General features: G+C 59.6%; 179 protein-coding genes, 1 tRNA gene and 19 pseudogenes (2 of these 199 running past the window's edge). 89 read left to right on the forward strand and 110 right to left on the reverse strand.

Annotated elements, in window-relative coordinates; translation table 11 throughout:
- The 4 genes from NVV94_RS12545 to NVV94_RS12560 form a co-directional block, all read left to right on the forward strand.
- On the forward strand, positions 1–123 hold the end of the coding sequence (locus NVV94_RS12545) for an enolase C-terminal domain-like protein (RefSeq protein ID WP_258447439.1). The gene continues 957 nt to the left of window position 1, outside the view; the window shows 123 of its 1,080 coding nt (coding positions 958–1,080); the start codon falls outside the window, past its left edge; its stop codon occupies positions 121–123.
- A gap of 44 nt (positions 124–167) precedes the next feature.
- Positions 168–1,502: an aromatic acid/H+ symport family MFS transporter gene (locus NVV94_RS12550; protein WP_258447440.1), complete on the forward strand. Its 1,335-nt coding sequence runs from the start codon at positions 168–170 to the stop codon at positions 1,500–1,502.
- Positions 1,503–1,539: 37 nt separating this feature from the next.
- Entirely contained in the window at positions 1,540–3,003 is a 1,464-nt protein-coding gene (locus tag NVV94_RS12555) for a benzaldehyde dehydrogenase (RefSeq protein WP_258447441.1), read from the forward strand.
- A 102-nt stretch (positions 3,004–3,105) separates the two neighbouring features.
- Positions 3,106–4,353, forward strand: coding sequence for an OprD family porin (locus NVV94_RS12560; protein WP_408733470.1), 1,248 nt, complete (start codon positions 3,106–3,108; stop codon positions 4,351–4,353).
- A 140-nt stretch (positions 4,354–4,493) separates the two neighbouring features.
- Here NVV94_RS12560 and NVV94_RS12565 read toward each other — a convergent pair whose 3' ends face one another.
- The 4 genes from NVV94_RS12565 to NVV94_RS12580 all read right to left on the reverse strand — a co-directional run bounded on the left by NVV94_RS12565 (position 4,494) and on the right by NVV94_RS12580 (position 9,186).
- Complete coding sequence (locus tag NVV94_RS12565; RefSeq protein ID WP_258447442.1) at positions 4,494–5,189, reverse strand: alpha/beta hydrolase; 696 nt, start codon at positions 5,187–5,189, stop codon at positions 4,494–4,496.
- Positions 5,190–5,455: 266 nt separating this feature from the next.
- Complete coding sequence (locus tag NVV94_RS12570; RefSeq protein ID WP_258447443.1) at positions 5,456–6,403, reverse strand: transporter; 948 nt, start codon at positions 6,401–6,403, stop codon at positions 5,456–5,458.
- Positions 6,404–6,477: 74 nt separating this feature from the next.
- Complete coding sequence (locus tag NVV94_RS12575) at positions 6,478–8,268, reverse strand: acyl-CoA dehydrogenase (protein WP_258447444.1); 1,791 nt, start codon at positions 8,266–8,268, stop codon at positions 6,478–6,480.
- A gap of 153 nt (positions 8,269–8,421) precedes the next feature.
- Positions 8,422–9,186, reverse strand: coding sequence for an alpha/beta hydrolase (locus tag NVV94_RS12580; RefSeq protein ID WP_258447445.1), 765 nt, complete (start codon positions 9,184–9,186; stop codon positions 8,422–8,424).
- 211 nt (positions 9,187–9,397) lie between these two features.
- On the opposite strand from NVV94_RS12580, the pseudogene NVV94_RS12585 reads away from it, so the two are divergent.
- Positions 9,398–9,634: pseudogene (locus tag NVV94_RS12585) on the forward strand (hypothetical protein); the annotation flags it as partial.
- 182 nt (positions 9,635–9,816) lie between these two features.
- A complete protein-coding gene (locus NVV94_RS12590) occupies positions 9,817–9,948 on the forward strand; it encodes a hypothetical protein (RefSeq protein ID WP_258447446.1) in 132 nt (43 codons plus the stop codon).
- 289 nt (positions 9,949–10,237) lie between these two features.
- Here NVV94_RS12590 and NVV94_RS12595 read toward each other — a convergent pair whose 3' ends face one another.
- On the reverse strand, positions 10,238–10,681 hold the full coding sequence (locus NVV94_RS12595; RefSeq protein WP_258447447.1) for a hypothetical protein: 444 nt from the start codon (positions 10,679–10,681) through the stop codon (positions 10,238–10,240).
- Positions 10,682–10,967: 286 nt separating this feature from the next.
- On the opposite strand from NVV94_RS12595, the pseudogene NVV94_RS12600 reads away from it, so the two are divergent.
- The 3 genes and pseudogenes from NVV94_RS12600 to NVV94_RS12610 form a co-directional block, all read left to right on the forward strand.
- Positions 10,968–11,069 (forward strand): annotated as a pseudogene (locus NVV94_RS12600) (glycine/betaine ABC transporter substrate-binding protein); the annotation flags it as partial.
- 656 nt (positions 11,070–11,725) lie between these two features.
- On the forward strand, positions 11,726–12,382 hold the full coding sequence (locus NVV94_RS12605) for a hypothetical protein (RefSeq protein WP_258447448.1): 657 nt from the start codon (positions 11,726–11,728) through the stop codon (positions 12,380–12,382).
- 422 nt (positions 12,383–12,804) lie between these two features.
- Complete coding sequence (locus NVV94_RS12610; protein ID WP_258447449.1) at positions 12,805–12,960, forward strand: hypothetical protein; 156 nt, start codon at positions 12,805–12,807, stop codon at positions 12,958–12,960.
- A 91-nt stretch (positions 12,961–13,051) separates the two neighbouring features.
- Here NVV94_RS12610 and NVV94_RS12615 read toward each other — a convergent pair whose 3' ends face one another.
- Positions 13,052–13,480 (reverse strand): DoxX family protein, encoded by a 429-nt coding sequence (locus NVV94_RS12615; RefSeq protein ID WP_258447450.1) that lies wholly within the window; start codon positions 13,478–13,480, stop codon positions 13,052–13,054.
- A 42-nt stretch (positions 13,481–13,522) separates the two neighbouring features.
- Positions 13,523–13,888, reverse strand: a complete 366-nt coding sequence (locus NVV94_RS12620) for a transglutaminase-like cysteine peptidase (protein ID WP_258447687.1) — start codon at positions 13,886–13,888, stop codon at positions 13,523–13,525.
- Between NVV94_RS12620 and NVV94_RS12625 the strand changes: the two are divergent.
- Together NVV94_RS12625 and NVV94_RS12630 are read left to right on the forward strand one after the other, a co-directional pair.
- Positions 13,869–13,952, forward strand: a pseudogene (locus tag NVV94_RS12625) (MFS transporter); the annotation flags it as partial. The gene NVV94_RS12620 and the pseudogene NVV94_RS12625 overlap by 20 nt on opposite strands.
- A gap of 253 nt (positions 13,953–14,205) precedes the next feature.
- Positions 14,206–14,676 carry a YbhB/YbcL family Raf kinase inhibitor-like protein gene (locus NVV94_RS12630; protein WP_258447451.1) on the forward strand — a complete coding sequence of 157 codons (471 nt, stop codon included), beginning with the start codon at positions 14,206–14,208 and terminating at the stop codon, positions 14,674–14,676.
- A gap of 5 nt (positions 14,677–14,681) precedes the next feature.
- Here the strand turns inward: NVV94_RS12630 and NVV94_RS12635 are convergent.
- Positions 14,682–14,882, reverse strand: a pseudogene (locus tag NVV94_RS12635) (transposase); the annotation flags it as partial.
- Between the two features lie 398 nt (positions 14,883–15,280).
- On the opposite strand from NVV94_RS12635, the gene cycA reads away from it, so the two are divergent.
- Positions 15,281–16,705 (forward strand): D-serine/D-alanine/glycine transporter, encoded by a 1,425-nt coding sequence (gene cycA / locus NVV94_RS12640; protein WP_258447452.1) that lies wholly within the window; start codon positions 15,281–15,283, stop codon positions 16,703–16,705.
- Between the two features lie 356 nt (positions 16,706–17,061).
- A pseudogene (locus NVV94_RS12650) lies at positions 17,062–17,403 on the forward strand (TyrR/PhhR family helix-turn-helix DNA-binding protein); the annotation flags it as partial.
- A gap of 101 nt (positions 17,404–17,504) precedes the next feature.
- Here NVV94_RS12650 and NVV94_RS12655 read toward each other — a convergent pair.
- Genes NVV94_RS12655 through NVV94_RS12670 form a run of 4 tightly spaced genes read right to left on the reverse strand, consistent with a single transcriptional unit; the run spans position 17,505 to position 23,058 of the window.
- The gene (locus tag NVV94_RS12655; RefSeq protein ID WP_258447453.1) at positions 17,505–19,070 is read right to left on the reverse strand and encodes an amino acid permease; all 1,566 of its coding nucleotides are present in this window, start codon (positions 19,068–19,070) and stop codon (positions 17,505–17,507) included.
- A gap of 51 nt (positions 19,071–19,121) precedes the next feature.
- A complete protein-coding gene (locus NVV94_RS12660; protein WP_258447454.1) occupies positions 19,122–20,282 on the reverse strand; it encodes an iron-containing alcohol dehydrogenase in 1,161 nt (386 codons plus the stop codon).
- Positions 20,283–20,285: 3 nt separating this feature from the next.
- On the reverse strand, positions 20,286–21,677 hold the full coding sequence (locus tag NVV94_RS12665; RefSeq protein ID WP_258447455.1) for an aldehyde dehydrogenase family protein: 1,392 nt from the start codon (positions 21,675–21,677) through the stop codon (positions 20,286–20,288).
- Positions 21,678–21,684: 7 nt separating this feature from the next.
- The gene (locus tag NVV94_RS12670; RefSeq protein WP_258447456.1) at positions 21,685–23,058 is read right to left on the reverse strand and encodes a glutamine synthetase family protein; all 1,374 of its coding nucleotides are present in this window, start codon (positions 23,056–23,058) and stop codon (positions 21,685–21,687) included.
- 257 nt (positions 23,059–23,315) lie between these two features.
- On the opposite strand from NVV94_RS12670, the gene NVV94_RS12675 reads away from it, so the two are divergent.
- From NVV94_RS12675 to NVV94_RS12710, 8 genes are all read left to right on the forward strand, one after another.
- Positions 23,316–23,633 (forward strand): Rieske 2Fe-2S domain-containing protein, encoded by a 318-nt coding sequence (locus NVV94_RS12675; RefSeq protein ID WP_258447457.1) that lies wholly within the window; start codon positions 23,316–23,318, stop codon positions 23,631–23,633.
- Between the two features lie 173 nt (positions 23,634–23,806).
- Positions 23,807–25,255, forward strand: coding sequence for a Fe-S cluster assembly protein SufB (gene sufB, locus NVV94_RS12680; protein WP_258447458.1), 1,449 nt, complete (start codon positions 23,807–23,809; stop codon positions 25,253–25,255).
- Between the two features lie 15 nt (positions 25,256–25,270).
- Positions 25,271–26,035, forward strand: a complete 765-nt coding sequence (gene sufC / locus NVV94_RS12685) for a Fe-S cluster assembly ATPase SufC (protein WP_258447459.1) — start codon at positions 25,271–25,273, stop codon at positions 26,033–26,035.
- Positions 26,032–27,351, forward strand: a complete 1,320-nt coding sequence (gene sufD, locus NVV94_RS12690; protein ID WP_258447460.1) for a Fe-S cluster assembly protein SufD — start codon at positions 26,032–26,034, stop codon at positions 27,349–27,351. The genes sufC and sufD overlap by 4 nt, the downstream gene beginning before the upstream one ends.
- A complete protein-coding gene (locus NVV94_RS12695; RefSeq protein WP_258447461.1) occupies positions 27,348–28,616 on the forward strand; it encodes a cysteine desulfurase in 1,269 nt (422 codons plus the stop codon). The genes sufD and NVV94_RS12695 overlap by 4 nt, the downstream gene beginning before the upstream one ends.
- The gene (sufU, locus tag NVV94_RS12700; protein WP_258447462.1) at positions 28,606–29,064 is read left to right on the forward strand and encodes a Fe-S cluster assembly sulfur transfer protein SufU; all 459 of its coding nucleotides are present in this window, start codon (positions 28,606–28,608) and stop codon (positions 29,062–29,064) included. Before NVV94_RS12695 ends, sufU begins: the two co-directional genes overlap by 11 nt.
- 3 nt (positions 29,065–29,067) lie before the next feature.
- Entirely contained in the window at positions 29,068–29,685 is a 618-nt protein-coding gene (locus tag NVV94_RS12705) for an iron-sulfur cluster assembly protein (protein WP_258447463.1), read from the forward strand.
- A gap of 10 nt (positions 29,686–29,695) precedes the next feature.
- The gene (locus tag NVV94_RS12710; RefSeq protein ID WP_258447464.1) at positions 29,696–31,684 is read left to right on the forward strand and encodes a thioredoxin domain-containing protein; all 1,989 of its coding nucleotides are present in this window, start codon (positions 29,696–29,698) and stop codon (positions 31,682–31,684) included.
- A 43-nt stretch (positions 31,685–31,727) separates the two neighbouring features.
- Here NVV94_RS12710 and NVV94_RS12715 read toward each other — a convergent pair whose 3' ends face one another.
- A complete protein-coding gene (locus NVV94_RS12715) occupies positions 31,728–32,363 on the reverse strand; it encodes a hypothetical protein (RefSeq protein WP_258447465.1) in 636 nt (211 codons plus the stop codon).
- Positions 32,360–33,541 carry a methyl-accepting chemotaxis protein gene (locus NVV94_RS12720; RefSeq protein WP_258447466.1) on the reverse strand — a complete coding sequence of 394 codons (1,182 nt, stop codon included), beginning with the start codon at positions 33,539–33,541 and terminating at the stop codon, positions 32,360–32,362. The genes NVV94_RS12715 and NVV94_RS12720 overlap by 4 nt, the downstream gene beginning before the upstream one ends.
- 668 nt (positions 33,542–34,209) lie before the next feature.
- On the opposite strand from NVV94_RS12720, the gene NVV94_RS12725 reads away from it, so the two are divergent.
- The 3 genes from NVV94_RS12725 (at position 34,210) to NVV94_RS12735 (ending at position 37,927) form a co-directional block, all read left to right on the forward strand.
- Complete coding sequence (locus NVV94_RS12725) at positions 34,210–35,580, forward strand: OprD family porin (RefSeq protein ID WP_408733471.1); 1,371 nt, start codon at positions 34,210–34,212, stop codon at positions 35,578–35,580.
- 246 nt (positions 35,581–35,826) lie between these two features.
- The gene (locus NVV94_RS12730) at positions 35,827–36,888 is read left to right on the forward strand and encodes an HlyD family secretion protein (protein WP_258447467.1); all 1,062 of its coding nucleotides are present in this window, start codon (positions 35,827–35,829) and stop codon (positions 36,886–36,888) included.
- Positions 36,878–37,927, forward strand: a complete 1,050-nt coding sequence (locus NVV94_RS12735) for a DUF2955 domain-containing protein (RefSeq protein ID WP_258447468.1) — start codon at positions 36,878–36,880, stop codon at positions 37,925–37,927. Before NVV94_RS12730 ends, NVV94_RS12735 begins: the two co-directional genes overlap by 11 nt.
- 13 nt (positions 37,928–37,940) lie before the next feature.
- Here NVV94_RS12735 and NVV94_RS12740 read toward each other — a convergent pair whose 3' ends face one another.
- Positions 37,941–39,275, reverse strand: coding sequence for a PLP-dependent aminotransferase family protein (locus NVV94_RS12740; protein WP_258447469.1), 1,335 nt, complete (start codon positions 39,273–39,275; stop codon positions 37,941–37,943).
- A gap of 161 nt (positions 39,276–39,436) precedes the next feature.
- On the opposite strand from NVV94_RS12740, the gene NVV94_RS12745 reads away from it, so the two are divergent.
- A complete protein-coding gene (locus tag NVV94_RS12745; protein WP_258447470.1) occupies positions 39,437–40,039 on the forward strand; it encodes a DJ-1/PfpI family protein in 603 nt (200 codons plus the stop codon).
- Between the two features lie 361 nt (positions 40,040–40,400).
- On the opposite strand, the gene NVV94_RS12750 is transcribed toward NVV94_RS12745, so the two are convergent.
- The 3 genes and pseudogenes from NVV94_RS12750 to NVV94_RS12760 form a co-directional block, all read right to left on the reverse strand.
- Positions 40,401–42,107: a hypothetical protein gene (locus NVV94_RS12750; RefSeq protein ID WP_258447471.1), complete on the reverse strand. Its 1,707-nt coding sequence runs from the start codon at positions 42,105–42,107 to the stop codon at positions 40,401–40,403.
- 229 nt (positions 42,108–42,336) lie between these two features.
- Entirely contained in the window at positions 42,337–43,314 is a 978-nt protein-coding gene (locus NVV94_RS12755) for a ribose-phosphate pyrophosphokinase (protein ID WP_258447472.1), read from the reverse strand.
- A 142-nt stretch (positions 43,315–43,456) separates the two neighbouring features.
- A pseudogene (locus NVV94_RS12760) lies at positions 43,457–43,627 on the reverse strand (isochorismatase); the annotation flags it as partial.
- Positions 43,628–43,829: 202 nt separating this feature from the next.
- Between NVV94_RS12760 and NVV94_RS12765 the strand changes: the two are divergent.
- The 3 genes from NVV94_RS12765 to NVV94_RS12775 all read left to right on the forward strand — a co-directional run bounded on the left by NVV94_RS12765 (position 43,830) and on the right by NVV94_RS12775 (position 47,004).
- A complete protein-coding gene (locus NVV94_RS12765; protein WP_258447473.1) occupies positions 43,830–44,342 on the forward strand; it encodes a solute carrier family 23 protein in 513 nt (170 codons plus the stop codon).
- A 111-nt stretch (positions 44,343–44,453) separates the two neighbouring features.
- Positions 44,454–45,965 carry a DUF1254 domain-containing protein gene (locus NVV94_RS12770; RefSeq protein WP_258447474.1) on the forward strand — a complete coding sequence of 504 codons (1,512 nt, stop codon included), beginning with the start codon at positions 44,454–44,456 and terminating at the stop codon, positions 45,963–45,965.
- 175 nt (positions 45,966–46,140) lie between these two features.
- Complete coding sequence (locus tag NVV94_RS12775; RefSeq protein ID WP_258447475.1) at positions 46,141–47,004, forward strand: MBL fold metallo-hydrolase; 864 nt, start codon at positions 46,141–46,143, stop codon at positions 47,002–47,004.
- A gap of 15 nt (positions 47,005–47,019) precedes the next feature.
- Here the strand turns inward: NVV94_RS12775 and NVV94_RS12780 are convergent, their stop codons facing one another.
- The 3 genes from NVV94_RS12780 to NVV94_RS12790 form a co-directional block, all read right to left on the reverse strand.
- A complete protein-coding gene (locus NVV94_RS12780) occupies positions 47,020–47,685 on the reverse strand; it encodes a bifunctional 2-polyprenyl-6-hydroxyphenol methylase/3-demethylubiquinol 3-O-methyltransferase UbiG (protein WP_258447476.1) in 666 nt (221 codons plus the stop codon).
- Between the two features lie 64 nt (positions 47,686–47,749).
- The gene (locus NVV94_RS12785; RefSeq protein ID WP_258447477.1) at positions 47,750–48,442 is read right to left on the reverse strand and encodes an RES family NAD+ phosphorylase; all 693 of its coding nucleotides are present in this window, start codon (positions 48,440–48,442) and stop codon (positions 47,750–47,752) included.
- Positions 48,436–48,840, reverse strand: coding sequence for an antitoxin Xre-like helix-turn-helix domain-containing protein (locus NVV94_RS12790; RefSeq protein ID WP_258447478.1), 405 nt, complete (start codon positions 48,838–48,840; stop codon positions 48,436–48,438). Before NVV94_RS12790 ends, NVV94_RS12785 begins: the two co-directional genes overlap by 7 nt.
- A gap of 208 nt (positions 48,841–49,048) precedes the next feature.
- On the opposite strand from NVV94_RS12790, the gene NVV94_RS12795 reads away from it, so the two are divergent.
- Complete coding sequence (locus tag NVV94_RS12795) at positions 49,049–49,219, forward strand: hypothetical protein (RefSeq protein WP_258447479.1); 171 nt, start codon at positions 49,049–49,051, stop codon at positions 49,217–49,219.
- Between the two features lie 42 nt (positions 49,220–49,261).
- The gene (locus NVV94_RS12800; RefSeq protein ID WP_258447480.1) at positions 49,262–49,426 is read left to right on the forward strand and encodes a hypothetical protein; all 165 of its coding nucleotides are present in this window, start codon (positions 49,262–49,264) and stop codon (positions 49,424–49,426) included.
- A 38-nt stretch (positions 49,427–49,464) separates the two neighbouring features.
- Here NVV94_RS12800 and NVV94_RS12805 read toward each other — a convergent pair whose 3' ends face one another.
- From NVV94_RS12805 to NVV94_RS12850, 10 genes and pseudogenes are all read right to left on the reverse strand, one after another.
- Positions 49,465–49,992, reverse strand: coding sequence for a hypothetical protein (locus NVV94_RS12805; protein WP_258447481.1), 528 nt, complete (start codon positions 49,990–49,992; stop codon positions 49,465–49,467).
- Between the two features lie 139 nt (positions 49,993–50,131).
- A complete protein-coding gene (locus NVV94_RS12810) occupies positions 50,132–50,350 on the reverse strand; it encodes a hypothetical protein (RefSeq protein ID WP_258447482.1) in 219 nt (72 codons plus the stop codon).
- A gap of 64 nt (positions 50,351–50,414) precedes the next feature.
- A complete protein-coding gene (locus NVV94_RS12815) occupies positions 50,415–51,545 on the reverse strand; it encodes a helix-turn-helix transcriptional regulator (protein WP_258447483.1) in 1,131 nt (376 codons plus the stop codon).
- An 88-nt stretch (positions 51,546–51,633) separates the two neighbouring features.
- Positions 51,634–53,007, reverse strand: coding sequence for a DUF1329 domain-containing protein (locus NVV94_RS12820; protein WP_258447484.1), 1,374 nt, complete (start codon positions 53,005–53,007; stop codon positions 51,634–51,636).
- 68 nt (positions 53,008–53,075) lie between these two features.
- Positions 53,076–53,204 (reverse strand): annotated as a pseudogene (locus tag NVV94_RS12825) (DUF1302 family protein); the annotation flags it as partial.
- Between the two features lie 417 nt (positions 53,205–53,621).
- Positions 53,622–54,536 carry a YncE family protein gene (locus NVV94_RS12830; RefSeq protein ID WP_258447485.1) on the reverse strand — a complete coding sequence of 305 codons (915 nt, stop codon included), beginning with the start codon at positions 54,534–54,536 and terminating at the stop codon, positions 53,622–53,624.
- Positions 54,537–54,805: 269 nt separating this feature from the next.
- On the reverse strand, positions 54,806–55,582 hold the full coding sequence (locus NVV94_RS12835; RefSeq protein WP_258447486.1) for a YncE family protein: 777 nt from the start codon (positions 55,580–55,582) through the stop codon (positions 54,806–54,808).
- Positions 55,583–55,611: 29 nt separating this feature from the next.
- Complete coding sequence (gene mnxG / locus NVV94_RS12840) at positions 55,612–61,440, reverse strand: manganese-oxidizing multicopper oxidase MnxG (protein WP_258447487.1); 5,829 nt, start codon at positions 61,438–61,440, stop codon at positions 55,612–55,614.
- A 508-nt stretch (positions 61,441–61,948) separates the two neighbouring features.
- Positions 61,949–62,509 (reverse strand): EthD domain-containing protein, encoded by a 561-nt coding sequence (locus NVV94_RS12845; protein ID WP_258447488.1) that lies wholly within the window; start codon positions 62,507–62,509, stop codon positions 61,949–61,951.
- Positions 62,475–62,648, reverse strand: a complete 174-nt coding sequence (locus NVV94_RS12850; protein WP_258447489.1) for a hypothetical protein — start codon at positions 62,646–62,648, stop codon at positions 62,475–62,477. The genes NVV94_RS12845 and NVV94_RS12850 overlap by 35 nt, the downstream gene beginning before the upstream one ends.
- Positions 62,649–62,911: 263 nt before the next feature.
- On the opposite strand from NVV94_RS12850, the gene hutC reads away from it, so the two are divergent.
- The 7 genes from hutC (at position 62,912) to NVV94_RS12885 (ending at position 71,333) form a co-directional block, all read left to right on the forward strand.
- On the forward strand, positions 62,912–63,664 hold the full coding sequence (gene hutC / locus NVV94_RS12855; RefSeq protein WP_258447490.1) for a histidine utilization repressor: 753 nt from the start codon (positions 62,912–62,914) through the stop codon (positions 63,662–63,664).
- A 391-nt stretch (positions 63,665–64,055) separates the two neighbouring features.
- The gene (gene hutU / locus NVV94_RS12860) at positions 64,056–65,735 is read left to right on the forward strand and encodes a urocanate hydratase (RefSeq protein ID WP_258447491.1); all 1,680 of its coding nucleotides are present in this window, start codon (positions 64,056–64,058) and stop codon (positions 65,733–65,735) included.
- 25 nt (positions 65,736–65,760) lie between these two features.
- Positions 65,761–66,927, forward strand: coding sequence for a CaiB/BaiF CoA-transferase family protein (locus tag NVV94_RS12865; protein WP_258447492.1), 1,167 nt, complete (start codon positions 65,761–65,763; stop codon positions 66,925–66,927).
- Positions 66,917–68,059, forward strand: coding sequence for an acyl-CoA dehydrogenase family protein (locus NVV94_RS12870; RefSeq protein WP_258447493.1), 1,143 nt, complete (start codon positions 66,917–66,919; stop codon positions 68,057–68,059). The genes NVV94_RS12865 and NVV94_RS12870 overlap by 11 nt, the downstream gene beginning before the upstream one ends.
- Before the next feature lie 92 nt (positions 68,060–68,151).
- A complete protein-coding gene (locus NVV94_RS12875) occupies positions 68,152–69,579 on the forward strand; it encodes a cytosine permease (RefSeq protein WP_258447494.1) in 1,428 nt (475 codons plus the stop codon).
- 74 nt (positions 69,580–69,653) lie between these two features.
- Complete coding sequence (locus tag NVV94_RS12880; protein ID WP_258447495.1) at positions 69,654–70,403, forward strand: electron transfer flavoprotein subunit beta/FixA family protein; 750 nt, start codon at positions 69,654–69,656, stop codon at positions 70,401–70,403.
- Positions 70,404–71,333, forward strand: a complete 930-nt coding sequence (locus tag NVV94_RS12885; protein ID WP_258447496.1) for an electron transfer flavoprotein subunit alpha/FixB family protein — start codon at positions 70,404–70,406, stop codon at positions 71,331–71,333. It begins immediately after the preceding gene.
- 84 nt (positions 71,334–71,417) lie between these two features.
- Here the strand turns inward: NVV94_RS12885 and NVV94_RS12890 are convergent, their stop codons facing one another.
- Together NVV94_RS12890 and NVV94_RS12895 are read right to left on the reverse strand one after the other, a co-directional pair.
- On the reverse strand, positions 71,418–72,908 hold the full coding sequence (locus NVV94_RS12890) for an FAD-dependent oxidoreductase (RefSeq protein WP_258447497.1): 1,491 nt from the start codon (positions 72,906–72,908) through the stop codon (positions 71,418–71,420).
- Between the two features lie 88 nt (positions 72,909–72,996).
- A complete protein-coding gene (locus NVV94_RS12895; protein WP_258447498.1) occupies positions 72,997–73,788 on the reverse strand; it encodes an SDR family oxidoreductase in 792 nt (263 codons plus the stop codon).
- A 216-nt stretch (positions 73,789–74,004) separates the two neighbouring features.
- Between NVV94_RS12895 and NVV94_RS12900 the strand changes: the two are divergent.
- Together NVV94_RS12900 and NVV94_RS12905 are read left to right on the forward strand one after the other, a co-directional pair.
- A pseudogene (locus NVV94_RS12900) lies at positions 74,005–74,112 on the forward strand (4-(cytidine 5'-diphospho)-2-C-methyl-D-erythritol kinase); the annotation flags it as partial.
- A 53-nt stretch (positions 74,113–74,165) separates the two neighbouring features.
- Positions 74,166–74,240 (forward strand) — tRNA-Gln (locus NVV94_RS12905).
- A gap of 238 nt (positions 74,241–74,478) precedes the next feature.
- Here NVV94_RS12905 and NVV94_RS12915 read toward each other — a convergent pair.
- The 8 genes from NVV94_RS12915 to NVV94_RS12950 form a co-directional block, all read right to left on the reverse strand.
- Positions 74,479–76,479 carry a U32 family peptidase gene (locus tag NVV94_RS12915; RefSeq protein WP_258447499.1) on the reverse strand — a complete coding sequence of 667 codons (2,001 nt, stop codon included), beginning with the start codon at positions 76,477–76,479 and terminating at the stop codon, positions 74,479–74,481.
- Between the two features lie 223 nt (positions 76,480–76,702).
- A complete protein-coding gene (locus tag NVV94_RS12920; protein WP_258447500.1) occupies positions 76,703–77,083 on the reverse strand; it encodes a RidA family protein in 381 nt (126 codons plus the stop codon).
- A 103-nt stretch (positions 77,084–77,186) separates the two neighbouring features.
- On the reverse strand, positions 77,187–77,753 hold the full coding sequence (locus NVV94_RS12925) for a GNAT family N-acetyltransferase (protein WP_258447501.1): 567 nt from the start codon (positions 77,751–77,753) through the stop codon (positions 77,187–77,189).
- Positions 77,754–77,962: 209 nt separating this feature from the next.
- Complete coding sequence (locus NVV94_RS12930; RefSeq protein ID WP_258447502.1) at positions 77,963–79,249, reverse strand: FAD-binding oxidoreductase; 1,287 nt, start codon at positions 79,247–79,249, stop codon at positions 77,963–77,965.
- A gap of 3 nt (positions 79,250–79,252) precedes the next feature.
- A complete protein-coding gene (locus NVV94_RS12935; RefSeq protein WP_258447503.1) occupies positions 79,253–80,830 on the reverse strand; it encodes an aldehyde dehydrogenase (NADP(+)) in 1,578 nt (525 codons plus the stop codon).
- A 246-nt stretch (positions 80,831–81,076) separates the two neighbouring features.
- A complete protein-coding gene (locus tag NVV94_RS12940) occupies positions 81,077–82,024 on the reverse strand; it encodes a dihydrodipicolinate synthase family protein (protein WP_258447504.1) in 948 nt (315 codons plus the stop codon).
- A gap of 78 nt (positions 82,025–82,102) precedes the next feature.
- Positions 82,103–83,041, reverse strand: a complete 939-nt coding sequence (locus NVV94_RS12945) for a 4-hydroxyproline epimerase (protein WP_258447505.1) — start codon at positions 83,039–83,041, stop codon at positions 82,103–82,105.
- A gap of 55 nt (positions 83,042–83,096) precedes the next feature.
- A complete protein-coding gene (locus tag NVV94_RS12950; RefSeq protein WP_258447506.1) occupies positions 83,097–84,743 on the reverse strand; it encodes an APC family permease in 1,647 nt (548 codons plus the stop codon).
- A 242-nt stretch (positions 84,744–84,985) separates the two neighbouring features.
- Between NVV94_RS12950 and NVV94_RS12955 the strand changes: the two genes are divergently transcribed.
- The 9 genes and pseudogenes from NVV94_RS12955 to NVV94_RS12985 all read left to right on the forward strand — a co-directional run bounded on the left by NVV94_RS12955 (position 84,986) and on the right by NVV94_RS12985 (position 95,228).
- On the forward strand, positions 84,986–85,759 hold the full coding sequence (locus NVV94_RS12955; RefSeq protein ID WP_258447507.1) for an AraC family transcriptional regulator: 774 nt from the start codon (positions 84,986–84,988) through the stop codon (positions 85,757–85,759).
- Between the two features lie 117 nt (positions 85,760–85,876).
- The gene (locus NVV94_RS12960; RefSeq protein WP_258447508.1) at positions 85,877–86,050 is read left to right on the forward strand and encodes a hypothetical protein; all 174 of its coding nucleotides are present in this window, start codon (positions 85,877–85,879) and stop codon (positions 86,048–86,050) included.
- A 134-nt stretch (positions 86,051–86,184) separates the two neighbouring features.
- A pseudogene (locus NVV94_RS26890) lies at positions 86,185–86,577 on the forward strand (SDR family NAD(P)-dependent oxidoreductase); the annotation flags it as partial.
- Between the two features lie 170 nt (positions 86,578–86,747).
- The gene (locus NVV94_RS26895) at positions 86,748–86,948 is read left to right on the forward strand and encodes an SDR family oxidoreductase (RefSeq protein WP_408733501.1); all 201 of its coding nucleotides are present in this window, start codon (positions 86,748–86,750) and stop codon (positions 86,946–86,948) included.
- Between the two features lie 13 nt (positions 86,949–86,961).
- Positions 86,962–87,390: pseudogene (locus tag NVV94_RS26900) on the forward strand (SDR family NAD(P)-dependent oxidoreductase); the annotation flags it as partial.
- Between the two features lie 181 nt (positions 87,391–87,571).
- Positions 87,572–87,757 (forward strand): hypothetical protein, encoded by a 186-nt coding sequence (locus tag NVV94_RS12970; protein WP_258447510.1) that lies wholly within the window; start codon positions 87,572–87,574, stop codon positions 87,755–87,757.
- Positions 87,758–88,130: 373 nt separating this feature from the next.
- Positions 88,131–90,233: an elongation factor G gene (gene fusA, locus NVV94_RS12975; protein ID WP_258447511.1), complete on the forward strand. Its 2,103-nt coding sequence runs from the start codon at positions 88,131–88,133 to the stop codon at positions 90,231–90,233.
- Between the two features lie 499 nt (positions 90,234–90,732).
- Positions 90,733–94,140 (forward strand): Ig-like domain-containing protein, encoded by a 3,408-nt coding sequence (locus tag NVV94_RS12980; RefSeq protein ID WP_258447512.1) that lies wholly within the window; start codon positions 90,733–90,735, stop codon positions 94,138–94,140.
- A 116-nt stretch (positions 94,141–94,256) separates the two neighbouring features.
- On the forward strand, positions 94,257–95,228 hold the full coding sequence (locus NVV94_RS12985) for an SCO family protein (RefSeq protein WP_408733502.1): 972 nt from the start codon (positions 94,257–94,259) through the stop codon (positions 95,226–95,228).
- 12 nt (positions 95,229–95,240) lie between these two features.
- On the opposite strand, the gene phaC is transcribed toward NVV94_RS12985, so the two are convergent.
- Together phaC and NVV94_RS12995 are read right to left on the reverse strand one after the other, a co-directional pair.
- The gene (gene phaC / locus NVV94_RS12990) at positions 95,241–96,926 is read right to left on the reverse strand and encodes a class II poly(R)-hydroxyalkanoic acid synthase (RefSeq protein ID WP_258447513.1); all 1,686 of its coding nucleotides are present in this window, start codon (positions 96,924–96,926) and stop codon (positions 95,241–95,243) included.
- A gap of 153 nt (positions 96,927–97,079) precedes the next feature.
- Positions 97,080–97,913: an alpha/beta fold hydrolase gene (locus NVV94_RS12995; RefSeq protein ID WP_258447690.1), complete on the reverse strand. Its 834-nt coding sequence runs from the start codon at positions 97,911–97,913 to the stop codon at positions 97,080–97,082.
- Positions 97,914–98,253: 340 nt separating this feature from the next.
- Here NVV94_RS12995 and NVV94_RS13000 point away from each other — a divergent pair, with 340 nt between their 5' ends.
- Positions 98,254–98,496 (forward strand): hypothetical protein, encoded by a 243-nt coding sequence (locus NVV94_RS13000; RefSeq protein ID WP_258447514.1) that lies wholly within the window; start codon positions 98,254–98,256, stop codon positions 98,494–98,496.
- 406 nt (positions 98,497–98,902) lie between these two features.
- On the opposite strand, the pseudogene NVV94_RS13005 reads toward NVV94_RS13000, so the two are convergent.
- Positions 98,903–99,163: pseudogene (locus NVV94_RS13005) on the reverse strand (DDE-type integrase/transposase/recombinase); the annotation flags it as partial.
- 151 nt (positions 99,164–99,314) lie between these two features.
- Here NVV94_RS13005 and NVV94_RS13010 point away from each other — a divergent pair.
- Positions 99,315–99,989, forward strand: coding sequence for a phosphoribosyltransferase (locus NVV94_RS13010; RefSeq protein ID WP_258447515.1), 675 nt, complete (start codon positions 99,315–99,317; stop codon positions 99,987–99,989).
- Between the two features lie 95 nt (positions 99,990–100,084).
- On the forward strand, positions 100,085–100,759 hold the full coding sequence (locus NVV94_RS13015; RefSeq protein ID WP_258447516.1) for a dienelactone hydrolase family protein: 675 nt from the start codon (positions 100,085–100,087) through the stop codon (positions 100,757–100,759).
- A 4-nt stretch (positions 100,760–100,763) separates the two neighbouring features.
- On the opposite strand, the gene NVV94_RS13020 is transcribed toward NVV94_RS13015, so the two are convergent.
- The 9 genes and pseudogenes from NVV94_RS13020 to NVV94_RS13060 all read right to left on the reverse strand — a co-directional run.
- Positions 100,764–101,159, reverse strand: coding sequence for a phosphoribosyltransferase family protein (locus tag NVV94_RS13020; protein WP_258447517.1), 396 nt, complete (start codon positions 101,157–101,159; stop codon positions 100,764–100,766).
- Complete coding sequence (locus NVV94_RS13025) at positions 101,077–101,550, reverse strand: 2-oxo acid dehydrogenase subunit E2 (protein WP_309304290.1); 474 nt, start codon at positions 101,548–101,550, stop codon at positions 101,077–101,079. Before NVV94_RS13025 ends, NVV94_RS13020 begins: the two co-directional genes overlap by 83 nt.
- A 3-nt stretch (positions 101,551–101,553) precedes the next feature.
- Positions 101,554–101,787: a lipoyl domain-containing protein gene (locus NVV94_RS13030; RefSeq protein ID WP_258447518.1), complete on the reverse strand. Its 234-nt coding sequence runs from the start codon at positions 101,785–101,787 to the stop codon at positions 101,554–101,556.
- A 5-nt stretch (positions 101,788–101,792) separates the two neighbouring features.
- Entirely contained in the window at positions 101,793–102,815 is a 1,023-nt protein-coding gene (locus tag NVV94_RS13035) for an alpha-ketoacid dehydrogenase subunit beta (protein ID WP_258447519.1), read from the reverse strand.
- A gap of 24 nt (positions 102,816–102,839) precedes the next feature.
- Positions 102,840–103,829 (reverse strand): thiamine pyrophosphate-dependent dehydrogenase E1 component subunit alpha, encoded by a 990-nt coding sequence (locus tag NVV94_RS13040; protein ID WP_258447520.1) that lies wholly within the window; start codon positions 103,827–103,829, stop codon positions 102,840–102,842.
- Between the two features lie 22 nt (positions 103,830–103,851).
- Positions 103,852–105,432 carry a GMC family oxidoreductase gene (locus NVV94_RS13045; protein ID WP_258447521.1) on the reverse strand — a complete coding sequence of 527 codons (1,581 nt, stop codon included), beginning with the start codon at positions 105,430–105,432 and terminating at the stop codon, positions 103,852–103,854.
- Positions 105,433–105,487: 55 nt separating this feature from the next.
- Positions 105,488–106,006, reverse strand: coding sequence for a gluconate 2-dehydrogenase subunit 3 family protein (locus NVV94_RS13050; protein ID WP_258447522.1), 519 nt, complete (start codon positions 106,004–106,006; stop codon positions 105,488–105,490).
- A 682-nt stretch (positions 106,007–106,688) separates the two neighbouring features.
- Positions 106,689–107,162, reverse strand: a pseudogene (locus NVV94_RS13055) (transposase); the annotation flags it as partial.
- Between the two features lie 111 nt (positions 107,163–107,273).
- Positions 107,274–107,387 (reverse strand): annotated as a pseudogene (locus NVV94_RS13060) (DUF2895 family protein); the annotation flags it as partial.
- Between the two features lie 483 nt (positions 107,388–107,870).
- Here NVV94_RS13060 and NVV94_RS13065 point away from each other — a divergent pair.
- The gene (locus NVV94_RS13065; protein ID WP_258447523.1) at positions 107,871–109,832 is read left to right on the forward strand and encodes a sigma-54-dependent Fis family transcriptional regulator; all 1,962 of its coding nucleotides are present in this window, start codon (positions 107,871–107,873) and stop codon (positions 109,830–109,832) included.
- A gap of 64 nt (positions 109,833–109,896) precedes the next feature.
- On the opposite strand, the gene NVV94_RS13070 is transcribed toward NVV94_RS13065, so the two are convergent.
- The 8 genes from NVV94_RS13070 to NVV94_RS13105 all read right to left on the reverse strand — a co-directional run bounded on the left by NVV94_RS13070 (position 109,897) and on the right by NVV94_RS13105 (position 116,983).
- Positions 109,897–110,604 carry a 2-oxo acid dehydrogenase subunit E2 gene (locus tag NVV94_RS13070; RefSeq protein WP_258447524.1) on the reverse strand — a complete coding sequence of 236 codons (708 nt, stop codon included), beginning with the start codon at positions 110,602–110,604 and terminating at the stop codon, positions 109,897–109,899.
- 4 nt (positions 110,605–110,608) lie between these two features.
- Positions 110,609–110,842, reverse strand: a complete 234-nt coding sequence (locus NVV94_RS13075; protein WP_258447525.1) for a lipoyl domain-containing protein — start codon at positions 110,840–110,842, stop codon at positions 110,609–110,611.
- Between the two features lie 5 nt (positions 110,843–110,847).
- Entirely contained in the window at positions 110,848–111,870 is a 1,023-nt protein-coding gene (locus NVV94_RS13080; RefSeq protein WP_258447526.1) for an alpha-ketoacid dehydrogenase subunit beta, read from the reverse strand.
- Between the two features lie 83 nt (positions 111,871–111,953).
- Complete coding sequence (locus tag NVV94_RS13085; protein WP_258447527.1) at positions 111,954–112,943, reverse strand: thiamine pyrophosphate-dependent dehydrogenase E1 component subunit alpha; 990 nt, start codon at positions 112,941–112,943, stop codon at positions 111,954–111,956.
- A gap of 32 nt (positions 112,944–112,975) precedes the next feature.
- Complete coding sequence (locus NVV94_RS13090) at positions 112,976–114,553, reverse strand: GMC family oxidoreductase (RefSeq protein WP_258447528.1); 1,578 nt, start codon at positions 114,551–114,553, stop codon at positions 112,976–112,978.
- Between the two features lie 58 nt (positions 114,554–114,611).
- Positions 114,612–115,226: a gluconate 2-dehydrogenase subunit 3 family protein gene (locus NVV94_RS13095; RefSeq protein ID WP_258447529.1), complete on the reverse strand. Its 615-nt coding sequence runs from the start codon at positions 115,224–115,226 to the stop codon at positions 114,612–114,614.
- 241 nt (positions 115,227–115,467) lie between these two features.
- Positions 115,468–116,028: a VOC family protein gene (locus NVV94_RS13100; protein WP_258447530.1), complete on the reverse strand. Its 561-nt coding sequence runs from the start codon at positions 116,026–116,028 to the stop codon at positions 115,468–115,470.
- Between the two features lie 178 nt (positions 116,029–116,206).
- Positions 116,207–116,983 carry a biotin/lipoate A/B protein ligase family protein gene (locus NVV94_RS13105; protein WP_408733472.1) on the reverse strand — a complete coding sequence of 259 codons (777 nt, stop codon included), beginning with the start codon at positions 116,981–116,983 and terminating at the stop codon, positions 116,207–116,209.
- Positions 116,984–117,445: 462 nt separating this feature from the next.
- Between NVV94_RS13105 and lipA the strand changes: the two genes are divergently transcribed.
- Positions 117,446–118,417: a lipoyl synthase gene (gene lipA / locus NVV94_RS13110; protein ID WP_258447531.1), complete on the forward strand. Its 972-nt coding sequence runs from the start codon at positions 117,446–117,448 to the stop codon at positions 118,415–118,417.
- 128 nt (positions 118,418–118,545) lie between these two features.
- Here lipA and NVV94_RS13115 read toward each other — a convergent pair.
- The 3 genes and pseudogenes from NVV94_RS13115 to NVV94_RS13120 all read right to left on the reverse strand — a co-directional run.
- Positions 118,546–118,812 (reverse strand): annotated as a pseudogene (locus NVV94_RS13115) (helix-turn-helix domain-containing protein); the annotation flags it as partial.
- A 78-nt stretch (positions 118,813–118,890) separates the two neighbouring features.
- Positions 118,891–118,956, reverse strand: a complete 66-nt coding sequence (locus NVV94_RS26905) for a hypothetical protein (protein ID WP_408733503.1) — start codon at positions 118,954–118,956, stop codon at positions 118,891–118,893.
- The gene (locus tag NVV94_RS13120) at positions 118,953–119,135 is read right to left on the reverse strand and encodes a hypothetical protein (protein WP_408733532.1); all 183 of its coding nucleotides are present in this window, start codon (positions 119,133–119,135) and stop codon (positions 118,953–118,955) included. The genes NVV94_RS26905 and NVV94_RS13120 overlap by 4 nt, the downstream gene beginning before the upstream one ends.
- 72 nt (positions 119,136–119,207) lie before the next feature.
- Here NVV94_RS13120 and NVV94_RS13125 point away from each other — a divergent pair, with 72 nt between their 5' ends.
- Complete coding sequence (locus tag NVV94_RS13125; RefSeq protein WP_258447532.1) at positions 119,208–119,579, forward strand: hypothetical protein; 372 nt, start codon at positions 119,208–119,210, stop codon at positions 119,577–119,579.
- Positions 119,580–119,853: 274 nt separating this feature from the next.
- On the opposite strand, the gene NVV94_RS13130 is transcribed toward NVV94_RS13125, so the two are convergent.
- From NVV94_RS13130 to NVV94_RS13160, 7 genes are all read right to left on the reverse strand, one after another.
- Complete coding sequence (locus NVV94_RS13130) at positions 119,854–120,990, reverse strand: FAD-binding oxidoreductase (protein WP_408733504.1); 1,137 nt, start codon at positions 120,988–120,990, stop codon at positions 119,854–119,856.
- Positions 120,991–120,999: 9 nt separating this feature from the next.
- Entirely contained in the window at positions 121,000–122,256 is a 1,257-nt protein-coding gene (locus NVV94_RS13135) for an aromatic ring-hydroxylating dioxygenase subunit alpha (protein ID WP_258447694.1), read from the reverse strand.
- A 144-nt stretch (positions 122,257–122,400) separates the two neighbouring features.
- Positions 122,401–123,339, reverse strand: coding sequence for a LysR substrate-binding domain-containing protein (locus tag NVV94_RS13140; protein ID WP_258447534.1), 939 nt, complete (start codon positions 123,337–123,339; stop codon positions 122,401–122,403).
- An 80-nt stretch (positions 123,340–123,419) separates the two neighbouring features.
- Positions 123,420–124,643, reverse strand: a complete 1,224-nt coding sequence (gene choV, locus NVV94_RS13145; RefSeq protein WP_258447535.1) for a choline ABC transporter ATP-binding protein — start codon at positions 124,641–124,643, stop codon at positions 123,420–123,422.
- The gene (gene choW / locus NVV94_RS13150) at positions 124,640–125,488 is read right to left on the reverse strand and encodes a choline ABC transporter permease subunit (protein WP_258447536.1); all 849 of its coding nucleotides are present in this window, start codon (positions 125,486–125,488) and stop codon (positions 124,640–124,642) included. Before choW ends, choV begins: the two co-directional genes overlap by 4 nt.
- A 587-nt stretch (positions 125,489–126,075) precedes the next feature.
- The gene (dddP, locus tag NVV94_RS13155; protein WP_258447537.1) at positions 126,076–127,422 is read right to left on the reverse strand and encodes a dimethylsulfonioproprionate lyase DddP; all 1,347 of its coding nucleotides are present in this window, start codon (positions 127,420–127,422) and stop codon (positions 126,076–126,078) included.
- 399 nt (positions 127,423–127,821) lie between these two features.
- Positions 127,822–128,742: a LysR substrate-binding domain-containing protein gene (locus tag NVV94_RS13160; protein ID WP_258447538.1), complete on the reverse strand. Its 921-nt coding sequence runs from the start codon at positions 128,740–128,742 to the stop codon at positions 127,822–127,824.
- 113 nt (positions 128,743–128,855) lie between these two features.
- Between NVV94_RS13160 and NVV94_RS13165 the strand changes: the two genes are divergently transcribed.
- Together NVV94_RS13165 and NVV94_RS13170 are read left to right on the forward strand one after the other, a co-directional pair.
- Positions 128,856–129,560, forward strand: a complete 705-nt coding sequence (locus tag NVV94_RS13165) for a TetR/AcrR family transcriptional regulator (protein ID WP_258447539.1) — start codon at positions 128,856–128,858, stop codon at positions 129,558–129,560.
- On the forward strand, positions 129,553–130,338 hold the full coding sequence (locus NVV94_RS13170; protein ID WP_258447540.1) for a pyrroline-5-carboxylate reductase: 786 nt from the start codon (positions 129,553–129,555) through the stop codon (positions 130,336–130,338). The genes NVV94_RS13165 and NVV94_RS13170 overlap by 8 nt, the downstream gene beginning before the upstream one ends.
- 42 nt (positions 130,339–130,380) lie before the next feature.
- Here the strand turns inward: NVV94_RS13170 and NVV94_RS13175 are convergent, their stop codons facing one another.
- The 3 genes from NVV94_RS13175 to NVV94_RS13185 form a co-directional block, all read right to left on the reverse strand.
- The gene (locus NVV94_RS13175) at positions 130,381–130,764 is read right to left on the reverse strand and encodes a VOC family protein (protein WP_258447541.1); all 384 of its coding nucleotides are present in this window, start codon (positions 130,762–130,764) and stop codon (positions 130,381–130,383) included.
- A gap of 61 nt (positions 130,765–130,825) precedes the next feature.
- Positions 130,826–131,950, reverse strand: a complete 1,125-nt coding sequence (locus NVV94_RS13180) for an S-(hydroxymethyl)glutathione dehydrogenase/class III alcohol dehydrogenase (protein WP_258447542.1) — start codon at positions 131,948–131,950, stop codon at positions 130,826–130,828.
- Between the two features lie 61 nt (positions 131,951–132,011).
- Positions 132,012–134,048: an NADH:flavin oxidoreductase gene (locus tag NVV94_RS13185; protein WP_258447543.1), complete on the reverse strand. Its 2,037-nt coding sequence runs from the start codon at positions 134,046–134,048 to the stop codon at positions 132,012–132,014.
- A gap of 204 nt (positions 134,049–134,252) precedes the next feature.
- Between NVV94_RS13185 and NVV94_RS13190 the strand changes: the two genes are divergently transcribed.
- The 10 genes from NVV94_RS13190 to NVV94_RS13235 all read left to right on the forward strand — a co-directional run bounded on the left by NVV94_RS13190 (position 134,253) and on the right by NVV94_RS13235 (position 145,075).
- Positions 134,253–135,002, forward strand: coding sequence for an electron transfer flavoprotein subunit beta/FixA family protein (locus NVV94_RS13190; protein ID WP_258447544.1), 750 nt, complete (start codon positions 134,253–134,255; stop codon positions 135,000–135,002).
- Positions 135,002–135,937 carry an electron transfer flavoprotein subunit alpha/FixB family protein gene (locus NVV94_RS13195; RefSeq protein ID WP_258447545.1) on the forward strand — a complete coding sequence of 312 codons (936 nt, stop codon included), beginning with the start codon at positions 135,002–135,004 and terminating at the stop codon, positions 135,935–135,937. Before NVV94_RS13190 ends, NVV94_RS13195 begins: the two co-directional genes overlap by 1 nt.
- 65 nt (positions 135,938–136,002) lie before the next feature.
- Positions 136,003–137,655, forward strand: a complete 1,653-nt coding sequence (locus NVV94_RS13200) for an electron transfer flavoprotein-ubiquinone oxidoreductase (RefSeq protein ID WP_258447546.1) — start codon at positions 136,003–136,005, stop codon at positions 137,653–137,655.
- Positions 137,656–137,796: 141 nt separating this feature from the next.
- Positions 137,797–138,705, forward strand: coding sequence for a glycine betaine ABC transporter substrate-binding protein (locus NVV94_RS13205; protein WP_258447547.1), 909 nt, complete (start codon positions 137,797–137,799; stop codon positions 138,703–138,705).
- 94 nt (positions 138,706–138,799) lie between these two features.
- Positions 138,800–139,798, forward strand: coding sequence for an Ldh family oxidoreductase (locus NVV94_RS13210; RefSeq protein WP_258447548.1), 999 nt, complete (start codon positions 138,800–138,802; stop codon positions 139,796–139,798).
- Between the two features lie 60 nt (positions 139,799–139,858).
- Positions 139,859–140,497, forward strand: coding sequence for a dimethylsulfoniopropionate lyase (locus tag NVV94_RS13215; RefSeq protein WP_258447549.1), 639 nt, complete (start codon positions 139,859–139,861; stop codon positions 140,495–140,497).
- 391 nt (positions 140,498–140,888) lie between these two features.
- A complete protein-coding gene (locus NVV94_RS13220; protein ID WP_258447550.1) occupies positions 140,889–141,341 on the forward strand; it encodes an aconitase X swivel domain-containing protein in 453 nt (150 codons plus the stop codon).
- A gap of 4 nt (positions 141,342–141,345) precedes the next feature.
- Positions 141,346–142,611: an aconitase X catalytic domain-containing protein gene (locus NVV94_RS13225; RefSeq protein WP_258447551.1), complete on the forward strand. Its 1,266-nt coding sequence runs from the start codon at positions 141,346–141,348 to the stop codon at positions 142,609–142,611.
- A gap of 385 nt (positions 142,612–142,996) precedes the next feature.
- Positions 142,997–143,542 (forward strand): VOC family protein, encoded by a 546-nt coding sequence (locus NVV94_RS13230; protein WP_258447552.1) that lies wholly within the window; start codon positions 142,997–142,999, stop codon positions 143,540–143,542.
- 105 nt (positions 143,543–143,647) lie between these two features.
- Positions 143,648–145,075, forward strand: a complete 1,428-nt coding sequence (locus tag NVV94_RS13235; RefSeq protein ID WP_258447553.1) for an amidase — start codon at positions 143,648–143,650, stop codon at positions 145,073–145,075.
- A gap of 434 nt (positions 145,076–145,509) precedes the next feature.
- Here NVV94_RS13235 and NVV94_RS13240 read toward each other — a convergent pair whose 3' ends face one another.
- Complete coding sequence (locus NVV94_RS13240) at positions 145,510–145,698, reverse strand: hypothetical protein (RefSeq protein ID WP_258447554.1); 189 nt, start codon at positions 145,696–145,698, stop codon at positions 145,510–145,512.
- 20 nt (positions 145,699–145,718) lie between these two features.
- On the opposite strand from NVV94_RS13240, the gene NVV94_RS13245 reads away from it, so the two are divergent.
- Positions 145,719–145,916 carry an AbrB/MazE/SpoVT family DNA-binding domain-containing protein gene (locus tag NVV94_RS13245; RefSeq protein ID WP_258447555.1) on the forward strand — a complete coding sequence of 66 codons (198 nt, stop codon included), beginning with the start codon at positions 145,719–145,721 and terminating at the stop codon, positions 145,914–145,916.
- Positions 145,917–146,174: 258 nt separating this feature from the next.
- Here the strand turns inward: NVV94_RS13245 and NVV94_RS13250 are convergent, their stop codons facing one another.
- From NVV94_RS13250 to NVV94_RS13265, 4 genes and pseudogenes are all read right to left on the reverse strand, one after another.
- A complete protein-coding gene (locus tag NVV94_RS13250) occupies positions 146,175–146,447 on the reverse strand; it encodes a hypothetical protein (RefSeq protein WP_258447556.1) in 273 nt (90 codons plus the stop codon).
- A 423-nt stretch (positions 146,448–146,870) separates the two neighbouring features.
- Entirely contained in the window at positions 146,871–147,812 is a 942-nt protein-coding gene (locus NVV94_RS13255; RefSeq protein WP_258447695.1) for a choline ABC transporter substrate-binding protein, read from the reverse strand.
- A gap of 76 nt (positions 147,813–147,888) precedes the next feature.
- Positions 147,889–148,242, reverse strand: a complete 354-nt coding sequence (locus tag NVV94_RS13260; RefSeq protein WP_258447696.1) for an aldehyde dehydrogenase family protein — start codon at positions 148,240–148,242, stop codon at positions 147,889–147,891.
- 68 nt (positions 148,243–148,310) lie between these two features.
- Positions 148,311–148,517, reverse strand: a pseudogene (locus tag NVV94_RS13265) (aldehyde dehydrogenase family protein); the annotation flags it as partial.
- Between the two features lie 309 nt (positions 148,518–148,826).
- Here NVV94_RS13265 and NVV94_RS13270 point away from each other — a divergent pair.
- Complete coding sequence (locus tag NVV94_RS13270; protein ID WP_258447697.1) at positions 148,827–149,555, forward strand: class II aldolase and adducin N-terminal domain-containing protein; 729 nt, start codon at positions 148,827–148,829, stop codon at positions 149,553–149,555.
- Positions 149,556–149,706: 151 nt separating this feature from the next.
- Here the strand turns inward: NVV94_RS13270 and NVV94_RS13275 are convergent, their stop codons facing one another.
- The 3 genes from NVV94_RS13275 to NVV94_RS13285 are packed head-to-tail and all read right to left on the reverse strand — an operon-like array spanning position 149,707 to position 153,654.
- Positions 149,707–150,765 carry a GlxA family transcriptional regulator gene (locus NVV94_RS13275; protein WP_258447557.1) on the reverse strand — a complete coding sequence of 353 codons (1,059 nt, stop codon included), beginning with the start codon at positions 150,763–150,765 and terminating at the stop codon, positions 149,707–149,709.
- Positions 150,766–150,794: 29 nt separating this feature from the next.
- Entirely contained in the window at positions 150,795–152,456 is a 1,662-nt protein-coding gene (locus NVV94_RS13280; protein WP_258447558.1) for a choline dehydrogenase, read from the reverse strand.
- 28 nt (positions 152,457–152,484) lie between these two features.
- Entirely contained in the window at positions 152,485–153,654 is a 1,170-nt protein-coding gene (locus tag NVV94_RS13285; RefSeq protein WP_258447559.1) for an aromatic ring-hydroxylating dioxygenase subunit alpha, read from the reverse strand.
- A gap of 270 nt (positions 153,655–153,924) precedes the next feature.
- On the opposite strand from NVV94_RS13285, the gene NVV94_RS13290 reads away from it, so the two are divergent.
- The 4 genes from NVV94_RS13290 (at position 153,925) to betI (ending at position 158,974) form a co-directional block, all read left to right on the forward strand.
- Positions 153,925–155,421: an aldehyde dehydrogenase gene (locus NVV94_RS13290; protein ID WP_258447560.1), complete on the forward strand. Its 1,497-nt coding sequence runs from the start codon at positions 153,925–153,927 to the stop codon at positions 155,419–155,421.
- Positions 155,422–155,431: 10 nt separating this feature from the next.
- Positions 155,432–156,616 (forward strand): iron-containing alcohol dehydrogenase, encoded by a 1,185-nt coding sequence (locus NVV94_RS13295; protein WP_258447561.1) that lies wholly within the window; start codon positions 155,432–155,434, stop codon positions 156,614–156,616.
- Between the two features lie 59 nt (positions 156,617–156,675).
- The gene (locus NVV94_RS13300; RefSeq protein ID WP_258447562.1) at positions 156,676–158,118 is read left to right on the forward strand and encodes a cytosine permease; all 1,443 of its coding nucleotides are present in this window, start codon (positions 156,676–156,678) and stop codon (positions 158,116–158,118) included.
- 229 nt (positions 158,119–158,347) lie between these two features.
- Positions 158,348–158,974, forward strand: a complete 627-nt coding sequence (gene betI / locus NVV94_RS13305; protein ID WP_258447563.1) for a transcriptional regulator BetI — start codon at positions 158,348–158,350, stop codon at positions 158,972–158,974.
- Positions 158,975–159,087: 113 nt separating this feature from the next.
- Here betI and NVV94_RS13310 read toward each other — a convergent pair whose 3' ends face one another.
- The 6 genes from NVV94_RS13310 to NVV94_RS13335 form a co-directional block, all read right to left on the reverse strand.
- A complete protein-coding gene (locus tag NVV94_RS13310; RefSeq protein ID WP_258447564.1) occupies positions 159,088–160,182 on the reverse strand; it encodes a PAS domain S-box protein in 1,095 nt (364 codons plus the stop codon).
- A 96-nt stretch (positions 160,183–160,278) separates the two neighbouring features.
- Entirely contained in the window at positions 160,279–161,250 is a 972-nt protein-coding gene (locus tag NVV94_RS13315) for a PDR/VanB family oxidoreductase (protein ID WP_258447565.1), read from the reverse strand.
- Between the two features lie 68 nt (positions 161,251–161,318).
- Positions 161,319–162,767 (reverse strand): NAD-dependent succinate-semialdehyde dehydrogenase, encoded by a 1,449-nt coding sequence (locus NVV94_RS13320; protein ID WP_258447566.1) that lies wholly within the window; start codon positions 162,765–162,767, stop codon positions 161,319–161,321.
- 64 nt (positions 162,768–162,831) lie between these two features.
- A complete protein-coding gene (locus NVV94_RS13325) occupies positions 162,832–163,953 on the reverse strand; it encodes an aromatic ring-hydroxylating dioxygenase subunit alpha (protein WP_258447567.1) in 1,122 nt (373 codons plus the stop codon).
- A 162-nt stretch (positions 163,954–164,115) separates the two neighbouring features.
- Entirely contained in the window at positions 164,116–165,753 is a 1,638-nt protein-coding gene (locus tag NVV94_RS13330) for a BCCT family transporter (RefSeq protein WP_258447568.1), read from the reverse strand.
- 261 nt (positions 165,754–166,014) lie between these two features.
- Positions 166,015–167,094: a tartrate dehydrogenase gene (locus NVV94_RS13335; RefSeq protein WP_258447569.1), complete on the reverse strand. Its 1,080-nt coding sequence runs from the start codon at positions 167,092–167,094 to the stop codon at positions 166,015–166,017.
- Between the two features lie 101 nt (positions 167,095–167,195).
- On the opposite strand from NVV94_RS13335, the gene NVV94_RS13340 reads away from it, so the two are divergent.
- Positions 167,196–168,098, forward strand: a complete 903-nt coding sequence (locus NVV94_RS13340; RefSeq protein ID WP_258447570.1) for a LysR substrate-binding domain-containing protein — start codon at positions 167,196–167,198, stop codon at positions 168,096–168,098.
- Positions 168,099–168,275: 177 nt separating this feature from the next.
- Here NVV94_RS13340 and NVV94_RS13345 read toward each other — a convergent pair whose 3' ends face one another.
- Both NVV94_RS13345 and NVV94_RS13350 read right to left on the reverse strand, forming a co-directional pair.
- A complete protein-coding gene (locus tag NVV94_RS13345; protein WP_258447571.1) occupies positions 168,276–171,119 on the reverse strand; it encodes a C1 family peptidase in 2,844 nt (947 codons plus the stop codon).
- Positions 171,120–171,484: 365 nt separating this feature from the next.
- Complete coding sequence (locus tag NVV94_RS13350) at positions 171,485–172,423, reverse strand: LysR family transcriptional regulator (protein WP_258447572.1); 939 nt, start codon at positions 172,421–172,423, stop codon at positions 171,485–171,487.
- Between the two features lie 111 nt (positions 172,424–172,534).
- Between NVV94_RS13350 and NVV94_RS13355 the strand changes: the two genes are divergently transcribed.
- The 3 genes and pseudogenes from NVV94_RS13355 to NVV94_RS13365 form a co-directional block, all read left to right on the forward strand.
- The gene (locus tag NVV94_RS13355) at positions 172,535–172,975 is read left to right on the forward strand and encodes a carboxymuconolactone decarboxylase family protein (protein WP_258447573.1); all 441 of its coding nucleotides are present in this window, start codon (positions 172,535–172,537) and stop codon (positions 172,973–172,975) included.
- A gap of 122 nt (positions 172,976–173,097) precedes the next feature.
- The gene (locus tag NVV94_RS13360) at positions 173,098–173,400 is read left to right on the forward strand and encodes a cupin domain-containing protein (protein WP_258447698.1); all 303 of its coding nucleotides are present in this window, start codon (positions 173,098–173,100) and stop codon (positions 173,398–173,400) included.
- Positions 173,401–173,409: 9 nt separating this feature from the next.
- A pseudogene (locus tag NVV94_RS13365) lies at positions 173,410–173,673 on the forward strand (DUF417 family protein); the annotation flags it as partial.
- A gap of 682 nt (positions 173,674–174,355) precedes the next feature.
- Here NVV94_RS13365 and ptrR read toward each other — a convergent pair.
- Complete coding sequence (gene ptrR / locus NVV94_RS13370) at positions 174,356–175,231, reverse strand: putrescine utilization regulator PtrR (protein ID WP_258447574.1); 876 nt, start codon at positions 175,229–175,231, stop codon at positions 174,356–174,358.
- Positions 175,232–175,333: 102 nt separating this feature from the next.
- On the opposite strand from ptrR, the gene NVV94_RS13375 reads away from it, so the two are divergent.
- Both NVV94_RS13375 and NVV94_RS13380 read left to right on the forward strand, forming a co-directional pair.
- The gene (locus NVV94_RS13375; RefSeq protein WP_258447575.1) at positions 175,334–176,725 is read left to right on the forward strand and encodes an aldehyde dehydrogenase family protein; all 1,392 of its coding nucleotides are present in this window, start codon (positions 175,334–175,336) and stop codon (positions 176,723–176,725) included.
- Positions 176,726–176,773: 48 nt separating this feature from the next.
- Positions 176,774–176,995 carry a hypothetical protein gene (locus NVV94_RS13380; protein WP_258447853.1) on the forward strand — a complete coding sequence of 74 codons (222 nt, stop codon included), beginning with the start codon at positions 176,774–176,776 and terminating at the stop codon, positions 176,993–176,995.
- Between the two features lie 2 nt (positions 176,996–176,997).
- Here NVV94_RS13380 and NVV94_RS13385 read toward each other — a convergent pair.
- The 3 genes and pseudogenes from NVV94_RS13385 to NVV94_RS13395 all read right to left on the reverse strand — a co-directional run.
- Positions 176,998–177,389: pseudogene (locus NVV94_RS13385) on the reverse strand (IS5 family transposase); the annotation flags it as partial.
- 192 nt (positions 177,390–177,581) lie between these two features.
- Positions 177,582–178,058: a RidA family protein gene (locus NVV94_RS13390; RefSeq protein WP_258447576.1), complete on the reverse strand. Its 477-nt coding sequence runs from the start codon at positions 178,056–178,058 to the stop codon at positions 177,582–177,584.
- A gap of 26 nt (positions 178,059–178,084) precedes the next feature.
- On the reverse strand, positions 178,085–179,119 hold the full coding sequence (locus tag NVV94_RS13395; protein WP_258447577.1) for a zinc-binding dehydrogenase: 1,035 nt from the start codon (positions 179,117–179,119) through the stop codon (positions 178,085–178,087).
- Positions 179,120–179,278: 159 nt separating this feature from the next.
- Here NVV94_RS13395 and NVV94_RS13400 point away from each other — a divergent pair, with 159 nt between their 5' ends.
- From NVV94_RS13400 to NVV94_RS13415, 4 genes are all read left to right on the forward strand, one after another.
- Positions 179,279–179,653 carry a helix-turn-helix domain-containing protein gene (locus NVV94_RS13400; protein WP_258447578.1) on the forward strand — a complete coding sequence of 125 codons (375 nt, stop codon included), beginning with the start codon at positions 179,279–179,281 and terminating at the stop codon, positions 179,651–179,653.
- A 216-nt stretch (positions 179,654–179,869) separates the two neighbouring features.
- On the forward strand, positions 179,870–180,412 hold the full coding sequence (locus tag NVV94_RS13405) for a recombinase family protein (RefSeq protein ID WP_408733505.1): 543 nt from the start codon (positions 179,870–179,872) through the stop codon (positions 180,410–180,412).
- A gap of 694 nt (positions 180,413–181,106) precedes the next feature.
- Complete coding sequence (locus NVV94_RS13410; RefSeq protein ID WP_258447579.1) at positions 181,107–181,412, forward strand: hypothetical protein; 306 nt, start codon at positions 181,107–181,109, stop codon at positions 181,410–181,412.
- Positions 181,413–181,462: 50 nt separating this feature from the next.
- The gene (locus NVV94_RS13415; protein WP_258447580.1) at positions 181,463–183,694 is read left to right on the forward strand and encodes a hypothetical protein; all 2,232 of its coding nucleotides are present in this window, start codon (positions 181,463–181,465) and stop codon (positions 183,692–183,694) included.
- Between the two features lie 189 nt (positions 183,695–183,883).
- Here the strand turns inward: NVV94_RS13415 and NVV94_RS13420 are convergent.
- From NVV94_RS13420 to NVV94_RS13435, 4 genes and pseudogenes are all read right to left on the reverse strand, one after another.
- A pseudogene (locus NVV94_RS13420) lies at positions 183,884–186,468 on the reverse strand (Tn3 family transposase).
- Between the two features lie 3 nt (positions 186,469–186,471).
- On the reverse strand, positions 186,472–187,032 hold the full coding sequence (locus NVV94_RS13425; RefSeq protein ID WP_258447581.1) for a recombinase family protein: 561 nt from the start codon (positions 187,030–187,032) through the stop codon (positions 186,472–186,474).
- A gap of 160 nt (positions 187,033–187,192) precedes the next feature.
- Entirely contained in the window at positions 187,193–187,432 is a 240-nt protein-coding gene (locus tag NVV94_RS13430; protein WP_258447582.1) for a pyocin S6 family toxin immunity protein, read from the reverse strand.
- Between the two features lie 8 nt (positions 187,433–187,440).
- A complete protein-coding gene (locus tag NVV94_RS13435; RefSeq protein ID WP_258447583.1) occupies positions 187,441–188,583 on the reverse strand; it encodes a colicin E3/pyocin S6 family cytotoxin in 1,143 nt (380 codons plus the stop codon).
- Positions 188,584–189,101: 518 nt separating this feature from the next.
- Here NVV94_RS13435 and NVV94_RS13440 point away from each other — a divergent pair.
- Positions 189,102–189,977: an alpha/beta fold hydrolase gene (locus NVV94_RS13440; RefSeq protein ID WP_258447584.1), complete on the forward strand. Its 876-nt coding sequence runs from the start codon at positions 189,102–189,104 to the stop codon at positions 189,975–189,977.
- Here NVV94_RS13440 and NVV94_RS13445 read toward each other — a convergent pair.
- The 12 genes and pseudogenes from NVV94_RS13445 to NVV94_RS13500 all read right to left on the reverse strand — a co-directional run bounded on the left by NVV94_RS13445 (position 189,967) and on the right by NVV94_RS13500 (position 207,451).
- Positions 189,967–191,388 (reverse strand): mannose-1-phosphate guanylyltransferase/mannose-6-phosphate isomerase, encoded by a 1,422-nt coding sequence (locus NVV94_RS13445; RefSeq protein ID WP_258447585.1) that lies wholly within the window; start codon positions 191,386–191,388, stop codon positions 189,967–189,969. The genes NVV94_RS13440 and NVV94_RS13445 overlap by 11 nt on opposite strands.
- A gap of 137 nt (positions 191,389–191,525) precedes the next feature.
- Positions 191,526–192,617: a mannuronate-specific alginate lyase gene (locus tag NVV94_RS13450; RefSeq protein WP_258442877.1), complete on the reverse strand. Its 1,092-nt coding sequence runs from the start codon at positions 192,615–192,617 to the stop codon at positions 191,526–191,528.
- Entirely contained in the window at positions 192,617–194,014 is a 1,398-nt protein-coding gene (locus NVV94_RS13455) for an alginate O-acetyltransferase AlgX-related protein (RefSeq protein WP_258442879.1), read from the reverse strand. The genes NVV94_RS13450 and NVV94_RS13455 overlap by 1 nt, the downstream gene beginning before the upstream one ends.
- Before the next feature lie 11 nt (positions 194,015–194,025).
- Positions 194,026–195,543 carry a mannuronan 5-epimerase AlgG gene (gene algG / locus NVV94_RS13460; RefSeq protein ID WP_258442880.1) on the reverse strand — a complete coding sequence of 506 codons (1,518 nt, stop codon included), beginning with the start codon at positions 195,541–195,543 and terminating at the stop codon, positions 194,026–194,028.
- Between the two features lie 86 nt (positions 195,544–195,629).
- Complete coding sequence (locus NVV94_RS13465; protein ID WP_258442881.1) at positions 195,630–197,063, reverse strand: alginate export family protein; 1,434 nt, start codon at positions 197,061–197,063, stop codon at positions 195,630–195,632.
- A complete protein-coding gene (locus NVV94_RS13470; RefSeq protein WP_258442882.1) occupies positions 197,060–198,460 on the reverse strand; it encodes an alginate biosynthesis protein AlgK in 1,401 nt (466 codons plus the stop codon). Before NVV94_RS13470 ends, NVV94_RS13465 begins: the two co-directional genes overlap by 4 nt.
- Positions 198,457–199,671: an alginate biosynthesis protein Alg44 gene (locus NVV94_RS13475; protein ID WP_258442883.1), complete on the reverse strand. Its 1,215-nt coding sequence runs from the start codon at positions 199,669–199,671 to the stop codon at positions 198,457–198,459. The genes NVV94_RS13470 and NVV94_RS13475 overlap by 4 nt, the downstream gene beginning before the upstream one ends.
- A 117-nt stretch (positions 199,672–199,788) precedes the next feature.
- Complete coding sequence (locus tag NVV94_RS13480) at positions 199,789–201,270, reverse strand: glycosyltransferase family 2 protein (RefSeq protein ID WP_258442884.1); 1,482 nt, start codon at positions 201,268–201,270, stop codon at positions 199,789–199,791.
- 78 nt (positions 201,271–201,348) lie between these two features.
- Positions 201,349–202,659, reverse strand: coding sequence for a nucleotide sugar dehydrogenase (locus NVV94_RS13485; protein ID WP_258442886.1), 1,311 nt, complete (start codon positions 202,657–202,659; stop codon positions 201,349–201,351).
- A gap of 774 nt (positions 202,660–203,433) precedes the next feature.
- Positions 203,434–203,685, reverse strand: a pseudogene (locus tag NVV94_RS26910) (hypothetical protein); the annotation flags it as partial.
- A 166-nt stretch (positions 203,686–203,851) separates the two neighbouring features.
- Positions 203,852–205,273, reverse strand: a complete 1,422-nt coding sequence (locus tag NVV94_RS13495; protein WP_258442887.1) for a diaminobutyrate--2-oxoglutarate transaminase — start codon at positions 205,271–205,273, stop codon at positions 203,852–203,854.
- A 117-nt stretch (positions 205,274–205,390) separates the two neighbouring features.
- A complete protein-coding gene (locus NVV94_RS13500; protein ID WP_258442888.1) occupies positions 205,391–207,451 on the reverse strand; it encodes a TonB-dependent receptor in 2,061 nt (686 codons plus the stop codon).
- A 258-nt stretch (positions 207,452–207,709) separates the two neighbouring features.
- Here NVV94_RS13500 and NVV94_RS13505 point away from each other — a divergent pair, with 258 nt between their 5' ends.
- The 6 genes from NVV94_RS13505 to NVV94_RS13530 all read left to right on the forward strand — a co-directional run.
- Complete coding sequence (locus tag NVV94_RS13505; RefSeq protein ID WP_258442889.1) at positions 207,710–208,687, forward strand: TauD/TfdA family dioxygenase; 978 nt, start codon at positions 207,710–207,712, stop codon at positions 208,685–208,687.
- 7 nt (positions 208,688–208,694) lie between these two features.
- Entirely contained in the window at positions 208,695–212,123 is a 3,429-nt protein-coding gene (locus NVV94_RS13510; RefSeq protein WP_258442890.1) for a condensation domain-containing protein, read from the forward strand.
- Between the two features lie 17 nt (positions 212,124–212,140).
- Complete coding sequence (locus tag NVV94_RS13515; protein WP_258442891.1) at positions 212,141–213,187, forward strand: TauD/TfdA family dioxygenase; 1,047 nt, start codon at positions 212,141–212,143, stop codon at positions 213,185–213,187.
- Positions 213,188–213,300: 113 nt separating this feature from the next.
- Positions 213,301–216,363, forward strand: a complete 3,063-nt coding sequence (locus NVV94_RS13520; protein WP_258442892.1) for an amino acid adenylation domain-containing protein — start codon at positions 213,301–213,303, stop codon at positions 216,361–216,363.
- A gap of 58 nt (positions 216,364–216,421) precedes the next feature.
- On the forward strand, positions 216,422–230,380 hold the full coding sequence (locus NVV94_RS13525; RefSeq protein WP_258442893.1) for a non-ribosomal peptide synthase/polyketide synthase: 13,959 nt from the start codon (positions 216,422–216,424) through the stop codon (positions 230,378–230,380).
- Between the two features lie 97 nt (positions 230,381–230,477).
- A protein-coding gene (locus NVV94_RS13530; protein WP_258442894.1) for a non-ribosomal peptide synthetase crosses the window boundary here: on the forward strand, positions 230,478–230,686 show its beginning. The gene runs 10,003 nt beyond the window's last position; only the first 209 of its 10,212 coding nucleotides appear in the window; its start codon is at positions 230,478–230,480; its stop codon lies beyond the right edge, outside the window.

Here is a 230,686-nt window from a genome sequence, read left to right on the forward strand (position 1 = left end):
GACATTGCCGGGGCGATTCTCGAACCCACCCTGACCTTCGCCAACGGCAACGCAGTCATCAGCGACCTGCCAGGCGCCGGAATCATCTGGCGCGAGTCCGAAGTGGCGCGCTACGCCGCCTGAATCCAACCGCCACACCCAAACCAATAACAATAAAGGTATTCGCCATGCGTCACGTCAATGTGCTCGATGTCGTCGATTCCGCAAAGCTCAACCGGTTTCATTATCTGCTGGTCTTCTGGTGTTCCTTCATCATGCTGTTCGATGGCTACGACCTGGTCATCTATGGTTCGGTGTTGCCGCACCTGATGACGGAATGGAACCTGAGCCCATCCCAGGCCGGCGTGTTGGGGGCCAGCTCCATGGCTGGGATGATGGCCGGTGCGTTCACCCTGGGTACCTTGGCTGACCACCTCCGCCGCCGCAAGATCATCCTGTTCTGCGTGGCACTGTTCAGCCTCGCCGCGCTGGCCAGTGGCTTTACCACCACCCCGACCGAGTTCACGGTCTGCCGTTTCCTGACCGGCGTCGGCCTAGGCGGCGTGGTGCCGAACCTGGTTACCATCCTCAAGGAAATGTCGCCCGGGACCTGCCGCAATCGCCTGATCAACTTCATGCTGAGCTTCTTTGCAATCGGCGGGTTGCTATCAGGGTTGGTCGGCATCTACGTCATCCCGCAACTGGGCTGGCAGGCGCCGTTCTATATCGCGGGGCTATCCTGCCTGGCGCTGCCGCTGTTGTACAAGACCCTGCCTGAATCCGTGGCCTTCCTGGTGCAAAAAAACCGTCAGGCCGATGTGAGCAAATTGCTGCGTACTATCAATGCGCAACATCGCCCCGGCGAGCCGGTGGTCTACGGGTTGGAAGCCTCCCCGACCCAGGCCAGGCCTTCGTTCAAGGCGTTGTTCGGGGGGGAACGGGCGATCAGTACGTTGATGCTGTGGCTGGGCTTTGGCATGTGCATGCTGATGGTCTATGGGCTCAACACCTGGCTGCCGAAGCTGATGAACAGCGGCGGCTACCCCTTGAGTTCGAGCATCGGCTTTCTGGTGATCATGAATGTGGGTGCCCTGACGGGGACGCTTATAAGTGGCTACCTGGCCGACCGCTGGGGCTGCAAGTTGACCCTGGTGGTGTTCTTCGCCCTGGCGGCGGTGTCGATCTCCCTGCTCGGAATCAAGCCAGGTGCCGCTTCGCTGTACGCGCTGTTGTTGCTGGCCGGTGGTTCGACGGTGGGTTGCCTGTCAGTCATCCACACCTTTGCGGCAGATCTGTACCCGGCGCACATTCGCTCCACGGGCGTCAGCCTGGCCGCTGCCATTGGCCGCTGCGGCGCGGTGGCGGGGCCTTTGCTTGGCGGGTTTCTGTTCAGTCTGAACCTGCCATTCGAGCAGAACTTCCTGGTGTTCGCCGTTCCCGGGCTGATTGCGGTGATCGCCGTCTTGCTGGTGGCCCAGCCACGTGCGTTACCGCTGGTACAGCAACCAAGCGAGGGTGTTTGAGATGTCGGTCGATAACAGTCGAGAAGGAAATGTCACTATGCGTGCGCTTATGGAATCGGAACGCTGGAACCATCGCTTCTATCCAGGTGAATGGAAAACTGCCCAAGGTGATCGGCTCGCCGTCACCGAACCTGCAACGGGCGAGGTGCTGGCCTCCATCGGCATTGCCCGCAGTGACGATGTCGCCGCTGCGGGCATGCGCGCCAGCCAGGCGCAAACGGCCTGGGCTGCTACCTCATTCGAGCAACGTGCGGCCACCCTGCGCGAGGCTGCGCGACTGCTGGCCCAGAACGCAGGGTACTTCATCGAGTGGAATATTCGCGAGTGCGGTTCAGTACGGTTCAAGGCCGAGTGGGAGGTCAATACCTGCGTCGAGCAATTGCACATGGCTGCGGCCATGCCGATGCAGGCCAATGGTGAGCTGTTCCCTTCATCGGTGCCTGGCAGGACCAACGTCTGGCGTCGGGTGCCTTTAGGTGTGGTCGGGGTCATATCACCCTGGAATTTCCCGCTGCTGCTGTCCTTGCGCTCTATTGCGCCGGCCCTGGCGCTGGGTAATGCGGTGCTGCTCAAACCTTCAGAGTTCAGCAGTTTCACCGGTGGCCTGTTGCTCGCCCGGTTGTTCGAAATGGCCGGTGTACCGGCCGGAGTCTTTCAGGTTTTGCCGGGATATGCCGATACCGGCGTCGCCCTGGTCCGGGACCCGCGCGTGAAAATGATCGCCTTTACCGGTTCAACCGCAGTGGGGCGCAGCATTGCCGAGGAGTGCGGGCGCATGCTCAAGAAGTGTTCCCTTGAACTGGGCGGCAACAACGCGCTGATCGTCTGCGGCGATGCCGATATCGAGGCGGCCAGCTCCAGCGGTGCCTGGGGCGCGTTCATGCATCAAGGCCAAATTTGCATGCAGACCGGCCGGCATATTGTTCACCGCAGCGTGGCGCAGGCTTATTCGCGCAAACTCAAGGAACGGGCCGAGCGCCTGGTCTGCGGCAACCCCTGGACCGATCAGGTCAGCCTTGGCCCATTGATCAACGCCCAGCAGCGCGACCGTGTGCACGGCCTGGTCACTGCGGCGCTCGATCAGGGGGCCAGTGTCCTTACCGGTGGCCGCTACGAAAATCTGTTCTACCGTCCGACGGTGCTCACTGACGTGACGCCGGACATGTCGGTATTCAAGGACGAAATCTTCGGCCCGGTAGCACCGGTGGTGATCTTCGATGAAATCGACGAGGCCATCGCGTTGGTCAACAGCTCGGATTATGGTCTGGCGGTCGGGATCCATACCCGCGACAGCATGGCCGGCTATGAGTGGGCAGGGCGTCTGCATTGCGGGATGGTCCACATCAATGACCAGACCGTGAACAACGAATTCCAGGTGCCGTTCGGTGGCATGGGAGCGTCGGGCTATGGCGGGCGTTACGGAGGCCCGGCGAACTTCGACGAGTTCACCGAGCGGCAATGGGTCAGTTTGAGCAATAGCCCGGCGCAGCACCCGTTCTAGCCGCTTCATCTCAGTACCCGAATCTTCATCGAAAGCGATGCCGCGCGCGGCATCGCTCGGGCGAGGCATGCCTGCGTAAAACAATAACAAAGGAACATCGCAGTGTTTAAATTTCAGACCCTGACTCGTCTTGCCTGTGGCCTGGCGATATTCATCCCTGTGACCAGCCGCGCCGATGTGGTGGCTGACAGTCATCTGAGCCTGGGCTTGCGCAATTTTTATCTGGACCGCGATTTTCACCAGAACGATGCACCAAGGTCGCGAGTCGGCAGCTGGTCGCAAGGTTTCGATCTGCAGGTCAAGTCCGGTTACACCGATGGGGCGGTGCAGTTTGGCCTGGATGCGGGCGTGCAATATGCCTACCGCCTCGACGGCGGTGGCGGGCGCTCGCCCGACACGGTCCTGCCATACGATGCCAGCAAAGGCGAGCCCGTGCACGATTACGGACGTGGTGGGTTGACAGCCAAGGCCCGCTTCTCAAAAACCGAGGTCAAGGTCGGCGAGCATCGTCCAACCTTGCCGGTGGCGTACATGGATGACTCTCGTCAATTGGTGACCACTTATGAAGGGGCGACAATCGAATCCAGGGAATGGGACAAACTGACCCTCAACGCTGGGCGCTTCTGGCAGATCGCGACGCGTGAATCCTCCAATCGCGAAGACATCTACCTGTTCGGACGCAGCCCGTCCGGAACCAGCGATGGCCTCAACTTTGCCGGGGCTCGCTATGACTTTACCCCCAGCTTGAATGGCACCTATTACTACGCCCAACTGGAAGACATCTACAACCAGAACTATCTGGCACTGGCCCATACGGCTGCCCTAGGCGATGGGTATACATTGAAGTCGGACGTGCGTTACTACAGCAGCAAGGAAACGGGCCGAGAGGTTGCCGGCCCTGTCGACAATCAGGCCATTGGTTTCCTGGAATCGCTGCGCAAGGGCGGCCATACTTTCACCGTGGGCTATCAGCGCATGATAGGTGATACGGGTTTTCCGACGTTCAATGGCTATGCGCCGCAGCCGACGCTGGTGAACTGGTCGACTGTCGCTTTTATCCGCCCCAATGAGCGCTCCTGGCAATTGCGCTACGACTACGACTTCGCCGCGATGGCGGTGCCGGGCTTGAAGTTCATGACCCGTTACCTGCGCGGCACGGACATCAGGCGAGCGGACGGGTTGAGTGATGACGTGGAAAGCGAGCGCAATTTCGTACTTTCCTATGTCATCCAGAACGGGCCGTTCAAGGGCCTGGGGTTCGAGGGGCGGAACATTACGGTCAAGACCCGATACGGCGCTGATTATGACGAGAACCGTTTGATCACTTCCTATACCTGGTCGTTTTGGTAGTCATGCACTTGAGCCGAGGCTACAAACACTCTCGTTCCCACGCTCAGCCTCACATGTGTCCGGTAAAAAGTGAAGGGGGAGTATGCTCCCCCTTCACTTTTTACCGGACACTAATGACGCTCTGCGTGGGAGCGAGAGTGTCAGGTGTTCGAACCCTTGGCCGCTTCTTCAATCAGCTCGAAAATCTCCCGTGGATGCGAAGCCAGCGACGCATGACTGGACTGTAAGGTAATCGTCCGTCTAGCCCCGATCCGCTCGGCCATCCAGGCCTGTGTTTCAGGAGGAATCATGCGGTCATCGGCCGACACCTGGTACCAGCTTGGTTTGCTCTTCCACGCAGGTGCACCGCACTTGTCCTCGAAGCAACGTGCGGCAATGGGCTTCTGCGCCACGGCCATCACCAAGGCATCGGTCGCATCGAGATCGGCGCCGAAGTTCTGGTGAAAGGTGGCCTGGTCGAGCCAGAGGAAACCATCCTGGTCGGGACGGATTGCAGCAGCCCCTGCAGGTGGCTCGCGGCGGGCAAAAAGGCTGCCGAGGCTGTCACCCTCGTCAGGCGCAAATGCCGCGATATAGACCAGCCCGACCACATTGGGCGCATTGCCGGCTCCGGTGATCACAGCGCCCCCATAAGAGTGCCCGACCAGCAGGGTTGGCCCGGTTTGCGCGGCGACCAGCCTGCCGGTACGTTCGATGTCGTCGGCCAGTGAGGTGAGGGGATTTTGTACGGCTACCACCTTATATCCAGCGCCATGGAGCAGCGGGATCACGTGGCGCCAATGGGAGGCATCGCCCCACGCGCCGTGAACCAGGATGATGTTCGGCTTAGTTGCCATTTTTAAACGCCTTCGTAGGAGGGGATTGGCATGACAACGACAAGCCTAGTCATCCATTTATGATCCGGCCACCGCCCATTACACTGTGCTCGACTCATTCGATGACTGACCCACACCGAGACCGCATGCCGAGTTCGTTGCGAGGTTTCCCAAGGTCAATACATTGGCCTGAACAGCCCCACTATCACACCAGCAAGCGCTGCCCTCCGATCGCACTAAGCGCCAGTCGAAGCTCTTGCTCAGCCAAGTGCTCGCGATAGTGGGCGTCACTGCTTGCCGGACAACGGAATCACCAGGGTCAACCAGAGGTTCCAGCCCTCGGCGCGGTTCTTGGCATCAAACTCGTAGTAACCCTTGAGGTTGCTGTACCAGAGTTGTTCGCCGACCTTGAAGAAATGCCCGGCCTGCGGACCCACGCCGCTGACCCTGGATTTGAAGTCGCCCAGGGTGGCGCCGCTGCCGCTATCCCCGGTCAACTGGTGGTAGAAGTAGCCGACCAGGCCCATGTGCGTCTGCCCGGTGATAAAGTGCGATGCGCTCCAGTCCAGGTGGGCATCGATGCCATTCTGGTAGTCGACATCGGTGTTTTCCCAGTTGTACGTCATGCCCGCCACGGCGGAGAATTCGTTCTCCTTGTCGAAGTAGGTGTAGCCGCCACCGGCATCCAGCGAGGCATGCCCCAGGCCAATATTGACCAGACGATCGGGGTCGTAGGCGCCGACCGGAATGTTACCCATGCTGTACGCCATGAAGTTGTGCACGCCGTGATTCCACTTCAGCGTGCCCAACAGGTAAAGGTCGCTGCCACCGTTGAGGCTGTCGTCGACACCGCCGGAAAAGCTCCGGCCACGCGGGCCGGTAATCGTGGCGTCGACACTTACTTCGGAGCGTCCCACCGCGGCGACCATCGAAACCGCGGCCTGGGCGCCCAGCAAGGGTTCGGCGAAGGTATAGGTGGGGCTGGCGAACAGCAGATCGGCCTTGGCATCCAGTCCCAGGGTGCTCCGGCCTCCACGGGGGAAGGGTTTGTTTGCGCTTTCGTCGGCACTGACGTGGTAGTAGATCAGGGGCAGACTCCAGCCGGGCTCGGTGGGCGCGGCGGCCAAGGCCCCGAACTGGCCCGGAAGCCAGAAACTGATGCCACCTTCGTCAGCCTGCGCCGCGGCTGCAGGTAACAGAACCAGCAGCCCTAAAATCCTTTTGGTTTTCGTCATCGATCATCTCTACTCGGACCCCGCAATTGGGTGGAGTCTAGAGGCTGCGCGTCCATGCGCAAGGCGAAACGGCCTCAGAGCTGCTCGTCGTCCATGGCCAGCGCGGCGTCGCCGCCGTGGATCACGGCATGCGCCAGGCCACTGGCGCGGGCGAGTATATGGTCGGCATAGAAGCGCGCTGTCACCAGCTTGGCGCGATAGAAGTCCTGCTCCGCGCGGCCTTCCTTCAGGCAGCGTTGCGCAACCAGCGCCGATTCGGCCAACTGCCAGCCGCCCGCGACCGTGCCGAACAGTTCGAGGAAGGGCACCGCGCCCACCGATGCCACCGCCACCCGGGTGTCGTAGCTCGAGACGATGAAATCAACGGCCTGTTCCAACGCCACGATGCCCGGGCCCAGGGCGCGACCGATCGCCTGCAGGTCCTGGTCATCTGCCAGACGCTGCGCAACCGCGTGCATCCGCTCGATCACCCGGCCCACCGCCAGGCCCTTGTCACGCGCGATCTTGCGCCCGATCAGGTCGGCGGCCTGGATGCCTGTGGTCCCTTCGTAGATGGTGGTGATACGTGCATCGCGCAGGTGCTGCGCGGCGCCGGTTTCTTCGATGAAGCCCATGCCACCGTGGATCTGCACCCCAAGGGATGCGATGTCGATCGCATTTTCCGTGCTCCAGCCCTTGACCACCGGGATCATCAGGTCGACAAAGGCCTGGCTGTGCTGGCGCTGCTGCAGGTCGCCATGGCGGTGGGCGGTGTCCATGGCGACTGCCACCTGGCAGGCCAGGGCACGCATGGCCTCGTTGCGCGATTTCATCGACAGCAACATGCGCCGCACATCGGGGTGGCGCACGATGGCGACCTTGTCGCGGCTGCCGGCGCCGATCTCGTTGCCTTGCACACGATCACGGGCGTAGGCGAGGGCACGCTGGTAGGCGCGTTCCGACAGGCCGATGCCCTCGATGCCGACGGAGAAGCGCGCCGCGTTCATCATGATGAACATGTATTCCAGCCCACGGTTTTCTTCGCCTACCAGCCAACCGATCGCGCCGCTGTTATCGCCGAACGCCAGCACCGCGGTCGGGCTGGCATGGATGCCGAGCTTGTGTTCGAGCGACACGCAACGCACATCATTGCGCGCGCCCAGGCTACCGTCGGCCTCGACCAGGAACTTGGGCACCACGAACAGCGAGATGCCCTTTACGCCCTCAGGTGCGCCGGGGACCCGGGCCAGCACCAGGTGCACGATGTTCTCGGTGAGGTCGTGCTCGCCGTAGGTAATGAAAATCTTCTGCCCATGGACGCGGTAGGTGCCATCGGCCTGCGGTTCGGCGCGGCTGCGCACGGCGGCCAGGTCCGAACCTGCCTGCGGTTCGGTGAGGTTCATGGTGCCGGTCCACTCGCCGCTGATCATCTTCGGCAGGTAGGTCTCCTTGAGCAGATCCGAACCGCGCAACTCGATCGCCTCGATGGCGCCGCGGGTCAGCATCGGGCACAGGCCGAACGACAGGTTGGCGCCGTTCCACATCTCTTCGACCAACGCCGACACCAGGCGGGGAAGGCCCTGGCCACCGTATTCCGGCTCACAGGACAAGGCATTCCAGCCGCCCTCGACAAATTGCTGGTAAGCCTTGTGCCAGCCCGTGGCGGTGTGCACCTGACCGTCGACCCAGCGGGCACCTTCGCGGTCGCCGCTGACGTTCAGTGGCGACAACACGCCCTGGGCGAATTTGCCGGCCTCGGCGAGGATGGCGTCGGCCAGGTCGCCTGTGATGTCTTCGCAGCCAGGCAGTTGACTGACCTGGTCGAGGTGGCCGAGCTCATTGAGGATGAACTGCATGTCGCGCAGGGGCGCAGTGTATTGGCTCATGACGGGGTATCCCTGTAGGCAATCGGTAAACTGTAGCAGCCGCGGCCGTTCGCACGGTTTGGGTGGCCAGCTGGCTGGCGTGGTTGCCGAGTAGAGCAGACAGCGGCGTCGGGCGGCCCCACCCATGGTGAGTGGGGAGCAGACACAACTGGATTACATCCCGCTTGCGAGAAGTTTCAAGTAGTGCGGGCTTTCCGATATCGAGTTGTGATCAGTGCCCGCAATGACCTTCAGCGAAGCGATGCCCGTGGGAAAATGCCGGTAGAGTTTCTCGGTATTTGCACGCGGTATGATTTCGTCGTGCTCGGCCACGATCAACAGCGTAGGGACAGTGATTCGAGATGCCTGCTTCCACGATTCAAACTTGTCCTCGAGCAGCCACCTCACTGGAAACAAGGGCATTTTTATCGCGGCGAGATCTTCCAGGCTGCTGTACGGCGTGATCAGGATCAAGCGTGATGCGGGCCGCAGGCTTGCAAGGTGAATGGCAACGCCCGTACCCAGGCTGCGTCCCACGATCACCGTATTGGGATGTTTTGCGTGGACCATGTCAAACAAGGCAAGGGCATCGCGCTGGATTGTCTCCTCGGAGGGGGATCCGGAGCTCCCGCCGAAGCCTCTGTAGTTCAGCAGGTAGATCGCCTGATTGGGGAAGGCTTGGGAAAAGGCGGGCAGGTTACGCGTTACATCCTCGGCATTGCCGCCGAAGTAGATCAACGCATCCGGACCCTCGTGGGGCCTGGCTGAAACCAGCACCTGAGCGTCGGCAACAGGCAGCTTGAGAATCGTTGCGTTGATACTCAGGGTGCGCGGTTGCGGAAAGTAGATAAGGGAACGCTGAAATACGAACAAGGCGGCACAAAGCCCAAGGTACAAGGCTACAACCAGTGCAAAGAGCAAAATGACGGTTCGAAGCATGAGGCTGGCTCCCATCAGGGGCATCCCTGCGAGATGTAGCACAGGGTGGCCAGAAAAGAAAAGCCGGTCCCCGTTCTGCCGACATGGAATCTTGCTCCCGGACCATTATCATTTACATCGATTGTCACCATCGACCCAATGAAGTTCTCTTAAAAATCCTGGCGCGTAACATCTGCTCCATACCAACCCAATACACCCGGAGCACACCACCATGAAACGCCAACTCATCCTCAGCTTTGCTTTCTCGGTACTGGCAGCCAACGCTTTCGCCGCATCCTCGGCTCAACCGGTTGTTGCCGAAGGCGGTTCGGATCGCCTGATTGAACAACGCGTCGCCGAAGGTGGCTCCGATCGCCTGATCGAGAATCGCGTTGCTGAAGGTGGTTCCGATCGCCTGATCGAGAATCGCGTCGCTGAAGGTGGCTCCGATCGTCTGGCCCAGCATCGTGCATGAGTCGCCCATCTGCAGTACCCCACCCCAAAGCCCGGCCTTACCCGCCGGGCTTTTTTTATGCTCAATTATATCTGTAGAGAATGTACATAATTATCACCGCATCGTCTTTGAGACTCGTAAATTGGATTGAGGCACACGCCTGTGTCTTTAACCCTGTGTATATAAAGGATGGTCCAATGAATAAATATATTTCTCTGATGCTGTTTTCGCTTTTTTTGATTTCGGGCTCCAGTTTTGCAGCCTGCACATCTATTAATGGTCCTTTCCAATCTGCGGGTCTGGCGGCCGGGGCTACTTTTGTTGCATAGGGTCCCTTCACAACCCAGACGCCAGCGCGCTGCCAAGTAGTGATCGAGTTCGCGGTGAATGTTCGCAGAGGTCAAAAACCTACGCTACGACTGGAGAGGAAGGTCGATGGCTCGTGGCAGTCGATGGTAGAGTCCAGCTCCGGTAGTCTGTCAACAATAACCCGTAACGGTACGTATCGGCTTGTACTAAGTAATGATTCACTCGGGGCGGTTTTCTATAGTGGTACTTACCGGCATAACCTGTAGCAGCGTTGGACAGCGACTCGGATCGCCGAGTCGCTGTCTCTGGTCAGGCAAAGATACTGATGGACAGGTTATTGCTGTCTGGTATTGTAAATTGGGCAAGGGCGCGAGTCACCTGATTGAGCTTTGTCAAAGAGTCCACCCCGTTCTGGGCGGACGAGTCACCGCTCGCGACGATTGCAGTTGAACCCGCAAGTTGACGTTCAAAAACAGCATAGGCATTAATGAGCTTGTCCTGGTTTTGTTGTCTCCCTGACGCGTCGAAATCGCCGTCTGCATAAATGAATCCAGAAAATACGCTTCGGTCGATCAAGTCCGCGTCATACAATAATCGCCCCAGTGTAACCAGTTCTCTCTGGCTGATTGAAGTGAGGTCGTAAGTGGCTACTTCATCTTTGATTGCTTTGAATTTATCACTATTCAAAGCATTGACGAGTGTTTTAGCCGCCTTGTCGCTGTCGTCGGTCGCCACGGCGGGTGCCTTGTTCATATTCGCGTCGACGCTGGGGCTTGCCTGGATTTGCACTCTGGTCGGCATCCAGTTGCCGAGGAATACATCAAGTTGATCTCCTCCAGGGCGGCGACTGCACGGCACAGTAGCCTGCCTGGGAGTTAATCCAGGGCTCATGAAAGCGTTGATATTGAAGAAGAACGACCAGTTGCCAGCGCAAAATATCACACCCGCGGACGCAGCCTTACGGCAGCTGCTACAGAAGACGTTGATGCAAAGAAATGGCGGAAGGCAGCGGGAGTCGAACCGCCGGGTCAAAAACGACATCAAGGCCAACCCGCAAGTGCTTGAAACCTGGCTGGCGGGCGTCAGCAAGCGGGACGGCAAGCCCGCCGTGGAAATTGCCAAGGCCAATCGGGTGCCTTGACGGGCTGCCCTTTGCGGCGGATAACTCAACCCGTACGAATAAAGCGCCGGACCTGTTTGGGCCGACGCAAGACTAAACGCGGTAATGATTTCGATAATAATAATTAAAGCATTCTCTACAGGGATTGAAACATAACGTTTTAGCTGCTGATCAATGATGTCGCCAATCACGGGTTATTTAAAATATACGCGACCTCTTTGAAGAGAGGATCCTATGCAAAAGCACGCGTACACAATTAACTGAAGAAACTGTGCTGATTGGATCCGGGATCATGACTCTTTGATTGGACGCAAGCATTGGCAGGCAGACCTGTCTATATAGGGCTTCTCCATGCCGACAAAGGTGGTTGGTGCAGGGATGACCTTTTTCCGTTCGTCGGCAGCGTTGTCAAAATTGTGAACTCTTTTGCAGCCTGTCGTTCTGACCTTGGGTGGCTGCCGTAGGCCGAGTGCCTACCAACAATAATATAGATGATGATCCCGTTGTGCGGGTTTCCGGACCCAACACAGGAGTCCATTCATATGAGTTGAAGTTAATCGGCAGATGCTTTCAGATAAACGAGCCTTCATAACGCTCCAGTTTTCATACTGGTAGGGTGATTAACCAATTAAGCACACACCTGATGTGTCGGGATATAAACAATTAGTGAGGTCGCCATGGGGTTTTCAATGATATCCACGCTGTTGGCAGATAAACAATTTTTGGAGTTTCTTCGCTTAGGAATTGTGTACTCCCACCTGATAGCTTGCTGTGTCGCTATCGGTTCGGTTGTGACCAGTGACATCGCCATGGTCCGGCAGTTGTTCAAGGCTGAACGCTGTTCTGAACGTGATGCTCATGACCTTACAAGTTTGCAAAAAACAGTTTCATGGTCATTGTTAATGCTGTGGGTCACCGGTTTCGCCATCATCGGTATCGATCTTGTCGACAAGGGATTGGTGTATTTCGAAAATCCCAAGCTCCAGGCGAAGATCGCCGTTGTGATGCTCCTGACGCTTAATGGATTCGTTTTGCACTCAGCCGTGCTGCCTGCGGTTCAGCGTGTCGGTTCGCTGCTCGACCTGAGCGTCGGTATGCGGACACTGGCCGTGTTCAGTGGTGCCTTTTCCGCCGTTTCCTGGTTCTATGCAGCGATGCTCGGTGTTGGCCGTCCGCTGGCCTGGAAATACTCCTTGCTCGAACTGATGGCGGCTTATCCGCTGCTGATCGTCGTTGGTTTTATCAGCATGATGCTGCTCACTCAATGGTCGAAGAAAACCCTCGAGGCCAGGGAAAACGGCTGGGACAAAGCGCCTGACGTGGCTAGCGCTTAGCATGGTCATATGAAATAGCCCCGGTTTACAGACAGTAGACCGGGGCTTTTTCATATCTGCCATGGCTGCGCGTGAGTGGTCGGCGGCGTCCAGGTGTAATCCTTGGACGGTCTCGATTGTCAGCTATCGCTAATACCTCCCCACTTGTGGGGAATTGCCTCTGAAATGGATAGTTTTGGGATCGATGTTTTCGTCTTGAAAAATCTGAATCGAACGTTGAGCACTAGGGCCCTGGCACTATCTTTCTTATGCCCTCGATTTCATGTGGCGTAGAAATTGCGTTGATATTACTGCCCTTTAGCCAATTGCGCTGCTGGCTTTAACCGCCCCGCAAAGAATCCTTCTTGAAGCCAATCATGGAACCCAAACGATGGCCTCATTAGAAATCTCCCGGGAATTACTGTACCTGCTGGAACACATCCATGAAAAAATGGCGTACCAGTCTTAAGTCCAAAGACCCACAGGTGGTCGAGCACGCCCGTATAGAGCATGCAATCTATAAAGGTGAGTTGGTGGATTATTTGGACGAAGCGATTGAAAATGCGCTGAAAAATTCGCCACAAAGGTCGGACGAATAATTCTCGTTTCACACCTGAAGATGCTGTGGCCGCCTATGTGTCGCTCGGCATAAAGCAACTGCGCAGGACGCCGACCGAAAGGCTAACGCACTTATGCCCAATCGCAACCTGGTTTGCCGCGGCACAGCATGCGGTCAAGGCTCCAGGCACCGCCACCGGCTGCGACCAAGTATAGAAAGATGAAGCAGAACAGGATGGCCGGTTCGCCGTTATTCAGGATTGGAAACAACCCTTTGGGAGCATGCCCGATAAAATAGGCGAAAGCCATTTCACCTGACAGGATAAAAGCCGCAGGTCGCGTGAGCAGGCCGAACAGCAACAATAGCCCACCGACCAACTCGAGTGCGCCGGCGAAGCCAATCAGGGAAAACAGGTTCAATTCATCGAAGAAGGCGACATGGGGGAAACCAAGCAACTTGGCGGTGCCATGCTGGAGGAAGAGGAAGGCGGTAACGATCCGCAGCACACTGAGCAGGCGCGGGGCCCAAAGCACATTGAGCTGGGAAAGGAGGGCGGACATAGGCTGATCTCCTGAACGAGATTGAGCGTCGAAAGCCGACGCTTAAATGCGAGGGCACATAGATGAGTTAGAAGTGTAGTACGAAGCGAGTGAACAACCCCCTGAAAGACAGGGTAACTTTCGGCCTGAGGCCAAGTTGAGATTGTCCAACAGCACGGGTTCCGCGCCGGTATCCGACCAGAAGCCCAGCACCATATGGGCCTGTTTTGTTGAGGCGAGTGTCGTGTAAACGAGACGCAGATTGCTCTCGGAAATGCCGAGCAGTTGCAGGGTGAAGTACTTGGCGAGGGCAAAATCCTCGCAGTCGCCAGCGCCCTGTTCGAGGGTTTCCAACGGCGAGGCCCAGTAGTCGGTTTGCTCCCACACGTCGGAAGGCGGCACTGATGACGAAGTCCCCAGCAACCTCATGTTGCACCGGGTCGGCGCCCGAGCCTGGTTGAGTCGGGTCATGATCACCTGGGGGCTGGTGTCATGGACGTTGCGCGCGCCCAAGGATCAACAGCGGGTGCATCAGGGCCAGGCAGGCGAGGTTGCGAGTAACACCTGGCGCTTGAAATCAGCGTCTCCAGGCAGGCGTTTGAAAATGGCCGAAGCCTTCAGGGGCTTCGGCTGTTTTTTGTGTCCTTCATTTATCGGTGTTTCTCTGGTGGCTGCCGCGGCGCGGCTATAGTGTGTTATCGGCATCAAGTCTGTTGTCAAACTCACTTCAAAAGGAGGTAACGGCCATGCCACTGGTGCTCGATTCTCCCGCTTTTCATGCCCAAGGTCCGATACCGGCGCGCTACAGCTGTGAAGGCAAGGATGTTTCTCCGCCGTTGAGCTGGAGCGGTGTGCCGTCAGGCACCAAGAGTCTGGCGCTGATCGTGGACGACCCGGACGCGCCGGACCCCGCTGCCCCCAGGATGACCTGGGTCCATTGGGTGCTCTATAACTTGCCCGTGGGAACGACTGAGCTGCCCGAAGACCTGCACACGCTGCCACCCGGCACGCTACAGGGGCTCAACGACTGGCAGAAAACCGGCTACGGTGGACCTTGTCCGCCTATCGGCACCCACCGGTATTTTCACAAGCTCTACGCGCTGGACACCGTCTTGCCGGACCTGAAGCAGCCCACCAAGGCCCAACTCGAAAGCGCAATGCGCAGCCATGTCCTGGCACAGGCCGAGCTGATCGGTACCTATCGTAAAACGAGGTGAGGATTAATTTCTTTAATGCCCACGTCGAAGCTCGCCTTGTAGCCAGCGAAGTCGTCGCAGACCAGCTTGCCGCCCCAGCCGTGCAGGAAGTTTCTGGCATGCTCGCCGGCACGGCTTGGGCTGAACTCAAGGACAGCTTCGTGCGATACCCCCACCAAAGATTGCAGTTGCACACCACAGACGCCAACCCATTGCGCCAAGGTCGAGCTGACGGTTCGATTGCGTTCCAATGTAGTGATATCGCTCCATTGGAGCCGGAGGCAGGGTTTACGGTGCCTGCGTCTTGTTGAGCCCCCCCAGGAATCCATTTTGCTGGAGCGAGTTCATTCCGTCTGGAAAGCACGACTGCGCATAAACACAGGCGCTTTAGCGGTATTTCCGGGTCTGGCATATAACTTGCTCCTACTCCTCTGTCCGGACCGATAAGCAAGTTGTTTGTTTGGTTTCAGGACCACGAACAAGAAGAGGAGGAATCATGGAAACAACACGTATTGGTTCGAACTTGAACCCAGATATCGAAAGGCTCCCGATATGGCCGGAAGGCGCTTTGTGCTTGAACTTGTGAACCTTATAAAAACAATTCCACTTGCAAGGTAAAAGAACAATGGAACATTCGACTCTTGGTCACCGGCCTGATAGGGAAGAACATGAACTCAAGCGTAATCTGTCCAATCGCCATATCCAACTGATCGCCATCGGCGGCGCAATCGGCACCGGCCTGTTCATGGGGTCGGGCAAGACCATCAGCCTGGCGGGCCCCTCGATCATCTTCGTCTACATGATTATTGGCTTCATGCTTTTCTTCGTCATGCGGGCCATGGGCGAACTGCTGCTATCCAACCTCAAGTACAAATCATTCATTGATTTCTCGGCCGATCTCCTGGGACCCAAGGCCGGGTTCTTCACCGGATGGACCTACTGGTTCTGCTGGATAGTCACCGGCATTGCCGACGTAATTGCCATATCCGGCTATTCACATTTCTGGTTCCCGGATATCCCTCAATGGTTACCGGCACTTGGCTGCGTTGGCCTGTTGCTGTCGCTGAATCTGATTACCGTGAAGATGTTCGGTGAATTGGAGTTCTGGTTCGCCATGATCAAGATCGTGGCCATTTGCGCCCTGGTCTGCACCGGGCTCTACATGGTAGTCACGGCTTACCAGTCGCCTGCCGGCAATTACGCGTCCCTGACCAACCTGTGGAATGACGGAGGGATGTTCCCCCATGGCGTGATGGGATTCTTCGCCGGCTTCCAAATCGCTGTCTTTGCCTTCGCCGGAATTGAACTGGTGGGCACTACCGCTGCAGAAACCAGGGATCCGGAGCGCAATCTTCCGCGGGCGATCAATTCAATTCCTCTGCGCATCATCGTGTTCTATGTGTTCGCGCTGATTGCCATCCTGGCCGTTACCCCTTGGCGCGAAGTCGTTGCCGATAAAAGCCCCTTCGTCGAACTCTTCGTGCTGGCCGGCCTGCCGGCAGCCGCGGGAATCATCAACTTCGTGGTGCTGACTTCCGCGGCTTCTTCGGCCAACAGCGGTGTCTTTTCAACCAGCCGCATGCTTTACGGCCTGGCGCTGGATGGCGATGCACCGAGCAAGTTCAAGGCTCTTTCCAAACGCGCAGTGCCCTCCAACGGACTGATCTTTTCCTGTGCCTGCCTGTTGTTGGGTGCGCTGGTGATCTACCTGGTCCCGAACCTGATGGATGCGTTCACCCTGATCACCACAGTCTCGGCAATCCTGTTCATGTTTGTCTGGTCGATGATCCTGCTGTCCTACCTGGCGTATCGCAAAAAGTGCGATGGCCTGCATCGTGCATCGAGCTACAAGATGCCGGGTGGAATAGTCATGGTCTGGATCTGCCTGACCTTCTTCGCCTTCATAGTTGCACTGCTGGCCCTGGAAGAAGACACCCGCAAAGCGCTGTTCTTCGTGCCTGTCTGGTTTGTGGTGCTGGGCCTGTCCTATCGATCCATTCGCCGAAACAAGGCGGAGGTCGCGCACCTGTCCTACAAAGCGGATCAATAGTCGCTTTCACGGCATTGTTTCTGCCAGGGGGCGGCACAGGAAGTGCCGTCTCCCAAGTCGTTTCTTGACTGGGGGCTGCTGAAGAGGGCTCTACTGATTTCATGGGATCCCGGTTCGGCAATGGCGATCTCGACCTGATGCAAGGCGCACGAACCGCAGCGTCCAAGGCTTAACGACACTCAGGGCTCGCCATGCGAATACACGTCACCTTCATCGACCGCGTCGGCGTCACCCAGGAAATCCTGGCGCTGCTGGGCGCGCGCAACCTCAACCTGGACGCGGTGGAGATGATCCCGCCGAATGTCTACATCGATGCCCCCCGACCCTGTCCCAGGCGGTGCTGGACGAACTCCACCACGCCCTGTCGACTGGCTCCGGCCATCCATCGGCTACTGCTGGGCAATCGCTGGTCGGGCAATGTGCGCCAGCTGCAGAACGTGATCTTCCGTGCCGCCGCCATCAGCGAAGGCGAACTGATCGACTGCGACAGCCTGGAACTGGCCGGCACTGCCCTCAACACCCAGCAGGCCGACCCCATGGAAGCCACCAGCCTGGAAGAGGCAGTACAGGGCTTCGAGAAGGACCTGCTGCAACGTCTCTACGCCGCCTATCCGTCCACCCGCCAGCTGGCGGCCCGGCTGAATACCTCCCATACGGCGATCGGGCAGCGACTCAGGAAGTACGGGATATCCCGGTAGGGCTCCTATTTGGAGCCGATTTTCTATGGGGGCGAATTCATTAGCTTCGCAGTCAAGCCCGGCCGGCAGCAGCCCCCGGCAGCTTCTACAGGCTGTGCCGATTAGCGTCCAGCCTGTTTATTCAACGCCTCTTCAGCCGCTGCGATATCTGCCTGTCGCTTGCTGATCATGTCGCCCACGGGCGGGCCCTGGAAGCGCCGGGCTTCGAAGGCGAACCAGACGATCGCTGTCAGGATCAGAAAACCGATGGTGATGTACAGCGCCCAATCGTTCGGCGGCTGGATGCCGATGACGAAGATCAGCACCATGGAAATGATCGAGAGGATGGCGAACAACGAATACAACCCGCGCCCCATGTTCCACGGGCCCATGGTTGGCCACTTCGAGGTCCCGAAGGTAAACAGGCCCAGCACGATGGGAATGATGAAGGAGAAGAACAGGAAGATCACCGTACAGGAGACCACGATGGTGTAGACCGGCGTTTCACCGATCGATATCACGGAAGATCCCCAGACAAACAATACCGCCAGCGTGGCACCGGTCCAGATCGCCGCCACCGGGCTGCGATGGGTCGGCGAGACCCTGGCCAGCGCCTTGGAGAAGGGCAGGCCGCCGTCACGCGAGAAGGCGAAAATCATGCGCGAGACCGAGGTCACGGTCGCCAGCCCGCAGAGCACCTGCGAAATGAAAATCGCCAGGTAAAGCGCCATCTTGATGGCGGGGTTAACCTGGGTATCCATCGCCCAGAAGAACACGTTCCAACCCTGTTTCGCGGCCTCGTCCAGGCTCGGTAGCATCAGGACGAATGCGCTGAGCATAAGCCAGCCGAACAGCAACGACCAGACTACCGACATGACCATGCCCAGCGGCACCGACCAGGCTGCCTGGCGGGTCTCCTCGGAGGTATGTGCGGAGGCGTCATAGCCGGTGATGGTGTAGATCGGCAAGAGCAGGCCGAGCATGAAGATCCAGCCATTGGAGACTTCTGGCCAGACGTTGCCGCCGGCTTCGCCGGAGTAGTTGCCGAAGGTCACCAGGCGGGCGAAGTCATAGCTGGGTGCTGCAAGCAGGCAGACGATGGTCAGCGTGAACGCGGTGGCGAAGATCAGATAGCCCGAGAAGTCGGTGAGCTTTGCGGTCAGGCCGATACCGAAGTGATTGCACAAGGCCTGAAGGCCCGTCAGGATCGCCAGGAAAATGACCCGTGTGGTGGTTGTGTCCTCCATTCCCAGCGCCGGGCCGAAGGCGCCGTAAAAGAAGTAATAGGTACCGACGTTGATCGCGCCGAGCACCGTCACCAGCCCCAGCAGGTTGAACCAGGCCGTCAGCCAGCCGGTGAAGCGATTGCCGAGAATCGAGCCCCAGTGATAGAGGCCGCCGGCGGTGGGGTAGGCCGAGGAAATCTGGGACATGGCCATGGCGAAAACCCCGGAGATCAGGCAACCGAGCGGCCAGCCGATGCCGATGGCCGCACCGCCCGCACCCGAGGTGCCCTGGGCCAGCGAGTTGATGCCACCGGAGAGGATGCAGATGATCGAAAAGGAAATGGCGAAGTTGGAGAACACGCCCATTCGGCGCGACAGTTGCTGGGCATAGCCCATGCTGTGCAACAACTTGACGTCATCGTCGTGCGGCGCATCGACGCCGGGTTGGCTTACTGGATCCATGATGTCTGCCCCTTGGTAGGTTTAGGTACATTGCCGAGCGGGCTGACTGCTCTAAATCCGGCCCTGGTAAGCCGCCGCGAAAATCTTCGCAGCGTCGTCCCGTGTCAATGGCAGCGGGTTGCCGCCTGCGGAGGGGTCGACAATCGCCATGTCCGCGATCAAGTCGGCCTGTCGATCATCCACCCCCAGATTGGCCAGCGTATGCGGCACGCCAATGTCCTTGCGCAATTTGAGGACGAAGGCCAGGAAGCTGTCGAAGCCCGGGCTTGGCAAGCGCAGATAAGCCGCCAGGCGCGTAATGCGTTCCTCGATGGCCGGGCGATTGAACTGCAGCACATAGGGCATCAGGGTGGCATTGGTCATGCCGTGATGAGTGTCGTACAGGGCGCCTATCGGGTGCGCGAGCGCGTGCATGCCGCCCAGGCCTTTCTGGAATGCGGTGGCGCCCATGGCAGCGGCGGCCAGCATTTGCCCGCGAGCCTCAAGGTCCGAGGGTGTCAGCACTGCCCGTACCAGGGCGTTGGCCACCAGGCGCATGCCTTCCACCGCGATGCCGTCGGCCATGGGATGAAAGCCGGGGGCGCAGTACGACTCCAGGCAATGGGCAAACGCATCCATGCCCGTGCCGGCGGTGACCTTGGCCGGCATGCCGACCGTGAGGGCCGGGTCGCTGATGACCACGCGCGGCATCATTTTCGGGTGGAAGATGATGCGTTTGGTATGCGTACGCTCGTCGATGATCACCGCCGCACGGCCCACCTCCGAACCGGTACCGGCGGTGGTCGGTACCGCGATGACCGGGGCGATACGGCTTTCGTCGGCGCGTGTCCAGTAGTCGCCGATGTCTTCGAAATCCCAGACGGGGCGGGTCTGGCCGCTCATGAAGGCGATGAGCTTGCCCATGTCCAGGCCGCTGCCACCGCCGAAGGCGACCACGCCATCGTGTTTCCCTGCGCGCCAGGCGTCGAGCCCGCCGGCCAGGTTGGCTTCGACCGGGTTGGGCTTGAGGTCGCAAAACAGCGCAACGCCCAGGCCCGCGCCACGCAGGGCGTCCAGCGCCGCCGTGGTGATCGGGGCGCGCGCCAGGCCACTGTCGGTGACCAGCAAGGGGCGCTGGATACCTTGGCTGCGGCAGGTATCGGCCAGTTCGGCGATGCGGCCGACACCGAAGCGGATGCTCGTGGGGTAGTTCCAGTTTCCAGTCAGGCTCATGGGCTAGATCTCGTGGCGCAGATGGAAGGACTTGGCTCGGGTCAGGTGTTCGTAGCCAATGCGCGACAGGGTTACGCCGCGCCCGCTGTTCTTCACCCCGGTCCAGGCCAGGGCCGGGTCCAGGTAATCGCAGCGGTTCATGAATACGGTACCGGTGGCGATCTCGTCGCCGATGCGTTCGGCGGCGGCCAGATCCTGCGTCCAGATGGATGCGCTGAGCCCGAACGCACTGTCGTTCATCAAGGCGATGGCTTCGTCGTCGCCGCTGACCGGCATGATGCCCACTACCGGGCCGAAACTTTCTTCGCGCATCAACGCCATGTCATGGGTGACGTCAACCAGTACCTGCGGCGCAAGGTAGGCGCTGCCAGGCGCGTTGGCAGCGAACGCCTTGGTATCGATCAAGGCCCTGGCGCCGTGCACCATGGCATCGGCGATCTGCCCACGGACGAACTCGGCGGCGTCCGGCGAGACCAGCGGGCCGAGGGTGGTGGCCTCGTCCAACGGGTTGCCCAGCACGTATTGGCGGGTCAGGTCGACAAAGCGCTCGACAAAGGCCGGGTAGATTTTCCTGTCCACATAGATGCGCTCGATGGCGCAGCAACTTTGCCCTGAGTTGAAGAAGCTGCCGTCCACCAGGTTTTCCACGGCATGCGCAAGGTTGGCGTCGGCCCGCACATAGCCCGGATCCTTACCGCCCAGTTCCAGGCCAATGCCGAGGAAACGCCCCATGGCGGCGGCCTCCATGACCGTGCCGGCCTGTACGGAGCCGGTGAAATTCACCTGCTGCACACGCCCTGAAGTGATAATGGCTGTTGTCTGCCGATGATCGAGCAGCAGGTTGTGGAACAGCCCTGCGGGCAGGTTGGCCCGGCGCATCGCCTCGGCGAAGCGCTCGCCCACCAGCAGGGTTTGCGAGGCGTGCTTGAGGATGACGCTATTGCCGGCCATCAGCGCCGGGATGATCGAGTTCACCGCGGTCAGGTAGGGGTAATTCCATGGCGCGACGACCAGGACCGTACCCACCGGCTCGCGTTTGATCTGGCGCCGAAAACCCGCAACAGGGGCGGGCTCGACCGCCGCCAGTGCTTCAGGCGCAATGGCGATCATGTGCCGGGCGCGTTCTTCGAAGCCGCGCAGCTCGCCGGCGCCATAGCGTACCGGGCGGCCAATCTGCCAGGCCAGTTCCGGCACGATTTCGTCCTTCATCGCCAGCATCGCGTCCACGGCGGCGCTGCACAAGGCGGCGCGTTCGCTCAGTGGCCGGCGCTTCCATTGCGCCTGGGCGGTGCTGGCCGCCACCAGCGCCTGCTCGATCTGCGCCGCATCGGCGTAGCGGCGTTCGGCGTAGACCCGGCCATCGACCGGTGAAATGAGTTGAATGTTGTTTGTCATGGCGTACTCAATAGCGCTCAAAGCCGCGCCGCAGTTCCCAGTCGGTTATCCGCCGGTCGTACTCTTTCTGCTCCCATTCGGCGGTGTGCACGTAGTGGTCGATCACTTCATCGCCCAATGCCTCACGCAACATGGTCGAGGCCCGCAGCGCGCTGCAGGCGTCACGCAAGGTCTTCGACACTTCAGGTAGATGCTCGTCGAGGTAGGCGTCGCCTTCGAAGGGCGGTGCGAGGTTGAGCTTCTCGTCGATGCCGGCCAGGCCCGCGGCGATCAAGGCGGCGAAGGCCAGGTAGGGGTTGAGGTCAGCGCCGCCGATGCGGCATTCGATACGGATGGCCTTGCTGCCTTCGGCGCACAAGCGAAAGCCGGCAGTGCGATTGTCCCGGCTCCACACCGCCCGGGTCGGCGCGAAAGTACCGGCCTGGAAACGCTTGTACGAATTGATGTAGGGCGCGAGAAAACAGGTGATGTCGTTGGCGTATTTGAGCTGCCCGGCAACCCAGGAGCGCATCAGCTTCGACATGCCAAACTCGGCCTTGGGGTCGAAGAACAGCGGCTTCTTGCCGTTCTTGTCCCACAGCGAATTGTGGATATGGCTGCTGGAACCGGCCAGGTCATAGCGCCACTTGGCCATGAAGGTGACCGCCTTGCCCTGCAGTTGCGCGATTTCCTTGCTGGCGTGCTTGATGATGACATGGTGGTCGGCCATGGTCAGGGCGTCGGCATAACGGATGTTGATCTCTTCCTGGCCAGGCCCCCATTCACCCTTGGAGTTTTCCACGGGGATGCCCGATGCCTGCAGGTGTTTGCGGATCGCGCGCAGCACCGGCTCCTCGCGGGTGGTCTGGAGGATGTTGTAGTCCTCGATGTAGTGACCGGCGGTTTTCGGGTTGTGGTAGTTGCGCTCGTGAATGGTCTGGTAGCTCTCGTCGAACAGATAGAACTCCAGCTCGGAGGCGAACATGCCGGTGTAGCCACGCTCGCGCAGGCGCTCGATCTGCTTTTTCAGGATCGCCCGCGGGCTGTGCGGCAGGTCGCGCCTGTGGTGGTGATCAAGTACGTCGCAGAGCACCAGCGCCGTGCATTCGAGCCAAGGCACGCGACGCAGCGTGGCCATGTCGGGCTTGAGCACGAAGTCGCCATAGCCTTTGCTCCAACTGGCAGCGGCGTAACCCGGCACCGGCTCCATGTCGATGTCGTCGGCCAGCAGGTAGTTGCAGCAGTGGGTTTCTTCATGGCCGCTGTCGATGAAAAACTCGACCTGGAAGCGCTTGCCGACCAGTCGCCCCTGCATGTCGACCATGCAGGCCAGGACGGTGTCGATCTCGCCGGCGGCAGCGGCGCGCTTGAGTGCTTCGAAGCTGAGGAGAGGCTCGGTCATCACGTCCGTCCTGCACGAAATGTCTGGGGCTGTCTCAATACGCTCTTCAGAAAAGCGCAGCACCTGTACGAGTGAGCGATGAGTTGCCAAAAGCTTAGCCTACTACCGCTATGCGCAAGTCCCGGCGATTCGAAACCTCTCCCTCGTTCCCAATTCGCGCAAAGCCCTGGATTGACAATCAAGAGGCGAGGGTCTAGCTGTTGAATCAAGACGCCTGGCGTTCTGCTGCAAGCGTCGGTCACACCTGGAGTGACGTCATGAGTGAGTTCGTCAAGGTCGCCCGCATCGGCGACATCGCGCCGGGTACCGGCAAGACCCTGAACCTGAGGGGGACGCCCATCGCACTGTTCAATGTCGACGGCCAGTACTTCGCCATCCACAATACCTGCCCGCACGAAGACGGCCCGCTGGGAGAAGGTGAGCTCTGCGGCAGTGTCGTGACTTGCCCCATGCATGCCTATGAGTTCGACGTGATCAGCGGCGAATGCCTCACCGAATCGGCTTATCAAGTCGAGCGGTTCGAGGTTCGGCTCGATGGCGACGAAATCCTGGTGCGGGAATCGACGGATGCGTGATGGGCGGTGGGCGGGCTTGAGTCGTAAATCTGGAAAGTGGATGAAACTACAGGTCTAACGTATTGAAATTATGGAATATCCACACTTTTCAAAGAACATGCCTGCTAAATAGAGGGAAGGAGTATAGTTAAAAAACGATCGAATCGTCCTGCCTGAGGCAGGAGGAATCAACGATGAGCACTGACAATGCCAAGGTCCGCGAACTCAGCAGCCGGGCGTACAAGTATGGCTTCGTCTCCGACCTCGAGAGCGACGCGGCACCGCGCGGGCTCAACGAAGACGTCATCAGCCTGATCTCGGCCAAGAAGAACGAGCCGCAATGGCTGCTCGACTGGCGCCTGAAGGCCTATCGCCACTGGCTGACGATGCGCGAGCCCACCTGGCAGAATGTCCACTACGCGCCGATCGACTACCAGGACATCATCTATTACTCGGCGCCCAAGCCGAAAACCGCGGGGCCCAGGAGCCTCGACGAGGTCGACCCCGAGCTGCGCGAAATGTTCGGCAAACTCGGCATCTCCCTCGCCGAACAGGAGCGCCTGACCGGTGTTGCGGTGGACGCGGTGGTCGACTCGGTCTCGGTGACAACCACCTTCAAGCACAAGCTCGCCGAGGTCGGCGTGATCTTCTGCTCCTTCTCGGAAGCCGTGCAGAACCATCCGGACCTGGTACGCAAATACCTGGGTTCGGTCGTCCCCTACAGCGATAACTTCTTCGCCACACTGAACTCGGCGGTGTTTTCCGACGGCTCCTTCTGCTACGTGCCCAAGGGCGTGCGCTGCCCAATGGAGCTGTCGACCTACTTCCGCATCAATGCCGCCGATACCGGCCAGTTCGAGCGTACGCTGATCGTCGCCGAGGAGGGCGCTTATGTCAGTTACCTCGAGGGCTGCACCGCACCGATGCGCGACAACAACCAGTTGCACGCGGCGGTGGTCGAACTGGTCGCGCTCGATAGCGCCCAGATCAAGTACGCCACGGTGCAGAACTGGTACCCGGGCGATGCTCAAGGGCGTGGCGGCATCTTCAACTTCGTCACCAAGCGCGGTAAATGCGCCGGCGCGCACTCGAAAATTTCCTGGACCCAGGTTGAAACCGGCTCGGCCATCACCTGGAAGTATCCGGGGGTGATTCTCCAGGGCGACTATTCGGTCGGCGAGTTCTACTCGGTCGCCCTGACGGCCAACCACCAGCAGGCGGACACGGGCACCAAGATGATCCACATCGGCCGGCACACCCGCAGCACCATCCTCTCCAAGGGGATCAGCGCCGGGCATGGGCAGAACACCTACCGCGGGCTAGTGAGGATCCAGAAAGGTGCGACCGGTGCCCGCAACCATACCCAGTGCGACTCCCTGCTGCTGGGCAGCCAGTGTGGCGCGCACACCTTCCCTTATATAGACGTGAAGAACCCGAGCGCCCAGGTCGAGCACGAGGCCTCCACGTCGAAAATCAGTGACGAGCAACTCTTCTACTGCCGGCAGCGCGGCATCCGCGAGGAGGACGCGGTGCCAATGATCGTCAACGGTTTCTGCCGCGAGGTGCTCAAGGAACTGCCGATGGAGTTCGCGGTGGAAGCCCAGAAACTGCTGGGTGTGAGCCTGGAGGGCTGCGTGGGCTGACGCCCGGGGTGGAGCATGCTCGAAATCAAGAATCTGCACGCCAGCGTCGACGGCCGTGAAATCCTGCGGGGTATCACCTTGCGCGTCGACGCCGGCGAAGTGCATGCGATCATGGGGCCCAATGGCTCGGGCAAAAGCACACTCGCTCAAGTGCTGGCGGGCGCCGAGACCTACGAGGTCAGCGGCCAGGTCCTCTACGACGGCCAGGACCTGCTCGCCATGGCGCCGGAAGCGCGCGCGGTCGCCGGCATCTTTCTCGCGTTCCAGTACCCGGTCGAGATCCCCGGCGTGGGCAACCTCTACTTCCTGCGTACGGCCCTCAACGCCGTGCGCAAGCAGCGCGGGCTCGAAGAGCTCGACGCCATGGATTTCCTCGAGCTCGCCAAGGAACGCATGGCGCTGGTCGAGATGGACCAGAGCTTCATGAACCGTTCGGTCAATGTCGACTTCTCGGGTGGCGAGAAGAAACGCAACGAGATCTTCCAGATGGCAATTCTGGAGCCCAGGCTGGCCATTCTCGACGAGACCGACTCGGGCCTCGACATCGACGCGCTGCGGATCGTCGCTGCCGGCGTCAACGCGCTGCGGCGCAAGGATCGCGCACTGTTGATCATTACCCATTATCAGCGACTGCTCGACTACATCGTCCCGGACCGCGTCCACGTCATGGCCAACGGCCGGATCGTGCAGTCCGGCGACAAGGATCTGGCCGTCCAGCTCGAGAAACACGGCTATGCGAGCTTCGAGCAGGCCGTGCCAGTGCCGGGTGCAAGGCCATGAACACCGCGCCGATCACAGCGTTCCTCACTCGGCTCGAGCCCAGGGTCGACCCACGGCATCCTGCCTGGCTGCAGGCGTTGCGTCACGCGGCGTTGCAATGGGTGGCCGAGCAAGGCTTTCCCACGACCAGGGATGAGGCGTGGAAGTACACGCGCGTCGCGCCCATTCTGGAAATCCCTTTCCAGCTGGCCGAGCAGGGCACGAGCCAGCAGCTGTCAGTTGCCCGGCTCGAGCAGCTCGTTGGTGACTATGGCGGCCCGCGTCTGGTCTTCGTCAATGGCTATTTCGCCGCCGAGCTCTCGGCGCTCGAAGGGCTGCCTCCTGGCATCCTGGTCAGCCATCTCGCGGCGCAGTTGTGCGCCGACAGCGGGGCGCTCGAGGGCCTGTTCGCGCATGCCTTCCGTGCGCAGCCGCAGGCCTTTGTGGCGCTCAATGCGGCCCTCGCCGAGGACGGTGCGTTGGTGCAGATACCCGCCCAGACGACAGTCGAAGCACCGATTCACCTGGCGTTCCTCTCGGCCCCGGGCGCTACGCCGCGGGTGATGAATTCCCGCGTTTTGGTACAGCTGGGGGCAGGGAGCCGCGCGACCCTGGTGGAAAGCCACGTCGGCAGCGAGGGCGAGGTCTACTTCAGCAATACCGTCAGCGAGGTGGTGCTCGATGCGGGCGCGACGCTCGAGCATTACAAGGTACAGAACGAGAGCGCGGCGGCGTTCCATGTTGCGCTGCTCAGCGTGCGCCAGGCCCAGGGCAGCCATTTTACTGCACACTCGTCGGCCCTCGGTGCGGCCCTGGCACGCCAGGAAGTGCGGGTCGTGCTCGAGGGCCTCGGCGCCCAGGTCGCCTTGAACGGCCTGTACCTGCCCCGGGGCGAGCAACACCTGGACAACCAGACGACCATCGAGCACCTGGCGCCGCGCTGCACCAGCCGCGAACTCTATAAAGGCGTGATCGATGATCGCGGGCATGGGGTCTTCGACGGGCGGATCATCGTGCGCCCGGGTGCGATGAAGACGGACGCCAGCCAGACAGTCAAGAACCTCTTGTTGTCGGCCTCGGCCCAGGCCAACACGCAGCCACGGCTGGAAATCCTTGCCGATGACGTCAAGTGCGCCCACGGCGCCGCCGTCGGCCAACTGGATGAGCAGGCAATTTTCTACCTGCGCTCGCGGGGGATTCCCCGGGAGGCGGCGCGGTCTTTGCTGATCTATGCGTTCATCAGCGAAATGCTGGCGCTCATCGACCTGAAGCCGTTGCGGGCCCGTGTGGAGCGAATGGTCGCCGTGCAGTTGCAGGGCCAGGAGGTGACGGCATGAGTGACCTCCAAGCGCTTCCCAAACAGCCCGGGCTTGCGCCAGGCTACGACGTCGAGCGCGTGCGCGAGATGTTTCCGATCCTCGCGCAGCGGATCTATGGCAAACCGCTGATTTACCTCGACAGTGCCGCCACCAGCCAGAAGCCGCAGGCGGTCATCGACGCCATGTCGCGGTTCTTCTTGCAGGAGAACGCCAACGTGCACCGTGGCGTGCACTACCTCTCGGTGCGCGCCACCGAGGAGTACGAGAAGGCCCGGGCCAAGGTCAGGGGCTTCCTCAATGCCGAACACGTCGAGGAGATCGTTTTCGTGCGCGGCACCACCGAAGCGGTCAATCTTGTGGCGCAAACCTATGGCAAGACCCGGCTGCGCGCGGGTGACGAAGTCCTGATCAGCGCCATGGAGCACCATTCCAACATCGTGCCCTGGCAGATGCTCTGCGAACAGACCGGCGCCCGGTTGCGGGTGGCCCCCATCAACGACGCTGGCGAACTCCTGCTCGATGAGCTGGAACGACTGATCGGGCCCAGGACCCGGCTGCTGGCCGTCACCCATGTCTCCAATGTACTCGGCACCATCAACCCCATCCGGCGCATCGTCGAACTCGCTCACGCCCGGGGCGTGCGCGTGCTGGTCGACGGCGCCCAGGCGGCGCCCCACCTCAAGGTCGACGTGCGTGCGCTGGGCTGCGACTTTTATGCCCTGTCGGGCCACAAGATGTACGGCCCTACCGGCATCGGCGTGCTCTACGGCCGCCGCGAGCTGCTCGAGGCCATGCCGCCCTATCAGGGCGGCGGCGACATGATCCTCTCGGTCAGCTTCGAGAAGACCCTCTACAACGTACCGCCGTACCGGTTCGAAGCGGGAACGCCGAACATGGTCGGCGCGATTGGCCTGGGCGCTGCGATCGACTTCCTCGGCGAACTGGGGCCAGAGGCCATCGCCGCCCACGAGCAGGCGGTGCTGGCCTACGCACAGAAGGCGCTGGCGACGGTGCCCGGCCTCAGGCTGATCGGCACTGCTGCGCTGAAAGTCGGCGTACTTTCGTTCGTGCTCGAAGGTATCCACCCGCATGACATCGGGACCATCCTGGACCGCGAAGGCGTCGCGATCCGCACCGGGCACCACTGCGCACAGCCCTTGATGAACCGCTTCGGCGTGGCCGCCACGGCCCGCGCTTCGCTCGGCTGCTACAGCAACGAGCAGGATATCGATGCATTGGTGGCCGGGCTGGCCAAGGTTCGGGAGGTGTTCGGTGAGTGCTGATGAACTGCGCGACCTGTACCAGGATGTGGTCATCGACCACGGCAAGCGGCCGCGCAATTTCCGCCGGATCGAGGATGCTACCCGTACGGCGGAGGGCTTCAATCCGCTGTGCGGCGACCAACTCAGGGTCTATGTCAGGCTTGCGGACGGCCTGATCGAAGACATCGCCTTCCAGGGTGTCGGCTGTGCCATTTCCCAGGCCTCGGCGTCCTTGATGACCCTGGCGGTCAAGGGGAAGAAGACGGAGGAGGCGCTGGCACTCTTTGCCCGTGTGCATGCGTTGCTCACCGAGGGGCCAAGCGCCCGGGTGACGCCCGCGGAGCTCGGCAAGCTCGCGGTGCTTTCGGGGGTATGGGAGTTCCCGGTGCGGGTCAAGTGCGCGACCCTGGCCTGGCACACGCTGCGCAGCGCCCTCGAAGGCGGCAACTCACAGGTCACCACGGAGTAGGTCATGGCAGCCGATCCAACCCTTCCCGGCATTCGCCTCAGCGACTCGGCACGGCGAATCCTGCGCGCTGCCCTGGCAGATGAGAGCGGGGGCGCGGTGCGACTCCGGATCGACGAGCACTTCAATCACGAGTTGCTGTTCGAACCCGGTGCCGAGGGCGATGTTGTCGTCGAAACGGATGGCATCCGTCTGCTGCTCGACCCCGCGAGCGCCGGGCGTGCCGATGGCCTGGCCATCGACTTCGCGTATGAACTGCGTGGCGCCGGCCTGCACTTCGACAACCCGAACCAACCGGTGGTGAGCGGTGCCTTAGGCGTCCAGCAGGTGCTGGACATGCTGCGCACCGTCTACGACCCGGAGCTGCCAGTCAACATCGTCGACCTCGGGCTGATCTACCAATGCGAAACCCGGCCGCTCGAAGACGGCAGCCAGCGCGTCGAGATCAAGATGTCCATGACTGCGCCCGGTTGTGGGATGGGCGACCTACTCAAAGAGCAGGCACGCGCAAGGGTCATGAGCCTGCCCGGGGTCAGCCAGGTCGAGGTCGAGATCGTCTGGGAGCCACCCTGGGACCAGAGTCGCATGTCCGACGCGGCCCGCTTGCAGCTAGGCCTGTTGTGAGGAACCTGCCATGAGCAACCGACTTGCCAAAGAAACGTCCCCCTACCTGCGCCAGCACGCAGAGAACCCGGTCGATTGGTATCCCTGGGGCGAGGAGGCGTTCAACCGCGCGCGTGACGAGGACAAACCCATCCACCTGTCGCTGGGCTATGCCGCCTGTCACTGGTGCCACGTGATGGCCCATGAGTCGTTCGAGAACCCGGAAATCGCGCGTCTGATGAACGAGCATTTCATCAACATCAAAGTCGACCGTCAGGAGCGGCCCGACCTCGACGACATCTATCAAAAAGTCGTGCAAATGATGGGGCAGGGCGGCGGCTGGCCGCTGACGGTCTTCCTCACTGCGCAGCGCGAGCCGTTCTTTGGCGGCACTTACTTTCCGCCACACGACGGCCATGGCCGGCCTGGGTTCAGCCAGCTCTTGCGCGGCCTGAGCGAGGCCTGGCAGAACAACCGCGCGGCGCTGCGGCAGAACGTCGAGCAGTTCCTCAACGGTTACGGTGTGATGGAGACGCAAATGCTGGAGGGCGATACGCCGCTGGAGCAAGACCAGCCGGCTGCCGCCGCAAGGCTGTTCGCCAGGAACACCGACCCTGTGCACGGTGGCTTGGGCAACGCACCGAAGTTCCCCAATGTGGCCTGCCATGATCTGGTCCTGCGCCTTTATGAGCGCCTGCAGGAGCCGGACTTGCTGCGCTCGCTGGAGTTGACCCTCGATCGCATGGCCGCCGGTGGGCTCTACGACCACCTGGGCGGCGGCTTCGCGCGTTACTGCGTGGATGACCACTGGGCCGTGCCCCATTTCGAAAAGATGCTCTATGACAACGGCCAGCTGGTGAAGCTCTACGCCGATGCCTATCGCGCCACCGGCACGCCTGCCTGGCGGCGCGTGTTCGAGGAGACCATCGAGTACACCCTGCGTGACATGACCCATCCCGAGGGCGGCTTCTACGCCAGCGAGGACGCTGACAGCGAGGGTGAAGAAGGCAAGTTCTACGTGTGGACACCCGCGCAGGTGCAGGCCGTCCTCGGCGAGCCGGACGCCACGCTGGCCTGCCGGGCCTACGGTGTGACCGCCAGTGGCAACTTCGAGCATGGCACCACCGTGCTGCACCGCGCCGTCACGCTCGACGCCACGCAGGAAATGCACTTGCAGGGCCTGCGCGCCAGGCTGTTGGCGGCGCGGGCCCAGCGCATTCGTCCGGGGCGCGACGAGAACATCCTCACCAGCTGGAATGCGCTGATGATCCAGGGCCTCTGCGCCGCCTACCAGGCGACCGGCAGCGCAACTCACCTGGGCGCCGCCAGGCGTGCCGCCGACTTCTTGCTGGACCGCCTCTCGACGCCCGAGGGTGGCCTGTACCGGGCCTGGCGGGAGGGCACGGCCAAGGTGCCAGGCTTCCTCGAGGACTACGCCTTTCTTGCCAACGGGTTGCTCGATCTCTACGAGTGCGGCTTCGATCAGCGCTATCTCGAACGCGCCACGCAGTTGGTCGAGCTGATCCTCGACAAATTCTGGGACGACGGGCTCTACTTCACGCCCAGCGATAGCGAGCCGCTGGTGCACCGGCCACGGGCGCCGTACGACAATGCCTGGCCGTCAGGCACTTCGACCAGCGTATTGGCGTTCTTGCGGCTCTTCGAGCTGACCGGCCGCGAGCTTTATCGCGAGCGCGCCGAGCAAGTGTTCGCGATGTACCGCGCCGCCGCCGCGCAGAATCCCTTCGGCTTCGCCCATCTGCTGGCCGCGCAGGACTTCATGCAGCGTGTCCCGCTCAGCGTCGTCATCGCAGGCGAACGCAGCGAAGCCAGTGCCCTGGTGGCGAACCTGCAGCGTCGCTACCTGCCGGCCCGCGTCCTGGCCTTTGCCGAGGATGTGCCCATCGGCAAGGGCCGGCCTGCGCTCGCGGGGCAAACCAGCGCCTATGTGTGCCGCAACCGCACCTGCAAAGCCCCGGTGACCAGCGCCACGGAACTGGTGGAACTCTGCCTGGAGTGAAGCGTGTCAGGCCGCCGGGATCTGCCATCTAGGGTGCCAAGCCTCAGTGCAAATCCCGGCGGATGGCGTCGAGGCGTTCATCGAGCAGTTGCGTGAGCAGGGCATAGCACTGCGCGGGGGTGATGGAGACCGTCGGGGCATCGATGAGGCAGTGGCGCAGCTGTTCGAGGGCGTCGTGCAGCGCGCGGGGGGCGTGCCTGAGCAAACGTTCATGCAGGTACTGCAACTGGATGAGCATTTCCAGCGGGCAGTTGCTATAGGCGGCGGCGCGCACCGACAGGCCACGCAGCCGCCCGAGTTCCTCCAGCTCCCAGCAGCGTTCGGCAAGGCTCGGGGGTTGCAGATTGAGCGCACAGCGATGGAGTTCAAGGTGCTGGAGGGCGCCGAGCAGGTCTTGCAGCAGCCGGCAATGGCCATCGAAATCGGTGGGGTCGCGGCGTAGTGCCTGCCAGGCCTGCTGTTGCTGTGCGCAATAGGGCCATTCCCGCCAGCGTTGGTCGAGTGCGATGCCCAGGGACTGGCAGCGCTGGCGCGCCTCGATGGTGGTCTGGCCACCGAGACCGCGATGCTGTTGCAGGCCTTGCAGCAAATCCAGGCCCAGCAACAGTGCCCGTCGCAGTGCCGGATCGCCTTGCGGGAGCGGAGGGCGTGGCGGTTTTGTACTGAGTTGTGGAGTCATGTGCGGTTTCCGACGGTGAGCTGGTTGAGATAGCGGGTCAGATCGTGCAGCGCATGGGTCTGCGTGCTCTGCGCCTGTACGGCCCCATTGACCTGCTGCAACTGTTCGCTGAGGGCATGGTTGGCTTGCTGGTGCTCACTGAGGGCCTGTTGCATGGCGCCGAGTTGTTGCAGGTTGGTCTGGCTGCGGCGGGCCAGGTCGTCGAGATTGGCGGCCAGACGTTCGCTCTGCTGGCTGCCGGCTTCCAACAGGTCGCGGTGTTGTCCGACTTCGCCATCTACCTGGTGCACAGCGGTCGCGATCGCGGTGGCGGTCGTGGTGATTTCACGGGTGGCCCGGTCGGTGGCCTGGGCCAGGCTGCGCACCTCCTCGGCGACCACGGCGAAGCCGCGACCGTGCTCGCCGGCGCGGGCGGCTTCGATCGAGGCGTTGAGCGCCAGCAACTGGGTCTGCTTGGCCAGTGCCTGGATGTTCTGCACGGCGCGCTCGACGGCGGCGGTGCACTGCAACAGGGCTGTCACGGCCTGTGCGGTATTGCCCAGGCTGTGCTGGATGGCGAACATGCTGCCGCCCACGGCGCGCGCCTCCTGGCAGCCGGCCTCGCTCTGGGCGTGGGCGTCGGCGAACGCCGCCAGGGCCTGCACGGCCAGGCCGTCGATGCTGTGCAGGGTCTGATCGATCTGCTCGCTGGCGGCAGCGATCATGGCGAGCCTCTGGCTCTGCTCCTCGCCTTGGTCGCGGGCCCTCTGGGCCATCCGTTCCAGGGCGCGGCTGGCGAATTGTACTTCGCTGCGCAGGCGTTCGCCGTCGCGCAGTCGCACGCTGGCGGTTACCAGCAGCATCGCGGGGTCGGCATCCTGGCTGTGCAGCAGCCGCACCAGTTCGGTGTTCCAGAACTTCTGCAACTGGCATTGCCGGCGTTCGCGCAAGTGCCAGGCGCCGCCCAGGTAGAGTACGCCAGGCACCAGGGCCAGTGCGCCGGCGGGCTGTTCGGCGAGGGCCAGTGCGCAGGCGCCGAGCGCCAGCCCGAGCGGCAACCAGACGCCGGCCCGGCTGCGCTCGAGCAGGGCACTGCCGGGTTCGAACAAGGCGCTGGCGAGCGCCAGACGAGCAGGGCGCCGGCCCTTGGGCGGTGGCGTGATGGCGTGACCCGCGTGGGGCACTCCTTGAGTGGACATGGAAAATCCTTCTGTGCATGAAAGCAAAAACGGCGTACGCCCACCTTCCGAACTGCGGAGGGGAAGCGGACGCCGTTGCCCATGGTGCTTGCCTGGCCATCATCATTGATGGCACCGGCTTGGGCAGACCTTAGCAAGTTGTTTGCCAGCCTTGCCTTCGGCAGCGTGCACACGTCTGGACCCGCCGGTGCAATGCTTGTGACTGCGCCGTACTGCAGGCGCAGAAGGCGCCCGGCGCACCGCTAGCGGGAGTTGCCTAGCCACTGTGCTCTGTTCTGGTTCGGGCCCATCAGGGTCGTGAAGCGGTCGCAGTGCACGCAAGACTGTTGCAAAGGGTGAAGGCGAGCCGGCTGGCGCCATTCCAGCAATGACTTGGCACGCTACCTGCTTTTGCTCGGCAGTCCTGGTGATCAACGTCGATCACAAAGTGCTTGAAGGCACCGGACACGTGCGCCGGGCAGCGTTGCCAGGCGACACCTCATCGCTTCCCACAGACAGGCAAAGGCGCCTGAAGCTTTACGGCTTCGGGCGCTTTTTTTTTGCGTTTTTCCCGCACCAGCGTCACCCCGGATAAATACGAGTCAGGGAGACCGGAAAACCAACCTGTGAAGCCTTGTTCGAGGCTTCGCTCACGACCCATTAAGAGTGCATGCATTGGAGTTGCAAGAATGACGAAGTCTCCCCTGGTTCTGGCCATAACCGCAGGCGCCCTTGGTGCGCTGACACAACAGGCCGTCGCCGCCGGTTTCATCGAGGACAGCAAGGCCAACCTGACCCTGCGCAACTTCTACATCAACACCGACAACCGTGAAGGGGCCGCTTCGCCGAGCAAGCAAGAGGAATGGGGGCAGGGTTTCATCTTCAATTACGCCTCCGGCTACACCCAGGGCCCGGTCGGCTTCGGCGTAGACGCCCTCGGCCTGCTCGGCGTACGCCTGGACAGCGGCGGCAAGGCCGGCAAGGCGGGCGTGGACCGCACCCCCGGCACGCTGTTTCCGCTGGAGAGCGACGGCTCGCCGGTGGATGAGTTCAGCAGCCTCGGCCTGACCGCCAAGGCCAAGGTTTCCAACACAGAATTGCGCTACGGCACCTTGCAGCCCAAGCTGCCCGTGGTGTCCTACAACGACGGCCGGCTGCTGCCGGTTTCGTTCCAGGGCGGCCAAGTATCTTCCACCGACCTCAGGGACTTCACCCTGGTCGCCGGGCAACTGGAACACTCCAGGGGGCGTAACTCCACCGACGAGCGCAGCCTCTCGATCGCCGGCGCCAACGGCAGCAGCGCCAGTTCGCGGGACAGCAACAAATTCTATTACGCCGGCGGCGACTACAAACCGGGCAAAGACCTGACCCTGCAGTACTACTACGGCAACCTCGACGACTTCTACCAGCAGCACTTTGTCGGCCTGTTGCACAACTGGGCAATCGGGCCGGGCGTGTTGAAAACCGACCTGCGCGCCTTCGACAGCAGTTCCGATGGCAAGAACGGCAGCGCCGCCGGCCGGGCCGATGGCTTTGTCAGCAGCGGCTACTACGGCAACCGGGTGACCAAGGGCGAGGTCGACAACCGTGCCTACAGCGGCCTGTTCACCTATGTCGTCAGCGGCCACAGCTTCGGCGCCGGATACCAGGTGCTCAACGGCGACAGCGACTTCCCCTTCCTCAACCGCGGCGACGGGGAAGGCGCCAGCGCCTACCTGATCACCGATGTGCAGATCGGCAAGTTCCAGCGCGCTGGCGAACGCACCTGGCAGGTGCGCTACGGTTACGACTTCACCAGCATCGGCGCACCGGGCCTGACCTTCAACACGGTCTACCTGCACGGCGACAACATCAAGACGCCCAATGGCGACAAGAGCGAGTGGGAGCGCGACATTACCCTGGCCTATGTTGTCCAGTCGGGCAGCTTCAAAGGCCTGGGGCTGGCCTGGAGGAACGCCTCGCTGCGCAGTGAGTTGCCGGTTTCGGGCGCGGGTACGCCGACCCAGCGTGACCAGGACGAGAACCGTCTGATCGTTAGCTATACCCTGCCATTACTGTAGCTAACCTTCGCTTTCTGAGATGAAAAACGCCGGTCTTCAGGGATCGGCGTTTTTTCTTGAGCCCACGCACTGACGGATAACGTCCCCTTGGATTGTTACCTATTCCGTACACATCCATTACTTGGCACGCCGATAGTTACACAAAAAACCAGGAATATACTGATCGCACTCTTTGGCCTTTGATCGGTTGACCCACTCGACGCTTTACCAGCAGTTGATCGGTACCGATTCCTCTTCGAGGTATTCATGACTCCCGATCAACGATTTGTCCGTTGGGTCAAAATCGCTATCGTGGCTTTTGCCGTGTTTTTCATCTACTTCCTCGTTGCCGATCTGGCCCTCCCATTGACGCCGCAGGCGCAAATGACCCGGCCTGTGCTGAAAGTCGCACCCCGTGTTTCCGGGCAGGTAATTGAAGTGGCCATTGCTGATAATCAGCCCGTGAAGCCAGGCGACCTGCTGTTTCGGCTCGACCCTGAGACCTTCGAGCTGCAGGTTGAACAGGCCAGGTTGGCGGTCGAACAAGCCAGCCAGAGCAACGCAGAGCTCGATGCCAACCTCAAGGCGGCGAGGGCTGCGGTGAGCTCGGCACTGGCGAAGGTCAATGAATTGAACGCCCAGGCTGAGCGTTTTCGGGTGCTTGTCGGCAAGCAACTTGTTTCCCGGCAAAGTTACGAGCAAGTCGAGGCCAATCGCCAGGTCGCCGAGGCAGATGCCCAGGCGGCCAAGTCGCGCGTGGTTGAGCTGCAGGCTCGGCGCGGCAGCAGCACCAGTGACAATCTGCTGCTGCGCCAGGCCCGTAATGCACTGCGCCAGGCCCGCCTGCAGTTGGCCTACAGCCAGGTCCGAGCCGAGCGAGCCGGGGTAATCGGCAACCTCCAGCTGAGCACCGGCACCTACCTGCAAGCCGGTACCCCGGTCACCGCGCTGGTGGAGGATGACATCGATGTGATCGCCGACTTTCGCGAGAAAGCCCTGCGTTTCAGTCGGGTCGGCACGCGCGCGATGGTGGCATTCGATGCTCGCCCGGGCGAGTTGTTCCAGGCCAGGGTCAGCCATGTGGATGCCGGGGTCAGGGAAGGGCAGATGGATGCCAATGGTGAACTGGCCGCACCTGTACAATCGGATCGCTGGGTGCGCAACGCCCAGCGCCAGCGGGTGCATCTGGTGCTGGAGCAACCCTTGCCGGCGATGCTGCCCACCGGGGCGAAGCTGACGGTGCAGCTGCAGCCGTTCGATAATGCCTTTGCGCACTTTCTGGCGCGGGCGCAGATTCGTCTGGTCAGCCTGATGCACTATGTCTACTGACGCTTTGCCTGCCAAGGCAAAGAGCCTGCTAAGCGAGAACGAGCTGCGCCAATGCCTGCGGATTGCCACCGGCGGCGCCCTGATGTTTTTCATCAGCAAGCTGTTCAGCCTGGAATATGGCGCTTTATTCTGCGTTTATCCCGTACTGTTGCTTGGCCTGGTACCGCGCCTGAATGTGCACCTGGTCCGCCAGTTCTTCGCCCAGAGTGTGGTGGTGAACCTGGAGGTCGGCCTGTTGTATGGCCTGTTCGGCGATCGGCCGAGGCTGATGATCCCCATTGTCTTTCTGTTGTTTTTCTACCGATTTGCCCTTATGGCCCGGGGGCAGTTGTTTCTGTTCAGCGCACTGGGAGTGGTATTCCTGGCGATACAGCTGAATTTCGCCAGCTACCCGCAGACCAACGTCATCGATATGCTGTGGTGCAACAGCCTGGCGGTGATCTCGGCGGCGCTGGTTGCCGGGCTGATGTTCTACCTGTTCCCCGATGTCACACCGCGTCAGCCTCGCGCACCTGCCAACAAGGACCGCGCCAGCATGCGCCACGAAGCGCTGCTCGGTGCAACGGTGGCGACCCTGTCGGTGGTTGTGTTCCAGAGCCTGAATCTGGTCGATTCGCTGTCGGCCCTGGTGGCCAGCAACTTGTTGCTGTTCCCCATGCATTGGAAGGGCGCGCATTTCGCCGGGCGGATCCGCGCCGTCGGTACCTTGCTCGGCTGCGCCATGGCCATGGTGATGATGCTGCTGTTCTACAGCCATCATGATCTGTTGCCGTTGCTGACCCTCGTGCTGTGGGGCGCGATGATGATCGGCGCCCGTTGGCACGGCCTGGAAAAGGGCATTTCCGGGATCGGTATGGGGTCGCTGACGACGTTGGCGATTTTGTTCGGTCAATCGTTGAGCCCGGCCAATGACATTATTTTTCAGATCCTTTATCGGCTGAGCTCGGTGTGCGTGGCGGTATTGCTGACCTTGTTCGCAGTGTTTCTGGTGCATGGGCTGCTAAATCGGTTTGAGTGCACGCGGCATATGAGTCACTGACAGGATCGCCTGGCTAATACGAGTATGAATCAACAACCCGTTTCACCTTTTCGAGCGCTTCCTGGAGCGCGGGCAGCGATACAGATCCTAGCGCCAGGCGAATCGCATGGGGTACCTGTACAGACGTCGCAAAGGGTTCGGCAGTCGAGACCGAAATCTGCTCGCGCATAAGCGCTGCCGCTATCTGGTCGGCTCGAACCTCTTCCCCCAAGGGTAGCCAGACAAAATAGGAGGAGGGGTGGCTGATGTAGTGGAGTCCTGAGAGTGCAGCATTGGCGATTGATTGACGAACCCTGGCATCGCGACGCTTCTCCTCCTCCAGTCGTGTGACAGTGCCATCGCCAAGCCAGACACAGGCGATAGCCGTCATGATGCCGGGTGTGTTCCAGGTGGTGGCGCGGATGATTCGTTCAATGGCGCCGACCCATTGAGTGGGAGCTGCAACAAATCCAACGCGAAGCCCGGTGGCAATACTTTTTGAGAAGCCCGAGACGTACACGGTAGTTTCTGGTGCAAGTGTCGCCAATGGAGGGGCTGGATCCTGCGCTAAAAAGGCATAGGCCCCATCCTCGATAATAAGCAGCCCGTACTTGCGGGCTATCGCTACCATCCTTAGTCGCCACTGCATGCCGGTCACCCATCCCAGCGGGTTGTGCAGAGTTGGCATCGTGTACACGGCACGTACGCGCCGACGCTTGCACAGCTGCTCGAGAGCGTCGAGGTCGGGTTCATGGCCTGCAGAAGGAACCGGTGCGAGTTCAAGCCGGTGTGTCTGCGCGAGCACTTTGAAGCCTGGATAGGTCAAGGCGTCGGTCGCAACGACGTCACCGGGGCGAAGCAGCGCCATGACAGTGGCTGCCAGCCCATGCTGTGCACCACTGACGATCAACACTTGATCCCCGCCCACGGCCAACCCGCGACATTGGAGATGTTGCGCCACCATGGCCCGCTCATGCTTGCGCCCTGCATGAGGCTGATAGCGCAGCATTGCCTCCAGGTCGCCGGAAATCGCGAGTTGGCGCAATGCACCTCGTAGCAACTCGGCCTGGCCAGGCAGAGACGGGTAGTTGAAGTTGAGATCAAGGAGGCCTGAAGCAACCGCAAGCTGGTCGATGCCCAGCTCTGGGGGTAACGAGGTTTCCCGCACAAAGGTACCTCGCCCGACTTCTCCGCTGACCAGGCCCATGGCCTCAAGCTCCGAGTAGACGCGGGTAGCAGTAACCAGGGCCAGCCCCTCTTTTGCCGCAAGTTCGCGGTGTGTAGGTAGACGCGTGCCGGGCTGAAAACGCCCTGCCTGGATATCGGCAGCCAATGCATCGACCAACACTTTGTAGCGGGAGCGAGCCATGGCCAATGTATCCAGTACAATTATTTGATTGTACTGATTCTCGGCTCTAGCATCTTCCTGCGCAACTGATTCGCATGGCCAGCACCCGAGGGTGATCCGGGGGAGGGCCATCGTCTTGAGCAGCTCATTCCTCAATCAAATCTGCACGGGAAGGCGACAACATGCACATCGCTATTTTGACCTTCGAAGGCTACAACGAACTCGATTCGCTCATTGCTCTGGGGGTGCTGAATCGCGTCAAGAAGCCGGGTTGGCGAGTGTCGATTGCCAGCCCCACTGCCCGTGTTCGCTCCATGAATGGGGTAGTCATCGAATCACAAGCAACGCTTCGAGAGGCCAGTGAAGCCGATGCGGTCATTGTCGGCAGCGGTATGCTGACACGTGAGGTCGTCGCTGACCCAGCCCTGATGGCGCAGTTGCAGTTTGATCCCGGGAGGCAGCTGTTGGGTGCACAGTGCTCTGGCACGCTTGTATTGGCGAAGCTGGGTCTGCTCGAAGGTGTTCCAGCCTGCACCGATCTGACGACCAAACCATGGGTTCAGGAAGCGGGTGTGGACGTGCTGAACCAGGCTTTTTTTGCGAAAGGCAATGTTGCCACCGCCGGAGGCTGTCTTGCCTCTCAATACCTTGCCGTCTGGATCATTGCCCGCCTGGAAGGTATGGAAGCGGCGGCAAGCGCGCTGCATTACGTCGCGCCGGTGGGGGAGAAGGATGACTACGTGTTGCGTGGGATGCGGCATATCACGCCCTATCTGCCTGCTTGATTTAAGCCACGATCAGGTCACCGCCCCAGGCGTCGCAGGGGCTCCCCGGCGATCTTGAGATCTTGCGCATGCTTCGCACGCGAGCGCAGCCTGACGGCAGCGGCTACAGGGTCCGCATCTGCCCCAAAAATAGCGCTTGCACGATAAGGGGCAAGACGGTATCTACGCCGACCGTGTCACACCGAACCGTTGTAGCCGCTGCCGAAGGCTCGGTGCGCCGCTGCGACGCTGGGGCCGCAAGGCCCCCTGGCGCCCTTGAAATCTTGCACCTGCGGCAGCGGCAGAGACCGCAGCGTGCTATCTGGATCGATTCCGGTGGCACAGGGCGATATCAGCAGCACACGAGGCGCTCCCTTCGAACTCATGCATGCACCCAGAACGCGCTCTCGGCAAACTCGTCTCCATTCCACCAATTTGCCTTGCCGGTTCCATAACTGAAATTCTTTGCCCCTGCCTGGCTCTGCAAGGGGGCTGTAACGTCGCCAGCTGCATCGCGCTTGGCGCTGAAATCAGCCACTTCAGGAACCACCGCGACGATATGTCCTGATTTCCCATCCTCTTTGCGGCGCGCCACGATCAACCCGATGGCCCCCTGGTTTGCGGCCTGCTGGAGTTTGCTGAGCGTTCCGGTCTGTCGCCACCCAAATTCGGCGCCAAAGTCACGCAGCCAGCGGAACAGGTCGTTGGCGCGCATCTCGACAATGGTGTCGCCAATGAGGGGCTCCACCTGCGAGCCCTTGCTGAGCGCAATGACGGACTTCGCCGTCCACCACACCCGTGGCAGGTAGACGCCTGCCAAATGGCAATAGTCGTGGCAGTAAATATTGCAGAAGGTAAGGCCCTCGCGAGGCTGGAACCGCTTGTTCGAGGTCTTGTCCACCGCCAGCCATTTGATGATGGCAGCGAGCTCCGTGCGCAATTCGTCCGGAGTCGTTCCCTGGCGGGTAGGCTGGTCCGGCTCGTTCAGGGAATGCGCACCTGCTGTATCCGTACGCTTGGTCACGCGACCGGGCTTTCTCGGCATCGATACGGCAATGACCCCAGCGTGCGGTGGCGTTTGTGCAGGCGTGACGACGGGTATCTCGTGGACGGCGGGCGTAGATACCAGGAACTTCTGCGAGGCGAATCCGCGCAGTAGAGCACCTGCCAGGGATGTTTCCACTTCACGAAAACCGTTCCTGGCTTTGTCGGTAACGGCACGTACTGGATGCCCATCCGGCAGGTGGCCGATTACGTTCGCCTGGATCGGCTCGCTTTTCCTGGGTTCACTTCGCAAGCGAAGCATGCCTTCGGTGGTGTCGACCTTGAAGAATTCACCTTGCGCAGTAACGGGACTTGGCGCGGGTATCAACGCGATACCGGCCGCAGGTGCATTCAGTACAGATGCAACCCCTGGAAGGGCTACGGTTTGGGCGAGCCGTATGAAGTCAAAAATCTTCTCGCCATAGAATCGGCTGCCATCGAAATGGCCCTGCCGCAATCCCTTTTTCGGGCTGAAACCGCCGGTGTTGTACGCGATGCCAATTGCGGCGAGCTCAAGCTCGCTGAGTGTTGGCCGCGTTTGCAGTCCCAATTTCTTCAGCGCGCGTTTCAGCTCGGCGATACACATGCCTAAGGTCTCTTCGAACCTCTCGTACCGCCTCTGCAGAAAGTAATCCGGATCGCCCTTGAAGAACTGCAGATCGCGTTGAAACATGCCGAAGCCATGACAGAACTTGTTCGGTTTTTTGGCGACTTCGGCAAAGCCGGGGATATGTTCGGCCATGTCGACGAGGGCTTGATGGGCTATGTCAAACATTTCAGCGCCACGTGGCGCTGCCATCAACTCGGCCTTGTTTCTGGGGAATGCGCTGCGACCCTTGTTGTCGTCCAACGTGTCGCCCACGCACAGGGCAAGGATCTTGTCGTTGTTCATTTGCTTTGATCTGAGGGTAGCCCAGACGAACCCGGTTTCCTGGCAGGCGATAGCAGCGATGAAATCGACGGTCAAAGGTGTGCCTGCAAGTTCAGGCTCGATCAATGCTTGAAATTGGGTCTTGAACCACAATACGTCGGCGCTGTTTGCCATGGTGTCCTCCATCGCTTGCCTGGAAAGGTTGGCGAATAAGTATTGCGATCCAGCTGTCCGCTTCGAAGGCCCATGCCCACGGCTGGACTTTCAACCTTTGCGGATCCATTGCGCTTCGGGGGATAAGATCAACACGATTACCTCTCCTTCTCAGTAAAACTGCGAATAGGAAAGTGTCAAGTTTTCGTCTTTGTACTGTGCGCTCGTCAGTCTATTGACTTTCGATGCATCAATTTGAGATTCGGGCGACGCCGAACGCCCCATTTTCAGCCAATAGCGTGGCAATCAAGGCGCTACTGTCGAGGATGTGCAAGTGGCGCGTCACCCATTCGGGTGGCTGGCGAAACGGAGGCACACTGTCACAGATGACGATCTGCTCAAAAAGCGGGTTGTCGATCAGGTCGCCACCACCGGTAAACAGGCCATGGGTGGCTGCGGCGAACAGCCGAACGGCACCGGCCTTCTGACAAGCACGACCAGCGTGTATCAGTGTATTACCGGTGCTGATCAGGTCGTCGACAACGATGGCTATCTTGCCCTGGACTTCGCCGACCAGCAGTGTGCCGGTGAGCGTGGCTTGATCACGGTGCTTTTCCATCAGTGCACCGCCCACCGGACGGCCCAGTCGCCGCTCCAGGGCCTGACGAAACTGCTCGGCGCGCTTGGCGCCACCGGTATCCGGGGAAACGGCAACCACCTCGGTGTCACCGACGAGCCCGGCGAAATGTTCGGCGAACAATTGCGCGCATTGTACATTCCACGTCGGAATACGAAAGGCGTTGTCGAACGCCGCCGGATTGTGCACCTCCAAGGAGACCAGACGATCCACACCGCAGGCTTCCAGCATGGCTGCCAGGTATCGCGTGATGATTGGGTCCTGAGGTTGGATGCGACGGTCCTTGCGCCCATAGCAGAGGTAGGGGGTCACCACCTGCACGTGGCGAGCGCCGGCATCCTTGAGCGCTCCGCAAAAAAACAGCAGACGACACAGCTTATCGTTTGCGCTTTGCCGGCCGTCCCCATACAAGGCATGGAACACCACGACCTCGCGGCCGTTGACCGGGTCCAATGGTCGGCATTTATGCTCGCCATCCTCGTAGTCGCACTCCTCATGGAGTGCCAGTTGACAGCCAAGCCGTTGCGCTACGTGGGTTGCGTAGTGCTCAGTGCCTTGCAAGGCGAACAGAAGAGGGCGTTCGGCGAGCATGCTTTTGGCTCCTGCGAGGTTGTCACGCTGATCATAGACCCGATAGTGCGCCATGGCGCGGCTTTGGCGCACTGGCTTGTGATTGAGTTCAATAGATACTGGCGCCGTGTGGGGCGGCACCAGTAAGCATCCACAGAGGTATTTAGCCTTGAAGCGCCGTCATAAGGACTTGCACCAACTGACCACCTTGTGGCGTAGCCCAGCTCCCCGCGAGTTCCGCGATCAGCTGATTGGTAGTCGTCAGCGTCACACCGCCCTTATCCATCCGGCGCAGGGCGATATCATCGGCCATTATGCCAGGGGAACCACCACCAACCCCCTCAAGCGGCCGGACCTTGATCCGGACGATTGTCGCCGCGCGCTGGAATACCGCCGAAGACATCGCCGCGTCCAAGCCGACATCGCCTGCTTCCCCTACATGATGCTGTCCGACGAGGGCGGCATCTCACTCATCGACTATCCAGCACTGAGACGGTGGACCGACCGTATCAAATGCTTACCTGTTGGCGCCGTTGATGGCCAGGTTGCTGCGCTTCTATGCGCCAGTGGTGATCGGCACTGAGATCCTGGTGGTGGGCCTGTGTCTGATGGGCGTCAGCGCCAACTGGGCTGCAGGAGGGATCGGCAATCCTGATTTCGGCAGTCCGCAGCTGATTGGCATGTCTTTCCTGGTCCTGGCCTTCATCCTGGTCGTGACTAAATACTTCAGCGGCTATCTGCGCAATATCGCTGTGCTGTTGGGGATTGTGTTCGGCATGGCCGTGGCGACCTCCATGGGCGCAGTCGACTTCTCCTCTGTCCACAACGCCGCCTGGTTCGGCCTGGTGTTGCCCTTTCATTTCGGGATGCCGAAGTTCGACTTCTGGGCGATTGCGGCGATGTCCATCGTTATGCTGGTGACCTTCATCGAAGCGACCGGCATGTTCGTTGCTGTTGGCGAGATGGTGGGCAAGCCGGTCGACGAAAAGGCGATGGTCAACGGCTTTCGTGAGTACGCCAGGAGCAGCCCCAATGGGCCACGCCCTTGACTTGGCCACCCTCGCACGAGCGATGAAAACGCCTATGCCGTGGTTCGTGTTCGATGCATTCAGGAAGCTCGCTTACTATGCTGGTAGTGCCGAACCTCAGGAACAATGCCCATGCATAACGTATCAGCACTCGTGCTTGCCGGCGCCATTTCGGTCGGACTGCCCCTGGCGGCAAGCCCGATTGAAGCTGCTACCACACCGCCAACCGCAGCGTCCGCTGAGCGTGCACCGGTGCAACCCAGTGCCGAAACCGTGCCCGGTCCCGTGGAAGGCACGCGCATCACTGAGGCCTATGCGCGCATGGTCGCGCGCGATATCTATTTTTGGGCATGGCCGATGGTCAACGTCTATAACCGCCGGCTGGCCTTCGCGGGCCTGAAGGAACCTGGCCGATTGGGAGACGTGCTTCCAGCGGCGCCTCCCAACCGGATCAGCATGCTGACCGACTACATTGAGCCCACGCAGCGTGACGTGGCTTGCCCCAACCAGGACGTGGTGTACGGCGGTGGGCCTCTTGCGCTCGATATCGAGCCGGTGGTTGTCCAGGTGCCCGACTTCGGAAAACGCTTCTGGGTCTACCAGATCGTCGATCTGCGCACCGATAGCTTTGCCGGCATGGGCTCGATGTACGGGACCAGGCCAGGTTTCTACCTGCTGGTCGGACCCGACTGGAAAGGTGAAGTACCCAGCGGCATCACCCAGGTTTTTCGGGCCAGGACCAATACTGGCTTCATTGTGCCGCGCGTCTACATGGACGACACCGCCGAGGATCGCAAGGCCATTGCGTCGGTGATCAACAGGATCGACGTGTACCCGCTGTCGATGTTCGACGGCAAGGGCAAGCTGCGGGACTGGAGCAAAACCCCATCGTTCCCGGCGCCTCCCGGCCGGCCAGGCGGCGGAGAAACACCAAAAGTGGTACCCGCGAAGTTCTGGGACGAACTGCCATTGGTACTCAAGGACGCACCACCACTGCCCGGGGAACAAGCCCGCTATGCCCAGGCGTTGGCATTGGTCGCCACCGTACAGAAAGACGCGAAGTTGAAGGCGGCGGTCATCGACGAAGCCACCAAGGCCGAAAAGGATCTCATCGGCCCGTTGCTGCAGTTCCGTAACTTCGGCATCCCGTTGCCGCACAATTGGACGACCACGAAGAATGGCGCCGCATTTGGCACCGATTACTTCACCCGCACAGCTGTCGCCAAGTCCAACATTTTCGTCAACAAGCCGAACGAAGCCACGTACTTCTACCAGGACCTCGATGCTTCTGGCGCACGCCTCAACGGAAACAAGCGCTACACGATCACGTTCGGCAAGGGCGTGCCACCCGTAAACGGCTTCTGGTCGTTGACGTTGTACGACACTCAGCACTTCTTCGTGCCGAACAAGATCAAACGGTTCTCGATTGGCACCAAGAACAAGGAATTGATGCCCAATTCCGACGGCTCGTTGACGGTCTATGTACAGGCTACGGCGCCCACCGACCCGGTGCAGCGCGCGAATTGGTTGCCGACGCCCGACGGGAAGGACTTCAGCCTGTACATCCGCGCTTACTGGCCCAAGGAAGCCATTACCGACGGCTCGTGGACGCCGCCGGCGGTGACCTCGCTTGGGGGGCGATAGAGGATACGACTACTCCGGTACGACGATCCGGTGTCGGTTTGACGCTTGTCGGTATGTCCCCACACCCACACCACTTGGGTGGGTCTGGAGGCTGTGGCGATGGATTAACCTGCTTGCCCAATGAGGCACTCCACGCAGATTTTGTGAGGTGCGCAAGTCCCAAGAGGTAAGCATTGTGAACCGTAGCATTTCCACACTGGCCGGAACGGCTCGCAAGCTTGATGGCGGCATACTGTTCGGGCTTACGCCACGTCTTTATTGGGCGCAATGGATGAAGCCCGATCACGACAACCTGGTGGATGTCGCCGCCCGCGCAATGCTGGTGCAGCAAGAGGGCAGGAACATCCTGGTGCTGGCCGGGGCCGACGCGCTTCTGGCGCCGCCAGCGCGAACCTGCCGCTGCCAGCCAAGGACCGCGGGGCTCCTGGAGAGCCTGGCGCAACGGGGGCTTGGCGAGGATGATATCCATGCGGTGGTGCTGACCCACCTGCATGCGCATCTTTCCTGCGAACTGAGTCAATTGATCAGCGATGGGGAGATGCCTCGTTTGTTGTTCCCCAAGGCCCACTACATTACCGGCGAACGCCATTGGTTCCGCGCACGACATCCTCACCCACGTGATCGCACCTTGTTTGTCTCGCCGCTCATGCACCGGCTCGAAGGTAGTGGCCGCCTGGTCCTGATCGATGACAACCGCTGTGACCACCTCGGCGATGGTTGGCATTTTCATCTCAGTGACGGCTACGCGCCGGGGCAGTTGCTGCCGGAAATCGCAATGCCAGGTGGTCCCGTGGTGTTCATGGGCGACCTGATTCCAGGCACCCATTGGCTGAGCCTGGAGGTCACCAGTGCCTATGACCGCAATCCCGAGTGTGTGGTTGGCGAGAAGGAACGCTTGCTGGACCACCTGGTGGCCAGCGGAGGGCGTGTGTTCTTTGCCCGTGACCCTGAGGTTGCAATGGTCAAGGTGCTACGTGACCGGCAGTCGCGCTACGTACCCTTCGATCATTACGATTCGCTCAGCTGCTTCGATGCCTGACTCATTGAAGTCAGGCTAGGCAAGTCGGGCAGTAAACACTAACGACGCCGGGAAATATTCGTTTGCGGAGCGTGGTTCCTCGATAGTTTCTAAAATCCAGAAGGGAGAAAAAGCTTTGATCCAACTCCCCAAAGTACGGAAATACCAAGGCATGGGGCTCCAGGTGTCAGGCTTGAGGTCTTCGAAATGCTCAAGTCTCCAACCATCTTCGTAGGGAGGTTCCACCGATAGAGGGTGGATTGTTTGGATGATGAGCGCTGCCTTTGGCGCAGCCACTTGGGCGAGGGCAGCCAATAACTCACTCACCTGATTGTCCAATAGAGAGAAGTTACAAGCGATCACATCGAACTCCGAGCCTATTCTCTCTGGTGAAACAATTACGTCGGAATAAGCCACGCAACGAAAATCGAAACTGCCCTGCTCGGCAGCGAGATTCAGCAGTTCCGGAGATACGTCGAACCCTGTTATATGAGCGCCGGTATCAACTAATGCTCGACAAAGCCAACCCTCACTGCAGCCGACATCGAGGAAGCGAGTGGGTTGGTGTGATGTAACAGCTTTTATAATGGCACTGTTTGTGACTGCTTGTCGGCTCCTGATGTGCCCCTCGCGCACAGCTACAGCCCAGGATTGGGCGTTAATGGACCAACTTGCAATCAAGGCTTCGGATTCATTGCGCATGACTCTTACCCCTGTTCAGGCCCGTCTTCGCGGCAGAGGGCACAACTGCACCCCAGAAACGCGGTCAGGCTTCGCTGATTTTACTGACGCTGGTTATCTGACCGTTCCAGATCATCTCGTAATGGGCTGTTTGAACAATTGATGAGACGGGTCTCGGAGTCATCAGCGCCCAGCAGTAATTGCCATGACTACGCACGGAGCTGTAACGCAGACCGGGGTTCCCTGCCTCCTTGACTGCCCGTCCCAGGCGCTGGGCATGGGTATAATCGTCGGGATCGTAGATAGGGTCAGCCATCGGGATGGAAGCGGCATCCTTCATCCCCATGTCCGCGAATGTGCAGGACAGCCCCCGGAAAACAAAACGCTCATAATTCAGACGCTGGACTTTCGACCAGTACAGATTCTGGTGATGCCGCACCTCTGCCAGTGCCGTATCCATCGTGCCGGCCAGGTACAACATACCGTAGCTACCATCGCTGAATCGCGAGCCAGTTGGGTTGACGTGGGTAAAAGGTGCTGTCGCGTAAGAGCAGCCAGGAATACCGAAGGGGATCTCCGCTCGCGGAATCAACTCAAGGCGTCCTAACTCATTTTGCAGCCGCGGATTAGTAAGAGCCTGTATCTGATAAAGGACCTCAAACTCATCCGCGCCCGCAACGTCATCAAACAACGCAATAGGCGGAAACTTTGAATTTACCAGCCGGTAGGACTGCAACTGTTCGCCGGTCAATGCTGCCAGCTGGTTCAGCATCACCATAGCGCTCCCCGTAGCGCATCGATCCGCCGAAACGTCTCGTACAGGGAAATCATATCCCCCTGGGACATGATTTCGAGCGGGGCGCGCCCGTTGAAAAACTCATTATGGTTGGCCATCGCGGGGAAACCATAGACGTTTTCCGGGTTATCAAAGACCAGGCGCAGAGCGGCGTGAATATTGAGCACAAAGCTGATGCGCTGCATCTGGTCTGCATCCAGGCTCACGGACCAGTCGGGGTCGCGCTGCTTGGCACGTGTGTACGTGCTGCGCGAAATGCGCAGGGTACGGCAGGCCTGATCGTTCGACGCATGCCATTTTTCGAGTATGCCTACAGCTGCTCGCAGACCAGTTACGCACTGATCCTTGGTAAACCCCTGTGCTTGGAGGGCAACTGTCATGTCCCATACCTCACTATTTATCTATAGACACAAATATAGACAGATAGAGTCTGCAGATCAAGGCTGCCTTGGCCAGTCGTAGTCGTGCAGGTCGAACCTGTCCGGATCGACTAGCGCCTGGAACTTGCCGATGGCCTTGCCGAACTACATACGCTCGTTGGCGTAGGCCACGGCTGCGTTGAGCGCTGATTCGAGGGCACCGACCAGCATGCAAGAGCGGATCAGGGCGCCCAGAATCCACACCGGCTCGGCGATGTCTGTCAGTCGCAGGCTGCCGCTGGCCACTGCGCGGGTCTGCTTGAAATCCAGCGTGTCGGAAAACGAGTTGATGTCCGATTACAATGGCAAGGTCATCGAGCAAATGGCCCGGCATATCTAGGTCGGTATCGAAAGCGGCGACATCCGTCCCGATGTCGCGCCTGTGGCCAGCGCCACCTTCATCCTCGGCGCAATGCGTGGCGTCATGCTGCAGTTTCTGCTCAAGCCTTCGGCTATCGATCTGGAGCCGGTGCAGGCACAGCTCCAGAACTTTCTTGACATTGCACTTGCTGCGCCTTCCTCAGTGCAAGACTCGCGCACGCGCTGACTATTTTCAAATAGCCGGCGCGGTCGAGGATAAGGGCCTTAAAGGGAGGGATCGGCCACAGCGGCCTGCGCCTTGGCGGTCCGGGCGGCCAGCCACTTCAATAGCAAGACTTCACCGCCCAGCAGTATCGCGCCACCGACCGCCAGCAACAGGGTGGACTCTATCGGCGGCTCGCTAACATGGACCGACAGCGCCACGGCCAGAAACACAAAAGTGCTCAGGTTGATGAACAGCGGCACCAGCAGACCTCCGCAAAAGATCAGGTAGACCCCGCAGAACAGCACAATGCCCGTCGCCGGCAGATGCCCGACCCATGCGGTGAGTGCGCCGATCGCAACGACGATTGCGTAGGCCAGCCACACCCCCGTCATGCCGCCGGCGATAATCTGGGGAATCTGTTTCGCGTCCTTCTGGTAGACCGTAAACAGAATGGCGCAGAAGAAGGGTGCCCAGAGTGCCTTGAAGCCCAGCATCATTCCGGCCATGGCCACGCCGACGATCCAGGCAACCAGCACAAGGGTGTCGAACAAGACCTTGCCGCTCACTTTCGTTTGCTTTGTGCTCATATCCTTGCCTCTTTTTATTATTGTTGGACGTGCGCCTGAGCCCAGGCACAGCCTGCACGCGTGTGCCGTTCCAGCCTAACGAGCCAGCCGTATAGGACAATCGTTCGAATGGATGAAACGAGCACTGGTTCCTATGGGGTCAAACAGGAGCATTGGCCGTAGTAGGGCGCCGCGATGGCAGCTGCACCGAGTGGTACTCGTCCTCGAAGCGGGCTACCAGCTCGGCCACGGTGGGGATGTCATCGATGGTGCCAACACCCTGGCCTGCCGCCCAAATGTCCTTCCATAACTTGTAGCCGTTGTGACCACCGCTGCCACCACCCCACTCGGGTGGCGGCGGCAGGTTGTCCGGGTCCAATCAATGACCTGGAGCGCTCATGGATCTCTGTACCGGCCAGTGATCCATTGGCCAGAATGGCTGCTCAACCGAGGGTGGCGACACTACGCAGAATCAACCGCACCAGTAGAGTCTGACTGGTGACCCCGGTTTTCGAGAAGATCGAGCGCAGTTGCGCGCGTGCCGTGTTGCGACTGATGCCGAACTCATCCGAGGCCTCATCGATGGTCTGGCCGTTGGCCAACTGAAAGGCCAGATGAGTTTCGGCAGGCGTCAGGTCGAACAACGACCGGATGATCTCCTGAGGCGCGCTGGATTTCTGCTCGGGGTCGCTGATGAAAATGACGACTGCCGGGCAGTGTGTCCCTTCGCTCCATTCGCTCTGCGGCACGCAGCGGACGATGATGCCAAGGTCGACTCGCCCGGAAGGGCGCTGCACGCGCATGGCCTTTACCAGTGAGGGGCTCTTGCTCTTCTGCGAGAGCAAGGCCTGATCGATCAGTTTGTGGAATTCCTGGCAGTCGCCCACCGTTCCGACTTGCAGACCGTCGTCGACCAGTTCGATGCCGTCCCTTTCCTCCAGCAGGCGTTGGGCGAGCCGGTTTTTCTGCAGGACCTTGCCATTCTGGTCGAGGAGGATGGTACCCACAGCCAGTTTGTCGACGGCGCCAGCGTAAAGGTTTCGCTCGCTCTCTATGCGGTTGAGGTACATGTGCAGCGTTACGGTACGTTCCAGGTGCGGTAGGAACGAGGCAAGAAGATCCTTGTCCTGCTGATTGAATGGGCCGCTGGCGTGATCGCGGGAGATGCGAATCCGGCACTTGGAGCCAAGCTTGGTATTAATGTCGGCCCCGAGGACATGGAACACGTCCACAGGTTCGAGGAAACTCTTGTAGAACTCGCTTTGCAGCCAGTCCTGCTCGGAAACGAACTCGGTGCAGATGACTACCTGGCGATTGGGCAGGTCGGTGAAGGGATCGATGGTGTAGAAGTACTGGTTATAGGAGGCTGTCATCGCCGCCGAGGAGCCCGAGGTGGTGATGCTCAGTCCGTCCATGTGCTGGCTCGGCGGGCGCAGGGTGAGGGTGGCGTACTTGGCTCTCATCAAGCATTTGAGCCGGTCCAGGAAGGTGCTCCAGGGAATGTTTTCCAGCGGCCCTTGATAGAGGCTGCCGAGCATCCCGCTGAATTCGTCAAGGGTGAGGGGATGTACCATATAGACCCCGTTTTTATTGTTATAAGAAAAGCCTTGCCGCGTGAGCCTGCTGCCCGGCCGCTTGTCGGTCGGGCAGTGGCTCTGCTTGTCAGCGGCCGAGTTTGCGCAGATTCGCAGTGGTGAAGAAGTCAGCTTCGAAACTGCTGCTGTTCAGGCGAGCGGGAGGCTGGCCATTGAGCAGGCGGTCGGTAAGGTAGGAGCCGGCGATAAGGTCATGGAACATCGCAAGGCGGGCCTGGAAGCCTTGCATGTCGTAGGCGTACACCGTGGTTTGCATGTTGCTGCGCCAGAGTGCGCCTTTGCCGTCATAGTTGTCGGCCAGAACACCGATCCAGGAGTCTTCGTCGATATACAGCCTGCGCTTGCCATAGATGTGGCGCTTGCCGGGTTTGAGGGTGGCTTCCAGTACCCAGACGCGGTGCAACTCATAGCGCATGTGATCGGGATTGACATGACCATTGGTGGCCAGCAACTGGTCGAGTTTCAGGCCTGGATCATCAAGCTTGTTATTGTTATAGGGGATATACATCTCCTTTTTGCCAAGCATCTTCCACTCGTATCGATCAGGTGCGCCGTTGAACAGGCGGTCCTCATCCATCACGCGAAAGCCACCGGCGCCGAAGGGGGTGTCGTATGCCACGGTGGGGGCTCGACGTACCCGACGCATTCCCGGGACGTATTGCCAGGCCTGCGATGGCGAGGCAATGGGGTCGGTGAACGTGTGGGCAAGGATGATCTCGCCTTTTTTGCGCACCGGTTCCAGGGTGGACACCATGGCATAAGCCTGTACCCCGCCGAAACTGCCGACGTTTTCCTTGGGGTCGTCCCAGACCGAGTAAATCTTGTAGTCCATGGACTCGAGCGAACGCTCGCCGTTGGACAGGGTAAGGGCCATGGTGTAGACGGCGTCCTCCTTCCAGGCCCGGGCAGGCAGGTTGAGGTTCCACATCAGCTCGTAGCCATTTTTCGGGATGGGGAAGGGCGAGGCGCCAATGGCATTGGTCACGCCGTTGCCATCGCTGATCAGTTCGGCATCGACAGCGTTCTTGGCGATGTTGCTCTCGACCCGTTGCGAATAGCGGAAATCGCGATGGCTGGGGTAGATCGGCATCTTGAACGTCTGTGGGTAGTGCTGGAACAGGGCCTTCTGACCGTCGGAGAGCTTGTCGGCATATTGCGCCATGTTCTGTGCAGTGATGGTAAACAGCGGTCGCTCATTGGCGTAGGGATCTGGATACTGGCTGCCGCTGCCTGCGTAGTTCAGGTTGGGTGGCGCACCGCGCCATTGCCCGCTCCAGGCGGGGATACTGCCATCGGCATTACCGGCCATTTCTGCACCCATGGGGGTGAGGTCGCGGCCCAGGCGGGCGGCGTCTTCGGGGCTTGATTTGGCCAGTGCGACGCTGCTGAAACTGCCGGCAAGCAACACGCTGAGCAATAGGGTCTTGTTCTGAATAAGCATGTGGATTCTCCTGCGCACTCGGACACCTGGCTTTGCAGGGTCTTGCCCCGTACCGAGTGAGGCACCAGGCCGGTATCGACCATCACCGGTGCGCCGTCGCGGTAGCTGATTTCGCCACTGACGTTGGTTTGGCCAAGTACAGTGGAGAAGCTGGCGCCATACGGGGCTATGCCGAGATAAGGGGAAAATTCACTCATTTGGTCTGCAACTACTTGTCGGGATTGAAAATTCCGGAGACAACGGAATAGGCGTCCGCAGATTGGCCGAGGTGGCCAGCCATTTAGGCGGAATTGAGGTGGTTTGCACGCAAGCCTTTATAGATCAAACCGCTTGCGACGCGAATGTCCCAATTTTTGCCTTATCGCGGCATAGCCCCTACAGCGCCTTGATCAGCTACTTGTTGCTGCACTTTTTCCACCGTCGCTCAGGGTTTCCCGGCTCGTTGTTCGAGCTGACGGTTCGCATTGCTCATGTCCTGCATGAACGGCCCACCGCCCAAGCGTTCAGGGATCGACGAAGGCAGGAGCGAGAAAAGCTGAAGGCTGCCTTGGGCAGCCTTCGGCTATGAAACATATTTACCGGACACTACTGACGCGGAGCGTGGGAACGAGTATTCAGGGCTGTTGCGACGGCAAGGCACGCAGGCTGGCAAAGCTCTGCCCATTGCCGCCAAGCCCTGCCGAGCTCGACTGCACTTGCAGGTAATAAGCCCCTGCACGCTTGAGCTGCAACGGCGCTTCATAGATTCCCTCCACGACTTCCCGGGCCACGGCGGTGGCCTGCCACGAAGATGGCGCCAGGTAGTAACGGACCTGCAAGTCCTGCAGGCCCTGCCAGGGTGTTCCGGTGCTACCCTGAACAACACGAAACCGCACCATCACCGGCTCACTGCCCGCGCGTACGGTCGGCTCCTCGAAGATGAACTGCACGTTCGCGGTGGCGCGCAGCTTGACCAGCGCGGGGTTCTCCCGCACCTCGACAGTAAAACAATGGGTCATTTGCGGCTGGTTGAGCATGAAGGCCATGTCGAGTTTTCCCGCCGCCGGCAGCTTGATCCGCCCCCCGAAAACGCCCGGTTGCACCTCGCGCAAACTGCGGTCAACCACGGTGGCGGCGCGGGCGATGTGGCCACGATTCAGGTAGCCGGACATCGGCGCGTTCATCCCTTCCATGTAGTAATAGGCGGTGTTGTCGACCGGATTGACCACGAACACCGCCGCCTCGTCCCGCGCCGGGGTCAAACTGTCTGCCAATGGCAGGTTGCCGGCCAGCTTGGGTGCCGCCGGGCCCGCCTCGAAGGCCTGGACGATCGGCTGCTTGCCTTTGCCCAGCGAGGCCAGGTTGATCATGCTCACCCGCGAGGAGGCCAGGCCGCGCACGTAGGCGTAGGCCCGGGTAAAGGTCAGTTGATAGGGCTCGGCGGTCACCTCCAGTTCATGTACCAGCTGATCGCTGCCCGCATCGATGACCAGCAGCCGGTCCTGCGGTGGGCAGGGTGAGCCCAGGCGCCGTCCTGGGTGAGCACGCATCAGTTTGCGCCTGTTGACCTGGATTACCAGACGCGGGCTTTCACGGGCATCGATGACGCCGGTGGTGGTTCTGCCGTCCAGCCACGCGGGCAGCCTGTTCCAGTGCCAGATAAACTTACCAGCAGCGGCTGTAGGCCAGCAACGACGACATCGCAACGCCAGCGCAAAGTTGATGTCAGAACACGCCAGATTGCCCACTGTCACGGTTGCTGACAAAAAGGCCCATATACCGCAGTCCATCGCCGGAAAGATGCGTTCGTGAAACCTGTTTAAAACAGGTAACTGAAGACCTTTTCCAGGGTTTGCGTATCGATGACGGTCACCCCGCTGCCGCTGCCATCGGCGGCATTGTTGCCAACCCACAGGTATGTTTTCGTCGGTTTGGCATATGCCTGACTGGATTCATCCTGCATGACATAGCGAAGTACCTGGAAACTGTCCGTATCGATCACGGCAATTTCCCCGGCATCGGGCATCGAGACATACAGGCGCTTGTCCTTGCTGCTGGCCACCCAGTCCATGGGCGTGCGCTTGAGCGGGATACGACTCAGGGTACTGGTGATACCGCCGACCGAGATCGAAGGGTCGATCACGGAAATGCTCGGGTCCTTGTTCAGCAGCAACAGGTAATAGCTGTTAAGGTCCAGCAGCGGGCGCGCACCCATCACGCCTTTGAGGTATAGACCGATGCGCGCCTTGCAACCCAACTGGCGGCCGTCACGGCTGACGGTGGCCTGCGCCGGGTCCAGCCAAGCCCCGGGCGCCACCCCGCTGAGGGGTTGGCCGCTGGCGGCATCGCTGATGTGAAAGCGCACGTCGGCCAGGTTGCCCTCCATCAACTGGCCGTCGACACTTGCCGGCAAGGCCTCGAACTCGATGGCCACACCGTCGCGCACCACGCGCTGGCGCTCACTGGAGCCCGCCGTTTCGGCAACCGGGAGCACCGTAGCACCCTGCTGCACGCTGCGGCTGTCGAGGTACAGGCCGGCACCGATCAGCAGTGCCAGCACCGTGGTTGTCATCGCCATACGCGTTTTCAGTTCCACCCTGTCGCCCTCCTTGTGAGGTAACCCCGTTATTGCGCGGTGGTCGGTGCAGGCTCATCGCTGACCCGCAGCAGCCCCCAGATGCCGCCCAGGTTGCCAAAGGCCGCATAGTCCCGGTACAGGTAGTCGCCAGGTACCGCGTTGGCGCCGCCGGCGCTGGGGAACATGAAGCTGAAATGCGCTGCCGGCAGCACGCTTTCCTGTGCGCCGATGTACATGGCCATGGGGTTGTAGCCAAAGCGCACCGACCCGATACCGGCGTCTTTCATTGGGTAGCCCCAGAGGTCCACCCGCTCGGCCTGGAACGGGTTGAACGCCCAGACATGGCCGTCGAGCTGGAAGGTCGCGCCACGGCTGCCGCCCGAAGGCATCAGCACATGGGTGCGGAACGGCTGCCCGGGCTTGACCCGCAGTATCGGCGTCACCGGGTCGCCACCGACCAGGGCATTGCTGTAGGCCATGTGGGCGTTGGGCACCGCGCCCAGGCCATTGCCACCCGCCTGGCCGAATGGCGCGTTCGGCGCACGGGCGAAGCGGTACCACAGCGGCTCGCTCTTGTAGTTGATGGCCATGTCCGAGTTGTCTTTAGGGTCGTTGGGTATGCCCGGCCCTTCGGACGACATGTTCTCCACCGGCAAGCCGTTGGCCCAGCGCATGTTCAGGGACTTCTGCCAGACCATGGTGAAATCGCGATAGCGGGTGCCGTCGCGCGCCTGCACCGTGGCCGACGCTCGGGAAGCGGCATCCTCCTGCCAGGTGGCGCCCGCCGGCGCCACCGACATGGCCGCCACCAGGCCTTTTTGCGGTTGCTTGATCGGATCGGCCGGCATCAGGTTCAGGCCACCGAACTCGATGGGGGTCGCCTCGATCACGTCGACGTTGCGCCCCAATTGTGAAGCGGTCGGCTGGCCGGCGCGCTCCAGGTGCCCGGCGTAGTACTGATAGGTCCGGCTTGGCCAGGCGCCGCTGTTGCCCTGGCGTGGCGCCACGGTCTGCACCGGGTTGATGCCGACGTTGAAGCCATCCGACTTGCTGACGTCGTAGGTCAGCAACTGGGCGTGCAGGCCCACGTGGCTGGAGGGGCGCATCAGGTTGTTGTTGAAAGTGGTCGAGCCTTGCGCACCGGAGCGGTCACGCTTGACCGTGCCTTGCATCACCGCGAAGTTCGGCAGGTCCGGCATTATCAAAGGCAGACGGTTCTCCAGGGTGAGGTTGATGCAGTCGCCGGCGGCGGCGCGCAGTACCAGCGGCTCCACCGGCACCCCGGCCTTGAGCTTGCCGCTGACCGGGTCCAGGTCGGCCTTGCGCACGTAGAGGATGGCGGTTGGGTCGTGCAGCGGACCGGACTGCCCGCCGATGGTGAAGGTCTCGCCGTCTTCAGGGTCGAAGATCGTCACCAGCGGCACCGTCACCGGCCTTGGGTTGTAGACCAGGGTGCCACCCAGTGGGTTGAGCGGGCCGCCGATATGCTGGCCGGCACCTGCCGGGTCGCCGATGGTCAGGCCCAACGGGTTGGCGAGGATATCGTTGGCCAGGGCCGCGACCACCTCATAGTTACGCTGCACCGTCGTCCGGGTGCCGATGCCATTAGGGTTGGGGCTGGTGCGCGGGCACACGCCGTTGAAGTTCACCGTGTTGCGTGCGGCCACAGGCTTCGGGTTGTTGGGCAGCGGGAACAGGTCGCTGCGACTCTGCGAATAGTTGCGCATGATGCCCCACAGGCCACTCCAGTAGCCCTCCAGGGAAGCATCCATGGAATACAGGTAATCGCCCGTCTCGCTGGCCGCACTGGACATCATCGCCACCGGCGCCATGAAGCCCAGTTGCTCGGAAATCGCCACCATTTGCGATGCCTTCCAGCCGGTGTTGGAGCTATTGCCGAAGCCGCTGCCCGAATGCAGCCACTTCACTCCGTGCAGCGTCACGTTGTGTTCCTCTTCGTGGCCCCCGGCATTCACCCGCAGGCGCACGTTGTCGCCGGTATAGGTTCGCAACGTCGGCGTGAACGGATCGCCCGGCAAGTCCCCCCGGTTGATATGTTTAGGCAATAGCGTGACCCCGCCGGTGGGGCCGGTCGCAGCGCTGATGGCGCTGGGGGCCAGGTTGAGCGCAGGGATCGCCCGGTCGGTGCGGCTTTGCAGGGCATAGGCCAGGTCACCGGCCAAACCGTCGGCCTGCATGCCAGGCTTGCCGTCCGGCGCCACCTTGTTCGGGTCGTAGATGCGCAGGCCCAGGGGCTCATGACGGTAGTTGACGACGAAGATGCCAGGGTCCGAAGCCGAGATCGCTTGCGGGCACGGCCGCGACGGGCAGGTCAGCAGCTGGCCACCTGCGACTTCCAGGACAGACTCCAGCAGGTTGGCGGCCGTCTTGCGCGCAGGCGGGTTGATGGCATAGCGGAAGCTGTCCGCCGTAGCCGCAAAGGCGCCCGCATCGGGAATACCATCGGGGCCCGCACCGACGTAGACGCCGGCCTCATAGGCGTGCTGGAAGTCGCTGAACTCGAGGAAGAACTCGCGGAAACTGTCGTTCTTGTTGTCGCCGTCGAGATCACCGGTCGCGATCACGGCTTGCCAGGAAGTCGGGCCGCCGTCCTGGCGCCCACCACCATTGTACAAGGGCTCGCCGGTTTCGGCGTGGAACCAGCTGGAACCGGCAGGTTCGGCAAGCACGGTGGCATACAGACCAACTTGCTGGTGGGTCGAAGGGCCAAGGTGGTCATGGGTAAAGATATTGCCCAGGCCGCGATCGATATTGTGCACGTTCAGCACAGGGTCGGCGAACCAGCGTTGCAGCGTGGTGCGCGCACCAAGCCAGTCGGCGCGGTTGAACTGCCCGAAGTACGGGTGTTGTCTGGCCACGGGGCAATCCCCGGTGCCTTCGCGTGGGTCGCCGTCCTGACAATCGTTGAACCGGCGAATGGCGTGGATGCGCTCCACCACGGTGGACGGCGAGAGCACGCCATCCTCGTAGTTCCAGCCATTGGCCGAGCCGTCGGCGGCGGTCAGGTCCCACTTGGGCAAGTGAATGTGCTGGCCGATGACGTCGGTGGGCGTACGCACCTGGAAATCGTCCAGTTCGTAGACCGATGGCACCAGATTAGTGTGCTGGTACATGGTGCAGTCGAAGGTGTTCATGCGCATCACCAACGGTTCAGGTGGGCGCTGCTTGTTGATCACCGGCCACGCATCCTCCCACAGGGTAAGGATGCGGGTTTGCGGGAAGTGATAGCCGACCTTGTTGAACACGGCGTCGAACTGGATATTGGCGCCTTTATAGACGCGCGGGTGATCGGCACTGAACAGCGAGGCGCCGCTGAACGTCTGCGCGTCGAGACGCTCGCCACTGTTGTAGTAGCCGGCTCCGGCGCTGCGGGTCAGGCGTTTTTGCCGGTCGTCCATGCACGGCTCGAAAAAGGGCGCACCCGCCACCGGCGGCGCCCCGTTGGTCAGGAAGCTGCGCGGCTGCAGTTGGCCACTGGGCAGCACGGCAAAGCTGGCATGCGCGGGCTTGGCGTGGAAGGCCATGGCCGACTGTTCGACCTCGGTGCCCTCCTCCGGGAAGTACACAGGTTTGGCCCGTTCCAGGGTCTTGCTCATGTCCAAGGCACTGGTGGCTACCTGCGCCTCGCCGCCAGCTGCCCAGCCATCCAGGCTGTGGCGTGGCAAGCCGCCGTCAAAGCCACCGGCCTGGGCTGGATCCAGCGCCGCCCACAATGCCTTGCCGCTGTCGCGCAAGGCCGTGGCCGTTTGCGCATCGAGCATGTCCAGAGGTGGCGTCGGCGGCCGTTGACCGACGGTGCTTTCCACGCCGCCGATCCAGAATGGATAGCCCGGGTTTTTCAGACTGCCATCGGCGTTACGGTTGGCTTCGCTGCGGTCGACCAGGGCCAGGGAGCCGACGACCCGCTGCCCAGCCGGCGTTTCGCTATCGTCGCCCGGCTCTTCGTCAGCGGCCAGCGCTTCGCCACTCAGTTTCGGGACCACCACCACTTTGCCCGGCATCGGCGGCAGGGCCTTGCCCGGCAAGGGCACGATCGCCGGGATCGGCGTGCCAGCGACGATCTCGCCATCGGGCAAGGCACGGGCGCCCTGGGCTGGCAGACCGCTGCGCAAGGCGAACGGCTCGGCATGGAAACCGTTGCTGCCCTCTTGGGTCACCGCCAGGCGCGTGCCCTCCTCGAACACGTCATGGATGCGCCACATGGCCCACATGCCCTGGGCGAAATGCGGGTAGAAATGGCAGTGATAGATCGCATCGCCGACCACCCGATTGCGGTTGCCCGACCCACCGTTGGCGATCTCGTAGGTGTAACCCGATCCCGGGCCGACGCCTTGGGCGTCCATGTAGTCGGAGTTGTCGTCATTGGGGTTGAACAACCACTGGTGACCGTGCAGATGGAAGACATGCTGTTCGTAACCGACGCTGATATTGCGGAACTTCACCGCATCACCCAGGTAGCTGTGAGCGACGTTGGAAGGCTCGGCCGGATACAGCGCCATGTTGGCCTTGATACCGACGCTCTCTTCGGGCGGCACCTGGCCGGGCGCGAGCTGCTCCAGGCCGGTGTTGGCCGGCACGTCCACCTGCATCGCGATATCGCCGGTGGTGTGTGCGCTGAGGAAGAATTCTTCATAGGCGCAGGACAGGCAATCATGCATGGGGCCGACACCCACGCGGTTGGCGATGACCTCGGCGCCCATGCCACCGGAACCGTAGTTGACCATGAAGGCATCGCGAGTCGGATCGAGCATCTGGCCGAACACCGGGTCGCCCCAGAACCCTGGAAACGCCTGGATGACAGCGGACTGGTCGTGGAACACCGCAGCGAAATCGCGGAACGGCTCCAACCGATTGGGGAGGGTCGGGTTACGCTTGCCCTGGCTCTCCAGTGGATAGGTTGCCGGTGGGAAACTGCCATCGGCATTGGGCCCCATGACCAGGGCGTCCGCATTGCTGGCAATGATCTCGCTGCCATCGACCATGCTGAGGATCGGTTTGCCTGCCTTGCCTTCCGCGGTCCAGGGTTCACGCACCGGGTAGCGTGCCTCGTAGTCGATGATCGGCTGGCCGGCCGGTGTCCGCCCGCGCGTGGCCAGGCGCATGTCCTCTTCGGTCACCGTGTTGTGATAGGCCCGCCCACCTTTGGGCAGTACCACGACCTGGGCGAACAGGCCGTTGCCGACGTTGCCGGACGAGCCCTCGCTGCCGAAGGTGGCACCGTAGCTAGTGGCCACGAAAGTGCCTTCGCGCTCGGCGTAGAGGGTGTAGGTACGGCTTTGTCCGGGCGCCAGCAAGGAATTGTCGTTGCGCCCGCTGTTGGCGGCGATGTCGTTGATCGAGCCAAACGCCTGCAAGCCGTTGACCTGGAAACCCACATGCCGGTCGGCGACCTGGGCGTCGACGTGCAACTCGCCATTGGCGGCGTTCTCGTGGTCGTTGCCCTGGCCATTGGGGTTGGCCTGGAACGCCAGCAGGTTCTGCAGGTTGACCGTCAGGCAATCCCCGGCAGCGACCCGCAGCACCAATGGGCGCGGCCGCTTGTCCGGGCGCAAAGTGACCTGCCCGGGTGTGGCGCTACCGCCTTGGGTGATCAACACCCCATTGGTATCGACCACATCGCCGCGCAGGGCGAACATCATGCCGTTGGGGTTGTGCGCGCCGAGCCGGTTGAACATCAGCGGCTGGTCCATGGCTACGACATTGGCCACCAGGGTGCGCTGGCACTGCACCGCCGCCTCGGCCACCTCGCCACCGGCGAGCCACACGCCTGCGAGCAAGGCCAACCTGGCCGGCCTCCTCAACCAGCGACGAATGCCATTGAGGTCGAGTCGAGAGTGCAGCTGCGCGCTGATCATTTTGGGGCCTCTAGGTCAGCAGAACCGTGGTTGACCTGGAGATCAGCAATCACCGTGCCACAAAAAATTTATCTTGGATCCAATCGTCTAGGACTCGCCCTCATTCGCCCCTGGGCAAATTCCCCACCCGATTCCCCACTTCCAGGGGTTCGTTGCAATCAGTGACTCATATGCCGCGTGCACTCGAAACGGTTGAGCAGCCCATGCACCAGGAACACCGTGAACAAGGTCAGCAAGGGGAGCCCGCAGAATTCGGAAAAAATCGTACGTTAGGGAATCTCTTATATGGACGCCTCCCGAAGCTCAATAGGTAGGCATGCTGGCGCATAGGTAGGAGCAGTCTTATATCCGGCCTGTTGTGCAGGCCGAAAAACCTGCTGTAACCCGAATCAGGGTGCTGAGACGCTCATGTCTCGGTTGGGCTGCGCCAGGTGCAGATCCACCTGGCAGGCCTATGACAGTTCGGAAAACCTTAGCGTACGATTTTTTCCGAATTCTGTAGGCTCCCCTACAGGCAGTATTGACTGGTGGGCAGGACGTCGATCTTGTCGAAATCGATAAAGCGATTACAGCTGTCCATCATCGCTGCCAGGTTACGCTGGAATTTCGCTTCGTCTCCAACCGCATCGAAAAAGGCCTGGGGATCGGTCATGGCGGCTGGCGGGAAACATTCTTCGACTATGGCGTCGATTCGCGGTGCGCCGTGAGTCAAGGCCAGTACCACCAGATTCTGCACGTATTGGAAGTTGTCTTGGGTGTCGATGGCCACCGGGGTGTGGTGGTTGCGCCAGATGTCCAGCCAGGCTTCCGGGGTCAGACGGGGAGGGCGCGTCAGCAGGGCCAATTGGCTGAAGCCGTGGGTGCGCTCGCCGGGCGTTGCGGGGAAGCGGGTATTGCGGATCGCGACTGACTCGCAGACCAGATAGGCGGCCATGCGTGCCGTCGCCGCAACGATCAGATTGTCAAAAGGGCGGCGAGTAGGTGCGTTGGCGCTGTCCAGCCACATCGACAGGCTGCCATCGGGCAATGGCCGGTTATTCTCCTGTCGAGCCGGCTGCAGGTTCGACATCGGCGTCGGCCAGGTTCAATTGCAGACCCTGGGCACCCAACGCCTGCAGTTGTCCGGCGACCTCGGTGCGCAGGCGTTGGGCGAAGGTTTCGCGACTGGTCTGTGTATCACGCCAGAGCAGGTAGATGACTTTTTCCATAGCGATCAAGATCCTCGTTTAAGTTGATGGCTGGATCAGCCGCATCGCGGCATAACCCACCCCGGGTGCCCGGGCCTGCGTCGACTTCCGGGCGAGGCCTTGAAACCATGGTCGGTTAAGGCAAAGACCGCGTAATCCCTCAAACAGACTACTTGGCTGTTGCCTTGGACTAGTGTAACGGGCCCACACATAGGCGTATCCCTTGCAGCGGAGTAAACTGCGCAGCAGCTTGTCGGAGCAATTTGTTTAAATCAGGAGTCTTCGTGTCTAAATCTGTTGAGGATAATGCCTCCCTCGAGTCTTTCTCTCTCGAGAGTCCCTCACCGCTGTATGCGCGGGTCAAGCAAATCATCGTGCAGAAGATTCGCTCAGGTGCCTGGTTGCCCAATTCCAAGCTGCCGTCGGAAAGCGAGCTGCTGACCCTGCTGGGCGTTAGCCGCATGACCATCAATCGGGCATTGCGAGAGCTGACCATTGAGGGTTTGCTGGTGCGCATGCAAGGGGTGGGTACCTTTGTGGCCGAGCCCAAAGGGCATGCCGCATTGTTCGAGATCCACAACATTGCCGAAGAAATCGCCGCCCGCGGTCATGAGCATCGCTGCGAAGTCATCGTGCTGGAAGAGATGCCCGAACGTGCTCGTGCTTCAATGCCCTTCCCACTGGAAGGGGTCAAGCGCGTATTCCACTCAGTGGTGGTGCATCACGAGAACGGTGTGCCGGTGCAGATCGAAGAGCGCTTCGTGAATGCCGAGGTGGCACCAGCCTACTTGCAGCAGGATTTTACCCGGGTCACGCCCTACGCCTATCTCATTCAGTTGGCTCCTCTGACCGAAGGCGAGCATGTGGTCGAATCTATTCATGCCAAGGCCGCCGAGTGCAAGCTGCTGCAAATAAAACGCTATGAACCGTGCCTGTTGATTCGCCGCCGCACCTGGGCAGCCAAGGGCCAGGTCGGTTGTGCACGCTTGGTGTACCCGGGTTCGCGCTATCGCCTGGAAGGCAAATTCGGCAACTGAATCACTGCTTGAGCGGCCCCCGCCTGCCGCTCGCCAAGCCTGCCATCGCTCTCTTTTCCCCTGTGCTGTCACTGCCTTTTCACTAAGTGGCAGAAAAGTGACATCGCATCCAATACGTGCCAGTAAGTGTTACCAAACATCACGCCTCGTACCGGTTTCGCGAAAAGTTGCAACAGAAAATTCGACCGTACAGCGCGCGTGCCATTTTTCTTAAAAATTTTAACTATTTGAAATAAAAGAAAATTATTTAGTTTTTGAATTTTTCAGGTGTGGCGAAAACCTGATTTGGCCCTTCACTTGCAACTACTTGTACATACAGGTTGGTATAAGCATATATGTACGTATTCGTGCCGCTCCGCCAACCCGCTATCCACTGAGTGAGGAGATGACCATGACTACCAAGACCACCCGCCTGCGTGATGTTGAAATCCGTGCCGCTCGCGGTAACAAGCTCACCGCCAAGAGCTGGCTGACCGAAGCGCCGCTGCGCATGCTGATGAACAACCTCGATCCGGAAGTGGCCGAAAACCCGAAAGAGCTGGTGGTTTACGGTGGCATTGGCCGCGCGGCGCGTAACTGGGAGTGCTACGACAAGATCGTCGAGAGCCTGACCAACCTCAACGACGACGAAACCCTGCTGGTGCAGTCGGGCAAGCCGGTCGGCGTGTTCAAGACCCACAGCAACGCCCCGCGCGTACTGATCGCCAACTCCAACCTGGTGCCGCACTGGGCCACCTGGGAGCATTTCAACGAACTGGATGCCAAGGGCCTGGCCATGTACGGCCAGATGACCGCCGGCAGCTGGATCTACATCGGTAGCCAGGGCATCGTCCAGGGCACCTATGAAACCTTCGTCGAAGCCGGTCGCCAGCACTACAACAGCAACCTGAAAGGCAAGTGGGTCCTGACCGCGGGTCTGGGTGGCATGGGCGGCGCCCAGCCACTGGCGGCCACCCTGGCCGGTGCCTGCTCGCTGAACATCGAATGCCAGCAAAGCCGCATCGACTTCCGCCTGAGCAGCCGTTACGTCGATGAGCAAGCCACCGACCTGGACGATGCGCTGGCACGCCTCGACAAATACACCAAGGAAGGCAAGGCCATCTCCATCGCCCTGCTCGGCAACGCCGCCGAAATCCTGCCGGAGCTGGTCAAGCGTGGCGTGCGCCCCGACATGGTCACCGACCAGACCAGCGCCCACGATCCGCTCAACGGCTACCTGCCGGCTGGCTGGACCTGGGAACAGTACCGCGACCGCGCCCTGACCGAACCGGCTGCGGTGGTCAAGGCTGCCAAGCAATCCATGGCCGTCCACGTCCAGGCCATGCTCGACTTCCAGAAGCAAGGCATCCCGACTTTCGACTACGGCAACAACATCCGTCAGATGGCCAAGGAAGAAGGCGTGGAAAACGCCTTCGACTTCCCCGGCTTCGTACCGGCCTATATCCGTCCGCTGTTCTGCCGTGGCATCGGCCCGTTCCGCTGGGCAGCACTGTCGGGCAACGCCGAGGACATCTACAAGACCGACGCCAAGGTCAAGGAACTGATCCCGGACGACGCCCACCTGCACAACTGGCTGGACATGGCGCGCGAGCGCATCAGCTTCCAGGGCCTGCCGGCACGTATCTGCTGGGTTGGCCTGGGCCTGCGCGCCAAGCTGGGCCTGGCCTTCAACGAAATGGTGCGCAGCGGCGAGCTGTCGGCACCGATCGTGATTGGCCGTGACCACCTCGATTCCGGTTCCGTATCGAGCCCGAACCGTGAAACCGAAGCGATGCAGGATGGCTCCGACGCCGTGTCCGACTGGCCACTGCTCAACGCCCTGCTCAACACCGCCAGCGGCGCGACCTGGGTTTCCCTGCACCATGGCGGCGGCGTCGGTATGGGCTTCTCCCAGCACTCGGGGATGGTCATCGTCTGCGACGGTACCGACGAAGCGGCCGAGCGTATTGCCCGCGTACTGCACAACGACCCGGCTACTGGTGTCATGCGTCACGCTGATGCCGGTTACCAGATTGCAATTGATTGCGCCAAAGAGCAGGGCATCAACCTGCCCATGATCGGCAAAGCGTGAGCCCCACAACCGAGGAGTCTGCAACATGACCAGCAGCCCGTTTACCCAACAGCTCAAGGGCGTTCGCGTACTGGACCTGAGCCGCGTACTGGCCGGCCCGCATTGCACCGCAATGCTCGCGGACCTGGGCGCCGATGTGATCAAGTTCGAGGTGCCCGAGCACGGTGACGACAGTCGCCACCTGGGCCCGTTCAAGGGTGGCGAGAGTGTCTATTTCGGCCTGATCAATCGTGGCAAGCGCAGTGTCGAGATCGACTTCAAGGCCGCCGCCGAGCGTGCGCGGTTGTATGAACTGGTCCGCGAGGCCGACGTCGTCGTCGAAAACTTCCGCCCCGGTGTGACCCAGCGCCTGGGGATCGACTTCGACACACTCAAGCAATACAACCACAAGCTGATCTACGCGAGCATTTCCGGCTTCGGCCAGCACGGCCCACTGTCGCGCAACCCGGCCTACGACATCGTCGCCCAAGCGATGTCCGGGCTGATGAGCGTCACCGGTTTTGCCCAGGCCGGGCCAACCCGCAGCGGCGAGGCCATCGGTGATCTGTGTGCCGGTGTCTATGCCGCCTGGGCGATCAGTTCGGCACTCTTTGCCCGCGAGCGGCATGCGCCAGGTGCGCAATACATCGATGTCGCCATGTTCGATGTGTTGTTCAGTCTGCAAATGACTGGCCTTTCCAACCTCTTCGCCAATGGCGTGGCGCCGGGCCTGATCGGCAATCGCCATCCGGTTTCGACGCCTTTCGACACTTACCGCGCCGCCGACGGCCTGGTGGTCATCGCCGTGGCGAGCAACAAGCTGTTCCTGCGTCTGTGCGAGTGCATAGGCCAGCCTGGGCTTGGCCTCGATCCACGCTTTGCCGATGACCCGCAGCGCACGCTGAACGAGCCCGCGTTGCGCGCTGAAATCGAAGCCTGGACGGGCCGACTGAGCGTCGATCAGGCCTGTGAAATCCTGCTCGATGCAGGCGTGCCGTCCTCTCCGGTATGGAATCTCGCCCAGGCCGCCGAAAGTGAACAGGCACAGGTGCGCCAATTGCTGATTCGGCCTGAGGGCTCAGCGTTGCCATTGGTACCACAACCGGTGTTCTTCAACGGCCACAAACCCCATGCCACCACCATTGCCCCGCGTCTGGGCGCAGACAATCAGGCATTTGGCTTGCACAAACAGGAGCTTTCCCATGAACTTTGAATTGGATCAGGTTGAACTGGCCGTTGTCGAAACGGCTGAGAAGCTTGCTCGCGAGGTGATCCAGCCACGCGCCCAGCATTATGACGAAACCGAAACCTTTTGCGCCGAGAGCCTGCAGGCACTGGCCGAACTGGGTGGCATGGGCATCAACCTGCCCGAGCAATATGGCGGCCTGGGCATTGGCAGCCTGGCAATGAGCCGCGTGGTCGAAGCCGTGGCAGGCGCCTGTGCTTCGACCGCATCGGCCTTGACCGCGCACTTTCTGGCGACCGATTCGATCCTGATCGGCGGTACCGAAGCGCAGAAACAGGAATGGCTGCCCCGCGCCGCCAGCGGCGAACTGCTGGGCGCCTTCGCCCTGACCGAGCCTGCCGCTGGCTCCAACCCGGCCGACATGCGCTGCCGGGCGCAACGCGAAGACGGTGGCTGGCGAATACGTGGCAGCAAGCACTACATCACCAACGCCCGCGAAGCCGGCTTTATCGTGCTCTATGCCAAAACTGATGCCGAGGCGGGTCACAAGGGCATCAGCGCCTTCATGATCCCCAAGGGCACCGCCGGGATCAGCTTCTCCAGCCCGGAAAAAACCATGGGCCTGCGCGGCAGCACGATCTATGAGCTGGCCTTGGACTGCTGGTTGCCCGAGTCATCCTTGCTCGGCAGCGAAGGTGCCGGCTTCAGCACGGCCATGGCAGTTCTCGATCGCGGCCGGGTGGAAGTCGCGGCCATGTCACTGGGTATCGCCAACGCGGCGCTGCAAGCGAGCCTGAACTGGGTGCGCGAGCGGCAGATCGGACCCAAGCCGCTCGCGGCCTATCAAGGCACCCAGTGGCGCCTGGCCGATATGTACGCGCAGCTGGAAAGCGCCCGCATGCTGACCTGGAAAGCCGCGGCACGACGCGACAGCGGTGAGCGCTTCAGCCTGGATTCGGCCACTGCCAAACTGGTTGCGGCCGAGTGCGCCGGCTTCGTTACCGATGCCGCGCTGCAGCTGCATGGCGGCTACGGCTACATCCGCGACCTGCCATTGGAGCGCTACGTGCGCGACGCGCGGATCCTGCGGATCTTCGAGGGCACCTCGGAAATCCAGAAAATCATTATTTCGCGAAGCCTGCTCGAAGCCCAACGCTGACCGAGCGAAAAAACCGGGGCCTGTTGCACAGGCCTCACTCCCTGTTGACCACGAGAAGGTTGTCGTATCCACGACGCCCGAGAGGAACCGCCATGTCCGCCTCCAAAGAAAGTGCGCAGCGCAAGACGTATATAGAACGGCGATCCATCGATTACATCCCTGAGTCGGAACGCCATGGCCGACTGCTCAGCCAATTCACCCTCTGGTTCGGTGCCAACCTGCAAGTCACCGCCATCGTCACCGGCGCCCTTGCCGTGGTGTTGGGCGGGGATGTGTTCTGGTCACTGATAGGCCTGTTGATCGGGCAGCTGCTCGGCGGGGCGATCATGGCGCTGCATGCGGCCCAGGGGCCACAGCTCGGGCTGCCGCAGATGATCTCCAGCCGCGTGCAATTCGGCGTCTTTGGCGCGGTGATACCGATCGTGCTGGTGTGCTTGATGTACGTGGGCTTTTCGGCCAGTGGTTCGGTGCTGGCAGGCCAGGCCATCGGCCAACTGGTCAATGTCAGCGATGCCACCGGCATTCTCATTTTCGCGGCGATGATCGTCGTGTTGACGGTGCTGGGCTACCGGACCATTCACTTGATCGGGCGGCTGTCGAGCCTGATTGGCGTGGTGGCCTTCTTCTACCTGTTCTATCGGTTATTGTCAGCCCATGACATCGGCGAACTGCTCGGCAACCGACACTTTTCGTTGAGCAGCTTTTTGCTGGCGATCTCGCTGTCGGCCTCCTGGCAGATTGCCTTCGGCCCTTATGTGGCTGACTATTCGCGTTACCTGCCAAGAAAGACTTCAGCCTGGAAGACCTTTCTCGCCGTGGGCCTGGGCTCGGTCATCGGAACACAGATCTCCATGGTCTTCGGCGTTTTTGTCGCGGCCCTTGCGGGCGACCAGTTTGCCGGCCACGAGGTCTCGTACATCGTCGGCATGGGTGCCAGCGGCGTCGTCGCGTCATTGCTGTTCTTCAGTATCGTGTTCGGCAAGGTCACCATCACAACCCTCAACGCCTACGGCAGTTTCATGTCGCTGGCAACGATCGTCAGCGGCTTTCGCGGTAACCAGGAAATATCCAGGAGCCTGCGCATGGCCTACATCCTGGTCATGGTGGGGCTGGCCACGGCACTGGCGCTGCTGGGGCGGCATTCGTTCCTTCACGATTTCTCCGCCTTCATCCTGTTCCTGCTGGCCTTCTTCACGCCCTGGAGCGCGATCAATCTGGTCGACTTCTATCTGGTGACCAAGGAGCGCTACGACATTCCGGCCCTGTCTGATCCGGACGGACGTTACGGTCGCTGGAACATCCCGGGTATCGTGATCTATGCCATTGGCGTGGTGATCCAGTTGCCGTTCATTGCCACCAGCTTCTACACCGGCCCATTGGTCGAGCCTCTTGGAGGAACAGACATTTCCTGGCTGATCGGGCTGACGCTGCCCGGCCTGATTTACTACCTGGTGGCGCGCAGGTCGCTGCAACGGATTCCCGCGCAACTGATTCTTCCGCAAGAATCCAGTGCGGTCTGATCCACGATCACTGCAGGGCGGCCGGGTAGGGCCGCCACTGCCAAAATCACTATACACAGCGTGTGGAGATAGCAATGAAGGTGCTGGTAAGCGTCAAACGAGTGGTCGACTATAACGTCAAGGTTCGCGTCAAGGCGGACAACTCCGGCGTCGACCTTGCCAACGTCAAAATGTCCATGAACCCCTTCTGCGAGATCGCTGTAGAAGAGGCCGTGCGTCTGAAAGAGAAAGGCGTTGCAAGCGAGATCGTCGTCGTCAGCGTCGGCCCGAGCACTGCCCAGGAGCAGTTGCGTACTGCGTTGGCTCTGGGTGCCGATCGCGCCATCCTCGTCGAGTCCGCTGACGAGCTTAATTCCCTGGCCGTGGCCAAGCTGCTCAAGGCCGTTGTCGACAAGGAGCAGCCTCAGCTGGTGATCCTGGGCAAACAAGCCATCGACAGCGACAACAACCAGACCGGCCAGATGCTGGCCGCGCTGACCGGTTTCGCCCAGGGCACCTTTGCCTCGAAAGTGGAAATCGCCGGCGACAAGGCCAACGTGACCCGCGAAGTCGACGGCGGTCTGCAGACTGTTTCCCTGAGCCTGCCAGCCATCGTCACCACCGACCTGCGTCTGAACGAGCCACGCTACGCTTCCTTGCCCAACATCATGAAGGCCAAGAAGAAGCCGCTGGAAACCGTCACTCCAGACGCGCTGGGCGTTTCCACCGCCTCCACCAACAAGACCCTGAAAGTCGAAGCGCCGGCTGCTCGCAGCGCCGGTATCAAGGTCAAGTCGGTTGCTGAACTGGTCGAGAAACTGAAAAACGAAGCGAAGGTAATCTAAATGACTATCCTGGTTATCGCTGAACACGAAAATGGTGCAGTTGCCCCGGCAACCCTGAACACCGTTGCTGCAGCCGCGAAAATCGGTGGCGACATTCACGTGCTGGTAGCAGGTCAAGGCGTTGGTGCCGTGGCTGAAGCCGCTGCAAAAATCGCTGGTGTTGCCAAGGTACTGGTTGCCGATAACGCAGCCTATGCCCACCAGCTGCCGGAAAACGTTGCTCCTCTGGTTGCAGAGTTGGGCGCTGGCTACAGCCACATCCTGGCTCCGGCTACCTCCAACGGCAAAAACATCCTGCCGCGCGTTGCCGCGCAACTGGACGTCGACCAGATCTCCGAGATCATCGCCGTTGAATCGGCCGACACCTTCAAGCGTCCGATCTACGCTGGTAATGCCATCGCGACCGTGCAGTCTTCGGCAGCCGTGAAAGTGCTCACCGTACGTGCCACCGGTTTCGACGCCGTTGCCGCAGAAGGGGGTTCGGCTGCGGTTGAAGCCGTCGCTGCTGCGCACGACGCAGGCAAATCGTCCTTCGTCGGCGAAGAGCTGGCCAAGTCCGACCGCCCGGAGCTGACCGCTGCCAGGATCGTCGTCTCGGGCGGGCGCGGCATGCAGAACGGCGACAACTTCAAGCACCTCTATTCGTTGGCCGACAAGCTGGGCGCGGGGGTAGGGGCCTCGCGCGCAGCGGTCGACGCCGGTTTCGTCCCCAACGACATGCAGGTCGGCCAGACCGGCAAGATCGTCGCGCCGCAGCTGTACATCGCCGTTGGCATCAGCGGCGCGATCCAGCACCTGGCCGGCATGAAAGACTCGAAGATCATCGTCGCGATCAACAAGGACGAAGAGGCGCCGATCTTCCAGGTGGCCGATTACGGTTTGGTGGCTGATTTGTTCGAGGCTGTTCCTGAACTGGAGTCGGCCCTTTAGGGGCTGCTTTGCAGCCCATCGCGGGCAAGCCCGCTCCATGGCACCATTGATCCTGCAGGAGCGGGTCTTGCCCGCGATGAGGCCCTAGCGACAATCACCCATCTTTTCACCTTTTGCGGCGCTCAACCCCGCCTGGCGCCCAAAAAAAGTAGCGTCGGCCAGAGACATGCCAGAACTGTAGCCACCGCCCCAGCGGGGCAACCCGCAGGCGGTGCGCCCGGCTGCATACAGGCCGTTGATGGGCTCACGCTTCTCGGTAAGCACCTGGCCCGTGGGCAGCGTGTCCAATCCTCCCAGGGTAAAGTGCGGATAGAACGCATAATCGACTCGGCAATCCAGCGCGACGAAGGGCGGCTCAATGAGTGGCTTGAGCCATTTTTCGGCTTTGTGGAACAAGGGATCTTGGCCGTGGGCCGCGTGGCGGTTGTACAGGACAACCGTGTTGACCAAAGCGCCTTCAGGCAAGCCAAGATCGCGCTCTACCTCTTCCCAGGTTTCTCCGGCGGCGGCGATGTCGATGCGTGTCATTTCCGTCGGTGGCGTGTAGGACGAGTTGTCGACGAGCAGATAAATCCGATCACCCGTTTGCCGCATGATGTGATGGCCAACGCGTCCGTGATAGCAATCTTCGTTAATGAAACGCTGGCCGCGCTCATTGACGAAAATGCCTTTTACCAACGATTCGGGGGCATAGAACGGCAGGCTCTGAAAAGCCTCGTCCATGTGAATCGACGCGGCCCCCACGCTCATCCCCAGGAGGATGCCCGTGCCGTCATCGCCAGGCGTTCCTATGGGGTCATTGGAGCGCAGCAGGAGCGGCGCATGGCGCTTGACCATGTCACGGTTCATCACGAAGCCGCCGGCGCACAAGATGACGCCTTTTCGGGCCCGTACAAAGCGAATCTGGCCGCCGATTCGAACCACCACGCCGTGGACGTTGTTAGCGTCATCGGCAACCAGGGTGAGCACCCGGCTGTCATAGCGAATATCCACGCCCAGTTGCTCGACACGAGCGGCCAGCGCGTCCATGAGCATGCGCCCGCCGCCCCAGCCGGTCCATTGGGGCGTATGGCCGCGGGGGCATGGCTTGGCCTGCTCGGAAAACGGCCAGGCTTCTTCGCTGCCAGACCAGATCAGGCAGTCGTCTGTCACCGGCTCCAGCATTTTTTCCGGTAGAAACGTGTTTTTGTACTTGACCCCTTGTGCGACCAGCCACTCATAGTGGCCAAGGCTGTTCTCCGCGTAGAGGCAGACCTTCGACTCGTCGGCGTCGACGCCGCCTGCCATCATCAAGTAGCGAAAAAGGTCCTCGGTGTCGTCGCTGAAGCCGGCCTCTCGCTGAGCGGGCGTGCCGCCGCTGCCGCCAAGATAGATTTCGCCCCCCGACAAGGCGCTGGTGCCCCCGTTGCCGGAGGCCGCTTCCAGAAGCGTCACGGCCGCGCCAGCACCGGCGGCTTCGATGGCGGCGCAAGCGCCCGCAGCGCCAAAGCCGACAATGACGACATCGGTTTCAACATCCCACTGGGGGACCTGGTGGGTTCGACAGGGATGTGAAGCAGAGAAACTGGTTGACATGTACACCGTCCTTTTTTCTTGTATTTATCGGGTCAACATTCGGCGTCGTATCGATATAAAGCGTGAGCCAGAGGATGGCTCCGGGCGGTCAGGGCATGAAGTCGCCGCCGTTGGCGTCGAGTGCCGCACCAGTGATTGCATTGGCGTAATCGGATACAAGGAACAACGCAGCCTTGGCGCAGTCATCGTCGGTGGGCATGCGTCCGAGTGCGATGGTGGCGGCGATCGGTGCGATGATCTGGGCTTCCGGCACGTTGTGCTCGGCCGCTGCGTGCTGGACATAGCCCTGCACCGGCGCTCCCCACATCCAACCCATGTAGATGCTGTTGGCGCGGATACCATATTGTCCGAGTTCCCTGGCCAGGTACTTGACGGCCACCGCGAGTGCGCCTTTGGACGCTGCATAGCCGGATTCGCCAGGAAAGGGTTTGCGCGTGGCCTGGGTATTGATCATGACAATCGCGCCATTGCCCTGTTTTTTCATGAACGGCACGACTTCCTGTGTCAGGTTCATCGTACCGAGCACGTTGGTGTCGAAGACCTCGCGCCAGACATCCAGGTCGGCGCCCTCGACTGCCTCGGGGAAGTTGCCATGTACAAAAGCGCTGTTCACCAAGGCATCGATACGGCCGAAGCGTTCGATGGTTTGCTCCGCCAGGTGCTTGCACTGCGCCTTGTCGGTAATGTCGGTCACCACCTTCAGTACTTGGCAGTCGGTGCCCAGTTCCAGAACCCGGCGTTCAGCCTCATCCAGTTTCGATGCGGTACGTGTGGCGAGGACGACCGCATGCGCGCCTTCGCGTGCGGCCTGGATCGCAAGTTTGACCCCCAGGCCCGGACCTACGCCCGACACCACGACAACTTTGTTTCGCATTAGCATTGAAATGCCCCTGTGAGAGTGATTTGTTCGCCGTTTCATCATACGAACGGTCTGAAACCAGGCTCTTCGTCCGACTGGACTAGTAACGGGGTATGACAGCAACGGGTACCGTTAACAGCAGGCGCTAACCTATAACCCAGCTAAATGGCCATTTAGCTGGGTTTTTCATGGATGAGAGAGTGCCTTAAACAGTAAGTGGCTGTTTTCAAACTAATTTGTGTGTTTTGGGGCTTCCCAGACGAAGCGAAAGTTGATAAATTTCCGCGCACGCCTGCAGAGGCCCTTACAGGGCTTGTAGCGAAAGGGAGCAACATCTCAATGTTGCCCGCAAGCTGCAAAATCAAGAGAGAGTGCTGGGCACTCGTAGCAACAGATACAGGGGCGTCGCCAAGCGGTAAGGCAGCAGGTTTTGATCCTGCCATGCGTTGGTTCGAATCCAGCCGCCCCTGCCATTTTCCTTATAGTCATCCAGGTGTAACTCAGCCGGCAGGTATTGCGCGAGTCCAGGATGATTGTCTTTACCAGGAACGCCAACTCCGATCCGGCCCGGCGTTTCTTGTGTCAGTTGCATATCCCTCTGGGTGACGTCTCTAACATTCAGCCGACTTGCGGGTACGGCCTCCACGCGCCTGCGCCAGTCATTAGCCGAGCGGGCGAGCGCGGCGCCGTAGCGGCGCGCTCGCCCATCACTCAGTGGGGGGCGCGAGGGATGGTCTTGAGCAGGTCTTCGGGGCTGATGTGGCCGACGATCTGCTTTACCGCGCTGCCCGGTTGCGGCAGGTCAAGGATGTGGCCCTTCATCTTGCCGATCACGTGCATCTCGCAGGGCTTGCAGTCGAACTTCAGCGTCAGCACCTCGTCGCCGTGCACCAGCTGCATCGGCGCGACCTTGGTGCGCACGCCGGTGACGCCCTTGGCCTGCTTGGGGCAGAGGTTGAAGGAGAAGCGCAGGCAGTGCTTGGTGATCATCACCGGCACTTCGCCGGTTTCCTCGTGGGCCTCATAGGCCGCATCGATCAGCTTGACGCCGTGACGGTGATAGAAGTCGCGGGCCTTCTGGTTGTAGACGTTGGCCAGAAACGACAGGTGCGACTCCGGGTACACCGGTGGCGGATCGGTCTCGGCCTTGCGCCCGCCACGTGGATGGGCGGCAATGCGGGCCGCGGTAAGCGCTTCGATGACTTCGCGGCGCAAGGCCTTGAGCTGCGAGTTGGGGATGAAATACGCCTGGGTTGCATCCAGCTGAATCGCTGTGGCGTGGTACTGAGTGGTGCCCAGCTGGCCGAGCAGGTCGTGCAGTTGCTCCAGGGCCTGTTCCGGCTTGTTCGCTACGCCGAACGGACCGTCCAGGGCGACGCTGGCGCTGACGCCTTCCTCGCTGGTGGCGGTCAGTTCCAGGCGCTCTTCACGCAGGCGGGCGACCCAGGCCAGGCCGATGCGGCGCTCGGCCGAGGTCTTTTGCAGGGCCTGCTGCCAGTTGTGGTCCAGGTTGCGGCTCAGCGGGTGGTTCGGCCGTAGCTGGTGCAGACCTTTGGGCATCTCGTTGGGCTCGACGCGGTAGCGGTAGCGCTTCTCGCCATCTTCCTCGAACTCGCCCCTGGGCTCGGCGATGTTGGCACGAAAGCCCACCACCTCGCGCTTGACCAGCACATTGAGCCCGTCGCCGTTGGACAGCGGCTCATGGGTAACCACCTGCAGGTCGCGCTTGCCGACCTTCTCCACCACGCCCACCGGCAGGCCGGTGAAGGTCGGCGAGTCGAAGGCGCCGATGTCGACCTTGCGCTCGCTGACGAAGTAGTCGGTGCTGCCGCGGTGGAAGGTCTTGTCCGGATCGGGCACGAAGAAGTGCGCGGTGCGGCCGCTGGACGCGCGGGCCAGGTCCGGGCGGTCCTCGAGGACATCGTCCAGGCGCTGGCGGTAGTAGGCGGTGATGTTCTTCACATAGCCCATGTCCTTGTAGCGCCCCTCGATCTTGAACGAGCGCACGCCGGCCTCGACTAGGGCGCGGATGTTGGCGCTCTGGTTGTTGTCCTTCATCGACAGCAGGTGCTTCTCGTAGGCGACCACGCGGCCTTGGTCGTCTTTCAGGGTGTAGGGCAGGCGGCAGGCCTGGGAGCAGTCGCCACGGTTGGCGCTGCGGCCGGTCTGCGCGTGAGAGATGTTGCACTGGCCGGAAAAAGCCACGCACAGCGCGCCGTGGATGAAGAACTCGATCGCCGCATCGGTCTCGTCGGCGATGGCGCGGATCTCTTGGAGGTTCAGCTCGCGGGCCAGTACCAGTTGGGAGAAACCGGCCTGGTCGAAGAACTTCGCCCGCGCCAGGGTGCGGATGTCGGTCTGGGTGCTGGCGTGCAGCTCGATCGGCGGGATGTCCAGCTCCATCACGCCCAGGTCCTGGACGATCAGCGCGTCGACGCCGGCATCGTACAGTTGGTGGATCAGCTTGCGGGCCGGCTCCAGTTCATCGTCGTGCAGGATCGTGTTGATGGTGGTGAACACCCGGGCGTGGTAGCGACGGGCGAATTCCACCAACTGGGCGATATCGCTCACCTCATTGCAGGCGTTGTGGCGGGCGCCGAAGCTCGGGCCACCGATGTATATGGCGTCGGCGCCATGCAGGATGGCCTCGCGAGCGATGGCCACGTCGCGGGCGGGGCTGAGCAGTTCCAGGTGATGTTTGGGTAGGGACATGTTTTTCTAACCAGGCTTGTCACGGTCAAGGCGCGCATTGTAGCGGCGAAACGCTTGACCGGCACCCGTATGCTGCCCGGTGGCGGCTCCGACTTGCCCGCGATGCGCGAACTCTGTGGGAGCGGATTCATCCGCGAAGGGTCGCAGCGAGGCCCTGAAGATGGGACTGCTACGCAGTCCTTCGCGGATGAATCCGCTCCCACAGGGTTGGATGTCGTTGAACTCAGCCCTTGGCTGCCATTGCCGTGACCTCCACGCGCATGCCTTCGACCGCCAGGGCGTCCACGCCGACGGCGGCGCGAACCGGCCAGGGCTTGGCGAAGAAGCGCTGGTAGACCTCGTTGAAGGCGGCGCGGTCGGCCATGTCGGTGAGGTAGATGGTCAGGTGCAGGACCCGGTCCATGGAACTGCCGGCGCGCTCCAGCGCTACCTTGAGCGCCTGCAGGGTGCACTCGCTCTGCTCGATAATGCCGCCCAGCTCCAGGCTGCCGTCGGCGCGGGTGGGGATCTGGGTGGAGACCAGCATGCCGCCAAAACCGGCGACGTCGGAGGAGATGGATTCCGGATCGGGGTCGGGGAGGAAGGTGAGGTCGTAGTTTGCCATGGGGATCTCTTGATCGAGGTGGTAAAGGGGGCCAGTTTAAGCGTATGACGAAGGGTCTGGCATTTATCGATCAGTTTTTTTAACCCGCTTGGCAAAGTCGGCGCTAGGGCCGATGCATGAGATAGGCTTCACCGGTGACCCGAATCATCGGATGGGGAGTGATCTGACAGGCTTTGACGACACTGAAACCCTGCCGTTCGTAAAAACGCCGGGCGCCGGTATTCGCGGCGTAGTCGATCAGGCTCAGGCCTTTAAGCCCCAGTTCATCGGCGCGCAGCTGAGCATGCTTGAGAAAGCGCACCCCCAGGCCCTGGTTTCGCCAGCCGTCGTGGAGCGCCAGGCTTGAAATATAGAGGGTGTCGGGGATTTCCATGTCGGCATAAGGTGCCAGTACCGGGTCGGTCACCGGAGCGGCCGTGGGATCGTGACGCATCACGTAGCTATGCATCATGCCGATAACGCGTCCTTCTGCTTCTGCGATGAGGCAGTTCTGGTATGAAAAATCCACCCCTTCCCGGGCGTAACGGATGGCGCCCACGTCCAACAAATCTTGTCCCGATTCCGCCAACTGGCTCCAGATGTAATCCGATGCCCCCTCAGAAGTAATTTGGAACAAACGAGCAATCTCACGCGCATCCGAGCGCTGGGCCGGACGAAATTCAACGGTCATTCACATGACTCCATAAGAAATTGGCTCTTCTTATAGCGTGGATGCTCGAGGCGTTTCAATGCGCTGTCGAGGGCTCGCCTGCCAAGCCGCGGGGCGTGGCGAGATCAGATAAAGAGGGGGCGCATTCAGGTAATTAAACCGTCGAGCTTGACGGGTGAGGAGGTAGGCTGGTCTGTTGGCGTCAAGCCTCGAACCAGGTACATCCCCCCTCAGAACCGATCCAGCCTGTAGGGTTCGATCGCCGGCAACCCGTGAGGCCTGGCAACAGTCGCAGGTGAAGCTATTTGGGCGATGAGCTCGGCAGTGACCGCTGCCTGAGTCAGGCCCAGGTGCTGGTGGCCGAAGGCGAGCAGTACCTTGCCGTTGCACACCCTGTCGATGATCGGCAGGGAATCGGGCAAGGACGGTCGCAAGCCCATCCAGGGCGTGGCAGCTTCAGCGTTCAAGTCGCGGCTGAACAGTCCTTTGCTCAGCCGGTGCAACTGCCAGGCGCGCTCCATGGTCGGGGGGCGGTCGAGGCCGGCGAACTCGACGGTGCCTGCCAACCTCAGTCCATCGGCCATAGGGGTCATGATGAACTTGCGCTCCAGCGAGGTGACTGCGAAAGGCAGCCGCTCGTGCTCATGGGGCAACATCAGGTGATAGCCGCGCTCGGTATCCAGGGGTACCTTCTTGCCGGTAAGCGCTGCGGTGAGCTTGGCTGAATGGGCGCCGCAGGCGATCAGTACCTGGCGGGCCGTCAAACCGCCCTGGCCTGTGACCAGCGAGACGCCGCTCTCATGCAGGTGTCCGTCCCGGACCTGTTGCTTGATGAAATGCACGCCGCTGGCCTTGGCGGCCTGTACCAGTTCGCAGACGACCCGGTAGGGGTCCAGAAAATGCCCCGTGCGAGGAAAGAACAGCCCGCCCTGGATCCGCTCACTCAGTTGCGGGGCGACCTCGCGTACGGCCTTGGCCTGCCATAAATCGACCGGTACTTGTTGTTGGCGCATGCGCATCTGTAGCGCTTCGACCGCCTGGCACGAGTCGGGGCGCTCGAATACCAGCAACGAGCCGTCTTCCTTTAGCAGGTCCGGGCGAGCGATCGACTCCAGCAGCCGGTGCCAGGCGCCAAGGCTGCTTTCGTTGAGCGCGCGTATGCCGGCCACGGTGCGTTGGAACGGCGCCGGTCGCAGGTTCAACAACAGGCGCATGAACCAGGGCAAGGCGCGCGGCATGTATTTCCAGTCCAGGCGCAGAGGCCCCATCGGGTCCATGAGCATGGCGGGCAGGCGTTTGAGGATGGACAGGTCCGCGATCGGAAACACCTGCTCGGTCGCCAGATGCCCGGCATTGCCGAACGAGGCGCCGTAGCCTGGGTCCTGCTGGTCGATGACCACTACCCGCAGGCCTTGGCGTGCCAGCAGCAGGGCGCAGGCGACGCCGATGATGCCGGCGCCGACCACGGCAATGTCCGCATTGTCGTGCGGGTTGCTTGAAGTGAAGTAATTCGACATTTCCTAGGCCTCTCTCTGGCCGTCGAGCAAGCGGCGCAGCTGCAGCGGGTTGCTGTGCTTCAGCGCGGCAGGCAACAAGGTATCCGGGAAGTCCTGGTAGCAGACCGGACGCAGGAAGCGCAGGATGGCGGCGGTGCCGACCGAGGTCGTGCGCGGGTCGGAGGTTGCCGGGAAGGGACCGCCATGGACCATGGCATCGCACACCTCAACGCCCGTTGGCCAGCCGTTGACCAGCAGGCGGCCGGCCTTGCGCTCCAGCGTAGGCACCAACGCCCTGGCGTTCTCCAGGTCGGCGTCATCCAGGTGCAGGGTTGCGGTCAGTTGGCCTTCCAGGTGCTCGATGACCTGGCGGATTTCGTCGTCGTCGGCACATTGCACGATCAGCGACGCGGCGCCGAACATTTCGGCCTGCAGGGTGTGGTCGGTGAGAAAATCCCGCGCCCGGGTTACGAACAGGTGGGCCTGACATTGGTTCGGGTCTTCGCCTCTCAGGCCTGCGGCCGCCACCTGTGCGTGGGCGTGCTCGGCCAGCGAGCTCACGCCGGCCTCATAGGCGTTGAAGATGCCGGGGGTGAGCATGGTCTGCGCGGGGCTGCGCTGGACGAGGTCCGCAGCAGCGGTGATGAAACGGTCCAGGGCCGGGCCTTGACGGGCAATCACCAGGCCCGGGTTGGTGCAGAACTGGCCGGCGCCCTGGGTCAGGGAGGCGACGAATCCCTGCGCCAGCGCTTCGCCACGCGCCTGCAGGGCAGCCGGGAAGAGCAATACCGGGTTGATCGAGCTCATTTCCGCATACACAGGGATTGGCTCGGGACGCGCCAGGGCAGCCTTGCACAAGGCGATGCCACCACTGCGCGAGCCGGTGAAACCCACGGCCTTGATGCGCGGGTCGCTGACCAGGGCGATACCCGCTTCGCGCCCGGAGCCGAACAACAGCGAAAACACGCCTTCGGGCAGGCCACATTTTTCCACGGCACGGCCCACGGCTCGGCCAACCAATTCGCTGGTGCCGGGGTGAGCGCCGTGGGCCTTGACGATCACCGGGCAACCGGCGGCCAGTGCCGAAGCGGTGTCGCCACCGGCGACGGAGAAGGCCAGCGGAAAATTGCTGGCGCCGAACACTGCCACCGGCCCCAGCGGCACCTGGCGCTGGCGCAGGTCAGGGCGCGGCAGGGGCTGGCGTTCCGGTAGCGCGGTGTCGACCCGTACATCCAGCCACTCGCCGGCACGCACGGTGCGGGCAAAGGTTCGCAGTTGCTGGCAGGTCCGGCCACGTTCAGCCTGGATGCGTGGGCGCGGCAGGCCTGTTTCGGCCATGGCGCGCTCGACCAGTTCATCGCCAAGGGCTTCGATCTCATCGGCAATGGCTTCGAGGAATTCGGCGCGTGCCGTCAATGGCGTCTCGCGATAGCTGTCGAAGGCTGCCCACGCCAATGCGCACGCTTGTTCAACATGCTCACAGGAGCCACCGGGATAGGCCGGCTCGAGCGGTTTGTCGGTTGCTGGATCGATCGCCCGGATCGCTTCGCGGCTGCCGGTTATGGCTTGCTGGCCGATCAGCATTTTGCCTGTCAGAGTCATGACGTTTCCTGGATAACTGGGATTGGAGGAGCGCCACGCGCCTGTAGATACCGTCTTGCCCCTCATCGGGCAGCGCTATCTGTGGGCAAATGGCGGCCCATGTAGCCGCTGCCGAAGGCTCGGTGCGCCGCTGCGACGCTCGCCTGCGCAGCAGGCGCAATTTCTCAAGATCGCCGGGGAGCCCCTGCGGGACTCCAGCGCAGCCTGTCGGCAGCGGCTACAGGGCGCTGCGTAAGGCGAGAAACGTTAGGCGACGTTCTGCTCTTTCGACCAGTTCGCGTACCACTGGCGGAACAACGCGTACTGGTTCTCGGCGTAGCGACGCTGAGAATCGCTGAGCGAATCGGTCTCGTTGAAGTGCAGGGTGTATTCCTTGTCGCCATTGAGCACCATCAGGTGCTTGTAATAGAGCACCAGGTCTGTGCCCTCGTCGAAGGAAGACAGTACGGCAAGCGCAGACTCCAGTTCCCTGGCCAGGCGGCGAGCCTTGGCGTCGCCTTTGGCCGCCTGCTTGCTCAGGGCCACCAGTTGCAGCACCTCGCGCGGCAGCGCGTTGCCGATGCCGGTAATGGCACCCGTGGCGTTGCAGTTGACGAAGCCATGCACCACCTGGGTATCGACACCGACCATGAGGGTGACGTCATCGTCCTTGGACGTGATGTGCTCGGCGGCGTAGCGCATGTCGGCAGCACCACCGAACTCCTTGAAGCCGATCAGGTTCGGGTACTCGCGGCGCAGTTCGAAGAACAGGTCGGCACGGGTGGCAAAGCCGTAGTAAGGGCTGTTGTAGATCACCGCCGGCAGCCCTGGGGCGGCCTTCAGGATGGCGGCGAAGTGGGCTTTCTGCGCGGCCGGTGAGGCACCACGAGAAAGAACACGAGGGATGACCATCAGGCCGTGGGCGCCGACTTTGGCCGCATGTGCTGCGTGGGAGACTGCCTCGCGGGTATTGACGGCACCGGTACCGACGATGGTCGGGATGCCAGCGGCGACCAGGCGCGCCACGCCTTCCTGGCGTTCGGCTTCGGTGAGCAGGGGCCAGTCGCCCATGGAGCCACAGTAAACCACGGCACTCATGCCGATATCGATCAGTTCGCGACCCTTGGCCACCAAGGCGTCAAAGTCTGGTTTGCGCTCGGCGGTGCAGGGGGTCATCAGCGCAGGAATGCAGCCAGTGAAGATGTTATCGCTCATTGTTGTAACTCCTTGAAGCATTCATTGAGGTCTATTGGGGGGTATAGGGGCCGCGTGGGCGGTATCCGGTGTGGTGGCTCAAATGCCCCACGCGAAGGGATCCTGTTCGTCGATCAGCAGCGTGCTGTCGGCGGTCATGTAGGCTCGGCCAGTAATGAATGGGCGGATGCGCTCGCCTTCCCATTCGCCTTCCAATTCGTAGCGGCCTTCGAACTGGCTGCCGGTGATGCTGGCCTGTACCCAGCGCTCACCGGCGGCCAATTTTCCATCGGCCGCCAGGCACGCCAGTTTGGCGCTGGTGCCGGTCCCGCAGGGCGAGCGGTCGTAGGCCTTGCCCGGGCACATGACGAAGTTGCGGCTGTCGGCCTTGTCGTCGTCGGCAAACAGCTCGATATGGTCGATGAGCGCGCCGTCTTCACCAAAGATGCCCTGAGCCTCCAGGGCCTTGAGCATCGCCCAGGTGAACTCGGTCAGGGCTTCTACGTTGTCGAGCTGCAACACCTGCCCGTGATCGGAAACCAGGAAGAACCAGTTGCCGCCCCAGGCGATATCGCCGTACACGCGGCCGTGTCCGGGGACTTCGACCGGCACCTGTTGTCGGTAGCGGTAGGCGGGCACATTGCGCAGGGTCACCGCGCCGTCTTCATGCAGCGTGGCGCTGACCGGGCCGACCGGAGTATCGATCTTGTGAACACCGGGGCTGATGCGCCCCAGGTGGTGCAACGAGGCGACCAGGCCGATGGTGCCGTGACCACACATACCAAGGTAGCCGGCATTGTTGAAGAAGATCACGCCACAGGTGGCATCGGGCGAGACCGGTTCACAATACAGGGCGCCTACCAGCACATCGTTGCCACGGGGCTCCAGCAGGCAGGCACGACGCCATTGGTCATGCTGGTCGCGCAGGGCATCGCGCTTCTCGACCATGGTGTTGCCGGGCAGCTCGGGAAAGCCTTTCATCATCAGGCGAGTGGGTTCGCCGCCGGTGTGGGAATCAATGATATGTACTTGTTTCATTAACCTATCCATTAGCAGAGGACAAAGACTTCGAAACACTGTGGTTGCATTAATCTCAGGACGAAGCCTGGACGTGCGCACCAACGGGACGCAGGCCCGCGGCAGTGTCGGCGACTGCCAGTCCTGCTTCGCTTTCATCGTCCTCGGCCTCCAGACGGACCAGGTGCGCCGGCACGCCGGTCGCCGCGCCCCAGTAATAGATACCCATCGCACAGGCCGCCACGACCAGGGTGTCGAACGGATGGCTGAGTACGCCCAGGCCACCGAAGCTACCGAGCTTGGACAGCACGATGGTCACGGCATAGAAGCCGATCAGCCACAAGGATGAGCGTACTTGCCGGGCCAGGCTCAGGAGCGTGGTCGGCACAAAGCGGCCGCACAGCAGGTACACCACGAACATCAGGATCTGCAGGCCGAGCAGCCAGGACACGGTGTTCCAGCCCGACCAGTAGACGATCAACGAGGCGATGATGAACGACAGCGGGCCCAGTACGCTCATCCACTTGACCCTGAAGGGGCGCGGCATACCGGGAGCGTTGCGGCGCAGTGCGGCCACGGACACCGGAGCGACGGCGTAGCTCAGTACCAGCGCGGCGGATACGACGTTGATCAGGGCCTCCCAGGAGGGGAAGGGCAGGGTCCAGAACACCGACAGGGCGAAGGTCAGCCACAGCGCCGGGCGCGGGATGCCGGACTTTTCGTCGATGCGGGTGAAGACCTTGAAGAAGGTGCCGGTTTGCGCCCAGCCATAGATGACTCGCGGTGTAGCGTTCATGTAGATGTTGCCGCAACCGCTGGGGGAGATCACCGCGTCGGCGACCACAAGGTAGGCCAGCCAACCCACGCCCAGGGCCAGGGCGATGTCGCGATAAGGCAGGGCAAGTTCCTTGGTGACGCCGGCCCAGCCGTTGGCCAGCATCTCGGTGGGCACGCCGCCGAGGAAGGCCATCTGCAACAACACATAGATCAAGGTGGAGAGCAGGACGGACAGGATCAGTGCAATCGGAATGGTGCGCTGCGGGTTCTTCACTTCGCTGGCCACCGAGATGATTGGCGTAAGCCCCAGGTAAGCGAAGATGATGCCGCCGGCGGAAACGGCCATCTCGACGCCCGAAAGGCCGAATGGAGCGAAACCCTGGACCTGGAAGTTTTCCGGCTTGAAGAAGGTGAACAGCACACCGATGACCAGCAGCGGGACGATGAACTTGAACACGCTGACCAGGTTATTGGCCTTGGCGAAGGTTTTCACGCTGCGGTAGTTGAGCATGAAGAACAGGCAGAGCAGGCCAAACTGTAAGAGCCAGCCAAGGACCGTAGGATCGCTGGAGCCGGCTTTGGTCAGCTCGGGAAACCATGCGGCGGCATACTGGCGAGAGGCAACCACTTCGATTGCCACCAGGCTTGAGAATGCAATCAGCGTGATGAAGCCCATCAGGTAGCCGAGCAATGGGCCATGGGAGTACACCGGATAGCGAACCACGCCACCGGCACGCGGCAGCGCCGCGCCCAGTTCACAGTAGACAATGCCCAACAGCAGTACGGCAAACCCGCCCAACAGCCAGGAAAAGATGCCTGCCGGCCCCGCGATTGCGGAAACGTGACTGGCTGCGAACAACCAGCCCGAGCCGAAGATGGCTCCCAGTCCGATAAACGTAAGGTCTATCAATGAAAGTTGTTTTTTGAACTTGCCTTTGCCTGACATAGCGTCGCCTTCTTGTGGGTTATTTGATGGCAGGAGTGATGCATGCAATGGCTATAGAGTGGACTCATCAGTACGCGTGCGATTGATGTTTTCCGTTTGCACTGATGACGAAATCAGCACAATGCTGTCAGCTCGACACGGCGCCAGCCTTGAGGCAATCTGCCTGGCAGGCGGCCAGCTTGCCGAGCGGCGAGGGCACAGGGGTAGATTTCCGCCATGCGGATATTGGGAGAGTGATATTCATGACGCAGAACGCATTTGCGATCCTGTGCCAGGGGAACGACCAGAGTCGTCCCGAAACTATCGATGAACTACTTGCGGGCGTGGCACTTCTATTGCCGATGCTGGATGTAATTCCGAATGCCGCGATCTTTATCAAAGATAGCCAGGCACGCTACGTGATGGCCAACCGCACCCTGGTTCAACGCTGTGGATTGAAACAGTTGCAACCCTTGCTCGGAAAAACCAGCGCCGAGGTATTTCCAGAGCAATTGGGCCCCGGCTATACCGAACAGGATCGACGCGTTCTGGAGCAAGGCTTTGTCCTGGAAGACCAACTGGAGTTGCATCTGTACGGGAGTCGAGAGCCCGGTTGGTGCCTGACGCATAAGCGGCCTATCTATAACCGCAGCGGTGAAATCATCGGCTTGGCGGGGATTTCGGTTGACCTGCAAGCGGCCAGCGACACGCACCCGGCTTACCAGCGCCTGGCCGCGGTGGACGAATATATTCGCGCGCATTTCAACCGCCGTGTCACCCTGGGCGAACTGACGCGTATCGCCGGTATTTCAGTGGCGCAACTGGAAAGATACTGCAAGCGAGTGTTCCACCTGACGCCGCGGCAGATGATCCAGAAGGTTCGCCTGGAGCATGCGCATCGTCTGCTGCATACGGATATGCCCATCACCGATGTCGCACTGCAGTGCGGCTATACCGACCATAGTGCTTTCACCCGACAGTTCAAGGCATTGACCGGTTTTACACCGCGGCAGTATCGGCAGGCCACTGGACATTAAGCGGCCCAAGGTTCGTGCAAGGACAAAAACCTAGTCCACTCGGACGAAGCACATTTATGCAGTCGTTTTTAGTCTTGCGTTCATAACAGTCCTTCCCTCGTCTGAAGTGGACCGACCATGAAAACAAGAAAAAAATTCTTCCTCGCCCTGACCGTCTGCGCCTTCGGCGCCGCCTATACCGGCGTATTGACGCTTCCGGTGCCAGCGCAAGTGACGGTTGCCTATTACTGTCCGCCCAGCTACCAAACCTGTTACATCCCCGGGCCCAACATTGCCCAGCTAATGCCGTAGCGGCGGCGATTCTGCCTGCGTACCCGGGTCCAGGTTCGACGCTGGGGCCATCGATGACTTTTGCTTACCAGGCGGTTAAACACATCTCGGGCGTCACGCCTACTGAATGATCGGAGTGATCTTCAATGACAGCGATGCAAAGGGAGTTTCCTAAAGGCGAGGTATTGGTGATCGGTGGCAGCGGCGGTGCGGGTGAAGCGATTTGCACTCGCTTTGCCGAGCTCGGTTCCGACGTCATCCTGACTTACCACCGTAATGAGGCGCGGGCTGCGCACGTCGTGGCCAATGTCGAGGCGCTGGGCAGGCGCGCACAGGCGTACCAGCTGTCGATGAGCGATCTGCCCGGTGCGCGTCGGGTGATTGAGACCCTTCTCGGCGAGGGGCGCGTGCACACCGTCGTCATCGCGGCCGGTTCGGATATCTCGCAACCCAAGATTCGTGATTTGAGCGTGGAGGACTGGCGTGCGGTGATCGACGCCGACCTCAACGGATTCTTCAATATCGTCCAGGCCACGCTGCCCCATCTCAAGGCAAACGGCGGCGGCTCCTACGTGCATGTCAGCTCTGCAGGGCTGCATCGCTGGCCGGAGGGCGATGTGCTGTCGGTTGTACCCAAAGCAGCCATCGATTCGATGCTCAAGTTGCCAAGGAGGAAGGACGCTTCGGTATTCGCGCCAACAGCGTCGCCATCGGCGTCATCAACACCGGCATCTTTCTGCGCCTGTGGGAAGACGGCACTTTCGATGAGCAGTGGGAGGCCGCCGTCCACCGCAATCTGTGCCTCAAGCGCTGGGGGCAAGCAGAGGAAGTGGCTAACGCCGTCGCGTTCCGCGCGTCGAACAGGGCGCTCTACACGACTGGGCAAACACTTTCCGTCGACGGCGGATATGGCGTCTAGCCACCAATACGAAGTGAATCAAGTGGGATGTTGGCTGGGCATGAAAGCGGTACTGCCGGCGATGAAGGAGGCGGGCAGGGGCTCGATTGTGAACGTCTCGTCGACGGCGGGCATGGAGGGGGTTGCGGGCGGTACGGCCTACGTTGCCAGCAAGTTCGCCGTGCGTGGCATGACCAAAGCTGCTGCGCTCGAGTTCGGCGGCCACAACATCCGGGTCAACTCCGTACACCCGGGCGGCATCGACACGGCTATGGCTCGACCGCCGGAGTTTGCCGATTTCGACGCGGCGTCGATCTATCGCGGCTTACCGATCCCTCGTATCGGTCACCCCGATGAAGTGGCCAACCTGGTGTTGTTCCTCGCGTGCGAAGAGTCCACGTACTGCACCGGTGCGGAGTTCATTGTGGATGGCGGCATGCTCGCGGGTAACACCTTTGGTTAGTGAGGCATTGCCGCATCCAGTACAAAGCGGTGACTGATCAACCGGCAGGCCACGGGACATTGAGCTGCCGAGCGGGCGAGGGCGGTGCCGTAGCGACGCGCTCGCCCATCATTGAATTGCCAGCAAGTCTGAACATCAGGCCTTGCCGGCAAATGTCTTATGAGAAAAAGATGGGAAATTTGTGGGGCATTTACAGCTCCCTGGTGATACGCAGCAAGCCAAGGAGAGTATCGAGCGATTGCAGCAGATGCTGGGACAGAAATTGCAAGGTGTTCAGAGCGGCGTTGATGCATTGCAGGACAGCATGGGCATGCTGCTTGACCAGCTTGTCGAATTGGCTGTGGAAGCACGCCAGATTATGTTCTAACAGGCAAAATTATGTTCAGGTAGAGATGTTCATGAGCGAAGACGAGAAGCTCTGGTCATCTATAATTCGGATTATCCAGGACCAGGCGCTTTTCGCGTGATTTCGCCCTCCAAAACGGTGCGCCCAAGCCCACTTGTCTGCCGTGGGGGGAGCAGTAAGCGTGCATACCCACTCAGATTCTTCGCCGGATGAAGTCATGGCCGATACGGTGATACGTCCGAGCTGTTGTCGACCGCTTTTGAACAGCGGCCCGGGCATGTGCGCTCGGTGTGCGCAGTTCGCAACCTGCCGGTGGCCGTAGCTCTTACATTTGCACTCAAGTCCAACTGAACCAGAGAACTTAGCAGTCTTATCCAGTTTCAAGGAGAGCATCATGGCTCGTGTCACTCCAATTGGACGTTACCGTAACGTTGGTATCGTCGCCCACGTAGACGCCGGTAAGACCACCACTACCGAGCGGATCCTGTTCTACACGGGTCTCAGCCACAAGATGGGCGAGGTGCACGACGGCGCTGCCACCACCGATTGGATGGTTCAGGAGCAGGAGCGCGGTATCACCATTACCTCCGCTGCTGTAACCACCTTCTGGAAGGGTGCGCGTGGCCAATACGATAGCTATCGTGTCAACATTATCGACACACCCGGCCACGTGGACTTCACCATCGAGGTGGAGCGTTCCCTGCGCGTGCTCGACGGCGCTGTCGTCGTGTTCTGCGGCACCTCCGGAGTCGAGCCACAGTCCGAAACCGTATGGCGCCAAGCCAACAAGTACGGCGTTCCACGTATTGTTTACGTAAACAAGATGGACCGTGCCGGTGCTAACTTCTTGCGCGTTGTCGGTCAGATCAAAAACCGTCTGGGTCACACCCCGGTTCCGGTTCAACTGGCTATCGGCGCTGAAGAAAACTTCGAAGGGCAGATCGATCTGGTCAAGATGAAGGCTATCTACTGGAACGAAGACGACCTGGGGACGACCTACCATGAGGAAGAGATCCCTGCCGAGCTTCTGAGCCTGGCCGAAGAGTGGCGCTCCAACATGGTTGAAGCTGCCGCCGAAGCCAGCGAAGAGCTGATGAACAAGTATCTCGAAGGTGGTGAACTCACCGTCGAAGAGATCAAGCAAGGTCTGCGTCAGCGTACCCTGGCCGGCGAAATCGTTCCGGCCGTTTGCGGCTCTTCCTTCAAGAACAAGGGCGTGCCTCTGGTTCTCGACGCCGTTATCGACTACCTGCCGGCGCCAGTCGACATTCCTGCCATCAAGGGTTCCGACCCGGATGACGAGACTGTTGCCATGGAGCGTCATGCAGACGACAACGAGCCGTTCTCGGCGCTGGCGTTCAAGATCGCGACCGACCCGTTCGTTGGTACTCTGACGTTCATTCGCGTCTACTCCGGTGTTCTGAGCTCCGGGGACGCAGTGCTGAACTCGGTCAAGGGCAAGAAGGAGCGGGTGGGCCGGATGGTGCAGATGCACGCCAACCAGCGCAATGAGATCAAGGAAGTGCGGGCGGGCGACATCGCGGCCCTGATCGGCATGAAGGACGTCACCACCGGTGATACCCTGTGCGATCTGCAAAAGCCGATCATCCTCGAACGAATGGACTTCCCGGAGCCGGTAATTTCGGTTGCGGTAGAACCCAAGACCAAGGACGATCAGGAAAAAATGGGTATCGCTCTGGGCAAGCTTGCTCAGGAAGACCCGTCTTTCCGCGTCAAGACCGACGAAGAGACTGGCCAGACCATCATCTCCGGTATGGGTGAGCTGCACCTGGACATTCTCGTCGATCGTATGCGTCGCGAGTTCAACGTCGAGGCGAACATCGGCAAGCCGCAGGTTTCGTACCGCGAGAAGATCACCAAGAGCTGCGAGATCGAAGGTAAATTCGTTCGTCAGTCCGGTGGTCGTGGTCAGTTCGGTCACTGCTGGATTCGCTTTGCTCCAGCTGACGAAGGTCAAGACGGTCTGGTGTTCATCAACGAAGTTGTTGGTGGTGTAGTTCCTAAGGAATACATCCCGGCAATCCAGAAGGGCATCGAAGAGCAGATGAAGAACGGCGTTGTTGCCGGCTATCCGCTGATCGGCCTGAAGGCCACCGTGTTCGATGGTTCCTACCACGACGTCGACTCCAACGAGATGGCGTTCAAGGTGGCGGCCTCCATGGCGACCAAGCAGCTGGCTAGCAAAGGTGGCGGTGTGGTGCTCGAGCCGATCATGAAGGTTGAAGTCGTAACGCCTGAGGACTACATGGGTGACGTGATGGGCGATCTGAACCGTCGTCGTGGCTTGATCCAGGGTATGGAGGACAGCGTTTCCGGCAAGGTGATTCGCGCCGAAGTGCCGCTGGGTGAGATGTTCGGTTACGCGACCGACGTGCGCTCCATGTCCCAGGGGCGCGCGAGCTACTCCATGGAGTTTTCGAAGTACTCGGAAGCACCGGCCAACATCGCCGAGGTGCTCATCAAGCAACAGAAGTAGGCCTGAAGCGTGTTATTCCTGAGCCAGAACCTTTAAGGAAAGGTTCTGGCTGGTTGGGGTCAACCAAACTGACCGGCATGGCGTGTTTGTAAAAAAGGTTACCGAGGGGAGGATTTTCCGATCAATGACTTAGAGCGCTTATGAACTCTATTACGGCAGGCATCTAATTTAACTTATGGGCGATGCTTATTGTTCATAAGTTAAATTAGATGCCTGCCGTAATAGAAGTACAAGGCCAAGAACTTCATCGACACTGTGGTCGCAGAACGCAGCTCATCTCTCCATCAGGGGAACGTGAATCCCCAGCAGTGGTGAATCTCCCCCCGCCATTGGGGAACTACCCCCACTGAAAAAGTACCCCGCGGCCTGCATTTACATGCCAACCAATTGATAAATCGAATCCTTTTTTAAAAATTCACCATTCTTCACGCTTGGCGCGGGCTTTGCCGCTGTCAAGGCGAATCGGCAAAATGCCATTTCATGGAGAGAGGTGAAGGCGATGAGAAAGTATGCATCAGGGAAATCATCGCCCAACCTTTTCCGTCGATCAGGCATCGCGTCTGTACTGCTGATCACACTCGGCTTGAGCAATGTGAGTGCGGCGCCTCTCGATGATTTTGGCCCGCCGCCACCGACTGATCCCTCGGCCTTTACCGATCCGCCAGCCGACCCCGAGGCCGCGCTGGAAGAACTGGAAACGCTGCCAGAGGCCAACCAGGGTGCATTTGCCCTGCCCAACGGCGAGTTCGGTGACCTCACCACCCCGCGCGCCGAAAATGTCTTGCCCCCGGCGCAGCAGACGTCGTTCAACGTTCCCACCAATGGCAAGCCAAGCCCCCTGTTCGGGGCCCAACCCTTCACCCAGCAACTGCTGCTGTACGAGGAGTTCGGCTCGGAGAAACTCGATCCGCAAACGCCGCCCGCCGACCTGACGTTCCCCGTGCCCACCACGGGCGCAGCCCCTGGGCAGGACCCGAACAGTGTTGCCCGCAGTGGCCCCTCGGGCACGGCGCTGGAGGCCTTCTTGCGCCAACCTGGGCTGACCCCGTTCCCGTCCCAGTTTTCCAATGTACTGGACCGCAACCCCTGGAAGGCGCAAATCGAAGCATTCCTCAACCGCAGCCCGGTAGGCTCACCGGCCGAGGGGCGGCCGCCGGGAAAAGGCTGGTCGCACCAACGCTGGAACGAGTTCTTTCCCCAGGCCGCGTTCAAGACGGCGCAAGCCGGTGCGCGGATCAACCTGGGCTTGCGCGACAACAAACAGATGCATGGCTACGCCAAGGGCGAGTTCGGCCCCGGCGGGCTCTATCACAACACGGCGGGCATTGCGGCCACCGAGGGCACCACCAAAGGCATCGGCATCCGCTTCCATCCGAACATGCCGATCCAGGATCACAAATCCTTGTGGACCTTCGACGGTACGCTGCCGCCCAAACTGCTGATGGTCCGCTATGGCCAGCCGCTGCTGATGCGCCATTACAACGCCCTGCCGATCGATCCCGCGGCGAATCGGGGTTTCGGCCTGCACACCCTCAGCACTCACGAGCACAACGGTCATGTACCGGCCGAAAGCGACGGCTATGCCAACGCCTTTTTCTTCCCCGGTCAGTACTACGACTACCGCTGGCCAATCCAATTGGCCGGCTATGACACCATCAATACCAGGGCGCAAGACCCGAGGGCGGCGTTCCCCTGCGCGCCGGGGGAAACGCTCTTCGTCAACGATGCCACTCCCGGCCTCAAGACCTGTGAAAACGGCAGCATCAAGATCCGCGGCGACTGGCGCGAAACCATGAGCACCCACTGGTTCCACGATCATATGTTCGATTTCACCGCGCAGAATGTCTACAAGGGCAACTCCGCGCTGATGAACTACTACAGCGCGATCGATCGCGGCAACGAAGCGCTCGAGGATGGCGTCAACCTGCGCCTGCCCAGTGGCTCGGCGTTGCCCTGGGGTAACCGCGACTACGACATCAACCTGACGGTTGCCGACAAGGCCTGGGACCAGAACGGCCAATTGTGGTTCAACCCGTTCAACACCGACGGTTTCCTCGGCGATCAGTTGACGGTCAACTGGCAGTACCGGCCCTACCTGAACGTCCGCGCGCGCAGCTATCGCTTCCGTATTCTCAACGGCTCGGTTTCGCGCTACTTCAAGCTGGCGGTGGTCCGCGAGATCCAGGGCAACGGCGGCGAGTTCCGCGGGCCGTCGGGCTCCAGGGTGTCCTATGATCGGGTGCCTTTCCACATGATCGGCAACGACGGAAACATCATGGAGCATGCCGTACCGTTCGACGGCAGCATGGACCTGGACGACGATGGCGACCTGCAGGACAACAATGCCATCCTGCCGACCCTGGCCATCGCCGAGCGCATCGATATCCTCATCAACTTCGCCAGGCATGGCATCAAACCGGGCGACAAGCTCTATTTCGTCAACCTCATGGAGCACGATTCGGGCAAGGGGCCCAGGAAGGACGAGATCCCTCTGGCCGAGGTCCTCTCCGAGGAATACAAGGCCGTCCTCAAGAACACCAGTAACGGCCTGAAATGGGACAAGGGCGACCCGGTGGTGGGCAAGTTCCTGCAGTTGAACGTCAAATCCTATTCCGGCCAGGACCTCAGCCTGGACCCGGTGGCCTATGAACCGGCCAAACCTGGCAAAGAGGCCGGCAAGAAGATGATCCCGCTGCCCATCAATCGTGACGACCCGGACGACAAGGCTAAGCTCAAGCTGGCACGGCACCGCAGCTTCGAGTTTGGTCGCTCCGATGGTACCGATCTGGCCCCCTGGACCATCAAGACCGACGGTGGCATCGGCTATACCATGGACCCGCGCCGGATCAGCGCGGCGCCCCAGTTGGCCACTGGTCCGACGGATGCCGGCTTCAGCGGCGACGGCACCCTTGAAGTGTGGAAAATCAAGAATGGTGGCAATGGCTGGAGCCATCCGGTGCATGTGCACTTCGAGGAAGGGGTCATTCTCAGCCGCGACGGCGAGGCGCCGCCGGAGTGGGAGAAGTGGGCGCGCAAGGACGTCTATCGCATCGGACCGGAAGTTGACAGCTCCGACGAGGTCGAGGTGGCTATCCGTTTCCGCGAGTTCGCCGGCACATTCATGGAGCACTGCCACAACACCCAGCACGAGGACACCTCCATGTTGCTGCGCTGGGACGTCGAACACCCCGGCCAGTTCGAACTGATGCCGACGCCCTTGCCAAGCTGGGATGGCGTGGAATACGTGAGTTCGGTGGCGCTCCCCACCTTCCGCGACGGTGACGATGACGATGATGGTGGGGGCGAAGACTCCAATCAGTTGCCGGTAGCCCAGGACGACAGTGCCAGCGGCACCGCAGGCGTGGCAGTCACTCTCAATGTACTGGCCAATGACAGCGACCCTGACGGCAACCAGCCACTCACAGTCGTCGGTCTGAGCCAGCCGGACTCTGGCCGGGGCAGCGTCAGCACCGATGGCACCCGCGTGATCTACACGCCGCCGGCCACGGTCACCGAGCCGTTCACTGCGACCTTCACCTATGAGGCTCGCGATGGGTTGGGCGGTGTCTCGGCAACGCCCGCCACCGTGACCCTATCGGTCACACTGGCTGCCGTTAGCGAAGATCTGCAGGTGACCAGCGCCTCTGTCGTCGCACGAAGCAACAACCGTTATACCTGGGATCTGGTCGGGACGACTTCGCGGGCAACCGGCAACACCATCACGGTAACGGCATCGACCACTGGCGGCCCGCTCAACCTCGGCACCGCGACCCTCTCAACCCTGGCCACAGGCGCCCGCTGGCGGCTGTCTGTAACGACGACTGGCAACGGACCGTCGCAGAACCCGACGGTAACGATTCGATCGGCCTTTGGCCAGGTAATCACGGTACCGATAACGGTCCGATGAACCTGCGACTGCAATCAGTAACCTGTACAGGACGCGATATGATGGTCTGGATAATCCGCTTGACGCTTACCCGTTTGATGCTCTTGCTCACCTTGTGCACAGCGCAGTGGTCAGCAATGGCCGCCGGCGAAAGCGACGCTGACACGCCCTGGGGGCGCGACTACTTTCCAAATATTCCCCTGGTCACCCAGGACGGCAAGACGGTGCACTTCTTTGATGACCTCATCAAGGACAAAGTGGTGGCGATCAACTTCATTTTCACCTCCTGTACCGACTCTTGCCCACTGGAAACAGCCCGCCTGCGGCAGGTGCAGAAACAGCTCGGCGACCGGGTCGGTCGCGACGTGTTCTTCTACTCGATCAGCATCGACCCGCAAGTAGATACGCCAGCGGTGCTCAAGCAATACACAGAGAAATTCAACGTCGGGCCCGGCTGGCTGTTCTTGACCGGTCAGAAAGCCGACATCACCGCCTTGCGGCAAAGCCTGGGCTTGTTTATCGAGGGCGTCGACAATGGCCGGACCAAGGACCACAACCTGAGCCTGATCATTGGCAACCAGAGCACCGGTCGCTGGATGAAAGCCTCGCCCTTCGAGAACCCCTACATCCTCGCCGACCGCCTGGGCAACAGCCTGCACAACTGGAAGCTGGCGAGCGCCAGTCAGAATGATTATGCCGATGCCCCCAGCGTGCGCACACCCAGCACCGGCGAGCAAATCTATCGGACGCGCTGCTCCTCCTGCCATACGCTCGGCGATACCGAGCACGCCGGGATGCGCAGCATTGGCCCGGATTTGCTGGGGGTGACCAGGCAGCGTGATTCGGTATGGCTCAGGCGCTGGATCAAGGAGCCTGATCGGATGTTGGCTGAAAAGGACCCCTTGGCCATGAAGCTGTATGAACAATACAACCGGTTGGCGATGCCGAATTTGCGTTTGGGCGAGGTCGAGGTCACCGCCCTGCTTGCTTACCTGGAGGAGGAGACCAATCGACTACAACCACCGACGCCGGTCATTCACGAGGCGCATGGCGAGTCGCATCAGCCGGGCCACCACGCCTCTCAAGGCCACCAGCACCACGGCGGGTAATCAAGACAACGTTTAGCGGACATGCACATAGGTGCCAGGCGCGACTTCCATCGGTGGATATTTCTTATTACCTGGCTCCAGCAGGGTTTCGCGTTGCTCGCCAGAGCGTTGCTGAATCCATTCCAGCCATTCTGACCACCAGCTGCCATCGTGCTTCTGGGCGTCGAAAAACCAGTCGCGCGGGTCGGCGCTGTGTTTTTCGTTCTCCAGGTAGCTGGCTTTGGGGTTGCCCGGCGGGTTGAGGATGCTCTGGATATGCCCGCTGTTGGACAGCACAAAGCGGCTGTCGCCCCCCAGTAGCAGGGTCGAGCGATAGACAGCGTCCCAAGGCGTGATGTGGTCGTTGATACCGGCTACGTTAAAGCTGTCCACCGTGATCTTCCCCAAGTCGATCGGCGTACCGCAGACCTCCAGGCCGTCAGGCCGTGTGAGTGGGTTGTACTTGAAGAAGTCCAGCAAATCGCCATGTAGAGCGGCCGGCAGGCGGGTGTTGTCGTTGTTCCAATAGAGAATGTCAAAGGGAAGAGGTTGTTTACCCAACAGGTAGTTGTTGATCCAGTAATTCCAGATCAGATCATTGGGGCGCATCCAGGCAAACACCCGGGCCATGTCGCGGCCATCCAGCACGCCGTTCTTATAGGAGCGGCGCTTGGTCGCCTCCAGGGTTTGCTCATCGGCAAACAACATGGCTGGGCAGTCGATCTGACTGTCCAGGAGGCTGACCAGGTAGGTGGCGCTGGCGACTTTGTGCAGCTGCCGTTTGGCTTGCAGGTGGCCTTGCAGGGCGGCGATGCTGAGGCCACCGGCGCAGGCGCCCATCAGGTGGGCCGCTTTGCTACCGCTGATGTCGCGGGTCACATCGAGGGCCTTTTCCAGGGCCTGGACATAATTCGATAGACCCCACTCGCAATGGTGGGCGTCCGGGTTACGCCAACTGACAATGAACACCTGCAAGCCGTTTTTCAGCGCGTATTGAACGAAGCTATTCTCGACGCTGAGGTCGAAGATGTAGTACTTGTTGATCTGCGGCGGCACGATCAATAGCGGGCAGGCGTACTGCTTCTCGCTCATCGGCCGGTACTGGATCAGCTCCAGCAGCTCGTTGCGAAACACCACGGCGCCGGGAGTGGTGGCGATATTGCGACCGACTTCGAAAGCCTGCTTGCTCACCTGGCTGGGCATCCCGCCATTGTGCCGCAGGTCGTCGAGCAGATGCTGAATCCCCTTGAGCAGGCTGGCGCCGCCGGTGTTGAACAGCTCTTTGATCGCCTGCGGGTTGAGTGGGCTGTTGGACGGTGACAGCGCATCGCCGAGCTGGGCCAGGATAAAGCGTGTGCGGGCTTGGTCGTCGGGCGCCAGGTTGCTCTCGTCGACCCAGGCGTTCAACTGCTTCTGCCAAGACAGATAGGCCTGCAGGCTGCGACGGTAGAAAGGGTTGAGGCGCCAGGATGGATCCTGGAAGCGGGCATCCTGGACCTTGGGCTGGTGCGGCGTATCGCCGAGCAGCACGCGGCCCAGTTGGCCGCCGAGGGCCAGAGCATGGCGGGTGGTGTGGATCGGCTGCTTCAACCCTTGTAGCGCCAGGGTGCGCAGGGTGGGGAGCAGCTTGCGCCCACGCAAGCCGACCACGGTGCTGTGTTCTGCATTCACAAAGGACGCGGGTACGGGCAGGGCGCCAGCCGCTGGTTTCTTTCGCATGGGGCACACTCGGTTGTCATCGCATCATGGATGCTGAACAGCATGGGCTTGTACCAAGGCACGCCGCAGACGCAACCCAACTGTTAGCAAGAATTTAACCCGAAAATCTAATGGGGCAAGTGGCTACGTGCCGCACTGTGACTACCTATACGGTCACCGGTTGTGCAGTGGCAGCGCCGGCTGCAGGAAGCCGAGCATGGCCTGCTGAGTGTCGTGCCAGGCCGCCTGGTGCTCCATATCGAGGAAGTGCCCGGCGTTCTTGACTGTGTGGAACTCGGACTGGCGGGCATGCTCGGCAAAACGACGGGCGTCTTGCGCCGAGGTGTATTCATCCCATTCGCCATTGACGAACAACAGCGGTACCTCGATGGCGTTGGCGCTGGCGAGATAGCACTCGGTGTCCCGGGCCAGCACCTCATTGACGTGGAAATGCATCTGCCGGTATTCGTGCTCGGCCAGACTACTGACATGGCGGTGGTTAAAGCGCTTGAACAGCGACGGCAGGTGCTTGCCAATGGTGCTATTGATCCAGCAACCGACATTGTAACGATCGCAGGCGTGAAGGAAGTTCAGGCCGCTTTCCAGGTAATCGCGCATTGGCGTATTGATCCGCGCCGAGAATGAAGAGATCACGGCCTTCTCGATTCTTCGCGGCCGCTGGGCCAGTGCCAGCAAGGTCGCTGCGCCGCCCCAGGAAAAAGACAGCACATGGTCGGCAGAGAAGTGTTCGATCAACTCCAGCAGTATCTCGGCCTCATCCTCCTTGCGGATTGGCTGGCCGTGGCGATTGTGCTGTTTTGATTGGCCGGCGTAGGGTTGGTCGTAAAGAACCACATTGAAGCGCGGCAGCAAATAACGCACCGTTTGGGCGAAGGATGCGGTGGTTGCCAGCGAGCCGTTGACCAGAATGATGGTCTTGTCAGCGCTGGAATTGAGATAGTGCTCGGTATAGATCTTGTACCGGCCGCTAATCTCGACGATGGCAATTTCATGGCTTCATGATCATTATCTTCCTGTATATAACTTGTTTTTTTTCAATAAGTTATAGGTTGTGCTCAGATGATTTTCGTGTGCCAAAACGTAGGATTCCCCTCGGCTTAACCCAGCAACAGCGGCGCGAGGGCTGCTTGGATGGTCGTCGTGACCGCTGAGTCACAGATCGACCTGAGGCCGAGAGTTAAGCAGGGATTCGCCCGAATGCAAGAATTCAGAGGATCTACCTGAAATGCCAGAAGCCTGGCCCGGCGATTCAAGAGGTGTGGCGTGATTCAGGCATATGGTCTATTGCTTGATGGCCCAGATCCGGGCCTGACTTCAGGAGATCGAAATGCACGTAGTGATGGACCGGCCGCTCCCGGTGGATTACGTACATCCAAGTGGGGAACAGGCGAAGATCGATTTCATCTGGGGCGAGCCAAACAACGCTGTACCCGTTGTCATCAGCATCTGGCTCAAAACTGGCGAGACCTACGTGAAGCTTGGTATGGAAAGTGACACTTGGAATACCTTCGGCGAAGCCAGACAGCGCGGTATCGAACTGGCGACCAAATGGCTAGAGCGCGGCAACTGAAAACCGTGACCTGCCGATTCGTACTCCGCATGTTTTTGTGGGCATGGGGGAGGGACGGTGATGACGATGTTTTGCTTGCCATCGCGCTTGGCTTCGATCTTGATCTTGCAGCCGCAGTCCCGGAATTCGTCTTTCCACTCGCCACCCTCGCAAGCGGCGCTCGCGCAAAGCCAAATTGCGCATGAGCACGTCAGATTTCAATTTACCGAGTTGAAACAGATGCATCAGGCAATGGAAAACCGCTATGGTCAAGGCGAGCAGCGATTGGCTGAGACGCGGACGATCCTGGCCGTGAGCGAGCGGGAGCGAGACCTGCCGAGGCCAACGAGTTTGTTTATCACGTAAAGGAGCACAAAATGAGCTATTGGACGTTCCAATGACGTGTCGCAGTCGGCTGCTGTGTAGCAACCAGCTCGGCAGGCATGTTCGGGGCCATGGACCAACCGACTATCTTGCGTGAGAACAAGTCCAACACCACGGCCAAGTACAACCAGCCGCTGCGGGTCCGGGTGTAGGTAATGTCTGCCACCCAGGCCTTGTTCGTCGCGTCAGGTTCAAATTGGCGATTCAATACATTCTCGTCAATCGGCAGGTCATGTTTGCTATCGGTGGTGTGCACAAACTTGCGCTTCCAGGCCGAACGCAGGCCATGGGCACGCATCATGGATAAGAGGACAGTGCCGTGCAGAATAAGTCGAACTCATGGCGCTTTCGTGACAGCGCAGCGTCTTATTGCCGCTCAGAAACCGATAGGGGGTAAGGCAAACTGCGAAAGTCAGGCGCATAGTGGAATGTAATGGTGTTTAGGAGCCGAAGACATGAAGTGGGATATTCCGTTTCATGACCGGGTGGAGGCAGGCCAGACGCTTGCCGCGGCGTTGGCGGCATGGCGCGAGCAGGCGGATGCGCTGGTGCTGGCCTTGCCACGGGGTGGCGTGCCGGTCGCCTATGAAATTGCCAGCGCACTGGCGCTGCGGCTGGACTTGATGCTGGTGCGCAAACTAGGTGTGCCCGGTCACAAGGAGCTGGCGATGGGCGCCATCGCGAGCGGCGGCGTGCGGGTGATTAACGATGATGTGGTCCGTCACCTGCACATCCCCCCAGCGGCCATCGAAGCGGTCGTGCAAGAGGAAAGCCTGGAACTGCAGCGCCGTGACCTGGCCTATCGTGGCGATCGTCCCGCGCCAGCCTTGGCCGGGCAACGGGTGATACTGGTCGATGACGGACTGGCGACCGGCGCCACCATGCGTGCGGCGATTGCGGCGGTACGCCAGCAGGCGCCGGCGCGCATCGTAGTCGCCGTACCGGTCGGCCCCATGGAGACGCTGGCGATGCTGCGGCCCTTGGTCGATCAACTGATCTGTCCGCTCACCCCCGAGCCCTTCTTCGCCATTGGCCAGTGGTACCTCGATTTCGCCCAGACCACGGATCAGGAGGTGAAGACCTTGCTGAGCCAGGCTTGGCGGAGGGAACAGCGTGACGCTGCGCAATAGCCCTGCGCGTGCTGTCGGGCGGAATGCCGGGTGACAGGCCGTGGGGCGCGGACTCGCTGTCTTTTCAGGGTTTTCATAAGTGGGAGCCTATCGACGTGAAACAAGAACAGTGGCTGCAACACCGGAGTCTGAGCTTGCCCCTGGCGGATGCCGAGTTGGACGCCGACCTGGCCCTGCCTGCCGGCGCCAGCGGAATCGTGCTGTTCGCCCATGGCAGCGGGAGCAGCAGGTTCAGCCCGCGCAATCGAATGGTGGCGGATTACCTCAATCACCTCGGCCTTGCCACGCTGCTCCTCGATCTGTTGACCGAAGACGAGCATCGCATCGATATGCTCAGCCGTGAGTTTCGGTTCGATATCGCGCTGTTGACGCGGCGGCTGCTAGCCGCGATCGACCACCTGCGCCACGACGACGAGTTACGCCAGCTGCCGATAGGACTGTTCGGCGCCAGTACCGGCGCCGCGGCGGCCCTGAAGGCGGCGGCGGAGCGGGCGAGCGATGTCGCGGCGGTGGTTTCACGCGGTGGCCGTACCGATCTGGCTGGGCCGGCACTGCAACAGGTCAAGGCACCCACCCTGCTGATCGTTGGCGAGTGGGATGACACGGTGCTGGCGCTGAACCGCGAGTCCGCCCGGCAACTGCAAGGCCCGCAGCGCTTGGAGGTAGTGCCGGGCGCGACCCATCTGTTCGAAGAACCGGGCAAGCTCGAGGTGGTCGCCGAACTGGCCGGCAGTTGGTTGCTGAATCACTTGAAACCTCAGCCCGAATGAGGGGCTAGCCGCAGCACATCGATACGAAACTCTGCCTCGTAGGGGGGACATTGCATTCGATGATATCGCTAGGCGCCACCCGCAGGCGCACCCCGGTGATGTCGGCCTGTATCGGCAGTTTGCACACGCAGCGATCCACTAAAACCGCGGTGCGGATCTCGTTGGCGCCCAGTTGCGCCAGGTAGCTGCTCGCGCGTAACAGGGAATGGCCCTCATACAGGACGTCGTCGACCAGCAGCAGGCGGGTTCGGGGCAGATCCAGTGCCGCCAATAGCGGGTTTTCGGTCAGCGCGGTTTCGGCATGCAACAGCGTCAGATCATCGGCGTAGCGCTTCAGTTTGAGCGGGTAGAGCGGCAACTTGGGCAACCCGAACTGTTGCACCAGGCGCTGTTGCAGCATGCGCGCCAGCGGCTCGCCGCGCCTTACGATGCCGATCAGTACCGTTTGCCGCGAGGGGAGAGTAGGACGACTGTCTGCCTGGCCATCGCCTCCATGACGCTATCGAGTTGCTCTGGCGCATAGAGACAGAAACGCTGTCCGCCGGGTTTCGGCTCCATAGTGGTTCCCCGGGGGGGATAGCAGCAGGTCCTGCAAGCGAGATCTGGCTGCCCGCCGCCTTCAGCTGCGCCCGTCTGGTGTGCAGCGCGGTCAGCTCGCACTCGGCATGGTGGGTGAGCTGGGCCGCGGTCTGCAGGCTTTCGCTCATTTTCGCTGCAATCATCTTGCGCATGCCCTTGAGTGGCAGCGTGGTGGTGCCGTCTGCGGCAGCGGGCGTCTGCATCTGTGTCATGGGCTACTCCACCAGGCCGATGGTCGCGCCCTTGGCGACCACGGCATCCTCTTCTTCGAGGATCTTCAGCGCACCGGCTGCCGGTGCTTCGATCTCGAACTGGGCCTTCTCGGACATGATTTCAGCCACCAGGTCGCCTTGGGCGACCTCGGTGCCATCACTCACCAGCCAAGAGGTGATGACCGCCTCGGCGTCGCCTTCCCACAGGTCATCTGCAATCACGATTGGGGTAGTCATGGGGGTCATTCCTTATTCATGTTCTGGTAAGCGGCAACGATCTTCTCGGCGTTCGGCAGTGCCCACTGCTCCATGACCGGTGTGAAGGGAATCGGGATATCCGGGAAGGCCACGCGCTGCGGACGCGCCTTGAGCATGCCGATGTCGTGCTCGACCACGCTGGCGATGATCTCGCCGCTGACGCCGAAGCTGTGGTAGTCCTCGTCGACCACGATCAGCCGGCCGGTCTTGCGCACCGAGGCGATCACATGCTCGCGGTCCAGCGGCACCAGGCTGCGCAGGTCGACCACTTCGGCGCTGACGCCCTGTTTCTCCAATAGCTGGGCCGCCCGCAAGGCGTGGTGCACACCGGCGCCGAGACTGACGATGCTGACGTCCTTGCCCTCGCGCACGGTCTTGGCCTTGCCGATCTCAACGATGTAGGGCTCCTCCGGCACGGCCACCGTGGCACCCTTCTCGGTGCCCAGCCAGCCCATGCCCTGCAGGGCCTTGTGGAACAGGTAGACCACTGGGTTGTCGTCGCGGATCGCTGCGGTCATCAGGCCCTTGGCGTCGTAGGCGTTGCTCGGCACCACCACCTTCATGCCCGGCAGGTGGGCGAAGGTGCCATACAGGCACTGCGAGTGCTGGCCGGCATCGGAGTAGCCGGCGCCGGTGGAGGCCATCAGCACCATGGGCACCGGGGTCTTGCCGCCGGAGAAGTAGGTGTTCTTCGCCATCAGGTTGTAGATGGCGTCCATGCACACGCCGAAGAAGTCGACGAACATCAGTTCGACGATCGGCCGCATGCCGTCCGAGGCGGCGCCCACCGCCGCGCCGATGAAGGCAGTTTCCGAGATCGGCGTATCGCGGATGCGCGTGCTGCCGAACTCCTCGTGCAGGCCGCGGGTGTTGCCGAACACCCCGCCGAGCTGGCCGATGTCCTCGCCCATCACGAAGACCCGGGGGTCGAGGCGCATTTCCTGGGCGACCGCCTCGGCCATGGCCCGGGCGACGGTCAGTTTGCGTTCTTTGACTGCGGTAGTCATGGCAGTGACTCCTAACGGATGAGTTCAGACAAAGACGTATTCGAGGGCTTCCTCGGGCGCCGGGTACTCGCTGTCGCGGGCGAACTGGATCGCCTCGTCGACCCGTCCCCGGGCGCGCGCGGCGATCTCCTCGGCCTGGGCCTCGGTCAACACGCCGGACTCCAGCAAGTGCTGGCGATAACGAGGGATCGGGTCCTTTTTCAGCAAGGCCTCCTTCTCGCCTTGTGGACGGTAGGTTTCGCCGTCGCCCATGAAGTGGCCGGCCAGACGGTGGGTCTCGATCTCGATCAGGGTGGGACCTTGGCCGGCCCGGGCGCGGCCGATGGCCTCGCCGGCGGCGGCGAACACGCCATCGACGTCGTTGTCAGCGACATAGACGCCGGGCATGCCGTAGGAGGCGGCACGCACATAGTGGTGCTCGATCGGTGTGGCGTTGCACTTGGCCACCGAGATGCCCCATGCGTTGTCCTCGATGACGAAGACCACCGGCAGTTTCCACAACGCCGCCAGGTTCAGGGTTTCATGGAAGGCGCCCTGGTTGGCCGCGCCCTCGCCGAGGAAGGCCACCGCCACGCCGGGCTTTCCTTGCAGCTGCCGCGACAGCGCCGCGCCCACCGCCGGCCCCATGCCTTCGGCGATGATGCCGGAGCAGGAGAAGTTCACCCGCCCATCGAACAGGTGCATATGGCCGCCACGGCCACCGCTGAGGCCGGTCTTCTTGCCGAAGATCTCGGCCATCATCGCGTTGAGATCCACGCCCTTGGCCACCGCGATATGGTGTGGGCGGTGGGTCGCGGTGACTATGTCCTCGGCGCTCAGGTGCGCGCAGACGCCGACGGCGCAGGGCTCCTGGCCGTTGGACAGGTGCATCTCGCCGGGGATCGGGCCCTTGGCCATGTTGAAGACCGGAGTCTTGCCTTCCATATAGATGCGCTCGATGGACTCTTCCATATGGCGGCTGACGAGCATCTGCTCGAACATCCAGAGTCGCTGCGCGTTGCTCGGTGCGGTCATGTGATCGGCTCCATGTGAGGGATCAGAGGGCGCGCTGACTGATCAGCTTGCTGATGTGGTCGGCCTGGCGCAGGGCCAGGGCGACAATGGTCAGGGTCGGGTTCTGCCCGCCGCTGGTGGTGAACTGGCTACCGTCGGAGACAAACAGGTTGGGGGTGTCGTGGCTCTGCCCCCACTTGTTCACCACGCCGTCGGCGGCCTTGGCGCTCATGCGGTTGGTGCCCATGTTATGGCTCGCGGGATAGGACGGCACGCGGATGACTTCGGTGGCGCCGACCGCCTCGTAGCATTTGCGCGTCTGCTCGACGCCGTGGTCGCGCATGGCGTTGTCGAAGGCATGGTCGTCCTTGTGCACCACCGGTATCGGCAGGCCGTACTGGTCCTTCTCGCTGGCATGCAGGGTGATGCGGTTGCTCTCCAGCGGCAGGTCCTCGCCGCACAGCCAGACCCCGGACATGTGATCGTAACGCTCCATCTTAGAGGTGAAGGCGCGTCCCCAGCCCTGCGGGGTAGGGTCGAGGAAAGCCGACATGAACGGCAGACCGAGGGAGAGGATCTCCAGGCGGTAACCACCGACGAAGCCGCGCGAGGTGTCGTTGTAGGATTCGTCAGAGATCACTCCGGCGCAGGTGGTGCCGCGGTACATATGCACAGGCTTGGGCATGGTCGCGTAGATGCCGGCGGTGGTATGGCACATGTAGTTGCGCCCGACCTGGCCGGAGGAGTTGGCCAAGCCGTCCTTGAACAGCGACGATTCGGAGTTGAGCAGCAGCCGCGGCGACTCGATGGAATTGCCCGCCACGCAGACCACCCGTGCCTTCTGCCGCTGCTGCCGGCCCTCGGCATCGGCGTATACCACTGCGTTGACTCGGCCGCTGGCGTCATGCTCGATGCGCAGCGCCATGGACTGTGGGCGTACCTCGCAGTAGCCGGTGGCTTCCGCCCGCGGGATGTCGGTGTAGAGGGTCGACCACTTGGCGCCGATACGGCAGCCCTGCATGCAGAAGCCGATCTGTATGCAGCCCGGGCGGCCGTCGTAGGCCTGGGTGTTGATCGCCATCGGCCCGGAGAGGATTTCCTTGTAGCCGATACGCTGCGCGCCGGTGGCCAGCACCTTGAAGGAGTTGTGCCACTGGTGGTACGGCATGCCGGTGCTCGGCCCGGTCACGCCCATGTGCTTCTCCGCCTTCACGTAGTAAGGCTCCAGCTCTTCATAGCTGAGCGGCCAGTCGAGCAGGTTGGCGCCCTTGATGTCGCCGTTGAGCGTGCGCATGCGGAACTCGAAGTCGCGGAAGCGTAAGGAGACGCCGGCCCAGTGTACGGTGCTACCGCCCACCGCCTTGACGACCCAGGCCGGCAGGTTGGGATGGTTCTTGGCAATGTCCCAACTGCCGGTGGCGATGCGCTTGTCCAACCAGGAGATCTTGTTGAACATCGCCCATTCGTCGTTCTCGATGTCGGTCATTTCCAAGCGCTTGCCAGCTTCCAAAACCACGCTGCGGATGCCCTGCTTGGCCAGGGCATGGGCTAGGGTCCCGCCTCCGGCGCCCGAGCCGATGATGACGACCACATCGCTGTCGTCTTGTGTGAATTTCGTTGCCATGGGGTTATCCCCTCATTGTTTTAATCAGGTGTGCCGCGAACAGACCAGCGCCTTGTCAGAGCCAGTCCAGGTCGTTGTAGCCGCGCATCAGGTAGCCGCCTTTCTCCACCGAGGAGCCCTCGTAGCCGAACAGCTGAAACAGCGCCTTGTTGTCGTATATGCCGAACATCAGGGCGCTGCGCACATCATGGAAGAACTGGCCGGTTTCGATCTCGCGTAGCAGCGCGACTCGATCGTCCTCTGTCGTGATGGCGTCGTAGGGCTTGCCATAGCGCTGTTGCGCGCGGGCCTGCAAGTCGTTCAGGCCGCTGTCGATCAGCTTGGGTTGCTTGCCCAGCAGTTCGGCCAGGGGTTTGGCGTAGTACAGGTCGCTCAGGCGGTCGTGCGGGTAGATATCCCGCCCCATGCGCAGCAGGCCCTGCGGCAGACTCGGCAGTGCCTCATCGGCGAGCAGGGTGACGGGGATCAGTTGAGAGGTGGCGGCACTGGCCCCGAGCAAAAGCAGGGACTGGCCGGAGAGGAAGATAAAACGCCTACGGCTTAATCCGGCGTTAAGGCTAGGAGAGTCATGCATGGCAGTACTCCAGGCTAATGCCGGCACATCTGCATGGTGGGGGCAGGTGTGGCCGGCGCTCATTGTTATGCTTTCGAGGAGTCCGTTTCGACTCCTGGACAGCCATGAGGCAGCTTGCATGCCAAACCCAACGATATATCCTATATCACTGTTTTATATTGATTTTTTATCCGGTTGACGCCCTCTTCGGGCAGACTGGATAGCGCATTTGCAAAGTCGTATTCATTACAGATGTAAAGCCACTGTCACCTAATTTACAATCGCCGATTACAGGCCTGGTTGGCTCGGATAAAGGCTGGTGCTGGTCTCAGACACAAGCTTAGTAGAAGCGGACTCATACGCCATCCGGGCCGCAGACTCGGCATTGGGCGGATTGATCTAGCATCAAGAAGCCCAGTCGCCCTCAGAAAGGCTTGGCGGTCTCAGGGAAACGTTCTCTAGTCTGGATCTTGGACACTCCTAGGCGGAAATTCCTCACTTTAAGTCAGTGTCCACTGAACCCGGGACAGATCAGGCAGCAGATGTTGAGGCGGTAGAAGCTGAAACGTCTCACGCTTTCCCTAAACATTCGCATGAGCAATTTGGCATTGGGCTCATCTACCGATGGGCTCAGAAGTCGCATAGTGGCCGAGGAATGAATAGTAGGAGGATGTGCAGAATTTTGTGTAACCGGGGTTTTAGGTTACCGCTGAGGCAGTCTGTCCTCGAACGCAATCGTAAAGCGGTTCAGGGCAGCCTTCCAGTCGCGGATCGGCATCGCCCATTTCTAGCTGATGTTGCGTAAAGCCAAGTAGAACAGTTTCAGCAAAGCAGCATCGCTTGGGAACGAGCCCCGGTTCTTGGTGATTTTGCGCAGGCTCATGTTCACCTACTCGATGGCATTGAGTGGTGTAAATCACTTTCCGGATCTCCGACGGGTAGTCGAAGAACGGGATAATCCGGAGCCAGGTACGCCGTCAGGACTGGCCGATGGGCAGATACTCGGCATCCAACTTGTCCTCGAACTCACCGAGCATCAGTTCAGCCTCCTCGGCGGTCGCTGACTGGTAAATCCGCTTCAGGTCAGCCGCCACCTCGGGCCGTCGTTTCCACGAGCATAGTTCAGGCTGTGCCGGACCATATGCACGATGCAGAGCAGCACTGCCGTCTGCGGATACCACCAACGGCACAACCAGTGGTAGGCGCTCCCAATGCTTGACCTCAACCGCATGGGCGAACGAAAAAAGTGCTGAGACCAATGCGGCGATTAGTCCGATTAAGGCGCGGATCATGGCTCACCTCCAGGTAGAGACAGCTTCTGTGGTGTGCCCTCGTAGCAGTCCAGCGCCAAGCCCCATTTATTGTGCTCCGGGTCGACATCAAAACGCACAATACGTAAGGGGCCTGATTACAACGGTGTCAAGCAAGAAAACGCATTCATGCTTTAGATCACTCAGCGGAACGGTGAGCGGTGCCGTTCGGCTTAGGCTTACCTCACTCCCCATCTTGCGAGAGCGGACCTCAAAGTGCTGACCGGCGCTTTGGTTCGGTGTCTGCTTATAGAAAACGGCCTTTGGGGGGGTAAACATGGCGCTGTGGCAGTGCAACGACGACCGTCATGCTCGTGCGCGCAGGGGAAAATCAGCGTTACTCAGACTGCGGTTCTCCAGATGATCCTTGCGGAGAAGGTGCAGGGCTCCTGGACCGGAATCGATATCCAAGCATCGCCGCGATGGCGCTACGGGAGTAAACTGCCTTCAGATCAAAGATGCCTGCGGCCCCACCTTTGATAGATGAGGGCTGCCAATAAAAACAAGATCGTAACGGCGGATACCGACGTCAGTTTGCATGCGCTGGCAGCGCGTCGTTAGTCCGAGGAGGCAGCATGCTCATTGTCCCGCCCAGCAGTTTGCATATCGATACTGTTCTTTCCCATGCCACCGATAATGTGCTGAGCCCGCCGGGTCTGCATTTCGATCCGCTAATTTCCCGCTCCTGGAAGCGTTGTATTCGGGACTATGGCCTGGACCCGGCCAAGCCAGCGCTACCGCGTTTCGTCCCGCGGCAGGTACTGCTCGATCATCAGGATCAGGCCGATGATCTGATCAATGTCGCCCGAGCCGGCGTTGAACAGCTCTATCGGCATATTGCCGAGTTGGGCTACGTCGTACTGCTCACCGATAACCGCGGTATCACCGTGCAGTTTCTCGGCGATCCGGATGACAAGACATCCCATCGCAAGACCGGTCTCTATCTGGGGGCAGACTGGAGCGAGGATCAGGCAGGCACCTGTGCCGTGGGCACCTGCATCAAGGAGCAACAGGCGCTTACCTGCCATCATCACGACCACTTCAGCGCGCACCACATCAGCCTGACCTGCACCGCTGTGCCGATCTTCAATCCACAGGGCCAGTTGCTCGCTGTGCTGGACATTTCCGCGTTACGCTCGCCACCCTCGAAAGACTCTCAAACCTTCGCTCTGCAATTGGTCAAGCAATATGCACGCATGATCGAAGATGCCTACTTCCTCAGGTGCTACCGCGACGACCACATCCTTTGCCTGGATAGCTCTCGAGAGTTCGTCCTGATAAACCGCCATTACCTGCTGGCGATGACCGAGGATGGCAACCTGCTGGCGGCCAATACCGCAGGCAGGCAGCTGCTCGCTCAATACGCGTTGGAGCTGCCCACGCGACCCACGTCGAAGGCGAAGATCAATGTGCAGCAGTTGTTCGATTGCGAGCTGGAGGATGTCCTCAGTATCCCTTATACCTGCCCTGATCATGTGCGTGCGTTCCGTACCCATCGGCAGAGTGCGCTGTACTTTGCGGCCCTGATGGAGCCTCGCCGGTCGCCACCGCAGCCCATGGCCAACTCGGCTGAGCTGCCGCGTTGTGCTCTCGATGAACTGGCCGACGACGACCCGCTGATGCGCAAGATGCTGGCCCGTGCGAAGCGTCTGTGCAGCGAGCCGCTGAATGTCCTGCTGACTGGCGAGACCGGCACTGGCAAAGAGCGCCTGGCCCGTGCCCTGCACGACAGCAGCAGGCGTTGTAAAGCGGCGTTTGTGGCGATCAACTGCGCGGCGATGCCGGAGTCGCTGATCGAGAGCGAATTGTTCGGTTATCAGCCGGGCGCCTTCACCGGGGGCCGCAGTAAAGGTATGCGCGGTCTGATACAGCAAGCCGATGGCGGCACCCTTTTCCTCGACGAAATCGGTGATATGCCGCTGCACCTGCAGACCCGGCTGTTGCGCGTGCTGGCGGAGCAGGAGGTAATGCCGCTGGGGGCGGAGAAACCGATCAAAGTCGATATACGGGTTGTCGCCGCCAGTCACCGCGACATCCGCCAGATGATTGAAGCCGGACAGTTTCGCGAGGATCTCTACTATCGCCTCAATGGCGCCACCCTGAAATTACCTGCACTGCGCGAGCGAGCTGACAAGGGCTACTTGATCGAGAGGGTATTCCAGGATCTGGGACAGCAGCGCCAGCGATTGCCGCGACTGCGTGGCGATGCTATGAGTGCGCTGTTGGGCTATGCCTGGCCGGGCAATATTCGCGAGCTGCGCAATGCGTTGCAGTACGCGCTGGCGACCTGTGAAGGGGATGAGATTACCGTCGATGATCTGCCCGAGGAGTGCCTGCCCAGTGTCGGTGGGCGTCAGCCAGCAGCAACGCCTGCGCTCAGGACGGACACGGACGACCCTGCTGCACAACTGGAAGAAACCCTGCGCAGGCATCGCTGGAACATCAGCGCCGCCGCGCGAGAACTGTCGCTTTCACGGCCGACGATCTATCGCTGGATGCAGCTGTATAACATCGTCCCACCCAACTCCCAGGGTTGAAACGATTCGCGCCACTCGCGCCAGGCATTCAGGGCGTGGACTGAATGCCTGGCTCAAGCAGTTGTCAGAGTGACTCAGTGCGCTCGATTTTTCGGCATAGCGTATCGAGGAAATCCGCAGCTGGCGCACCATTGACCGCACGGTGGTCGAAGGTTAGCGACAAGCCCAGATAATCGCGTTCGACGATCTCGCCCCGGGCATCGCGATGCAAACGGGTTTGAATGCCGCCCACCCCCAGAATCGCCACTTGTGGCGTGTTGAGGATAGGTGTGAAGAATCGCACCCTCGACAGCCCCAGGTTGGAGACCGTGATCGTTGCACCGGTGATTTCCTTGACCGAAAGCTTGCCCGCCAGGGCTTTTTCCACCAGCGCCTTGCGGGCTTGATACAGCCCCTGCGCATCCAGTTGTTCGGCGTTGAATAGTGCTGGCGCTACCAGTAAATCGTCCGGCAACGGTATAGCCAGGCCCAGGTGGATGGCACTGTGTCGGGTAATCTGCTGGTCTTGCAGCGTGGCATTGAGGGCTGGATGCTCGCGCAAGGTCTGGACGATCTCGTAGAGCAGCAAGTCTTGCAGTGACACTGGGCTACCCGCCGCCTTGAGCAGCGTTCGCCGTGCCTGCAGTGCGCTCAGCTCGCACTCGGCATGGTGAGTAAGCTGTGCCGTGCCTTGCAGACTTTCGTGCATCTTGCTGGCGATCATCTTGCGCATGCCCTTGAGCGGCAGCGTGGTGCTGCAGCCTGCATCGGGCAGGTTCTGTGGTTGGCTCATCAGGTTACTCCACTTGACCGATCGTCACGCCCTTGGTGATGACCGCGTCTTCCTCCTCAAGAATTTTCAGTACACCGCTGGCCGGTGCCTCGATCTCGAACTGGGCTTTCTCGGACATTATTTCGGCAACCAGGTCGCCTTGGGCAACCTCGGCACCATCGCTGACCAACCACGAGGTGATCACGGCTTCGGCGTCGCCTTCCCATAGGTCGTTTGCAATAACGATTGGAGTAGTCATCAGGTTTATTCCTTATTCATGTTTTGGTAGGCAGCAACGATCTTTTGCGCATTGGGCAGTGCCCATTGCTCCATGACCGGGGTAAAGGGAATCGGAATGTCTGGAAATGCAACGCGAGCCGGCCGTGCCTTGAGCATGCCGATGTCGTGTTCCACCACACTGGCGATGATCTCGCCGCTGACGCCGAAGCTGTGGTAGTCCTCATCGACCACGATCAAGCGCCCGGTCTTGTGCACTGAAGCGATCACATGTTCGCGGTCCAGGGGCACCAGGCTGCGCAGGTCGATCACTTCTGCGCTGACACCGTCCTTGGCGAGTTCCTGGGCTGCGCGCAGGGCGTGGTGGACGCCCGCTCCAAGGCTGACAATGGACACATCGCTGCCTTCACGCACAGTGTTGGCCTTGCCGATTTCGACTGTGTAAGGCTCCTCCGGTACGGCTACCGTGGCGCCTTTCTCGGTGCCCAACCAGCCCATACCCTGCAAGGATTTGTGAAACAGGAAGATCACTGGGTTGTCGTCGCGGATCGCGGCCGTCATCAAGCCTTTTGCGTCATAGGCGTTGCTCGGCACTACCACTTTCATGCCCGGCAAGTGCGCGAAGGTGCCGTACAGGCATTGCGAATGCTGGGCAGCGTCCGAGTAGCCGGCGCCTGTGGAAGCCATCAGCACCATTGGTACTGGAATTTTTCCGCCGGAAAAATAGGTGTTCTTCGCCATCAGGTTGTAGATGGCATCCATGCACACGCCGAAAAAGTCGACGAACATCAGTTCGACGATGGGGCGCATGCCATCGGATGCGGCGCCCACTGCGGCACCGATAAAGGCGGTTTCCGAGATCGGCGTATCGCGGATCCGCTCACCGCCGAATTCTTCGTGCAGGCCGCGGGTATTACCGAATACGCCACCAAGCTGGCCGATATCCTCGCCCATCACAAATACTCGGGGGTCCAGGCGCATTTCTTGAGCTATCGCTTCGGCCATTGCACGGGCGACGGTCAGTTTCCTTTCTTTGATTACTGTGGACATGAAATCACTCCTGCGTAATTAGGGCTCAGCTGAAGATTGCCTCGGCCTTGCATTGGCAATGCCGGGCGGCAAGCTTCTGGCGATTAAACGAATACATATTCGAGGGCTTCTTCTGGCGCCGGGTAGGCGCTGTCGCGGGCGAACTGCACAGCCTCTTCGATCAATCCTTTGGCGCGCGCGTCGATTTCAGCGGCAAGGAGCTCGGTCAACACGCCCGTGTCGAGCAATTGCTGGCGGTAGCGCGGTATCGGGTCTCTCTTGAGCAGCGCGGCTTTCTCGCCTTCGGGGCGGTATTGCTCGCCGTCGCCCATGAAATGGCCTGCCAGGCGATGGGTCTCGATCTCGATCAAGGTGGGCCCTTCACCGGCGCGGGCGCGGACGATGGCCTGGGCGGCAGCGGCGAAGACGGCGTCTACATCATTGTCGGCCACGTACACACCGGGCATCCCATAGGCTGCAGCGCGCACATAGTGATGTTTAATCGGGGTGGCGCTGCACTTGGCCACCGAGATGCCCCAGGCGTTGTCCTCGATCACAAATACCACCGGCAGCTTCCACAGTGCCGCTAGGTTCAGGGTTTCATGGAAGGCGCCCTGGTTTGCAGCACCGTCGCCGAGGAAGGCGACTGCGACACCGGGTTTGCCTTGCATATGCCGCGACAGTGCTGCGCCAACCGCCGGGCCCATGCCTTCGGCGATGATCCCGGAGCAGGAAAAGTTCACCCGTCCATCGAACAGATGCATATGGCCGCCGCGGCCGCCACTAAGGCCAGTTTTCTTGCCGAAGATCTCGGCCATCATCTCGTTCAGATTCACACCCTTGGCCACGGCGATGTGATGCGGCCGGTGAGTGGCGGTCACGATGTCCTCGGCGTTAAGGTGTGCGCAAACGCCGACGGCACAGGGTTCCTGGCCGTTGGACAGATGCATCTCGCCGGGAATCGGGCCTTTGGCCATATTGAAGACGGGTGTCTTGCCTTCCATGTAAATGCGCTCGATGGCTTCCTCCATATGGCGGCTGACGAGCATCTGCTCGAACATCCAAAGGCGCTGCGCGTTGCTCGGTACGGTCATGAGGTCGACTCCATGAGTGGGGTTGGGAGGCATCACAATGCGCGCTGACTGAGCAGCGTGCCGATGTGGTTGGCCTGGCGCAGGGCCAGGGCAACAATGGTCAGGGTCGGGTTCTGCCCGCCGCTGGTCGTGAATTGGCTGCCGTCGGAAATGAACAGGTTGGGAATGTCATGGCTCTGCCCCCACTTGTTCACCACGCCGTCACGCGCCTTGGCGCTCATGCGGTTGGTGCCCATGTTGTGGCTGGCTGGGTAGGGAGGCAGTTCGATTACCTCGGTCGCACCGGCCGCTTCATAGCATTTGGCGGTCTGTGCCACGCCATGCACACGCATCGCCGCGTCGTTGACGTGATCGCCCTTGTACACACGCGGGATCGGCAGCCCGTATTGATCTTTTTCACTGGGATGCAAGGTGATGCGGTTGCTCTCCACCGGCATATCCTCGCCGCACAGCCAGACGCCGGACATGTAGTCGTACTTCTCCATCTGGGCGGCGAAACGACGTCCCCAACCCTTGCTAGTGGGGTCGAGGAACGCGGAAAGAAACGGCAGGCCCAAGGAGAGAATCTCCATTCGATAGCCGCCGATGAAGCCGCGCGAGGGGTTGTTGTAAGACTCGTCGGAAACCACCCCGGCGCAGGTGGTGCCGCGGTACATGTGAACCTTCTTGGGCATCACGCCGAAGATGCCCGCAGTGGTATGGGTCATGTAGTTGCGCCCGACCTGGCCAGAGGAATTTGCCAGGCCATCGGGAAACATCGATGAGGCGGAGTTGAGCAGCAAGCGCGGCGATTCGATGGAATTACCGGCCACGCATACCACTCGCGCCTTCTGCCTCTGGATATTGCCCTTGGCGTCTGCATACACAACGGCATTCACCTTGCCCTGGGCGTCGTGCTCGATCTTCAGCACCATGGCTTCAGAGCGCACTTCGCAATGGCCGCTGGCCTCAGCGCGGGGAATGTCGGTGTAGAGCGTCGACCACTTGGCCCCCATGCGGCAGCCTTGCATGCAGAAGCCGATCTGCACGCAGGGCGCGCGGTCGTCATAGGGCTGTGTATTGATTGCCATGGGCCCGGCGAGGATTTCCTTGTAACCCACGCGCTTGGCACCGGTGGCGAGCACCTTGAAGGAGTTGTGCCATTGGTGGTACGGCATTCCGGTGCTCTGCCCGGTGACGCCCATATGCTGCTCGGCCTTGACGTACCAGGGCTCCAGCTCCTCAAGAGTGAGCGGCCAATCCAGCAAGTTGGCTCCCTGCAACTCGCCGTTGACACTGCGCATCTTGAATTCGAAATCACGAAAACGCAGAGAAATGCCGGCCCAATGCACGGTACTGCCACCCACGCCCTTGACGATCCAGGCCGGCAATTGCGGGTTGTCTTTGCTCAGGTGCCAGGGCCCTGCAGCTTCACGTTTGTCCAGCCAGGAGATTTTCTTGAACATCGCCCATTCGTCGTTCTCGAAATCGCCAATGCCGTAGCGCTTGCCTGCTTCCAGTACCACCAAATTGATGCCCTGTTTGGCCAGGGCATTGGCCAGCGTGCCGCCACCGGCGCCCGAGCCGACGATGACCACGACGCTGTCGTCGTCATGCGCAAAAGTTGTCATTGTCTGTACCTCATATTGTTCTTGTTGTACTGCGAGCGTGCGTGTGCGATGCGCCGATTCAGAGCCAGTCGATATCGTTGTAACCTCGATTGAGATACCCACCTTTTTCCCAAGAGGAGCCCTCGTAGCCGAACAGCGGAAACAGTGTCTTGTTGTCATAAAGGCCGAACATCAGCGCGGTGCGCACGGCGCTGAAGAACGGTGTTTCTTCGATGGCTTCCAGCAATGCGACACGCTGGGCTTCTTCAAGGCGGTCGAATGACATGTCATAGGTTTTCATCGAGCGCTTTTGTAAATCACCGAGCCCCTGATCGATCAGCGTGGGCTGTTCTTTAATCAGCGTCGCCAGCGGGCGAATGTAGTACTCGTCGGTGATGCGATCATGGGGGTAAACGTCTCGTCCCATGCGCAGCAGGCCGGCGGGTAGCTCAGGTGCAGTCTCATCGGCCAAAAGCTTTACCGGGATCAGTTGTGCGACCACGGCGGTTGCGCCCAATGCAAGCAGTGATTGACCGGACAGAGACATGAAACGCCTGCGACTGAATCCAGTGTTGGGGCGCAAAGAATCATGCATGGCAGAGCTCCAGGCTTTTGCCGGCACATCTGCAGGGTGGGAACAGGTGTGACCAGCACTTTTTGTTATGGTTTCGAGGCGTTTATTTTTGCCCCTCATACGCCTATTTGCAGTTTGTATGCCAATATCTTGGATGTTCTTTAACCTAATGATTTAAATGGATTTTTTATTTAAATAGAATCCAATTAACACGTGTGATAGATCAGCTGTAAAGCAATGCCCATTACAGCTGTAAAGCGACTGTAATCTGGTTTACAGCGTCGGTCGGTTCAGCGTGGGGGGGATAGAGAACAGGTAGCGTAATGAACTGAGCACGTCCGGGATGTGCTCAGTACCTGGTTCACTTATTGGGTGTGCGAGGATCCCACAGTAGACGGCTGTGATTTTTTTCGTAGTTAAGGCCGGCAGGGAAACTGACCAGCTCCATCTGCAATCCCCACGGGGCAAGGAAATATACCCATGTCAGGCCAGCCGCAGGACCTTCAGTAAAGGTACTCGGCGTGCCGAGAACGCTCACATTTCTAGACTTCAGGTAGGACACTGCCATGTCCATATCATCGACATAAAACGCCAAGTGGTGACCACCAATATCGCTATTTCTAGGCGGGCGGTGGTTTTGCTCCGGCGCTGTATATTCAAATACTTCCAGGTTAGTGCCGTTGCCACAGCGTATCATTTGGAAGTCTTTGATCGTGGCGCGAGGGTGCACATTCAAATGCCGCTCCATCCAATCGTCCTCGAACTTGAACGCGCCAAAGTTGAAATAAGCTTCGCAGCCGAGTACCTCTACAAAAAAAGCCGTCGCTTCACGCAGGTTCGGTACGGTTATGCCTAAATGCTGCATTCCTCTCATGCCTGGTAGCGTACCGGGCTGCGCGGGTGATGTATTAACTGGGCTCATGGATCACTCCTGGTAGGAATAGAAATTGATTTGGCATGGCGCGTGCTAGGGCAACTGCCAACCTTGTTACAGTTGTAATGCGGCCGATTGTTGTGACGCAGACATCGTTATGCTCGGAAATCATTAACATCGCTTTTAATCGCCTGAGTTAAGACGACAGGTGTTTTGATTTTCGTGCCTAGGGGCCAAGAGTGAGTTCTGTTCGAGAAAGATGTTGCCGGTAGCAAGCGTAGAGCTTGCCTGCCATGGACCAGGCACCTGCAACTACCTCATCCAGTGCCACGTGGCTATCCTGGCGACAGCTGATCTGGATGCCGCACTGTAGGTAGAACGTGTTAACCACCTCCACCATCGATTGCCGCTGATTCTCCATAAGCACCGCCGCATGCGCCAACACCACACAGCGCCCGTCGCTTTGGCGACGACGCCAACGCTGGGCGGTACCCACCAGTTTGCGGTGCTCAAGGTTGACGTTGTAACGCCCGTCGCAGAACGCGCCTGCGACTTCGCCGAGGTTCGAGCAAAGGTCAAGGCGATGCAACCAGTGCTGCAATGGCTTGCACAGACGCAAATAGGCGGTCTCAATGCGAGTCGCTTCGTCCTCCCATACAGGCAGGGCATAAGCCAATGCGATATTGAGAACGGCGGCAGACTGCGGCACGGGTTCACCACCGGTATCACGCAATGCGACTGGCCAGCCTCGTGCTGCACACTCGTGTCGAGCGGCATCGAAGTCCGCCTGACGGCTCAAGCGGCGCGGCATAACCAGCGCTGAATCGAGTGGGCGCCAGAGCAGCAATGCACATTCGAGCGATCCGGCAGAAACCCGCTCCAGCAACAGACGTTCCGCATCCAAACCCTCTTCAACCGACAGCCGTTGTATTGGGGATTGATCAGGCAGGGACATGAAATGCTCGTGACGCCATCCTGCGTTAGGGCGCAAATAATCATGCATGGATGAACTCCAGGCTATGGCCGGCACATCTGCAGGATTACAGGCAGGCGTGGCCAGCACTTATTGTTATGGTTTTCTATTCATCAAATATGACTCTGGTAGTGTCATAGGCAGCATGCGTGCCAATTGCAGGATGGATCTGTAAGTTATTGTTTTTTATATGTTTATTTATTCTGCTGTAGGAAAAAATTATTTGCCTGGAAAAGCACTGTAAAGCGTTTGTGTATTGAATGTGTAACATCGCTGCCGGCTCTTTACACAGTCGATCTACCGATGAGTAGGGTGGGCGGCCAGGGATTCATTGGCGTAGTGTTCCTGTGGGAAGTTCAGCGTGTTGGCCTGGGCCTTGCTTACTGAGTGACGACTACCACTCTCGCCTGCAGCAAGTCACCTCCAGTTCGTTCTCGAGTATGGGTTCATCCTGGCGTTGGCTGGCTCGCGCTCATCGTAACGGAGCATCTCGTGAACACTCAGCAAACTACCGACAAACCGCTAAAAGTAGAAGCCGGCATAAAGCTGCGCGGTGCCGAAAAGGTCGCCCGTATTCCGGTCAAGATCATCCCGACCGAAGAACTGCCGAAGAAGCCGGACTGGATTCGCGTGCGCATCCCGGTTTCCCCGGAGGTCGACCGCATCAAGCAACTGCTGCGCAAACACAAGTTGCACAGCGTCTGCGAAGAAGCCTCCTGCCCGAACTTGGGCGAGTGTTTCTCCGGAGGCACCGCGACCTTCATGATCATGGGCGACATCTGCACCCGTCGCTGCCCGTTCTGTGATGTTGGCCATGGCCGGCCAAAACCCCTGGATGTCGATGAGCCGATAAACCTCGCCGCGGCCATTGCCGACCTGCGCCTGAAGTACGTGGTCATCACCTCGGTCGACCGTGACGACCTGCGCGACGGTGGTGCCCAGCACTTTGCCGATTGCTTGCGGGAAATTCGCTTGCTGTCGTCGGGTGTACAGCTGGAGACCCTGGTCCCGGACTATCGTGGGCGCATGGACGTGGCGTTGGCCATCACTGCGCAAGAGCCGCCAGATGTCTTCAACCACAACCTGGAAACCGTGCCGCGCCTGTACAAGGCTGCGCGTCCAGGTTCGGACTACCAGTGGTCGCTGACCCTGCTGCAGAAATTCAAGGAACTGGTGCCTCACGTGCCGACTAAGTCCGGGCTGATGCTGGGGCTGGGTGAAACCGACGAAGAAGTCATCGAAGTGATGCAGCGCATGCGCGAGCACAACATTGACATGCTGACCCTGGGCCAGTACCTGCAGCCATCGCGCAGCCACTTGCCAGTGCAGCGCTTCGTGCACCCGGACACCTTTGCCTGGTTCGCCGAAGAAGGCTACAAGATGGGCTTCAAGAACGTCGCTTCCGGCCCGCTAGTGCGTTCGTCTTACCACGCCGACCAGCAGGCCCATAGCGCGGAGGGCTGAGTTGTAGTCACTGCACCTAGCACCCAGGCAGATGCTCTCAACGACATCGCGATCAATAGTAATGCCTTTCACAAGGGCATGGGCGGGAGCCTTAACCATGTGGGCAGTGCTGTGAATCGCCACAGACGGTAACCTTCGGCCTTGATCAATGCGAAGAGCGCCTTGGCGCTCCTACGGCTCTGCTTTGCTCGAAACGAATCGGCTTTGAGTGCCTGCTCGAGTATTTCGTGAAAGGGACTGAGCTTGTTGAAGGTCGCGCGCCGCTGGTAGACCGGCTGAATTGCTTCGGGGGCTCTGACCCATTTTCGGATGGTATTGCGCGACAACCCCGTACGTTTGGCTATCTGATGCAGCGACAGCTTGTCGCGAAAATACATCCGCCGAATTTTCCCCATCATTTCCATGCTAATCACCCTGTGCTCTCCTGCTCAAAAATTGAGTAGGAGCAGTTGAACACCTGGGTCAGTTTTCGGTCAGCGGCAACACCCTTGTGCGGCCCAAGTCTCGAAATCCAGCGGGTTGCCACGATTAAAAATCATGGCGTTAATCGATGAGCTGCCGCCAAGGACTTTGCCAGGTTTTCGTCGATCACCCGGTTGTTCAAGTGCGGTTCCGGGCCAGACTCGCATTGCCAACCCAAGCGTTTGCTGCCGTAGGCGAAGGGCAGGGCGGCAGGCATATCGATGATTAACGAGCGGTCACGCCCGCCGGCTTCCACCAGCAATACCTTAAGTTTCGGGTTTTCGCTCAGTCGCGAGGCAATGATGCATCCCGCTGAGCCGGCCCTACCTTGAAAAACGCCGGTGTGGTAAAGCCGCTGTCAAAAGGAACGGACGCCACGGTTTTATTCTTTGTCGCGACCAGTGTTGCCCTCTGGGTAAAATATTTTCTTAGCGACTATAGCCTTGCAAACGTGCAGCCCATAGCAGCTTTGGAATTGGTGGTAGCAGCTACGCTAATGGCATTGGGGTACATCGGTTGGAATAGAGGGTTGCTGACTGGCAACTTGCTTTTTTTGGCAGCTGTTTCCTACTCGGCGCCCGTTCTCTCGTCATTGATGAGCATTATCATTCTGAGCACAGGGTTGCAGATATATTTTTGGCAAGGGGCTGCGTTAGTAACATTCGGCTCGCTGTGCTGCTGGTGGGCAACTCGACGCTGATGTACCTTGGTGCAGGGAAGGATTACCAGCCAACGCAAGGAATCCAATGAGTATGGATCCCGACTTGCTCGCATACGCATTGGTTGTCGCCGGGTAAAAAATATGGACGTCGCCTAAGGGAATCATTTGCGATAGCTGCCGGTCACTGGCGGTTTTGGACGTACTGCATGGCCGCCAATTGGCGGCCTGGTTAGAGACGCTAGCGGTGCAAACAGCTATGCACTCTGGCGCGGATCACACGGCAGGAGTTTTAGTGGATCGCCTTTAGCCTGTTTTATAGATCGATAACTAAGTCCGACGTGGGCTTGCTACAACAAAGCAAGCGCAGACCTTTGTCGATCTCACGTTGCCTGATACCACCGTTGTGGTTCATTTCTACCGTGCCCTTCAACAGTGCGGTTTTGCATGTTCCACAGACTCCTTGGCTGCAGGAGGATGGAACGATGGCGCCCGCTTTTTTTGCAGCCGACAAGACCGTCTGATTACTTGGCATAGTGAAGGTTTTGCCGGATCGTGACAGGGTCACGGTGAAAAGCTCCTCCGGGTTAAGCGAAGGAGCTCGCTCAATTAGCGGTTCTTCATTCAATACAGCAATGTCGAAGCTTTCCTGGTGATAATGGCCGAAATCGAATTCTGCCTCCCTGAGCAGCGATTTGACCGCGTCCATGTACCCCTGAGGCCCACACGTAAAGACCTCGCGTTCCTTAAAGTCGGGCACCTGTTGGTGTAACAGAGACAAATCCAGCCTGCCGATCGGTTGCTGCCATCCCGCGTTATCGCCGCGTCCTTCGCAAATGTTGATAACTCGTAAACTAGGCATGCTGGTTTGCATGCTCATCAACTCCTCATAGTAGATGATGTCTACGGGCGTACGAGCGCTATGGACGAAGACAATGTCGAGGTTTCCTGCCATATCGAAGACAGCTCGGGTCATTGACATCAATGGTGTTACGCCAGAACCTGCGGACAGGTACAACAATTTAGTCGCAGGATGGCCAACAGGTGTAAAGCTCCCCGCAGGGCCCGAAGCCCGCAGGTTATCTCCGGGGTTTAGATTGTCATGCAACCAGTTGGACACGGCTCCGCCAGGCACGCGCTTGACGGTAATGGAGAATGCGAAGGGCCGAGTAGGGGATGACGACACGGTATAACACCGAGCTACAGTCTGACCCGCGATGACTGGCGAAATGGTGATGAATTGCCCCGGTTCGAAACTCAGCGCGCTGAAGTCAGCACACCGAAAAATAAACGTCTTTACATCATGCGTTTCCTGTCGCACAGCGCAACACTGCAATGTTTTCTGTTCGCCGCTGTTCCATTGTGAGCCAAACGCGCCCCAAGTCTCTGGGTCTGTAAATCGTTGAGTTGCATTAGCGGTTTCAGGGGGCACTAATCTTTCATAAGTAGTCATGTTCATGACTCACACGCCATGCGCGGTCAAGCGCGCGGCATACCAGCGAGAGAACTGGTCGACATAGGATTCGGTGAACGCCGAGAACGGCCCAGGCGTGTAAGCAGGGTCTTGAGTGCCGCTATGGGTAATTCCAACGAGGTTGGCATCTTGGAGATTTGTTGCAGCCCATACTTCGGTCAATTTATCCACTTGGTAGTCGACGCCCTCGATGGCATCCGCATGCACGAGCCACTTAGTCCGCACCAACGTTTTGTCAGGAGCCAGCGGAATAATGTAGGAGACTACTGCATGGTCACTCATGATGTGAGTCCACGAGTTGTGCGTCCAGAGATGCATGTCGCCCAAACCACGGCGGGTGAGCTCACCAAACAGGCGGGTGCACGCCACACGGGTATCAAGCGTTTGGGATTCGCCGTTGCCTGCAATCACCAATCGCTGAGAGCGGAATTGAGTCACCGCTTCTTCACCCAAGTGTTCGATGGCGTCACAGATATAGCCTTCGCTCTCCCAATTCTCCTTGGTTTCAGCGTTACGGCGATGATATTCCTCCAATGCCTGAAGTGAATCCTCACCGAGCCCATCTGTGCAAAATCCGAAATCTTCAGGCAAGAAAGAAGCTGTCAGTTCAGGATGGGTGCCGGCACAATGATAACATTCGCGGTTATTCTCCATTACCAGCTTCCAATTGCCGTTCTCGATGATTTCCGATTCGTGAGCAATCTTTGAACGGGTGATGTCATATTGAGCGAAGCGCGGCGTCATCATTTGGTCAAGGTACAGAATGTCTTCTGGCGGCTCGTCGCCCAAGCAGACGAAGATATGTGTGCCGATAACCTTGGTATGGACAGGGATCAGGCTTTTGCATTTAGGATCAAAGCTCTGACCCATGTGGGCCGCATGTTTTAAGCTTCCATCTAAATCGTAGCTCCACTGATGATAGGGGCAAACCAACATGCCCACCGTCGATTTGCCTGCCTGTTTCAAGCGAGCCCCGCGGTGACGACATACATTACGAAAAGCCTGCACATGCTCGTCATCATCGCGTACCAGTATGATGGATGACTTTCCGATATCAATTGTAGAAACATCACCGGGTTCGGGAATGTCGCCTGTGACTCCAACCAAGATCCAATGTTTGGTGAAAAAAATGTCTACGTCGGTCTCAAAAATATCTTGGCGACCAAACAAGTCGCCAGGCATACCATGTCCGGGCGTGCGGTCGGCTAGAAGTTCGCGATGCGTTTTCACGGTAGTAATAGTCATCATCGGTCTCGCTCAAGCTAATAGTCAATAAGTGGCGGCAGATACAATATCGAAAGAGAGGGTTACCCCGTCAACGTGCTTTATTCTCACATTCGCATGCCTCAGGGTTATGCGAAAAGCGGTATTCAAAGCTTATAAGAATTATCAATGCTTTAGCTGGCTATCGTCCCGTAGCCAATCGACTAACGTATGCACCGTAGGGCCAAGTTCTCGACCGTTTGGAACTACTACGTAGTAAGCATCTTTGGGCTTAACGACGTATGGCGTTATTCTTACTAATTCGCCATTGTTGAGCAAGTGCGCGACTAGCCGGCTCCAGCCAAGTGCAATACCATGGCTTTGAATTGCAGCCTGAATCGTGTCGTTGTAAGAGCTACAGCGAAGTGAATAATTGAGTTTAGGGCGCATGTCGCCGAGTTCCCGGCACCAGCTATTCCAAGTCATCCATCCTTCAAGGGTCGCATCTGAATCAATGAGCTCCATGTGAAAAAAATCATCTATTGATGTCGGCGCCGAGTGTGCCGCCAGCCATGACGGAGAGCAAACTGGAAACACCTCTTCATCGAATAAAAAAAGAGAGTTTCCATCCTCCCATTTCCCATTGCCGAAACGGATTGCCAGGTCGATGTCATCACGATATGCATCCGGGGTCAACAACTGTGTAATCAATCGTAACTGTAGTTTCGGTTGAGTCATGCGGAGCGTGACTAATCTCGGGAGTATTCTCAAATGAGAAAAGGCCCCGGTGCATGCCAGAACTATCTCCTGATCACCGATTCCTTCAGAAATTTTGTCGAATACGCTTGCCATCCTATAAATGGATTCTGCAATGACCGAATGAAGTATGTAGCCTTCGCCAGTTAATTTAATAGCACGATGAAGTCGATGAAATAGCCTTGTTTCTAAAGCTTCCTCCAGCAGCTTAACTTGTTTGCTAACCGCCGCCTGAGTCACGCCTAGCTCTTGAGCTGCCAGTGTAAAGCTACCGAGTCGTGCCACTGCTTCGAACTCCAGCAAAGCAGTCATGGATGGTATTAGCCGGCGATAGCCTTTGACTTTTTTATCTATTTCGCTGGGTTGCATGTGCACGCTCCAGGGCTAATACCTAATTAATAGCGGTTGCGGCTTTGCGCGGCGACGCTCAGTAGAGTGTCGCCGCTCAATCATGCGACCGATGACTCTTTCACTGTTTCGGAAGGAATGGGGGGCGATACGTTATGCCCTAGTAAGGCGCGATACAGTTCCCTGTCGCCCAGTACACCTACAACAGTATTGGTCTCATCCTGTACGATTAGTGGATTGCCAGTCTCGTAGCGAATCTGAAGCGCGTCTCTCATGCTGGTGTCTGGTGGTACCAAAGTCACCTGTCGGCGTAGGGTGTCGATCCGCTTAGTGGGATTCCATGTTTGCGTCTCTGCGGCCATTGCACCCCGTCGGATGCTGGCCAATCGACGTGATTGGCTCATTACCATCCAGAGATTTTGAATGGAATCCAAGCAATACTCATCACGAGCGAAAACGCACTGATCCAGCTCGGTCATCAAACTCTTCGCACACAGCACATTCAATGGGTTGGTATGAGCGACGAAGTTGCGTACGTAGTCATCGGCCGGGTTCAGCACGATCTCTTCGGGCCTGCTGTATTGAATGATCTTGCCGTCTTTCATGATGGCAATGCGCGTTCCTAGCTTCAGTGCTTCGTCCAGGTCATGACTAACGAACACGATTGTCTTGTGCAGTTTGCGCTGCAGATCGAGCAGTTCGTCCTGCAGACCCTGGCGAATCAGCGGATCGAGAGCAGAGAAAGGCTCGTCCATCAGCAGAATATCTGCATCCATCGCCAGTGCGCGAGCTAGTCCTACACGCTGCTGCATGCCCCCTGATAGCTCATCTGGCTTCTTGTTGCGCCATTGGGTCAATCCCACCAGCTCAAGTTTCTCATCTACCAGCTTGCGTCGTTCCTTCTCTGGACGACCTTGCATCTCCAGGCCGAAGCTGATGTTCTCGCGCACCGTGAGCCAGGGCATCAGGGCGAACTTCTGAAACACCATAGCGATTCGCTTGGTGCGCATCATCTTCAGTTCAGCAGGGGTGCAGGATGCGATGTTGATCTGCGAGCCTTCGTGCTCGACGAACAGCTTGCCGCGGCTGACGGTGTTCAGGCCGTTGATGCACCGCAACAGGCTTGATTTGCCGGAGCCTGATAGGCCCATTAGCACGCAGATCTCACCCTTGTTGATTTCCAGGTTGGCCTTTTCCACGCCCACAACCAAGCCAGTCTTTTTGAGGATGTCTGGGCGCGAAAGGCCTTGGTCAAGCAATTCCAGAGCGGGTTTCGGGCGGGCCGAGAAGATGACGTCGACATCTTCAAAACGGATGATGCTCATACGTCACCTCCTTTCATATTTTCACGTTGCTTGCAGATACGGTCGAGCATGATAGCTAGCAGCACAATAGCTAGGCCTGCTTCGAAGCCCAGCGCGATATCGGCGGTGTTCAGCGCATTCACCACGGGTTTGCCGAGACCATCGGCACCGACCAGGGCAGCGATTACTACCATGGACAGTGACAACATGATGCATTGAGTGATGCCAGCAGCAATGCTGGGCATGGCGTGAGGCAGTTCGATGCGCGCCAACAACTGGCGGTGTGAACAGCCGAAGGCCTTACCGGCATCCATCAACTCTTCTGGAACATCACAGATACCGAGATAGGTAAGGCGGATCGGTGCGGCAATGGCGAATACCACCGTGGATATCAATCCTGGAACTACTCCCAGGCCGAAAAGAGTGAGGGTTGGGATCAGATAAACGAAGGTGGGCACGGTTTGCATTAGGTCGAGTATCGGTCGAAGGGCCGCGTAAAACCAAGGGCGATGAGCCGCGACGATGCCTAGTGGGACGCCGATGATCACGCACACAAGAGTGGCAAATGTAACTTGGGCAAGGGTCTCCATGGTTTCTTGCCAGTAGCCAAGATTTAATATCAGCAAGAATGAGCAGGCGACAAAGAGTGTGAGGCTTACCTTGCGCTGGATGTAATAAGCCAAGAGTGCGAATAAAGCTATCAACGCTACGGGGTTGAACCAAAGGAGCGCTTGAGTAAAAACAGTTATGACTCCAGACAGTGCGAGCGATATGGAGTCGAATACTCCTGCACCATGCTGAGTTAACCAATCGACAAACTGGGCAATATGCTCGCCCAACGGAATTTTATCTTGTGTAATCCACATATCGTTAATCCGGCTGATGGAAGAAATTATCCGCGAACACAGCCGTCCGGGAATAGGGCTCTACAGCTGATCCTATCGCGCGGTGTGCTCGAAACTCAGTTGTCACTGGACAACGTCTGGCTATCTAGCGATTTTTCGATTTTTATCTGGCTTGAGCATCTATTGCCTCGTTTCAAACGGTTGATACTTGTGCGCCAAGGTCTCAGGCAGCACGAAGAGACTCCGCGATTAATTCGCGATAGCAGTCATCAAGGTTTGGGCAGTGGATGGATAACAGGTGGAAGGACTGACAAAGGCAATAGCCCTGGCATTCTTTGGCCAGTTGTCAAACGGCTTCGAGAGGATTTTAATCTATGGTTCATGATGGCGGCTCGCTGTTGTTTTAGTTTGGAGTCCTTGCCTGTAGGAGATGGTTATACAAACGCACCTCGCTGACAAACGATTTTATGTCAATATCCTATGAGTTTTTGTAATTAATGAATCCGGTTTGTTGCATTAGCCATTCTTGAAACCTGCTCACAATGTATTGGCTGCCGCCCCGGTCTGCGCGCTCCAAAAGACAAAACTTTACCTCGGTTTTGTATAGTTCAATCACGCAGGAAGCTGTCATCAAAGGGGTAATGAGTCAGCAATTCGTAGCCGTCCTCAGTCACTAACAGCTGGTTCTCCAGCTTGATCCCGTCGTGTCCGCCCACCTCACCGACATATGCTTCGACACACAGGGCCATGCCCACTTGCAACTCGCCTTCGTAACCATACGTTTCCAAGTCTTCCGGATAGCGGATGCAGGGGTACTCGTCGCATAAACCCACACCATGGAAAAGCACGCCGTAACGCTGGGCGCGGCACGGCTCGGGCAATCGATGGGCCCTGGTGGTCAGCTCGGTAAAACGAGCGCCTGGCTTGATCAGTTCGATGTTGCGTGTGACATGCTCATGGGCAATTCGATATAGGCGCTTCTGCTCAGCGGTTGGCTCAAGGCCCCCGCAGATCCAGCTGCGCGACATGTCGACGCACATGCCATATGTTCCGATCAGGTCAGTGTCGAACGACAACAGGTCGCCGTCGCTCAATACCCTTGGGCCGGACTCCTGATACCACGGGTTGGTGCGCGGGCCGGAGCTGAGGATGCGTGTCTCGATCCACTCGCCGCCACGGCGGATGTTGCCAGAGTGTAAAACAGCCCAGATGTCATTTTCAGTGGCACCGGCGCGCAGAGCTTGGTGCATTTCGGCCACGGAAGCTTCGCAAGACGCGACAGCGCAGCGCATGGCCTTGATCTCTTCAGGGCCTTTTATCATTCGGGCAAATTCCGTCACCTCTTGGCCACTGCAGATATCCACACCCAATGCATCAAGCGCCCGCACCCCAGCGACCTCTATGCGGTCTACCGCAAGACGACGATTGGTTCCGGCGTGCTGACGCAAGAGATCCTCAAGCTCGGCGGCGAAATGCCGTGCGTGCTCCTCCGTATGCTCGCCGGTTTCGAAATAAAAGAAAGACGCACCACTACGTAGCTCGCTGACCAGCGGCAGATGAGCGGAAAGGTGATCACAACCGTGGAAATCCCACAGCACCACGTACCCACTGGCCGCAATGAAACATGCGCGCGCGGGATTGTGGGAAGTCCATAGTTGCATGTTTGTAGTGTCAGTGGCGTAGCGAATGTTCAGTGGGTCGAACAGCAAAATACCGCCCAAATCACGAGATACCAGTTGTTCGCAAATGCGCTGCAGACGATATTCGCGCATGGTCGGCAAGTGTGGCGGTTGCAACCCTAGACGCGCCCATTCGGCGAAAGCCAGGGGCGTGGGGCCGATCTCAACGCGGTCGTTGTCTTCGACGGAGCCGTCGGCCTTCAGCGCGAAGGCACGCCGTCGGGCTGGGTCGATGCGACGTGCGTTAGGGGGAATGGAATAAGGCAACGTCATCATCGTATCAGTTGTCCTGGTTTTATTGTGATGAACGGCCGCGCTCGACTCGATTGGGAGGCGCTTAGCTGCCTGGCGGTTTTTTGATTCTTATTTGTCTTGGACATATATTGCCTCTTTTCAAACGGTTGATAGTTTTGTGCCAACGGCTCGGACACAAGGAAGTCTGTGCGAGGTTTTCGCGGCAGCAGTTATCAAGGTTTGGGCAGGGGAGATGGAGTAAGTGGAGGTTTTGAAAGGGAGAGTTGCCCGGCATTCTTTGGACGGGTGTCAACGGCTTCAAGAGGAGACGGATCTATAGTTCATGATGGCGGCCCGCTGTTGTTTTAGTTGGCTGGTTCCTGCCTCAAGGAAATAATTATATAAATATGCTTCTGTGACAAACTATTTTATCTCATTAGTTTATGAGGTTTTGTCATCAGTGGGTGCGGCCTGTTGGATCAGCCATTCTCGAAACCTGCTCACGATGTATTGGTTGCCGACCCGGCCTTTGTGCTCCAAGAGACAAAACTTTGCCTCGGTTTGCAATACTTCGTCGACCGGCTTGACTAAGTCACCAGTTTCTAGATGGTTTCCAACCAAATGTGACCAGGCTAACGCAATACCCTGTCCGGTCAAGGCAGACTGAATCAGCATCGAATAGTTGTTGATGTTCACCCTGTGGCGAGGGGCTCGAGCCTCGTAGCCAAGCCGCTCAAACCATTCTGGCCAACCTATCCAGTCTCGTTGAGGATCATCGAGCCATAACCACGTTGCGGAGTCTAGCTGATCGATATGCCTTATATGAGGGTGTTTGTCTAAATACTCTCTGCTGCAGACTGGGAAAACCTCCTCTGAAAACAGTGGGGTAGCGGTCATCCGCGAGGGTGGGGTGCGGCAGTAGTACAGCGCAATATCGCAATCGAGGCGAGAGTGGTCTTTGACACGGTCATAAGCCACGATTCGAAGGTCGACGTCCTCGTTCAGGCGTTGAAAGTCTCCAACCTTTGGAAGCAACCAGAATGAGGCCATGGCTGAGCTGGTCATGACTGTAATTTGCCGCCCACCTTGCCAGCGTCGGATTTCTTCGGTGCCTCTGGCAAGTTCCTGCAACATCAAATGCACAGTCCCATAGTAACGGCTACCCACCGGGTTTAGGCTGACTTCACGGGTGTTTCGTTCAAACAAGCTTTCGCCAAGGTATTCCTCCAACAGCCTTATCTGCCTGCTGATAGCCCCCTGAGTTACGTTCAGCTCCTTAGCGGCGCAAGTGAAGCTCAGATGGCGTGCGACAGCCTCGAAAACAACCAAGCTATTGAGAGGAGGCAGCGGTTGGATTTTCATGGTGTTTGATCTCTCGACGCCGAGGCGGGAAGTCAATCAAATGTACTTTAGTGTACATTTGGATGACATCATAGTACAGTAAAATCACGCATATTTGAAGAAGGTGAAACGACATGTCCCAGATAGGGAAGGGTCGTGGTAAGGCCCAGGATACAGGTTGGCGCGGGTCGCCGGAGGGGTGGCTGGAAGCTGCCTATGACGCTCTCAAGGAGTCGGGCATCGATGCTGTTCGGGTCATGCCGCTAGCCAAGCGCCTTGGCTTATCACGAACCAGCTTCTATTGGTTCTTTGAGGATCGCGAGCAATTGCTAGCTGCCTTATTGCTACGCTGGCGAGATACAAATACTGGTGGGTTGATCCGGCAGTGCGAAAGCTATGCGGAAAGTATTTCCGAGGCGATCCTGAATGTCTTTGAATGTTGGCTCAATCCAGAACTATTCGACTCGCAATTCGAGTTTGCAGTGCGCAGTTGGGCGCTTCAGTCAGATGAGGTTGCTGAAGAGGTCTCGACCGTAGACGAACAACGAATGAGCGCTTTGGCCAGCATGTTCAAGCGCTTTGGCTATGACAGCCAAGGTGCTGATGCCCGGGCCCGAACGATTTATCTTACTCAAATCGGCTATATCACTATGAAGACGAATGAGGGGATCGTAGAGCGTTTTCACCGTATACCTCATTACGTAAGCATTTTTACTGGCAAAGCACCCCAAAAACGCGAATTGGATCGCTTCTATGGCAAATTCGGTTATGCCGAAAAGGAACCTGGGGTCTTCGTCGCTTTAACCGACACCTTTGAGGAGGCGGCTGCAAATGACTAATGAAACCCTTGGGATCATTGGCGGAACGGGTTGGTTGGGCGGATCGATCGCCAAAGCAGTGCTTGCGAAGGCACTATTACCGGCTGGCAACTTGATCATTTCTAACCGTTCAGGCAGCCACCCGCTGGCGCAAAGCGGCGCCTCCTTGGCCACTGATAACCAAGACTTAGTGGATCGCTGCGACCTGGTCATAATCGCGGTTCGTCCTGATCATTTCGCTAGCTTGAACATCAGCGCGGAAGGCAAAACGGTCGTATCGTTGATGGCTGGGATAACGGCACAAGCTATTGCAGAAGCTACCTCAGCTACGACAGTTGTACGGGCAATGCCCAACGCGGCGGTGGAAATTGAACAGTCCTTTACGCCTTGGTATTGCTTCGGAAGGATAGATGCATCAATGAGGAGTTTGGTGCAGCGCTTATTCGAGTGCGTGGGTGTTGCAGCGGAGGTTCAAGATGAGGACTCCATTGATTACCTCTCTGCGCTCTCTGGCACTGGCCCTGCGTTCCCTGCGTTGTTGATGACGGCCCTGGTCAGTCAGGCAATTGCCGCGGGCATACCTGCCGATATCGCGCAACTTGCCGCGAAAAACGTGGTGGTAAATAGCAGCCAGCTGTTGGTCAGCCACGATGCTCAGGAGATGATAGATGCCTTGGTGGCGTACCGAGGTGTGACTGCCGCCGCTTTGCAAACGATGATTGATGGGCAGTTCGAGGAACAAATTGGTAGGGCGCTGCAAGAAGGGGCTGCCGTCGCCCGTAATGGGCTTCAATCTTAATAAGCCGAAGCCCCCATTTAGGGGGCTTCGGGTAGCATCTAGTTACTCCGCCTTGAAACAGTAAACAGCCAGCTTGTTCCCATCCAAATCACGAGCGTAAGCGGCATAGGCATTTTCAGCCCAGCCACGAGGGCCTGGCTGGCCTTCGCTAACGCCACCGTTTGCTAATGCAACTTCATGGAAAGCTTGAACAGCAGCACGGTTAGGGGCTTCAAAGCTTACTGTGACACCGTTGCCGATAGTGGCAGGATTTCCGTTAGCCGGTTTGAGCACAAAGAACGAAGGCTTATCGACGCCCCAGATCGATCCGGCCTCGTCGAGATCGGCAACGCGATTCAGGCCGATCTCCTTCAAAACAACGTCATAGAATGCGCGTGCTTTTTTCAGATCGTTGGTGCCGACGGTAACGTGAGTAAAAACGGACATCTTTGTTTCCTTTCTATTGGTGGTGATTGGAGTGTCGACCGGATCGAATGCCGGCTGAATCTCAGTAATGGATGACGGTGCGAATGCTTTGCCCGGTATGCATCAGGTCGAATGCTTTGTTGATTTCTTCAAGAGGCATGTTGTGGGTGATAAACGTTTCCAACGGGATCTCTCCACGGCTGGCCTTCTCGACATAGCTGGGGAGTTCTGTACGGCCCTTCACGCCACCGAACGCGCTACCGCGCCACACGCGGCCGGTAACCAGCTGGAATGGGCGAGTACTGATTTCTTGTCCTGCGCCGGCAACGCCGATGATGGTCGATTCACCCCAACCCTTGTGACAGCATTCCAGTGCCGCCCGCATCAACTGAACGTTGCCTACGCACTCGAAGGAATAATCCACACCGCCATCGGTGAGTTCGACGATGACGTCCTGGATAGGCTTTTCGTGTTCCTTGGGATTGATGAAATCTGTCGCGCCCAACGACACCGCAACGTCCCGCTTGGCTGGGTTGATATCGACTGCAATGATGCGCCCGGCGTTGGCCATCTTTGCGCCAATGATCGCGGCGAGGCCGATACCCCCGAGCCCAAAGATCGCGACGCTAGCACCAGCCTCAACCTTAGCGGTATTGAGTACAGCGCCAATACCTGTGGTCACCCCGCAGCCGAGCAGGCAAACCTGATCCAGCGGAGCGTCCTTAGGAATCTTCGCCAGAGAAATTTCGGGCAACACGGTGTATTCGGAGAATGTCGAGCAGCCCATGTAGTGGAACAGTGGCTTACCTTCATATGAAAAACGTGAGGTGCCGTCGGGCATCAAGCCTTTGCCTTGGGTCGCGCGGACTGCCTGGCAGAGGTTAGTCTTGCCGGACAGGCAAAACTTGCACTGCTTACATTCAGCGGTATAGAGCGGAATTACATGGTCGCCGACTTGCAGTGAAGTTACGCCTTCGCCAATGGCTTCGATGACGCCACCGCCTTCATGCCCCAACACGCTGGGGAAAATTCCTTCAGGATCGCTTCCCGAAAGAGTAAAGGCATCGGTGTGACAGACACCCGTGGCGACGATGCGAACGCGTACTTCCCCGGCCTTCGGAGGGGCTACATCGATAGTAACTAACTGCAACGGTTCATTGGGTGCAAACGCGACCGCAGCCCTGGACTTCAAGGTCTGTGCTGACATGGAAGAGCCTTGTGACTAAGTGTGAAAATTGCCCCTGGTGTATGAAGCCAGGGGCATGGTGTTAGATGTCTTTCAGCAGCCGCAATGCATCGTAGATGGCGGCATGTGTATTACGCGCTGAGACTGCATCCCCAATCCGGAATAGCTGAAAACGGCCTTCAGGGTGGGTAACAATGTTCTGGGCTTTTCCAGCGATCAGATTGTGCTGCTCGACCGCGCCGCCATTGCTCGAATGGGGACGTAGATCGAAGTACAAATCGTCCAAAGGAATTGTGCCGTGGTTGATCACGACCTGATCGACCATCCTTTGCTTATTCACTCGGCCATAATCACTGCCGAAATTGACTGCCAGCTTACCGTCGCGTTTTTCCACAGAATCGACCCGATACGTGACGGTGAAGGTAACGTCCAGGTCTTGCAGGCTGCGCATGTAAGGCACCAGGTTCATGGCCATCACCTCCGGCGAAAACGCGCGGTCAGGTGTAACGATTTCCAGCGTTGCACCGCTCTTGGCAATGACTTCCGCAGCCTGCAACGCGGCATGATCACCAGCGTCATCGAAGATCAGTACATTCTTGCCTGGCTTGACGTCGCCCGAAATGATGTCCCAAGTCGACACCACCAGTTCGTTGCCCTGTTGGAGCACCTCTGTGTGCGGCAAGCCACCTGTGGCAACAATCACCACATCTGGTTCTTCAGCAAGCACGGTCTCGGCCTCGACCCAAGTGTTGAAGTGGAACTTCACACCGAGGCGTTCGCACTGAGTCATGCGCCAGTCGATGATGCTGATCATCTCCCGGCGACGCTCGCTAAGAGAGGTCAACCGGATCTGTCCGCCGGGCTGGTCAGCAGCTTCGAACACCGTAACGTCGTGGCCGCGTTCACCGGCGACACGGGCTGCCTCCAGGCCCGCCGGGCCGGTTCCGATCACTACCACCTTTCGCTTGGCCGGTGCTTTGGGAATTTCATGGGGCATGGTGGTTTCACGCCCGGTCGCAGCATTGTGGATGCAATACGCCGCGCCGCCCTGATAGATGCGATCCAGGCAGTAGTTGGCACCTACGCAGGGGCGGATTTCCTCTTCGCGCTTTTCGATGATCTTGCGCACGATGTGCGGATCGGTCATGTGTGCTCGGGTCATACCGATCATGTCCACCTTCCCTGAGGCGATGGCATGTCGCGCCGTTGCTACATCCGGGATCTTGGCTGCATGGAAGGTAGGGAAACCGGTAGCAGAGCGGATTTCGCCGGCAAAATCGAGGTGCGGAGCGTTACGCATGCCTTGAATCGGGATCACATCGGTCAGGCCGGCGTCGGTATCAATGTGTCCACGAACTACGTTAAGGAAGTCGACCAGACCACTGTTTTTGAGCATGTGTGAGATCTGGATACCGTCTTGGGCACCGAAACCACCGGGCAGATCTTCATCGCCGGTGTAGCGAACCCCGAGCAGGAAATCTTCGCCGCAGCGCTGACGGATGCCGCGCAGAATGTCAAAGGTAAAGCGCAGACGGTTTTCCAGCGAGCCGCCGTAAGGGCCGTCGAGATCGTTGGTCAGTGGAGACCAGAACTGATCCATCAGGTGGCCATAAGCCTGCAGCTCCAGACCATCCAGGCCTGCAGCCTTCATGCGTTCGGCGGCATCCACGTAATCCTTGATGATGCGATCAATGTCCCAGTCTTCCATCTTTTTCGGGAAGGCTCGGTGAGACGCCTCACGCCGATGAGAAGGCGATACGACCGGAAGCCAGTCAGCCTTGTCCCAGCGCGTACGCCGCCCCAAGTGGGTAAGTTGAATCATCACCGCCGCACCGTGTTCGTGGCATTCGTCGGTTAGATCCTTCATCCATTTAACCACCTCGTCCTTGTACGCCAGCACATTGTTGAACACAGGCGGGCTGTCGCGGGAAACAGCGGCGGAGCCAGCGGTCATGGTCAGCGCTACACCGGCCTTTGCGCGCTCAACGTGATAAGCCCGGTACAGATCCTTGGGCATGCCGTCGACAGGGTAGGCCGGCTCATGGGAGGTAGTCATGATCCGGTTTCTGAGGGTCAGGTGTTTGATCTTGTAGGGCTGCAGCAAGGGATCGCTGGACATTGTGTTGTGCTCCTGGACAGAACATCAGGCTTGGTTTTGACAACAAGGTATGTTGAATGTACATGTGTGTCAATGATAAAGACGTAGGTGTACATTTTGCTTGCATGACAAAAAAAACGGGGCTAACATCCGGTCGAAACAGCAGATGATCTGGCTCGTTCGCGCCAGTCATTCAATGCACCGATTCAGGAGTGCCCAAGGACTATGAAAGTGCTCGTAGCGGTAAAACGCGCCATCGACCCGAACGTGAAGGTTCGAGTGAAAGCTGACGGTTCAGGCGTAGACCTGAATGGCGTGAAAATGGCCTTGAACCCGTTCTGCGAAATCGCTGTGGAGGAGGCAATTCGCCTCAAGGAAAAAGGAGTGGCGTCCGAGGTGGTGGTGGTTTCTGTAGGCACCTCTGCTGCGCAAGAACAATTACGCACGGCATTGGCGCTCGGTGCGGATCGAGCAGTCCTGGTCGAAACTAGCGCGGTGCAAGAGCCGCTCAATGTGGCCAAATACCTGAGCAAAGTTATCGATAACGAAAAGCCGCAATTGATCCTTTTCGGCAAACAGGCGATCGACCAGGAGAACAACCAGACCGGGCAGATGGTTGCGCAGTTGATAGGTAGCGGTCAGGCCACCTATGCGTCAGCTGTCAACTATGCCGATGGTCAATGGGTCGTCGAGCGCGAGGTCGATGGCGGTAGCCAGGTTGTGGCCCTCTCAGCGCCTGCAGTTGTCACCTGCGATCTGCGCCTGAATGAACCGCGCTATGCCTCGTTGCCGAACATCATGAAAGCCAAGAAAAAACCGCTTGAGGTGATTGCCGCTGACAGTTTGGGCGCGAGCGTGAAGGAACACACTCGGCTGCTAGAGGTGGCGCCACCGCCAGTTCGTAAAGCCGGTATCAAAGTCGGTTCGGTATCCGAACTGGTGGAAAAACTTAAATATGTTGCGGGGGTGATTTGATGCGCACATTGGTTATGGCCGAACACGCAGCTGGTCAACTTACTGCAGGCACCCTGAGCGCCGTTACTGCCGCTATCGATCTAGGTCTTGAAACTGATCTGCTTGTAATCGGCGGGCAAGACGCGGCGGCAGCGGCGGAACAAGCGGCACATACGAAGGGAGTACGTCGGGTATTGCTCGTTCAGGTGGCGATGTTCGAGAAGCCGTTGGCGGAGAACGTTCAACCGCTGATCACCCGGCTGGTGGCTGAGGAATATACGCATGTTCTTGCCGATGCAAGCAGCATGGGCCGTAATGTGCTGCCTCGGGTAGCGGCGAGCTTGGATGTAGGCATGCTTTCGGACGTGACGAAAGTTTTGTCAGAAGACACTTTCCTGCGTCCTATTTATGCAGGTAACGCTCTCGCCACGGTTCAATCGCTTGACCCAATTAAATTACTTACCATCCGCGCTTCCGCGTTTGCCCCAGCTACGTCACGCCCGGATCGCTGCAATGTGGTGGTCGTTGACGGCGGGCAAAACGCGACCAATGTTCGTTTTGTAAGCGAACAGCTAACGGTTAGCGAAAGGCCCGAACTTTCGAACGCTCGCGTTGTGGTTTCCGGCGGCCGCGGAATGCAAAGCAAAGAAAACTTTGCATTGATCAAGCGTGTGGCAGACAAGCTTGGCGGAGCCGTAGGTGCATCGCGCGCAGCTGTGGATTCTGGTTTCGCCCCGAACGACCTGCAGGTAGGGCAAACGGGCAAAATCGTGGCACCGGATTTGTATATCGCCGCTGGTATCAGTGGAGCCATTCAACACCTGGCGGGTATGAGTGGTTCAAAAGTGATTGTTGCGATCAACCAGGATGCTGAGGCTCCGATCGCCCAAGTGGCGGATTACATGTTGGTGGCAGACCTTTTTGAAGCGTTACCGGCGCTTGAAAAGTCGCTGTGAGTGGTGCCCGGTGATAGTGCTGGGCGCCAAATTTATAACAGCCTGATGATAGCTAGGGTGAGCCCGTGCAGCGCGACCAAATGGAGTTCGATGTAGTGATCGTGGGGGGCGGGCCTGCTGGCCTAGCGACCGCTTGCCGTCTCAAACAACTGGCCGCTGCCTACGGTCAAGACCTAAGCGTATGCATAGTCGAAAAAGGCTCTGAAATCGGTGCACATATCCTGTCAGGAGCAGTATTCGAGACCCGCGCGCTCGATGAGCTGTTCCCGGACTGGCAAGCCCAGGGTGCACCGGTGCATACAAAAGTTCTTCGGGATGATATCTACTGGCTTTCCGGGCCCGAAAAGTTTCGCAGAGTCCCAGGTTGGATGGCACCTAAAACCCTGCACAATGAAGGCAACTACATTATTTCGCTAGGCAATCTATGCAGATGGCTTGCGGAACAGGCCGAAGCTTTGGGCGTGGAGGTCTACCCAGGCTTTGCAGCGAGTGACCTGATCATGGAACAGGGCATAGTCAAAGGTATTATTACTGGCGATATGGGGCTGGATCGAAACGGCCAGGAGCGTGCTGGCTACTTCACGCCCGGAATGGAGTTACGGGCTCGCTACACGGTATTGGCAGAAGGGTGTCGTGGCCATTTGGGTAAACGCGTCATCCAGAATTTCGCCTTGGATAAAGACTCAGATCCTCAGCACTATGCGATTGGCCTCAAAGAAATTTGGGATGTCGATCCTTCGGTTCACGAAGAGGGGCTGGTCGTACACGCGACTGGATGGCCCCTAGACGATGACAACCCTGGGGGTTCCTTTCTGTATCACACGGCCAATCACCAGATCGTTGTTGGGCTGATTGTGGATCTTTGCTACCAGAACCCGCACCTTTCCCCCTTCGAAGAGTTCCAGCGTTACAAGCACCACCCGATCATTCAGCGTTACCTAAAGGGTGGGAAAAGAGTGAGCTACGGCGCACGAGCTATCGCCAAGGGGGGCCACAACTCACTTCCCAAAATGGCGTTTCCAGGTGGGTTGCTTGTGGGGTGCGACGCAGGAACCCTCAATTTCGCTAAAATCAAAGGTACCCACGCTGCAATGAAGTCTGGGATGCTGGCGGCCCAGGCGATATTCGAGGCTGTGAAATCAGGAGCAAATTCGACACAACCGCTGGATGTGTACGAAGAGCTTTTTTCCAGCAGTTGGCTCGGAGAGGAGTTAAAGCGCACCAGAAACTTTGGGCCTGCAATGCACAAACTCGGATCTGTACTTGGCGGAGCGTTCAACCTCTTAGATCAGAACGTTTTTAACGGGCGATTACCATTCACTCTGCGCGACAAGGCTCGGGATCATGAAAAAATGAAATCCGTGTCTGACTCTCCATCGCGGGCTTATTCTAAGCCAGATGGAGTAATAAGTTTCGATCGGTTGTCATCGGTATTTTTGTCTAATACGTACCATGAAGAAGATCAGCCAGTCCACCTCAAATTGGGGGCTGGCAGCATACCGATAGAACTAAATTTGCCGGTTTATGATGAGCCCGCGCAGCGGTACTGCCCAGCGGGAGTATACGAAATCATAAAAACTTCAGGAGCTGAAAAAGCGTTGCAGATCAATGCACAAAATTGCATTCATTGTAAAACCTGCGACATTAAGGATCCTACTCAAAATATTACGTGGGTTCCGCCCGAGGGCGGAGGAGGGCCAAACTATCCAAATATGTGATAGAAATTTTCGCATAACTTAAGCTCATGTCGATATGAGATTAATTGCCTTGTGACTGCGGTCTCATTTTGCTCTCATAAGGAAGGTTGAATTATCTGCTGCCCTGCCAATAACCATTAATACAGTACGCGGAGATACACCATGGTTAGTCATTCGTTTTTCAGTAAAACTGTTTTCGGCTCGCTTGCAGGGGTGGCGATGGCCTTCTGCAGTCTTGTTGCTCAAGCCGAAGATCCCGCGCCTATTCGTATAGGCTGGGTTAATTGGTCGGATACGGAAATTGCTGTAAAGCTAGCAAATACCGCAATACAAGACCACCTGAAGCAGCCGGTGAAATTGGTTCTGGCCGATATTGGTATCCAATTTCAAGCGTTGGCTAACGGCAATATCGACCTGATCCCGATGGTCTGGCTGCCGAGCACTCACAAGGCATTCTATGATAAATACCGCGACAAGCTTGAAGATCTCGGCGTGCTTTATGAGGGGCGAATCGGCATGGCGGTGCCTACTTCTATTCCAACCAGTGAGATCGCCAGTGTCGAAGACCTTAACAAGCCAGAGGTAAGACAAAAACTCGGCGGCAAAATCTTGACTTCCGAAGTAGGTAATGGTCAATATAAGCTGACGGAGAAGGCCATCAAAGAATATAATCTTGATGGCTATAAAATGGTTGCCTCTTCAGAATCTGGAATGTTGAGCGAGTTGGATCGTAACCTGAAGCGTGACAAGTGGTCTTTGATTAACGCATGGAGCCCGCACTGGATGTTCTCTAAGTGGTCGCTGCGTTATTTGGACGATCCCAAGCAGATTTTCGGCGGTGCTGAGAAAATCCATGCTGTTGCCCGCAAAGGTTTTAGCGCGGAGCACCCCGAAGTTGCTCGATTCTTCGCCAACTATACGATTCCTCAAGCTGACCTTGAGAAACTGATGTTTACTGCGCGTGACAGCTCGGCAGACCAGGTTGTTGCAGCCTACTACGCAGCTAACAAGCCCCGCTTTGAGGCAATGTTTGACGCCAACACCGCATCCACGACGGCGGTTCAGCAATAACAGCCGCTTTCCTGTAGCTATTTTGCAGTTTGGTGCCCTTGACGGAGAGTGAAGGGCACCGGCTGCATCGAATGAAACGTTAAGGCGATATCCCTTGAAAACTACAGCCTATCGTAGCTTTACAATCGATGAAGCTGTCGATTGGGTGAAGCGACTCTGCGAATCAAAAGGTTGTTCACCGGCAGTGGCCGAATCATTAGCCCGCGCCACAGTGGCTGCACAAACCCGCGGTAATGAAGCAGTTGGTTTTCGTCATCTTGCTGATTACTTGTCCGGCTTTTCATCTGGTCGAATAGATCCGCGTGCCGAGCCAAGAATCTCATCTTCCAGCCCGATTATCTTCAAATCTGATGCGAGAGGCGGGATAGCACAGCTGGGCGTAGATCGGTGTTTCGATTCGTTGTGCCATGCCGCATACGAAAATGGTATGGCCACACTGAGCCAGTGCAATAGCTTTACAAGCGGTGAACTGGGTGACTATACAATTCGTCTTGCCAAGGCCGGCCTGATTGCGTTGGCGGTCGCCAATGGCCCAGCGCTCGTTGCAGTTCCTGGATCTAAGGGCAAGACCTATTCTACAAATCCGCTCTCATTTGCAGCGCCGTCGGCGGATGGCATACCTCTGATGTTTGACCAGGCGTGCAGCGCTACTGCATTCGTAAATATCGCTCATGCCGCGTCGACGGGTAGCGACCTTCCTGATGGATGGGCGGTGGATCAGCATGGGAATGGAACACGTAACGCCTTGGAGGCGTTGGGCGGTGCACTTCTTCCTTTCGGTGGTTACCGTGGGGCTAATCTGATACTCATGGTTGAGGTTTTGGCCGCAGGTCTAACTGGCGCTAATTGGTCGATTGATTCGCCGGCTTTCCACCAAGGGGCTCAGACACCAGGATGTGGTCTACTGATTCTAGCCCTCGCTCCGGATTTCTTTTCATCAGGGCTCGAGCACCGACTAGCAAGTCAGTTGGCCCGATTGACTGAAATGGGAGTCCATAGGCCAGGATGGGAGCGCCAACGTTCAACGGTTAGTTCGGAGATCAATGGGATCAGACTTCCTATTGATCTGCTGGATAAGCTAAGCAATATGTAATTTTCTTTAGAGCTGCGTACATGCTCTTTAATCCATATCTCTAGAAAGGGATCGATAGCGATGAAAAGTGGCGCTGACGTGTTATCTGCGGATCATGAGTTGATTAAGAGCGGACGGCTACTTCAGCGATCACTTCAGAAAATCCTGTCGAGCAATATAGGCGGTGCTACCGTAGCGCTAGATACGGCTGAGGCGTGTGCTACAGCTCTAAGTTCTGCGCAATGGAGTATTGCAAAGGCATCGGAGGCCCCACATGAATTTCCCGCATCGCTGGAGTCCTATTTGTCTCACGCGCTTAACTCTGCGCCGAGGACGAACGAATATTTGGGTGCAGTGCTGGATGCGTTAGGCATTATTTTGCCTCGCGCTTCCTGGATGAAACGAGAGGCCAAGCTTGGCCAGGACGATTCGTTCGTGGAGAGGCATCGCCATGCGATGATTACAGGCGCGGGGGGGATATTCGAATGTCCTACCTTAACATTGGGATTAGCGCTGATGGCGCCTTTTAACTGCTATCCATTTCATAATCACCCCCCGGCTGAATTCTATCTCGTGCTTTCGCCGGGCGAATGGTACCGAGAGGGCTCGGATTGGTGGAGTCCTGGAGCTGGCGGGCTGGTATTCAACCCTCCCTCATGCATCCATGCAATGAAATCAACGGATGTTCCTCTTTTGGCGCTGTGGGGTTTGTTTCATTAGTAGCCTATTTATAGTGGACGAGAATGGATAATTAGGCAGTTGCGTAGCTATATCCGCATGCGGCATTTGGCTTGTTATTCGAGAAAAAAACATGTCGTTTAATATTCGTGCGTGACGTTGACGTCCAAGCGGAGGGGGCAATATTTCTTGGGTTGATGGTTTCGGGGGGGCTGCAGCATTTCAATAGCAATTGCGTACCGCATTTGCACTTAGTTCAGTTCACAAGCATGGGCCAAGCCATCATGCCTCAGCCGTGGACTATATCAATCGAGAGTGGGTAGTCGAGCGAGAAGTTGATTACAGCGCGTAGCGCAGCTGAATTTCAAGGATTCGAACCCTGAGGCACCGACAGCACTATTAGTTTGCACCAGCTTTAGCCCGAGGAGATAAAATGAATAATATAGGCAGTTTTGACAGCATGCCGATCATGCGAAGAGTAAAAGGTCGAGTGCTGGTCGGTGGTAGTGCCCAAGCAGGCATCTGCGCTACCAGGAACATGTTGAGTTTCTGGGGCGGATACGATCCGGCAACTGGAGAGATCGTTGATCGACACCATCCATTGAGTGAAGAAAACTTGACCGGAAGGATCTTTGCGCTGCCCAAGGGCAAAGGGTCGAGCACCGGAAGCGCAGTGCTACTCGATGCGCTGCATTCGGGCCATGCTCCAGCGGGAATCATACTCAACAAAGTTGACGAGATCATTGTGCTCGGCGTGGTGGTGTTCGAGGAGTTCTTCGATCGGAAGATTCCAGTGGTGCAACTGGACGACCTTGACTTCGAAGCGATCTTCTTGGCCAGCGGCGCAAGTATTTCTGATGACGGAACGGTAACTCTCTATGAATGACTTCATGCATGATATCGAACTTTCCGAACGTGATCAGGCCATGCTCGCAGGCGAGGAAGGGCGGGCGGCCCAGATTGCCCTGCGCATCATCATCAGGATCGCAGCCGTCCAGGGCGCGAAGAAGCTGTTGGACATTTCCAACGTCCACGTCGGTGGCAGCATTTACACAGGGCAGGCGAGTTTAAATGTGATTGAGACCCTTGCCGAATGGGGGGCACAGGTACGGGTACCGACGTCCATTAACGCAATTTCCATCGACCGTCTGCGCTGGAGAGATCAGAATGTCGATCCTGAATTTGCCAGCTATGCCGACCGTCTGGCCACAGCGTTTGAGAAGATGGGCGCCAAGCCCATTTTCTCATGTACCCCCTACGTCTTTCCGGATAGTCCAAAGCTTGGAGATGACATTGTATGGGCGGAGTCAAATGCCATCGTCTATTCCAACAGCGTGCTGGGCGCCAGGACTAACCGACATGGTGACTTTCTCGACATCTGCGCGGCCATCACCGGCAGGGCACCTTATTGCGGGCTGCACCTGGATGAAAACCGCAAAGGCAACTTCCTCATTAATGTTCCACACCTGACAAATCTGGACAGCTCCTTCTACACGGTGCTGGGCTACCTGATCGGCAAGCATGCTGGCTCGGATATACCGGTAATCAACGGCTTGCACGAAAAGCCGAGCGTCGAAGATCTCAAGTACCTCAGTTCGACTTTGGCCACCTCCGGCGCAGTGGGAATGTTTCATATGGTTGGTGTCACACCAGAAGCGCTGACGCTCGAACAAGCGCTTGGAGGGGGCCAAGCATCACGCACCCTGGACGTTACCCGCGAAGACCTTCTGTCGGTGTTCGCCAAGCTTTCCACCGCCCATGATGAAAAGCTCGATCTCGTGCTACTGGGCAGTCCGCATTTCACCCTAGGTGACTTCAAGGAGTTGGCTGAACTCGTGGATGGAAAGCAAGCGAGCGGGAAGTGCGATGTCTTGATCACTACCAGCCAGTTCGTCTACAAGCAGGCCCAGGATACCGGTTATGTCGAGCGCATCGAGCGATTTGGAGCTAGGGTCAGCACCGACCTATGCCTGTGCATGCTGAACGCGTCGATGTTCCCGCCCGCCACGAAAACTGCCATGACCAATTCCGGAAAGTTCGCCCACTACGGCCCTGGATTGATTGGCAAAGGGGTGTATTTCGGGAGTCTTCAGGACTGTGTCAACTCTGCCATAGCTGGCAAGCGAGTCATCGAAAATCCCCGCTGGTTACAGTGAAGAGCCTGATTCCGTAGCTTTCCAAGCCATGCCAGATGCTACCGCTGAGGCCGGCGGCTGGTATAGGCCCAATTACTGCAACTTAGAGAGGGGCCGTTCAATTCAGATCATTTCTGCCGAACAGATAAATGCCGTGCTCGACTGGAGTGGCGTGCTTGTGGTGCTTCTTCGCGCCCACATGGGGCCGCGTCCAATCAACGATGACTATTTCATCGGCGATACCGATTACGGACTTTTCAGACGCGGGGATATTTGCCAGAGGCGTTCCCAAGTCCGTTGTTGGGCCAGAAAGCTAGCTGCCCCCGGGTTCCCAAGGCCATCCAACCGTTGCAGGTTCAATGCGAGGTCTGCCGAGGAAAGTTATAAGGCTGGAATCGAGTCCGGGTTGGGCATCGAGGTGCCGAAGCACCTCAATCGCAAATTGGTGCTCGATGACAAGGTCCTGGATCTGCATTTCCGGACCGTAATGCTGGCTCATGATCTGTTCCCGGGATTGACCCATGCCAACTTGTGTGAAGATCTGACTGCCGATACGCTGCGTCAGCCTGGATGGATGGACCACCCAAATGGTGTCGTGGGGTTCGGCAGGTTGGTGGGTGTCGTCAGTGACTTCGACGCCGCTCGGGTTGCTTACGACCGATTGCTCGGTCCGGAGCGCGTGTGCTGTCAAACCGATCGCCTCCTGCTTGGTTTTGGTGAGGGTGCGGACATCGAGCTGATTTCCCCTGCCGAAGCCCAGGCACGTGGAGATGCCAACCCAGCACGCGGTGAGGCCTATCTCGCCGCTGCCACGTTACTGGTAAGAGACATCGAGGAGACTTCCAAGTTGTTCGAAAGGAACGATGTCAGCTTCCACAGCACTGCTGACGGTTTGCTTCGAGTGGATCCCGCTCACGCTTGTGGTGCTCGCCTGTACTTCAAGCAGATTTGAAGGTTAATCTCAGTCCCAGTAGCGCCTATCGCCTGGGGCTTCTTTCTAGGGCGAAAAGCGTCTGTCGACTTCAAGCAGCCGGGCATCTCGGCTGAAGGCTTTGAAATGACACCTTTGGAATACCAACAGCTCGACGCCCTGAGCCTTGCCGCTGCGCTGCGAAATGGCGAAACCACACCCTTCGAGTTGATGAGTATCGCTGTCCAACTTGCACAGAGCCGAGCTGAGCCGTTGAATGCGATTGTTGAACCTCGCTATGATCAAGCGTTGGAAGATGCCCGCAAGTCATGCCTAATCGGTTGTTTTGCCGGGTTGCCGTTCCTGCTTAAGGATTCCGGACTACCATCAACACGCCTGCCTTCGTCGATGGGCTCACGTCTTTTCCACGACACCCGATTCGATGTGGATAGCACCTTGGTCCAGCGGTTCGAAGCGGCGGGGCTGATCAGCTTTGCCCGGACAGCGGTGCCTGAACTGTGCATGGCGCCCACCACAGAGGCCGTGGCCAACGGCGGTCCGACGCTCAATCCTTGGGATCCAGCACGGTCGGCCGGCGGTTCCAGTGGTGGGTCCGCCGTGACGGTTGCCTTGGGTGTGGTGCCAATGGCCCATGGCAGTGATGGCGGTGGGTCCATCCGGGGGCCGGCGTCCTGTTGCGGCGTTTTTGGATTCAAGCCTTCGCGAGGGCTCTTGCCCATGGGGCCAACCCGAGGCGAGGGCTGGGGAGGGCTCTCCACAGATGGCGTTCTGACGCGTACCGTAAGGGATACCGCGGCTGTGCTTGACGCAATCAAGCAGCCAGAACCTGGTGCTCCTTATGCCGGGCCGGCTTCGCCAATTTCCTTTTTGGCAAACCTACAGCGCCCGTTCGACCGCCGCTTGCGTATAGCCAAGTGGGCAGATGGATGGGAGGGGATTGACGTTGACCCTGAGTGCAGGGCTGCTGTCGACACAACAGAATCGCTGCTCGTTGCGCAAGGGCACACTGTGGTGGAAATCAGTCCTCCACCTCTTTCATTTGAACGGTTTTTCACGTCCTTCATCGACGTGATTGCCGCAAATGCGGTGGTTAGCATCGATGCCCAGGTGAAGGGCAAATCAGTTAGTGAGTGGAGCGCCTTGGTCGAGCCGGCGATCCTGGGGGCATACCAGCATGGTAAAGGGATCGCCGCAGCGGACTACATAACGGCGATCAACTTCTTTCACCAGGTCTCTCGGGTGATGGCGCATCATATGCGCGGCTTCGACTTGATGCTAACGCCTGCCTTGAGCGAATTGCCTATCAAATTGGGCGTTTTGACGATGCAGGAAGACTTTCGAACCTTCAGGCTCAAGTGTGCACGCTTTGCTCAATTCTTGGCCATCATCAACGCATCTGGTCAGCCTGCAGCTAGCGTGCCGGTTCATTGGACCGGAAAGGGAGTGCCTGTGGGTATTCAATTGGTAGGCCATTTCGGTGATGACAATACAGTCCTCAGCGTATCTAAACAGTTGGAGCATGCGGCTCCTTGGTTTGGACGGTACGCCAAATAGGCGGCAGACGTTTTGCGAAAGGTAGCTGGTGAAGTATCCGGTTGCTCTTTGCCAGACAGATGACTTGGCTATACTGAATTGAAGAAATACGAGCGGGCCTTAGCGTCTAAACATTATTCAAGTTTAGTAACACAACTGACCACCGCGGAGGAGTGGCCCTTAACTCATTGATATCTCGGTTTATTTTTAATCATCAGTTTTATCATTTTTCATTAACGGTCACAGCTCATGGACATATCTGACATAGCACCAGATTTAACATAATATACATTATGCGAAGTATCCTATGCGGGGCTGGGGGCGGAGTGAAGTGCTTTTCACCTGGTGATCAGGTTGTGGCCCCCCCTTAAAGATGGCGCCTTAAGTGGCGCCATCTTTAAGGGGGGGCCACAAAAATTCGTATCGGCGCAGATGAAGAAGCACAGAAGCCATCGTCATGCTCGTGACGGCTTTTTTCTCGCATGCGAGAAGTTCGGCCTGGCCAACCTGTGTGCAACAACGGCCATCGCCTCGGCAATATAAGCAGCGTCACCGGTGTCGTAAGCATCAGACAAAAAGACAGTTACGGCCTCCGAATCAACCAGCGAGTCCGCAGGATCATAATCATGAATCGGCTCTGTCATTTGATCACCTGGGAAAAAATTTGAACCCAACATGTGGCTCTGAAAATAAACGCTGGATAATCACCTGCCAAGACGCTGCTGACGGAACTGGCGACCTGATCGTACCTTTGCCTGACGAACTTCTGGCGGCTATCGGTTTGAACTGCGGTGACAAGCTGGACATGGAAAAACAACCAGACGGCACGATAACCCTGACGCCAGTTCATTCGCAGGATTGATTCTGCCATTCAAAGCCTACACGTCTGAACGCTGAATGCGGGAGTTTCGCAGGCGCGAAAATGGCGGCGTGGGAGTTCTTCATCACACTCCCGCCTCTTTTTGATAAACTTCAGGAATAACTCAACTAAATGACTATTTAGTTGAGTTATATGTGGTCGCGTCCGAACTGCTATTGCCACACCGTCACGGCACATCCTCGCGCTGATGCGCTGCGGGCGTACCGCTCCTTGTGTAGCGTAGCTTCAATGCCCTGCCCTTCAGATCTTCATCAACTGAATGACTAAAAGTATTTCTGACTTACTCGATTCGCTAACCTTGGAACGAAACATCGAAGGCAAGAAAGACAAACCAGTCTGAGCCCCCGTGGTTTTTTCCTCCGTCAAACCACCCAAAATTACCACTTCACCACTACGCATCTGCACGTCAGTGGTCAATTGACGCTTAGTCAATGTCGGGCTGTTGTTCACGCCGGTCGTGGTGGCCACGAAGTTAGAAACCTGTTGATCGATAGTCAGATCCAGCACCCCCACCGCAGGCCGTCCCGGCCTGCCGCCAATGATTTAGCTGCTAAATCGGCTACCAACTAAGGATTTTTTTCGCGCACGCGAAAATGAGGTACCCAGCACCCTCCCTCAACCACTGCTACCGAAACATTTTGCGGATATAATGTCCCGCTCGCTTTTTGATTAGGACTGCGGCTACGTGCGCTCCTCCGGCAGCCATGCGCTTGTGCTACGCAGCGGGCGCGGTGGCCGTTGGTGCTAAGGGAGATCGCCAGGTCTCCATTGTTGTTTTTGTTCACATGGCGAAGGTTACCGGAGATAGCGCCAGACCAATATCCGATTTCCGGACATCGCTCTCCGTTCCAGGAGTGCGTCTCAGTACTTTGGAGGGGAAATCGCCCAGCGCCGGCCAAAACAGCTCCGGCGCTCTTGTGGCCGATGGACCGCCCCTCAAGGCCCCGGATTGGCCTTGGCGACTTCCATCGCAGGTTTGCCTTCGCGGCTGCTGACACCCACCAGCCAGTTTTCAAGCACCTGCGGGTTGGCCTTGATCCACGCCTTGGCGGCGTCGCGCGGCTTCTGGTTGTCGTTGAGGACCGCGTCCATCAACTGGTTTTCCATCTTCAGTGTGAATACCATGTTCTGCAGCAGCTTTCCGACGTTGCCACATTCCTGCAGATAACCTTTGCGCACGTTGGTGTAGACGGTTGCCTGGCCCAGGTTCGGGCCGAAATAATCGTCGCCACCGATGAGGTATTTCATGTCGTTACGGGTATTCATCGGGTGTGGTTCCCACCCCAGGAACACCATCCATTCGTTCTTGCGGGCGGCCCGTTTGAGTTGCGAGAGCATCCCCGCCTCGCTGGACTCGACCAGCTTGAAGTCCTTGAGCCCAAAGGCATTCTTGTCGATCATGGCCTGGATCAGCCGGTTGCCGTCGTTGCCGGGTTCGATGCCGTAGATCCTGCCGTCCAGTTGCTGCTTGAAGCGGGCGATATCGGCAAAGCTTTTCAGCCCCGCATCATAGGCATAGCCCGGCACGGCAAGGGTGTACTTGGCGCCTTCAAGGTTGGCCCGGACGGTTTCCACGGTGCCCGCTTCGCGATACGTCCTGATGTCGCTTTCCGTGGTCGGCATCCAGTTGCCGAGGAAGACATCGATGTCCTTGCCCCCGGCCAGGGATTTATAGGTCACCGGTATCGAGAGCAGCGTGGTCCGGGTGGTGTAACCCAGCAATTCGAGCACCTCGCTGGCCAGGGCGGTGGTGACCGTGATATCGGTCCAGCCGACATCGGAAAAACGCACGGTGCTGCACGACTCGGGCTCTTGCGCGTAGGCCAGCAGCGGCAAGTTCAGTGCAGCGGTCAACAGCAGCGATGTACAGGCTTTCATGGGACATGACTCCTTCAGGTTGTCGTCGGCAGCGTGCGACCGGCAAGTGCCGGCTGGTGTTGAGATTTTTTTGTTTTTATCGGTCTTGTGATACACCAAACCAATGCAAGGCTGCAGGGGTGGTATTGAGGTAGACATGCTTGAGTTCAGTGAACTCATCGAGCCCCGCACGCGACAGTTCCCGGCCAATGCCGCTGGATTTGTAGCCGCCCCAGGGCGCTTGGGGAAATGCTGCGTTGTAATCGTTGATCCATAACGTACCCACCCGCAAACGCCGGGCCATTCGATAGGCCTTGCCGAGGTCCTGGGTCCAGACCCCGGCTGCCAGTCCATACGGCGTGTCATTGGCCAGCTGGAGCGCTTGCTCCTCGCCGCTGAAGCGTTCGACGGTGATGACCGGGCCGAAAATTTCTTCCCGGGCAATGCGCATGGCCCGGCAATCATGGTCAGCACCAGGTCTCGCTGGCTCGCGGAAATCACCGGTCCCATCTGGGTCGACGGGTCCAGCCCGTTGCCCAGGCGGATACGGGCAATGCGCTGCTGCAATGCGTGTATGAAACGATCATGGATCGGGTCTTCCACCAGCAGCCGCGAACCCGCTGAGCAGATTTGTCCCGCATTGAAAAACACAGCATTGAGCGCTTGGTCCAGGGCCACTTCGAAGTCGGCGTCGGCGAACACGATATTGGGATTTTCCCTCCCCATTGCCCGTCGATAAACAGCTGCATGTCCGACATTTGCATCTCCTGGCTGACGACTCGATAGCGTCAATATCGGCCAGGCACGTTGCGAGTGATTGATCAAAAGCGGCAAATCGCTGCCGCTTTGGCACCGGCGCGCTCCCCCACATGCGGCGCACGCTGGCAGCAATAACGTCAGCAAAAGTCGCTTCGCATCAAGCCCATGAAATCTGCCCTCCTACACTCGCAGGACAAAAGCGCAGCATCGAATGCCGCGCCACCTGCCAGCCTGACAAGGGGAAAAACCATGATAAAAGCCGCCGAGCGCTCCGACATGAACCTGGACCATTGGCAGCAGCGAACCGATCTGGCCTGTGCCTTTCGTTGGGCTGCCAGGCTCGGCATGCACGAGTCGATCGCCAATCATTTCAGCGTGGCGGTCTCAAGCGACGGGCGTCAGTTTCTGATCAACCCGTATGGCAAGCACTTCTCGCGCCTCAGGGCCAGCGACTTGATAGTGGTCGATGCCGACGATCCGAGCACCCTGGATCGCCCCGATGCCCCCGACATCACCGCCTGGGCCTTACACAGTGCCCTGCACCGCAACCAGCCGCAGGCGCGCTGCATTCTGCACACGCACTCCAGGTATGCAACGGTGCTGGCGTGCCTGGCCGACTCGCGATTGCCGCCAATCGAGCAGAATTCAATGCGTTTTTTCGAGCGGGTGGCCATCGACGAAGGCTTCGACGGCATGGGCCTGGGTGACGAGGCGCAACGGGTCAGTCTGCTGCTGGACAGCAAGCCGATCCTGTTGATGGGCAACCATGGACTGCTGGTCGCGGCACCGAGCATTGCCCAGGCATTCGACGACCTGTACTACTTCGAGCGCGCCTGCGAGACCTACATCACTGCATTATCGACGGGGCTGCCCTTGCGTATTGCCAGCGACGAGGTCGCCCGCAAGACTGCGCGGCAGTGGCTGGATTATCCGGGGTTTGCCGAGAAGCATTTTGCAGCGCTGATGGGGATTCTGGATGAGGAGGAGCCTGGATATCGCGGTTGAATGTTATTGCGGGCGCTGCGCGCCCGAGCGTCGCAGCGGCGCACCGAGCCTGCGGCAGCGGCTTGGGTTCGGCGTCACACGGGCATGTAGCCGCTGCCGCAGGCTGTCGCAGAGGCACACCAGCCCGACCGCACAGCGGTCGCAGCTATTTTCAATCCTTCACCGTCGTCTGCCTGGGCTCCCTACCCAACGGCTGACGCATCACCGGCGCCGTCCAGGTCTGGCTGCGATCCTCGCTCGGCGGGCAGCCGAACCGGGCGCGGTAGGCCCGGGAGAAATGCTCCAACGAGCCGAACCCGGAGCTGGCCGCGACCTGCGCCACGCTCAGCTTGGTCTGCTGCAGCAGGCTATGGGCCTTGGCCAGGCGCAACGCAATGTAGTACTTGAGTGGCGACAGCCCGGTGTAGTGCTTGAACTGTCGCTCCAGCTGGCGTTGGGACAGCCCGACCCGGCTGGCAATTGCCTCGCAATCGAGCGGCTCTTCCAGCGCCTGTTCCATCAGCATCACTGCCCGGCGCATCTTGCCGCTGTAGAGCCGGGTGTTGGACTGGTCACCGTCGAGTTGATTTTGAGCCGGCTCACGCACCCGCCCGACCAACAGGTGCATGCCGATTTCCCGGGCCAGGTCGCTGTCGATACTTTGCCCAAGCCAGCCCAGCATCATGTCCAGGGTGGTGGTGGCGCCGGCGCAGGTCAGGCGCTGGCGTTGCAATGTATAGAGCTGAGGCTTGGCCTGTACGCGCGGATAGCTTTCCTGGAACCCCTGCAGGTTGTCCCAGTGAACCGCCGCCTCATAGCCATCGAGTACCCCGGCGGCGGCGAGCAGTTCGGTGCCGGTTTCCACACCGGCCAGCACCGCGCCGAACAGCGCCTGCTTCCTCAGCCAGCTTTTGAGCAGATGGTTCTGGCTGTGCTTGTGGACATCGAAGCTGGCGATGACGAAGCAGACATCGAAACCTTGCTCGGTCTGGATTGCAGCCTGGGCCATGCTCGACACGCCATTGCTGGCCTGCACCGGCTGGCCGTCCAGAGACAGCAGGGTCCACTCAAACAGCGATCGCTGGGCCAGCCAATTGGCGATCGCCAAGGGTTCGAGGATCGCCGCCAGGCCCAGGTTGGAAAACGACGGCAGCATCAACACGGCAATACGCAACGGATCTGCACCTTGCTGCCGCCAATCCACTCCACCCACGCCTGATCCGTTGCTCATGCTGCGCCTCTGCGTATCAAGGGTTGCTGTCATCTTGGCTGGCTGCGCCAATGCGGATGAATCCATACCGGTACCTGGGCCTTGGGCAATGGTGGCAGATTGAGAATCATATCGCTGGCCTTCTCCGCAATCATCACCGTCGGCGCGTTGGTGTTGCCGCTGACGATAGTCGGCATGATCGAGGCGTCGATCACCCTCAACCCTTCCAGGCCATGCACCCGAAGTTCCGGGTCGACCACCGCCTCCGGATCGCTGGCCGGGCCCATCTTGCAGGTGCCGCTGGCATGGTAACCGGTTTCCGTCACCCTCCGGGCCCAGGCGTCCAGCTCGCTATCGCTGTACGCCGAAGGGCCTGGCAACAGCTCGGCGCCCTTGAGCTCGCGCATGGCCGGCTGATCCATGATTTCCCTGACCAGCCGGGCGCCTGCGCGCATGTCATTACGGTCCTGCTCGGTCTTCAGGTAATTGAACAGGATGCGCGGCGCATGACGCGGGTCGGCGCTTTTCAACGTAACGCTACCCAGGCTGGTCGGACGCATCAAGTCGATGTGGATCTGGAAGGCATGGGCAGGTACCAGGTCCACGCTGCCTGGCTGCACGGCCAACGGCATGAAGGTCAGCTGCAGATCAGGGTGTTCGACCCCGGCCCGCGAGCGGATGAAAGCCCCGGCCTCGAAGTGGTTGCTCGCGGCCAGCCCGTCGTGGCTGACAAACCAGCGCGCGCCTATCCACCACTTGCCCGGTGCCCGGGTCCAGGGGTAGATGGACACCGGTTTTTTGCACAGGTACTGCACCACGGCATCCGGATGGTCATTCAAGCGTCGCCCTACCCCGGGCAAATCATGCTGCGCTGGCAGGCCCAACGCACGGATCTCGTCGACCGGGCCCACCCCGGAGAGCAACAGCAATTGTGGCGAATTGATCGCCCCGGCGGTCAACAATACTTCGCGGCGGGCATGGGCCCGGTGCACCTGGCCGTTCTGTTCATACTCGATGCCCACGGCGCGGCGCCCTTCAAACAGAATGCGCAACGCCAACGCGCCGGTGGCGACGGTGACATTGCCGCGCGCCATGGCCTGCGCCAGATAACCCCGGGCCGTGCTCCAGCGGCGCCCCTTGCGGGTCGTGCGGTCGACCGGCCCAAAGCCTTCCTGGCGGTAGCCGTTGAGGTCGTTGCTTTGACCGTACCCGGCCTGCACGCCCGCCTGAACGAAGGCCGCGCACAACGGCGTGCTGATGTCACCCGGCGTTACATGCAAGTGCCCCCCGCCACCCCGGTAGGCGTCGGCGCCCTGGGCATGGTGCTGCGAGCGGATAAAGTAGGGCAAGACCTCCTGATAACTCCAACCGGTACAGCCCTGCTGCGCCCAGGCGTCGTAGTCGCGGGCATGGCCACGGACGTAGACCATGCCATTGATTGACGAAGAGCCGCCCAGTGTGCGCCCGCGCGGCGTGCCAATGCGCCGGTTATCCAGATAAGGTTCAGGCTCCGAGCTGTAGCTCCAGTTGTAACGGGTGCCGCCAACAACCATGCCCACGGCCGAGGGCATGTCGATGGTCCAGCTGCTGTCGACCGGGCCCGCTTCGAGCAGCAGTATCTTCACGCTCGGGTCGGCCCCGAGCCGGTTGGCCAGCACACAGCCGGCCGAACCCGCGCCCACAATCAGATAGTCGTATTGGTGTCCGGGCATCGCTCATCCTCCCCTGTCGTGAGCGGCCTCAGCACGCGTCCTGGCCATGAATGCCCTTGAACACCAGGCTGTGGAAATGGTGAACCAGGTGCTCGCTCTCATTGCTGCGCTGGGCATCGATCATGTAGCGCCCCTGGTCGTAACCCCGGGAGTGCAAGCCTTTCTGCACCGAAATGTTCAGGGCGATGTCTTCGGGTCCCAGGTCTTCGTTCATCCAGCGCATGCAGGCCTTGCTCACTTCGGCGGTCTGCTCGTGGGTCGAGTAATAGCCGAAGCGCAAGAGCGAACGCTCGGCATCGAGTGGGATCATCATGAACGTGCCGAGGAACTCGGAATACGGGAAGGTGTAGAAAGTGTTGTTCGGCCACAGGCCGATATTGAAGAAACATTCCTGGGGATTGCGCTCGCTTTTCAAGTCCACGCCATAGGCGTTTTGCGCCTCCAGGTTGGCGGGCGCGATGTAGGTCCACCAATTCTCGCGCTTGGTCAGCTTGTAGCCCTTGAAGTCGATCAGCTTGGCCAGGTCGATATGGCAAGGCCCGGACAACTTGAAATGGTAGCCCTCGATGGAGTTGTCCATGATCACCTTCCAGTTGGCCGGCACGATCACGTCCTGCTCTTCGATCAGGCGCATCTTGTCCATATCGGGGAAAACCCGGTGCATTTCCTCGTCCGCGCCAGGAAAGAGTTCTGCCAGCGCAGGCGCCTCGGGGTCAAGGTTGAAGTAGATGAAACCGCCGAGTTCTTCGATGCGGATTTGCGGAATGTTGAAGTCTTGCTTGTCGAAATTCTTGATGCGCTCGCAACGCGGCGCACTGCGCAGGCTGCCGTCCATTTCGTAGCACCAGGAGTGATACGCGCAGCGCACCACGCCGCCGGAGTTGCCACGGCGCGAGTCCAGCAAGCGGTTGCCGCGGTGCTGGCAGACGTTGTGGAAGGCGCGGATTTCGCCCTTCATGTTCCGTGCGACCACGATGCTCTGGTCAAACAGGTCGCAGACCACGTACTGGCCCGGAGCGCTGAATTCATTCTTGTGCCCGGCCACATGCCAGGCACGCATAAAGATATTGTCGCGTTCGGCCTTGAACAGCGTCTCGTCGAAGAAGTAACGCGAAGGCAAGGTGAAGGCTTCTTCGGGGTCTTGTTCATCCCAGCCGACTACCGGTGCCTGGTGCTTCAGGTTATCGAGCGAATGCATGAGCAGATCTCCTCCAGGGCGGCTGACTGCACGGCACAGTCGCCTGCCTGGGAGGTAATCTAGGGCGCATGAAAGGGCTGATATTGACGGAAAGCGACCAGTTGCTTGCGCAAAAGATCAAGCAGCCTCCTTTTTTGACAGTCGCCAATGCCCGCATTCGCGGGCATTTTTATTGAACATATTTTCAATAGAGTGATGATCGGCTATTGAATGAGTTTTCAGTATGATCTAGCATCGCCGCAGCCTGAAAAGAACAAGATGAGGTGTTGCATGCCGCAGATCAAAGACCATGCCTACTGGCTTGAGAGAAGTGAAAAGTTGCAAATCGAGGGCCGTGCGTTTATAGACGGTGCCTACGTCGATGCCTGCAACGGTGCGACGTTCTGGTCGCAAAGTCCGATTGATGGCAAGCCATTGGCTGCCGTTGCCTTGTGTGCAGAGGTCGATGTCGACCTCGCCGTAGCAGCTGCCCGCCGCAGTTTCGATGCTGGGGTCTGGGCGGACAAATCCGCCAGGGATCGTAAGGCTGTTTTGTTGAAGTGGGCTGCATTGCTGGAGGCACACGCAGAGGAACTGGCGTTGCTCGAAAGTCTCGACAGCGGCAAGCCGATAGGCGATACCACGGGCGGCGATCTTCCTGGCACGATTTATTGCCTGCAATGGTTTGCCGAGCTGGTGGACAAGGTTCACGGCGAGGTCCCTGCAACCGATCCGCAGTTCTTCGGCACTGTCACCCATCAGGCCTTGGGTGTCGTTGCAGCGGTGGTGCCCTGGAACTACCCACTGTTGATGGCCGCGTGGAAGTTCGCTCCGGCATTGGCCGCAGGTAACAGTGTCGTACTCAAGCCTTCCGAAAAGTCCCCCCTCAGCGCGTTGCGCATTGCCGGGCTGGCGCTGCAAGCCGGGATTCCTGCGGGCGTGTTCAACGTCGTTGCCGGCGACGGTGCTGCGGGCCGGGCTTTGAGCTTGCACCCGGACGTCGACTGCATCGCCTTCACAGGTTCCGGCAAAGTCGGTCGCGAGATTGCGAAAAATGCCGCTGCCTCGAACCTCAAGCGCGTCTGGCTGGAGCTGGGCGGCAAGTCGGCCAACATCGTCATGGCCGACTGCCCGGACATCGCTCAGGCAGCACGTTCAGCGGCGGCGGCGATTTTTTCCAACATGGGCCAGATCTGTAGTGCCGGTTCGCGACTGCTGGTGCAACGTTCGATTGCGACTGCACTGATCGGCGAGTTGCTGGAAGTCAGCAAAGGCTATCAGCCGGGGCATCCACTGGATCCACAAACCGTCACCGGCGCGATCATCGACAACGCGCAGTTAGACCGGGTTTGCAGCTACATCGAGATCGGCAAGCAGCAAGCGCAACTCTTGAGCGGTGGCAATCGGTTGTCGCTGGCCGACGCAGGCGCCTACCTGGAGCCGACGATTTTTCTCGCCGAGGATGCTTCAGCGCGAATCGCTAACGAAGAGATTTTCGGCCCTGTGCTGGTGGTCATCCTGTTCGACACGCTGGATGAAGCGATCGCCATCGCCAATCAGACGGAATACGGCCTGGCGGCAGCAGTGTGGTCGTCCGACATCAAAACCATTCGTACCGCCACGCGCAAACTCAAGGCTGGGACGGTATGGGTCAATTGCTATGACGAACTGGTGGACATGAACTTCCCGTTTGGCGGGTTCAAGGAATCCGGAAATGGTCGGGACAATTCTGCTCATGCCCTGAGCAAGTACACCGAGTTGAAATCAACCATCATTCGTTGCTGTTAAGGTGAGCTTCGTGGAAAACAATCTGTCAGCTTTGGGTTATCAAAAATGGACCGTTCCGTTGCCAATGGAGTACGGCCCGGGCGCACGTCATAAGCTGGTCGAACTCTGTCAGGAGTTCAACATCTCTCGTCCGATCATTATTACTGATCAAGGCTCGCTGAATCTGCCGTTCGTGGGCCAGATGCAACAGGCGTTGACCGTAGCCGGCCTTGAATGTGGCCTGTTTGGTGGCATTGAACCCAACCCCACCGATGCGTCGGTCATGGCCGGTGCATCGGCTTATCAAGCATGGGATGCCGATGGCATTATCGCCCTGGGTGGCGGCAGCGGCCTGGACGGGGGCAAGGCGGTTGCGTTGATTGCACGACAGCAACGTTGCGGGCTGTGGGCGTTCGATTTCGACCATCCTGTACCTGCTGGTTTCAGCGCGGCGGACTTCCCGCCGGTGATCACCATTCCAACCACCGCCGGCACCGGTGCCGAAACCGAAAGCACGGCCATGCTCACGGATTCGAAGCGGGGCATAAAGGGCTGTGTCTGGCACCCAAAGGCACGGCCTGCAGCGGTAATCCTCGATCCTGAATTGACGCAGAGCCTGCCGGCCAACCTGACGGCATGGACCGGTTGCGATGCCATCATTCATGCGCTGGAAGCTTACTTCGTACCGAGCTTCAACCCGCTCAGCGATGGTGCGGCGTTGCAGGCTCTGAGCCTGCTCTGGACCTCCATCGATACCGCCGTCAACAACGGCCAGGATCTGGAAGCACGGGGCAAGATGCTGATCGGCTCATGCCTGGCCGGTGTCGCCTTTCTCAAAGGGTTGGGGCTTGTGCATGCGCTGAGTCACATGGTCGGTGCTACCTACAACACTCACCATGGGCTGACCAACGCGGTCATTCTGCCAGTGGTACTGCGCTTCAACGAGCAGGACATCAGCCGCCGCCTCAAACCTGTGGCTCAGGCGCTCGACTTGCCGGATGCGAGTTTCGAGACGTTCTACAACGCCGTGTGCGCGAAACTCGACAGCCTGAATATCCCCAAGTCCTTGTCCATTCTGGGCGTCAAACATGCAGACGTTACTGAGGTGGCAAGGAAGTCATTTGGCGATCCCGCCCGTTTGACGAACCCCAGGGACAGCTCGCTCGAGCAACTCGAGGCGTTGCTCAAACAAGCCATCGACCAAGCCCGGCATTAATCCCGCCGGCCGCTATTGAACACCGTGCCGTGCTGCCAAAACCAATAAAAAAGGTGCAAATGTCTATGTCATCTTCCAGCGAAACTGCGTCCAAAGGACGTCTGAATCTCGAAACACGCTCCATTGATTATGTGCCGCTCGCCGAGCGGCATGGCAAAGCCTGGCACTTGTGGCCGATCTGGTTCTGCGGCGAAGCGCACCTGACGACGCTGGCGGTCGGGATCATCGGCGTCGGCATGGGGGCCAACCTGTTCTGGTCGGCCATTGCGATCTTCCTGGGGTGCGCATTCGGTACCCTGTTCATGGCCGGCCACTCGACGCAGGGCCCGCAAATGGGGCTGCCTCAGCTTATCCAGTCCCGACCGCAGTTTGGTTACCTGGGCGCGTTACTGGTGTACGTGGTGGCGATCGCCACTTACGTCGGCTACAACGCATTCAACCAATTGCTGGTCGGGCAGACCCTGCATGAGTTGTTCAATGCCCCGGAAGAAGGTTCGGCTATTGCCTTCTCATTGCTGGCGATCATCATGGCGATTGCCGGTTACAACACCTTCCACAAGGTTCAACGGGCGTTGGCGTTCATATTGATAGCCGTGATGCTTGTGTTCACCGTCGGGCTGTTCATCTTCGTGAAGCTCCCTGCGGATCAATTGAGCGTTTCCGGTTTCAAGGCAACGCCGTTCCTTGCTCAGTTCTTCGTTGCGGCGGCTTACCAGTTGAGCTGGGCAATCTATGTGTCTGACTACTCGCGTTACTTGCCAGCCAATGTCAGCGTGCGTTCTTCGTTCTGGTGGACCTACATGGGCGCCATGATCGGCGGCGTATGGATGATGCTGATCGGTGCACTGGCGGCTGCGTTGAGCCCGGGGCAGAACCTCGCCAAAGGCTTGGTGATGCTTGGCAACATGCTCTTCAGTGGGTTCGGTGAGTTTCTGTTGATCCTTGCTGTACTCAGCCTGGTGACCAGTGCCGCGCAGAATTTCTATGGTGCCTCAATCACGCTGTTGAGCATCGCGGACACGGTGAAAACGCAGAAATCAACCTTGCTCAAGCGCATCATTTCGATGGGGGTTGTCGGCGGTACGGCCATCCTCATCGCCATGACGGCCTCGGACAACTTCGTCAAGGATTTTGGAGACTTCCTGGCGATCCTGCTCTACCTGTTCACCCCGTGGACGGCGATCAACCTGGTCGACTTCTATAAAGTTCGTCACGGCAAGTTTTCCATCCGAGAGATCTTCAAGCCCAACGGCATCTACGGGAAATGGAACCTGCGAGGCATCGGCGCCTACGTGGCGGGTTTCGTGGCGATGCTGCCGTTCTCCAACACCGGAATTTACACCGGCTACATCGCCGCAAAGCTAGACGGTGCGGATGTCAGCATGCTGGTCGGTCTGGCAGTGTCGGCAGTGGTCTATTGGTGGCTGTGCCGCTCGCAGAATATCCATGAAGAGCTGTCGCGGATCGACGGCTTGGACAAAGGTCTGGAAACCGGTATTTAAGCAGCACTCACCGCCCGCAACGGGCGGTGAGTTCCTTCACGGATGTGCTTCTTGGCTCATGCTCATGTGCTCTTGCTTACTGCTCGATTCGCCCGCCGAATTAATTCCTGCGCCTGACGCCTCGAAAAGTTGCTAAATTGGCGCGTCGTTCAGTGCGCCGGCCTGTCTTTACGGCCTGACGGCGGACAAGGATTTGATTTAGGGCAGCTCGATGAGTAGCGAAACCAGTATGTCTGAAGTAAAGAAACGCCGAACGCGAATAGACCCCGAGACGCGCCGCAAGGCCATTGTCGAAGCCACGATGCGCTGCATCACCCGGTTCGGTCATTCCGGAAGCACCATTGAGCGTATCTGTGCCGAGGCCGGCATTTCGATTGGGTTGATCGGTCATCACTTTTCCAGCAAGGAAGAGTTGATGCTGTCCACCTATCAGGAGTTGACCAATCAACTGCGCGAAGAAACCCGCAAGTACATGGAGGTTCGAGGCAGTTCAGCTGAGGATCGGCTGTTGGCGATTATTCGCTCCTCGTTCAGGGGCAAGATCTTCAACGAATTCATCCTGACTACCTGGCTGGGCTTCTGGGGCGCCGCGGTTTCGTCCGAACAGCTGCGCGCGCTGAACAAAAAGCTCTACAGCGATTATCGCAAGGAGCTGGAGTCAGTATTCCGCGAGATCGCCGCCGAGCAGGGGATCGAGATCGATGCAAAGGCCGGGGCGTTGACCATTACTGCCCTCATCGACGGTTTCTGGTTGGAGTGGGCGCTCGATCACAAAGCCTTCAGCGCCAAAAAAGCGGAAAAGTGCTGCGTTATGACGGCTCAGTTATTTATCAAAAGTTCACAATTGCTGGGTTGAGAGAGTGCCGGGCACTACGTTCAGGATTTCCTGCGTAGTGCCCAGGCTCCAGAGCTACAGGGCGTTCTCAATCAGGCCAGCCAAATGACGGCAGAGACAAGGCTCAACATCGCTTAGCTGTGCTGGGCAGACGCCTTAAGCAGGCGCTCGAGTTCGTGAACGCGTGACTCCAGTGCCAGGCGACTGGTGCGGCTAGCCGTCACATCGTCGATCACGCTGATCAGATGCTCCGGCGTGCCATCCTGCGAGTTACGCTGCACGGAGGTTTTCACGTTGGCCCAGATGATATGGCCATCCTTGCAGCGCAAGCGTTTTTCCAGCGCATACATGCTGATCTCGCCTGCCAGCAACTGGTGTAATTGCTTCAGGTTGGCGTCCAGGTCGTCGGGGTGCGTGAGATCCTGAAAGGTCAGTTCGCCCAGCTCTTGTTCGCTGTAGCCGAGCAATTCGCAGAGCCTGTTGTTGACCCGTAGCCAGCGACCGTCCAGGCCGATGTAGGCCATGGCGCCACAGGCCAGATCGAAAATCGCCCGAAAGCGTTCCTCGCTTTTTCGCAAAGCTTCTTCAGCGTTTTTACGTGCGGTGGTGTCCATGCTGATGCCAACCATCTTCACCGAGCGGCCGGCGCTGTCGGGCAAGGGCGATGCGCGCGAGGAAATCCAGCGCATTTCGCCATCAGGGCGGACGATCCGAAAATCGAATTCGTAGGATTTGCAATTGGCAATGCAGTCGCGGTACATCGCTTTCATGGCTGCCGCATCCTCGGCAGGCAAGTGCGGCCAGAAGTCTTCGTTGGTACGAACCTGCCAGCCGTAGACGGCCTCGACGTTCTCCGAGTAGATGACCTCATCGGTGATCAGATTCCACTGCCACGTGACGATGCCGGCGCTTTCCTGCGCCAGCTTCATGCGCGCTTCGCTTTCCATTATCTCGGCGGTGAATTTTCGCCGCACGTCGGTCATTGGCAGCTCAACCACAGTGGAGCTTTGCAGATCGGCCTGGGCCTGTTCGCCATAGCGCAGCCAGATCCAGTTGACCTTGAGAAAGTCGGCGAGCTTGCGCAGATTGTCGTAGTCGATCTCGCCTCCACGGGTCCACTTGTGCACCGCTGTGCGGGAGATGCCAAGGGCTGTGCCCACCGCTTGCAATGTCAGCTTGTGGTGTTCGAGTAGTTCCTTCAGTCGAAAGGCGAAGCTGTTTTCAGTCATGGCATTCCCGTGATCGCTAGAGACGCGTGTGGCGAGCACAGTATACACAGACGTCTCTATCGTTCCCCATTCACGGCGAATGGGCCTGCAGCGAACTCAGAGGTCGAGCACCAGGCGATCGGACCTGGCGCGCGAGACGCAGAGCATCATGGTCTGCTGGGCCACTTTTTCCTCGTCGCTCAGGTACTGGTCGAAGTGTTCGGCTTCGCCTTCCAGGATGCGTGTCTCGCAGGTGCCACAGACGCCTTCACGGCACAGGCATTCAATTTGGGCGGCATTGGCCTTTTCGATCGCCTGGAGGATGCTCATACCCTCTTCTACCTTCAACTCTGTGCCCGATTTGGCCAGCACTACAGTGAAGGCGCCGCCGGTGGCGGGCGCGGCAGCGAACTGCTCCCAATGTACGCGTTGGTCGGCCACACCCAGCTGTTTGGCTGTGGAGATGACTGCGTCGATCAACGGTTTCGGCCCACATACATAGACATGCGCATCGCTTTGCAAGTCGGCAAGCAGCTCTGCCAGATTCAGGGATTGGCCCAGGCTATCGATATAGAACCGCGAATGAGCGCCATGGACGCCAGTGCTGATCTCCTCCTGGAAGGCGCCATGCTCCGGGCTACGGAAGGCGTAGTGCAGCTCGTAGTCGGCGCCGTCCTGATGCAGTTCGTAGAGCTGCGCAAGGAAAGGGGTAATACCGATACCACCCGCGATCAGTACGTGCTTGCGAGCACTCTGGTCGACGGCGAACAGATTGTTCGGGGTGGAGATCATCAGCTCGGTGCCGACCTCTACCTGTTCGTGCATGAATGCCGAGCCACCTTTGGACTGTTCTTCCAGGCGCACGCCAATCTGGTAGCTGGCAGTGGACTGTGGGTCGCTCATCAGGGAATAGGCGTTGCTGTGCTGGCGCCCGTCGGCGTTTTTCATCTGCACGATAATATGGCTGCCGCCGGTAAAGCCTGGCAGCAACTCGCCGTCCTGGCGCACCAGGGTAAAACGCTTGATCAGGGGCGTTACCTGTTCGACCCCGGTCACCCGGGCGGCAATCATCTCGTATTTGTTGGCCATCGCTAACCTCTGTGCGGCAATGAGCGGCACTGAGTGCCGCTTGAGTTGGAACGCTGTGTGGGACTCTTTTAGACCGCCAGGCACAGGTATTTCAGTTGCAGGTAATCTTCGATTCCGTACTTCGACCCTTCACGACCGAGCCCGGACTGCTTGACCCCACCGAACGGCGCAACCTCGTTGGAAATCAGCCCGGTATTGATGCCGACCATGCCGTATTCCAGATGCTCGGCAATGTTCCACACGTGGGCGATATCGCGGCTGTAGAAGTAGGCAGCCAGGCCATAGAGGGTGTCATTGGCCAGGTGCAGTACTTCGTCATCTGTGGAGAAACGCACCAAGGGCGCGACTGGCCCGAAAATCTCCTCGTCGAGCAGCTGAGTCCCCGGTTTGATGTCACTCAACACGGTCGGCTCGAAGAAGTTTTCGCCCAGTGCATGTACCTGGCCACCGACCAGCACGCTGGCGCCTTTTGCGACGGCGTCGTCGATCAGCGCACGAACTTTTTCCACCGCCTTGGCAGTGATCAGAGGACCGACCTGGGTGCCGCTTTCGTGGCCGTGTCCTACCTTCAACTCGGCCACTTTGGCGGCGAACTTGCTAGCGAACTCGGTGTACACCGCGTCATGCACGTAGAAACGGTTCACGCACACGCAGGTTTGCCCGGCATTGCGATACTTGGCGGCTATCGCACCGTCAACGGCAGCATCCACATCGGCATCGGCAAAGACGATGAAAGGCGCATTACCACCCAGCTCGAGGGAGACCTTCTTGATGGTCTCGGCGCATTGGCTCATCAATAGCCGCCCGACCGGAGTAGAGCCAGTGAAGCTGAGCTTGCGCACCAGTGGGTGGCCGGTCAGCTGCGCGCCGATGGCCTTGGCGTCGCCAGTAACGATGCTCAGCACTCCGGCCGGAACACCGGCGCGTTGCGCCAGTTCAGCCAGTGCCAACGCCGAGAACGGCGTTTCGTTGGCAGGCTTGACCACAATGGTGCAGCCTGCCGCCAAGGCTGGGGCAACCTTGCGCGTAATCATTGCTGCCGGGAAATTCCACGGCGTAATAGCGGCACAGACACCAATGCCCTGCTTGATAACCAGCAGGCGCTTGTCTGCCGAAGGTGATGGAATCACGTCGCCGTAAACGCGTTTGCCTTCCTCTGCAAACCATTCGATGAAGGACGCGGCATAACGGATTTCACCCACAGCCTCGTGCAGGGGCTTGCCCTGCTCCAGGGTCATCAAACGCGCCAGGTCGTCTTCATGCTCAAGGATCAATTCGAACCAGCGACGCAGGATGTGTGCACGCTCTTTTGCAGTACGCGCACGCCAAGCCGGTAGCGCTGCATCGGCGGCTTCGATGGCGCGGGCCGCCTCGGTGGCTCCCATCAGCGGTACGCTGCCGATGAACTGGCCCTGGGCCGGGTCGGTCACGTCGACCGTCGCGAGGGTGTCGGCATCACGCCAGGCACCAGCAATGAATGCCTGCTGGCGAAACAGTTGGGGATCTTTCAGTTGCACGCAGGAAACTCCTCTTGTTCTGTTTGCAAGCCGCCGGGGCTTGTCGCACCGGCGGCTGTCTTTCTCAGTTATCCAGGTGTGCCACAGCGATCAGGTTGTGGAAGTTGGCGATGCCGTGCTCGCTCATGCCGCTGCGTTGCTTGTCGGCCATGATCCGGCCCTGGCCTCGGTAGCCACGGGACTTCAAGCCGCGCTGCACGCTTTCCACCAGACGCAGGTCTTCTGGACGGAACACGTCGCGGTACCACTCGATCAGCGACTGTTGTTCCGGAGTAATTTCCTTGTTGAGGAAGTAAATGTCGTAGTGCTGCAGCGTGACCTCGGCACTGACCGGGAACTCATAGATCACAGTCATGAAGTTGCCACCGGGTGGCGCATTGAACATGGTGCATGGCCACGCCCAGAAGCCGCTGAAGCTCGGGTTTTTCACCGACTCGTCGAACTTGAAGGACTTCTCCGAAGGCTTGGCGTGGCCGAACTGAAGCGACCAGTTGCCATGCAGGGTGTGCCAGTATTCATCGACGCTGACCGAATCGGCGAAGCCTGGATGGGCTGGCGCGCAGTGGTAGCACTCCAGGTAGTTGTCGACGATCGACTTCCAGTTGGCCGGGGTGTCAGTGACGAAACGCGCGGCCAGGTGCAGGTCATCAACAACCGGGCAGGCTTCGCGCAGGCGCGCCTCGAAGCCCGGCAGTTGTGTTTCGACCGGCTCGGCGTCGGCATTCATGTTGATGAAGACGAAGCCGGCATACTCCTCGATCCGCAAGGACACCAGGCTGGAGTTTTCCTTGTCGAAGTTCATCACGTTGTCGCAGTTGCGAGCGTGGGCCAGCTCTCCGTCGAGCTTGAAGGTCCAGGCGTGATACGGGCAGGTGATTACGTTCTTGGCCTTGCCATCGCCGCTCAGCAGTTGATGGCCACGGTGCGGGCAGACGTTGTAGAAGGCGCGCAGCACGCTGTCGCGGCCACGGACGACAATGATGCTCTCGCCAATTACTTCACGGGTGATGTAGTCATTGTTATTGGCGACTTCGCTACGGTGACCGACGCAGATCCAGCTGTTGGCGAAGATCTTTTCCTGCTCGAACTCGAAGACGTTCTTGCTGGTGTAGTAGGAAGCCGGAATGGTATAGGCCTCATCAGCGTTGGCGCAGAAGTCGGCGGGCAGTTTTTGAATGTCGTTCATCTTGTTTCTCTTCAGGCAATACGGAGGTCCATGCGTTGTGAACGCTGTCCTCCGGTTGTTTTTAATCACTAACGGTTTACTCGAAACCCGTGGCTAACAATGCAGTCAAAAAAAATACTTGTTCCTGGGGTTCCAAGCCTTGCGGCCTGGAACCCTGCGGGCTTAGCTGAGTGCCGTTGCAGTGTGCTTGGGCTCAAGTGTCGTTGCGGCGAGTGCTTCAGGGCGTTCTTGCTGCCCTTGGAAGTCGACATCCAACGACCGCTTAACCGCCTCTTCCTCGATCAGGTACGCCGGCATATTGCCGTAGTCCTGGAACATCCACTTGAGGAAGCCGTAGATCTTGGTTAGCAGGATCAGCAGGAATGGAATCGCCGTGAGCACCACTGCGGTCTTCATAGTCGACAACGATGCCTTGGCGAACAGCATGGCCAATGGCACCAAGGTCAACGCGATGCACCAGAACAGGCGGTGGGTCGGTGTCGGATCCTGGCCTTCCTGCAGGTTGCGCGTACTGGTTGCTGCTACTGCATAAGCCGCAGCGTCCATGTGCGAGGCGCAGAACACCGCCATGATGAATAAGTACACACCAAGGAAGACCTTGCCGAAGGGCAGCCCGCTCAACACCATCTCTACCGCTGTTTCACCGCCCTGTTCGGAGAGGATCCGCGGTACATCGATAGCGCCGTTGAGGAACTGGTGCATGCTGTAACTTTCCAGCGTGCCGAAGAAGAACCAGCAACCGAAGCTGCCGCCGAGCAGCAGAGCGGCGATCACTTCTTTCATCTTGCGGCCCTTGGAGACCCGGGTAACGAACATTGCTACACCCGGTGCATAAGACACCCACCAGAGCCAGTAGAATACCGTCCAGTTGCGAGTGAACTCGCCATTGCCCTGCGGATCGGTGAACAGGCTCATGTGAACATAGTTCTGGATCATCAGGCCGATGGAGTTGGCCGTGTTGTTGAGAATGAACTGGGTTGGACCAACCAGGAACACCACGCCCGCGAAGGCCAGTGCACCGATGCAGACCATTTTGCTCAAGCGCTGCATGCCGCTGGAGATGCCGATGTAGGAGCTGAGCGAGAAAACCACAGCCACCACGCCGATCACGATCAACTGAGTGGTGAAATTGTCAGGCATGCCGGTCAGGCCAGCCAGGCCGCGGGTCAAGGTCGATGCAGTCAGTACCAGCGATACGGTCAGCGCGCCGAACATGGTCAGCAGGAAGATCAGGTCGACAGTACGGCCGATCGGGCCATTGGCCTTGAAACCAGTGACGGCTTCGATGATCGAGGCCAGGCTCAGGCCGCTCTTCTTGCGCACATGGAAGTGATATGCCATCGCCAGTGACGCCAGGGCGTACAGCGACCAGGCACTGATGCCCCAGTGGAAGAATGAATAGCTGACGCTGTAATCCAGCGCTTCACGGGAACCGGCGGCGATGTTCAGGCCAGGAGTCTGGTAGTAGTAAGCCCACTCCATCACGCCCCAGTAGAGGGTCGATGAGCCCATGCCGGCACAAATGAACATGAATACCCAAGTCACGGTCGAGTATTCTGCCTTGCCATTGCCCAAGCGAATGTTGCCGTACTTGCTGAAGGCGATGTAGAGCACGATCAACGCACAGCAAAAGACAAATAACTGGACCGCGGTGCCGAAGGTGCGGGTGGCCATTTCGAACATCTGATTGGCCAGGGTCTCCGCCTGCTGAGGGAAGACTGCAAGGCCGATAACGGTCGCCAGCACGGCAATCAGGCTCATCGTTATCAAAAACACATCTTTTTTATTGTTGTGGGGCATTCTCATGTCCTGGGACGGGTGGATTTTTCTCCAGCTGTCAGCTCTTCAGGCCGAGCCTAGGCGGAGCACTGTTCCTTTCAGATGTCTTGAAACTCCATCGTTAACTATAAGTTAACGCAAATCTTGTGGTTAACAATACACGGGAAAAATACTTTGTGGCAAGAGCTTGTCCGACAATCGGGCTTTGCTACGTCATTGTTTTCGATCCTGTTTCCCTCAGATTCGCCGCCCTCTTGAGCAAAGGGCGGCTGTGGCCACGATTCAAAGTGCGGCAGCGATAGCCTTGCCGACGTCCTGGGTCGAGGATTTTCCGCCCAGATCCGGCGTTTTCGGCCCCGTTGCAATGACTGACTCGATGGCGCGCAGAATTCCGTCGTGAGCAGCGGCATAGCGCTCGTCGCCTTTGCCGAGGAACTCCAACATCAAGGCGCCCGACCAGATCATGGCGATCGGATTGGCGATGTTCTTCCCGAAGATGTCTGGCGCCGAACCGTGCACCGGCTCGAACAGGGAGGGGAAATTGCGTTCCGGGTTGAGGTTCGCCGAAGGCGCGATACCGATGGTGCCGGCACAGGCCGGGCCCAGGTCGGAGAGGATGTCGCCGAACAAGTTGGAGGCCACCACCACGTCAAACCGATCCGGTTGCAGAACAAAGCGGGCACAGAGTATGTCGATATGCTGCTTGTCCCAGCTGACGTCAGGGTAATGCGCGGCCATCGCCGCCGTGCGCTCGTCCCAGTACGGCATGCTGATGGAGATACCGTTGGATTTGGTTGCCGAGGTGACATGTTTGCGTGGGCGGTTTTGCGCGACTTCGAAGGCATACTTGAGAATCCGGTCAACGCCACGGCGGGTGAACACCGACTCCTGTAGCACGAACTCATTCTCGGTGCCTTCGAACATCCGCCCGCCGACCGAAGAGTACTCACCTTCGGTGTTCTCACGGATCACGACGAAGTCGATGTCGCCGGGCTCACGGCCGGCCAGTGGGCACGGGACACCGGGGAACAGCCGTACCGGGCGGATGTTCACGTACTGGTCGAAATCCCGGCGGAACTTGAGCAGCGAGCCCCACAGGGAAATATGATCAGGCACCTTGTCCGGCCAACCGACGGCACCGAAGTAGATGGCATCGAAGCCCTTCAATTGCTCGAACCAATCATCCGGCATCATTTGCCCGTGCTGGGCGTAGTAGTCACAGCTGGCCCATTCGACGGTTTCAATGGCTAGGTCCAGGTTCCATTTTTTCGCAGCTGCTTCAACGACGCGCAGACCTTCGGGCAGAACTTCGTTACCAATGCCGTCACCAGCAATTGCGGCGATTCTGAATGTTTTGCTCATGGTGGCTAACTCTTGAAAGAATAGTGAGGGTGTGCTCACCATGGTATAAGGAGGCTGCGCAAACACAATTGCACAAACTATTGATAGATAAGACACGAAACGTGAATAGTCTGCCGAATCTAGAAGACCTTCGCGTCTTCGTCCTGGTTGCCCGCCGCTCCAGTTTCGCGGCGGCGGCCATCGAACTGGGCGCCTCCCCTGCCTTCGTCAGCAAGCGCATTGCGCTGCTCGAGCAGAATCTGGGCGTACGCTTATTGCACCGCACTACCCGACGAGTGGCGGCGACCGAAGACGGCGAGCGAGTCTACCGTTGGGCCCTGCACATCTTCGATGCAGTGGATCAGATGGCCGACGAGGTCTCGTCGTTGCACCAGGAGCCGCGCGGCCAGTTGCACATTGTCAGCAGTTTTGGTCTCGGGCGCCGGCATGTGGCGCCTGCCCTTTCGGAGCTTTCGGTGCGTTATCCGGCCCTGGATATTCGCTTCGACGTGTTCGATCGCCTGGTCGATCTGATCGACGAAGGCTTCGATCTCGATATCCGCATCGGCGATAACATCGCGCCAAACCTGATTGCCAAGTTGCTGGCGGAGAACTCTCGGATTCTCTGCGCGGCCCCCGAGTATCTCGCGCGCCATGGCGAACCGCGTAGCCTGGCAGACCTTGCCGGGCATGAGTGCCTGGTTATCAAGGAGCGCGACCACCCCTTCGGTCTCTGGCGCCTGCAAGGCCCCGACGGCGAAGAAAGCGTCAAGGTAACCGGCGCGCTTTCGGCGAACCATGGCGAGGTGGTCCATCAATGGGGCATCGATGGTCGTGGGATCCTGCTTCGGTCTCATTGGGATGTGCGCGACAGCCTTGAACGCGGCAAGCTGGTCCATATTCTTCGCGACTATCGCCAGCCGGCCAATATCTGGGCTGTATATGCGGCACCGTTGGCCACTTCGGCGAAAATCCGCGTAACCGTAGAGTTTTTCCGTCAGTATTTCAGTGCGAATCAAAAATAATAAACACTCCTGAGCGTTATGCGTTTATCAACGTTTCCGTGCAAGCTTGAGCCGGTCATCAAGGCCTGGCATATCCATTTGACCCTCCTATGCAGCGCCGTGGCGTTGGTACAGCGCGACCCGAGACTGGGGCGCGTCTTGTCGCCTGCCGATCTTTCACATCCTGGTCTCTACCGCTTAGAAACCGTGCAAGTCGTCCATCGGCATTGCCAGTTTGGCGCCAGTAATACGCTCCAGCGTCCGACCAACCACATCCACGTTGTTGTCGAAGCTGCCATGGGTAGCGTCGATGGTGATGCTGGGCCGGCGGGTGATCACCTTGCTGGCGTCGACTATGCCGATCTGCTTGCGCTTGACCAGGCCAGCCGACGCGACAGCCTGACGCCAGTTGCCGAGCGCTTCGCCCGTGCTCGATGAGCCGTCCCACCCCATATAGGTCGGGTCCAGCACATTGGCCTGGCCGAGGATAGGCGTACGCAGGTCGCCTTCCAGGGCGTTGGAGACCAGGTAGAGCAGCGACTTGCGATAGGGCCCGACGCTGTCGTCCCGCTCGTTGCGGTCCGAGAGGACATCCATGTAAAGGCGCGTCATCAGCTCCTTGTGCGGCGCGTAATGGCGGTTGGCGAACTGCACGGTGCAGGCCGGCGCGTAGAGGTGAATGGAGCCGATGCTCTCCGTCAGTTCGCGTACGGCAAGCAGGTCGACGAGGTGGCCGAGGAAGATCGCACCTGCCGAATGGCCGACCAGGTGGATCTCCAGGTTGCTGCCCCAAGTCCGGGCAAGATTCTGCAGCGCCGTTACCAACTTGTCGCCGCCACGGGTGGGCAGACTCGCGAACTCGGCGTTTTCCTTCATCTCGCTCCAGATCGGTCGAGCGAACGGGCGAGCAATGCCCCTTTCGAGGAGCATGTCGGCTCCATCCATAATGGTGTCGCGCACACCGCCAACGCGCGCTGGCTCCCTGCGGAACATATCGGTGATGATGCCGCTGATGGACTCGAGCACGCCAGTCTTCCAGATAACGAACAATGGGTAGCAACCATTGCCCAGGAAGAAGCGCCCCATGGCCCGGGCCCGCTGGATGGCGGAGGCTTCGCTGTTGAGCCCTCCATGCACAAAGATCAGCAGGCGCTTGGTATCGCCCGGCTGAGTGCGGAACCATTGGTCCGGCAGCCCGCAGGCCTGATGGAGCAGTGAGCGACTCAGCTCGTCTTGGGTGAGATGGCGGGTTATGCGCCCATCATTGCCCATGACGACGCTGTGATCATAGGCCTTGGTCTCATCCCACCACAGCCCGCCATTGACGGCGGCCTTCGCGGTGCCCAAGGCGCCGCCTGCCGCCACCGGTTGGCCCAGCAGCACATCTGGCACGCCCAGAGCCACGACCCACGCATCCATGCCGTTGGCGAGCCAGTCGGCATAAGTTAGCAGAGCAAACCCACCGTTTCCCCAATTGATACCCCAGGAGTTTTGAACGATGAAACCATTGGAGTTGAAGCCGACCAGGGCGAAGGCGTGTCCACCGTCCTGAGACGGCTTCCCGTCGAAGGGGAGGACTGGCAAGGAACTGTGCCCGTTCAGCTTGCCGTCAGGCTTCGGCACCTGGTTCCAGCCGTCATGGGTGAAGGCAGAAACATAGATCGCGCCAACTTCGTATATGGCGGCCTGCAGATCAGTGATCGAGCGGATGTCGATCCGGTAGTAAACCCCGAGAGTATTGGCAGTAGCCCTCGAGGCATAGCCATACTTGGGCGGTTGCGTATCCTCGTCATCGTAGGGCCAGTCGGATTCCAGGCAGACACCATGGTGATGCCAGCCCTTCAAGGCGCCACGGCAGCTGGATCCCTCGTAGTCCTCGCCCGCGTACTCATCGTAGCGCCGCGCAAAGTTGTAGAGCATCCGCGGGCTGACCGCCTCCAGCCCGTTGCCCAAGCCGTTCTTGCGCCACCGCAGGTAATTCACTACGCAGGCGAGACCAAAACCTGTGCAGGCGCCTTCCCGTCCTTGGTCGAGAATCAGGCCCGATTGCGAATACCGGGGCAGGAATTTGTTGATCTCCGCAGTGCTGGGGTAAATATCGGGCAGGCTTAGTGGCGGTGGCATGTAGACACGGTCGCGCAGGTCCGCCGGGTCCTTGCTGGCATTAAGCCGGCGCGTAACCGCAACGGGAGCGGCGGCTTTACCGGCCTTAGCCTTTGTGGCTTTTTGCGTGGCTGCCGGCTGCCAGGCCGAGGCCGCGATCCTGAACACGTCTTTAAAACGATCGAGGCCGTGGGAGCCGCCATTGACCGCCTTGCGTGCTGCACGATAGTTGTCGCTCACCAATGCGGTGCGGATCCTGTCAGCACGATCGGCAAGAAATGTCGCCAAAAGCACTGCCGCGACCTCGGGAGCGTTGGCCAGGTCCGGTTGATCCAGGATATTCAGGCCGATCTTTTGCGAGTAGATCTGGTAGTTGTGACGACCGGTCAGCTGCACGAAGCCGCGGCCACGAAACACTGCGCCATCGCCGGGCTTCAGGTTGCCCAGATCCTGTTTGCCCTCATACGCACTGAACGCCGCCATGCCAGCCTTTGTGTTGTACTGCGAAGGGAATTCCGAGATCGGCACAAAACCCTCGGTCTCCGCGCGTATCGTGCCCAGCGCGGCCAGTATCATCGGACTGTCCGTCAAGCCGGCAGCCGCCAAGGCCGCGCAGATGTAGGGTAGGTAGCGCTGGATGTTGGAGGGCTTGGTCGCCGGAAACAAAGGGTTCACCGCATCCACGCCAAGTCTTGCATCCAGTGCCTTGAGTTTCAGCAGGCCCAGCAGGCTCTGGCAGTATGGGCCGACCACCCCATCAGCCACTATGCCGATGCCCGATTGCCAATGGCGGACTGCCGACTCAGTCAAGGCATCGAAATCGGTCCCTCCCGCTAGCCCCGCAAACCCTTGTCCATCTTCGCCGAGCACACTGGCCAGTTTGTCACGAAGTTCAACTACGTCAGCGCCGCTCTTGTTCCGTCCCAGCAATATGTCCATGACTTTGCCTCCCGCCGTCTGTTGTCTGTGCGTTGCACTGGTTGCAGCCCCACGCCAAGCGCCCGACGTGCGGGGGGAACCAGCCTTGCTCCACAAGCAGAATGCAACACACTAAGACAGCGGAAACGACACCATAGAGCGAATGTTCGACGGTGCGGTGCAAGGCGTTACCATGGAATATAGGCTGAAGGAGATAGATCTGCGTAAGGAGATCCTTAAAATGCCAGCCAGGAAGTCACCACGGAGGACTTCAAGGCGGCGATCCGGGAAATGATGCGCGGTATGCAGGCGCTCCTCCAGTAAACGGTAGCGATGCGCAAAATGAGAGGTGACAACGGTCACCGGCCCCTCCCCATGCGCTCGACTCAAGCCCCTGCCCCATCCTGGCGCTTCGTCGTCCAAAGCGGATCGTTAGCCATAAGCTCCGTACCCCACTGCGCGAAGGCCCGCACCCTTGCAGACAAATGCCGTGTGTATGGATACACGAGACTGATCGGCATGCTCTCCAACTCCCAGCCTGGCAGCACCTCAACCAGCTTCCCCGCCTGAAGATGAGGACTTGCCTCCGCGCGCGGAACCGAGACGATGCCAAGGCCTGCCAACCCGGCAGTGATGTAGGCACTGCCATTGTTAAAGCGCATCGTCGGCATTTGCTCGATCGTAAAGCTGTCATCGCCTCGATGAAGTGTCGGGGTTAGCTGCTTGCGTGAGGCGGGAAATGTGAATCCGAGATAATGGTGGTGCGGCAAGTCCTCGGGCTTCAGGATCGGCGTCGCATTCAGCAGATAGGTCGGCGAAGCGCACAGGCAAAACCGCATCTGACCCACCTGACGACACACCAGGTCCTGGTCCGTGACCCGGCCACCTCGAAAAGCACAATCGATGCCTTCTTGCACGAGGTCCACCACGCGTTCGCTACACCCGATATCCAGCTGAATCTGTGGATGTCGTGCCGTGAATTCCGGTAATGATGGAATAACGAGGCATGTAGCCACTCCAGAAGGCATCTCAACTCTCACCGTGCCCCTTGCCACGCTGCGGCTCTGTGCAACCGAAGCGTCCAGCTCGTCGAGGTCATCCAATACCGCACGCGCGCGTTCATAGTAGGCAGCGCCATCAGTTGTCGGCGAAACCCTTCTGGTGGTCCGGTGCAACAGCTTCACGCCCAGCAGTGACTCCAGTCCCTGAATCTGCCCGGAGATCGTGGTTTTCGCCACATTCAACGCCTCAGCCGCGCCAGTGAAGCTTCCCACTTCGACGATGCGACAGAACGCGCGCATTGCCTCTAACCGATCGAAAGCCATGATTGTCCGATTTTCCGCACAATGAAAACGGCAATCACCAGTTTATCCGCGAATAAAGACTTAATAAAGTTGCTCCAAGGCCGTGCACCGCGGCCACATGGAGAACGAATCATGAGTTCAAAACGCCTCAATTACTACCAGGCCGCCCCGCAAGCCATGAAGGCAATGTTTGGCCTCGAGAAAGCAGTATCTGAATCGGTACTTCCCGGTTCGCTGCGAGAACTGGTGCGTATCCGGGCTTCGCAGATCAACGGCTGCGCGTACTGCATCGACATGCACACCACTGACGCCGTAAAGGCGGGCGAGAGCCTTCGTCGTTTGATGGCCGTGAGTGCATGGAAAGAAACACCTTTCTTCAGCGAGCGGGAACGTGCCGCTCTGTTGTGGACCGAGACGCTGACGTTGGTCGCAGCCAACCACGCGCCGGATGAAATCTACGAAGAAGTGGCCACCCTTTTCACTGATCAAGAGTTGGCTGAACTGACGTTCGTCATCGCCGCAATCAACGCCTGGAACCGTTTTGGGGTTGGTTTTGGAATGCAGCCAGAGTGAGCACTATGAACCTGTACGCTAAAGCATTCTGTTTCACGATCGCAGGGCTGGTTAGTTCTGTCGTCATGGCCCACGGGAGCGGTTCCGGAGAAGAAACCGTCACAACAGTCGCGCAAGCCGTTATGCCTCCCCAGGCTTTTGAACAAGCAACGGCAGTTCGAGTCGACTTCGCCCCTGGGGCTTCTTCGACGACTCATCAGCATCCGGGACACGTATTTGTCGTAGTACTTAGCGGAGAGGTTGAATCAGCACTTGACGGCCAACCTGCGCAGCGCTTCAGGGCCGGCCAAGCCTGGTATGAAAGCCCCGGGCAACTGCATCGTGTGGCGCGCAATGCAAGCAGCTCCGAGCCTGCTTCGTTAGTGGCCTGGTTACTGTCCGATGGGAAACAGCAGCTGGTTCAACCAGTCCATCTAAAAAAGTAAGCGCGATTCGGCGTCCTGAAAGTTTCGATCGGCCTTCTTATTGCGGGTCGCCTGCTATCACCCAAGCTGTCATTGATTGGTGGAGCCTTGTCTGCAGGATTATTTTTCACCACGCTGAGCTTTATGTTCTCAACACCAGGAGTGGTTGAACATGGCCTCGGGTTTCCAGCTATCACTGTTGCTCCGGGGCAATTTCTCCTTAAAGACATAGGATTGCTTGCCGCTTCTATATTCGTAGCGGGCCATTCTCTAACTAAAATGGAAGCCCGTTAAACTGATAGTTCTCCTCCTGGGATGGCCTGAAGTATTTCCATGCTTTCAGGCCATTTTCCCGTTATCGACATAAAAGCTGTAGCAAAATTTAAACAACCTGTGAAAAATTGACTATACTCATAAACGGCCCAAAGCGATAACTGGGAGCACCATTATGAAAAGCACACTAATTGGTAAGTTCTCAAGATCAGTCAGCAGCAGTAAAGTTTCGTTTCTTTCCATCCTGCTACTGACTACTGCTTGCGCACATAACCCCGACATAAGGCTCGGGCACGACAGTGTTTCTGGCATAACTGCCAAGGGAAACACGGACTATATAGCCTGCATAAGGAATGAGGTTCAGGGGGGTACGGAGACTTTTACCCAGGATGAAAATGGTAAAACTCATCTTTTTATCGGAAGTGCTGACCCCAATAAAGCCTCAGGACTTGTTGAACTATCCAGCTCTAAAGGAGAGACCTACTATTCCGTCTACCAGAGAGATGCCTGGCATGACAAGGGCAGACTGATTAACACGGCTCTCGTGTGTTCCAGAGTCTGAAGCACTCCACTTGAGTTACTGATAGTTACTTATGCCGGCACTGATAGTGCCAGAGTTGCTTGAAGCCAGGGCGACGTACCAGGGCCACTACGTCGCCTCGGTTTACTGGCACGCCACTGCGTGAGAGCGGCCAGAAATCCATCATCGCATCTGAGGACCGCCCCGCTCCTCCAGCAACTGCACGAACTTCGCCAGGCTCTGGGAAACGGTCCCGCGGCGCCAGACCAGCCAGGTATTGAGAAAGCGAAATGCCTCGGACAGCGGCCATACGCTCACCGTGCTGCCACCCGGCATGCTTTCGAGCATGCTGCGGGGCATCAGCGCCAGGCCGGCACCTGCGCTGACGCAGGCCAGCATGCCGTGATAGGACTCCATTTCGTAGATTTTCCCGGGCACGGCCGCATCCTGGCTGAACCAGCGTTCGAAATGATGCCGATAGGAACAGTTGGCGCGGAATGCATAGATGCTTTCGCCGTTGACGTCCTGCGCGCGGCTGATGGGGGCATGGTTGAGCGGTGCGATGACGACCATCTCCTCCTCGAACACCGGCACGCCTTCGAGTGCTGGATGCAGCACCGGGCCATCGACGAAGGCCGCCGCCAACCGGCCGGACAACACGCCGTCGATCATGGTGCCGGATGGCCCGGTGGACAGGTCCAGCTCAACCTTGGCGTATTTCTGATTGTAGGCGGCCAACAATGCAGGGATACGCACGGCCGCCGTACTCTCCAGCGAGCCCAGGGCAAAAGGCCCTTGCGGCTCTTCACCGGCGACGGTCAAGCGGGCCTCCTCCACCAGGGCCAGGATCCGCCTGGCATAGTCCAGGAAATTCCAGCCGGCCGGAGAAAGGCGTAAACGGTGCTTCTCTCGAATGAACAATTCCACACCCAGGTCTTCTTCCAATTGCTTGATCCGCGTGGTCAGGTTCGAAGGCACCCGATGGATATGCTGCGCTGCCGCGCTGATACTGCCCTGCTCGGCGACGGCTTTGAAAATCTCAAGCTGGACCAGATCCAATTCATTCTCCAATCGTGAACGATATGCTCATTATTATTCAGTTTCTAGAAGCGTAGCACGACGCTACTCTGGACGTGTTTCCCACCCCTTCAGGATGGCATCATGACCGTTGTTTCCAGCCACACCCATGCCGTATCGATCAACCCAGCCACGGGCGAGCAGATCGGCCACTATCCGTTCGAATCCGACCTGGCGCTGGATGCCGCGCTTTCCCGGGCTGCTGTCGGTTTCGCTGTCTGGAGGCGCACAAGCGTCGAAGAACGTTCCCGCCTGCTGATTGCCCTGGGCAAGGCGCTGCGCGAGAACATCGAGCAGATGGCCAGGATGATCACCCTGGAAATGGGTAAGCCGGTGACGCAAGCACGTGCCGAAATCGAAAAATGTGCGCAGCTGTGCCAATGGTACGCCAGCAACGGCCCGGCCATGCTCGCGCCCGAGCCCACGTCGGTGGAGAACAACAAGGCGCGGATCGAATATCGCCCACTCGGTCCGATCCTCGCCGTCATGCCCTGGAACTTTCCCATCTGGCAGGTCCTGCGTGGCGCCGTTCCGGCATTGATAGCGGGCAACACCTATGTGCTCAAGCATGCACCGAACGTCATGGGTAGCGCCTATCTGCTGGTGGATGCATTCAAGCGCGCCGGCTTTGCCGACGGTGTACTGGAAGTCATCAACGTGACCCCGGACGGTGTATCCAAAGCGATCGCCGACTCGCGCATTGCGGCAGTTACCCTGACGGGCAGTGTACGTGCCGGCACAGCGATCGGCGCACAAGCCGGTGCTGCGTTGAAGAAATGCGTACTGGAACTGGGCGGTTCCGATCCCTTCATCGTGCTCAACGACGCTGACCTGGACGAGGCCGTAAAGGCAGCCGTCATCGGCCGTTATCAGAACACCGGCCAGGTCTGTGCGGCAGCCAAGCGCCTGATCGTCGAGCAAGGCGTGGCCGAGGAGTTCACCCGTAAATTCGTCGAAGCTACCCGCGAGCTGGTTGTCGGCGACCCGTTGTCAGCGCAAACCTACATCGGCCCCATGGCGCGGTTCGACCTGCGTGACGAGCTGGACAGTCAGGTCCAGGACACGCTGAGCGAGGGTGCGACCTTGTTGCTCGGCGGCAAGAAAGCCCCAGGGCCTGGCAACTTCTATGAGCCGACAGTGTTAGGCCACGTCACCGACCAGATGACCTCGTTCAAACAGGAACTGTTCGGCCCAGTGGCTTCGATCATCACGGCGCGAGATGCCCGGCACGCACTGGAACTGGCCAACGATAGCGAATTCGGCCTCGCCTCCACCATCTACACGCGCAACGTCGAGCTTGCCCAGCAGCTTGCCGACGAGCTCGAGACAGGCGGTGTGTTCATCAATGGCTATTGTGCGTCGGACCCACGCGTCACTTTCGGTGGTGTGAAGAAGAGTGGCTTTGGTCGGGAGTTGTCCCACTTCGGTGTGCGCGAATTCTGCAATGCCCAGACGGTCTGGCTGGATCGCCACTGATCTGACGCGACCCAAGGGAGCCTTTCGGCTCCCGCCCGCTCGACATCGATGAATAGTCGCACCCGGATCGCCTTCCTGCCGAGCGTGCACTGCCTGCAGGCGGCGCAGGCGCACCAGGCAGAAACCGCGGCACTGCAGGAGCAGTTGCAGCAGGCAGTCGCTGAGCAGGCCGCTCTACTCGACGCTCAGGCGCAGCAAGCGCAGGCACTCGAACATGCGCTCGATGATGTTTCGCTGTCGGTAGTTGGGGCGATCAAACAGTCTCGGTAAGCCCGGCTGCGTCCGAGCGCGTGGTCTTGCGGTTCTTCAGGCCCCCTTTTTTCCCAGCACCAGAAGAGGCCCGGGGTGCACGTACCGCTTTGGAGTCAATCATCCAGGTATTCAGATCGATTAACCCTTGCTCGTTCAATCTGATGTGAAGTCGCTTGAGCATCTGGTCGAACATGCCGCGATTACGCCAATCACGAAAGCGTTGATACACCGTTGACCAGGGCCCGAAGCGCTCCGGCATATCTCGGCAGGCAGCGCCTGAGCAGAGCACCCAAAGCACGCCGTTGAGCATCAAGCGATCATCAGCTCGTGGCCGTCCGCCACGTCGGGTTTCACTGAAGGTATCCGCAACCAAATCCCAGGCTGCGTCGGGAAGTTCATACCGTTTTGCCATCGTGGCCTCCTGGCTCTGATGGCGGAGGATTTTACAGACATTGGGGTTTCAAGGGATTTCGTACAGAGCCTAGCCAACAAAATGGCAAGAATCGTCTGGGCTGTATTAGGGGCCGTCACAGAATTCGGAAAAAATCGTACGCTAAGCCTTTCCGTTGCAGAGGGGCGGCCTTGAAACACTTCCCCATAGCACTCAGGCGGGCTGTCGCTGCAGCTTCAGGACCAGAGCCAGGCCGACCGGGAGGTTGCCCGGCAGGTTACGCACCCCGCAGACCGTACGCACATGTCCGGCCCGCTCGGCAAAGACCTGGACGAGAAGCTCCGAAGCGCTGTCAATCACCTGCGGGTGGTTAATAAACGATTCTTCGCAGGCCACATAGGCATCCAGGCGCACCACCTGCCTGATGTGATCGAGGCTGCCAAGGTGACGAAAGGCCTGTGCCAGCGTATTGAGCAGGCTGAGCCGGGCGGCTTCGCGTCCGGCCTCGATGGAAACCTCCCGGCCGAGCAGGCCGGTCAAGGCGGGCTTGCCCGCGCTGACCGGACCCTGCATGGAGATATGCAGCATCGAGCCCGCTTCCACCACCGCCCGGTAGGCCCCCAGGGGGGCGGGTGGCGTGGGCAGTTGCCAGCCAAGCTGGTGCAGGCGTTCCAGAGTTTTATCGCGCATGACGGCCTCCATCTTTCCGCTTGCCTTCACTCGGCCCATGGCAGTAGGACGATGCTGCCTCGAGCCAGGTTGCCGGCAATTCGCTCATGCGCCTGGGCCGCCTTGGAAAGTGGCAGCACGCTGTCGATGACCGGCTTGATCTTTCCTTCGCGGATGGGATCCAGCCAAGCCGCGAAGTCTTCGATATCGCCGACCAGGGTCCCGCGCAGCTGCTTCTGTGTGAAGAAGAAGTTGCGGACATCGAAGGTCACCTCAGGGCCGGCCATGAAGCCCATGGTCACGATGATGCCTTGGGGTTTCACCGCATCGATGGTGCGTGCCAGGACGTCACCGCCCAGGTTGTCGATGGCCACATCGACGCCCCGGCCATCCGTCCATGCAGTCAGGGCCTGGACGAAATCCTCCTTGCCGGAGTTGATCACGAGTTCGGCGCCAAGGCTCTTGGCCAGTTCCGCGGAGGCTTCGCTCTGCACGGTCACGGCGACGCGGGCCCCGAGCGCCCGGGCGACCTGAATGCTCATGATACCGGTGCTTGATGCTCCGGCATGGATGAGCACGCGATCGCCTGCCTTGACCTCGCCGACGATCTGCACCGAACGGATGGCGATGAGCAGGGCCACCGGCATGGCGGCGATCTGCTCCACCGGCAGACCTGAGGTGTCACGCAGCAGCCAGGCTTCGGGAACCACCACGTACTGGGCATAGGTACCCTGGATATGAGCGCCGGGAATCGCGTAGCTCACAGCCGCTGTGACCGGTCGGATATGTGCCTCGGCGGGATCGGTCGGGTAGCCCGGCATGGCGATCACCCGGTCGCCGACCGCGAAGCGGCTCACCTCGGTACCGAGTTCGGCGACTTCACCTACCGCGTCTGAGCCCAGGATATGGGGGAAGAGCAGGTGGGGGTTTATCTGTCCCAGACGGACATAGTGGTCGAGACGGTTGATGCCTGCGGCGAGTACCTTGACCAGTACCTGGCCGGGGCCGGGAGTCGGGGTGGGGATGTCTTCGATGCGGATCTGCTCGGGTCCGCCAAAGGCATGAATGACTGCAGCTTTCATGATGAATCCTCGAATCGTTGTCTGGGATGTAGAAGTGCTCTGCGCCCCACGGACGCCTAAATTTGTGGCGACCCCAATGGTATTGTTATCGTATTAGCTGTAGGGATTCTTTGTACAGTAGGCACCTTTTTGTTATATAGACACATTTTGGTTACCAATATGATGAATAAAGCCTCTGAGACCTTCGTGCTGAGAGAGAACTGCCCGCAGCGACGTATTCATTACGTGCTGAATGGCAAGTGGACGTCGATGGTGCTTTATGCCCTGAGCCATGGGGCCATGCGCACGGGGCAACTGGAGCGGACGCTGCCGGGTATCTCCAAGAAAATGCTGACCCAGACACTCAGGGAGGTGGAAAGCGCCGGTCTGGTTAAACGCGAGGTGTTCAACGTGGTACCGCCGAAGGTGGAATATTCCCTGACCCCCCTGGGCGAAACCTTCGTCGAACCACTGCAGGCGCTGTATAACTGGGCTGCGAGGAATTCGGCGGCCCTGGATGAGCTGGAGCGGAATATCCAAGCAGTGAAGACCTGACGGTGACTGGGAACAGTCGCTAACGGTCACAGTACGATCACGATAGATCCGCAGCGCTGAAAATGGTGTGTATTGACGCACTAATCCTAAGTTATGCGACAGGTGGCTGATCGCCGATATTGTTGCTTTGGACTTGTCGCGTAAGTCTGTCGCGGGTAGTAAATTACTGGCGACTACTTATGCGACAGGTGCGGTATGCAAAACGAAGGGTAGCGGATTGGATACGCTCGGGTATCTACTCAGGGGCAGGATCTGGAGCAACAGCGGATTGCCCTAGGGCAATACGGTTGTCAGCGGATTTTCGAAGAGAAGGCCAGTGGGGCCAAGCGAGACCGTCCAGAACTGAGTCGGCTGCTCGATCATTTGCGACCAGGTGATGTGCTGACCGTGACGCGGTTGGATCGCTTGGCCAGGTCTACGACCGACTTGCTTCACATTGCGGAGCGGCTCAAAGACATAGGGGCAGGTCTGCAGTCATTGGCTGAGCCATGGGCCGACACCACTTCACCCGCTGGACGTATGGTTCTAACGATCTTCGCCGGGATCGCTGACTTTGAGCGGTCTCTTATTGGTGAACGCACCAGTGCTGGCCGAGCTGCTGCGAAAGCCAAAGGCGTTCGATTTGGGCCAAAGCCTGTTCTGAGTCCTGAGCAGGTAGCTCATGCGCGACGGTTGATCGATGAGGGCCAGTCAGTGGCCGAGGTTGCACGTCTTTTGGGGGTTCATCGGGCAACGCTATATCGCGCCTTACCTCAATAGGTAGAACGGGACATTCGTTAAATGCTCCCTTACACAAGAGCCCGCTTCCGCGGGCTCTTTGTCCGTTGGCTACCGCCGCTAGGCACTGCGTTTAAAACCAGACACCGGCCACATCCTTTGGCTTAGCGTACAAAAATTTCCGTTTTCTGCGACTCCCCCTATTAGCCCGAGGCGGTATCTACAATGTGCAACAAATGGTTTGACCTAATCGAGTGACTACCGGCTTTTGCGATGACAGTGATGATGACGATAAACGGCAGACATCCCGACTGAAAACCTGAAGACCAAGACAGTCTTTTTAACGGCTGATCCCTTTATCAAGGACAGTTGGGAGCGACTTCTCATCAGGGGCCGAGCGCTAACAACCGTGCTCACCATGAGGAGCCCGAATACATTAGCGCAAGCATGCTGTACCGTTCATCACGCTGGGTTGCAGGAGGCGGGCTGACCATAAGGCCACGCTGTAGAGTCCATAATTCCTGTGCCGCGGAAACTATGACTTTTCAGAATTTCCCTAATCGCAAAACGCACTAAAGAAAAGTTTGCAGGGGGTTTACGTCTTGCCTATTCTTATTGCGCACTGTTTCAATGGTTCTAAGGCCGCATCTGTCGTGTGATTCGACGACGCTTTTCAGGTAGTAGTTGACAAGCTGTTCGATTACTCCGCAGCTTGCATTCAAGCGGGAAACTATTGATGGCCAAATTAACGATCGATCTGCAGGATGGCTTTTCGAAAGAGAAGATCGTTGTGAGCATTGCTGGACGTTTGATTTTTCAGCAAGAGAATCTTTCCACTCGTACTCAGATCGGGCTCGCCGCATCATTTTCCACAACGGTGGCCGGAGGATTGGTTATCCTGAGTTTTCTATTTCCTGATCGCAGTGACAAGCCCCAAACGCTGTCTCTGACTATTCACGACGATACGTATCTTGGCGTTTCATTGGATGCTGAAGGCTTGATTGTTTCGAAGTCGTCAAATGCTCCCTTCATGTATGCGTGATATTACCATTCAGGCTGTGCATTCCTTAACCTTGCAAAGGAGATATCAACATGCAAAAGTCAACTCCGCACGAGGGCAGTCAAGAAGGGATCTACGCCAGCGGATCCGAAGCCATGATGCCAGGTGCCATACCCTGGCCGGTATCCGCTATTTCGGTCAGCGGCCTTTACAAACTGAGCACTGACCGCAAATTAACTTTTGTGCCGCACCTCGAGCAAAGTGTTCAAAGTGCTTATCAGAGTCAGGAACTTGAACAGGAATACCCAGAGCCAGACCTCTATGATGGCGGTACCGAGGCCATGTTAGCGGGCATCAAGACACAGGAGGAGTTAAGGCTTGACGTAGATGGCCCTTACCCACAAATGACGGCCAGTGGCACCATCACGCGCTCCTTTTTTGGCCGCACCCATTGGATCGCAAAATTAAAGCGTAGTGGCCGTTTTAGTTGGAGTGGTCATATTTGGTTCAAGGAGGGACACCTTGCGTTCTTACCCCAGACCAATATAGAAGTCACCGTATCAAACAGCCTGCATAACCATCAGCGCCGTATCACAGCCAGGTTTAGCGGCGGTGGCGCGCCAGTCCGTATCCGCGCGTTTCGCTTTCACTCGGCCTATTACCACGATGTCGAGTTTGAGTTCGACCGCACGCAGGGCATTACGGCAGTCACTTCGATCGACACGGATGCACACCCGAACAGGCCGGCCTCCATTCCGACCGAAAGTCTCTCGATTGACACGGTGTTTCGTCGGGTCGGGTTTAAGACCACCCGCTTGCCGGGCAATGACATTCCACTGGCCAGCGCGGGCGGTAACGCCACCTGGAGCGACATGGAAATGCACAATGCCATGCAAACCTATTGGTCAAAATTCGCCGACAAACCGCAATGGAGCCTGTGGACGTTTTTTGCCAATCGCCACGATATGGGGCCCAGCCTGGGCGGCATAATGTTTGACGACATTGGCCCCAATCACCGCCAGGGTACGGCCTTGTTTTACGACTCCTTCATCTCGCAAGCGCCGGCCGGGGATGCGGCTCCGGGCGCCTGGGTTAACCGCATGCGTTTCTGGACGGCCGTGCATGAAATGGGGCATGCGTTCAACCTGGCGCATTCCTGGCAAAAATCCCTGGTGGTTGGCGGTAAAGGCCCCTGGATTCCGCTGGCCAATGAACCCGATGCGCGCAGTTTCATGAACTACCCCTACAATGTGGCCGGTGGACAAACGGCGTTCTTCTCCGATTTTGAATACCGTTTCAGCGACAGCGAGTTACTGTTCCTGCGCCACGCGCCCAAGCAGTATGTGCAAATGGGCAATGCGGACTGGTTTGACGATCACGGCTTCGAGCAAGCGGAAATATCGGCCGAACCCTCGTTGCGCCTGGAGATCAGGGTCAACAAAGAGCAGGCCCGCTTTGAGTTCCTTGAACCGGTTATGCTTGAGTTGAAGTTGACCAATGTTTCCGATCAACCGAAGTTGCTGCCTGACGATTTGCTCACCAATAGCGAGGCCATGACCGTCATCATCAAGCGCGCTGGTCAAACCGCCAAGGCACGCTTGTCCTACGCTCACTATCTGCGCAAGCCGGGGCAGATAGTGTTAAAGAGTCGAGAGTCCATCTACGAGTCACTGTTCGTGGCTGCCGGTCGTGGAGGCTGGCAAATCGCCGAACCTGGAAACTATCTGGTACAAATTTGTCTGCACAGGGGCGACGAGGACATAGTCTCGAATCCATTGAAAGTTCGGGTGCAGCCGCCGCTACAGAAGCAAGAGGAATTGTTGGCGCAGGATTTTTTTGAGGACGATGTGGGCCGCGTGCTCACCTTCGATGGTGGTAACTACAGCCGCCTTGCCAATGATACCTTGCAGGAAGTTGTCGCCAAACTGCCCGACCGGCTGGTGACTGCTCACGCGAAAGTTGCGCTGTTCATGGCGAATATGGCTGACGTCAAGTGCCTGGATGTCAGTAAGGATGCACCGCGTATTATTGTGCAGAAAGCCAAGTACGACGAAGCCAGGCGGGAGCTGGAGAAACTCTTCTCCAAACAAGCCGATGCCGTCGCCGAGACCTTGGGGCATATTGATTACAATAATTATGTCAATAAGTTCTGCGATGCAGTCGGCGTTGATACCGGCAAGGAAGCGCTGACGAGCATCACCAATACGCTAAAAGCCGCAGCGCAGGCATTGACCGCATGCAGCGTTAAAAAAGAAGTTGTACAAAAACTCGAAGAGCGGATGAAGCTGGCGAGCAAGGAAGTCAAGGAAGTCAAGGCCTCTTAATCTATCTTTTTTGTGTTACGCCGGAGCCCTTGGGCTCCGGCTGGTTTGACCATTGAGCGACACTGGAAGGCGCTCGTCAGAATAGGCGTGGTTCGCCCCTTGGCACCCTGCCTCATCACCCTTCCGAGAAACCGAGAACCGTGTCGCGACACCTAAGGGGAGCCTACAGAATTCGGAAAAAATCGTACGCTAAGGTTTTCCGACTTGTCGTAGCGGCCTGAATTTCCCGTCTTCCAGCTTGCGACTCTGCCGCCAGACATAGTCGCCAGTCAGGTTGATGTGCTCCCAGCCCAACGGCGACAGGTATTGAAACAGGTCGGTGTTCACCGGCTTTCCGGCGTCAGTCAGCCCCTGGGTGGCGCGCTCCAGGTAGACCGTGTTCCACAGCACAATAGCGGCAGTCACCAGGTTGAGGCCGCTGGCACGGTAGCGCTGCTGTTCGAAGCTCCGATCCCTGATTTCACCGAGACGGTTGAAGAATACCGCCCTGGCCAGGGCATTGCGTGCCTCGCCCTTGTTCAACCCGGCATGCACACGACGGCGTAGCTCAACACTTTGCAGCCAGTCCAGGATAAACAGCGTGCGCTCGATCCGGCCCAACTCCCGCAGGGCCACGGCCAAGCCATTCTGGCGTGGTGTGCGTATAGAACAGCCGCCCCGGTTCGTTACCGTACTTCGGGTTGACGTGCCCAGTGCTTTCGCCTCGACCGCCTGCGCGGAATCGCTGGCCATCGGAGGATGAGGTGGTGCCGCCTCCCCAGTTGGCAGCAAAGGAGTGATGGAACTGGCTGTTGACCAGCTCGGCGAGTGCCGCCGAGTAGGTTTCGTCGCGGATGTGCCAGGCTTGCAGCCAAGACAGCTTGGCGTAGGTCATGCCCGGACTCGACTCGGCCATTTTGGTCAACCCGATGTTGATGGCATCGCCGAGGATCGCCGACAGTAACAGCGTTCGATCCTCGGCCTGGGCACCATCCTTCAGGTGGGTAAAGTGACGGGTGAACCCTGTCCACTCATCCACGTCCATCAGCAACTCGGTGATCTTGATGCGCGGCAGTAGCTGACTGGTTTTGTCGATCAGCGCCTGGGCGGTGTCCGGAACTGCCGCATCCAGTGGCGTGATCTTCAATCCGGATTCGGTGAGGATGGCGTCGGGGAGCTCGTTGTCCTTGGCCAGCTTGGCGACGGTAGCCAGTTGCTCATTCAGCAACTGCAAGCGCTCCTCTAGGAACTGGTCGCGGTTGGGATTGATCGCCAATGGCAACGCCTGTTCCTGCTTGAGCGCGGCAAACTTCGCAGGCGGCAGTAGGTAATCTTCAAAGTCACGGAACTGTCGTGAGCCCTTCACCCAAATGTCGCCGGAGCGCAGCGCGTTTTTCAGTTCGGACAAGGCGCATATCTCGTAAAAGCGCCGGTCAATTCCTTCCGGCGTGATCACCAACGGTTTCCAGCGCGGTTTGATGAAGGTGGTCGGCGCGTCCGACGGCACCTTGCGCAGGTTGTCTGCGTTCATCTCGCGCAGCTGCTGGATGGCATCCAGCACACGCTGTGCTGCCGGCGCGGCCCGCAGCTGAAGCACCTCTAAAAAGGCCGGGGTGTAGCGGCGCAGCGTGTTGAAGTTCTCGCTGACCAGGTGCAGATGATCGAAGGCCTCGGGGCGGGCCAGCAGCTCGGCATCGGTGACGCTCTGGGCGAATTCGTCCCAAGGGATGACGGCCTCAATGGCGGCGAAGGGATCGTCACCGGACGCTTTGGCATCCAGCAAGGCTTGGCCTATCTTCGAGTACAGGCGCACCTTGTCGTTGATCGCCTTGCCCTGTTTCTGGAACTGCTGCTGATGCTTGTTCTTGACACTGCTGAACAGCTTGATCAGGATGCGGTCGTGCAGATCCACCAGCTCATCGGTCACCGTCGCGGTGCTTTCCAGCACGACGGCCACTAGGGTGGCGTAGTGCCGTTCGTTCTCGAACTTGCCTAGATCCTGAGGCGTCATTTGCCCACCCTCGCGGGCCAGCTTCAGCAGGCGGTTCTGGTGGATGTGCCGGTCGAGCCCTTCCGGCAAGGCCACCAGCTGGAAGATTTTCAGCCGCTCGATGTGCTCCATCATGTGCCGCGAATTCGTTTTCAGCGGTGACTGTCTCAACCAGGTCAACCAAGTGCTATTGCTGCCTGCTTTAACGGTCAGCAGTTCGTCGAGCTTGTTCCGGTGCTGTTGGTTCAGCGGCTCGATCAAGGCGCGGTAGACCCTCCGGTTGGCTCGTGCCACTGCTTCGGAGCAGGCCCGATCAATCACCGTCAGCGTGGGTAAGATCCGCCGTTGCTGACGCAGACTCTCCAGAGCCTGTCCGGCTAGTAACAGGCCTTTGTCGGTTTGCTGGGCCAGTTCGGTCAGCTCGCGTACCAGGGCGCGAAAGTCCGACAGCCCGAACGGCAGCAAGCCGAGGTAGGTACGCAATTCCTGGGCATGCTCACGGCGGGTGACATCGCGCTCACTCACCATATTTCGTCCAACTTTCGGGCGCCGCCTGAACCTGTCGGACCACCCGCTCAATTACCGGGTCGGGCAGCACGCTGTCGCTGGCCAGCGCGTAACCGGGGTAGCGCAGCAGGCAGAGCTGTACGGCAAAGCCGAGGCGATTGGCGTCACCCCGGCGCTGAGGGATCAGCGACAGGTCGGACTCATTGAAGCTGTAGTAGCGGATCAGGTCGTCCTGGCTTTCCGGCAGCGCAAGCATAGTGTCGCGCTCAGAGGCCGAGAGTATCGAGCGACGGGGCATGTATCAGTCATCCGTGCGTAGGTACTGGTAGAGGGTTTCCCTACTTATACCGAACTCACGGGTCAACTGGGCTTTCTTCTCGCCGGCAGTGGCACGCTGTCGTACTGCGACGGTCTGCTCATCAGACAGGGCTTTCTTGCGGCCCCGGTAAGCACCACGTTGCTTGGCTAGAGCAATCCCCTCGCGCTGTCGCTCGCGGATGAGGGCACGCTCGAACTCGGCAAAGGCCCCCATGACCGATAGCATCAGGTTGGCCATTGGCGAGTCCTCGCCGGTGAACACCAAGCCTTCCTTCAGGAACTCGATACGCACGCCGCGCTTGGTCAGCTTTTGTACCAGGCGCCGCAGGTCATCCAGGTTGCGCGCCAGGCGATCCATGCTATGTACCACAACGGTGTCACCCTCGCGGACGAAGCCGAGCAGGGCCTCCAGTTGCGGACGCTGGGTATCCTTGCCAAAGGCCTTGTCAGTGAACAGTTTGTTCACTTCGGTCCGTTCCAGTTGTCGTTCCGGGTTCTGGTCGTAGCTGCTGACCCGGACGTAACCGATGTGCTGTCCTTGCAAGTTGACTCCAAGGGTAGATTTGTCAGGTTGAAATCTATGACCTTGGTAAGTACGTGTCAAGAATATCAAAATATGACTCTATTCTGACGCATAAGCATAATTCAACCTGACATCAGGTTAGGGTATACCTCAATCTGACGCGGATCATATCAGTTGCTGATTAGGCTTCAACTCCAATCAATATCTCTAAGTCAGTTGGAATCGTTTGCCCAATGAGTTCGGATATTTGCGCTACTTGCTCGCTGGTCAGAGGCCATAGCCCCTCCGCCATAGCATTGAGGCTTCTATGTCCGAGAAGCTGCACGATTTGATCATTAAACGAAATATCCACATCAAGCTCATATTTAAGTGAGTCATCTTCGGCATTGTCAGGCAGGAATCCAGTGATGCACAGGTACATAAAAGCTCCTATTTCTCTACGTTTCGGCCAGGTTTGGCTGGCTTGGTCTGTTCACCGGTAACGGCGTCAAATTCACCTAAATGCTTGCCCTGTTTGTCGTACATCTCAACCGCTCCGTGCTGGCTGTCCCATTCATAAATACGGCCTTTATTATCTTTCCAGCGGTTACGCTTATTACCACCACCTTGAACCCTAGTTTTCGAGTTGACTTTGACCGCATAGGGAAAGGCCGTCAGCCCTTTAGGCGCGGGGTGATAGCTATGGTCACCCATCACGCTCAGCGAGATATAAATCGGCTGAATACCGGTGCTGGGGAACCAGATAATCGCGTCCTGGTAGTCCGGTGGATACGCCGGGTTGATCAGGATCTTATCGGCCTGTGCGGTCGGTGGGTACACCCATGCCCCCGGCTTCAACGAGGCGCCCTCAAGCGCCGGAATCCCCAACACCGCGTTGGGATCGGCAGCCGGGGTCCAAATGACCTCGATGCCGCTACCTAGGACCGCCACCAGTTGCTCACCACGCGCCTGTGCCTCGATCACCGGCACGTTCTGCCAATCCGCTTTGCTCCCGGTATAAAACCCGTACAGGTTCACAGAGCCGTCTGGCAGGTGTTTGACGTTCACCCGTGCCCGCGTGTTGCCCTTGGTCAACTCGGCGTATTGCTCGGACGAATAAAACGCACTGTCGGGAGAGGTGGTATTGGGCATCAGCAAGGCGGCGATAATCTTTAACTGCATCGGCGCCGCAACCGCCAAGCTGCCACCCAACCGGCTGGCCAGCGCCGTGGCGCTGCCAGAACCGCCGATCCATTGCAGCGCAGTGCCTGCGGCGGATACTGCGCTACCCGTACCCAGCACCGCATAAGCGCCGTACTGCTTGAGCGACTCGACTGGGATGAAACCACCGTTGCTGTGGTTAATCACTCCATCGGGCGACGAGCACGACTTGGCAAAGACATAACCGACTTGCGTGCCTTGCTCTCTTTTTTGAATCGCCTCCCATCTGGCATCGGCCTCTCGGTCATTCTTTTCGTTGGCCGCCTCTGCTCTGGTGTAAGCCTCCTGTGCGGCTTTGGTTCTTTCTTTGCCGTCGCCAAATCCTGAGAAGGGAATTGAGTCTGGGGTTTCCGGAAAGCCGAGTTTTTTCATGAGCACTCCTTGTACGTCCGCGGGACTGTACCGGGAGGGATTAGCTAAGGTCTGTCAGACGTTTCTGGTTTATGGCTCACAAGCTAGAAAACGGGAAGTTCAAGTCACCACGACAGGACGGAAAACCTTAGCGTACGATTTTTTCCGAATTCTATAGGCTCCCCCCTAACCACTTGAATCACCGAGCCAGGCTTTGGCAGTTCAGGTAGGTCGTCTGCATTCTTGCATTCCGGAGAATCCCTGCTTAACTCTGAGCCTCGGGTCAATCAGTGACCAATTGGTCACGGCGACCATCCAGGCAGCCCTTGCGCTGCTGTTGCTGGGTTAACCGAGGGAATTCCAGGTTTTGGCATACGAAAATCATCTGATCACTGCCTATAACATATTGAAAAACAACAAGTTATACATTTGCTTGGCACTCGACTGTCAGGTCCAGGTGTTCTGCTTTCTGCGATATAACCCTGCGGACAGCCACTCCAGCTGCCCCACACCTGAATATATGCAAGGAAGATAATGACATGAAGCCAAAAATCGCCATCGTCGAGATTAACTGCCAGTACAAGGTCTATACCGAGCACTATCTCAATGCCAGCGCGGACAAGACCATCATTCTGGTCAATGGCTCGCTGGCAACCACCGCATCCTTCGCCCAGACGGTGCGTTATTTGCGGCCGCGCTTCAATGTGGTTCTCTACGACCAACCCTACGCCGGCCAATCAAAACGGCACAATCGCCACGGCCAGCCAATCCGCAAGGAGGATGAGGCTGAGATACTGCTGGAGTTGATCGAACACTTCTCTGTCGACCATGTGCTGTCTTTTTCCTGGGGCGGCGCAGCGACCTTGCTGGCACTGGCCCAGCGGCCGCGAAGAATCGAGAAGGCCGTGATCTCTTCATTCTCGGCGCGGATCAATACGCCAATGCGCGATTACCTGGAAAGCGGCCTGAACTTCCTTCACGCCTGCGATCGTTACAATGTCGGTTGCTGGATCAATAGCACCATTGGCAAGCACCTGCCGTCGCTGTTCAAGCGCTTTAACCACCGCCATGTCAGTAGTCTGGCCGAGCACGAATACAGGCAGATGCATTTCCACGTTAATGAGGTGCTGGCCCGGGACACCGCGTGCTATCTCGCCTGCGCCAACGCCATCGAGGTACCGGTGTTGTTCGTCAATGGCGAATGGGATGAATATACCTCGGCGCAAGACGCCCGCCTTTTTGCCGAGCATGCCCGCCAGTCTGAGTTCCACACCGTCAAGAAGGCCGGGCACTTCCTCGATATGGAGCACCAGGCCGCCTGGCACGACACTCAGCAAGCCTTGCTCGGCTTCCTGCAGCCGGCGCATCATTTGACAAGCGAATCAACGCCTCTGGTGCATGGGCTCAGCCCTTGACCTGTTCGTTCCTGCCGTAGACATCTTCCAGGCGCTCGATATCGTCCTCGCCCAGGTAACCGCCCGACTGCACCTCGATGATTTCCAGCGGGATCTTGCCGGGGTTGGCCAGGCGATGCACCGAAGCGATCGGGATGTAGGTGGACTGGTTTTCAGTGAGCAGGAAGACCTTTTCGTTGCACGTCACCTGGGCGGTGCCGGAGACCACGATCCAGTGTTCGGCACGGTGGTGATGCATCTGCAGGGAGAGCTGCGCGCCAGGTTTCACGGTGATGTGCTTGACCTGGTGGCGGGTGCCGTTGTCCACCGAATCGTAACTGCCCCAGGGGCGATACACCGCGCAATGGCTCCGGGTTTCCGAGCGGCCTTTGGCATCGAGCGCATTGACCAGTTTTTTCACGTCCTGCACGGCATCGCGGTGCGCGACCATCACCGCATCCTTGGTTTCTATCACGACCAAATCGTCCAGCCCCAGCAGGGTCACCAGCTTGCTACTGCCATGCACGAAGCAATTGCGGCTGTTGTGGCTGACGACATCGCCCTTGAGCACATTGCCTTCGGCATCCTTGTCATGCGCATCCCACAGCGACGACCAGCAACCGACATCGCTCCAGCCAGCGCTCAGCGGGACGACCCAGGCGCGGCTGGTGCGCTCCATCACCGCATAGTCGATGGAGTTGTCCGGACAGCACTCAAAGGTGACCCGATCGATACTGGTCACTCCCTCGCTGCTGCGGCTGCGCTCCAGGGCCAGCACGCAGGTGTCGTACATGTCCGGTTCGTGAGTGCGCAACTCTTCGAGATAGCGGCTGGCACGGAACAGGAACATGCCGCTGTTCCAGAAGTATTCGCCGGACCGGACAAACCCACTGGCGGTTTGTTGGTCGGGTTTCTCGATAAACTGCTCGACCTTGAAGGGGCCGGCGCCAGCATCGCCGCAGGCAGCCTTGATATAGCCAAAGCCGGTTTCCGGACGCGTCGCCGGAATGCCGAACAGCACCATATTGCCTTTGAGCGCCTCTTCCTGCGCTTGCGACAGCGAGGCGCGCAAGGCGGGCACGTCGCTGATCACATGGTCGGCCGGAAGCACCAGCAGCAGCTCATCGCGGCCTTCGGCGATCAGCTTGAGGGCCGCCAGCGCCACCGCCGGCGCGGTATTGCGGCCGAAGGGTTCGAGCAGCATTGCCTGCGGCGCACAGCCTATGGCGGCGAGTTGTTCGTTGACGATAAAGCGATGCTCCTGATTACAGACCACGATAGGCTTGCCGATACCATCGAACGCCAGGCGCTGCAGGGTCTGCTGAAACAGCGATCCCTCGCCAGCCAGATTCAGGAATTGTTTGGGATACAACTTGCGCGACAATGGCCACAACCGCGAACCACTGCCGCCGGACAGAATCACTGGAATCATTTCGCTTTCCTCCCACACCTTCATCACTCGATATGAAGGCTCTTCGAACAACGAAGGACTGCCCTTCCCCTTTACAACACATGCCCAATCACGAATGGCCCCGCGGTGTACCCGGTAACCCGTGTTGTCTGTTGCATCTACTCCTTCTGGCCAGCAAACAGCTGGGTGATGTCGCCGCCCAGGCGGTAGGTTTTCATCGGTTCGACCGATTCGCGCCAGCGGTTGGTTTGCACCGAGCAGTCGTACAGCGCGCAGTAAGGTTCCAGCCAGGCAAACTTCCCGTCCTCGTCGAGGTCCTCGAGTTCCTGCTTGTAGCCGGTCTTGCGTTCAAACGAGCTCGGGTCCCTGATCCCCTCCTCCACCCGCGCCGCCAGACGCCGCATGGCGCCGTGGTTTTCCTCGCGCAGGTCGACGTCATTGGCGCGGGCGAAGGCGGCGATCATCATCAGCGGGCCCATCGAGTAGTTGTGGTAAGCCAGTGCGCGGGTTTCGCGGCGCAGCTCGTTGGGCAGATAACCGTCCGCATTGACCTGAGAAGCGCCGATGCGGAACTGCGCCACCGACCAGTCGAACAGGTCGCGCCGGTCAACCACCACCGAGGCCGCCATGACTGCCCAGGCCGACCAATACTGGTGATTGTTCAGCCGGTCCAGCGGCTGGTCGCGCCAGTCTCGCACCACTTGATCGGCGACCTGGCCTATCCAGGCCTCGATCAGCCGGGTCTGCGCCTCGTGGCCCTGCAAAGGCTGCGAGCGCGAATACTTGAGCCGCAGATAGGCCGAAGAAATACTGCCCAGCGCCCATTTGCGCATCGACTTGCCGGTATGGGTGTAGGTGGTGCTCAGCAGCGCCTGCGCCTTGGCCCAATTGCCCAGCCAGGTCAGGGTGCAATCCACATAGCCTTCGCGGCCGAGCCGCAAATAGGCTGCCACTTGTTTGTTGACGCCCTTCTCCAGTTCGTTGATATCGGCTGACAATTGCTTGTAGCGCTTGTTGGATTCCGCGTTGAGCTGATCACGTGCCTTGCCCGAGCCCTCGTACTTGCTGGGGATCAACAGGTCACCGGTATAGGGTTTGGGCGCCGCCGGACAGCTCTGCGCGTCTCCCTTCTTGACCAAAGCCTTCGCGTAATAGCCCTCCGGGGGCCGGAGTTGAGCCGCGCCCGCCTGCACGGTCGGCCCCACCAGGATGAAGGCCACGCCAAAGGCGGCCCAGTGCACATGACGCATCAGTGACCCTCCGCCTGCGCAGTGCGCAGGGATGGTGCCTCAGCGATGACCGGCTTGGCACACAAGCGGGCCGAGAGTTCCATGGAGGTCGCCCCAAGCGGTGGCTGCACCTCCATGGAAAGAAAAGTGAGTTCGTCCCAGTCCGCATCGGCGCGCAACTCGAAGACGAAGCGGCCCCGGGTATTGACACTCGGCGGACGGCTCAAGTTGATGTTTTCCTGACGACCGTTCATGAAGGTCAGGGTCGCGCTCACCAGGTGTACGCTGGGATCGGCGAACTTCAGGTCGACCTGATAACGATTGCCCTTGATCGGATACACCGTGCCGCCACCGCCATTGAACAACACCTGATTGCGCCCGCTGTGCAGGGTCGAATGGCTTCTGAGCAGCGGTGCCTGGCTGTCGCAGCCATCGCTCAGCGCCGCCATCGCCTGCCGGTAGAAGCTGGATTTCTGCAGGCTGTCGAGGTTATCGGTTTCCCACACCAGCACCGCCGGCGGCCGCTTCTGAAAGTCGTCGCTGAGCAGGTAAGCGATCAACGAATCATCGTAGCCACCAGCCGGTACACTGAAGTTGCTGACCGGCGTCTGCAGATACTGTTCGAGGAAGCCGGCAAAGTTGAACGCCTCGCTGCTGGCGCTGGTACCGATCAATGCGACCTTGGCGGGGACCTTGGCGTCGCCCTGGGCCTGGGTCTGATAACGGGAGACAAACTGCGCCGCATAACCGTTGCCGCAGATCTGCGCGGCGGCTTTGTACAACGTGCCAGAGCGTCCCAGCAGGCCGGCCGGCTGGCTGGCGAAGACCTGATGCGGCAACTCCTTGAGCACATCGTTGCCCCTGAGCGTCTGGGCCACCAGCAGGGCGCTGCGTTCGGCGCCATAGGGCGTCCAGTTATGGTCGCCCTTGAAGTAGAAGGGCTGCCCGGCTGGCTGCGGCGCACCCAGCAGGCTGGTAAAGTCGGGGACAAGAATGCGCAAGTCGCGCACCCGGGCCAGCGTTTGCAAGTAGTTCTGCCGGGCCTTGGCCTGATCGAAGTTGGCAAGCGCAAGCGGCGTCAGGCGGTCGGCATGCAGCAGGCCGCGGCTGGGTGGCAAGACCAGCACCAGCTCGACCCCGCGCTGGGCCAGCCCGTCGCGCAGGCGCTTGAGGGCCTTGTAACCGCTCTCATCGAGGCCGAAGTCAGTGCGAAAATCGCTTTTGGTGCGGAACAGCCACTGGTCCTTGGCCTCCACCAGGGTCGCGTAGTTTTTCAGCGTCGGCTGCTCGTAAAGTGTTGCCTGCGCCGCTTGCGGGCACAGCTGACAGCAGGCCTCGGCCGTGTACTGCGGCGCCGCCTGTACCCACGCGGGCGCAGACAGCAGGCACAGAGCGGAAAATCCATGGATTGTGTTCATCGGCAGGCTCCTCAAAGTTTCTGCGGCAGAATCAGCGCGGCTTCATGGCGGTGCAGGAGAATGTCCATCAAGTCCCCCTGTACCTCCCCCAGTAAGCCGGTGAAGGAAAGGCCGTCCTGTTTCTGCGGCGCCAAAAAAGTCAAGTCATAGAGTTCCAGACGCGACGGTGAAAACACGGTGATGGGGCTGGAACCGTTGCCGATCAGCTTGCCGCCGACCACGGTGAGCGACAGCTTGGCTTCGAAGGGGTCTTCCTTGAGATCGCGGTCGGTGCCGCGCAAGTCCTTGATGTGGCCGTAGATACCGGTCAGGGTATTGGCCATCAGCTCGTTTTCATAAAGCCGCACACCGGTACTGTTACGCACCCGGATCCCGTGCCGGTCATTGTTGATTGCGCGGTTGCGCCAGATCAGGTTATTGCCGCTCTCATACAGGGTCATGCCGTCGGAGCGGTTTTTGTAGGTTTCGTTGTAGGCCACCAGGTTATTGACGCTGGAACGGTCCAGGACGATGCCCGACAGGTGATTGTCGTAGGCGCGGTTGTAGATGATCCAGCTATCGTTGACCTCGCGCGAGAGGATGATGCCGTGCTTCTTGCGGGTACCGAAGGCCTCGTTGTGGGCGATGATCAGCCGACGCGAACGGTCGTGCGGGTCGATGCCATAGACAATGTTGTCGCGATAGGAATTGCCGAGGATCACCACGTCGTCGGCCTCATAGCAATAGAAGCCGTACCAGTTGTCGACGAACTCCGAATTGAGCAGCCAGCCGGTCGGCCGCTTGCGCTTCATCTTCGGCGCCATGCTTGGGCTGTACTGGGAGATACTCACCCCATAACTCTTGCTCGCGGTGTAGCCGAAGCTGGTGATGGTGCTGTTGACGATGTAGGTCTCGGTGCCGCCCCAGGACACCAGGAAGGGCCGGAACTCCCCCTCTTTCTTGTACCAGGCCGGGCTGTTGTCCTTCTCGCGCCAGGCGCTGACCTTGGTGTCGGTGATAAACAGCTTGCCGTCATTGACCAGGAATGAACCGCCCTCCTGCGACAATCGCAACTCCTTGACCGACTTGTCGATATGCAGGGTCGCGCCGGGACGTATCACGATCGGCAAGCGCGCCAGAAACACCCCCGGCGCGGTTTCGCGCAAGGCCGTCGGCGGCAGGCTGCGTGCCAGTTGCGCCAGGTTCATGTAGCCACGGTCGATAAAGATCGCCACTGGCATTCGCTTCTGGCGCACCACCCATTCCTTGAGACGCTCCTTGCCGCCGATGAACTCGTCGAGCATGTTTTCCTTGAGCATCGGCTGGATCAAGGCACGGCCGGCGGGCTTGTACGAAATCTTCGCCATGGCTGCCTCGGCCGTGTAGCCGGACAGGTTTGGCATCTTCGGCTCTTTGATCAGCAACGGCTTTCCCGGGGTCTCGCTGATGGTATAGCGCGGCGGTACGACGACACCCGCAGCTTGGACACCTGCGGCCTGCACCAACAGCAGACCGGCGAGCAACAACCCTATCTTGACGACACTGTCCATAAGTCTCACTCATCAAAATAAACGCAACCTGTTGTTATCAAGGCGGTGTTGCCCGCGATGGCATCACTGCGGGCAACAACCCGGGCCTAGATTTTCCAGACTAAATCAATGAACGCCCGGTGCATGCTCGAGTCGGTGTCGCTGGCGTAGGCGTCGCCCGGGAAGAACACACCGACGCGCAAGCGGATCAGTGCCGAGGGTTCGTCGACCCAATCCACCATGCTCGTTGGCAACAGGCCTTGCTTGAAGTACTTGGTCATGACCAGATCGACTTCCTGGCCCAGGTCCTTCTCACCGTCCACCAGAGGCGCGTTGATGACCCCGCTGTCGCCGGTCTCCTGCTGGTCGTCGACCCGCCAGAAGCGGTGGTAGACGAGACTGGCGTCGTAGTCCTCGCGCAACTGCCAGGAACCGAACGCCGTGGCCGCCTGGAGGTTGCTCAGTTCACCGCGAAAGGCTTCGCCGAAGCGGTGTACGCGCGAACGCGTGCCGGTGTAGTTTGAGCGGTTGCTCTGCAGGCCGGTTTGTTGGAACTGCTCTTCCTTGTCGCGACCGCCGCCTTCGCCGCGGGCCGCGGCAGCGCCGAGCCGCCAACTGTCATTGATGTTCCAGCGCAGACCCAGGTCCGCGCCCCAGCTGTCGACGTCGCCACTGTTGTCGCCCGTCGCGATGCGGTTGCCATTGGCGTCGGTCACGCTGCTGAGGTTGTCGCGATTGCCGGTCAGCCAAGTGCCGCTCAACCAGTAGTTGACCGGCATCGTCGAGCGATAGTTGTAGCCGTCGCCGTTCGCTTCGAAGCCGACCCAGGTCAGGCTGCCGGTGTAGCTCTTGTCGAGCGCATCGATCTGCTCGCCCGCATCGGGCAGGCTGCCGCTGTCCTCGACGTGATGCACGCGCAGGCCGAGCCAGTGACTGGGCGTCCATTGCGTAGAGATGTCGGCGAACGCATGGGTGCGGTCTTCGTCTTCGGGCGCCAAGTCGCTCACGTCGGTTCGGTAGTCGGAAAAGCGCTGGGCGGCACCGAGGTGGGCGCGCAGCAGGGTGGTCTCGAAGCTCCAGTTGAGCGCTTCGATGTTGGTGTCCATCCACTCGCCGCTTTCCTCGCGCAAACGCTGGCGCCCCAAGCGCAAATGCTCGCCCGGATAGGCGCTGATGCCCGTATAGTCGATCCAGAACTCGCGCAGCGCCAGGTAGCTGTCATCTGTCTCACGGGCGTTACTGGCGTCGACGCCGTTGTTGACCGTGTCGGTATCGATGGTATCGGTCGCCGCCACCGCCTGCCCCATCACATAGGTACTCCAGTTACCCCACTGGCCATAGGCCCAGGGGCGCACGTCGATGCCAATACCGTTGACGGTGCCACCAGGCGCGGTGCCCAGGTCACGGTCCTCCTGCGACTCACCGGTAATCTTCACATCCAGGCCGAAATTCTTCGGTGCCACTTCCGCCGCCAGCACCAGACCGGCACTGCAAACCAGCGAAACCCCCAGACCACAACCTGCCAAAAATGCCTGCTTCATAGTAAGTCCTGTCCATTTTCCGGAATTTGCAGTCTGGCCAGAGCCGCGCCTGTAAGACGGGCCTGGGCTTCCCCCTCAAGCAAGGGCTGCGCGATTTTCCTTTCTGCCGGGGTCAGCCCCGACTGCAGGGCCGACAGCACTGGCGCCGCATTTACCACACCCTGGCGCTGCGCGAGTTGTGCAAAGACAAAGGCATTGATCCGATTGACCTTGATCCCGCGAGCGTCGGAAAACATCTGCGCCAGGGCGAGGTCCGCATTGGGCGAGCCATTGCGGGCCGCCAGTAACAAATGCTGCAACGCCTTCTGCGGTTCGACCTGGCCCAGATAACCGCGCCGGTACAATTGGCCCAAGTAGTAATGCGCCCCGATTTCACCGGCTGCGGCTGCCTTGAGCAAATGCTCTTCAGCCAGGCGCGGGTCCTGCGGCAACCATTTGCTGAGGTAATACAGCCGTCCGGTAAGCAGTTCCGCCCGTGGGTCGCCCGCTTCGCGCCCGCGCTGCAAGGCCGAGAGCAATTGCGGCGCATCGCCCTGCGCTGGGTAGTCGTTGATCAACCGCGCCAGGCTGGTCCAGGCCGGTGCATAGACCGGCGCCAGTTCTTCGAGCAGGCGCTGGGCGCTTTGCGCGTCGGGCGGACCTTCCAGGGCTGGCGACGACAGGACGCGCGCCACCGACTCGACCCGCAAGGGCGCCACTCGCCCTTCGCGCCAACCCTGGCGCAATTCCACCAGCAACGCAGCTTGCGCCTTGGGCTGGACCCGCAATCGGTTGATCGTGGCAAGCTCCACATAACAGGCATCGAGTACCGTCAGCCGAGCCCGGCACATCTGCTCGATCTGCGGTAGGTGATCCTTATAGGTGCCCTGATTGCGGTAAATCAGGATCTGCGCCAGATCCGCCTCGATAATCCCCTGGGCGCGCCAGCTATCGACCTTCTGCTGCGGATCCACCCCAGGCGCCAATTGCGGGTAGCTCAGGTACAACAGCGTCAGCGGCACCACCGCACTGAACTCGCCTTTATCCAGCGCGCCTTGCAACAGTTGATGGGCCTCGCGCACTTGCCTGGGATCACTCGGTCCCTGACGCAGCAACAAACGGCCCAGCCGTGACTGCGCCTTGACCGACTCCGGCGCGGCCTGCCGGTACAAGACCTCAGCCTCTTTCAGGCTCGCCGGGTCGCCCGCCGACGCCGTCAGGTCGCCCATACCGGCCTGGGCATCGGCGTAGCCCTCCTGGGCCAGCACCGCATAGTGCTTGCGTGCCGTTTCATAATCGCCGCGCAACATGGCCTCGCGCGCCAGCCCCTGATCCGGCAGGGTGCCGCAACCATGAATCATCGTCAGAGCAGCGGCCAGCGCAGAAAACCGCAGCCCCGATCGCCATGCGCCGTTCATTTTCCGGCCGCCATGACTTTATTCACCCAGACATTATTCTCCCAGGCATTCTTCACCCAGATATTGGCCGCCCAGGCATTGCTCGGCAGGTTTTCGATACTGACGTCCACCGGACGTCCGGCCAGATCGGTCTGCAACGCGCTGTCAGGCTCAATGGTGACCCGCAGGTCGGAGGCCAGGCCGCCGTTGTCCAGCACCACCGTGGCGATCTTGCCCGTGCGTGGCTGTTCTTCACCGGTCACTTGGAAGCTCACCACCTTGCCGGGCTGGATCTTGACAAAGTTCTTATAGGGGAAACGCGCCTCGATGGTCGCCACACCATCGGTCGGCATCAACTCGAACACCGTGGTGCCCTTGCCGACGACCTGCCCGTCCGGCACCAGCTGCGCCACCACCCGGCAATCGCAAGGGCTGGTCAGCGAACCTCGCAGGGTCCGGCTGAACAGACGCTCGAGGTTTTCCGGGGTCGCCTGCCCAGGCGGCAGGTTGCCTTTCATCACATCCAGCAGCGAGGCGGAAAAGGTCGCCAGCGGGGCACCCTTGGACACCACCGAACCCACCTTGACCAGCGCATTGACGCTGCCGTCACGCGGCAGGCCGATCAACTGGCCGGGCACGTTGACCCGCGCCGACTCGGCGTGAGTGACGAAATAAACGCCATGCAATTGGTGCAACACATAACCAAAGGCACCCAATCCCACCAGGAACATCAGCAGGCTGACCGTGGTCGCACGCAAGCGTCCGAAAAAGCCCAGGCCGTTGCCGCTTTCGTGCTTGCGTTGCTTGGTGAAGTTCTCGCGCTGTTGGGTCGCGAGCATGTCACCCAGGCTGATCAACCCTCCCGACAGGTAGGAGGTGATCAGATAGCGCAATGCGGAAATCTCGCGGGGGCGCAGGTTGTGGAACTCGCAACCCACCCGCAGACCCTCGCTGCATACCGAGCGCACGACAAACTCCACGTCGATGGCAAACCCAAGCCCATCGATCTGGAACACCAGCTTGCCTTTGTGCTGTCGGCCCGCGATCAGCGGTGGGCTCGGCTGAGAGAGGCTGAAGCCACCGGCGGACAAGTCGATCAGCTCGCAATCGAATATTTCCCGGTCCGGCCCGTGAAACTTGATCCTCGCCGGTAGTTTCAGCCGCGCATGCTGACGCTGCACCTCCGACTCATGCACGACATTAGTACTAACAGCAGTATAAGCTGTGCTCATAACGCGTCCCTTCCCATCCACGATTGAGTTCGACCCGGCAGGTCAGAGCCGGTGTTCACCTTCACCCTTTGCCGCTGTGCAGGCCGGCGCGGCATGCCGACTGCCCTGACACCTGCGCTACACGATCCACATCAACAGCGCGCAAAACACACTGCCGGCCGAAAAGGTCATGACCCGCGACGACCAGGTATTGAACCAGCGCTGATAGCTGGCCAAGCCGCGGTCGAGTTTGGTGTTCTGGCGCGTCCACGATTGCCGGTCGAGGCGGAAGAACACATAGATCTTCACCACTGCGCCGACCAACTGGTTGTAATAAAGAATCAGTGGATAGGCCGGCCCGACCGGGTGCCCCGAAGCCAGCAACAGCAGGCTCAAGAGCAAGCGAGTGAGGCCGATCCAAAGCACATAGATCAGCAGGTAGGCGATGCTGTATTTGAGGCTGGCAATGATCGCCACCGACGGCCCGAGCAGGCTGGTCCACATCGATACGCGTTGGTCGAACAGCACCAGCGAGGTGAACCAGCCCAGCCGGTGCGCGCCCAGGTGCAAGGCCCGCGCGTTCTGCCGCAGGTTATTGCCGTACCAGCGGAACATCAGCTTGCGACTGGCCTTGAAGAAGCTCTTTTCCGGTGGGTGCTCGACCGTGTTGATCGCCGCATCGGGCACATAAAAGGTGTCGTAGCCCAGCCGCATCAGGCTGTACCAACTGGACTTGTCATCACCGGTGAGGAAACGGAAGCGCCCCAGGCGCCAGTGCTGCAAATAATCACTCTCGATGTCTTGAATAAAGCCGGGGGTGGTCACCACCTGGGCGCGGAACACTGACATACGCCCGGTCATGGTCAGCACTCGCTTGCCCAGTGCCATCGAACACATGTTGATGTGTCGCTGGGCGAACCGCAGCTTGTGCCATTGGCTCATCAGGTAGCTGCCGCGCACCTCGCAGAATTCATTGGTGGTCAACCCGCCGACTTTCGGGAACAGCTTGAACCAGGGCACGGTCTGGCGCACCAGGCCAGGCGAGAGCACGGTGTCGCCATCGACCACCGACACCACCGCATCGGCATCCGGCAAGTGCCGGGAGATCGCCCGAAAACCATGGGCCAGGCCATCGCGCTTGCCGGTTCCGGGAATCCGCACGAAATCCAGCTTGACCTGCTCCGGCGGATTGCAGCTGTCCCAGAGCGCCTTGATCAGCAGCTCATCGGCCAGCTCGACGATGGAACAGACAACCGTGGTCGGGTAACCACAACCGATGGCCTCTTCGATCACCGAACGGTAGACCTGCGCCGTGGTCAGCGCATCGATACGAAAACTGGTGACCAGCAAAAACACTTCCGACGGATCGGCACTGCTGCCCAGCCTGGTGACTCTGCGCCGGTAATAAGGAAACACCAGATAAAGGAACAGCATCCCCCGCAGGTAATGGATCGCTCCCATCGAGTAACGCCAGATACCGACCGCCCCCACCAACAGGAGAAAATCCGTGGAGTCGGGATCGAACACCGTGCGCGGCAGCAACAGCGCAAGACCCATCAGGGCGGTGATGTAGAACAGCCAGCCCGCAGCTTCGCGTAGGTAAACCCTGGAATCAGCCATGCCCGTGCCCCCAACCCCTGTTCGATAAATCCATTTGGCTCAGGGCGCGCCAGCACCGCGCCCTGCACAAACGCCCTGCTACCAGCAGATACCCTCGATCTGATCGTTACTGGCGTGTGGCATAAAGCCCACCAGGTCGACCACCTGTTTGCCCTCGGGCACCTGAAGCGCAATGGCTTCGAACGACTCGTCGCTGTTACCCAGCACAACCACATCCGCCTGCTCGATCACCTTCGCAAGGTCCGAGCACAACAGCGAAGCCAGGTGCGGAATCTTCGACTCGATGTATTCCTTGTTCGCCCCGTAGATACGCGCGTATTCAACGCTGCGGTCGAAGATATGCAGGTCGTAGCCCTTGCCGATCAACATCTCGGCCAACTCCACCAACGGGCTTTCGCGCAGGTCATCGGTGCCCGCCTTGAAGCTCAGGCCGAGCAGCGCGATACGCCGCTTGCCGTAACTGGTGATAATGTCGAAGGCTCTCTGTACCTGCACCGCATTGCTGCGCATGATCGAGGCCAGCAGTGGGTGCTCGACATCCATTTGCCCGGCGCGATAGTTCAGCGCACGCACATCCTTGGGCAGGCAGGAACCGCCGAACGCGAAGCCGGGGCGCATGTAATAACGCGACAGGTTGAGTTTGGTGTCCTGGCAGATCACGTCCATCACATCGCGACCGTCCACGCCGGCGGCCTTGGCGATATTGCCGATCTCATTGGCGAAGGTCACTTTGGTCGCGTGCCAGACGTTGCAGGTGTACTTGATCATCTCCGCCACTTCGATACTCCTGCGCACGATCGGTGCATCCAGCTCGTCATAGAGTGTGACGAGCATGTCACCGCTGCGCTGGTCGAGCTCACCGATCACCGTCATGGGCGGATAGTGATAATCCTTGATCGCGGTACTTTCGCGCAGGAACTCCGGGTTGATCGCAACCCCGAAGTCGACTCCCGCTTTCTTGCCGGAACAGCCCTCCAGGATCGGGATCACCACGTTCTTCACCGTGCCCGGCAGCACCGTGCTACGCACCACCACCGTGTGCCAGCTGTCGTTGTCGTGCAGGGCTTCGCCGATCTCGCGGCAGACCGACTCGATGTAGACCAGATCCAGATCGCCATTCTTCTTGCTGGGCGTACCGACGCAGATGAACGACATATCCGTGCCTATCACTGCCGCCTTCACATCACCGCCACCACGCAGCCGCCCAAAACTCACCCCCAGCTCGAGCAGTGGCTCCAGGTCCGGTTCAACGATGGGCGCCTTACCCTGGTTGATCAGGTCGACCTTAACCTGCGAGACATCCACCCCGATCACATTATGACCACGAGCAGAGAGACAGCCTGCGCATACAGCGCCCACGTAACCCAGACCGAATATGCTGATACGCATCGGTGAAATCCCTCATATACCTTGATTCAGGAAGGCCGTCGGCATGCCACGCAGGCCGACAGTCCCTCTACCGCGCCAATAAACGGACAGTCAGGTACAACTTGATTCTGGAACACATTCGAAGAACTCCGAATAGCGTAGTCAAACATCACATGGACACTGTCATTTTTTTAACAGAGATTACGCATGTTTCGCGTCGACATTGCAGCAGCAAAACGAGTGCCAGATCGGCAATTCGCCAGCTATTAAAATATCTTTATTAAAAACATATGGTTACAGACTGGAAATCTGGAAAAGAAAATCTCGACTGCACCACAAAGAAGCAAAGCAGAAGCGGGTGTAACACCAGCATTACAACTTTACATACACCCCATTAAATCGGTCGCAAGTGTAAGGCGAGTGATACATGTCAAATTTTCAACAACTATTAATTGGCGCGAATCACGATTGATACATTTAAAAAATAAAACTATTTAAACAACCCGGTTTCGCCATATTCGCAATAACGGCCTCCCGTAATTGTATCTGTCGACCCTATGATGGATGTCGGACGACCACACCGCTGCCAAGCCCTATTCGGTCTGATTGGCGAGGGCGATAGCTCGAGCAATGACAGCGCCGGTGCCGTTGGCGTGAGGAGAAGTTTCGGCATACCACGATCGGCGTAGCCGCTGCCATAGGCTCGGTGCGCCGCTGCGACGCTGGAGACCCGCAGGGGCTCCCCGGCGATCTCGAGACGCAGGAAAGGAGTGCCAGAACTCCCCCTCTGTCGCGTCAACCCAGCCGCTGATACCTGACGATTCTGGGTTCGCCTTGCAGCAGCCCCGTTGCGCGGGTGAGCGCCGCCTGAAGATGGCGGGTTTCCCAGTGTTGCACTTCAAACTCCGGGCCTTGCCTCACGCGCTGGTCAGCGACGGCAAAGGGAGCCCAGGGCTCTGCGGCCTTCTTGTAGATGGCGCCGCGCTTGACCATCTCATCCTCGGTCAAGTAAGGCACATATTTATCGAGCTCGGCCAGTTTCTCTTCGATGACGTCATAACGTTGCGACGCGTGGCGCGAGAGGGTGGCGGGATCGTCCAGCTACCTGGACTGGTGGTCTTCAAGGATATGCGCGACGGGCTGCTGGGATGCCTGAACGCAGCCTCTGGCTCAGTGACATGCCCCGTACAACGACACCGGGGCAAATCGGCGGTCAGCGATCGAAGTGGTCGCTCACTGCACAAGCGGCCTTGAATAGAATGTGTGCGACGAAATCGATTTCCTGTTCGGTGATGATCAGCGGCGGCAGGAAGCGCACGGTTGCACCATGACGCCCGCCGAGTTCGACAATCAGCCCGTGGCGCAAGCACGCCTGCTGGAAGTACTTGGCCCTGGCGCTGTCGACCGGTGGATGCCCTTGCACGTCCGGGGTGCCTGCCGGGTCGACGATCTCCATCCCCAGCATCAACCCGCGACCGCGCACATCACCGACCCAGGCGAACTCGTTTTTCAACGCCAGCAGATGCTGGCGCAGGCACGCACCGACGGTTTCGGCGTGGGCCACCAGCCCTTCATCCCTGATGAAACGCAGCGTCGCGGTACCGGCCGCCATCGCCAGTTGATTGCCGCGGAATGTGCCGGCATGGGCGCCAGGCTGCCAGACGTCCAGCGAGTCGTTGTAGACCATGACCGACAGCGGCAGACCGCCACCGATGGCCTTGGACAAGGTGATGACGTCCGGCGTGATACCGGAATGCTCGAAACCGAACATCTGGCCACTGCGGGCGATGCCGCACTGGATCTCGTCGACGATCAGCGCAATGCCGTGAGCCTGGGTCAAGCGGCGAAGTTCCTGGAGCCAGCGATCCGGGGCGGTAATCACCCCGCCCTCGCCCTGGATCGGTTCCAGAATCATTGCCGCTGGTGCGGTGACACCGCTTTCCGGGTCGTTGAGCAAATGCTCGAGGTAGCGCAGGTTCAAGGTCACGCCTTGCTCGCCGGCAACACCGAACGGACAACGGTAATCGTGGGGGAACGGCAGGCGCTGTACGCCTGGCATCAAGGCACCGAGGGCATTTTTTGGCGACAGGTTGCCGCTGATGGCCAGCGTCCCCAGCGTCATGCCATGGTAAGCCCCTTCAAACGCCAGGATCGAGTGTCGCCCCGTGGCCGTGCGGGTCAGTTTGAGCGCCGCTTCGACCGCATCGGCACCGCTTGGGCCGCAAAACTGGATGCGCGCATTGCGAGCGAATTCTGTGGGCAGACAGCCAAAAATTTCTTGTACGAATGCATCCTTCACAGGGGTCATGAGGTCCAGGGTGTGCATCGGCACACCGGCCGCCATGACTTGGGTGATGGCTTCGATAATCACCGGATGGTTGTGGCCCAGCGCCAGGGTTCCAGCACCGGCCAGGCAATCGACAAACACTTGCCCCCGACTGTCCTGCACATAAATGCCATGGGCTCGCTCGAGCACCAGTGGAATGCGCCGCGGGTAACTGCGGGCATTGGACTCCTGCTGTTGCTGGCGTTCCAGCAGTGGCGTCGGATCCAGGCAGTAAGGGCTCGACAGACCGGTATGCAACAGGCGCAGCTGTTGCGCGCCACCCGCTGTGACATTCGAAAAGGCACTCATGATTTCCTCCAGGGAGGCTGGGTTTGGAAGGGAACGGGGCTGCCTGAATACGAACGTCTGAGGCAGCGACAACCTTGAAACCGAACGCGGGGAGCCTGCCTCCCCGCGCCCATGGGGTTACATGTCGTAACGCAGAACCAGACCCACCGTGCGCGGCGCGCCGACGTCGATGATGTCGCCGCTGCGGTTGTTGGTGACGTATTCCTTGTCGAAGGCGTTTTTCACGAAGCCGGACACGGCGATGTTCTTGGTGATCTTGTACTCGGTGTTGAAGTTGACCAGCCAGTAGTTATCGCTCTTGCGCTCGTCGATGACCTGCCCGTCCGCGTCGAACTCGTATTCCGACGGCGTGGAGCTCTGGTAGGTGACATCAGTGTTGAAGGTCAGGCGGTCGTCCCAACGATAGGTACCGCCCACCGACATCTTGTATTTAGGCGCATAGAGGAACGACTCGCCGCTCATGTCCCGGCCGTCACCCGTGACGAAGTCCTTGTACTTGCCATCGGTAACGGCGCCACCGGCGGTCAGGGTCAGCTGTTCAGTGATGTCTTTTTCAACAAAGACTTCCAGGCCCTTGATGTCACTGCGACCGGCGTTGAAGACTTGAACGAATTCAGTGTTCGGGTCCAGCATACTAACCTGCTGGTCTTTCCAGTCGGTGTAGTACAGGTTGGCGCGGGTACGCAGGCTCTTGTCGAAGAACGAACCGCGGTAGGACAGCTCGTAGTTGGTGGTGTATTCCGGGTCGTAGGGCTGGTGACCGCCACCGGCGCGAACGTTGACGCCACCGCCGCGATAGCCTTTCTGCACCATGAAACCGAGGTACTGATTCGTGGCCAGCTCGTAGTCGATACCGAGTTTCGGCAGTACGGCATCAAACGATTTGCTGACTTCCCCCGGGCTGGAGAAGTCATCCTGATCGATGTCGGTGTCGTTCGTCTCGTGGTCGTAGCGCAGACCGGTGATCAACGTCCAGCGCGGTGCGAACGTCCAGTTGACTTCACCAAACACCGCCTTGTTTTCAATCTTCGTATCACCCTTGACGGTGCCGAACAGTTCGTCATCGAACAACAACCTGTCGTGGAAGTTGTTGGTGTTGTGACCATAGTAGGCACCGACAAAACTCTTGACCGTGTCCGAGGTGTAATTCAGACGCAGCTCCTGACTGAAAAGGTCGCCGTCCTGCTTGCGCAGAATGACCTGGTTGGCGTCGGCAGTCTGGTCGAAGTCCAGACGGTTACTGTAGTCCGAACGGGTATTGGCGGTGAGGCTGGTCAGGGACCAGGCATCGTTCAGGCGGTAATCCACTTTGGCGCTGAGGGTGTCCTGCTTGAGGTTGTCGAACGCCTTGGTATCGGACGACACGTCGTAATAACGGACCTTGTCGTTGACACGCATCACCGAGCGGTCGCCCTGACGGTTTTCACCATGGGCGTAGGTCAGCAAAACGTCTGTGTCGTCATTGGGCAGGATCAGCAATTTGCCGCGGGCGTTGCTGGTGCGACGCGGGTTGGCATCGTCATTGAGTGCAACGTTGCGGATGTAACCGTCACCTTCCTGGTAATCCACGGCGATGCGTCCGGCGATCTTGTCGTCAACGATCGAACCGCCACCGGCAACGGCCGCTCCGTGCTCACCATATGTCCCCACATTGGTTTGCGCCGAGAAGGTCGGCTGGAAGGTTGGATTCTTGGTCTGGATGACCACCGCACCGGCCAGGGAATTTCGGCCCTGAGTGGTGGACTGCGGACCGAGGAACACTTCGACCTGCTCTGCATCCCAGAGCGGGATCGGGCTGAGGGTCAGTGCGCGGTTCGGCTGCTGGGCGCCGTCGATGTAAACCGATACCGCACCGTTGAGGGTCGCTGGGCCCTGGTCGTCGAAACCGGACACCGGCACACCGCGAATACCCCAGTTTTCATTGCCGGCCTGGTTGTACACACCCGGCGTACGAGCAAACACATCCACCAGATCCTTGTCACCGTGTTCGCGCAGCTGTTCGTCGGTGACGACCACGACGCTGGACTGGGTTTGCTCCAGGGTGCGGTTGATTTTTTCACCCGTCACCGTGATCGGAGCGATCTCCAATGTGTTCGACTGTTCGACTGCCCATGCACTGTTTACCAGGCACACGGCCGACCCCACAGCCAACGCAATTGTGTTTCTTTTGAAATTCACGCCCCGCTCCCCTGCTACAGATATTTGTTGTTTTTCAACTAGCTGAATGCTCTACGGCGCCAGCGGGGCGGAGTCTAATCCAAAAAAAAAAAAAAGGGAATAATATTGATAATCCATCTCATTAGTAATTAATATGCCGCTATGTATCAGAATGTGTACATTTAAATCGCGCTCTGCGCTGGCGATTTCTGCCTTGTTTTCAAGATGTGCCAGCGTCGTACCGATTGACTAAAAAAAGATAAAAAGGATGCGCAGCGGATGACCTCAATCGAACACCTGAACGGGCGTTCCGAGCCTTTTCCCATTGTTCCAGCAGATGGCATCGAGTTGTCGTTACCCGTGCTGGTACAGGCGGCGCCGGGACAGTCGATTCATGATATCGACGCGTCGATCCGCGATAGCCTGCCCCATGCGCTGACCACCGTTGGCGGGGTGCTGTTCCGTGGCTTCAGCGTTGCCACGCCCATCGACTTCAAGCGCTTCGCCGCCAGTTTCGGCGCACCGCTGGCCAGTTACGAATTCGGCTCCACACCGCGCAGCAAAGTGTTTGCCGGGGTCTATAGCTCCACCGAATACCCGGCCCATCAATTCATCCCCTTGCACAACGAGCAGGCCTACACCCGGCCATGGCCTTCGCGCATCTGGTTCCACTGCATCAAGGCCAGTGAAACTGGTGGCGAAACGCCGATTGCCGACAGCCGCCTGATCTACCAGCGCATGCCAGTCGAGATCCGCGAGCTGTTCGCCAGTCGCGAGCTTCTATATGTGCGCAATTACAGCGGCGCACTGGACCTGCCCTGGCAGAAAGTCTTCAACACCGAAGAGCGCGCCCAGGTTGAACGCTACTGCCAGGACAACGACATCGAGTGGGAATGGAAAGCCGATGGCGACCTGCGCACCCGCCAGCGTTGCGCCGCCGTGCTGCAGCATCCCGATACCAGTGAGTGGGTCTGGTTCAACCAGGCGCACCTGTTCCATGTTTCGGCCATCGAACCGGGCGTACGCGCCAGCCTGCTGGCGGCAGTGGGTGAAGAGAACCTGCCACGGCACGTTTATTTCGGCGACGGCTCGGCCATTCCCGACGACGTGCTCGACACCGTGCGCGAAGTCTATCGCCAGACTGCCATCAGTTTTCCCTGGCAGCCCGGCGATATCCTGATGCTCGACAATCGACTGGTCGCCCACGGCCGCAATCCTTACACCGGTGACCGCAAAGTCATCGTTGCCATGGCGTGAATTGCACATGTTCTCATTCAATCACTGGATCGAAGTGCTGGAAGCCAACGCCCGGCATTTCCCGCAGCGTGCTGCCCTGCATTTCCTGCCGGACGGCGTCGAGATCGGCGAAACCCTGACCTTTGCCCAGTTGCACGAGCAGTCCCGATCGCTGGCGGCCGCACTGCAATCGCGCTATGCCCCGGGCGATCGCGTGTTGTTGATGCTGCCCAGCAGCCTAGATTACGCCCACGCGTTCTGCGCCTGTTTATATGCCGGCCTGATCGCCGTGCCGTTGTTCCCGCCACCGTCGCGCAAGCCCCGGCACCTCGACCGGGTTCGCAAGGTGGTGGTGGATGCCGAACCGGCACTGATCCTGGCACCCGCGGATCACTGCCAGGGTTTGCTGGAATTGGTGGAAAACCAGGTCGATGTACTGACGGTCCAGGACCTGGGCACGCCGCCGGCCAGTCAGTGGACACGCCCGGACGTGGACGGTGCGACCGTGGCGTTCCTGCAATACACCTCCGGCTCCACCGGCACGCCAAAAGGCGTTGAAGTACGTCAGCGCAACCTGATCGCCAACGTCGAACTGATGCGTCAGGCCTACGGTTTCGATGAGCATGGCGGCATGGTCAACTGGCTGCCGCTGTACCACGACATGGGCCTGATCGGCGGTTTGCTGGCCCCGCTCTACAGCGGCATGCCCTGCTACCTGATGGCCTCGCAGACCTTCGTCAACGCGCCGTCAACCTGGCTGCAGGCGTTGAGTCGCTACCGCGCCACCGCCAGTTTTGCCCCCAACTTCGCCTACGCCCTGTGCAACCGGGTGGTCAGCGACAGCCTTATCGCACAGCTCGACTTGAGCGCCTGGCAACACGCAATCAACGGTGCCGAACCGATCCACCCCGGCACCCTCGAAGCCTTCGCCCAGCGCTTTGCCCCTTGCGGTCTCAACCCTCTGGCAATCAGCCCCGGTTATGGCCAGGCCGAAGCGACATTGTGCGTCAGCGCCACGCCGGCCGACGCATTGCCGGTAGTGTTGCGCCTGGACAAGGCCGTACTGGAAACCGGTCGCGTCGAGTTGGCGGCCACCGATGCCGCCGCCGTGGAGTTCGTCGCCTGCGGTTATCCGCAAGCCTTGCACAGTATTGCCATCGTCAACCCGCAGAGCCATGAACGCTGCGTTGCCGATCGCATCGGCGAAGTCTGGCTGAGGGGCCCGAGCAACGCCGAAGCCTATTGGAAAAACCCCGAAGCCAGTCGCGAAGCCTTTGAGGCGCGCATTGTCGGTGAGCCCGGCAACTACCTGCGCTCCGGCGACCTGGGTTTCATGCACGAAGGCCAGGTGGTGATCTGCGGGCGGCTCAAGGACTTGCTGATTCTCAACGGGCGCAACCTGTACCCCCACGACATCGAATTTGCCATTACCGATTCCGAGCCAGGCATTCGCACCGGACGCATCGCCGCGTTCTCGGAAATGGACCCGGTGCTGGGCCGCGAGAAACTGGTGATCGTCGCCGAGCCACAACGCAAGTTCGTCGACCCGGCGCATCACCCGGCGCTGTTTGCGTCGATGCAAAACGCCGTGCGTGAAGCTGCCGACTGCGGCATTGATCAGATTGTGCTGGTGGAAGCCGGCACCATTCCGATGACCACCAGCGGCAAGATCGCTCGTCAGGGTGTTCGCAAACAACTGGCCGCGGGCACCTTGAGCATCATTGCCCAGAGCGGTGGGCAGATCGCGTCGAACAGCGAAACCATTGACCTCATTCAACTGAAGCATCGCGTGGGCAATGCCCCGCAACTCGCGCAAACCGCGTGCCGTCTATGGCTTGAGCAAACCCTGCACGAGGTCAATCCGTACCTGACGGCAGACTTTGAACTCAGCCTGATCGGCCTCGGTCTGGACTCCATCAGCGTGGCCGACTTCGCCGCCCGCCTGCACAAGGATCTGGGCTGGAACCTCGACACCCAAAGCCTGTTCGGCGAACAAACGCTGGAGGAATGGGCGCTGGCCTTGCAGGTGTTCCTGGGCGAGCCATCACCGACGGCCAGCGCCTCGACCGAGCGTGCGAACGTCAGCCAGAGTCGTCAATCATTCGCGCAAAGCCGCCTGTGGTTCTTGCGCCAACTGAATCCGGACGACACCCGGCACAACCTGGTGTTGCACCTGAGCCTGCAAGGTCCGCTGAACATCGAAACCCTGGCGCTGCGCCTGAACACCCTCGTCAATCGTCACAGTGTGCTGCGTACGGTGTATCGGGATGGCGTCGATGGGCCGCAGCAACAGGTTTTACCAGCCACGACTGTACCGCTGACCTGGCACGATCTGCGTGATCAGAGCGGGCCGCAGCAACAGCAGGCACTCAGCGACTGTCTGGCAAACGAACACGCCACGCCAATCAACCTCGAGGCCGGGCCGCTGCTGCGCGCCCAACTGCTCAGCCTTAAAGATGGGCAGCATGACCTGCTGCTGACCCTGCACCACATCGCCTTCGACGGGCGCTCGGCGCAAGTGCTGCTGGCGGAACTGGCCGGTTCGGCCGACGCTGAATTGCCGGTGCAGTACCTGGATTTCGCCCAATGGGAAGCCACGCACTGGAGCGAACAGCGAATCGCCGCGGAACAAGGCTTCTGGCGTGAGCATCTGGCAAACGTACCGCAAACCCTCGAACTGGGTGGTAGCGGCCAGACCCCGGGCGAGCACAGCCTGAACTTCACGGTGCCCCAGGCGACCTGCGAACACCTTGCATCGATGGCCCGCGAGCAAGGCATGACCCTGTTCATGCTGCTTTTGGCCAGCTATCAGTTGGTGCTCAAGCAACTCGGCGGGCAGCAACAGTTTCTGCTGGGCACCGATGTCAGTGGCCGGCCGCTGGCGGAACACAACGACGTCATCGGTTTCTTCGTCAACCAGCTGACCCTGCGCTGTGACCTGCACGGCGAACCGACGCTGGCCGGTTTCCTTGAGCGGGTGCGCGATGAAGCGCGACTGGCTTACGCCCATCAGGGTCTGCCTTTCGATCTGGTGGTGTCGGCGCTGGCGCCGGAGCGCCGTCCCGGTCACTCGCCGCTGTTCCAGGTCAAGCTCAACTATCAACCGTCACGGGTAACACCGACCGCTATCGCCGGTGCACGTATGACTTCGCTGGACGTAGTGCAGGCACCGGGAGATTTCCACCTGGTGCTCGATCTGGTGCACGGCACCAAAGGCATCGACGCGACCCTCAAGTACCGCGGCGAATACTTCGATCAGGATCGCGCCCTGCGCCTGCAACACCTGTGGACACGCCTGCTGGACGAAGCCCAAAACCTGCTGGACGAACCGCTGCCGGCACTGGCCGAACGGCTGGGCACCTGGGATCAGACTTTCCAGCGTGAACGCCAACAGTCCCAGGCGCTGGCCGGTCGCAGCCAGATGATGCAAACCAAACGTCGCTCATTGACCCTCTAACCGAGTTGGATGCCTTTATGTCTATCGTGCCCCCATCGTCTCGTGCCCTTGGCGCCGTGCGCCGCAAAGCCATGAACGTCTCGGAGCAGCAACTGGTCAGCGAACGTCTGCTGAGCCCGGACCACGCCTTGCCACTGGTGATCGAGCCGGCAGTCAGCGGCGTCGATCTGGTCGCTTGGGCGACCCGGGAGCGCGAATCCCTGGAGAAGAAACTACTGCAGTACGGCGCCCTGCTGTTTCGCGGGTTCTCGGTGCTGTCGGTGGAGCAATTCGATCAGGTCATCGTCGCCCTCTCCCCCGGCGCGCTGGAATACATGTTCCGCGCCTCGCCGCGCACCCGGGTCGGCGGCAACATCTACACCTCGACCGATTACCCGGCCGATCAGATGATTTTCCCGCACAACGAGCACTCTTATTCGCCACGCTTTCCGCTGCGGCTGTTCTTCTATTGCCACATCCCGTCCGAAACCGGCGGTGAAACGCCTATCGGTTCGACCCGTGCCGTGAAGGCGAGCATCAGCCCCGAAATCGAAGCGCGGTTCCGTGAGAAAGGTGTGCTGTACGTGCGCAACTACGGTGACGGTTTTGGCCTGCCGTGGCAGACCGTGTTCCAGTCCGAAGACCGCAGCAAAGTGGAAGCCTACTGCGCCAGCGTCGGCATCGAAGTGGAATGGAAGGACAACAATCGCTTGCGCACTCGCCAGCGTGGGCCAGCCGTGGTGCGTCACCCGCGTACCGGCGAGGAAGTCTGGTTCAACCACGCGACCTTCTTCCACATCAGCACCCTGCCCCCGGCGGTCCGCGATTCGCTGCAAAGCAACTTCAACGACCTCGACCTGCCCACCAACACCTTTTATGGCGACGGCGAACCGATCGAACCACAAGTACTGGAGTCGCTGCGATCGGCCTACCTTGACTCACTGGTGCGGTTCAGCTGGCAGCAGGGCGACGTATTGTTCATCGACAACATGCTCGCGGTACACGGTCGCGAACCCTTTACCGGCAAGCGCGCAATCATGACCGGCATGGCAGAAGCGCTGCTGTCGAGCGACGTCGCCGCCTGACCTTTCAACGGGCGCATCAGCTGTTCGCAAGAGGCTCGCCTGACAACCGGTCAGCGAGCCTCGGCACCTCTGCCATGGCCCAGGTTTAAGCCCCATTTTTAGTCGAGTTGAACATGAGCGGACTCCAAGGTTTTCGTATTTCGCCGCAACAGGCATCTGTGTACCCGCACATCAACGGCGCGGCCGAACACCCGTTCAGTTGCCATTTGCAATGGTCGTTGTCCCGGCCGTTGGACTTCGATGCGCTGAACAGCCGTCTGCTGGCACTGATGGCCGACAGCGAGATCCTGCGCACGCGCCTGATGCCGGTGCCGGGTTTGCGCCACCCGGTGCAGGTGATTCACGAAACCTGCGCCCTGCCCGTGACCGTGCAGGACTTGCGTCAGCACAGCCCCGCCGATCAGGACGCCGCGCTGACCAGCCTTGCCGCTCAGCCCCGTGACTGGACGAACCCGCTGTCCGTGACCCTGGTGCAACTGTCGAACGAACAGTCAGTACTGGATCTGGCCGCCGCCAGCAGCCACTTCGACCTCGCCAGCCTGAAACTGCTGGCCGCTGCGCTGCTGCAAGACGCCGATCCGGATCTGTCCGAAGCGCTGCAATACGCCGACTACGCCGAGTGGCGCTGGAGCCTGACAGAAGACGAGCCGGACCATCCTGGCGTGAGCTTCTGGAAGCCCCTGAGCGAAAGCGAGCAGCCGGCCTTGCAGCTGTCGCTTGGATCGGCCACCGGCAACGGGTTTGCTCCGGCACGGGTGGATCTGGAATTGCCCGCCGACCTTGCCCGCCACCCGGCGCTGACCTCGAACTTGATGTTGACGGCGTGGGCCGCAGTACTCGGACGGTTGGCTGGCCAGCAGCAAGTCCCGATCACACTGATCCACGAAAGCCGTGGCCCGGAACTGGAAAGCGCGTTGGGCTTGTTCGAGCAATGCCTGCCGGTGCGCATCGATCTGGATGCCCAGACAACCCTGCTGGAGCAAAGCAAACACGTCGGCGCCACGGTCGAACGCACGGTCGGCTGGCAGGACTATTACACCCGGAGTCTCAATGGCGGTTACGCCTTTGCCTGGCGTTCGGGCGATGCCCAGGAACGTTTTGCCAGCGCGGTAATGAACCCGGTGAAGGCCTGCCTGAACGTACGCCAATTGCCCGACAGCCTGCACGCTCACGTGGTTTACGACCGCCATACGTTAAGCGCCGAAGCGGCGGCCTGCCTCGCCGAGCAATGGCTGCAACTGCTGCTGGGCGCGCTGGCCGAGCCGCAGCAAGCCTGGGCTCATCTACCACTGAGCGGGCCGCTTCAGGCACAGGTTATCGGCGCCCAACCGAGCTTGCCGTCGATCGAGCCGGTGACCCTGGTCGAGCTGATTGCCCGTCAGGTTCGCCAACAGCCGAACGCTATCGCCCTCAGCGACAAGGACGGCGACCTGAGCTACGCCCGCCTCGATGCCTGCGCGACTCATCTGGCCCATCAACTGGTGGCGGCCGGCATCGGTCCGGGCGTGCCTGTAGGCATTCTGTTCGCCCGCAGCAACGCCGCCATCGTCGCCATGCTCGCAGTGTTGAAGGCCGGTGGCGCTTACGTGCCGGTTGATCCGTCCTACCCGGCGGATCGTCGCGCCTACATGCTCGCCGACAGTGCCATTGCGCACATCGTGGTCAGCGCCGAGCTGGCCGACAGCGTGCCCGGCAGCCTGCAACGTTTCGTGCTCGACGACCTGACGGCGCCCGAATCCAGCGACCTGCCGCCGCTGCCCGAGCCTCACGCGGACGACCTGGCGTATCTGATTTATACCTCCGGTTCCACTGGCGCGCCGAAAGCCGTGGAAATCACCCACGGTGCGCTGAGTTTCTCGACCCAAGTGCGGATGGCCTCCTATGAGACGCCGGTGCGTGCCTACCTGCTGCTGTCGTCTTTTGCCTTCGACAGCTCGGTAGCCGGTATTTTCTGGACGCTGGCCCAGGGCGGGCGTCTGGTGCTGCCGGCTACTGGCGAAGAACTTGAGATGTCCCGTCTGGCGCAGCTGATTGCCCAGCATCGGGTCAGCCACGGTCTGTCGCTGCCGTCGCTCTATCAGGCCTTGCTCGACCAGTTGCAGCGCGCCGGTGGCGCCGACAGCCTCGAGTGCTGGATTGTTGCCGGTGAAGCCTGCCCTCCTTCGTTGATCGCCCAGCACAGCAAGACCTTGCCACAGGCCCGACTGGTGAACGAATACGGCCCCACCGAAGCCACGGTCTGGGCCACCTATGAAGTCCTCGACCCGGCCCGGGCGCTGAGCATCGGACGCCCGATCGCCGGCATGGACCTGCGCGTACTGAACGAACACGGCATCGCCAGCGGCATCGGCGAACCGGGGGAAATCGTCCTCGCCGGCCCGACCCTGGCCCGGGGTTATCGCAACAAACCCGAAGAAACCGCCAAAGCCTTCGTCACCCTGGCCGATGGCACCCGCGCCTACCGCACGGGCGACCTGGCCTGCTGGCTGGCGGACGGGCGCCTGGCGTTCCTCGGCCGCAAGGACCATCAGGTCAAGTTGCGCGGCTACCGCATCGAGCTCGGGGAAATCGAACGTCAACTGTGCAGCCACAGCGACGTGCGCGAAGCCGCGGTGATCGTACAAGAACACGCGGCCGGCAAGCGTCTGCTCGCCTACATCCTGGCCGCTCACGGCTACGCGCCGGACTCGGAAGCGATCAAGCGCTTCCTCGGTGAACGCCTGCCGTCGTACATGGTACCGGCCCGGGTGCTGACCCTGCCGACCTTCCCGCGCACCCCCAACGGCAAGCTCGACACCCGCCAATTACCCGACCCGGATCAGTTCGACGAAGGCGCCCACGTGGCACCGCGCAACGCGATGGAAACCACCCTGCAAGCCATCGTCGCCAAGGTTTTGAAGCTTTCGACCGTGAGCGTTACCGAGAACTTCTTCGCCATTGGCGGCGACTCGATCCTGAGCCTGCAAGTGGTGGCTCAGGCCCACGAGCAAGGCATCGCACTCTCGGCCAAGCATGTCTTCGAGCGCCAGACCATCGCCGCCATGGCCGAAGTCGCACAGCCGCTGGCCGCAGGCACCGCCGAGCCGGTGGCCGATAGCGCCGAGTTCAGCGCCTCGGGCCTGTCCGATGACGAAATGCAAGCGCTGATGGCCGAGCTGAACGAGGCCGACCTGTGACCGGTTTCCCTCGTCGCCGCGCCATCACCGTCGCCCCTATTTTTGCAGGACGCTTTCAATGACCACCGAAAAAACCACCAGCAATCCGATTGAAGACATCTACCCGCTGTCACCGTTGCAGCAGGGGATGCTGTTCCATTCCCTGCTGCACGAAGACTCCGGCGTGTACCTGATGCAGGATCGCTACCGCATCGGCGGTGCCATTGATGAAGTTGCGTTCCTCGAGTCCTGGCGCCAGGTGGTGGCGCTGCACCCTTCCCTGCGCGCCAGTTTTCAGTGGAAAACCCAGAAGCAACCGGTGCAGGTGATCCACCGCGAGGTCAAGGTACCGCTGGATACCCTCGACCTGCGCGGGCTCGCCCCGCACGAGCAAGAGGCGCGGATCCGCACCTTGCTGGCGGACGAACAGAAAGTCGGCTTCAACCTGTCGAAGCCGCCGCTGATTCGCTTCCGACTGGTGCGGCTGGCCGATGAATCCTACGAGTTCATTCGCAGCTTCCACCACATCCTGATGGATGCCTGGTGCATTTCCCTGGTGACCGTGGACTTCCTCAAAGTCTACGAAGCGCTGTGCAACGATCGGACCCCGGAGCTCAAGAGCCCACGGCCGTTCCGCGATTACATCCAGTGGCTGCAACGCCAGGACGCGGGCAAGGCCGAGCAGTTCTGGCGCGGCCAGTTGCAAGGGCTGAATGCGCCCACGCCGCTGACCGTGGACAACGGCGTGGCCCGCGACCGCTACACCGATGCGGTGCTGGTGGACGATCAGTTGATTCACCTGAACGAGCAGGAAACCCAGGCGCTGGCCGCGTTCTGCCGTAGCCGTCGGATCACCCCAAACACGTTTTTCCAGGGGGTCTGGTCGTTGCTGTTGTCGCGCTACAGCGGTCAACGCGACGTGCTGTTCGGTGTCACCGTGGCCGGTCGTCCGGCGGAGCTGACCGGGGTGGCGGAGATGATCGGTCTGTTCATCAACACCCTGCCGCTGCGGGTTTCGGTGGACCCGCAGGCGTCGCTCGGCAGTTGGCTGAGTGCGCTGCAAGGGCTGAACGTCGACATGCGCGACTTTGAACACACGCCCTTGACTGACATTCAGGGCTGGAGCGATTTCCCTCGCGGCGAAACCCTGTTCGACAGCATTCTGGTGTTCGAAAACGCCCCGATCGACGAGCAGATTCTGGAAGGCGGTTTCCAGTTCAGCCTCGAAGGCATGGATCACAGCGTGCACACCCACTACGGCTTGACCGTGGTGATCCTGCCCGGCGAGCAGCTGGGCATTCGCGTGTCTTACGACCGCGAACGTTTCGAGGCGCCGACCGTGCAGCGCTTGCTCGGCCACATCGCCAGCCTGGTGCGCGGCATGCTCGCCGCACCGGAGGCGTTGTTGGGCAGTTTCGAACTGCTGGCCACCGATGAGCGTCAGCAACTGTTGGGCGAGTGGGCCGTCAACCCGCACGACTTCCCGCTGGATCAAAGTTACGCCGAACTGTTTGCCGCGCAGGTCGTTCAACGCGGCGGGCAGATTGCCGCGGTCTGCGACGGTGAATCCCTGACCTACACCGAACTGGATCAGCGATCCACTCGCCTGGCGCACGCCTTGCGCGACGCCGGTGCCGGTGAAGATCAATTGGTCGCGCTGGTTGCGCCCCGTGGTCTGGCGCTGTTGACCATGATGATTGCCGTGTTCAAGGCTGGCGCAGCGATGCTGCCCCTTGAAGTCAATCATCCGCCCGAGCGCCTGCGGGAAATCCTCAGCCTGGCCCGCGCACCGTTGCTGGTGGCCAGCGAAGACTGCAGCGGCCTGCTCGATCAATTGCTCAGCGGCCTCGATCAGGCGCCATCCGCCCTGCTCGCCGAAGCCTGCTGGAAGTCCGGCAACGATTCGCCGCTGCCGCTGCTCGGTGGCCCGGACAGCCTGGCCTACGTGCTGTTCACCTCGGGTTCGACCGGTACGCCCAAAGGCGTGATGATCGAACAACGGGGCATGCTCAATAACATCTTTGGCAAAGTGCCGGCCCTGGGGCTGAGCGCCGAAGACCGGATTCCACAGACCGCCTCGGTCGCCTTCGACATTTCCGTGTGGCAATTCCTCGCCGCGCCGGTGCTGGGTGCCACGGTGCAGATCCTGCCGGACGAAGTCGCACACGACCCGCAACGTCTGCTGCAAATGATCGCCAGCCAACGCCTCAGCGTGCTGGAAATTGTCCCGAGCCTGATGCGCACGCTACTTGCGCTGTGCCCGTGCGACCTGCAATTGCCCGACCTGCGCTGGGTGCTGCCCACCGGTGAGGCCCTGCCGCCGACCGTGGCCCGGGACTGGTTTACACGCTTCCCCGACATCGCCTTGATGAACGCCTACGGTCCGGCCGAATGCGCCGACGACGTGGCCTTCCAGCCGATCTTCGAAGCGCCGGACGCCGACGTCAGCCACATGCCCATCGGCCAGCCGACCGCCAACAACCGCCTGTATGTGCTGGACGAATCCCTGCGTCCGGTGCCCGTTGGCGTTGCCGGGGAAATCTGTGTCGGTGGCGTCGGCGTCGGTCGCGGCTACCTGCACGATCCACAGCGCACCGCTGACGCGTTCATCGACCATCCTCAGCTTGAAGGTCGCGTGTACCGCACCGGCGACCTGGGGCGCTGGCGCGCCGATGGCGTGATCGAGTACCTCGGCCGCCGCGACCAGCAGGTGAAATTGCGCGGTCACAGGATTGAACTGACGGAAATCGAACACCGTCTGGCGCAGCACCCGAACGTGCGCGAAGCCGCCGTGCTGCTGCGGGAAAACACCGTTGGCGAAGCCTGGCTGGTGGCGTACTGGTCGGCCCATGACGACACCCTGGGCAGCGACGGACTCAACGAACATCTGCGCGCGCAATTGCCGCCGTACATGGTGCCGGCCGCCTTCGTGTGCCTGGAGCGCTTGCCCCTCAACAACAACGGCAAGGTCGATCGCAAGGCTCTGGCCGCCCAGGAACTGAACTGGCAGGCCGACACCCAGGAAAGCATCGCGCCGCGCAACGAGCTGGAAACCGCCGTGGCGAAAATCTGGGCCGACGTCCTGGGTCGCGACAATGTAGGGGTGGAAGACAACTTCTTCACCCTCGGCGGGCACTCGCTGCTGGCCACCCAGATCGTTGCGCGCCTGCGGACCCATTTCAAACTCGACCTGCCGTTGCGGGTGCTGTTCGAGCAACCGACGGTGGCGCTGCTGGCCGTGGCCATCGCCGCCCGCCAGGCCGACGCCGCCGCACCGCAAGCCGCCGCGATCAGCGCGCCGAAAGCCCAGGTACGCCCGGCGCTGCTGCCGCTGTCGTTCTCGCAACAGCGTCTGTGGTTCATCGAGCAACTGACGCCGGGCACGACGCTGTTCAACATCCCGTTCGCCCTGCATCTCAAAGGTGAACTCAACGTCGAAGCCTTGCACGCCAGCCTGAATGACCTGCTGGTGCGCCATGAAATCCTGCGCACCGGTATCCGCAGCACCGACGGCGTGCCCTGCCAGCACATCAGCGATTCGCTGAACATCGCACTGCCATTCGACGACTTGTCGGGCCTGGGCGCCACCGCTCGTGCAGGCGCACAATTCAACGCCCTGCAAGAAACCTTTGAGCAGCCGTTCGACCTGACCTGCCCGCCCTTGCTGCGTGCGCGTCTGTTGCGCCTGGCACCGGAGGAGCACGTGCTGGGCATCGCCCTGCATCACTTGGTCTCGGACGCCTGGTCGGCCACCATCGCCCTGCGGGAACTGGCCCTGGGTTATGAAGCACGTTGCAACGGCGCGCCCGCCGAACTGCCGGCCTTGCCAGTGCAATACGCCGACTTCGCCCTGTGGCAACGCGAACACCTGCAAGGCGCCGAACTCAAGCGTCAACTCGATTACTGGACCACCACCCTGGATCGCCGCGACAGCGAAGGCAGTCCGTTGCTGGCGCTGCCCACCGACCATCCGCGGCCCTCGGTGCAAACCTACCGCGCCGGGATCGTGCAGCGTGAACTCAGCGCCGACCTCAGTGCCCGTGTGCAAGCCTTTGCCAGTCGTCTTGGCACCACACCCTTCACTGTGTTGTTCGCCGGGTTCGCCGTGCTGATGCACCGCTTGAGTGGCGATGCCACGGTGCTCGTCGGCACCCCAGTCACACACCGTGAACAACCGGGCACCGAAGGCCTGCTCGGCATTCTGTTGAACAACCTGGCGATCCGTGCCGACTTCGAACCGCAAGCGGATTTCACCGCGCTGGTGAGCCAGGTGGCCAAACGTCTGCGCGAAGGTCTGCTGCATCAGGACCTGCCGTTCGAGCAACTGGTGGACAGCCTGCAACTGCCCCGTAGCCTCAGCCACGCTCCGCTGTATCAAGTGATGGTCGCCCAGCAATTGGCCATGGAGTCGCGGTTGCGCTTCCCCGGGCTGGACTTCGAAGCGCTGGACACCCCGCTCAAGCACTCCGAATGCGATCTGGATTTGCACGTGCTGTGCCCGGCCAATGCGCCGATCCAGCTGGAGCTGATGTTCGCTCTGGACCTGTTCGTCGCCGACAGCGCCCGTCAGACCCTCGCCCGCCTGGAGCACTTGCTTGAGCAAATGCTCGCCGAACCGCAACGCCCGGTGGCCGCCCTGCCGCTGCTGATGGCGGCGGAATGGCAGCGCACCGTGGTCGAGTGGAACCGCACCGAGATGGAGGTGCCACAGCACCTGACCTTCGCCCAGCTGTTTGAACAGCAGGCCGAGCGCACACCGGATCGTGACGCGTTATGTTTCGAAGGCCGCAGCCTGAGCTACGCCGAACTGAACCGCCGGGCCAACCAGGTGGCGCATTACCTGCGCAGTCGCGGCGTGGTCGCCAACAGCCCGGTGGCGCTGTGCGTCGAGCGTTCGCTGGAACTGTTGGTCGGCCTGCTGGGCATTCTCAAATCCGGTGGCGCCTATGTGCCGCTGGACCCGACCTACCCGGTGGATCGTCTGGCCTACATGCTCGAAGACGCGCAGCCCGCGCTGTTCCTCGGCCAGCAGGGCTTGCTGGAGCAGTTGGGTGCCGAGCTACCGCGCCTGCGCCTGGACAGCGACGCCGCCCTGTTCGCCGATCAGCCGGACAGCAATCTGACGCCGTTCGCCGGTCCCGACGACCTGGCCTACATCATGTACACTTCCGGCTCGACCGGTAAGCCCAAGGGCACCCTGGTCACCAACGGCTCGGTGGTCAATCTGGCCTGGGCGCGTATCCATGGCCTGTATCGGCGCTACACCGATCAGCCGATGCGCACCAGTTTCAACTACTCGTTTGCCTTCGACAGCTCGGTGGCCGAGCTCATCCTGCTGCTCGACGGCCACAGCCTGTACCTGACCCCGGAAGAAGTGCGCTACGACCCCGAAGCCCTGGCGCAATTTTTCCACGAGACCCGCCTGGAAGCCTTCGAGTGCACCCCGGCGCAGCTCAAGGCTTTGCTCGAAAGCGACGGCGTACGCCGTGGCGAGGTCTACCTGCCGCGCTTCGTGCTGTTCGGTGGCGACGCGGTGGATGCCCAACTCTGGCAGCGTCTGCCATCGATTGCCGGTAGCCGTTTCTTCAACACCTACGGCCCCACCGAATGCACCGTAGACGCCACCGGTTGTGCAGTCGACGACTTCCCGGAACGCCCGATCATCGGGCGGCCGATCGCCAACGTGCGCACCTATGTGCTCGACGCCTGGCTGAACCCGATGCCGGTGGGCGTTCCGGGGGAACTGCATATCGGCGGTGCCGGCGTGACCCTTGGCTACCTCAATCGCGCCGAACAGACCGCGAAGGTGTTCATCGACGACCCGTTCTCGCGGCTGGCCGGTGCGCGCATGTACAAGTCCGGCGACCTGGTGCGCTGGCTGCCCGACGGCCAACTCGAATACCTGGGGCGCATGGATCATCAGGTAAAAATCCGCGGTTTCCGCGTCGAGCTGGGCGAAATCGAAGCCTTGATCGGCTCGCAACCGGGCGTGCGTCAGGCAGTGGTGCTGGCCCGTGAAGACGTCCCCGGCGACAAGCGTCTGGTGGCTTACGTCACGTGTGACCAGCAGGCCGATATCAACGCCTGGCGCAAAACCATCGGCGCCGCCCTGCCCGACTACATGGTGCCGTCGGCGTTTGTGCTGCTCGATGAGTTGCCGCTGACCGACAACGGCAAACTCAACCGCAAGGCCCTGCCTGCACCAGACATCCAGGCAGCGCCAGACGCCCAGGATCCGCCACGCACCGCCGCCGAACAGCAACTCGCCGCCCTGTGGGCCGAGTTGCTGAACGTGCCGCTGACGCAGATCGGTCGCGACAGCCACTTCTTCTACCTTGGCGGCCATTCGCTGCTGGCGGCGGTGCTGTTTGCCCGTCTGCGCCAACAGTTCGCCAAGGTTCCACCGCTACGGGCAGTGTTCGAGCACCCGAACCTCGACGGTCTGGCCGCGTTGCTGGGTGATCCCCTGCAAGCCCCGGCGGCGACCTTCGTCCCGACGGCACGCCCGGCGCGCCTGCCATTGTCGTTCGAACAGCAACGCTTGTGGTTCCTCGAACAACTGAGCGCTGGCGGTGGCGAATACAACGTGGTCAGCGCCGTGCAGTTCGACGGTGAGCTCAACACGCAGGTTTTGCAGTCCGCCCTGAACAGCGTGGTCCAACGCCACGAAATCCTGCGCAGCCGGATCGTGCGCGATACCGACGGCGAGTTGGCGCTGGTCATCGAACCGCAGGTCAACATCACGTTGCGCGTAGCAGCGCTGGACGCGGCCACCGACGACACCTGGCAACAGCTGACCGACAAGGCCATCCACGCCGAAACCGGACACCGTTTCGATCTCGCCACCCAAGTGCCGATCCGCGCCACGCTGATACAACGCAGCGGTCGCACCCAGGCGCTGCTGCTGCTGACCGTGCACCACTGCGCCACCGACGATGCGTCCAGCCAGAACCTGCTGGATGAACTGGGGCAGTTCTACGCGGCCCAGTGCCAAGGCACCGTCGCCGCACTGCCGAACCTGACCCTGCAGTACCCGGATTACGCCCTCTGGCAGCGCTCCTCCTCGCAACAAACACTGTTGCGCAGCCAACTCGACTACTGGCGCACCCAGCTGGAAGACGGCAATTACCTGTTGGATCTGCCCACCGAACAGGGCCGGCCGAGCCTGCTCGACCCGACCGCAGGTGCGGTGCAGCTGCAACTGCCGCCAGAAATGGTCGGACGCTTGCGTCAGTTTGCCCAGCAACGCGGCGCCACCCTGTACATGTTGATGCTCAGTGCGGCGCAGTTGCTGTTGGGGCGCTATGCCAACCAGCGCGACGTACGGGTCGGCAGCCCGGTGGCCCAGCGTCCGCTGGCCGAACTGCAGCCGCTGATCGGTTGCTTCGTCAACACCTTGGTGATGCGCGCCGACCTCGATCCGACGCTGGATTTCGAAGGCTTGCTGAGCCAGGTAGGCAATAACGTACTGGACGCGCAGCAGCATCAGGACGTGCCGTTCGATCAGGTCGTTGAACACCTGGCGCCGGAGCGTAGCCTCGCTCAGACGCCGCTGTTCCAGGTGTTGTTCGTGATGCAGAACGCCGACTCGTCGGCCAGTGACTGGCCGCAGTTGCAGGTGCGCGAACGAGCGGTGACCGCCCAGGCCACCAAGTACGACCTGAACTGGGAAGTGCATGACGGCGAAGTGCTGTCGGTGTTGCTGGAATACCGCGCCGCGCTGTTCAGCGAAACCACGGCCCAACGTTGGCTGGCGCAATGGCAACAACTGCTCGAAGCCATGCTCGACGCGCCACAGACTCGCCTCGGCGACTGGTCACCGTTGGCGGCGCCTGAGCGTCAACGGCAACTGGTCGAGTGGAATGCCACCGAACGCAGCTACAGCGGCCCGACCAACCTGCACACCGCGCTGAGCCAACAAGCTGCGCTCAGCCCCAACGCTCCGGCGCTGGTGTTCGAAGGCCAGCGCCTGAGTTATGCCGAACTGGATCAGCGTGCGCAAACCGTCGCCCGTGCCTTGCGCGCCGCCGGTATCGGCAGCGGCGCCATCGTCCCGGTGTGCATGGAGCGTTCCATGGACCTGGTGGTGGCCTTGCTTGGCATCGTGCATGCCGGTGCCGCGTGGTTGCCGCTCGACCCGGAATTACCCGCCGCGCGTTTGGCCTTCCTGATCGAAGATGCCGACGCCCGGGTCACCCTGACTCAACCGCAGTGGCTGTCGCGTCTGCCGGTCGGGCATCCGGCCTGGACCCTCGATGCACTGCCACAAGCGCCAGCCGGTGAACCGATCAGCGTCAGCTCCAACGATCTGGCCTACGTGCTCTACACCTCCGGTTCCACCGGCCAACCGAAAGGCGTGATGAACGAGCACGGCGCCTTGATGAACCGTCTGTACTGGATGCAGGACGCCTTCCCGATTGGCCCGAACGACCGCGTCTTGCAGAAAACCCCATACAGCTTCGACGTGTCGGTGTGGGAGTTCTTCTGGCCGCTGATCACCGGCGCCACGCTGGTGGTCGCCCGTCCGGACGGCCATCGCGACCCGGCGTACCTCAGCGAGTTGATCCAGCAGGAACAGATCACCACCCTGCACTTCGTGCCGTCGATGCTGCGGGCCTTTGTCGAAGAACCGAGCCTGGTCAACTGCCACAGCCTGCGTCAGGTGTTCGCCAGCGGCGAAGCGCTGCCGGTGGATCTGGTGCGGCGCTTCATGACTCAACACCCGGCCGCATTGGTCAACCTCTACGGCCCGACCGAAGCGGCGATTGACGTCTCGGTATGGCGCTGCTCGGTGGACGACGTCATCGTGCCGATCGGCAAACCGATTGCCAACCTGCGGTTGTACATCCTCGACGAGGCCATGCAGCCACTGCCCATCGGCAGCATCGGCGAGCTGTACATCGGTGGCGTCGGCGTGGCTCGCGGCTACCTCAAACGAGCGGACCTGACTCAGGAACGCTTCCTCGCCAGCCCGTTCATCGACGGTGATCGCCTGTACCGCACCGGCGACCGCTGCCGCTTCCTCGCCGATGGCAACATCGAATACCTGGGGCGTCTCGACCATCAGGTGAAACTGCGCGGCCAGCGGATCGAACTGGGAGAAATCGACGCCGAGTTGCTGGCACAAACAGGCGTTCGCGACGCCGCTACCTTGTTGCTCGACCAGCGTCTGGTGAGCTTCTGGTGTGGTGACGCTGATGAAGCCACAGTCCGAGCCGCATTAAGCGACAGCCTGCCCTCGCACATGCTGCCAAGCCTTTTGGTACAACTCGACAGCCTGCCACTCAATAGCAACGGCAAACTCGACCGTAAGGCTCTGGCAGCCACGACATTGCCCGAAGCCGGCAGCGATCAGCCGCGCACAGCGCCGCGCAACGCCACTGAAACGGTGCTCTGTGAGTTGTTCAGCGAAGTGCTGGAATGCCCGCCGGTAGGTATCGAAGATCACTTCTTCCACCTCGGCGGCCACTCCTTGCTGGCCACCCGCCTGGTTGCCCGGGTCCGTGAACGCCTCGGCGCGACTCTGCCGCTTGCGCTGGTGTTCGCACAACCGACGGTGGCGGCTTTGGCCGGCCATCTGCGAGCGGCGATGCCGGGCGAGCTGATCACCGCGCAACCACGTCCGGCACAGCTGCCGCTGGGTCTGGCTCAGCAGCGTTTCTGGATGCTCAGCCGTCTGGTGCCGGATTCGCGCGAGTACCACATGCCGTTCGCCTTGACCTTGCGCGGCGACCTTCAGGTCCCGGCCTTGCGTGAAGCATTCGAGCAGGTCAGCGAGCGTCATCTGGTGCTGCGCAGCCGCATTGTCGAAGTCCAGGGCGAGCCGCAGTTGCTGATCGACGATCAAGGCCCGGCGCTCGTGGTTACTTCGGTCGCCACACAGGACTGGACGACGGCTTGCGCCAATGCCCAGACCGCACTGATGGCGCCGTTCGATCTGGCCGCCGCCGCACCTTGGCGTGGGCACTTGTTGCAACGTCAGGGCAGCGACGAAAGCCTGTTGCTGGTTTGCCTGCACCACAGCGCCACGGATGGCTGGGCGATGCAGTTGCTGATCGACGAACTGGCACAGGCCTATACGGCCGGTCTGCACGGGCAGTCGCCTGCCTGGGTGGCGCTGGAAGTCGACTATGTCGATTTCGCCCTGTGGCAACAGCACCCGGATACTCAAGCTCGACGCAGCGACAGCCTGGATTACTGGAAAAATCACCTGGGCCAGGACGACTACCAACTCGACCTTCCCCTCGACCATCCACGCGGTGCCGAAGCCGATCGTCGTGCCCGGCAACTGACGGTCAGCCTCGGCGCCCAGCGGGCCGAAGCCATCCGCCAGTTCGCCCGCCAGCGCGGCACCACCAGCTACGTGGTACTCGCGACGGCACTGAGCGCGTTGCTGGCTCGTTACAGCGGTCAACGCGACATTCGCCTCGGCACCCCAGCGGACCAACGCGACGAACCGCAAACCCAGGCGTTGCTGGCCTGTCTGGTGAACACGCTGGTGATCCGCAGCGAGGTCGACCAACAGGCTCCGGCCGAGCAGTTGCTTGCCAGTCTCGAAGCCAATCTGCGTGCAGCCCAGGCCCACGCCGACCTGCCATTTGCAACCCTGGTCGGCGCCGTGGCCCAGCGCCGCGATCTGAACCGCACGCCGTTGTTCCAGGTCATGTTCTCCCTCAACCACGGCCGCATGGACAGCAGCCAATGGCCGGGCCTGAGCATCGAAGAGCAGACGCTGCCGGTGATCGATGCCAAGTTCGAACAGAGCTGGGAAGTCCAGGACGACGGCGTCGACATGACCCTCGCCCTGGAATACCAATCGGCGCTGTTTGACGAGTCGACGATGCAGCGCTGGAGCGCGCAATGGTGTGCCCTGCTGGACGCGCTGGTGACAACGCCGGAGCTAACGCTGGTCGAGCTGTTCCCGCAACAACAGGACCAGCAGCAACTGGATCGCTGGAACGCCACTGAACGTCAATACACCGGCCCGACCAACCTGCACACCGCGCTGAGCCAACAAGCCGCCCTCAGCCCGAATGCCCCGGCGCTGGTGTTCGAAGGCCAGCGCCTGAGTTATGCCGAACTGGATCAGCGTGCGCAAACCGTCGCCCGCGCCTTGCGTGCTGCCGGTATCGGCAGCGGCGCCATCGTGCCGGTGTGCATGGAGCGTTCCGTGGACCTGGTGGTGGCCTTGCTCGGCATCGTGCATGCCGGTGCCGCGTGGTTGCCGCTCGACCCGGAATTACCCGCCGCGCGTTTGGCCTTCCTGATCGAAGATGCCGACGCCCGGGTCACCCTGACTCAACCGCAGTGGCTGTCGCGTCTGCCGGTCGGGCATCAGGCCTGGACCCTCGATGCACTGCCACAAGCGCCAGCCGGTGAACCGATCAGCGTCAGCGCCAACGATCTGGCCTACGTGCTCTACACCTCCGGTTCCACCGGCCAACCGAAAGGCGTGATGAACGAGCACGGCGCCTTGATGAACCGTCTGTACTGGATGCAGGACGCCTTCCCGATTGGCCCGAACGACCGCGTCTTGCAGAAAACCCCATACAGCTTCGACGTGTCGGTGTGGGAATTCTTCTGGCCGCTGATCACCGGCGCCACGCTGGTGGTCGCCCGTCCGGACGGCCATCGCGACCCGGCGTACCTCAGCGAGTTGATCCAGCAGGAACAGATCACCACCCTGCACTTCGTGCCGTCGATGCTGCGGGCCTTTGTCGAAGAACCGAGCCTGGTCAACTGCCACAGCCTGCGTCAGGTGTTCGCCAGCGGCGAAGCGCTGCCGGTGGATCTGGTGCGACGCTTCATGACTCAACACCCGGCCGCATTGGTCAACCTCTACGGCCCGACCGAAGCGGCGATTGACGTCTCGGTATGGCGCTGCTCGGTGGACGACGTCATCGTGCCGATCGGCAAACCGATTGCCAACCTGCGTTTGTACATCCTCGACGAGGCCATGCAGCCACTGCCCATCGGCAGCATCGGTGAGCTGTACATCGGTGGCGTCGGCGTGGCTCGCGGCTACCTCAAACGAGCGGACCTGACTCAGGAACGCTTCCTCGCCAGCCCGTTCATCGACGGTGATCGCCTGTACCGCACCGGCGACCGCTGCCGCTTCCTCGCCGATGGCAACATCGAATACCTGGGGCGTCTCGACCATCAGGTGAAACTGCGCGGGCAGCGGATCGAGTTGGGAGAAATCGACGCTGCGCTGCTGAACCAGCCTGCAATCACCGGTGCCTGCACCCTGGTGATCGACAACCGGTTGGTGGCGTTCTACAGCAGCAGCGCAGCGCAATCGGGACTCGACACGTTGCTCGCCGCCCAACTCAAAAACCAGCTGCCGGCGTACATGGTGCCAGCGGTGTGGGTCGAAGTGCCGACCCTGCCCCTGACCACCAATGGCAAGATCGACCGCAAGGCCTTGGCGGTCCTGCCATTGCCGCAAGCCCAGGAAAACTACGCCGCACCGCGCAACGAACTGGAAACCCTGCTTTGCCAGTTGTTCGGCGAACTGCTCGGCGAAGCCTTGACCGGTGGCCGCGAAGTCGGCACCTTGGACAGCTTCTTCGCGTTGGGCGGCGATTCGATTCTCGGTTTGAAGCTGATCTCCCGGCTGCGCGAACAGGGTTACTCGCTCACACCAAGAGACCTGTTCCGTTCGCCGACCCCGGCGGCACTGGCACAGGTGGCCAGTCCGTTGCTGACCCTGGCCGAACAAGGTGACGTGACCGGCGCGATGCCGCTGATGCCGTTGCATCAGTGGTTCTTCGACCAACAACAACCGCAGGCAGCGTACTGGAACCAGTCGGTGCTGGCTGACAGCGACCGTCGTCTGCAGCCGGCCCTCGTGCAGGCAACGCTGGACCGACTGGTCGCCCATCACGACGCCTTGCGCCTGCGTTTCGCAGAGATTGACGGGCAATGGCAGGCGCACATCGCGCCGGTCGAGCCTGCGCAACTAGCGTGCTGCGACCATTTGGAGCAACTGGACAGCATCGCGCAAAGTCTGGACCTGCAACACGGCCCGCTGTTCGCGGCGGCATTGCTGGAGGGCGAACCGCAACGCCTGTATCTGGTCGCGCATCACCTGGTCGTCGACGCAGTGTCGTGGACGCCACTACTGGAAGATTTCCAGCAGCTATATCAAGGGCTGGAGCGTGGCGAGAACCCGAGTCTGCCGACGAAAACCACGTCCTACCGTCAATGGGCTGAACATATGCACGCCCATGCCGGCACGGTCAGCGCCGAACAGCGCTACTGGAGCGCCCAAACGACCATGAACGCCGCGCCGGTGGCCACGGTCGCCGAGCGCCAGACCTTGTCGGCCCGTTGGGATGCGGCCCGCACCCACCAATGGCTGACCGAGTCCCACGCCGCCTACCGCACACAACCGGAAGAACTGCTGATTGCCGCCCTCGCTGCCACCCTGGCGGAGGCCGAAAGCCGCGCCGACATCGTGGTGGATCTGGAGCGCCATGGTCGCGATGCACCGTTCGAGGGCCTGGATGTCAGCCGCACCGTCGGCTGGTTCACCACCCTGTACCCGCTGCGCGTGATCGCAAGCGGAGCCCCCGGCGATCGGGTGCGCAACGCCAAGGAAGCCTTGCGCGCCGTGCCGGGCCAGGGCCTTGGCCACGGCCTGCTGCGCCAGCGCGGCGAGTTGCCGGCGGGTCGTGGCGATGTGCTGTTCAACTACCTGGGGCATGAACAAACGCCACAGGGCTGGTTACGCGCCAGCAGCCTGACCCCGCCGCCGGAAGTGGCACTGGCAAACCGGGTGACCCATGGCCGTGAAGTGGTGGCGTGGCTGGAGGACGGCGTGTTGCATGTCGAATGGCACAGCGTTACCCCGACCGCCGACCGCCGCTTGCCCGGTCGCCTGCTGGAACACTTGCAAGCGCTGGTCGGGCATTGCCTCGACCCGCAGGCGGGGTCGCTGATGCCATCGGATTTCCCGCTGGCCAAGGCGCTGAATCAGAAGTCCCTGGACAAACTGCTGAGCAAGCTCAAGACCAAACCGAATTCCCAAAGCTAGCGAGCGACGCGGCGCCTGCGTGGTCAGTGCCTGACCATCACGGCGCCTTGAACGACGTTCACTGTGTTTTCCAAGCCTTTGAAATGGATCAGTAAAAATGAACAACATCGAAGACATCTACTCCCTTTCGCCCACCCAGCATGGGCTGCTGTTCCATAGTGTCTACGAGCCGGATTCGCGGGTGTACTACCAGCAATTAAGCCTGGAAATGAATGGGCCGCTGCAATTGACCGCGTTTCGCGGTGCCTGGCAGGCGCTGATGCAGCGTCACGCCGTACTGCGCAGCGCTTTTCTCTGGGAAGACCT

This window comes from Pseudomonas sp. LS1212, assembly GCF_024741815.1.
Classification (GTDB): Bacteria; Pseudomonadota; Gammaproteobacteria; order Pseudomonadales; family Pseudomonadaceae; genus Aquipseudomonas.

Excerpts from the sequence above, each read along its gene's own strand:
- NVV94_RS13380 (WP_258447853.1), top strand. The coding sequence starts at position 176,774 with ATGAATAGTCGCACCCGGATCGCCTTCCTGCCGAGCGTGCACTGCCTG.
- NVV94_RS13515 (WP_258442891.1), top strand. The coding sequence starts at position 212,141 with ATGTCTATCGTGCCCCCATCGTCTCGTGCCCTTGGCGCCGTGCGCCGC.
- NVV94_RS13075 (WP_258447525.1), bottom strand. The coding sequence starts at position 110,842 with ATGACTACTCCAATCGTTATTGCAAACGACCTATGGGAAGGCGACGCC.
- NVV94_RS13100 (WP_258447530.1), bottom strand. The coding sequence starts at position 116,028 with ATGAGCCCAGTTAATACATCACCCGCGCAGCCCGGTACGCTACCAGGC.
- NVV94_RS12605 (WP_258447448.1), top strand. The coding sequence starts at position 11,726 with ATGGGGTTTTCAATGATATCCACGCTGTTGGCAGATAAACAATTTTTG.
- NVV94_RS13475 (WP_258442883.1), bottom strand. The coding sequence starts at position 199,671 with ATGAGCACAGCTTATACTGCTGTTAGTACTAATGTCGTGCATGAGTCG.
- NVV94_RS13280 (WP_258447558.1), bottom strand. The coding sequence starts at position 152,456 with ATGCCCGGACACCAATACGACTATCTGATTGTGGGCGCGGGTTCGGCC.
- NVV94_RS13335 (WP_258447569.1), bottom strand. The coding sequence starts at position 167,094 with ATGAGCAAAACATTCAGAATCGCCGCAATTGCTGGTGACGGCATTGGT.
- NVV94_RS13285 (WP_258447559.1), bottom strand. The coding sequence starts at position 153,654 with ATGCATTCGCTCGATAACCTGAAGCACCAGGCACCGGTAGTCGGCTGG.
- NVV94_RS13175 (WP_258447541.1), bottom strand. The coding sequence starts at position 130,764 with ATGTCCGTTTTTACTCACGTTACCGTCGGCACCAACGATCTGAAAAAA.
- NVV94_RS12705 (WP_258447463.1), top strand. The coding sequence starts at position 29,068 with ATGGCAGCCGATCCAACCCTTCCCGGCATTCGCCTCAGCGACTCGGCA.
- NVV94_RS12665 (WP_258447455.1), bottom strand. The coding sequence starts at position 21,677 with ATGACAAACAACATTCAACTCATTTCACCGGTCGATGGCCGGGTCTAC.
- NVV94_RS13090 (WP_258447528.1), bottom strand. The coding sequence starts at position 114,553 with ATGACAACTTTTGCGCATGACGACGACAGCGTCGTGGTCATCGTCGGC.
- NVV94_RS13030 (WP_258447518.1), bottom strand. The coding sequence starts at position 101,787 with ATGACTACCCCAATCGTGATTGCAGATGACCTGTGGGAAGGCGACGCC.
- NVV94_RS12875 (WP_258447494.1), top strand. The coding sequence starts at position 68,152 with ATGTCCGCCTCCAAAGAAAGTGCGCAGCGCAAGACGTATATAGAACGG.
- NVV94_RS13355 (WP_258447573.1), top strand. The coding sequence starts at position 172,535 with ATGAGTTCAAAACGCCTCAATTACTACCAGGCCGCCCCGCAAGCCATG.
- NVV94_RS13220 (WP_258447550.1), top strand. The coding sequence starts at position 140,889 with ATGAATAATATAGGCAGTTTTGACAGCATGCCGATCATGCGAAGAGTA.
- NVV94_RS12935 (WP_258447503.1), bottom strand. The coding sequence starts at position 80,830 with ATGACTCTGACAGGCAAAATGCTGATCGGCCAGCAAGCCATAACCGGC.
- NVV94_RS12880 (WP_258447495.1), top strand. The coding sequence starts at position 69,654 with ATGAAGGTGCTGGTAAGCGTCAAACGAGTGGTCGACTATAACGTCAAG.
- NVV94_RS13160 (WP_258447538.1), bottom strand. The coding sequence starts at position 128,742 with ATGAAAATCCAACCGCTGCCTCCTCTCAATAGCTTGGTTGTTTTCGAG.
- NVV94_RS12950 (WP_258447506.1), bottom strand. The coding sequence starts at position 84,743 with ATGTCAGGCAAAGGCAAGTTCAAAAAACAACTTTCATTGATAGACCTT.
- NVV94_RS12980 (WP_258447512.1), top strand. The coding sequence starts at position 90,733 with ATGAGAAAGTATGCATCAGGGAAATCATCGCCCAACCTTTTCCGTCGA.
- NVV94_RS12940 (WP_258447504.1), bottom strand. The coding sequence starts at position 82,024 with ATGAGCGATAACATCTTCACTGGCTGCATTCCTGCGCTGATGACCCCC.
- NVV94_RS13000 (WP_258447514.1), top strand. The coding sequence starts at position 98,254 with ATGCACGTAGTGATGGACCGGCCGCTCCCGGTGGATTACGTACATCCA.
- NVV94_RS12655 (WP_258447453.1), bottom strand. The coding sequence starts at position 19,070 with ATGGATCCAGTAAGCCAACCCGGCGTCGATGCGCCGCACGACGATGAC.
- NVV94_RS13255 (WP_258447695.1), bottom strand. The coding sequence starts at position 147,812 with ATGAAAGCCTGTACATCGCTGCTGTTGACCGCTGCACTGAACTTGCCG.
- NVV94_RS12805 (WP_258447481.1), bottom strand. The coding sequence starts at position 49,992 with ATGAGCACAAAGCAAACGAAAGTGAGCGGCAAGGTCTTGTTCGACACC.
- NVV94_RS13190 (WP_258447544.1), top strand. The coding sequence starts at position 134,253 with ATGAAAGTGCTCGTAGCGGTAAAACGCGCCATCGACCCGAACGTGAAG.
- NVV94_RS12725 (WP_408733471.1), top strand. The coding sequence starts at position 34,210 with ATGACGAAGTCTCCCCTGGTTCTGGCCATAACCGCAGGCGCCCTTGGT.
- NVV94_RS12815 (WP_258447483.1), bottom strand. The coding sequence starts at position 51,545 with ATGGTACATCCCCTCACCCTTGACGAATTCAGCGGGATGCTCGGCAGC.
- NVV94_RS12790 (WP_258447478.1), bottom strand. The coding sequence starts at position 48,840 with ATGACAGTTGCCCTCCAAGCACAGGGGTTTACCAAGGATCAGTGCGTA.
- NVV94_RS13505 (WP_258442889.1), top strand. The coding sequence starts at position 207,710 with ATGACCTCAATCGAACACCTGAACGGGCGTTCCGAGCCTTTTCCCATT.
- NVV94_RS13435 (WP_258447583.1), bottom strand. The coding sequence starts at position 188,583 with ATGAAAAAACTCGGCTTTCCGGAAACCCCAGACTCAATTCCCTTCTCA.
- NVV94_RS13105 (WP_408733472.1), bottom strand. The coding sequence starts at position 116,983 with ATGCATGATTATTTGCGCCCTAACGCAGGATGGCGTCACGAGCATTTC.
- NVV94_RS12885 (WP_258447496.1), top strand. The coding sequence starts at position 70,404 with ATGACTATCCTGGTTATCGCTGAACACGAAAATGGTGCAGTTGCCCCG.
- NVV94_RS13360 (WP_258447698.1), top strand. The coding sequence starts at position 173,098 with ATGCCTCCCCAGGCTTTTGAACAAGCAACGGCAGTTCGAGTCGACTTC.
- NVV94_RS12820 (WP_258447484.1), bottom strand. The coding sequence starts at position 53,007 with ATGCTTATTCAGAACAAGACCCTATTGCTCAGCGTGTTGCTTGCCGGC.
- NVV94_RS12580 (WP_258447445.1), bottom strand. The coding sequence starts at position 9,186 with ATGCTTCGAACCGTCATTTTGCTCTTTGCACTGGTTGTAGCCTTGTAC.
- NVV94_RS13215 (WP_258447549.1), top strand. The coding sequence starts at position 139,859 with ATGAAAAGTGGCGCTGACGTGTTATCTGCGGATCATGAGTTGATTAAG.
- NVV94_RS13135 (WP_258447694.1), bottom strand. The coding sequence starts at position 122,256 with ATGACTATTACTACCGTGAAAACGCATCGCGAACTTCTAGCCGACCGC.
- NVV94_RS13240 (WP_258447554.1), bottom strand. The coding sequence starts at position 145,698 with ATGACAGAGCCGATTCATGATTATGATCCTGCGGACTCGCTGGTTGAT.
- NVV94_RS12715 (WP_258447465.1), bottom strand. The coding sequence starts at position 32,363 with ATGACTCCACAACTCAGTACAAAACCGCCACGCCCTCCGCTCCCGCAA.
- NVV94_RS13310 (WP_258447564.1), bottom strand. The coding sequence starts at position 160,182 with ATGACTGAAAACAGCTTCGCCTTTCGACTGAAGGAACTACTCGAACAC.
- NVV94_RS12675 (WP_258447457.1), top strand. The coding sequence starts at position 23,316 with ATGAGTGAGTTCGTCAAGGTCGCCCGCATCGGCGACATCGCGCCGGGT.
- NVV94_RS13440 (WP_258447584.1), top strand. The coding sequence starts at position 189,102 with ATGAAGCCAAAAATCGCCATCGTCGAGATTAACTGCCAGTACAAGGTC.
- NVV94_RS12695 (WP_258447461.1), top strand. The coding sequence starts at position 27,348 with ATGAGTGACCTCCAAGCGCTTCCCAAACAGCCCGGGCTTGCGCCAGGC.
- NVV94_RS13465 (WP_258442881.1), bottom strand. The coding sequence starts at position 197,063 with ATGAAGCAGGCATTTTTGGCAGGTTGTGGTCTGGGGGTTTCGCTGGTT.
- NVV94_RS12595 (WP_258447447.1), bottom strand. The coding sequence starts at position 10,681 with ATGAACAAGGCACCCGCCGTGGCGACCGACGACAGCGACAAGGCGGCT.
- NVV94_RS13180 (WP_258447542.1), bottom strand. The coding sequence starts at position 131,950 with ATGTCAGCACAGACCTTGAAGTCCAGGGCTGCGGTCGCGTTTGCACCC.
- NVV94_RS13395 (WP_258447577.1), bottom strand. The coding sequence starts at position 179,119 with ATGAAAGCTGCAGTCATTCATGCCTTTGGCGGACCCGAGCAGATCCGC.
- NVV94_RS13035 (WP_258447519.1), bottom strand. The coding sequence starts at position 102,815 with ATGACTACCGCAGTCAAAGAACGCAAACTGACCGTCGCCCGGGCCATG.
- NVV94_RS12660 (WP_258447454.1), bottom strand. The coding sequence starts at position 20,282 with ATGAGCCTGACTGGAAACTGGAACTACCCCACGAGCATCCGCTTCGGT.
- NVV94_RS13430 (WP_258447582.1), bottom strand. The coding sequence starts at position 187,432 with ATGTACCTGTGCATCACTGGATTCCTGCCTGACAATGCCGAAGATGAC.
- NVV94_RS13470 (WP_258442882.1), bottom strand. The coding sequence starts at position 198,460 with ATGAACGGCGCATGGCGATCGGGGCTGCGGTTTTCTGCGCTGGCCGCT.
- sufD (WP_258447460.1), top strand. The coding sequence starts at position 26,032 with ATGAACACCGCGCCGATCACAGCGTTCCTCACTCGGCTCGAGCCCAGG.
- mnxG (WP_258447487.1), bottom strand. The coding sequence starts at position 61,440 with ATGATCAGCGCGCAGCTGCACTCTCGACTCGACCTCAATGGCATTCGT.
- NVV94_RS13205 (WP_258447547.1), top strand. The coding sequence starts at position 137,797 with ATGGTTAGTCATTCGTTTTTCAGTAAAACTGTTTTCGGCTCGCTTGCA.
- NVV94_RS12745 (WP_258447470.1), top strand. The coding sequence starts at position 39,437 with ATGCACATCGCTATTTTGACCTTCGAAGGCTACAACGAACTCGATTCG.
- NVV94_RS12770 (WP_258447474.1), top strand. The coding sequence starts at position 44,454 with ATGCATAACGTATCAGCACTCGTGCTTGCCGGCGCCATTTCGGTCGGA.
- NVV94_RS13410 (WP_258447579.1), top strand. The coding sequence starts at position 181,107 with ATGGCCAAATTAACGATCGATCTGCAGGATGGCTTTTCGAAAGAGAAG.
- NVV94_RS12920 (WP_258447500.1), bottom strand. The coding sequence starts at position 77,083 with ATGGCAAACTACGACCTCACCTTCCTCCCCGACCCCGATCCGGAATCC.
- NVV94_RS13140 (WP_258447534.1), bottom strand. The coding sequence starts at position 123,339 with ATGCAACCCAGCGAAATAGATAAAAAAGTCAAAGGCTATCGCCGGCTA.
- NVV94_RS13040 (WP_258447520.1), bottom strand. The coding sequence starts at position 103,829 with ATGACCGCACCGAGCAACGCGCAGCGACTCTGGATGTTCGAGCAGATG.
- NVV94_RS13325 (WP_258447567.1), bottom strand. The coding sequence starts at position 163,953 with ATGAACGACATTCAAAAACTGCCCGCCGACTTCTGCGCCAACGCTGAT.
- NVV94_RS12785 (WP_258447477.1), bottom strand. The coding sequence starts at position 48,442 with ATGGTGATGCTGAACCAGCTGGCAGCATTGACCGGCGAACAGTTGCAG.
- phaC (WP_258447513.1), bottom strand. The coding sequence starts at position 96,926 with ATGCGAAAGAAACCAGCGGCTGGCGCCCTGCCCGTACCCGCGTCCTTT.
- NVV94_RS13400 (WP_258447578.1), top strand. The coding sequence starts at position 179,279 with ATGATGAATAAAGCCTCTGAGACCTTCGTGCTGAGAGAGAACTGCCCG.
- NVV94_RS12865 (WP_258447492.1), top strand. The coding sequence starts at position 65,761 with ATGACCAGCAGCCCGTTTACCCAACAGCTCAAGGGCGTTCGCGTACTG.
- NVV94_RS12720 (WP_258447466.1), bottom strand. The coding sequence starts at position 33,541 with ATGTCCACTCAAGGAGTGCCCCACGCGGGTCACGCCATCACGCCACCG.
- NVV94_RS12550 (WP_258447440.1), top strand. The coding sequence starts at position 168 with ATGCGTCACGTCAATGTGCTCGATGTCGTCGATTCCGCAAAGCTCAAC.
- NVV94_RS12955 (WP_258447507.1), top strand. The coding sequence starts at position 84,986 with ATGACGCAGAACGCATTTGCGATCCTGTGCCAGGGGAACGACCAGAGT.
- NVV94_RS12945 (WP_258447505.1), bottom strand. The coding sequence starts at position 83,041 with ATGAAACAAGTACATATCATTGATTCCCACACCGGCGGCGAACCCACT.
- NVV94_RS12565 (WP_258447442.1), bottom strand. The coding sequence starts at position 5,189 with ATGGCAACTAAGCCGAACATCATCCTGGTTCACGGCGCGTGGGGCGAT.
- NVV94_RS13315 (WP_258447565.1), bottom strand. The coding sequence starts at position 161,250 with ATGGCCAACAAATACGAGATGATTGCCGCCCGGGTGACCGGGGTCGAA.
- betI (WP_258447563.1), top strand. The coding sequence starts at position 158,348 with ATGTCTGAAGTAAAGAAACGCCGAACGCGAATAGACCCCGAGACGCGC.
- hutU (WP_258447491.1), top strand. The coding sequence starts at position 64,056 with ATGACTACCAAGACCACCCGCCTGCGTGATGTTGAAATCCGTGCCGCT.
- NVV94_RS12985 (WP_408733502.1), top strand. The coding sequence starts at position 94,257 with ATGGCCGCCGGCGAAAGCGACGCTGACACGCCCTGGGGGCGCGACTAC.
- NVV94_RS12620 (WP_258447687.1), bottom strand. The coding sequence starts at position 13,888 with ATGAGGTTGCTGGGGACTTCGTCATCAGTGCCGCCTTCCGACGTGTGG.
- algG (WP_258442880.1), bottom strand. The coding sequence starts at position 195,543 with ATGGACAGTGTCGTCAAGATAGGGTTGTTGCTCGCCGGTCTGCTGTTG.
- NVV94_RS12850 (WP_258447489.1), bottom strand. The coding sequence starts at position 62,648 with ATGGAAAAAGTCATCTACCTGCTCTGGCGTGATACACAGACCAGTCGC.
- NVV94_RS13235 (WP_258447553.1), top strand. The coding sequence starts at position 143,648 with ATGACACCTTTGGAATACCAACAGCTCGACGCCCTGAGCCTTGCCGCT.
- NVV94_RS12670 (WP_258447456.1), bottom strand. The coding sequence starts at position 23,058 with ATGACCGAGCCTCTCCTCAGCTTCGAAGCACTCAAGCGCGCCGCTGCC.
- NVV94_RS12795 (WP_258447479.1), top strand. The coding sequence starts at position 49,049 with ATGCAAGAGCGGATCAGGGCGCCCAGAATCCACACCGGCTCGGCGATG.
- NVV94_RS12710 (WP_258447464.1), top strand. The coding sequence starts at position 29,696 with ATGAGCAACCGACTTGCCAAAGAAACGTCCCCCTACCTGCGCCAGCAC.
- NVV94_RS13065 (WP_258447523.1), top strand. The coding sequence starts at position 107,871 with ATGCTCATTGTCCCGCCCAGCAGTTTGCATATCGATACTGTTCTTTCC.
- NVV94_RS13095 (WP_258447529.1), bottom strand. The coding sequence starts at position 115,226 with ATGAGGGGCAAAAATAAACGCCTCGAAACCATAACAAAAAGTGCTGGT.
- NVV94_RS13455 (WP_258442879.1), bottom strand. The coding sequence starts at position 194,014 with ATGAACACAATCCATGGATTTTCCGCTCTGTGCCTGCTGTCTGCGCCC.
- NVV94_RS12780 (WP_258447476.1), bottom strand. The coding sequence starts at position 47,685 with ATGCGCAATGAATCCGAAGCCTTGATTGCAAGTTGGTCCATTAACGCC.
- NVV94_RS13260 (WP_258447696.1), bottom strand. The coding sequence starts at position 148,242 with ATGCGCATTGCCCGGGAAGAAATTTTCGGCCCGGTCATCACCGTCGAA.
- NVV94_RS13510 (WP_258442890.1), top strand. The coding sequence starts at position 208,695 with ATGTTCTCATTCAATCACTGGATCGAAGTGCTGGAAGCCAACGCCCGG.
- NVV94_RS13045 (WP_258447521.1), bottom strand. The coding sequence starts at position 105,432 with ATGGCAACGAAATTCACACAAGACGACAGCGATGTGGTCGTCATCATC.
- NVV94_RS13520 (WP_258442892.1), top strand. The coding sequence starts at position 213,301 with ATGAGCGGACTCCAAGGTTTTCGTATTTCGCCGCAACAGGCATCTGTG.
- NVV94_RS13025 (WP_309304290.1), bottom strand. The coding sequence starts at position 101,550 with ATGACACAGATGCAGACGCCCGCTGCCGCAGACGGCACCACCACGCTG.
- NVV94_RS12555 (WP_258447441.1), top strand. The coding sequence starts at position 1,540 with ATGCGTGCGCTTATGGAATCGGAACGCTGGAACCATCGCTTCTATCCA.
- NVV94_RS13050 (WP_258447522.1), bottom strand. The coding sequence starts at position 106,006 with ATGCATGACTCTCCTAGCCTTAACGCCGGATTAAGCCGTAGGCGTTTT.
- NVV94_RS13330 (WP_258447568.1), bottom strand. The coding sequence starts at position 165,753 with ATGCCCCACAACAATAAAAAAGATGTGTTTTTGATAACGATGAGCCTG.
- NVV94_RS13390 (WP_258447576.1), bottom strand. The coding sequence starts at position 178,058 with ATGCGCGATAAAACTCTGGAACGCCTGCACCAGCTTGGCTGGCAACTG.
- NVV94_RS12845 (WP_258447488.1), bottom strand. The coding sequence starts at position 62,509 with ATGTCGAACCTGCAGCCGGCTCGACAGGAGAATAACCGGCCATTGCCC.
- NVV94_RS12730 (WP_258447467.1), top strand. The coding sequence starts at position 35,827 with ATGACTCCCGATCAACGATTTGTCCGTTGGGTCAAAATCGCTATCGTG.
- dddP (WP_258447537.1), bottom strand. The coding sequence starts at position 127,422 with ATGATGACGTTGCCTTATTCCATTCCCCCTAACGCACGTCGCATCGAC.
- NVV94_RS12740 (WP_258447469.1), bottom strand. The coding sequence starts at position 39,275 with ATGGCTCGCTCCCGCTACAAAGTGTTGGTCGATGCATTGGCTGCCGAT.
- NVV94_RS12575 (WP_258447444.1), bottom strand. The coding sequence starts at position 8,268 with ATGAGCCAATACACTGCGCCCCTGCGCGACATGCAGTTCATCCTCAAT.
- NVV94_RS13415 (WP_258447580.1), top strand. The coding sequence starts at position 181,463 with ATGCAAAAGTCAACTCCGCACGAGGGCAGTCAAGAAGGGATCTACGCC.
- NVV94_RS13020 (WP_258447517.1), bottom strand. The coding sequence starts at position 101,159 with ATGCTGCAACAGCGCCTGGTGCAACAGTTCGGGTTGCCCAAGTTGCCG.
- NVV94_RS12630 (WP_258447451.1), top strand. The coding sequence starts at position 14,206 with ATGCCACTGGTGCTCGATTCTCCCGCTTTTCATGCCCAAGGTCCGATA.
- NVV94_RS13195 (WP_258447545.1), top strand. The coding sequence starts at position 135,002 with ATGCGCACATTGGTTATGGCCGAACACGCAGCTGGTCAACTTACTGCA.
- NVV94_RS13130 (WP_408733504.1), bottom strand. The coding sequence starts at position 120,990 with ATGACTACTTATGAAAGATTAGTGCCCCCTGAAACCGCTAATGCAACT.
- NVV94_RS12925 (WP_258447501.1), bottom strand. The coding sequence starts at position 77,753 with ATGACCGTTGAATTTCGTCCGGCCCAGCGCTCGGATGCGCGTGAGATT.
- NVV94_RS12895 (WP_258447498.1), bottom strand. The coding sequence starts at position 73,788 with ATGCTAATGCGAAACAAAGTTGTCGTGGTGTCGGGCGTAGGTCCGGGC.
- NVV94_RS13450 (WP_258442877.1), bottom strand. The coding sequence starts at position 192,617 with ATGCGTCATGTGCACTGGGCCGCCTTTGGCGTGGCCTTCATCCTGGTG.
- NVV94_RS13375 (WP_258447575.1), top strand. The coding sequence starts at position 175,334 with ATGACCGTTGTTTCCAGCCACACCCATGCCGTATCGATCAACCCAGCC.
- NVV94_RS13165 (WP_258447539.1), top strand. The coding sequence starts at position 128,856 with ATGTCCCAGATAGGGAAGGGTCGTGGTAAGGCCCAGGATACAGGTTGG.
- cycA (WP_258447452.1), top strand. The coding sequence starts at position 15,281 with ATGGAACATTCGACTCTTGGTCACCGGCCTGATAGGGAAGAACATGAA.
- NVV94_RS13525 (WP_258442893.1), top strand. The coding sequence starts at position 216,422 with ATGACCACCGAAAAAACCACCAGCAATCCGATTGAAGACATCTACCCG.
- NVV94_RS12915 (WP_258447499.1), bottom strand. The coding sequence starts at position 76,479 with ATGTCCCTACCCAAACATCACCTGGAACTGCTCAGCCCCGCCCGCGAC.
- NVV94_RS13290 (WP_258447560.1), top strand. The coding sequence starts at position 153,925 with ATGCCGCAGATCAAAGACCATGCCTACTGGCTTGAGAGAAGTGAAAAG.
- NVV94_RS13275 (WP_258447557.1), bottom strand. The coding sequence starts at position 150,765 with ATGAGCAACGGATCAGGCGTGGGTGGAGTGGATTGGCGGCAGCAAGGT.
- NVV94_RS12960 (WP_258447508.1), top strand. The coding sequence starts at position 85,877 with ATGAAAACAAGAAAAAAATTCTTCCTCGCCCTGACCGTCTGCGCCTTC.
- NVV94_RS12890 (WP_258447497.1), bottom strand. The coding sequence starts at position 72,908 with ATGTCAACCAGTTTCTCTGCTTCACATCCCTGTCGAACCCACCAGGTC.
- NVV94_RS12590 (WP_258447446.1), top strand. The coding sequence starts at position 9,817 with ATGAATAAATATATTTCTCTGATGCTGTTTTCGCTTTTTTTGATTTCG.
- NVV94_RS13010 (WP_258447515.1), top strand. The coding sequence starts at position 99,315 with ATGAAGTGGGATATTCCGTTTCATGACCGGGTGGAGGCAGGCCAGACG.
- NVV94_RS13070 (WP_258447524.1), bottom strand. The coding sequence starts at position 110,604 with ATGAGCCAACCACAGAACCTGCCCGATGCAGGCTGCAGCACCACGCTG.
- NVV94_RS12750 (WP_258447471.1), bottom strand. The coding sequence starts at position 42,107 with ATGGCAAACAGCGCCGACGTATTGTGGTTCAAGACCCAATTTCAAGCA.
- NVV94_RS13480 (WP_258442884.1), bottom strand. The coding sequence starts at position 201,270 with ATGGCTGATTCCAGGGTTTACCTACGCGAAGCTGCGGGCTGGCTGTTC.
- sufB (WP_258447458.1), top strand. The coding sequence starts at position 23,807 with ATGAGCACTGACAATGCCAAGGTCCGCGAACTCAGCAGCCGGGCGTAC.
- NVV94_RS13225 (WP_258447551.1), top strand. The coding sequence starts at position 141,346 with ATGCATGATATCGAACTTTCCGAACGTGATCAGGCCATGCTCGCAGGC.
- choW (WP_258447536.1), bottom strand. The coding sequence starts at position 125,488 with ATGTGGATTACACAAGATAAAATTCCGTTGGGCGAGCATATTGCCCAG.
- NVV94_RS13080 (WP_258447526.1), bottom strand. The coding sequence starts at position 111,870 with ATGTCCACAGTAATCAAAGAAAGGAAACTGACCGTCGCCCGTGCAATG.
- NVV94_RS12615 (WP_258447450.1), bottom strand. The coding sequence starts at position 13,480 with ATGTCCGCCCTCCTTTCCCAGCTCAATGTGCTTTGGGCCCCGCGCCTG.
- NVV94_RS13270 (WP_258447697.1), top strand. The coding sequence starts at position 148,827 with ATGAACCTGGACCATTGGCAGCAGCGAACCGATCTGGCCTGTGCCTTT.
- NVV94_RS13345 (WP_258447571.1), bottom strand. The coding sequence starts at position 171,119 with ATGGACATATTGCTGGGACGGAACAAGAGCGGCGCTGACGTAGTTGAA.
- NVV94_RS12830 (WP_258447485.1), bottom strand. The coding sequence starts at position 54,536 with ATGCGTGCTCACCCAGGACGGCGCCTGGGCTCACCCTGCCCACCGCAG.
- NVV94_RS13350 (WP_258447572.1), bottom strand. The coding sequence starts at position 172,423 with ATGGCTTTCGATCGGTTAGAGGCAATGCGCGCGTTCTGTCGCATCGTC.
- NVV94_RS12930 (WP_258447502.1), bottom strand. The coding sequence starts at position 79,249 with ATGTCGAATTACTTCACTTCAAGCAACCCGCACGACAATGCGGACATT.
- NVV94_RS12735 (WP_258447468.1), top strand. The coding sequence starts at position 36,878 with ATGTCTACTGACGCTTTGCCTGCCAAGGCAAAGAGCCTGCTAAGCGAG.
- fusA (WP_258447511.1), top strand. The coding sequence starts at position 88,131 with ATGGCTCGTGTCACTCCAATTGGACGTTACCGTAACGTTGGTATCGTC.
- choV (WP_258447535.1), bottom strand. The coding sequence starts at position 124,643 with ATGAGCATCATCCGTTTTGAAGATGTCGACGTCATCTTCTCGGCCCGC.
- NVV94_RS13495 (WP_258442887.1), bottom strand. The coding sequence starts at position 205,273 with ATGAGTGCCTTTTCGAATGTCACAGCGGGTGGCGCGCAACAGCTGCGC.
- NVV94_RS13185 (WP_258447543.1), bottom strand. The coding sequence starts at position 134,048 with ATGTCCAGCGATCCCTTGCTGCAGCCCTACAAGATCAAACACCTGACC.
- NVV94_RS13445 (WP_258447585.1), bottom strand. The coding sequence starts at position 191,388 with ATGATTCCAGTGATTCTGTCCGGCGGCAGTGGTTCGCGGTTGTGGCCA.
- NVV94_RS12870 (WP_258447493.1), top strand. The coding sequence starts at position 66,917 with ATGAACTTTGAATTGGATCAGGTTGAACTGGCCGTTGTCGAAACGGCT.
- NVV94_RS12610 (WP_258447449.1), top strand. The coding sequence starts at position 12,805 with ATGAAAAAATGGCGTACCAGTCTTAAGTCCAAAGACCCACAGGTGGTC.
- NVV94_RS12570 (WP_258447443.1), bottom strand. The coding sequence starts at position 6,403 with ATGACGAAAACCAAAAGGATTTTAGGGCTGCTGGTTCTGTTACCTGCA.
- NVV94_RS13170 (WP_258447540.1), top strand. The coding sequence starts at position 129,553 with ATGACTAATGAAACCCTTGGGATCATTGGCGGAACGGGTTGGTTGGGC.
- NVV94_RS13485 (WP_258442886.1), bottom strand. The coding sequence starts at position 202,659 with ATGCGTATCAGCATATTCGGTCTGGGTTACGTGGGCGCTGTATGCGCA.
- NVV94_RS12755 (WP_258447472.1), bottom strand. The coding sequence starts at position 43,314 with ATGCTCGCCGAACGCCCTCTTCTGTTCGCCTTGCAAGGCACTGAGCAC.
- NVV94_RS13300 (WP_258447562.1), top strand. The coding sequence starts at position 156,676 with ATGTCTATGTCATCTTCCAGCGAAACTGCGTCCAAAGGACGTCTGAAT.
- NVV94_RS12765 (WP_258447473.1), top strand. The coding sequence starts at position 43,830 with ATGGCCAGGTTGCTGCGCTTCTATGCGCCAGTGGTGATCGGCACTGAG.
- sufC (WP_258447459.1), top strand. The coding sequence starts at position 25,271 with ATGCTCGAAATCAAGAATCTGCACGCCAGCGTCGACGGCCGTGAAATC.
- NVV94_RS13085 (WP_258447527.1), bottom strand. The coding sequence starts at position 112,943 with ATGACCGTACCGAGCAACGCGCAGCGCCTTTGGATGTTCGAGCAGATG.